Source organism: Sulfitobacter sp. M85 (assembly GCF_029285915.1).
Classification (GTDB): Bacteria; Pseudomonadota; Alphaproteobacteria; order Rhodobacterales; family Rhodobacteraceae; genus Sulfitobacter; species Sulfitobacter faviae.
Genome location: NZ_JABECQ010000001.1, coordinates 274,800 through 501,276, shown reverse-complemented (window position 1 = coordinate 501,276; position 226,477 = coordinate 274,800). Strand labels below are relative to the sequence as shown.

215 protein-coding genes and 2 riboswitches (1 of these 217 running past the window's edge) are annotated in these 226,477 nt (G+C 62.3%); of the genes, 116 read left to right on the top strand and 99 right to left on the bottom strand.

The features are described 5' to 3' along the window. Positions 1 to 192, bottom strand: the 5' portion of a protein-coding gene (locus HKX24_RS02515) for an FMN-binding negative transcriptional regulator (RefSeq protein WP_276153785.1). Its footprint begins 423 nt before the window's first position; the window shows 192 of its 615 coding nt (coding positions 1–192); the start codon lies at positions 190 to 192; the stop codon falls past the left edge of the window. A 58-nt stretch (positions 193 to 250) separates the two neighbouring features. After that, positions 251 to 390: riboswitch (FMN riboswitch) on the top strand. A gap of 77 nt (positions 391 to 467) precedes the next feature. Here HKX24_RS02515 and HKX24_RS02510 point away from each other — a divergent pair. Next, positions 468 to 950, top strand: coding sequence for a 6,7-dimethyl-8-ribityllumazine synthase (locus tag HKX24_RS02510; protein WP_276153784.1), 483 nt, complete (start codon positions 468 to 470; stop codon positions 948 to 950). Here the strand turns inward: HKX24_RS02510 and HKX24_RS02505 are convergent. The 3 genes from HKX24_RS02505 to thiB are packed head-to-tail and all read right to left on the bottom strand — an operon-like array spanning position 947 to position 4,135. Continuing rightward, positions 947 to 1,639: an ATP-binding cassette domain-containing protein gene (locus HKX24_RS02505; protein WP_276153783.1), complete on the bottom strand. Its 693-nt coding sequence runs from the start codon at positions 1,637 to 1,639 to the stop codon at positions 947 to 949. The genes HKX24_RS02510 and HKX24_RS02505 overlap by 4 nt on opposite strands. Then, positions 1,626 to 3,182, bottom strand: coding sequence for a thiamine/thiamine pyrophosphate ABC transporter permease ThiP (locus tag HKX24_RS02500; protein ID WP_271692760.1), 1,557 nt, complete (start codon positions 3,180 to 3,182; stop codon positions 1,626 to 1,628). The genes HKX24_RS02505 and HKX24_RS02500 overlap by 14 nt, the downstream gene beginning before the upstream one ends. Next, entirely contained in the window at positions 3,158 to 4,135 is a 978-nt protein-coding gene (gene thiB, locus HKX24_RS02495; RefSeq protein WP_271692759.1) for a thiamine ABC transporter substrate binding subunit, read from the bottom strand. The genes HKX24_RS02500 and thiB overlap by 25 nt, the downstream gene beginning before the upstream one ends. A gap of 34 nt (positions 4,136 to 4,169) precedes the next feature. Then, a riboswitch (TPP riboswitch) is annotated at positions 4,170 to 4,271 on the bottom strand. A gap of 92 nt (positions 4,272 to 4,363) precedes the next feature. Here thiB and aroC point away from each other — a divergent pair. From aroC to cobO, 3 genes are all read left to right on the top strand, one after another. Beyond that, a complete protein-coding gene (aroC, locus tag HKX24_RS02490) occupies positions 4,364 to 5,473 on the top strand; it encodes a chorismate synthase (protein ID WP_271692758.1) in 1,110 nt (369 codons plus the stop codon). A gap of 10 nt (positions 5,474 to 5,483) precedes the next feature. Next, on the top strand, positions 5,484 to 6,422 hold the full coding sequence (locus HKX24_RS02485) for a DMT family transporter (RefSeq protein ID WP_271692757.1): 939 nt from the start codon (positions 5,484 to 5,486) through the stop codon (positions 6,420 to 6,422). A gap of 70 nt (positions 6,423 to 6,492) precedes the next feature. After that, complete coding sequence (cobO, locus tag HKX24_RS02480; protein WP_271692756.1) at positions 6,493 to 7,098, top strand: cob(I)yrinic acid a,c-diamide adenosyltransferase; 606 nt, start codon at positions 6,493 to 6,495, stop codon at positions 7,096 to 7,098. Between the two features lie 57 nt (positions 7,099 to 7,155). Here cobO and HKX24_RS02475 read toward each other — a convergent pair whose 3' ends face one another. Then, the gene (locus HKX24_RS02475) at positions 7,156 to 8,703 is read right to left on the bottom strand and encodes an alkaline phosphatase D family protein (protein ID WP_271692754.1); all 1,548 of its coding nucleotides are present in this window, start codon (positions 8,701 to 8,703) and stop codon (positions 7,156 to 7,158) included. A gap of 206 nt (positions 8,704 to 8,909) precedes the next feature. Between HKX24_RS02475 and pcaF the strand changes: the two genes are divergently transcribed. The 15 genes from pcaF to HKX24_RS02400 all read left to right on the top strand — a co-directional run bounded on the left by pcaF (position 8,910) and on the right by HKX24_RS02400 (position 21,546). Beyond that, positions 8,910 to 10,115 carry a 3-oxoadipyl-CoA thiolase gene (gene pcaF / locus HKX24_RS02470; protein WP_276153782.1) on the top strand — a complete coding sequence of 402 codons (1,206 nt, stop codon included), beginning with the start codon at positions 8,910 to 8,912 and terminating at the stop codon, positions 10,113 to 10,115. 28 nt (positions 10,116 to 10,143) lie between these two features. Beyond that, positions 10,144 to 11,136 (top strand): 1,2-phenylacetyl-CoA epoxidase subunit PaaA, encoded by a 993-nt coding sequence (gene paaA, locus HKX24_RS02465; RefSeq protein ID WP_271688712.1) that lies wholly within the window; start codon positions 10,144 to 10,146, stop codon positions 11,134 to 11,136. A 5-nt stretch (positions 11,137 to 11,141) separates the two neighbouring features. Further along, positions 11,142 to 11,486 carry a 1,2-phenylacetyl-CoA epoxidase subunit PaaB gene (paaB, locus tag HKX24_RS02460; RefSeq protein ID WP_271692752.1) on the top strand — a complete coding sequence of 115 codons (345 nt, stop codon included), beginning with the start codon at positions 11,142 to 11,144 and terminating at the stop codon, positions 11,484 to 11,486. A 35-nt stretch (positions 11,487 to 11,521) separates the two neighbouring features. Then, complete coding sequence (paaC, locus tag HKX24_RS02455) at positions 11,522 to 12,244, top strand: 1,2-phenylacetyl-CoA epoxidase subunit PaaC (RefSeq protein ID WP_271693874.1); 723 nt, start codon at positions 11,522 to 11,524, stop codon at positions 12,242 to 12,244. After that, entirely contained in the window at positions 12,238 to 12,786 is a 549-nt protein-coding gene (paaD, locus tag HKX24_RS02450; RefSeq protein ID WP_271692751.1) for a 1,2-phenylacetyl-CoA epoxidase subunit PaaD, read from the top strand. The genes paaC and paaD overlap by 7 nt, the downstream gene beginning before the upstream one ends. A gap of 7 nt (positions 12,787 to 12,793) precedes the next feature. Continuing rightward, positions 12,794 to 13,858: a 2Fe-2S iron-sulfur cluster-binding protein gene (locus HKX24_RS02445; RefSeq protein ID WP_271692750.1), complete on the top strand. Its 1,065-nt coding sequence runs from the start codon at positions 12,794 to 12,796 to the stop codon at positions 13,856 to 13,858. A 10-nt stretch (positions 13,859 to 13,868) separates the two neighbouring features. Next, the gene (gene paaZ / locus HKX24_RS02440) at positions 13,869 to 15,893 is read left to right on the top strand and encodes a phenylacetic acid degradation bifunctional protein PaaZ (RefSeq protein WP_271692749.1); all 2,025 of its coding nucleotides are present in this window, start codon (positions 13,869 to 13,871) and stop codon (positions 15,891 to 15,893) included. Next, complete coding sequence (locus tag HKX24_RS02435) at positions 15,883 to 16,662, top strand: PaaX family transcriptional regulator C-terminal domain-containing protein (RefSeq protein ID WP_271692748.1); 780 nt, start codon at positions 15,883 to 15,885, stop codon at positions 16,660 to 16,662. Before paaZ ends, HKX24_RS02435 begins: the two co-directional genes overlap by 11 nt. A gap of 54 nt (positions 16,663 to 16,716) precedes the next feature. After that, positions 16,717 to 17,331, top strand: coding sequence for a ribonuclease H-like domain-containing protein (locus HKX24_RS02430; protein ID WP_271692747.1), 615 nt, complete (start codon positions 16,717 to 16,719; stop codon positions 17,329 to 17,331). Continuing rightward, positions 17,328 to 18,296 (top strand): KpsF/GutQ family sugar-phosphate isomerase, encoded by a 969-nt coding sequence (locus HKX24_RS02425; RefSeq protein ID WP_271692746.1) that lies wholly within the window; start codon positions 17,328 to 17,330, stop codon positions 18,294 to 18,296. Before HKX24_RS02430 ends, HKX24_RS02425 begins: the two co-directional genes overlap by 4 nt. Before the next feature lie 6 nt (positions 18,297 to 18,302). Continuing rightward, positions 18,303 to 18,911, top strand: a complete 609-nt coding sequence (lptC, locus tag HKX24_RS02420; protein ID WP_209216978.1) for an LPS export ABC transporter periplasmic protein LptC — start codon at positions 18,303 to 18,305, stop codon at positions 18,909 to 18,911. A gap of 5 nt (positions 18,912 to 18,916) precedes the next feature. Further along, complete coding sequence (lptA, locus tag HKX24_RS02415; RefSeq protein WP_271692745.1) at positions 18,917 to 19,411, top strand: lipopolysaccharide transport periplasmic protein LptA; 495 nt, start codon at positions 18,917 to 18,919, stop codon at positions 19,409 to 19,411. Further along, on the top strand, positions 19,408 to 20,166 hold the full coding sequence (lptB, locus tag HKX24_RS02410; protein WP_136720275.1) for an LPS export ABC transporter ATP-binding protein: 759 nt from the start codon (positions 19,408 to 19,410) through the stop codon (positions 20,164 to 20,166). Before lptA ends, lptB begins: the two co-directional genes overlap by 4 nt. 308 nt (positions 20,167 to 20,474) lie before the next feature. Continuing rightward, positions 20,475 to 21,041, top strand: a complete 567-nt coding sequence (gene raiA / locus HKX24_RS02405) for a ribosome-associated translation inhibitor RaiA (protein ID WP_067267651.1) — start codon at positions 20,475 to 20,477, stop codon at positions 21,039 to 21,041. Positions 21,042 to 21,081: 40 nt separating this feature from the next. Next, on the top strand, positions 21,082 to 21,546 hold the full coding sequence (locus HKX24_RS02400) for a PTS sugar transporter subunit IIA (RefSeq protein ID WP_067630567.1): 465 nt from the start codon (positions 21,082 to 21,084) through the stop codon (positions 21,544 to 21,546). 37 nt (positions 21,547 to 21,583) lie between these two features. Here the strand turns inward: HKX24_RS02400 and HKX24_RS02395 are convergent, their stop codons facing one another. From HKX24_RS02395 to HKX24_RS02365, 7 genes are all read right to left on the bottom strand, one after another. Next, positions 21,584 to 24,715: an efflux RND transporter permease subunit gene (locus HKX24_RS02395; protein WP_276153781.1), complete on the bottom strand. Its 3,132-nt coding sequence runs from the start codon at positions 24,713 to 24,715 to the stop codon at positions 21,584 to 21,586. Further along, entirely contained in the window at positions 24,712 to 25,953 is a 1,242-nt protein-coding gene (locus tag HKX24_RS02390) for an efflux RND transporter periplasmic adaptor subunit (protein ID WP_271692743.1), read from the bottom strand. Before HKX24_RS02390 ends, HKX24_RS02395 begins: the two co-directional genes overlap by 4 nt. A 41-nt stretch (positions 25,954 to 25,994) precedes the next feature. Continuing rightward, complete coding sequence (locus HKX24_RS02385; protein WP_276153780.1) at positions 25,995 to 26,468, bottom strand: MarR family transcriptional regulator; 474 nt, start codon at positions 26,466 to 26,468, stop codon at positions 25,995 to 25,997. A gap of 122 nt (positions 26,469 to 26,590) precedes the next feature. Then, positions 26,591 to 27,157 (bottom strand): ABC-type transport auxiliary lipoprotein family protein, encoded by a 567-nt coding sequence (locus tag HKX24_RS02380; RefSeq protein WP_271692741.1) that lies wholly within the window; start codon positions 27,155 to 27,157, stop codon positions 26,591 to 26,593. 3 nt (positions 27,158 to 27,160) lie between these two features. Next, complete coding sequence (locus HKX24_RS02375; RefSeq protein WP_271692740.1) at positions 27,161 to 29,245, bottom strand: MlaD family protein; 2,085 nt, start codon at positions 29,243 to 29,245, stop codon at positions 27,161 to 27,163. Then, positions 29,238 to 29,897: a paraquat-inducible protein A gene (locus HKX24_RS02370; RefSeq protein WP_271693873.1), complete on the bottom strand. Its 660-nt coding sequence runs from the start codon at positions 29,895 to 29,897 to the stop codon at positions 29,238 to 29,240. Before HKX24_RS02370 ends, HKX24_RS02375 begins: the two co-directional genes overlap by 8 nt. Beyond that, a complete protein-coding gene (locus HKX24_RS02365; protein ID WP_067268191.1) occupies positions 29,855 to 30,502 on the bottom strand; it encodes a paraquat-inducible protein A in 648 nt (215 codons plus the stop codon). The genes HKX24_RS02370 and HKX24_RS02365 overlap by 43 nt, the downstream gene beginning before the upstream one ends. Positions 30,503 to 30,659: 157 nt before the next feature. On the opposite strand from HKX24_RS02365, the gene HKX24_RS02360 reads away from it, so the two are divergent. Continuing rightward, positions 30,660 to 31,220, top strand: a complete 561-nt coding sequence (locus HKX24_RS02360) for a type 1 glutamine amidotransferase domain-containing protein (protein ID WP_271692739.1) — start codon at positions 30,660 to 30,662, stop codon at positions 31,218 to 31,220. 50 nt (positions 31,221 to 31,270) lie between these two features. On the opposite strand, the gene HKX24_RS02355 is transcribed toward HKX24_RS02360, so the two are convergent. From HKX24_RS02355 to HKX24_RS02305, 11 genes are all read right to left on the bottom strand, one after another. Next, on the bottom strand, positions 31,271 to 32,374 hold the full coding sequence (locus HKX24_RS02355; RefSeq protein WP_276153779.1) for a CaiB/BaiF CoA-transferase family protein: 1,104 nt from the start codon (positions 32,372 to 32,374) through the stop codon (positions 31,271 to 31,273). Next, positions 32,371 to 33,342 carry a C45 family peptidase gene (locus tag HKX24_RS02350; protein ID WP_209216969.1) on the bottom strand — a complete coding sequence of 324 codons (972 nt, stop codon included), beginning with the start codon at positions 33,340 to 33,342 and terminating at the stop codon, positions 32,371 to 32,373. Before HKX24_RS02350 ends, HKX24_RS02355 begins: the two co-directional genes overlap by 4 nt. 17 nt (positions 33,343 to 33,359) lie before the next feature. Further along, positions 33,360 to 34,817 carry a biotin carboxylase gene (locus tag HKX24_RS02345; protein ID WP_271692737.1) on the bottom strand — a complete coding sequence of 486 codons (1,458 nt, stop codon included), beginning with the start codon at positions 34,815 to 34,817 and terminating at the stop codon, positions 33,360 to 33,362. 17 nt (positions 34,818 to 34,834) lie between these two features. Then, positions 34,835 to 37,570 (bottom strand): aminotransferase class I/II-fold pyridoxal phosphate-dependent enzyme, encoded by a 2,736-nt coding sequence (locus tag HKX24_RS02340; protein WP_271692736.1) that lies wholly within the window; start codon positions 37,568 to 37,570, stop codon positions 34,835 to 34,837. Between the two features lie 66 nt (positions 37,571 to 37,636). Continuing rightward, positions 37,637 to 38,719 carry a carbon-nitrogen hydrolase family protein gene (locus HKX24_RS02335; RefSeq protein WP_136720276.1) on the bottom strand — a complete coding sequence of 361 codons (1,083 nt, stop codon included), beginning with the start codon at positions 38,717 to 38,719 and terminating at the stop codon, positions 37,637 to 37,639. Between the two features lie 67 nt (positions 38,720 to 38,786). After that, the gene (locus HKX24_RS02330; protein WP_271692735.1) at positions 38,787 to 39,218 is read right to left on the bottom strand and encodes a universal stress protein; all 432 of its coding nucleotides are present in this window, start codon (positions 39,216 to 39,218) and stop codon (positions 38,787 to 38,789) included. 12 nt (positions 39,219 to 39,230) lie between these two features. Then, positions 39,231 to 41,984: a TRAP transporter permease gene (locus HKX24_RS02325; protein ID WP_271692734.1), complete on the bottom strand. Its 2,754-nt coding sequence runs from the start codon at positions 41,982 to 41,984 to the stop codon at positions 39,231 to 39,233. A 101-nt stretch (positions 41,985 to 42,085) separates the two neighbouring features. Then, the gene (locus HKX24_RS02320; protein WP_067268205.1) at positions 42,086 to 43,045 is read right to left on the bottom strand and encodes a TAXI family TRAP transporter solute-binding subunit; all 960 of its coding nucleotides are present in this window, start codon (positions 43,043 to 43,045) and stop codon (positions 42,086 to 42,088) included. Positions 43,046 to 43,267: 222 nt separating this feature from the next. Then, on the bottom strand, positions 43,268 to 44,869 hold the full coding sequence (locus tag HKX24_RS02315) for a dipeptide ABC transporter ATP-binding protein (protein ID WP_271692733.1): 1,602 nt from the start codon (positions 44,867 to 44,869) through the stop codon (positions 43,268 to 43,270). Then, on the bottom strand, positions 44,866 to 45,681 hold the full coding sequence (locus HKX24_RS02310) for an ABC transporter permease (RefSeq protein ID WP_067268208.1): 816 nt from the start codon (positions 45,679 to 45,681) through the stop codon (positions 44,866 to 44,868). The genes HKX24_RS02315 and HKX24_RS02310 overlap by 4 nt, the downstream gene beginning before the upstream one ends. After that, complete coding sequence (locus tag HKX24_RS02305; RefSeq protein WP_271692732.1) at positions 45,678 to 46,625, bottom strand: ABC transporter permease; 948 nt, start codon at positions 46,623 to 46,625, stop codon at positions 45,678 to 45,680. The genes HKX24_RS02310 and HKX24_RS02305 overlap by 4 nt, the downstream gene beginning before the upstream one ends. Positions 46,626 to 46,877: 252 nt before the next feature. Between HKX24_RS02305 and HKX24_RS02300 the strand changes: the two genes are divergently transcribed. Further along, positions 46,878 to 47,315 carry an HdeA/HdeB family chaperone gene (locus HKX24_RS02300; protein WP_276153778.1) on the top strand — a complete coding sequence of 146 codons (438 nt, stop codon included), beginning with the start codon at positions 46,878 to 46,880 and terminating at the stop codon, positions 47,313 to 47,315. A gap of 77 nt (positions 47,316 to 47,392) precedes the next feature. Here the strand turns inward: HKX24_RS02300 and HKX24_RS02295 are convergent, their stop codons facing one another. Then, positions 47,393 to 48,877 carry an ABC transporter substrate-binding protein gene (locus HKX24_RS02295; RefSeq protein ID WP_271692730.1) on the bottom strand — a complete coding sequence of 495 codons (1,485 nt, stop codon included), beginning with the start codon at positions 48,875 to 48,877 and terminating at the stop codon, positions 47,393 to 47,395. A gap of 158 nt (positions 48,878 to 49,035) precedes the next feature. Here HKX24_RS02295 and HKX24_RS02290 point away from each other — a divergent pair, with 158 nt between their 5' ends. The 3 genes from HKX24_RS02290 (at position 49,036) to HKX24_RS02280 (ending at position 52,289) form a co-directional block, all read left to right on the top strand. Beyond that, positions 49,036 to 50,298 carry an Hsp70 family protein gene (locus tag HKX24_RS02290; protein WP_271692729.1) on the top strand — a complete coding sequence of 421 codons (1,263 nt, stop codon included), beginning with the start codon at positions 49,036 to 49,038 and terminating at the stop codon, positions 50,296 to 50,298. A 167-nt stretch (positions 50,299 to 50,465) separates the two neighbouring features. Further along, complete coding sequence (locus tag HKX24_RS02285; protein WP_168612603.1) at positions 50,466 to 51,311, top strand: formate/nitrite transporter family protein; 846 nt, start codon at positions 50,466 to 50,468, stop codon at positions 51,309 to 51,311. Between the two features lie 48 nt (positions 51,312 to 51,359). Further along, complete coding sequence (locus HKX24_RS02280) at positions 51,360 to 52,289, top strand: YihY/virulence factor BrkB family protein (RefSeq protein ID WP_271692728.1); 930 nt, start codon at positions 51,360 to 51,362, stop codon at positions 52,287 to 52,289. 3 nt (positions 52,290 to 52,292) lie between these two features. On the opposite strand, the gene HKX24_RS02275 is transcribed toward HKX24_RS02280, so the two are convergent. Further along, positions 52,293 to 53,021, bottom strand: coding sequence for a Crp/Fnr family transcriptional regulator (locus tag HKX24_RS02275; RefSeq protein WP_271692727.1), 729 nt, complete (start codon positions 53,019 to 53,021; stop codon positions 52,293 to 52,295). 90 nt (positions 53,022 to 53,111) lie between these two features. On the opposite strand from HKX24_RS02275, the gene HKX24_RS02270 reads away from it, so the two are divergent. Continuing rightward, on the top strand, positions 53,112 to 53,483 hold the full coding sequence (locus tag HKX24_RS02270) for a hypothetical protein (RefSeq protein ID WP_271692726.1): 372 nt from the start codon (positions 53,112 to 53,114) through the stop codon (positions 53,481 to 53,483). Here the strand turns inward: HKX24_RS02270 and HKX24_RS02265 are convergent. The 3 genes from HKX24_RS02265 to HKX24_RS02255 all read right to left on the bottom strand — a co-directional run bounded on the left by HKX24_RS02265 (position 53,434) and on the right by HKX24_RS02255 (position 55,006). Further along, positions 53,434 to 53,784, bottom strand: a complete 351-nt coding sequence (locus HKX24_RS02265; protein ID WP_276153777.1) for a phage holin family protein — start codon at positions 53,782 to 53,784, stop codon at positions 53,434 to 53,436. The two genes, HKX24_RS02270 and HKX24_RS02265, sit on opposite strands and share 50 nt — an antisense overlap. After that, entirely contained in the window at positions 53,785 to 54,090 is a 306-nt protein-coding gene (locus HKX24_RS02260) for a DUF883 family protein (protein WP_067264153.1), read from the bottom strand. 106 nt (positions 54,091 to 54,196) lie between these two features. Beyond that, a complete protein-coding gene (locus HKX24_RS02255; RefSeq protein ID WP_067264155.1) occupies positions 54,197 to 55,006 on the bottom strand; it encodes a response regulator in 810 nt (269 codons plus the stop codon). Between the two features lie 93 nt (positions 55,007 to 55,099). On the opposite strand from HKX24_RS02255, the gene HKX24_RS02250 reads away from it, so the two are divergent. The 4 genes from HKX24_RS02250 (at position 55,100) to HKX24_RS02235 (ending at position 57,861) form a co-directional block, all read left to right on the top strand. Then, positions 55,100 to 55,270, top strand: coding sequence for a NepR family anti-sigma factor (locus HKX24_RS02250; protein ID WP_197470876.1), 171 nt, complete (start codon positions 55,100 to 55,102; stop codon positions 55,268 to 55,270). Next, a complete protein-coding gene (locus HKX24_RS02245; protein ID WP_067264157.1) occupies positions 55,270 to 55,827 on the top strand; it encodes an RNA polymerase sigma factor in 558 nt (185 codons plus the stop codon). The genes HKX24_RS02250 and HKX24_RS02245 overlap by 1 nt, the downstream gene beginning before the upstream one ends. A 2-nt stretch (positions 55,828 to 55,829) precedes the next feature. Continuing rightward, positions 55,830 to 57,554: a histidine kinase dimerization/phosphoacceptor domain -containing protein gene (locus tag HKX24_RS02240; protein WP_271692724.1), complete on the top strand. Its 1,725-nt coding sequence runs from the start codon at positions 55,830 to 55,832 to the stop codon at positions 57,552 to 57,554. A 139-nt stretch (positions 57,555 to 57,693) separates the two neighbouring features. After that, on the top strand, positions 57,694 to 57,861 hold the full coding sequence (locus HKX24_RS02235; protein ID WP_271688683.1) for a hypothetical protein: 168 nt from the start codon (positions 57,694 to 57,696) through the stop codon (positions 57,859 to 57,861). 71 nt (positions 57,862 to 57,932) lie between these two features. Here the strand turns inward: HKX24_RS02235 and HKX24_RS02230 are convergent, their stop codons facing one another. Beyond that, the gene (locus HKX24_RS02230; protein ID WP_209216952.1) at positions 57,933 to 58,484 is read right to left on the bottom strand and encodes a cupin domain-containing protein; all 552 of its coding nucleotides are present in this window, start codon (positions 58,482 to 58,484) and stop codon (positions 57,933 to 57,935) included. A gap of 181 nt (positions 58,485 to 58,665) precedes the next feature. Here HKX24_RS02230 and gabT point away from each other — a divergent pair, with 181 nt between their 5' ends. The 4 genes from gabT (at position 58,666) to HKX24_RS02210 (ending at position 63,454) form a co-directional block, all read left to right on the top strand. Then, positions 58,666 to 60,066: a 4-aminobutyrate--2-oxoglutarate transaminase gene (gene gabT / locus HKX24_RS02225; RefSeq protein ID WP_276153775.1), complete on the top strand. Its 1,401-nt coding sequence runs from the start codon at positions 58,666 to 58,668 to the stop codon at positions 60,064 to 60,066. 232 nt (positions 60,067 to 60,298) lie between these two features. Further along, positions 60,299 to 61,288 carry a P1 family peptidase gene (locus tag HKX24_RS02220; protein WP_271693872.1) on the top strand — a complete coding sequence of 330 codons (990 nt, stop codon included), beginning with the start codon at positions 60,299 to 60,301 and terminating at the stop codon, positions 61,286 to 61,288. After that, positions 61,281 to 62,090 (top strand): alpha/beta hydrolase, encoded by an 810-nt coding sequence (locus HKX24_RS02215; RefSeq protein WP_271692722.1) that lies wholly within the window; start codon positions 61,281 to 61,283, stop codon positions 62,088 to 62,090. The genes HKX24_RS02220 and HKX24_RS02215 overlap by 8 nt, the downstream gene beginning before the upstream one ends. Further along, on the top strand, positions 62,087 to 63,454 hold the full coding sequence (locus HKX24_RS02210; protein WP_276153774.1) for a tetratricopeptide repeat protein: 1,368 nt from the start codon (positions 62,087 to 62,089) through the stop codon (positions 63,452 to 63,454). Before HKX24_RS02215 ends, HKX24_RS02210 begins: the two co-directional genes overlap by 4 nt. 15 nt (positions 63,455 to 63,469) lie before the next feature. Here the strand turns inward: HKX24_RS02210 and HKX24_RS02205 are convergent, their stop codons facing one another. The 5 genes from HKX24_RS02205 to hemC form a co-directional block, all read right to left on the bottom strand. Then, positions 63,470 to 64,159: a fumarylacetoacetate hydrolase family protein gene (locus HKX24_RS02205; protein WP_067262780.1), complete on the bottom strand. Its 690-nt coding sequence runs from the start codon at positions 64,157 to 64,159 to the stop codon at positions 63,470 to 63,472. A 98-nt stretch (positions 64,160 to 64,257) separates the two neighbouring features. Further along, complete coding sequence (locus tag HKX24_RS02200; protein WP_271692720.1) at positions 64,258 to 65,967, bottom strand: hydantoinase B/oxoprolinase family protein; 1,710 nt, start codon at positions 65,965 to 65,967, stop codon at positions 64,258 to 64,260. A 4-nt stretch (positions 65,968 to 65,971) separates the two neighbouring features. Continuing rightward, positions 65,972 to 68,047 carry a hydantoinase/oxoprolinase family protein gene (locus HKX24_RS02195; protein WP_271692719.1) on the bottom strand — a complete coding sequence of 692 codons (2,076 nt, stop codon included), beginning with the start codon at positions 68,045 to 68,047 and terminating at the stop codon, positions 65,972 to 65,974. A 62-nt stretch (positions 68,048 to 68,109) separates the two neighbouring features. Beyond that, a complete protein-coding gene (locus HKX24_RS02190) occupies positions 68,110 to 69,042 on the bottom strand; it encodes a LysR family transcriptional regulator (protein WP_271692718.1) in 933 nt (310 codons plus the stop codon). Next, positions 69,039 to 69,986 carry a hydroxymethylbilane synthase gene (gene hemC / locus HKX24_RS02185; RefSeq protein ID WP_271692717.1) on the bottom strand — a complete coding sequence of 316 codons (948 nt, stop codon included), beginning with the start codon at positions 69,984 to 69,986 and terminating at the stop codon, positions 69,039 to 69,041. The genes HKX24_RS02190 and hemC overlap by 4 nt, the downstream gene beginning before the upstream one ends. 84 nt (positions 69,987 to 70,070) lie before the next feature. Between hemC and hemE the strand changes: the two genes are divergently transcribed. Beyond that, positions 70,071 to 71,111, top strand: coding sequence for a uroporphyrinogen decarboxylase (gene hemE / locus HKX24_RS02180; protein WP_271692716.1), 1,041 nt, complete (start codon positions 70,071 to 70,073; stop codon positions 71,109 to 71,111). Between the two features lie 382 nt (positions 71,112 to 71,493). Here the strand turns inward: hemE and hemF are convergent, their stop codons facing one another. Next, complete coding sequence (gene hemF, locus HKX24_RS02175; RefSeq protein ID WP_271692715.1) at positions 71,494 to 72,375, bottom strand: oxygen-dependent coproporphyrinogen oxidase; 882 nt, start codon at positions 72,373 to 72,375, stop codon at positions 71,494 to 71,496. Between the two features lie 18 nt (positions 72,376 to 72,393). Next, the gene (idi, locus tag HKX24_RS02170) at positions 72,394 to 72,924 is read right to left on the bottom strand and encodes an isopentenyl-diphosphate Delta-isomerase (RefSeq protein WP_271692714.1); all 531 of its coding nucleotides are present in this window, start codon (positions 72,922 to 72,924) and stop codon (positions 72,394 to 72,396) included. Between the two features lie 195 nt (positions 72,925 to 73,119). Here idi and HKX24_RS02165 point away from each other — a divergent pair, with 195 nt between their 5' ends. Further along, positions 73,120 to 73,590 carry a c-type cytochrome gene (locus tag HKX24_RS02165; protein WP_271692713.1) on the top strand — a complete coding sequence of 157 codons (471 nt, stop codon included), beginning with the start codon at positions 73,120 to 73,122 and terminating at the stop codon, positions 73,588 to 73,590. 58 nt (positions 73,591 to 73,648) lie between these two features. Here the strand turns inward: HKX24_RS02165 and HKX24_RS02160 are convergent, their stop codons facing one another. From HKX24_RS02160 to HKX24_RS02130, 7 genes are read right to left on the bottom strand one after another with little or no spacing between them, the layout of a single operon-like run. Beyond that, positions 73,649 to 74,794: an iron-containing alcohol dehydrogenase gene (locus tag HKX24_RS02160; RefSeq protein ID WP_271692712.1), complete on the bottom strand. Its 1,146-nt coding sequence runs from the start codon at positions 74,792 to 74,794 to the stop codon at positions 73,649 to 73,651. Positions 74,795 to 74,797: 3 nt separating this feature from the next. Next, positions 74,798 to 76,171: an aldehyde dehydrogenase family protein gene (locus HKX24_RS02155; protein ID WP_271692711.1), complete on the bottom strand. Its 1,374-nt coding sequence runs from the start codon at positions 76,169 to 76,171 to the stop codon at positions 74,798 to 74,800. Between the two features lie 2 nt (positions 76,172 to 76,173). Further along, positions 76,174 to 77,538 carry a glutamine synthetase family protein gene (locus HKX24_RS02150; RefSeq protein WP_276153773.1) on the bottom strand — a complete coding sequence of 455 codons (1,365 nt, stop codon included), beginning with the start codon at positions 77,536 to 77,538 and terminating at the stop codon, positions 76,174 to 76,176. Positions 77,539 to 77,597: 59 nt separating this feature from the next. Next, positions 77,598 to 78,635 (bottom strand): TRAP transporter substrate-binding protein, encoded by a 1,038-nt coding sequence (locus tag HKX24_RS02145; RefSeq protein ID WP_271692709.1) that lies wholly within the window; start codon positions 78,633 to 78,635, stop codon positions 77,598 to 77,600. Positions 78,636 to 78,683: 48 nt separating this feature from the next. Continuing rightward, positions 78,684 to 80,009: a TRAP transporter large permease subunit gene (locus HKX24_RS02140; RefSeq protein WP_271692708.1), complete on the bottom strand. Its 1,326-nt coding sequence runs from the start codon at positions 80,007 to 80,009 to the stop codon at positions 78,684 to 78,686. Then, positions 80,009 to 80,575 carry a TRAP transporter small permease subunit gene (locus tag HKX24_RS02135; RefSeq protein WP_067268278.1) on the bottom strand — a complete coding sequence of 189 codons (567 nt, stop codon included), beginning with the start codon at positions 80,573 to 80,575 and terminating at the stop codon, positions 80,009 to 80,011. Before HKX24_RS02135 ends, HKX24_RS02140 begins: the two co-directional genes overlap by 1 nt. Then, positions 80,572 to 81,339 carry an N-formylglutamate amidohydrolase gene (locus tag HKX24_RS02130; RefSeq protein WP_271692707.1) on the bottom strand — a complete coding sequence of 256 codons (768 nt, stop codon included), beginning with the start codon at positions 81,337 to 81,339 and terminating at the stop codon, positions 80,572 to 80,574. The genes HKX24_RS02135 and HKX24_RS02130 overlap by 4 nt, the downstream gene beginning before the upstream one ends. Before the next feature lie 120 nt (positions 81,340 to 81,459). On the opposite strand from HKX24_RS02130, the gene HKX24_RS02125 reads away from it, so the two are divergent. The 5 genes from HKX24_RS02125 (at position 81,460) to HKX24_RS02105 (ending at position 86,430) form a co-directional block, all read left to right on the top strand. Beyond that, the gene (locus HKX24_RS02125; RefSeq protein ID WP_271692706.1) at positions 81,460 to 82,332 is read left to right on the top strand and encodes a MurR/RpiR family transcriptional regulator; all 873 of its coding nucleotides are present in this window, start codon (positions 81,460 to 81,462) and stop codon (positions 82,330 to 82,332) included. Positions 82,333 to 82,467: 135 nt separating this feature from the next. Continuing rightward, positions 82,468 to 83,520 carry a quinolinate synthase NadA gene (gene nadA / locus HKX24_RS02120; RefSeq protein WP_271692705.1) on the top strand — a complete coding sequence of 351 codons (1,053 nt, stop codon included), beginning with the start codon at positions 82,468 to 82,470 and terminating at the stop codon, positions 83,518 to 83,520. Positions 83,521 to 83,531: 11 nt separating this feature from the next. Then, the gene (locus tag HKX24_RS02115; RefSeq protein ID WP_271692704.1) at positions 83,532 to 85,088 is read left to right on the top strand and encodes an L-aspartate oxidase; all 1,557 of its coding nucleotides are present in this window, start codon (positions 83,532 to 83,534) and stop codon (positions 85,086 to 85,088) included. A 2-nt stretch (positions 85,089 to 85,090) separates the two neighbouring features. Further along, positions 85,091 to 85,936, top strand: a complete 846-nt coding sequence (nadC, locus tag HKX24_RS02110; RefSeq protein ID WP_271692703.1) for a carboxylating nicotinate-nucleotide diphosphorylase — start codon at positions 85,091 to 85,093, stop codon at positions 85,934 to 85,936. A 44-nt stretch (positions 85,937 to 85,980) separates the two neighbouring features. After that, entirely contained in the window at positions 85,981 to 86,430 is a 450-nt protein-coding gene (locus HKX24_RS02105) for a GNAT family N-acetyltransferase (protein WP_271692702.1), read from the top strand. Here the strand turns inward: HKX24_RS02105 and HKX24_RS02100 are convergent. The 3 genes from HKX24_RS02100 to HKX24_RS02090 all read right to left on the bottom strand — a co-directional run bounded on the left by HKX24_RS02100 (position 86,420) and on the right by HKX24_RS02090 (position 90,286). Continuing rightward, positions 86,420 to 87,925 carry a heme biosynthesis HemY N-terminal domain-containing protein gene (locus HKX24_RS02100; protein WP_276153772.1) on the bottom strand — a complete coding sequence of 502 codons (1,506 nt, stop codon included), beginning with the start codon at positions 87,923 to 87,925 and terminating at the stop codon, positions 86,420 to 86,422. The genes HKX24_RS02105 and HKX24_RS02100 overlap by 11 nt on opposite strands. 10 nt (positions 87,926 to 87,935) lie before the next feature. Further along, positions 87,936 to 89,516 carry a hypothetical protein gene (locus HKX24_RS02095; RefSeq protein ID WP_276153771.1) on the bottom strand — a complete coding sequence of 527 codons (1,581 nt, stop codon included), beginning with the start codon at positions 89,514 to 89,516 and terminating at the stop codon, positions 87,936 to 87,938. Between the two features lie 71 nt (positions 89,517 to 89,587). Further along, positions 89,588 to 90,286: a uroporphyrinogen-III synthase gene (locus HKX24_RS02090; RefSeq protein ID WP_276153770.1), complete on the bottom strand. Its 699-nt coding sequence runs from the start codon at positions 90,284 to 90,286 to the stop codon at positions 89,588 to 89,590. Positions 90,287 to 90,361: 75 nt separating this feature from the next. On the opposite strand from HKX24_RS02090, the gene tsaD reads away from it, so the two are divergent. Genes tsaD through HKX24_RS02070 form a run of 4 tightly spaced genes read left to right on the top strand, consistent with a single transcriptional unit; the run spans position 90,362 to position 93,108 of the window. Continuing rightward, on the top strand, positions 90,362 to 91,465 hold the full coding sequence (tsaD, locus tag HKX24_RS02085; RefSeq protein WP_271692698.1) for a tRNA (adenosine(37)-N6)-threonylcarbamoyltransferase complex transferase subunit TsaD: 1,104 nt from the start codon (positions 90,362 to 90,364) through the stop codon (positions 91,463 to 91,465). Further along, complete coding sequence (locus tag HKX24_RS02080) at positions 91,462 to 92,415, top strand: NAD(P)H-dependent glycerol-3-phosphate dehydrogenase (protein WP_271692697.1); 954 nt, start codon at positions 91,462 to 91,464, stop codon at positions 92,413 to 92,415. Before tsaD ends, HKX24_RS02080 begins: the two co-directional genes overlap by 4 nt. Position 92,416: 1 nt before the next feature. Next, positions 92,417 to 92,689: a YciI family protein gene (locus HKX24_RS02075; protein ID WP_067268301.1), complete on the top strand. Its 273-nt coding sequence runs from the start codon at positions 92,417 to 92,419 to the stop codon at positions 92,687 to 92,689. Continuing rightward, positions 92,689 to 93,108: an EVE domain-containing protein gene (locus HKX24_RS02070; protein ID WP_271692696.1), complete on the top strand. Its 420-nt coding sequence runs from the start codon at positions 92,689 to 92,691 to the stop codon at positions 93,106 to 93,108. The genes HKX24_RS02075 and HKX24_RS02070 overlap by 1 nt, the downstream gene beginning before the upstream one ends. A gap of 251 nt (positions 93,109 to 93,359) precedes the next feature. Here HKX24_RS02070 and HKX24_RS02065 read toward each other — a convergent pair whose 3' ends face one another. The 4 genes from HKX24_RS02065 to HKX24_RS02050 all read right to left on the bottom strand — a co-directional run bounded on the left by HKX24_RS02065 (position 93,360) and on the right by HKX24_RS02050 (position 96,770). Continuing rightward, positions 93,360 to 93,701, bottom strand: coding sequence for a DUF2853 family protein (locus tag HKX24_RS02065; protein ID WP_271692695.1), 342 nt, complete (start codon positions 93,699 to 93,701; stop codon positions 93,360 to 93,362). A gap of 172 nt (positions 93,702 to 93,873) precedes the next feature. Then, a complete protein-coding gene (locus HKX24_RS02060) occupies positions 93,874 to 94,785 on the bottom strand; it encodes a PRC-barrel domain-containing protein (protein WP_276153769.1) in 912 nt (303 codons plus the stop codon). Between the two features lie 206 nt (positions 94,786 to 94,991). Then, entirely contained in the window at positions 94,992 to 96,383 is a 1,392-nt protein-coding gene (ahcY, locus tag HKX24_RS02055; RefSeq protein WP_271692693.1) for an adenosylhomocysteinase, read from the bottom strand. Between the two features lie 84 nt (positions 96,384 to 96,467). Next, on the bottom strand, positions 96,468 to 96,770 hold the full coding sequence (locus HKX24_RS02050) for an S-adenosyl-L-homocysteine hydrolase (RefSeq protein ID WP_271692692.1): 303 nt from the start codon (positions 96,768 to 96,770) through the stop codon (positions 96,468 to 96,470). A gap of 75 nt (positions 96,771 to 96,845) precedes the next feature. Between HKX24_RS02050 and HKX24_RS02045 the strand changes: the two genes are divergently transcribed. Continuing rightward, complete coding sequence (locus HKX24_RS02045) at positions 96,846 to 97,442, top strand: HD family hydrolase (RefSeq protein WP_067268313.1); 597 nt, start codon at positions 96,846 to 96,848, stop codon at positions 97,440 to 97,442. Next, entirely contained in the window at positions 97,439 to 97,918 is a 480-nt protein-coding gene (locus HKX24_RS02040) for a GNAT family N-acetyltransferase (protein ID WP_271692691.1), read from the top strand. Before HKX24_RS02045 ends, HKX24_RS02040 begins: the two co-directional genes overlap by 4 nt. Here the strand turns inward: HKX24_RS02040 and HKX24_RS02035 are convergent. Together HKX24_RS02035 and HKX24_RS02030 are read right to left on the bottom strand one after the other, a co-directional pair. Continuing rightward, complete coding sequence (locus tag HKX24_RS02035) at positions 97,915 to 98,469, bottom strand: ActR/PrrA/RegA family redox response regulator transcription factor (RefSeq protein ID WP_067268317.1); 555 nt, start codon at positions 98,467 to 98,469, stop codon at positions 97,915 to 97,917. The two genes, HKX24_RS02040 and HKX24_RS02035, sit on opposite strands and share 4 nt — an antisense overlap. Before the next feature lie 46 nt (positions 98,470 to 98,515). Further along, positions 98,516 to 99,130: an SCO family protein gene (locus HKX24_RS02030; RefSeq protein WP_271692690.1), complete on the bottom strand. Its 615-nt coding sequence runs from the start codon at positions 99,128 to 99,130 to the stop codon at positions 98,516 to 98,518. Between the two features lie 99 nt (positions 99,131 to 99,229). Between HKX24_RS02030 and HKX24_RS02025 the strand changes: the two genes are divergently transcribed. The 11 genes from HKX24_RS02025 to HKX24_RS01975 all read left to right on the top strand — a co-directional run bounded on the left by HKX24_RS02025 (position 99,230) and on the right by HKX24_RS01975 (position 114,426). Then, a complete protein-coding gene (locus HKX24_RS02025; protein ID WP_276153768.1) occupies positions 99,230 to 100,621 on the top strand; it encodes an ActS/PrrB/RegB family redox-sensitive histidine kinase in 1,392 nt (463 codons plus the stop codon). 85 nt (positions 100,622 to 100,706) lie between these two features. Then, positions 100,707 to 102,233 (top strand): PAS-domain containing protein, encoded by a 1,527-nt coding sequence (locus HKX24_RS02020; RefSeq protein ID WP_276153767.1) that lies wholly within the window; start codon positions 100,707 to 100,709, stop codon positions 102,231 to 102,233. Between the two features lie 56 nt (positions 102,234 to 102,289). Then, a complete protein-coding gene (gene tsaE, locus HKX24_RS02015) occupies positions 102,290 to 102,763 on the top strand; it encodes a tRNA (adenosine(37)-N6)-threonylcarbamoyltransferase complex ATPase subunit type 1 TsaE (RefSeq protein WP_271692687.1) in 474 nt (157 codons plus the stop codon). Then, complete coding sequence (locus HKX24_RS02010) at positions 102,760 to 103,773, top strand: phosphotransferase (RefSeq protein WP_276153830.1); 1,014 nt, start codon at positions 102,760 to 102,762, stop codon at positions 103,771 to 103,773. The genes tsaE and HKX24_RS02010 overlap by 4 nt, the downstream gene beginning before the upstream one ends. After that, positions 103,746 to 104,438, top strand: coding sequence for a nucleotidyltransferase family protein (locus HKX24_RS02005; protein WP_271692685.1), 693 nt, complete (start codon positions 103,746 to 103,748; stop codon positions 104,436 to 104,438). Before HKX24_RS02010 ends, HKX24_RS02005 begins: the two co-directional genes overlap by 28 nt. Further along, the gene (gene addB / locus HKX24_RS02000; protein WP_271693871.1) at positions 104,431 to 107,388 is read left to right on the top strand and encodes a double-strand break repair protein AddB; all 2,958 of its coding nucleotides are present in this window, start codon (positions 104,431 to 104,433) and stop codon (positions 107,386 to 107,388) included. The genes HKX24_RS02005 and addB overlap by 8 nt, the downstream gene beginning before the upstream one ends. Then, on the top strand, positions 107,385 to 110,756 hold the full coding sequence (gene addA, locus HKX24_RS01995) for a double-strand break repair helicase AddA (RefSeq protein WP_271692684.1): 3,372 nt from the start codon (positions 107,385 to 107,387) through the stop codon (positions 110,754 to 110,756). Before addB ends, addA begins: the two co-directional genes overlap by 4 nt. Positions 110,757 to 110,792: 36 nt before the next feature. Continuing rightward, a complete protein-coding gene (gene trxA, locus HKX24_RS01990) occupies positions 110,793 to 111,113 on the top strand; it encodes a thioredoxin (RefSeq protein WP_007118424.1) in 321 nt (106 codons plus the stop codon). A gap of 198 nt (positions 111,114 to 111,311) precedes the next feature. Further along, entirely contained in the window at positions 111,312 to 111,872 is a 561-nt protein-coding gene (gene hslV, locus HKX24_RS01985) for an ATP-dependent protease subunit HslV (RefSeq protein ID WP_271692683.1), read from the top strand. Then, complete coding sequence (hslU, locus tag HKX24_RS01980) at positions 111,869 to 113,170, top strand: ATP-dependent protease ATPase subunit HslU (RefSeq protein WP_271692682.1); 1,302 nt, start codon at positions 111,869 to 111,871, stop codon at positions 113,168 to 113,170. Before hslV ends, hslU begins: the two co-directional genes overlap by 4 nt. Before the next feature lie 38 nt (positions 113,171 to 113,208). Next, on the top strand, positions 113,209 to 114,426 hold the full coding sequence (locus HKX24_RS01975; protein WP_271692681.1) for an MFS transporter: 1,218 nt from the start codon (positions 113,209 to 113,211) through the stop codon (positions 114,424 to 114,426). Here HKX24_RS01975 and HKX24_RS01970 read toward each other — a convergent pair. From HKX24_RS01970 to HKX24_RS01960, 3 genes are read right to left on the bottom strand one after another with little or no spacing between them, the layout of a single operon-like run. After that, positions 114,423 to 115,007, bottom strand: coding sequence for a Smr/MutS family protein (locus HKX24_RS01970; RefSeq protein WP_271692680.1), 585 nt, complete (start codon positions 115,005 to 115,007; stop codon positions 114,423 to 114,425). The two genes, HKX24_RS01975 and HKX24_RS01970, sit on opposite strands and share 4 nt — an antisense overlap. Further along, a complete protein-coding gene (locus tag HKX24_RS01965; protein WP_271692679.1) occupies positions 115,004 to 115,996 on the bottom strand; it encodes an MltA domain-containing protein in 993 nt (330 codons plus the stop codon). Before HKX24_RS01965 ends, HKX24_RS01970 begins: the two co-directional genes overlap by 4 nt. A 41-nt stretch (positions 115,997 to 116,037) precedes the next feature. Next, a complete protein-coding gene (locus HKX24_RS01960) occupies positions 116,038 to 116,697 on the bottom strand; it encodes a Tim44/TimA family putative adaptor protein (protein ID WP_271692678.1) in 660 nt (219 codons plus the stop codon). Between the two features lie 104 nt (positions 116,698 to 116,801). Here HKX24_RS01960 and HKX24_RS01955 point away from each other — a divergent pair, with 104 nt between their 5' ends. After that, entirely contained in the window at positions 116,802 to 117,299 is a 498-nt protein-coding gene (locus HKX24_RS01955) for an FxsA family protein (protein ID WP_209216911.1), read from the top strand. A gap of 65 nt (positions 117,300 to 117,364) precedes the next feature. Next, entirely contained in the window at positions 117,365 to 117,847 is a 483-nt protein-coding gene (gene secB / locus HKX24_RS01950; RefSeq protein WP_067267736.1) for a protein-export chaperone SecB, read from the top strand. A 3-nt stretch (positions 117,848 to 117,850) separates the two neighbouring features. Here secB and dnaQ read toward each other — a convergent pair whose 3' ends face one another. From dnaQ to HKX24_RS01930, 4 genes are read right to left on the bottom strand one after another with little or no spacing between them, the layout of a single operon-like run. After that, complete coding sequence (gene dnaQ / locus HKX24_RS01945) at positions 117,851 to 118,540, bottom strand: DNA polymerase III subunit epsilon (protein ID WP_271688639.1); 690 nt, start codon at positions 118,538 to 118,540, stop codon at positions 117,851 to 117,853. Next, on the bottom strand, positions 118,533 to 119,126 hold the full coding sequence (coaE, locus tag HKX24_RS01940) for a dephospho-CoA kinase (protein WP_271693870.1): 594 nt from the start codon (positions 119,124 to 119,126) through the stop codon (positions 118,533 to 118,535). The genes dnaQ and coaE overlap by 8 nt, the downstream gene beginning before the upstream one ends. After that, positions 119,123 to 119,956, bottom strand: a complete 834-nt coding sequence (locus HKX24_RS01935; RefSeq protein WP_271692677.1) for a shikimate dehydrogenase — start codon at positions 119,954 to 119,956, stop codon at positions 119,123 to 119,125. Before HKX24_RS01935 ends, coaE begins: the two co-directional genes overlap by 4 nt. Then, on the bottom strand, positions 119,953 to 120,552 hold the full coding sequence (locus tag HKX24_RS01930) for a nucleoside triphosphate pyrophosphatase (protein WP_271692676.1): 600 nt from the start codon (positions 120,550 to 120,552) through the stop codon (positions 119,953 to 119,955). Before HKX24_RS01930 ends, HKX24_RS01935 begins: the two co-directional genes overlap by 4 nt. A gap of 406 nt (positions 120,553 to 120,958) precedes the next feature. Between HKX24_RS01930 and HKX24_RS01925 the strand changes: the two genes are divergently transcribed. The 7 genes from HKX24_RS01925 to HKX24_RS01895 all read left to right on the top strand — a co-directional run bounded on the left by HKX24_RS01925 (position 120,959) and on the right by HKX24_RS01895 (position 128,303). After that, positions 120,959 to 121,408, top strand: a complete 450-nt coding sequence (locus HKX24_RS01925) for a CopD family protein (protein ID WP_271692675.1) — start codon at positions 120,959 to 120,961, stop codon at positions 121,406 to 121,408. Between the two features lie 124 nt (positions 121,409 to 121,532). Next, positions 121,533 to 122,804, top strand: coding sequence for a transcription termination factor Rho (rho, locus tag HKX24_RS01920; RefSeq protein ID WP_067267859.1), 1,272 nt, complete (start codon positions 121,533 to 121,535; stop codon positions 122,802 to 122,804). 32 nt (positions 122,805 to 122,836) lie between these two features. Further along, positions 122,837 to 124,123: a tRNA uridine-5-carboxymethylaminomethyl(34) synthesis GTPase MnmE gene (mnmE, locus tag HKX24_RS01915; RefSeq protein ID WP_271692674.1), complete on the top strand. Its 1,287-nt coding sequence runs from the start codon at positions 122,837 to 122,839 to the stop codon at positions 124,121 to 124,123. Between the two features lie 13 nt (positions 124,124 to 124,136). Beyond that, positions 124,137 to 125,999: a tRNA uridine-5-carboxymethylaminomethyl(34) synthesis enzyme MnmG gene (gene mnmG, locus HKX24_RS01910; RefSeq protein ID WP_271692673.1), complete on the top strand. Its 1,863-nt coding sequence runs from the start codon at positions 124,137 to 124,139 to the stop codon at positions 125,997 to 125,999. Beyond that, complete coding sequence (gene rsmG, locus HKX24_RS01905; RefSeq protein WP_271692672.1) at positions 125,996 to 126,601, top strand: 16S rRNA (guanine(527)-N(7))-methyltransferase RsmG; 606 nt, start codon at positions 125,996 to 125,998, stop codon at positions 126,599 to 126,601. Before mnmG ends, rsmG begins: the two co-directional genes overlap by 4 nt. After that, on the top strand, positions 126,594 to 127,391 hold the full coding sequence (locus tag HKX24_RS01900; protein ID WP_271692671.1) for a ParA family protein: 798 nt from the start codon (positions 126,594 to 126,596) through the stop codon (positions 127,389 to 127,391). The genes rsmG and HKX24_RS01900 overlap by 8 nt, the downstream gene beginning before the upstream one ends. Positions 127,392 to 127,403: 12 nt before the next feature. Next, entirely contained in the window at positions 127,404 to 128,303 is a 900-nt protein-coding gene (locus tag HKX24_RS01895; protein ID WP_067267864.1) for a ParB/RepB/Spo0J family partition protein, read from the top strand. On the opposite strand, the gene hemW is transcribed toward HKX24_RS01895, so the two are convergent. From hemW to rph, 3 genes are read right to left on the bottom strand one after another with little or no spacing between them, the layout of a single operon-like run. Then, positions 128,300 to 129,454: a radical SAM family heme chaperone HemW gene (gene hemW / locus HKX24_RS01890; protein WP_271692670.1), complete on the bottom strand. Its 1,155-nt coding sequence runs from the start codon at positions 129,452 to 129,454 to the stop codon at positions 128,300 to 128,302. The genes HKX24_RS01895 and hemW overlap by 4 nt on opposite strands. After that, positions 129,447 to 130,058: an RdgB/HAM1 family non-canonical purine NTP pyrophosphatase gene (gene rdgB / locus HKX24_RS01885; RefSeq protein WP_271692669.1), complete on the bottom strand. Its 612-nt coding sequence runs from the start codon at positions 130,056 to 130,058 to the stop codon at positions 129,447 to 129,449. Before rdgB ends, hemW begins: the two co-directional genes overlap by 8 nt. After that, positions 130,055 to 130,768: a ribonuclease PH gene (gene rph / locus HKX24_RS01880; protein WP_271688630.1), complete on the bottom strand. Its 714-nt coding sequence runs from the start codon at positions 130,766 to 130,768 to the stop codon at positions 130,055 to 130,057. The genes rdgB and rph overlap by 4 nt, the downstream gene beginning before the upstream one ends. 110 nt (positions 130,769 to 130,878) lie before the next feature. On the opposite strand from rph, the gene hrcA reads away from it, so the two are divergent. After that, positions 130,879 to 131,943, top strand: a complete 1,065-nt coding sequence (gene hrcA, locus HKX24_RS01875) for a heat-inducible transcriptional repressor HrcA (protein ID WP_271692668.1) — start codon at positions 130,879 to 130,881, stop codon at positions 131,941 to 131,943. 9 nt (positions 131,944 to 131,952) lie between these two features. After that, positions 131,953 to 132,516, top strand: a complete 564-nt coding sequence (locus HKX24_RS01870) for a nucleotide exchange factor GrpE (protein WP_067267873.1) — start codon at positions 131,953 to 131,955, stop codon at positions 132,514 to 132,516. Between the two features lie 31 nt (positions 132,517 to 132,547). Here HKX24_RS01870 and mutS read toward each other — a convergent pair whose 3' ends face one another. Then, positions 132,548 to 135,169, bottom strand: a complete 2,622-nt coding sequence (mutS, locus tag HKX24_RS01865; protein ID WP_271693868.1) for a DNA mismatch repair protein MutS — start codon at positions 135,167 to 135,169, stop codon at positions 132,548 to 132,550. Positions 135,170 to 135,361: 192 nt separating this feature from the next. On the opposite strand from mutS, the gene HKX24_RS01860 reads away from it, so the two are divergent. After that, the gene (locus HKX24_RS01860; protein WP_271692667.1) at positions 135,362 to 137,620 is read left to right on the top strand and encodes an NADP-dependent malic enzyme; all 2,259 of its coding nucleotides are present in this window, start codon (positions 135,362 to 135,364) and stop codon (positions 137,618 to 137,620) included. Continuing rightward, entirely contained in the window at positions 137,620 to 138,495 is an 876-nt protein-coding gene (locus HKX24_RS01855) for a ribokinase (protein ID WP_271692666.1), read from the top strand. The genes HKX24_RS01860 and HKX24_RS01855 overlap by 1 nt, the downstream gene beginning before the upstream one ends. A 15-nt stretch (positions 138,496 to 138,510) precedes the next feature. Here the strand turns inward: HKX24_RS01855 and msrA are convergent, their stop codons facing one another. Then, positions 138,511 to 139,176 carry a peptide-methionine (S)-S-oxide reductase MsrA gene (gene msrA, locus HKX24_RS01850; RefSeq protein ID WP_271692665.1) on the bottom strand — a complete coding sequence of 222 codons (666 nt, stop codon included), beginning with the start codon at positions 139,174 to 139,176 and terminating at the stop codon, positions 138,511 to 138,513. Positions 139,177 to 139,330: 154 nt separating this feature from the next. Here msrA and HKX24_RS01845 point away from each other — a divergent pair, with 154 nt between their 5' ends. Both HKX24_RS01845 and HKX24_RS01840 read left to right on the top strand, forming a co-directional pair. Then, positions 139,331 to 140,029 carry an HAD family hydrolase gene (locus tag HKX24_RS01845; protein WP_271692664.1) on the top strand — a complete coding sequence of 233 codons (699 nt, stop codon included), beginning with the start codon at positions 139,331 to 139,333 and terminating at the stop codon, positions 140,027 to 140,029. Between the two features lie 66 nt (positions 140,030 to 140,095). Continuing rightward, positions 140,096 to 140,509, top strand: a complete 414-nt coding sequence (locus HKX24_RS01840; RefSeq protein WP_067267884.1) for a hypothetical protein — start codon at positions 140,096 to 140,098, stop codon at positions 140,507 to 140,509. Between the two features lie 141 nt (positions 140,510 to 140,650). Here HKX24_RS01840 and HKX24_RS01835 read toward each other — a convergent pair whose 3' ends face one another. Beyond that, positions 140,651 to 141,877 (bottom strand): argininosuccinate synthase, encoded by a 1,227-nt coding sequence (locus HKX24_RS01835; protein WP_271692663.1) that lies wholly within the window; start codon positions 141,875 to 141,877, stop codon positions 140,651 to 140,653. A gap of 124 nt (positions 141,878 to 142,001) precedes the next feature. Here HKX24_RS01835 and ilvA point away from each other — a divergent pair, with 124 nt between their 5' ends. Together ilvA and HKX24_RS01825 are read left to right on the top strand one after the other, a co-directional pair. Continuing rightward, a complete protein-coding gene (ilvA, locus tag HKX24_RS01830) occupies positions 142,002 to 143,234 on the top strand; it encodes a threonine ammonia-lyase IlvA (protein WP_271692662.1) in 1,233 nt (410 codons plus the stop codon). Between the two features lie 78 nt (positions 143,235 to 143,312). After that, positions 143,313 to 144,569, top strand: coding sequence for a SpoIIE family protein phosphatase (locus HKX24_RS01825; RefSeq protein ID WP_271692661.1), 1,257 nt, complete (start codon positions 143,313 to 143,315; stop codon positions 144,567 to 144,569). Here the strand turns inward: HKX24_RS01825 and HKX24_RS01820 are convergent. After that, entirely contained in the window at positions 144,566 to 145,003 is a 438-nt protein-coding gene (locus HKX24_RS01820) for an NUDIX hydrolase (protein ID WP_271692660.1), read from the bottom strand. The two genes, HKX24_RS01825 and HKX24_RS01820, sit on opposite strands and share 4 nt — an antisense overlap. Positions 145,004 to 145,079: 76 nt before the next feature. On the opposite strand from HKX24_RS01820, the gene HKX24_RS01815 reads away from it, so the two are divergent. From HKX24_RS01815 to HKX24_RS01785, 7 genes are all read left to right on the top strand, one after another. Next, positions 145,080 to 146,054: an Hsp33 family molecular chaperone HslO gene (locus tag HKX24_RS01815; protein WP_067267891.1), complete on the top strand. Its 975-nt coding sequence runs from the start codon at positions 145,080 to 145,082 to the stop codon at positions 146,052 to 146,054. A gap of 1 nt (position 146,055) precedes the next feature. Further along, the gene (locus HKX24_RS01810) at positions 146,056 to 146,652 is read left to right on the top strand and encodes a CoA pyrophosphatase (protein ID WP_271692659.1); all 597 of its coding nucleotides are present in this window, start codon (positions 146,056 to 146,058) and stop codon (positions 146,650 to 146,652) included. Then, positions 146,649 to 147,809: a CCA tRNA nucleotidyltransferase gene (locus tag HKX24_RS01805; RefSeq protein ID WP_276153766.1), complete on the top strand. Its 1,161-nt coding sequence runs from the start codon at positions 146,649 to 146,651 to the stop codon at positions 147,807 to 147,809. Before HKX24_RS01810 ends, HKX24_RS01805 begins: the two co-directional genes overlap by 4 nt. 166 nt (positions 147,810 to 147,975) lie before the next feature. Next, entirely contained in the window at positions 147,976 to 149,814 is a 1,839-nt protein-coding gene (locus HKX24_RS01800) for an ABC transporter ATP-binding protein (protein ID WP_271692657.1), read from the top strand. Then, positions 149,811 to 151,643 (top strand): ABC transporter ATP-binding protein, encoded by a 1,833-nt coding sequence (locus tag HKX24_RS01795; protein ID WP_276153765.1) that lies wholly within the window; start codon positions 149,811 to 149,813, stop codon positions 151,641 to 151,643. Before HKX24_RS01800 ends, HKX24_RS01795 begins: the two co-directional genes overlap by 4 nt. 37 nt (positions 151,644 to 151,680) lie before the next feature. Next, the gene (locus HKX24_RS01790) at positions 151,681 to 152,904 is read left to right on the top strand and encodes a class I SAM-dependent RNA methyltransferase (protein WP_271692655.1); all 1,224 of its coding nucleotides are present in this window, start codon (positions 151,681 to 151,683) and stop codon (positions 152,902 to 152,904) included. Positions 152,905 to 153,016: 112 nt separating this feature from the next. Beyond that, positions 153,017 to 153,514, top strand: a complete 498-nt coding sequence (locus HKX24_RS01785) for a L,D-transpeptidase family protein (protein ID WP_168612924.1) — start codon at positions 153,017 to 153,019, stop codon at positions 153,512 to 153,514. A gap of 62 nt (positions 153,515 to 153,576) precedes the next feature. Here HKX24_RS01785 and HKX24_RS01780 read toward each other — a convergent pair whose 3' ends face one another. Further along, the gene (locus HKX24_RS01780; RefSeq protein WP_168612925.1) at positions 153,577 to 154,074 is read right to left on the bottom strand and encodes a CAP domain-containing protein; all 498 of its coding nucleotides are present in this window, start codon (positions 154,072 to 154,074) and stop codon (positions 153,577 to 153,579) included. A 168-nt stretch (positions 154,075 to 154,242) separates the two neighbouring features. On the opposite strand from HKX24_RS01780, the gene HKX24_RS01775 reads away from it, so the two are divergent. Further along, positions 154,243 to 154,854 (top strand): L,D-transpeptidase, encoded by a 612-nt coding sequence (locus tag HKX24_RS01775; protein ID WP_271692654.1) that lies wholly within the window; start codon positions 154,243 to 154,245, stop codon positions 154,852 to 154,854. 141 nt (positions 154,855 to 154,995) lie between these two features. Beyond that, entirely contained in the window at positions 154,996 to 155,178 is a 183-nt protein-coding gene (locus HKX24_RS01770; protein WP_067261136.1) for a hypothetical protein, read from the top strand. Between the two features lie 103 nt (positions 155,179 to 155,281). Here the strand turns inward: HKX24_RS01770 and hemH are convergent, their stop codons facing one another. Both hemH and HKX24_RS01760 read right to left on the bottom strand, forming a co-directional pair. Next, positions 155,282 to 156,358: a ferrochelatase gene (hemH, locus tag HKX24_RS01765; protein WP_271692653.1), complete on the bottom strand. Its 1,077-nt coding sequence runs from the start codon at positions 156,356 to 156,358 to the stop codon at positions 155,282 to 155,284. 54 nt (positions 156,359 to 156,412) lie between these two features. Next, positions 156,413 to 157,231, bottom strand: a complete 819-nt coding sequence (locus HKX24_RS01760) for a methyltransferase domain-containing protein (RefSeq protein WP_271692652.1) — start codon at positions 157,229 to 157,231, stop codon at positions 156,413 to 156,415. A 14-nt stretch (positions 157,232 to 157,245) separates the two neighbouring features. On the opposite strand from HKX24_RS01760, the gene HKX24_RS01755 reads away from it, so the two are divergent. The 4 genes from HKX24_RS01755 to HKX24_RS01740 are packed head-to-tail and all read left to right on the top strand — an operon-like array spanning position 157,246 to position 159,554. Continuing rightward, complete coding sequence (locus HKX24_RS01755) at positions 157,246 to 157,977, top strand: ComF family protein (RefSeq protein ID WP_271692651.1); 732 nt, start codon at positions 157,246 to 157,248, stop codon at positions 157,975 to 157,977. Between the two features lie 37 nt (positions 157,978 to 158,014). Beyond that, positions 158,015 to 158,275 carry a glutaredoxin 3 gene (gene grxC, locus HKX24_RS01750; RefSeq protein ID WP_271692650.1) on the top strand — a complete coding sequence of 87 codons (261 nt, stop codon included), beginning with the start codon at positions 158,015 to 158,017 and terminating at the stop codon, positions 158,273 to 158,275. Further along, positions 158,272 to 159,102: a carbon-nitrogen hydrolase family protein gene (locus HKX24_RS01745; RefSeq protein ID WP_271692649.1), complete on the top strand. Its 831-nt coding sequence runs from the start codon at positions 158,272 to 158,274 to the stop codon at positions 159,100 to 159,102. The genes grxC and HKX24_RS01745 overlap by 4 nt, the downstream gene beginning before the upstream one ends. A gap of 11 nt (positions 159,103 to 159,113) precedes the next feature. Beyond that, positions 159,114 to 159,554 (top strand): MarR family winged helix-turn-helix transcriptional regulator, encoded by a 441-nt coding sequence (locus HKX24_RS01740; RefSeq protein ID WP_067265366.1) that lies wholly within the window; start codon positions 159,114 to 159,116, stop codon positions 159,552 to 159,554. Here the strand turns inward: HKX24_RS01740 and ubiG are convergent. Further along, positions 159,529 to 160,287 carry a bifunctional 2-polyprenyl-6-hydroxyphenol methylase/3-demethylubiquinol 3-O-methyltransferase UbiG gene (gene ubiG / locus HKX24_RS01735; protein ID WP_271692648.1) on the bottom strand — a complete coding sequence of 253 codons (759 nt, stop codon included), beginning with the start codon at positions 160,285 to 160,287 and terminating at the stop codon, positions 159,529 to 159,531. The two genes, HKX24_RS01740 and ubiG, sit on opposite strands and share 26 nt — an antisense overlap. A gap of 48 nt (positions 160,288 to 160,335) precedes the next feature. On the opposite strand from ubiG, the gene pip reads away from it, so the two are divergent. The 6 genes from pip to infB all read left to right on the top strand — a co-directional run bounded on the left by pip (position 160,336) and on the right by infB (position 167,629). Then, positions 160,336 to 161,307, top strand: coding sequence for a prolyl aminopeptidase (gene pip, locus HKX24_RS01730; RefSeq protein WP_271692647.1), 972 nt, complete (start codon positions 160,336 to 160,338; stop codon positions 161,305 to 161,307). Further along, positions 161,304 to 162,167 carry an ABC transporter substrate-binding protein gene (locus HKX24_RS01725; protein ID WP_271692646.1) on the top strand — a complete coding sequence of 288 codons (864 nt, stop codon included), beginning with the start codon at positions 161,304 to 161,306 and terminating at the stop codon, positions 162,165 to 162,167. Before pip ends, HKX24_RS01725 begins: the two co-directional genes overlap by 4 nt. 136 nt (positions 162,168 to 162,303) lie before the next feature. Further along, entirely contained in the window at positions 162,304 to 162,882 is a 579-nt protein-coding gene (gene rimP / locus HKX24_RS01720) for a ribosome maturation factor RimP (protein ID WP_067265355.1), read from the top strand. Beyond that, a complete protein-coding gene (gene nusA, locus HKX24_RS01715) occupies positions 162,882 to 164,510 on the top strand; it encodes a transcription termination factor NusA (RefSeq protein WP_067265353.1) in 1,629 nt (542 codons plus the stop codon). The genes rimP and nusA overlap by 1 nt, the downstream gene beginning before the upstream one ends. A 20-nt stretch (positions 164,511 to 164,530) precedes the next feature. Next, positions 164,531 to 165,151 carry an RNA-binding protein gene (locus tag HKX24_RS01710; RefSeq protein WP_271688604.1) on the top strand — a complete coding sequence of 207 codons (621 nt, stop codon included), beginning with the start codon at positions 164,531 to 164,533 and terminating at the stop codon, positions 165,149 to 165,151. Between the two features lie 9 nt (positions 165,152 to 165,160). Next, the gene (infB, locus tag HKX24_RS01705) at positions 165,161 to 167,629 is read left to right on the top strand and encodes a translation initiation factor IF-2 (protein WP_271692644.1); all 2,469 of its coding nucleotides are present in this window, start codon (positions 165,161 to 165,163) and stop codon (positions 167,627 to 167,629) included. 9 nt (positions 167,630 to 167,638) lie between these two features. On the opposite strand, the gene HKX24_RS01700 is transcribed toward infB, so the two are convergent. From HKX24_RS01700 to HKX24_RS01675, 6 genes are all read right to left on the bottom strand, one after another. After that, positions 167,639 to 168,445 carry a metallophosphoesterase gene (locus HKX24_RS01700; protein ID WP_271692643.1) on the bottom strand — a complete coding sequence of 269 codons (807 nt, stop codon included), beginning with the start codon at positions 168,443 to 168,445 and terminating at the stop codon, positions 167,639 to 167,641. Further along, positions 168,442 to 169,359 carry a diacylglycerol kinase family protein gene (locus HKX24_RS01695; RefSeq protein WP_271692642.1) on the bottom strand — a complete coding sequence of 306 codons (918 nt, stop codon included), beginning with the start codon at positions 169,357 to 169,359 and terminating at the stop codon, positions 168,442 to 168,444. The genes HKX24_RS01700 and HKX24_RS01695 overlap by 4 nt, the downstream gene beginning before the upstream one ends. A gap of 79 nt (positions 169,360 to 169,438) precedes the next feature. Next, positions 169,439 to 169,561, bottom strand: coding sequence for a hypothetical protein (locus tag HKX24_RS01690; RefSeq protein ID WP_271688600.1), 123 nt, complete (start codon positions 169,559 to 169,561; stop codon positions 169,439 to 169,441). 117 nt (positions 169,562 to 169,678) lie between these two features. Next, positions 169,679 to 170,077: an 8-oxo-dGTP diphosphatase MutT gene (mutT, locus tag HKX24_RS01685; RefSeq protein WP_067264286.1), complete on the bottom strand. Its 399-nt coding sequence runs from the start codon at positions 170,075 to 170,077 to the stop codon at positions 169,679 to 169,681. Between the two features lie 4 nt (positions 170,078 to 170,081). After that, complete coding sequence (argJ, locus tag HKX24_RS01680; RefSeq protein ID WP_271692641.1) at positions 170,082 to 171,308, bottom strand: bifunctional glutamate N-acetyltransferase/amino-acid acetyltransferase ArgJ; 1,227 nt, start codon at positions 171,306 to 171,308, stop codon at positions 170,082 to 170,084. Positions 171,309 to 171,311: 3 nt separating this feature from the next. Beyond that, complete coding sequence (locus HKX24_RS01675; protein WP_271692640.1) at positions 171,312 to 172,160, bottom strand: peptidylprolyl isomerase; 849 nt, start codon at positions 172,158 to 172,160, stop codon at positions 171,312 to 171,314. 173 nt (positions 172,161 to 172,333) lie between these two features. Between HKX24_RS01675 and secA the strand changes: the two genes are divergently transcribed. The 3 genes from secA (at position 172,334) to HKX24_RS01660 (ending at position 177,689) form a co-directional block, all read left to right on the top strand. Next, a complete protein-coding gene (gene secA / locus HKX24_RS01670) occupies positions 172,334 to 175,036 on the top strand; it encodes a preprotein translocase subunit SecA (protein ID WP_271692639.1) in 2,703 nt (900 codons plus the stop codon). 102 nt (positions 175,037 to 175,138) lie between these two features. Continuing rightward, a complete protein-coding gene (locus tag HKX24_RS01665; protein ID WP_271692638.1) occupies positions 175,139 to 176,110 on the top strand; it encodes a hypothetical protein in 972 nt (323 codons plus the stop codon). Positions 176,111 to 176,129: 19 nt separating this feature from the next. After that, positions 176,130 to 177,689, top strand: a complete 1,560-nt coding sequence (locus HKX24_RS01660; RefSeq protein ID WP_271692637.1) for a phosphate ABC transporter substrate-binding/OmpA family protein — start codon at positions 176,130 to 176,132, stop codon at positions 177,687 to 177,689. 10 nt (positions 177,690 to 177,699) lie between these two features. Here HKX24_RS01660 and radC read toward each other — a convergent pair whose 3' ends face one another. From radC to dnaK, 3 genes are all read right to left on the bottom strand, one after another. Beyond that, a complete protein-coding gene (radC, locus tag HKX24_RS01655; protein WP_271692636.1) occupies positions 177,700 to 178,461 on the bottom strand; it encodes a DNA repair protein RadC in 762 nt (253 codons plus the stop codon). Between the two features lie 108 nt (positions 178,462 to 178,569). Next, positions 178,570 to 179,718: a molecular chaperone DnaJ gene (gene dnaJ, locus HKX24_RS01650; RefSeq protein ID WP_067264268.1), complete on the bottom strand. Its 1,149-nt coding sequence runs from the start codon at positions 179,716 to 179,718 to the stop codon at positions 178,570 to 178,572. Between the two features lie 82 nt (positions 179,719 to 179,800). Then, the gene (gene dnaK, locus HKX24_RS01645; protein ID WP_271688593.1) at positions 179,801 to 181,723 is read right to left on the bottom strand and encodes a molecular chaperone DnaK; all 1,923 of its coding nucleotides are present in this window, start codon (positions 181,721 to 181,723) and stop codon (positions 179,801 to 179,803) included. 207 nt (positions 181,724 to 181,930) lie between these two features. Here dnaK and HKX24_RS01640 point away from each other — a divergent pair, with 207 nt between their 5' ends. Next, positions 181,931 to 182,533: an alpha-ketoglutarate-dependent dioxygenase AlkB gene (locus tag HKX24_RS01640; RefSeq protein ID WP_271692635.1), complete on the top strand. Its 603-nt coding sequence runs from the start codon at positions 181,931 to 181,933 to the stop codon at positions 182,531 to 182,533. Between the two features lie 51 nt (positions 182,534 to 182,584). Here the strand turns inward: HKX24_RS01640 and HKX24_RS01635 are convergent, their stop codons facing one another. Both HKX24_RS01635 and HKX24_RS01630 read right to left on the bottom strand, forming a co-directional pair. Continuing rightward, a complete protein-coding gene (locus HKX24_RS01635; RefSeq protein WP_271692634.1) occupies positions 182,585 to 183,193 on the bottom strand; it encodes an SH3 domain-containing protein in 609 nt (202 codons plus the stop codon). Further along, positions 183,190 to 184,014 (bottom strand): ABC transporter permease, encoded by an 825-nt coding sequence (locus HKX24_RS01630; RefSeq protein ID WP_067264256.1) that lies wholly within the window; start codon positions 184,012 to 184,014, stop codon positions 183,190 to 183,192. The genes HKX24_RS01635 and HKX24_RS01630 overlap by 4 nt, the downstream gene beginning before the upstream one ends. A 116-nt stretch (positions 184,015 to 184,130) precedes the next feature. On the opposite strand from HKX24_RS01630, the gene cysQ reads away from it, so the two are divergent. The 10 genes from cysQ to HKX24_RS01580 all read left to right on the top strand — a co-directional run bounded on the left by cysQ (position 184,131) and on the right by HKX24_RS01580 (position 196,440). Beyond that, complete coding sequence (gene cysQ, locus HKX24_RS01625) at positions 184,131 to 184,928, top strand: 3'(2'),5'-bisphosphate nucleotidase CysQ (protein WP_271692632.1); 798 nt, start codon at positions 184,131 to 184,133, stop codon at positions 184,926 to 184,928. Beyond that, complete coding sequence (locus tag HKX24_RS01620; RefSeq protein WP_271692631.1) at positions 184,928 to 185,728, top strand: manno-octulosonate cytidylyltransferase; 801 nt, start codon at positions 184,928 to 184,930, stop codon at positions 185,726 to 185,728. The genes cysQ and HKX24_RS01620 overlap by 1 nt, the downstream gene beginning before the upstream one ends. Next, positions 185,725 to 187,002, top strand: coding sequence for a glycosyltransferase family A protein (locus HKX24_RS01615; RefSeq protein WP_271692630.1), 1,278 nt, complete (start codon positions 185,725 to 185,727; stop codon positions 187,000 to 187,002). Before HKX24_RS01620 ends, HKX24_RS01615 begins: the two co-directional genes overlap by 4 nt. A 60-nt stretch (positions 187,003 to 187,062) precedes the next feature. Then, positions 187,063 to 187,956, top strand: a complete 894-nt coding sequence (galU, locus tag HKX24_RS01610; RefSeq protein WP_271692629.1) for a UTP--glucose-1-phosphate uridylyltransferase GalU — start codon at positions 187,063 to 187,065, stop codon at positions 187,954 to 187,956. Positions 187,957 to 187,973: 17 nt separating this feature from the next. After that, complete coding sequence (locus HKX24_RS01605; protein ID WP_271692628.1) at positions 187,974 to 189,179, top strand: glycosyltransferase family 1 protein; 1,206 nt, start codon at positions 187,974 to 187,976, stop codon at positions 189,177 to 189,179. A 68-nt stretch (positions 189,180 to 189,247) separates the two neighbouring features. Continuing rightward, entirely contained in the window at positions 189,248 to 190,234 is a 987-nt protein-coding gene (locus tag HKX24_RS01600; protein ID WP_271692627.1) for a glycosyltransferase family 2 protein, read from the top strand. Continuing rightward, positions 190,231 to 191,928 carry a beta-1,6-N-acetylglucosaminyltransferase gene (locus tag HKX24_RS01595; RefSeq protein WP_271692625.1) on the top strand — a complete coding sequence of 566 codons (1,698 nt, stop codon included), beginning with the start codon at positions 190,231 to 190,233 and terminating at the stop codon, positions 191,926 to 191,928. The genes HKX24_RS01600 and HKX24_RS01595 overlap by 4 nt, the downstream gene beginning before the upstream one ends. Positions 191,929 to 191,931: 3 nt before the next feature. Further along, positions 191,932 to 193,359: a nodulation protein NodH gene (locus tag HKX24_RS01590; protein WP_271692624.1), complete on the top strand. Its 1,428-nt coding sequence runs from the start codon at positions 191,932 to 191,934 to the stop codon at positions 193,357 to 193,359. 84 nt (positions 193,360 to 193,443) lie between these two features. Next, positions 193,444 to 194,100 (top strand): hypothetical protein, encoded by a 657-nt coding sequence (locus HKX24_RS01585; protein WP_067264229.1) that lies wholly within the window; start codon positions 193,444 to 193,446, stop codon positions 194,098 to 194,100. A gap of 150 nt (positions 194,101 to 194,250) precedes the next feature. After that, complete coding sequence (locus HKX24_RS01580) at positions 194,251 to 196,440, top strand: NADP-dependent isocitrate dehydrogenase (protein ID WP_271692623.1); 2,190 nt, start codon at positions 194,251 to 194,253, stop codon at positions 196,438 to 196,440. Positions 196,441 to 196,548: 108 nt separating this feature from the next. On the opposite strand, the gene gyrB is transcribed toward HKX24_RS01580, so the two are convergent. The 8 genes from gyrB to mutM form a co-directional block, all read right to left on the bottom strand. Next, positions 196,549 to 198,963 carry a DNA topoisomerase (ATP-hydrolyzing) subunit B gene (gene gyrB, locus HKX24_RS01575; RefSeq protein ID WP_271692622.1) on the bottom strand — a complete coding sequence of 805 codons (2,415 nt, stop codon included), beginning with the start codon at positions 198,961 to 198,963 and terminating at the stop codon, positions 196,549 to 196,551. A gap of 79 nt (positions 198,964 to 199,042) precedes the next feature. Beyond that, on the bottom strand, positions 199,043 to 199,663 hold the full coding sequence (locus HKX24_RS01570) for a LysE family translocator (RefSeq protein ID WP_271692621.1): 621 nt from the start codon (positions 199,661 to 199,663) through the stop codon (positions 199,043 to 199,045). After that, on the bottom strand, positions 199,660 to 200,757 hold the full coding sequence (recF, locus tag HKX24_RS01565; RefSeq protein ID WP_271692620.1) for a DNA replication/repair protein RecF: 1,098 nt from the start codon (positions 200,755 to 200,757) through the stop codon (positions 199,660 to 199,662). The genes HKX24_RS01570 and recF overlap by 4 nt, the downstream gene beginning before the upstream one ends. 59 nt (positions 200,758 to 200,816) lie before the next feature. Continuing rightward, positions 200,817 to 201,935, bottom strand: coding sequence for a DNA polymerase III subunit beta (gene dnaN / locus HKX24_RS01560; RefSeq protein WP_271692619.1), 1,119 nt, complete (start codon positions 201,933 to 201,935; stop codon positions 200,817 to 200,819). 162 nt (positions 201,936 to 202,097) lie between these two features. Further along, a complete protein-coding gene (gene dnaA / locus HKX24_RS01555) occupies positions 202,098 to 203,459 on the bottom strand; it encodes a chromosomal replication initiator protein DnaA (RefSeq protein ID WP_271692618.1) in 1,362 nt (453 codons plus the stop codon). Between the two features lie 521 nt (positions 203,460 to 203,980). Then, positions 203,981 to 204,244 (bottom strand): 30S ribosomal protein S20, encoded by a 264-nt coding sequence (rpsT, locus tag HKX24_RS01550; RefSeq protein ID WP_067261164.1) that lies wholly within the window; start codon positions 204,242 to 204,244, stop codon positions 203,981 to 203,983. A gap of 173 nt (positions 204,245 to 204,417) precedes the next feature. Next, positions 204,418 to 205,194 (bottom strand): enoyl-CoA hydratase, encoded by a 777-nt coding sequence (locus HKX24_RS01545; protein ID WP_067261165.1) that lies wholly within the window; start codon positions 205,192 to 205,194, stop codon positions 204,418 to 204,420. 64 nt (positions 205,195 to 205,258) lie between these two features. After that, entirely contained in the window at positions 205,259 to 206,110 is an 852-nt protein-coding gene (gene mutM, locus HKX24_RS01540) for a bifunctional DNA-formamidopyrimidine glycosylase/DNA-(apurinic or apyrimidinic site) lyase (protein WP_209216843.1), read from the bottom strand. A gap of 100 nt (positions 206,111 to 206,210) precedes the next feature. Between mutM and ubiE the strand changes: the two genes are divergently transcribed. Further along, positions 206,211 to 206,963, top strand: a complete 753-nt coding sequence (gene ubiE, locus HKX24_RS01535; protein ID WP_067261168.1) for a bifunctional demethylmenaquinone methyltransferase/2-methoxy-6-polyprenyl-1,4-benzoquinol methylase UbiE — start codon at positions 206,211 to 206,213, stop codon at positions 206,961 to 206,963. Further along, positions 206,963 to 208,495 carry a 2-polyprenylphenol 6-hydroxylase gene (gene ubiB / locus HKX24_RS01530; RefSeq protein WP_271692617.1) on the top strand — a complete coding sequence of 511 codons (1,533 nt, stop codon included), beginning with the start codon at positions 206,963 to 206,965 and terminating at the stop codon, positions 208,493 to 208,495. The genes ubiE and ubiB overlap by 1 nt, the downstream gene beginning before the upstream one ends. A gap of 28 nt (positions 208,496 to 208,523) precedes the next feature. On the opposite strand, the gene HKX24_RS01525 is transcribed toward ubiB, so the two are convergent. Then, the gene (locus tag HKX24_RS01525) at positions 208,524 to 209,705 is read right to left on the bottom strand and encodes an acetyl-CoA C-acyltransferase family protein (protein WP_271692616.1); all 1,182 of its coding nucleotides are present in this window, start codon (positions 209,703 to 209,705) and stop codon (positions 208,524 to 208,526) included. A 115-nt stretch (positions 209,706 to 209,820) separates the two neighbouring features. Here HKX24_RS01525 and HKX24_RS01520 point away from each other — a divergent pair, with 115 nt between their 5' ends. The 3 genes from HKX24_RS01520 (at position 209,821) to tdh (ending at position 212,706) form a co-directional block, all read left to right on the top strand. Then, complete coding sequence (locus HKX24_RS01520) at positions 209,821 to 210,387, top strand: helix-turn-helix domain-containing protein (protein ID WP_276153764.1); 567 nt, start codon at positions 209,821 to 209,823, stop codon at positions 210,385 to 210,387. Between the two features lie 94 nt (positions 210,388 to 210,481). Then, entirely contained in the window at positions 210,482 to 211,666 is a 1,185-nt protein-coding gene (locus tag HKX24_RS01515; protein WP_271692615.1) for a glycine C-acetyltransferase, read from the top strand. Beyond that, positions 211,666 to 212,706: an L-threonine 3-dehydrogenase gene (tdh, locus tag HKX24_RS01510; protein WP_271692614.1), complete on the top strand. Its 1,041-nt coding sequence runs from the start codon at positions 211,666 to 211,668 to the stop codon at positions 212,704 to 212,706. The genes HKX24_RS01515 and tdh overlap by 1 nt, the downstream gene beginning before the upstream one ends. 5 nt (positions 212,707 to 212,711) lie before the next feature. Here the strand turns inward: tdh and HKX24_RS01505 are convergent, their stop codons facing one another. The 3 genes from HKX24_RS01505 to HKX24_RS01495 all read right to left on the bottom strand — a co-directional run bounded on the left by HKX24_RS01505 (position 212,712) and on the right by HKX24_RS01495 (position 216,430). After that, the gene (locus tag HKX24_RS01505) at positions 212,712 to 213,440 is read right to left on the bottom strand and encodes a metallophosphoesterase family protein (RefSeq protein ID WP_271692613.1); all 729 of its coding nucleotides are present in this window, start codon (positions 213,438 to 213,440) and stop codon (positions 212,712 to 212,714) included. A gap of 135 nt (positions 213,441 to 213,575) precedes the next feature. Further along, positions 213,576 to 215,171, bottom strand: a complete 1,596-nt coding sequence (gene serA, locus HKX24_RS01500; protein ID WP_209216830.1) for a phosphoglycerate dehydrogenase — start codon at positions 215,169 to 215,171, stop codon at positions 213,576 to 213,578. 95 nt (positions 215,172 to 215,266) lie between these two features. Further along, positions 215,267 to 216,430 carry a phosphoserine transaminase gene (locus HKX24_RS01495; RefSeq protein WP_271692612.1) on the bottom strand — a complete coding sequence of 388 codons (1,164 nt, stop codon included), beginning with the start codon at positions 216,428 to 216,430 and terminating at the stop codon, positions 215,267 to 215,269. Between the two features lie 154 nt (positions 216,431 to 216,584). Here HKX24_RS01495 and serB point away from each other — a divergent pair, with 154 nt between their 5' ends. Continuing rightward, positions 216,585 to 217,460, top strand: a complete 876-nt coding sequence (serB, locus tag HKX24_RS01490; protein ID WP_271692611.1) for a phosphoserine phosphatase SerB — start codon at positions 216,585 to 216,587, stop codon at positions 217,458 to 217,460. Positions 217,461 to 217,514: 54 nt separating this feature from the next. Here the strand turns inward: serB and HKX24_RS01485 are convergent, their stop codons facing one another. Continuing rightward, a complete protein-coding gene (locus HKX24_RS01485) occupies positions 217,515 to 218,495 on the bottom strand; it encodes an asparaginase (protein ID WP_271692610.1) in 981 nt (326 codons plus the stop codon). 189 nt (positions 218,496 to 218,684) lie between these two features. Between HKX24_RS01485 and HKX24_RS01480 the strand changes: the two genes are divergently transcribed. Beyond that, a complete protein-coding gene (locus HKX24_RS01480) occupies positions 218,685 to 219,206 on the top strand; it encodes an invasion associated locus B family protein (RefSeq protein ID WP_231886279.1) in 522 nt (173 codons plus the stop codon). Positions 219,207 to 219,505: 299 nt separating this feature from the next. Here the strand turns inward: HKX24_RS01480 and HKX24_RS01475 are convergent, their stop codons facing one another. Genes HKX24_RS01475 through ectA form a run of 4 tightly spaced genes read right to left on the bottom strand, consistent with a single transcriptional unit; the run spans position 219,506 to position 223,208 of the window. Then, positions 219,506 to 220,942, bottom strand: coding sequence for an aspartate kinase (locus tag HKX24_RS01475; RefSeq protein ID WP_276153763.1), 1,437 nt, complete (start codon positions 220,940 to 220,942; stop codon positions 219,506 to 219,508). A gap of 5 nt (positions 220,943 to 220,947) precedes the next feature. After that, complete coding sequence (locus HKX24_RS01470) at positions 220,948 to 221,340, bottom strand: ectoine synthase (RefSeq protein WP_271692608.1); 393 nt, start codon at positions 221,338 to 221,340, stop codon at positions 220,948 to 220,950. 5 nt (positions 221,341 to 221,345) lie between these two features. Further along, on the bottom strand, positions 221,346 to 222,638 hold the full coding sequence (gene ectB / locus HKX24_RS01465) for a diaminobutyrate--2-oxoglutarate transaminase (RefSeq protein ID WP_271692607.1): 1,293 nt from the start codon (positions 222,636 to 222,638) through the stop codon (positions 221,346 to 221,348). A gap of 54 nt (positions 222,639 to 222,692) precedes the next feature. Then, a complete protein-coding gene (gene ectA / locus HKX24_RS01460) occupies positions 222,693 to 223,208 on the bottom strand; it encodes a diaminobutyrate acetyltransferase (RefSeq protein ID WP_271692606.1) in 516 nt (171 codons plus the stop codon). Positions 223,209 to 223,461: 253 nt separating this feature from the next. Between ectA and HKX24_RS01455 the strand changes: the two genes are divergently transcribed. Further along, a complete protein-coding gene (locus tag HKX24_RS01455) occupies positions 223,462 to 223,962 on the top strand; it encodes a MarR family transcriptional regulator (protein WP_271692605.1) in 501 nt (166 codons plus the stop codon). An 89-nt stretch (positions 223,963 to 224,051) separates the two neighbouring features. Further along, positions 224,052 to 225,233 (top strand): 23S rRNA (adenine(2503)-C(2))-methyltransferase RlmN, encoded by a 1,182-nt coding sequence (gene rlmN / locus HKX24_RS01450; RefSeq protein WP_271692604.1) that lies wholly within the window; start codon positions 224,052 to 224,054, stop codon positions 225,231 to 225,233. On the opposite strand, the gene HKX24_RS01445 is transcribed toward rlmN, so the two are convergent. Further along, complete coding sequence (locus HKX24_RS01445; protein ID WP_271692603.1) at positions 225,230 to 226,360, bottom strand: FAD-dependent oxidoreductase; 1,131 nt, start codon at positions 226,358 to 226,360, stop codon at positions 225,230 to 225,232. The genes rlmN and HKX24_RS01445 overlap by 4 nt on opposite strands. Positions 226,361 to 226,477: the final 117 nt, after the last annotated feature.

Genomic DNA, 226,477 nt, shown 5'->3' with positions numbered 1-226,477 from the left:
CGCCCGCGCGATGGGGTTCGAGCGCACCAAATGCAACTCGCCCAAATCCCCGGCGTCGTTCAGGATGAAGGGCACATGCGCCATCAACGGTCCCTCTGCCCCGTTGATCGCCAGAACGCCAAAACCGGTGTCACGGGCAAAGGCAAGGTTCCGGTCGCGGCCCGCTTTGCGGTAGATCGGATTGGGGTGCATGGTGCCTCCTATGCGTTTCTTTTGGTATTGCAGAGCCTTGCGCAACTTGGCAACCTGACATCATTCTCAGGGCGGGGCGAAATTCCCCACCGGCGGTAAGCGGTCCTCGCAAGCCCGCGAGCGGCCTTTTCGAAGGTGTCAGCAGATCTGGTGCAACTCCAGAGCCGACGGTCACAGTCCGGATGAAAGAGAATGCGAACAAAGACGGGGGCGAAGCCTCGGTCTTTGCGCGTGATCGCCTTGGGTGGACGTGTCTGAACCTAAAGGAGATCACCATGACACAAGAACGTTCCGCCCGTTTCGCCTTTGTGCGTGCAAGCTGGCATGCGGATATCGTCGACCGCGCCTATGACGGGTTTACAGAAGTTATCGACGCCGCGCAGGTAGACAGCTTTGCCGTTCCCGGGGCCTTTGAACTGCCGCTCATGGCGCAGCGTCTGGCCAAGACGGGCCGCTACGACGCCGTGATCTGCGCGGCCTTCGTGGTGGATGGCGGCATTTACCGGCATGACTTCGTGGCGCAGACGGTGGTCGATGGGCTGATGCGCGTGGGGCTCGACTGCGACCTACCGGTGCTGTCGGTCTCGCTCACACCGCACCACTATCAGGAAACGGATCATCACAACGCGATCTACCGCGATCATTTCATCACCAAGGGCCGCGAAGCCGCGCAGGCCGCCCTTGGCATGACCCAAGCGCTGGAGACGTTTTCTTCAAATGAAAACGGCGCGGAAATTTCAAAAATTTCCGCCGCCTAGCCGAGATAGGCGCGCAGGGCCGGGGGCGGATTGTCGAGCAATTCCGCCGCCGGTCCCGGCGCATGGGCGCGCCCGCCTTCGACAAAGATCACCTCATCCGCGATGCGGCGCACGTCATCGGGGGCATGGGTCACCATGATCAGCCCCGCGCCGGTCTCACGGGCGAGGTCTTGGACCAAATCCAGCATCTCCACCCGCAGCGCCGGGCCGAGCGCGGCGAAGGGCTCATCCAACAGCATCCATGGCCGCGCCTGTAACAGCACCCGCGCCAGCGCCACGCGGCTTTGCTGCCCGCCCGACAGCGCGCCCGGGCGTTTGGCGGCGTGATCGCTGAGCCCCACCCGCGCGAGGGCGGCATCGACCGCCTCCCGGTCCGCTGCTTTCAGCCGCAGGTCGGGGCGCAGGCCAAGGCCGACGTTCTGCCGCACGGTGAGATGTGGGAACAGGTTATTATCCTGAAACAGCATCGTCATGCCGCGCTGGCCGGGATGTTGATCCGTGATCTCCTCCCCCTCCTGCAGCAGCCGCCCCGCTGCCACCGGCACGAACCCACAGATTGCCGCCAGCAGGGTCGACTTGCCCGACCCGGAGGGGCCGATCACCGCGTAGTTGCGCCCCTGCGCCAGTGTCATATCGGCCACGAGGGAGAACTCGCCCCGCTCAATGCGCATGTCTTCAAGCGTCAGCATGCCAGCGCCCCCATTTGTCGCAGATGAAAAACACCGCCAGCGCCAAGACCAGCAAAAGCAGCGCTGCGCCCGCCGCGGCCTCCATCCGGTAGGCGCCCATCAGACGATACATCTGCAAGGGCAGCGTCGCACGCTCCTGATCGGCGAAAAGCGCGATCACGCCGAGATCCCCCACCGACAGCGCCCCCGTCAGCCCGGCGGCAAAGCCCAATTGCGGGCGCAGACGCGGCAGGACCAGCAACCGCCACAGCGCCCAACCCGTCATGCCGAGGATCTGGGTCAGGGGGCCATAATCCTTCAAGGTCTCGCGCAGGCGCGGCACCAGAATGCGCAGCACGAAAGGCAGCGCCATCAGCGCGTTGACCAAGGCGGTGACCGGCAGGCTCAGCCGTGCGGGGTCCAGCACCGGGTTGATCAGGATGAACCACCCCGTGCCAATCATCAGCGGAGAGGCCGCAAGCCCCATCAGGCCAATCGCCTCCACCCCGCCACGCCGCCGGGTAGCAATCCAGCCTGCCATCGGCAGCGCCAGCAGGGCCAGCACCGCCACGCTCAACCCCGCCACCAGAATGCTATTCCCGGAGGCCTGCCAGACCGAGGCAGGCAGTTCCGCGACCCCCGCCAGCCCGCGCAGCACCACGGCCCCCAGCGGCAGCAGCAAGAACAGCGCAGCGAGCGCGATCACCAGCCCGTCTAATGCCCGCTGCGCGCCGCCCCGCGCATCCCAGCGGCGCAGGGGGCGGTCCAACCCGCCGCCCAAGCTGATCGGCGGGATCAGCCAAAGCGCCGCCACCGCCGCCACACCCGCGACCACAAGCTGCACCACCGACAAAAGCGCCGCCCGCCCCAGGTCAAAATCAAACCGAAACGCCTGATAGATCGCCAATTCGATCGTCGTCGCCCGCGGCCCACCGCCCAGCGTCAAAGCCACGGCAAAACTGGTCAGGCAGATCACGAATATCAGCGCCGCCACGCCGGGCAGCACCTGCCGCAGCATTGGCCATTCCAGCGCCAGAAACAGCGCCCGCGGCGTCATCTGAAGCTGCCCCGCGAGCCGAAACCGCTCAGAAGGGATGCTCTGCCAGCCTTGCAGCAAAAGCCGCGTCGCCAGCGGCAGGTTGAAGAAGACATGCGCCAGAACCACGCCATGCAGCCCGTAGATCGACACCGGCGGCAGGCCAAGAGCCGCGCCAAATTGGTTCAGCACGCCCGACCGGCCAAAGACCGTCAGCAGCCCCAGCACCGCCACGATCACCGGCAGAATGAAAGGCGCGCCCAGCAACGTGATCAGCGCGCCGCGCCCCCAAAACCGCCGCCGCGCCAGCGCCCGCGCCACCGGCACGGCCAGCAGCACCGAAAGCACCGCCGACCAAACCGCCTGTGTCGCGGTAAACCGCACCGCCGCCCAATCCGCCGGGCCGAGCCCCGCACCCACATCGGCCGCCGCGAAGACGGCGACCAAAGCGGCAAGGATCAGCCCCGCGACTAGCGCGGCGGCGAAAAGCCCCGTCTTGCCGCTTAACGCGACAGCGCGGTCAGCCATTCGTCCAAAGCCTCCTCACGGAGCGCGGGGACCTCGTCGTTCGGCACTAACAGCGCCTTGTCGGGCTGGATCATGCCCTCGAACCCTGCGGGCAGACCGCCTTCGGGCGTCACGGCGGGATACATCCAGTTGGTCGTCGGCAGCACCGATTGCGCGGCATCAGAGACGAGGTATTGCAAGAACCGATCCGCCAGTTCCGGCTGATCCGACCCGGCAAGCTTCCCCGCCACTTCGATCTGCATGTAATGGCCCTCGTCGAACAGCGCCGCGGTCTTGCTGTCGTCCTCCTCCGCGATCAGGTGATAGGCCGGAGAGGTGGTGTAGCTCAGCACCATGTCGGCCTCGCCTTCGAGGAAGAGACCGTAGGCTTCGGACCACCCTTTGGTCACGGTCACGACATTGTCGGCCAGCCCCGCCCAAATCTCGGGCGCCTCATCGCCATAGGCCGCTTTGACCCACATCAGCAGCCCCAAACCGGGCGTCGAAGAGCGCGGGTCTTGGATCACGATTTTCAGATCGCTCTCGGTCAGCGCTTTGAAATTACCGGGCGCGTCCAGATCGGTGCCGTGGACAAAAGCGAAATAGCCCCAGTCATAGGGCACGAAAACTTCGTCTTCCCAAGTGATCGGCAGGTCATAGTCGGCCTGCAACCCGCTCGGCGCGAACAGTTCGGTCTCTTTCGCGGCGGCGACAAGGCTGGTGTCCAGCCCCAGCACGATATCCGCGTCGGACCGTGTGCCTTCAAGCTTGAGCCGCGCCAGCAAAGCCGCGCCATCGCCCATGCCGACGAATTTCAGATCGCAGCCGCATTCGGCCTCGAACCCCTCTTCGATGGCCGGGCCCGGCCCCCATTCGGTGACGAAACTGTCGTAGGTATAGACCGTCAATTCAGGCGTCTCGGCCCATGTGGCCGATGCGCCCATGACGCCCGCAGCAAGTGTAAGATACTTCATCGCATCCTCCTTTTGCGGCGAAAGGTAAAAGGTGGATGTCTGTCCTGACCTTCCCTCCGCCGGTGTTAACCGGTTCAGGTTCAACGGGTCCGCACAGCATGCGCATCTCAGCCCAAAGGCCCCCCGAGGTAGCGTCAGGGGTAGATCGGACCTGCACAATTGGCAAGGCAAATCCCCTTGAGGCAGGGCGCTGCCCCGGCTAAGGGTTTGACAACAGGAGGTCCGCCCATGTCGATCAACAGCTTTGGCCATCTTTACCGGGTCACCACATGGGGCGAGAGCCACGGGCCCGCCCTTGGGGCGACCATCGACGGCTGCCCACCCGGCGTGCCGATTGACGAAGGCATGATCCAGCAGTGGCTCGACAAGCGCAAACCGGGCCAGAACAAATACACCACGCAGCGGCGTGAGGCGGATGAGGTCCGGATCCTGTCGGGCACCTTCGAAGGGGTCACCACCGGCACGCCCGTGCAGCTGATGATCGAGAACACCGATCAACGCTCGAAAGACTACGGCGACATCAAGGACAAGTTCCGCCCCGGTCACGCCGACATCACCTATTTCCAGAAATACGGCATCCGCGACTATCGCGGGGGTGGCCGTTCCTCGGCCCGGGAGACCGCCGCGCGGGTGGCGGCGGGCGGTCTGGCGCGTGAGGCGATCAAGGCGCTGGCGCCGGAGCTTCAGATCACCGGCTACATGGTGCAAATGGGGCCGCATAAGATTGACCGCGATGCGTTCGATTGGGACCAAATCGACCAAAACCCCTTTTGGGTGCCGGATGCCAAGGCAGCGGCGGACTGGGCCGACTACCTCGACGGGCTGCGCAAATCGGGCAGCAGCGTCGGCGCGATCATCGAAGTGACGGCGCGCGGCGTGCCTGCGGGTCTCGGCGCGCCGGTCTATGGCAAGCTCGACACCGATCTGGCCGCCGCGATGATGAGCATCAATGCCGTCAAGGGCGTGGAGATCGGCGAGGGCATGTCGGCGGCGATGCTGACCGGCGAATTGAACGCCGATGAGATCACCATGGGGCCGGATGGGCCGGAATATTCCTCGAACCACGCGGGCGGCATCTTGGGCGGGATCAGCACCGGGCAGGATGTGGTGCTGCGCTTCGCGGTGAAGCCGACCTCCAGCATCCTGACCACGCGGCGCACAATCACGAAACAGGGCGAAGAGACCGAGATCATCACCAAGGGCCGCCACGATCCTTGCGTCGGCATCCGCGCGGTGCCGGTGGGCGAGGCGATGATGGCCTGCGTGCTGCTGGATCACCTGCTGCTGCATCGCGGACAGATTGGTCAGAACCGCGGCATAATTGGCCCCGAGGCGTGAGGATCAAAGCATGAAAGTCGATGATTTCTCCGCCCGCCCCGCCCTTGGTGTCGGACTGAAAATCACGGCGATCCTGCTTTTCACCTGCATGTCCGCGATCATCAAATCGCTGGCCGACGATGTCCCCGCCGGGGAGTCGGTCTTCTTCCGCTCCTTCTTTGCCATTCCAGTGATCCTGATCTGGCTGGCGCAGCGCGGCAAACTGAAAAGCGGGCTAAAGACGCAAAACCCGATGGGCCATGTCTGGCGCGGGCTCTTCGGCACCACGGCGATGGGGCTGACCTTTACCGGCCTCGGCCTGCTGCCCCTGCCCGAGGTCACGGCCATCGGCTTTGCCACACCGATTTTCACCGTCATCCTCGCTGCCGTGTTGCTGGGCGAGAAAATCCGGCTGATCCGCGTGAGTGCCGTGGCGATTGGGCTGGTGGGCGTAATGATCATCCTCTGGCCGCGCTTCACCAGCATCGGCACGATGGAGCAGACGGCCACCATCGGCGCGCTGCTGATCCTGATGGCGACCATGGTGCGCAGCCTTGTGCAGATCCACATTCGCCAGTTGGTGCAAAGCGAAGACACCGCAGCCATCGTGTTCTATTTCTCGGCCACCGCGTCGATTCTGGCGCTTTTCACCCTGCCCTTCGGCTGGGTCATCCCCGATCTGCAAACCTTTGGCCTGCTGGTCCTTGCCGGGTTGATCGGCGGGGTGGCGCAGATCCTGATCACCTCGGCCTACCGCTTTGGCTCAGCCTCGATGCTGGCGCCCTATGACTATACCTCGATGCTTTTCGCCATTCTGCTGGGCTATGTCTTCTTTGCCGAACTGCCCACGATGATGATGCTGGCGGGCGCGGCGCTGGTGATCAGCGCGGGCGCGTTGGTGATCTGGCGCGAGCGGCAGTTGGGGATGGAGCGGGGCAAGGCGCGGTCTGTCACCGATCCCAAAGCGTGATCGAATGCGGGCTTTCGCCTGACCAATCCTCTGCCTATGGTGCCCCGAAACCGGATAGAGGAGATGACCGATGAGCGACGCGGATCCGAAAGATCACAAGGAAAAGATGCAGCAGCGTCAGGCCGAACAGCGCGCCAAGGTGGCCGAGTTGCAAGACCCCGAGAAGGGTCTGGTGCTGGTCCATACCGGCCCGGGCAAGGGCAAATCCTCTTCCGCTTTCGGCGTGGTGGTGCGCGCGCTTGGCTGGAAGCAGCGCGTGGGTGTGGTGCAGTTCATCAAGGGCAAATGGAAAACTGGCGAACGATTGTTCTTTGAACGGTTGGACGAGGTGACATGGCACACGATGGGCGAAGGCTTCACTTGGGACACCCAAGACCGCAACCGCGACATCGCCGCCGCCGAAGCCGCATTTGGCAAGGCGCGCGAGATGATGGAGAGCGGGGAATATGACCTTGTGGTGATGGATGAGATCAACATCGCCATCCGCTATGAATACCTCAAGATCGAAGATGTGATCGCCGGGCTCGACGCGCGTGACAAGCGCACCGCCGTGGTGCTGACAGGCCGCGACGCCCGGCCCGAGCTTTGTGACTATGCCGATCTGGTGACCGAAATGTCCGAGGTCAAACACCCGTTCAAAGCGGGCATCAAAGCACAGCGCGGCGTCGACTACTGAAACGAAAAGGATCGCCCGCTTCGGGGCGATCCTCCCACTGTGCCATGCAGAGGGCGCTTAGATCGCCGCTCCCTTGGGGTCGAGCGTCACCGAGTAAAGCTCGGTATCGGCGCGGTCCATCAGACGCACTTTCATCTGCTGGGTCTTGGCGTCGATATCGACCAAGCCAAAAAATTGCAGACCGGCGGAGGGCGGCAGGTTCACCTGACCTTCTTCGGGCGCTTTGACGTATTTCAACTCAGGGCCAAAGGTGCCGTCCAATTCGTTCGGGCCGAAGGTGCCGGCGTGCAGCGGGCCCGAGACGAACTCCCAGAACGGGTCAAAGTCCTGAAACTGCGCCTTGTCGGGGTTGTAGTAATGCGCGGCGGTGTAATGCACATCCGCCGTGAACCAGACCACGTTGTCGATCTGCGCGGTCTTGATGAAACGCAGCAGCCCCGCGATCTCTTGCTCGCGGCCTTTGGCGGCACCATTGTCGCCATTGGCAACCGCCTCGGCCCCGCCACCGACGACCAGACCGATGGGCATGTCGCAGGCGATGACCTTCCATGTGGCCGCCGAATTGGTCAGCTCCCGCTTGAGCCATGCCATCTGCTCGGCCCCGAGGATATCGGTGGCCTGCGACATCTCGGTCTGCATGTTCTCGCTGTTCGGCCCCCGGTAGCTGCGCAGGTCGAGGAAGAAGACATCCAGCATCGGACCGTAGTTGATCTTGCGGTAGACCCGGCCCGGCTCGGCGGGGGTGATGCGCAGCGGGGTCATCTCATGGAAGGCCTGCGAAGCGCGCGCGGCGAGGACATGGATCGACTTTTCGCTATAGCGGTCGTCTTCCATCAGGCTGCGCGAGGAGGACCAGTTGTTCACGACTTCATGGTCGTCCCACTGCATGAAGGTCGGCACATGGGCGTTCATCTCACGCACATGGTCGTCCATCAGATTGTATTTCCACTGACCGCGGTATTCGTCCAGCGTCTCAGCCACCTTGCGCTTCTCGTCGATGATGAGGGTGTTCTTCCACATCGTGCCGTCGTCAAGCTGCACCTCATCCTCAAGCGGGCCATCGGCATAGATGGTGTCACCGGAATGCAGGAAGAAGTCGGGGCGGTGTTTGGCCATGGTCGCATAGGTGCGCATGCCCTCATCGTCGATGCCCCAGCCCTGACCGGCGGTGTCACCGGACCAAGCAAAGCGCACGTCGCGGCGCGCGGTGGGCGCGGTGCGGAACTGGCCGATGATCGGCTCGGAAGTGGCGTTGATGTCGCTCAGGTCCGCAGCGGTGAAGCGGTAAAAGATATCCTGATCCGAGGGCAGCCCTTCGACCAGACGTTTCACCGCCAGATCGTGGTTCGGCAGCGCGTTCATCGGTGCAAGCTGGCGCGCGTTGGCAAAGCTTTCGGTGGTGGAGATTTCGACCTGCACCCGCGCCGGGCGGTCAGTGCGGGTCCAGATCATGCCGGACTGCGTGTCGACATCGCCCGATTGCACCCCATGGGTAAACACCGGGCGCGAGGCCGCGCGGCTGAGGCTGGGCATGGCAAGGCTTGCGGCAAAGGCGGTGGAGCCCGCCAGCACAGCGCGACGGGTCGGGCGGATCAGTTTGGTCATCTTGAGCTTCCTCTGAGGGTGGCGATGGCGGCACAGAACCCCCGGCGCGTGACAGAGCGCCGACAGCGGCGTGACTCTTTGGCAAAGCTTTGGTGACAGGACGGTGACGTGTTACCAAAATCCGTACCCTATTTTCATTCCGTAACATTTTGATTGAACCGAATCGCCCCGATGTGTAGATTACGGTGCAACAACAGGAGACCCCCATGCAGGCATTCATCTGCGACGCGCAGCGCACCCCCATTGGCCGTTACGGCGGCGCCCTCTCTTCGGTTCGCGCCGATGATCTGGCCGCCGTGCCGCTGAAAGCGCTGATGGAGCGGAACCCTTCCGTCGATTGGGCGCGGGTCGATGACGTGATCATGGGCTGCGCCAATCAGGCAGGCGAAGACAACCGCAACGTGGCGCGTATGGCGTCGCTATTGGCTGGCCTGCCGGTGGACGTGCCGGGCGCCACGATCAACCGTCTCTGCGCCAGCGGGATGGACGCCGTGGGCGCTGCCGCTCGGGCGATCCGCGCGGGCGATATGGATCTGGCCATCGCCGGCGGGATCGAAAGCATGTCGCGCGCGCCCTTCGTGATGCCCAAGGCCGAGACCGCCTTTTCGCGCAGCAACGCCGTCTATGACACCACCATCGGCTGGCGCTTCGTAAACCCGAAGATGAAGGCACAGTTCGGCGTGGATTCCATGCCCGAGACCGCCGACAACGTCGCCGCCGATTATGACGTGTCGCGCGAAGATCAGGACGCCTTCGCCGCACGTAGCCAAGAACGCTATGCCGCCGCCGCCGAGAAGGGCATCTTCGCCGAAGAAATCGCCCCGGTCACCATCCCGCAGCGCAAGGGCGAGGACATCGTCGTCGACAGCGACGAACACCCCCGCCCTGGCACCACGCTGGAGAAACTGGGCAAGCTGCGCGGCATCAACGGCGCCGACCTGACCGTGACCGCCGGCAATGCCTCGGGCGTGAACGACGGTGCCGCGGCGATGCTGCTCGCCTCCGAGGCCGGCGTGAAGGACCACGGCCTTGCCCCCATCGCCCGCGTTGCGGCCATGTCCGCGGCGGGCGTCGAGCCGCGCGTCATGGGCATCGGCCCGATCCCGGCGGTGCGCAGGGTGCTGGACCGCGCGGGCCTCACGATTGAGCAGATGGACGTGATCGAGCTTAACGAAGCCTTCGCGAGCCAGGGCCTCGCCACCCTGCGCGCGCTTGGCGTGCCGGACGACGCAGCACATGTAAATGCCAACGGCGGCGCGATTGCCATCGGCCACCCTCTGGGCATGTCCGGCGCGCGTCTGGTGATGACGGCGGCGCTGCAGCTCAAGCGGACGGGCGGCAAATACGCGCTATGTACCATGTGTGTGGGCGTGGGACAGGGCGTTGCCCTGATCCTCGAAAACGCAGGCTGACACTTCTTTCCTCGAAAGGAACGGACCGATGTATGCACAGATGATCAAATCCACCGGCAAGGGCGTCAAATCCCTCGACGAGATGGACCCCGACGAGCGCGCCTTTCAGGAACGCATCGACGCGGGCGGCAAGATCGAGCCCAAGGACTGGATGCCCGACGGCTATCGCAAGAACCTGATCCGCCAGATCGGACAGCATGCGCATTCCGAGATCGTGGGCCAATTGCCGGAAGGCAACTGGATCACCCGCGCCCCGACGTTGGAGCGCAAGGCGATCCTTCTGGCCAAGGTGCAGGACGAGGCTGGCCACGGCCTCTACCTCTACTGCGCGGCGGAAACGCTGGGCGTGACCCGCGACCAGATGACCCGCGACCTCCTTTCCGGGAAGATGAAGTATTCCTCGATCTTCAACTATCCCACGCTGACATGGGCCGACATGGGCGCCGTGGGCTGGCTGGTCGATGGTGCCGCGATCATGAATCAGGTGCCGCTGCAGCGCACCTCCTATGGGCCCTACGCCCGCGCCATGGTCCGCATCTGCAAAGAAGAAAGCTTCCACCAGCGCCAGGGCTTCGACATCATGATGAAGATGGCCAATGGCACGCCCGCCCAGCGCAAGATGGCGCAGGACGCGCTCAACCGCTTCTGGTTCCCGGCGCTGATGATGTTCGGCCCCTCGGACAAGGACTCGGTCCATTCCGCGCAGTCGATGGCGTGGAAGATCAAGATGAACACCAATGACGAGCTGCGTCAGAAGTTCGTCGACGAGACCGTGCCGCAGGCCGAGTACCTCGGCCTCACGATCCCCGACGAGACGCTGAAGTTCAACGAAGAGACCGGCCACTACGACTTTGCCGAGCCGGATTGGGAAGAGTTCTTTCAGGTGCTCAAGGGCAATGGCCCCTGCAACACCGAACGGCTGGCGGCGCGCAACAAGGCCTGGGACGAAGGCCGTTGGGTGCGCGAGGGTCTTCTGGCCCATGCCGAGAAAAAGCGCAGCAGACAAATGGCAGCGGAGTAAGCGACATGAGCAGCCCTGAATCCAGCGAATACGAAGGCACCGAGACCGCCCCCCACGGCGACGCACGGCCCACCGAATGGCCCCTGTGGGAGATCTTCATCCGCGGCCAGCACGGGCTGAGCCACCGCCATGTCGGCAGCCTGCATGCGGCGGATGCGGAAATGGCGATCAAGAACGCCCGCGATGTCTACACCCGCCGCAACGAAGGCGTGAGCATCTGGGCGGTCGAGGCCAGCGCCATCGCTGCCTCCTCCCCCGAGGAGAAAGGCGCGCTTTATGAGCCTGCCAATGACAAGGTCTACCGCCACCCGACCTTCTACGACATTCCCGACGAAGTGGGGGCGATGTGAGCGGCAGCGATACCAAGTTCGAATTTCTCTGCCGGATGGGCGACAACGCGCTGGTGCTGGGCCATCGCGTCTCGGAATGGTGCGGCGTGGCGCCGGTGCTGGAAGAGGACATCGCGCTGGCCAATGTGGCGCTCGACCTGATCGGCCAGACCCAATTGTGGCTGGGTCTGGCGGGCGAGGTTGAGGGCGAAGGCCGCGACGCCGACAAGCTCGCCTTTCACCGCGATGTTTGGGATTTTCGCAATGTCCTGCTGGTCGAACAGCCCAACGGCGATTTCGGCCAGACCATGATGCGGCAGTTCCTGTTTGACGCTTGGCATCTGGCGCAGCTGACCGCGCTGATCGACTCCAGCGACAAGGAGATCGCCGCCATCGCCGAGAAATCAGCGAAAGAGGTGACTTATCATTTGGAGCGGTCCTCGGACACGGTAATCGGCCTTGGTGACGGGACCGAGGAAAGCCACCGCCGGATGCAGGCGGCGCTTGACCTGCTTTGGCCCTATGTGGGCGAAATGTTCATCAGCGATGATGTCGACGCCGCCATGGCCGAAGCCGGTATCGCCCCCGATCCGGCGAGCATGCGCAAAAGCTATGACCAACTGGTCGGCGACACGCTGGCGGCGGCGACCCTCAGTAAGCCCGAGGACGACTTTGCCCATAGGGGCGGGAAAAGCGGCGCGCGGCACAGCGAACATCTGGGCCATATGCTGACCCAGATGCAGTGGCTGCAACGCGCCTACCCGGACGCCACATGGTGAAACCCGCCCCCCACAGCCGGCCCGCCCCCGCGCCGGTGCCGGGGGTGGTGCGCGGGTCCCCCTCGCGCGGCCCCGCCAGCGGCGAGAAGCCGTCGGTCAAGACGGTCTGGGCGTGGCTCTCCGCGATCCCGGACCCCGAGATCCCGGCGATTTCGCTCACCGATCTGGGCATCATCCGCGATGTGGCATGGCAGGGCGACACGCTGGTCGTCACCATCACACCGACCTATTCGGGCTGCCCGGCTACCAGCATCATCAACCTCGACATCGAGACGGCGCTGCACGGCCACGGGATCGAAAAGCTGGAGTTGAAACGCCAGCTCTCCCCGCCTTGGACCACCGAATGGATGAGTGACACCGGCCGCGCCAAGCTTGAAGCCTACGGCATCGCGCCGCCGCGCCCCGCCGGCGGGCCGCAGCACTGCCCGCACTGCCAATCGAAAGCGGTGGAGCGGATCAGCCAGTTCGGCTCGACCCCCTGCAAGGCGCAATGGCGGTGCTTGGACTGCCTTGAACCCTTTGACTATTTCAAATGTATCTGAGGCCCCGATGAGCCAGTTCCACCCCCTCACCGTCACCGACATTCATCACACCATCCGCGATGCCGTGGTGCTGACGCTGAAGCCGGAAGACCCCGACGCCTTCGCCTTCACACAAGGCCAGTACCTGACCTTCAAGCAGGATTTCGACGGCACCGAGCTGCGCCGCAACTATTCGATCTGCGCAGGTCTGGACGATGGCGAGTTAAAGGTCGGGATCAAGCGCGTCGATGGCGGGGCCTTTTCGACCTATGCCAATACCGAGCTCAAGGTCGGCGACGTGCTGCACGCCATGCCGCCGCAGGGCAAGTTCTTCACCCCGATCGAACCGGAGGTTGCCAAGAACTACCTCGGCTTCGCGGGCGGCTCGGGCATCACCCCGGTACTGTCGATCCTGAAGACGGTGTTGAAACGCGAGCCGCAGTCGACCTTCACGCTGGTCTATGCCAACCGTGCGGTGAACACGATCATGTTCCGCGAGGAACTCGAAGACCTCAAGAACCGCTACATGGGCCGCCTGACGGTGATCCATATCCTCGAATCCGGGCAGGACATGGAGCTTTTCGAGGGCCGCGTCGATCAGGACAAATGCGACGCGCTGTTCAAGCACTGGATCCAGATCGACTCCATCGACACCGCCTTCATCTGCGGGCCGGAGCCGATGATGCTGGCCATCGCCGAGGCGCTGAAGACCAATGGGCTGACCGACGAGCAGATCAAGTTCGAACTCTTCAGCGAAAGCCAGCAGGGCCGTTTGGCGAAACAGGAAATGGCCAAACGCAGCGAGGGCCAGAAGGGCACCGAGATCACCGTCATCATCGACGGCGCGCGGCGCAGCTTCACCATGCAGAAGGGCCAGTCGGTCCTCGAAGCGGCGCTGGAGAACGGACAGGAGGCGCCGTTTTCCTGCAAGGCCGGGGTCTGTTCGACCTGCATGGGCAAGGTGCTGGAAGGCGAGGTCGAGATGATCTCGAACCACGCGCTGGAGGATTACGAGGTCGAACGCGGCTACGTGCTGACCTGCCAGTCCTACCCGCTGAGCGACAAACTCACCATCGACTACGACACCCACTGAAGGAGCCGACATGCGCGATATCCACAGTTACGCCGCCGGCGAATGGCTGGCCCCCGGGGCCGGCGCCCGCAACATCGCCAGCGCCATTACCGGCGAGGTGATCGCGCAGGCAGGCAACGACGCGCTGGACGCGGGCGCCATGCTGGGCTTCGCCCGCGAGCACGGCGGCCCTGCCCTGCGCGCCATAACCTTCCACGACCGCGCGCGCATGCTGAAGGCGCTGGCGCTGCACCTGATGGAGCACAAACAGGCGCTCTATGACCTGAGCTACGACACCGGCGCCACGCTCTCGGACCACAAGATCGACGTCGATGGCGGCATCGGCACCATGCTGGTCTTCGCCTCCAAAGGCCGTCGCGAGATGCCGGATGCGCATGTCTACCTCGACGGCGCACCCGAGCAACTGGGCCGCGAGGGGCAGTTCATGGGGCGGCATATCTGCACGCCGCTGCAGGGTGTCGCCGTGCATATCAATGCCTTCAACTTCCCGGTCTGGGGCATGCTGGAAAAGCTTGCCCCGACGCTGCTGGCCGGCGTTCCGGCCATCGTGAAACCCGCGACCGCCACCTGCTACGTCACCGAACATTGCGTGCGGTTGATGCTCGACAGCGGGCTGCTGCCGAAGGGTGCTTTGCAATTCGTGAGCGGCGGCTTGGGCGATATGCTAGACCTGCTCGGCTGTCAGGATGCCGTGGCCTTCACCGGCTCCGCCGACACCGCGCTGAAGCTCCGTGGCAATCCGAAGCTCATGGAAAACTCGGTGCGCTTCACCTCCGAGCAGGACAGCCTCAACGCCTCCGTCCTCGGCCCCGATGCCCTGACGGGGACGCCCGAATTCGACCTCTTCGTCAAGGAAGTGCAGCGCGAGATGACCGCCAAGGCGGGGCAGAAATGCACCGCCATCCGCCGCATCATGGTGCCGCAGGCGCAGGTCGACGCGGTGATCGCGGCGCTCTCCGAGCGTCTCGCTAAGACCACCATCGGCGATCCCCGCGCCGAGGACACGCGCATGGGCGCACTGGTCTCGGGCAGCCAGAAACGCGACGTGCTGGAAAAAGTCGGGCTGCTGAGCGCCGAGGCCGAGCGGGTCTTCGGCGACCCCGACAACTTCACCGTGAAGGGCGCGGACCGGGACAAGGGCGCCTTCCTCCCGCCCATGCTGTTCCACTGCGCCGATCCCGACGCTGCCGAGCGGGTGCATGACACCGAGGCCTTCGGCCCCGTCTCCACCCTCATGCCCTACCGCGATTTGTCCCACGCGAGCCAGCTTCTGAACCGCGGCCAAGGCTCGCTGGTGGCTTCGATCATCACTAACGACGGCGAGGTCGCGCGCGCGTTGACCATGGGGTCCGCGGCCTTCCACGGGCGGCTCTACTTTAACAATCGTAAATCTATGGCTGAGGCCACGGGTCATGGCTCTCCGCTGCCGCATATGGTGCACGGCGGCCCGGGCCGCGCGGGCGGGGGCGAAGAGTTGGGCGGCGTGCGCGGCGTGATGCATTACATGCAACGCACCGCGGTGCAGGGCAGCCCCGACATCCTTACCGCCATCGGCAAGCAATGGGTGCCGGGTGCCGAGGAGATCACCGACCGCGCACATCCCTTCACCCGCCGCTTCACCGAGCTTGATCTGGGCGAGACTTTCCATTCGCCCAGCCGCGAGGTCACGCTCGAGGATATCGAGACCTTCGCCCATTTCACCGGCGATACCTTCTATGCCCACATGGATGACGAGGCCGCCAAGGCGAACCCCTTCTTCCCGGGGCGCGTGGCCCATGGCTACCTGCTCTTGAGCTTTGCCGCGGGCCTCTTCGTGCAGCCCGACCCCGGTCCGGTGCTGGCCAACACCGGCCTCGACAACTTGCGGTTCCTCGAACCGGTCTCGGCGGGTGACAGCATCAAGGTGCGGCTCTCGGTCAAGCACAAGACACCGCGCAACGAGGAATACGGCGAGGTGCGCTGGCATGTGACCCTCACCAATCAGCGCGAGGAAGCGGTCGCCGAATACGACCTGCTGACGATGAATGCCGTCTGACCACACGCCAGCGGTCGTTGCCGCACTCGCGGGCCTTGGCGGTCAGCGGGTCTGGTCGCTGATGGTAAGCCTCTTCGGCGATCTGGCGCAAGGAGAGGGCGACGCCATTGACGGTCCGGTGCTGTCGCAGATCATGGCCGCGCTCGATGTGCGGCCCGAGGCAAGCCGCGTGGCGTTGCACCGGCTGCGCAATGACGGCTGGCTACAGTCGCACAAGGTGGGACGGATCAGCCAGCACAGCCTGACCGCCCAAGGCCGCGCGGAAAGCGCCGCCGCCAGCCCGCGCATCTATGCCGCACCGCCAGAGCTGACCGAGCCTTGGCAAATGGTATTGACCGAAGAGAACGGCCGCGAGACCGACAGCGCCCTGCGCGGCGCGGGTTTCATCTCCGCCCTGCCCCGCGCCTATGTCGGACGGGCCGAGAGCGTCGCGCCCGAAGGCTGCCTTGCCCTGCCCGGCACGCCGCCGCCCGATTGGCTGCGGCGCGCGGTGGAACCCGCCGAGCTTGAAGCCGACTATGCCGCGCTCTTGGTCGCCCTTACCGGCTTGGATGCCGAACTTCCCGACCCAGAGCAATTCACAGCCCTAGACGTCGCCGTGCTGCGCTGCCTGATCGTGCACAATTGGCGGCGATTGGTGCTAAAGCATCCCACCCTGCCCGGCGGGCTGATCCGCCCCGAATGGCCCGGCTACCGCTGCCATCTGCTGGTCGACCGCCTTCTGCGCCGCTACCCGCGCCCCGCATTGCAGGATCTGGCCACCGCCTGACGCGGCGCAAAGCCCCGCTTTCCCATGCCGGACAAGCACGATATAGACGTGCTCATGACAAATTTCCTCTATCAGAATGACCTGCCGGATGACCTCGACCTTGGGCCGATGGTCGCGATTGATTGCGAAACGATGGGGCTGCATCCGCATCGCGACCGGCTCTGTGTCGTGCAGCTTTCGGGCGGCGATGGTCACGCGCATCTGGTGCAGGTCGCCAAGGGCCAGACCGAGGCACCGAACCTCTGCGCGCTGCTGGAGAATCCTCATGTGCTGAAGCTGTTCCACTATGGCCGCTTCGACATTGCCGCGATGCGCAACACCTTTGACGCCACCGCGACGCCGGTCTATTGCACCAAGATCGCCAGCCGATTGGTGCGCACCTATACCGACCGGCACGGGCTGGCGAAGCTTTGCCAAGAACTTCTGAGCGTCGATATCTCGAAACAGCAGCAATCCAGCGATTGGGGGGCCGAAGAGCTGACCCAAGCGCAGATCGACTATGCCGCCTCTGACGTGCTTTACCTGCACCGGCTGCGCGATGAACTTAACAAACGCCTGATACGCGAAGGCCGGATGGACATGGCGCAGGCCTGTTTCGATTTCCTGCCCATGCGCGCGCGGCTGGATCTGGAGGGATGGCCGGATACGGACATCTTCGCACACGCATGAACACACCTTTCCTCGACACCGCCCGCCGGGTGATCCGCTGCGAAGCCGACGCGCTGACGCTGCTGGCCGACAGCCTTGATGACCGCTTTCGCGCCGCGGTTGACCTGATGCGCACCTGCAAGGGCCGGGTGATCGTCACCGGCATCGGCAAGTCGGGCCATATCGGCAATAAAATCGCGGCGACGCTGGCCTCCACCGGCACGCCCGCGCAATTCGTGCACCCGGCCGAGGCGAGCCACGGCGATCTGGGCATGATCACCGCCGCCGATGTGGTGCTGGCGATTTCCAACTCGGGCGAAGCGCCGGAGCTTGCCAACCTCATCGCCTATTCGCGCCGCTATGCCATTCCGCTCATCGGCATCACCAGCCGCCCCGAAAGCAGCCTTGGCCGCCATAGCGATGTGGTGCTCGAACTGCCCCGCACGGCAGAGGCTTGCGGCACCGGCGTGGTGCCCACCACCTCGACCACGCTGACGCTGGCGATGGGCGATGCCGTGGCCGTGGCGCTGATGGAGAACCGCGCCTTCACCGCCGAGCATTTCCGCGACTTCCACCCCGGCGGCAAGCTGGGCGCAAGGCTGAGCCGCGTGGCCGATCTGATGCATGTGGGCGATAAGCTGCCGCTGGTCACTGCCGACGCCCCGATGCCCGAGGCGCTAAGCGAGATCAGCCGCAAGGGCTTTGGCGTGGTCTGCGTCACCGATGCGGACGGCGCGCTGGCCGGGATCATCACCATGGGTGACCTCGCCCGGCATCTGGATGGCTTAATGACCATGACCGCACGCGATGTCATGACCCCCGCGCCCGTGACCATCACCCCCGACGAATTGGCCGAAAAGGCCGTGGGCGTGATGAACAACCGCAAGATCACCTGCCTTATCGTGACCGACCCCGCCCAGAACGACGGCAAATCGCCGATCGGGCTGCTGCATATCCACGACTGCCTACGCGTCGGGCTGGGGTGACGCAGGATGAAGGGGGATCGCCACTCTCGTGTCGTGTCGTGGCTGAAAGTGCTCTTTCCGCTGATCGCGCTCGCGCTGCTATCGACCCTGTTCCTGCTGTCGCGGGCGATTGAACCGCAGGCCGTGATCCCTTTCGCGGATAAAGAGGTTCAGGAACGGCTGCGCGACCAACAGATCACCGGCCCCTTCTATTCCGGCACCACCGCGGATGGCGATCTGATCTCTTTCTCTGCCGAAAAGCTGACCACTCCCGGCGGGGAGACGGGCACAAATGAGGCCGAAGAGATCGAGGCGACGCTGGACCTAGAAGGCGGCTCCAAAATCACGCTGCACTCCAACAGCGGGCGGTTCGACACTGGGGCTGAGGAAGCGGAACTGGCGGGCGATGTGCGGGTTAGCACCTCAACCGGCTACGAAATCCTGTCCGAGCGGATGATCTCGAACCTCACCACGCTGGACCTGCAATCGCCCGGCCCGGTGCGCGCCACCAGCCCCGCGGGCGAGATCACCGCCGGCAGCATGGCCATCACCAACCGGCAGAACAGCGCCGGATCGCAATTGCTTTTCACAAAGGGTGTGAAACTGATATACACGCCGCAAGCAACGAAAGAGTAACTGCCTTGAGACATTTGTTTATTTTGATGCTGCCGCTGTTTTTCGCGCTGCAGGCCGCCCCTGTCTCTGCACAATCTGCCAATGTCGCCTTCGGCGCGCTTGAGCAAGACACCAGCCAACCCGTCGAAGTGACCGCCGATAACCTGTCGGTCGACAATGCAACGGGCACCGCCGTCTTTACGGGCAATGTTTTGATTTCTCAGGGCGAAATGACCCTCTCCGCCGGGAAGGTCGAGGTCGTCTATCGCGCCTCGGATCAGGGCATCGCCAAGCTGGCGGCCACCGGCGGCGTGGTCTTGGTCGCGGGTGAGGACGCCGCTGAATCGCAGCGCGCCGACTACGACATCGACGCAGGCACCTTGGTAATGCGCGGCGATGTGCTGATGACCCAAGGCCCCAGTGCGCTGAGCGCGCAGGAAATGACGGTGAACCTGAACGACGGCACGGCGCAGATGTCGGGCGGCGTGAAGACCATTTTGCAGCCCGGCAGCGACAACTGATGCCGCCTGAACTGAAAGTCGCCGGGGGCGATTCCGGCCTGCGCATTCAGCATCTGCGCAAGTCTTACCGCAAGAAAGCGGTGATCCGCGACTTTTCGATGGCGCTTGACCGGGGGGAGGTCGTGGCGCTTTTGGGGCCGAACGGCTCGGGCAAGACGACCACTTTCTACGCGGTGGCCGGTCTGGTCACGCCCGAGGGCGGGCGCGTTACCGTGGACGGCAAAGATGTGACCACCCTGCCCATGTACCGCCGCGCGCAGCTTGGCATCGGCTATCTGCCGCAGGAGATGAGCATTTTTCGCGGGCTGTCGGTGCAGGACAACATCAGCGCGATCCTCGATATCCGGGTCAAACACCGCCACCAGCGCCGCGAACGGTTGGAAGAGTTGCTGACCGAATTTTCCATCGAACACCTGCGCCGCGCACCTGCCCTGGCGCTATCGGGTGGGGAGCGGCGCCGGGTGGAAATCGCCCGCTGTCTGGCCGCCAACCCGAACTATCTGCTGCTTGATGAACCCTTTGCCGGGGTCGATCCGATCTCGGTCGGGGACATTCGGCAACTGGTTGCCGACCTCAAGAAACGCGGCATCGGGGTGCTGATCACCGACCACAACGTGCGCGAAACCCTAGAGATCGTAGATCGCGCCTATATCTTGCATGAGGGCAAAGTTCTGATGTCCGGAACGCCCGAAGAAGTTGTGCAAAACGAGAATGTCCGCCGCGTCTACCTTGGCGATAATTTCCGTATTTCCTAAGACTTAGCGCGTTTTTCCGGGCCTGCCAGCCCTCGGCGAAGCCTTGCTCGCATGATGCGGAAAACCGCTCTGATTGTAGCGATAAAAGGATAGCGCGCGCATCGGCGCCATTGACTTTCAAACCGAAACGCGGCCTCATTGAGCTATGGTGACATCGCGTTCCTGTTTGATCCTGCATCGCCCTTCCCGCGAAGGAACGGTCAAAATCATCCTGGTCGCAGCGCCATTCCTCCATATCTGAAAGTTGTCGCGCTCCACGCATGTGGACCGTTTGGCAATGTTCGGAACAAGAAAGACAAGGAGACGATATGCGGTATCAGATCAGTGGCAAACAGATCGACATTGGCGACGCGCTTCGGACACATGTCCGGACCGAACTGGACGAGGCGGTCAGCAAATATGCCGAACGCCCGACAGATGCGATGGTGGTGTTTTCCAAAACGGGCCACGAATTTGCCTGCGAGGCGACCGTGCATCTTTCCACCGGTCTTAATGCGTCGGCCAAGGCCAAGGCGACAGAGATCTACGCCGCCTTCGACAGCTGCTGCGAAAAGATGGAGAAGCAGCTGCGCCGCTACAAGCGCCGCCTGAAAGACCATCATAAAGAACGCGCCGAACCGGTTGAACTTCTGGGGGCGTCCTCCTATATCCTCGCGTCAGACAGCGATTCAGATGCGCAGGAACCTGATACCCTCCAACCCATGATCATTGCAGAGATGCAGACGAAGGTGCCAACTTTGTCTGTCGGCGAAGCGGTGATGCAAATGGAATTGTCAGGCGATCCGGTGCTATTGTTTCGCAAGGAAGGCCAGGAAGGGATGAATGTCGTGTACCGCCGCGAAGACGGCAACATCGGCTGGATCGACCCTTCGTAACCCACGGCGGTAACTTCCGCCACAGAGCAGGGCGAGCGGAATGGATTTCGGCAAACTCCTCAAGCCAGAGGCCGTGAAGGTTTTGACTTCGGCTTCGAGCAAGAAGCGTCTGATGCAGGATATCGGCGAACTCGCCCAGCAAGCCTATGGGCTGCCGGCCGGCCAAGTGGTAGATGCGCTGATGACGCGCGAAACCCTTGGGCCGACCGGCGTGGGCCATGGCGTTGCTCTGCCCCACGCGCGGATGGACGGGATCGACAAGGTCGTCGGTGCCTTCGTGCTGTTGGACAAGCCGATTGATTTCTCTTCGGTCGACCGTCAGCCGGTCGACGTGGCCTTTGCCCTCTTCGCCCCCGAAGATGCGGGGGTGGAGCATCTCAAAGCGCTGGCACTGGTGGCCCGCACGCTGCGCGACACCAGCATCTGTACCAAGCTGCGGTCGAACCCCGACCCGGCCACGCTTTACACCATCCTGACTGAAGACAAGGCCGATAAGGCCGCCTGATTTTGGGCTGCCTGACCTTCGGCCACCTGACCCTGCGCTAGACGGCGACCGGTTCCGGCTCTGGCGGGGTCGGCTCGGCGCGTTTCGCTTTCTTCTCTCCCAGCATCAACATCGCCGGTGTCACCACCAGCGTCAGCACGGTAGCGACCACCAGACCGCCCGCGATGGCCGAACTCAGCTCGGTCCACCATTGGGTCGAAGGCGCGCCATAGACGATCTCGCGCGTGAAGAAGTTGATGTTGAGGCCGATCACCATAGGCATCAAGCCAAGCGCTGTGGTGACCGAGGTCAAGACCACAGGCCGCAAACGCTGCGCCCCGGTGCGCAAGGCAGCTTCCAGCGGCGACAGCCCCAGTTTCTTGAGGTCATTATAGGTGTCGATCAGAACGATATTGTTGTTCACCACGATCCCCGCCAGCGCGATGACCCCGATGCCGCCCATGACCACCCCGAAGGGCCGTCCGGTAATCAGCAGGCCAAAGAGCACCCCGGCGATCGAAAAGACGATGGCCGACATGACGACAAAGGCTTGGTAAAAGCTGTTGAATTGGATCACGAGGATCACGAACATCAGGAAAATCGCGGTGACGAAGGCGCCGACGAGGAAGATCATCGATTCCTGCTGGTCCTCCGCCTCCCCGGCGAAGGAGGCTTCGACACCCGGCGGCAAGTCCATCGCGTCGATCGCGCTGCGCAGCGCGACGGTCTGGTCGTTCACCAAGACACCGGGCGCGACATTGGCCTCGATCGTGACCACCCGCTCTTGATCCACCCGCGTGATCGTGCCGGTCCGCGGACTCGGCTCGAACGTCACGAAGTTCGAGATCGGCACCAGCCCTGCGGAGGTCGGCACGCGCAGCGATTGCAACTCTTCCAGCGTGCGCTCATCGGAGGGGAAGCGCACATTGATGTCGATGGAGCCTTCGGCATCGTCGGGCCGGTAATCCGCGACCGTGATGCCCCGTGTCAGTAGTTGCACCGCCTGCCCCAGGGTCGAGATATCGGCCCCGAACCGCGCGGCCTCGGACCGGTTCACGGCGATGCGCCATTCCACCCCCGGCAGGGGGCGCGAGTCGGTCACATCGGTGAAACCGCCGATATCGGCCATCTTCTCGCGAATCTGATCCACCACCTGTTGCTGCACCTGCGGGTCATGCGCCTCGATCCGCAAATTGACGGGTTTGCCCGCCGAGGGGCCGTTCGAGGCGGTCTGCACCTGCACGTCGATCCCCGGAATGGCTGCCATCTCGGTCCGGATTTCCTCGCCAATGATGGCGGCGGGGCGGCGTTCGTCCCACTCGGTAAACTCAACCTGAATGGTGCCGATCAGATCGGCACTGTCGCGGTTGCTGCTGCCGGTGCGGGCATAGACGCTGGCGATCTCGTCATAGGCAAAGAGGCGCTGTTCGACCTGCCGCACCAGCGCGTCTTGTTCGTAGATCGAGAAATTGTCCCGCGCACGCACCTGCACCTGCGCAAAATCAGGCTCTACATCGGGGAAAAAGGTGATGCCGTTGCCGAATTGCGCATAGGCCGTAAAGCCGCCCATCAGCATGGAGATGGCAAGGATCAGGGTCATCCACGGGCGCAGGATGGCGAATTGCAGCAGTTTGACATAGCCGCCGGTAAAGCCCTTCAGGTCACGCGGGTCGCCCTGTTCCGCGGCATGGAGCGTCGCCTTGTCCTTGGCCGATTGCGGGGGGCGCTTGCCGATAATCCCGCCAACGACGGGGATAAAGACCAGCGCCATGAAAAGCGATGCGGTCAGGGTCAGGATCACCGTGATGGGCAGGAATTTCATGAACTCCCCCACCGTGCCGGTCCAGAACAGCAGCGGGAAAAACACGCTGAGCGTCGTCGCCGTTGAGGCGATGATCGGCCATGCCATACGCTTGGCGGCATGGGCATAGGCGGCACGGGGCGAATGCCCCTCTTGTAGGCGTCGGTCGGCCAGTTCGGTGGTCACGATGGCCCCGTCCACCAGCATCCCCACCACAAGGATCAGCGAGAAGAGCACCACAAGGTTCATCGTATAGCCCATGACCCAAAGCGCCGTGACCCCGGCCAAGAAGGCCCCCGGAATCGCCAAGCCCACCAGCAGGGCCGAGCGGACGCCCAAGGCCCAGACAATTACGATCATCACAAGGATCACCGCCGCGATAACATTGGCCTCAAGATCGCTGAGCATGTCTTGGACCTGCTCAGATTCGTCTTGGGTGTATTTGACGGTGATGCTGTCGGGCCATTCCGCGCGCATCTCGTCAATCAATTCGCGCACCGCCGCGACTGTCTCGATAATATTCGCGCCCGAGCGTTTCTTGATCTCAAGCGCCAGCGCGGGCTGGCCGTCGATCCGGGCGAAGCCGGTCGGGTCTTTGAAGGTTCGGCGGATCGTGGCGACATCGGCAAAAGTCACCACCGTATCGCCGCGCACCTTGATCGGCAGAGACATAACGTCTTCGACATTCTCGATCAGCCCCGGCACCTTGAGCACCAGCCGCCCCGCGCCGCTTTCAATCGCCCCCGCCGCGATCAGGCGGTTGTTGCGGTTGATCTGGCTGATCAGCTCTTCGAAAGAGATGTTATAGGTCTCAAAGACCGTAGGGTCGATCAGCACCTCCAAAAGCTCGGTCCGCTCCCCCCCGACATCGACTTCAAGCACGCCGGACAGCCCTTCGATCGCGTCCTTCAACTCTTCGGAAATGGAGTTGAGCGTCCGTTCCGGCACCGGGCCGGAGAGGATCGCGGTTAGGATCGGGAAAAGCGCCGTGTTGATCTCGGTCACGACCGGGTCGGTGGCGTCTTCGGGCAGGTCCGACTTGGCACGGTCCACGCCCTCGCGCACCTTGTCGAGCGCCTCATCGGAATCGAACCCCGGCTCGAACTCCAACTGCACCGAAGCATGGCCTTCGGCCCCGTTCGAGGTGATCTGCTTCAGCCCGGTGATGGCGCTAAGTTCGGTCTCAAGCGGTTCCACGAGCAGCCGCTCGCTGTCCTCGGGTGAGATTCCCTCAAGAGAGGTCGAGACATAAAGCGTCGGGATCGGAATTTCGGGCGAGCTTTCCTTGGGAATGCCGACATAGGCATAGGCCCCGACGGCCAAGATCATCACCAAGCTCAGGATCACCACGCGGGCGCGGCTGAAAGCGGCGTCGATCAGCGTGTTCATTCCACCTGCTCCGGCTGGGCGGCTTCGGCGCTACCGGTGATCTGGCCATCTCCGGTCGGTTGTTCTTCCAACTCGTCAATCTCTGGCACGCCCGCCATGGGCTGCGCTTGATCTTCGCTTTCGCCGCTGGTTTCGGGCTGCGGATTGACCGTCTCGCCATCATTCACGAAACCCTGCCCGATGGTGATGATCTGGGCCTCATCCGGCAGGCCCGCGATCCAGATACCATCGGTCTGGGCCCGCACAATGGCGATCTTGTTGAACACGACCTTATTGTCACCGTTCACCGTTTTGACGCCCAAGGTACCATTGGTGTCCAAGGACAGGATCGCCGGAGAGACGAAATGCGCGCGGGTCTCGCCCGTAGGGATGCGCACGCGGGCCGAAATGCCTGCGGGAATCGCCCCATCGGCGTTTTCGACCCTGACTTCGGCGGTAAAGGTCCGGGTTTCGGCGCTGGCACTGCTGGAGACGAACTGCACCTTGCCCTGCGCCTCTGTCCCGGTGATGAAGACGACCTCGGCATCTTGCCCTTCTTCGATGTCTTTGAGCGATTGCTGCGGCACCTGCACTTGGATCGTCAGTGGCGTGTTGTCGACCAGCCGCGCGATTTCCTCACCGGTCGACACGAACTCTCCGGCTGAGATGTCCAACATCTCCAACCGGCCGGGAAATGGGGCGCGGATTTCGGTGTTGTTCAGCGCCTCTTCGGCGGCAGTGACCGAGGCTTGAGCGGCGGCCAAGGTCGCGCGCGCTTGGCTCACGCGGTCCACGGTCGAGACGCCGCGGTCCAGCAGCGCTTGGGCATTGTCGTATTCGCGCTGTGCGCGGCTCAATTCCTCACGCGCGCGGGCCAGATCGGAATCGCGCGCCGTGGTGCTGAGCCGCGCGATCAACGCGCCCGCTTCGACCGCATCGCCCTTGGCGACCAGCACCTCGGCAATCTCCCCACCCGCTTCGGCGCGGACCATCGTATCGCGGTCCGGCAGGGCCTGCCCTTCGGCCACGAAGACCTGCGTCACGCTATCCGCCTGAGAGCCGCGCACGGCCACCGTCACCGCTTCGGGAGCAATGGGCGCAGGCGCGGCTTCTTCGGTCTCTTCGGAGGGGATAATATAGCCGCTGCCCATCCAAAGAGCGATCAACAGCGCGATCCCACCGGCGATGAACTTCGACCGTTTCGAGCCGGCATCGCTGTCGAATGAAAGCGTCTGGCGCTCTTGAGATGTGTCACTCATTGATCGAACTCCATCACCGCGGCCCTGTGATCAGGCGCGCGTCAATTCTTGGGCTTGCTCACCCGGATTGCTACGTCATCAAGCGCGGCGCTGATCGTGTCATAGAAGGCGGCGAAAGTATCGAGCCTTTGGCGCACCCCTTCGGCCTCTTCGGGCAGCTTGCGGATCGTATCGTTAATCTCGGATTTGGCATGGCGGGTCCCTGCCAGCGCATATTTCGTCATCGCGGCATAGGCGTCATCGGCGAGTTGGAAGTAATCCTGCCGGTCGCCGGTCTTGTTCACACGCCGGATCAAGCCCCGCTCTTCGAGCAGGCGAATGGAGGTGCTGATCGTGGCGCGGCTCACGGAAAGGCGGCGCGACAGCGCGCCGAAGGCAATCGGCTCGCCCTCGAAAACCAGCATGGCAAAGACCTGCCCTGCCATGCGCGGCAACCCCTCGCCCATGGCGACGACGCCCATGCGGGTGATGAAGTCATCGCGGACTTGGTCGATCTGGTCAGTGCTATCCATCATTCCCCGTCCACGGCAGGCGCGTTGACGGTAGATAGACAAGGCGAGGCACAAATCAAGACTATTCAGAATTTTCCGAACAGACGGAACAAAGCGCGTCGCCGGTAGACTTCCGGCGCTCGACCCTACTTCAACCCGTTCCGGGCGATATAGCGGGCCAGATCAAGGACGAGTTGCCCCCGCGCCGCGGCGATGGCGTTTGCCCCACCTTCGGGATTGAACGGCACGCTGAGGTCAAACAGGCCCGACCGCTCCCGCCGGTCATCGCGGACGGCCACGAAATACTGACCGGAGGCGCGGAACTCCCCCGCTTCGGTGGCCACCAGTTCGGCAAAGCGCACTTCGAGTCGGGCATCGGGGAAGGCTTCGAACGGCCAAGGCTCGGATGCGATGCGCCGCCCGGTCATCCGCGCGAGGTTCTGGCTCAGCTCCAGCGCCACGGCCCGTTCGGGGGCATCGGCCCACAGCACATCGGTTGAACTGACCAGACTGCCGTCGGCCATCTGCAGCGAAATCTCTTCGGCGGCGGCATAGGTCGGCAGGGACACATCGCGCACCTCAACCGAGCTAAAAGCGATCGAAGTCTTTTCCGTGACCGCCGGGGCGCGCACGGTGAAACGCTCAGCAGCGCCGCCACAGGCCGCCAAGGCTGCCAGCAGGCCGAGGGTGATCAGAGGTCTTGCAACATTCATGCTTTACCGTCCCAGCAATAGAGAATTGGGGTTACGTTCGATGGTCCGCGCCAAAGATGCAAGGGCATCGGCGGCTTTCTGAATGTCGCGCAGGGTGCGTTCGGCGCTGCGGCTCAGCTGCTCACCCTGATTATAGCCTTCGATGGTGCGGCTGGCTTGGGCAAAGAGCGCGGTCAAACGCTCGACCACCTGCGGCAGGTCTTGGGCCGAGAGGGCAATATTGTCCGCCGCGTTGCGGGCCGAGGCCAAGGTGCGGTTCACATTCTCGACCGCGCCGCCTTCGCGCAGCTCTTCCAATGTGGCGTTCAATTCGTCCAAGGCGCGCTTCAATGCGCCCGGCAGGGCCACCGCATCTTCGGTACCGATCACCGCATCGGCGGATTCGGTGAGGTCGGTGAGTGCGACGACCAGTTCTTCGACCTCAAGCGTTTCGGCCTTGGCCGCCACCGCCTGAATGCGCTCCACCAACTCCGGCACGCCTTCGACCGAGGAGGACACCGCATTGGCCGCATCCGACGCGCCCTCAAGCGCGGCGGAAAGCCGTTCGGCAATCCGCTCTTCCTCAAGCTGGGCCACCAATTCTTCGATCCGCACCAGCGTGCCGTTCAGGGCGACGGGCACGTTCTTGACCTCTTCGGAAGAGACCAGCCCGGTCAATTCGCCCAAAAGGGTGCGCACGTCCTGCGGGGTTTCGCGCAGGTCTTCGTCCGACACGAAAGCCTCTGCCGAATTGAGGAAGGTGATCGCGCTGTTGAGCAACTCTTCAATCGGCAGGCTGTTGATCCGGGTAAAGACCCCTTCGACTGTGGCCGCCGCATCGGAGACATCGCTTTCCGTGGTCGGCATCAGCGCAAGGCCATTCTCCGTCTCGTTCAACGAAGCTTCAGGCGCGTCTTCGACGGCCACGAACTCAACCTTCAAACCACCGGTCAGCAGGCTGGCCGAGGCCAGCCGCGCGCGCAGCCCGTCTTCCACACGCTCCTTCAGGAAGGCCAAAGCGGCTTCGGCGGTCACATCGTCCTGCATCCCCAGATGCGCCGGTTGGATCGACAGGATGGCGTTCAGCCGGACGCGGCTGTCGCCGAAACGTTCGAAATCCACCAGCCCCGACAAGGTCTCGACCTCACCGATCTCCAGCCCGCTCATCTCAACCGGGGCGCCGACGATCAGACCCGAGATGTTGTCGTCGAACACGACACTCAGCTTCAGCGGATCGACCTCGGAGGCGTTAAAGACAGAGTTCCGCGCGGTTTCCTTGTCGGGGTAAATCTCAAACACCGTGCCGTCAGACACCTGCGCCCCGCCCGAGACGAAAGTGTCAAAGGTGATGCCGCCGCCAACGAGGGTCGCCAACGAGGAAAAGTCGATCTCGGCCCCCGCGGGGCCAATGTTGACGCTAAAGCCCGATGCGTCCCAAAAGCGGGTGGATTCATTGATCAGCTGGCGGTGCTCTTCGAAAATCAGTGCCTCGACAATGGCGTAGTTGCCGCGCGGGGCGATCTTGGCATAGCCGACGCGGCCCACTTCGATGCCCTTGTAAAGGATCGGCGCATTGTCGGTCAGATGCCCGTTTGCGGTGGAGCGGAAGGCAATCTCAAGCCCGCCTTGGCCGCCGCGGATCAACGGCTCAGTCGACGATCCCTGAAAGCGCTCCGCCGCGGGGCCGACCTGTTGGTCCCAAGACCCTTCGATATAGACACCGCTCAGCACCGTGCTGAGACCGGTGATGCCCTGTGCCGTGACCTCGGGCTGCACGACCCAGAAGACCGCGCCATTGTCGATATAAGGCGCCACGTCCTTGTCGACGCGGATATGCGCCGTCACCCGGTCCAAACCCGAGGTAAAGCCGACCTTCTCGACCACCCCGACCGTCACATCGCGAAAGCGCAACTCGGTCTCGCCAGCAGAGATACCCGCGCCCTCTTCGAATTCCACGACGATCACCGGGCCGCGCTCGCTATAAGACCGATAGGCCACGAAAAGCGCCACGATCAAGGCGAGGATCGGGATGATCCAGATCACCGAGGCCCCGCTGAGAAACATCTTGCGGGTCGGGGAAATCGGTACGTCGGGAGGCGTCTTAGTCATTGGTTTTTGGGCCCTCGTCCTTGGTCTGAGCGTCCCAGATCATGCGGGTGTCGAACGCTTGTGCCGCCAGCATGGTAAAGATCACGGAGAGGGCAAAAAAGATGCTCGCGGTACCGGGATTGATGGCGGCCAGTGTCTTGAGTTGCACCAGAGACGACAAAATCGCAACCACAAAGATATCGATCATCGACCAGCGCCCGATGTACTCAACCACTTCGTAAAGGTAATGCCGCTGGCGCTGCGAGGTGACCGAGCGCCGCTTCACGCTGATCGCAAGAAAGGCCACGGCCATGAATTTGGCCAACGGAATGGCGACAGAGGCGAAGAGGATGATCAGGGCGATCCCCCAGTTGCCATATTGCGCCAGTTCCACCGCGCCGCCAATGATCGTGCTTTCCTCGACCTGAAACAGCGTGCGGGTCTTGAGCATCGGATAGGTATTCGCGGGGATGTAGCACATCAGCCCCACCGTCCAGAACGCCCAGACACGCTGAAGGCTCATCCGATCGCGCGAGACCAGCTTGCTGCCACAGCGGCTGCAAAGCTCCGTGCCCATCGGCGCGGGCTTGTTACAGCGGGTGCAGGCCACGATGCCCAACTCCCGTGCGCTCACGATGTCTTGGGATGTTCCAGAGAGTTCCATACGGACCATTTGCATAAGAATCTGTCCTGCGCGATGACGAGGATCACCAACGCGCCGAACATGTAAAACGCGGGGCCAAAGCCCACATCGGCCAGATCGGCCACTTTGACCAGCGCCACGGCACAGCCGATGGCAAAAACCTCGGCCATCGACCAAGGGCGCAGTTCCTCCGACAGGCGAAAGGCGGCGACGGCATGGCGCGCGGGCGGGCGATCCAGCACCACGGGGATCAGCACATAGAGCGTCAGCAGCACCCGCAAGAGCGGGATGAAAAAGATCAGCGCCGCCGTGGCCAGCGACAAGAGGATCATCGGCCCGCCGGAAAAGGCAAGCGCTGCATCCAGCACCGATACCGCGTTGCTGGCCCCCGCCGCGTCGATGGTGAGAAAAGGAAAGACCGCCGCCCCGATGATCAAGACCATGACCGCCACCGCCACGGCGATGATCTGCAACCCGGCGTTCCTGCGGGGCGTGATCAGGGCGGTATGGCACCGCTCACAACTCGCCCGCTCCCCGTGGGCGGGGCGGCGCAGCCGATAGACGGCGTCGCATTGCGGACAGACGATCAATTCGTCCATGGGCAATTCGGCAAGGGGGGTGTCGGGGCGATCCATTCTGAACGCATATATGATGCCGTCCTTTGACGTATCAACAAATATTCACCGCCCTGTGGCGCATCTGCACCGGCGGATCATCGCCCTCGCGCGAATGTGAGGGGAACAGGCGGCCATGCAGACCGTTGGTCTAGCAGAAATGACAAAGGAGAAAGCAATGACCGATATCACCAATGCAAAGATCCTGATCCTCGCCACCAATGGCTTTGAGCAGTCCGAACTGGAAAAACCCCTGAACGATCTGCGCGACCGCGGCGCCACCGTCCATGTGGCCACGCCCGACGGCAATGAGATCAAGGGTTGGGACGAAGATGACTGGGGCAACACCGTGCCCGCAGACCTCGCCCTTCAGGACGTGAATGTCGACGACTACCAAGGCATCGTGCTGCCCGGTGGCCAGATAAACCCCGACCTGCTGCGCGCCAACGAAGACGCAGTGGCTTTGATCCGCAAGTTCCACGACAGCGGCAAAACCGTCGCCGCCATCTGCCACGCCCCGTGGCTGCTGATCGAGGCGGGCATCATCAAGGGCCGCAAGGCGACCTCCTTCCCCTCCATCGCGACGGATGTGAAGAATGCCGGCGCGCATTACGAAGACAGCGAAGTGGTGGCCGACCAAGGCATCGTGACCAGCCGCTCGCCCAAGGATCTCGACGCTTTCGTCGCCAAGATCGTCGAGGAAATCGAAGAGGGCAAACACGACCGCAAAGCGGCCTGAGCCTTACTTTGGTTCTCGGATTTACCCCCGGTCTTATGGCCGGGGGTTTTTCATGCGCGGCCCAAACTTACACCGAGTTCGGCAAGTACCGCATCGGTATCCGCGCCGATGGCCCGTGGGGGGCTAGGCATCTGTGGCGCGGAACCGTCAAACCGCGGCGCTTGGCCTGATTGCAACACGCCATTCGCCCTCACCACATTGCCCCGCGCCGCCATCTGCGGATGATCCGGCGCTTCGGAAAAGCTCAGCACCGGGGCCACGCAGGCATCCGAGCCGTCAAAATGCGCCGCCCAGTCGTCCCGGGCGCGGGTAACAAAGATCGCGGAGAACTCAGCGATGCGCGCCTCCCATGTCGTCCTGTCGTTCTGGCTCTCGGCAAGCTCCGCAGGCAGGCCCAACTTCTCTAACAGGATCGCGTAGAACTGCGGCTCCAAAGCCCCGACCGAGATGAATTTCCCATCCGCACAGGTGTAGCAACGGTAAAACGGCGCAGCCCCGTCGAGCCAATTGGCGGCACGCTTTTCGGTCCACGCGCCTTGGGCCAGCATGCCATGGATCAGCCCCATCATCGCAGGCACCCCATCGACCATCGCGGCATCGACGACTTGGCCCTTACCGGTCACTCCGCGTTCGATGACGGCAGCAAGGATACCGAACAGCAAGAACATCGTCCCGCCGCCGTAATCCGCCACCATGTTCAGGGGCGGCACCGGGGGCGCATCGGCGCGGCCTATGGCATGAAGTGCCCCTGTTAGAGCCAGATAATTGATGTCATGCCCCGCCGTCTGCGCCCATGGGCCGGTCTGGCCCCAGCCGGTCATGCGGCCATAGATCAGAGCCTCGGGGCAGACGTCAGGGCCAAGGCCCAAACGTTCCATCACGCCGGGGCGAAACCCTTCGATCAGCACATCGGCAGAAGCGATCAGCGCCTTTGCCGCGGCGATCCCTTCGGCGGTTTTCAGGTTCAACACCACCGACCGCTTGCCGCGCCGGTTGATGTCCGACGGGTCCGCCGGGGCGGCGTTGCGGTCAATCGTGATTACATCCGCGCCTAGATCGGCCAGCAGTTGCCCCGCCAGCGGCGCGGGGCCAAGGCCGGAAAACTCCACCACCCTGAGCGAGGACAGCGGCCCTTTGCGCGCCGCCCCGCTCATGCCGCCCCCGGCACCAAGACCTGCCGCGCCCCTTCGGTGAAATCAGACAGCGACAGCGCCCATGTCGTGCCGGGCCAGCGCAATTCCATCTCGCGTTTGCGCGGACGGTAGACGGCGGTGTAAAGCGTGCCGAACCCGGCGTTGAAGGCCGTGGAATAAAGCGGCGGCTTGAGGAAGGCGCCGATGAACTTTTCCTCCGGGTCGCGGTGCAGACGCAGACGTTGCAACAGGTAGCGCTCCCGCTCGACCGTGGCGGTAAAGCGGGCGTGGCTGATCCACTCCACATTCTCTTGATGGTTGGTCGCCACCGCGGCGCGGGTGATGACAGCGGGACGATCGGGGGCCATCATGGCTGTCAGGTAACTGCGCTTTCGGTCGAGTACGGTGACGTTGTAGCTCATATGCGTGGGCACCCGCGCCAGCACCTCGCCCGCCTCCTGCGCGGTTTCGCAGGTCTGCAAGACATAGCGCAGGATCAGCGGCACGCCGAAGCCCTCGCCCACCACACGCCGCCCGCCAAAGGTCAGCGAGATCGACAGCCCTGCATCATTCACCCCGTCGACCAGCCCCCAAAGCCCGTCGGAGGTACCCATGACCTGCCGCCCCTGCCAGCCGGTGCGCAGCACCATCGCGTCAAAGGCATTGGGGTTATAGTCATAGTTGCGCACCATGACCGGCTCTTTCCCCGCCCAGATCGCCTGCGAACAGGCCGAGAGATAGGGCGGCGGGCAATAGAAACTAAGGAAGCGCGCCGCGTGATCGCCGCCGCCTGCTAGACTGCAAAGCTGGTCATATAGCGGAAGCATCTCAGGCATATGCTGGGCCAGCGCACGGCGGCATTGGGCATAGGTCGGGCGCGCGGCCTCCCCTTCCTTCAACCACCATGCGTGATAATCAGGCCAATAGGCCGCAAAGAGACCGGCCCATTTCGGGCCGGGCTGGTCTTCGGACAATGCGCGCCAGTACATCGCGGCCTTTCAACTCGTTACAGGATCTTGAACGCCGGATCAGAAAGCTCTGGACCGGCAGAGGCGGTGGGCAAGGGTTTGCCATCCACGCTGCGTTTGATCCCATGAATCCACTTTTTCGCGCGTTCGTTCAACTGGAAAGACTTGGTCATCGACCGACCCCGCGTCACGAGGATGCCAATATCCGCGCCCTCGTAGCGATAGTCACCCGGTTGCAGGATGCGCAGGAAGAAGGCCTCGTTCTCGCTCTCGACCGCGCGGCGGTGATAGTCGAAACGGTCAAAGACCACGCTGCCGTCTTCCTTCATCTTGTAAATCCCGGTTTCGGGCGCTTCGGTGCAGATGTCGACACTGTCTTCGGTGTGTTTGATGACCATCTGGCTCCAACCGTCGATATTGTCCGGATCGGCCCAGCGGGCGTTCAACTCATCCACGTCGAGGGTGAACTTCTTGCGGCTGAACTCCAGCAGGTGGAACAGGAACAGCGGCGCATCGGCATGGGCAAAGGCCGCGTGGTTGGTCATGGAACTCGCCCCGGTGATGCGCGGGTTCAACTCCCCCAACCACAGGTCGCCGGTCTTCTTATCGATCAGGAAGTCGAGCTCGAAATAGCCGCGATAGCCTTCTTTGCGCAGCTGCTCGCCGAACTTGAAGGTCAGATCGCGCGCCTTCTCACGAACCTTGGGCGGGAAGGCGGTGGCGAGGATCTCGTTGCCGCACCAGCCGCCGCGATAGGGGGTCAACTCCTTGAAGCCGACCAGTTCGGTCATCAGCGGCCCAACGATGGTGCCTTCCTTGGTGGCGCAGGCCTCAATCGCTGCGCCACGGCAGTCGATCCTCTTCATGATCTTGATCTCGCCCTCGCCCACGATCTCGCTCTCGTGGCGGCGGAAATCGGCCTCGGACTTGATGAAGAAGGTGGTATGCCCGCTGTCGCCATAGGCCGATTGCAGCACAAGATCGTGGCCGAGATCCGCCTTCTCGCAGATCTCGCGCAGATGGTCGTAGCTTTTCACCTCGCTCAGCGTATTAGGCACCGAAGGCACACCAGCCTTGTTGCCGATGCGCACGGTCTCGATCTTGTTGTCCATCGACTGGCGCAGCTTGGCTTTCGGGAACCAGACCTCGGCGCCCAGCTCCTTGCTCAGACGCTCGGTCTCTTCGTCGAACATCAGGAAGACGAACTTGGGCTTGCCGCCGCGGCGCTTGATGAAGTCGATGACCTCCTTGTGCTGCAGCAGGTAATTGTTGATGTCCTCAATGCTCTGGAACTCCGCATGGGGCTGTTCCGAGGGGCAAAACACGTTGGGATGCTTGCCGCCGTAGCAATCGATGTAGCAGATATATTTGAAATTCTTCACCCATTCGTCCAAGCCCAACAGGTTAAAGTTGGTGGCCGAGATGAAATAGACCGGGTCTTCGTTCCGGTGAAAGAACCGGCGGATTTCAGAGATATTCTTGAGAATTTTTGCCATGTCGTTGGTCCTTTTAATCAAACGGGTGAAGAGGAAAGGTCTTTGCCGCGCACGCGTTTCAATGCCTCCGCGGTAAAGACGCGCAGGCCCAGATCGGGCCGGTATCCGTGGATCTCGCTGACATCGAGCGCGCGCATGAAGTCGAGAATTTCCTGGCTGACGACCTGTCCGGGGACGAGAATCGGAAAACCGGGCGGATAGGGAATGATGAAGCTGGCCGAGACCACCGTGTCGCCCGCGTCCATCGCCTCTTGCAGCGAGCCGTTGAGGTCGAGGTAGTCGCAGTTCTTCTCATCATAGGCGAGGAAAAAGGCCGTGCGAATGTCGCCCTCGGGCGTGTCGGCGGCGCGGAAAGCGTCGTGGAAACAGCTGAAATCCGGCAGGGGCGGGTAGTCTTCCATCAGGTTCTTGACCCGCCGATCGAACGACAGTCGCTCCATCCGGCTGGCATCGTCCAGCAGATCGTCGAGCGACTTGGCGATCTCCACCAGCACTTCGATCAGATAGGCGACCGAAGAGCGCGTGGTGCCGATGTTGGTCATGAACAGCACGGTATTGCGCGAGGTCTTGTTGATCTGGATGCCGTATTTGTCCATCAGGATCTGGGTCTTGAAGGTATCGCCATCCCAGCCCGTGCCGCCCACGGCCAAGGTCACGCGGGTCGCGTCGAGCACGAATTCATCCTGCTCCCAGCAATCCCACATGTCGGTCCAGCCCTGCTCAACGTCATAGTAGCTGGTGACGCCGCTTTCGCGGTGCTGTTCGGGGATCATGTCCCCGGCGGAGAGCACTTTGAAATACTTGCGTAAGAGGGGGTGTTCGCTGATCGCGCGACGCATCGACATCGCCGCTTCGACCTGTCGTTGCACGAATTCAAACCCTTCGAGTTCGACCTGACGCCGCCCCACGTCGAGCGAGGCGATGATCTGATAGTTCGGCGAGGTCGAAGTGTGGGTCATATAGGCTTCGTGAAAACTCTGCTCGACCTCGCCTTTGAAGTCCTGATCGTTGACGTGAATCATCGAGCCCTGCCGCAGCGAGGTCAGCGTCTTGTGGGTCGATTGCGTGGCATAGGCCCGCACCCGCGCCCGCGGCGGGGGGATCAGCCGGGTGTTGAGCAGGGTCTCATCATCCGCGTCCTTCAGGGTCTTTTGCTGCGCCTCATAGGCGGCGGCATGGGCCTCTGACTTGAACTTCGCCCGCAAGGTATTGGCCGCGTTCATCGCGGTGCGCTGGCGATATGTGGGACTAAACCGGGCAAAAGCGAACCATGCCTCGTCCCAAAGGAAGATGAGGTCGGGCTTGATCGCCAGACATTCCTCCATCACCCGCTCGACGTTATAGACCAGCCCGTCGAAGGTGCAGTTGGTCAGCAAGAGCATCCGCACCCGGTCGAGCTTGCCCGCCGCCTTAAGCTCCAAGAGCCGCTCCTTGATCTCGCGCAGCGGCACCGCGCCGTACATCGAGTATTCGTTAAGCGGATAGCTGTCGAGATAGCTCACCTGCGCGCCGGCGAGCACCATGCCGTAGTGGTGGCTCTTGTGGCAGTCGCGGTCGACCAACACGATGTCGCCGGGCCGCACCAACGCCTGCACCACGATCTTGTTGCAGGTCGACGTGCCATTGGTGGCGAAAAACGTCTGTTTAGAGCCGAAGGCGCGGCTTGCCAATTCCTGCGCCTCCTTGATCGGACCGTGCGGCTCCAAGAGACTATCCAGCCCGCCGGAGGTGGCGGAAGTCTCTGCAAGGAAGATGTTGGGGCCGTAGAACGCCCCCATGTCCTGAATCCAGTGACTGCGGGTGATCGACTTGCCACGGCTGATCGGCATGGCGTGGAAGACGCCGGTGGGCTGTTTGGAATATTCCACCAGCGCAGTGAAGAAGGGCGACTTGTTGCGCGCCTGCACGCCGCGCAGGATGTTGAGGTGCAGCTCCATGAAGTCTTCTTGGTTGTAGAAGACGCGGCGACAAATCCCCAGATCGAGCCCGGCGATATCCTCGACCGAGCGTTCGGTGACCAGATAGGCATCAAGCTCGGGCCGGACCTTGGCAATCATGCGGCAAAGCTCTGGGCCATAGCTTTCGGGTTGCAGCGCATCGATCTCATCCTGCCCGCCCGCGCGGGCGAGGTAGCGGGTCAGGATCTGTTGATCGACTTTCGATTTCAATGTGAGCCCGGGGCGGACGACGATGGCTTGGATATTGTGGTTGAACATCACCGCGATCAGCGCGTCTTCAAGGCTGGGCACCACGACGGCTTCGTAGATGAACGGGTCTTCGGTCCGGCGCATGCGGGAGACATTGCTGCGCAGCCAGCGTTCCTGCTGTTCGTTCACATTGTCGACGATCAGCACTTCGAAATAGGGTTTCGCCAGCGCCCGCGCCTCGGGCGGCAGCATCGCCTCGTCGTCATGCTCGTCCTGATCTAGACTGTCGCGTTCCAACGGGATGGTGCGGCGGCGATAGGCGCCGGTGGTCAGCGCCCGGGTTACCCGGTTCACGGCAAAGGCCAGATCCTCGAAATTGCCATGGGCGAACTGGCGGCGCATGTGGTCAAAGGCGGACATGCCCGGAAAGGCCCAATAGGGCTCAATCAGGGCCAGTGACTCAAACAGCGCCTCAATTTCCTTGCGCCCCTGCGCCGCGTTCTTGCCTTTCGGATCGCGTGACATGGCGGCGGCGGCGGCGCGCAGGGCGCTCCACCGATCCGACCGCAGTTGAATGGCCGAGGAATAGTCGTTCATAGAATGCATCAGTCGTCCTCTGCTGGAGGGCCGACCGATGCGTCAGGTAGCGCTTTGCGCGAACCTAACCCCGGCCTAGCCGCTGGTATTGTCGTTCTGCCCGGGCGTGTCGGGCGTTGTCTGTGGGTCGGGCGTGCCCGCAGCCGGGGCCACGGGCGCCGGTGTCTGGGCCACCTCGGGCGCCGTCCCGGCGGTGGGGCTGGCAAGCGGCTCAGGCGGGAAACCGTTCTTGCCCTTATAGGTCGGGATCTCGGCAGGCACCTGCTGGGCGGGCACATCGACATGCAGCCCCGCGCGGCTGCCCTGTTGCGGAATTTCAAGCGGGCCAAGGGTGTGCAGGAAGGCATCCGCGCCGCTGTCACGGTCATAGACCGGGAAGTCTGTCGGGCGGTCGCGGAAGGATTTGAGCAGTTGGCCCAGCCCCTTCATCCCCGTCTCACGCTGACGGCGCACCATGTTGAGGTCGATCTCAATCGGGAACATATCCTCTTGCCCCGCCGATTGGTGCAGCACCATCGAAGTCGGATCAACCACGCAGGACCGGCCCACGCCCCCGGCGCCGAGGCCATTCACGTCGAAGATATAGCACTGGAACTGCGCCGCCGTGGCGCGCGCGATGGCAAGTTCCGCATCGCGGTCGGTGGTGCCGGTCAGCACCGGGTGCAGCAGCACCTCAACCCCTTGCGAGGTCAACTGCCGCGTCGTTTCGGGGAACCACATGTCATAGCAGATCGACAGGCCAAAGCGGCCCACATCCGGCACATCGAAAATACAGAATTCATTGCCCGCCGCGATCCCGGCCTCATAGGGCCGGAAGGGGAACATCTTGGCATAGCGGCGCACCACTTCGCCTTCTGGGTTGATAACGACCGAAGTGTTATACACGCGGCCATCCTCGGGATGCTTGAGGAACATCGAACCGGGGATCAGCCAGACCCGATGCCGCCGCGCGGCGGCCTGAAACTGTTCGATCGTCTCATTCTCGGGCGGCAGGGCAAACCGGTCGAGCGGGCCGAAAGGTGCCAGTTCGGAGAACAGCACCATCTGCGTCCAAGGGAAACGCGCCATCAGAATGTCGAGCCGCTGGATCATGCCCTCGACATTGGGCTGCAAGGCATTGACGTACATCTGCACGCCGGCAATCGCGAAAGGGGTCATGCGTGAATACTCCGAACTACGCGGCGCAATGGACCATTTCCTTGCCTATCTCCGCGACGCACGTGTCTTACGCCCTCACGACCAGAACGGAAACAGGGGAACGACGCACAATGCGGTCGGCGTTGGAGCCGACGAGGAATTCGCGCAGGCTGTCGGGGTGCTCGGACCCCATGACCACCAGATCGGCGTTTGATTTCTTTATCGTTTTCAGCGCCTCACGGTGGATCTTGCCGAATTTCAGATGCTGCTTCACCTTTACGTCATCAGGCACCTCACGCTCGACCAGCTGTTCAAGCGCCTTGGCCGCGCGGCCTGTGGCCTGTTTTTCATAGTCCACGGGGAAGAACCCTTCGACCAGTGGCGTGCCCATGTCCGGCACGACCGAGAGGATATGCAGCGTACCCTTGGACAGGCGGATCATGTCGATCGCCTGTGGCAGCGCCTTTTCCCATGATTTCGGGTCGCTCAGATCAACGGTCAGCAGAATGTTATCGAACATGATGCGCCCTCCTCAGGCTGTCGCGGGCTTACGGGGGGCCTGCGCGGCACGGCCCCGTTGCAAGAACACCACCAGCGCCAGAAGTAGCAGGGCGGGGATGAACATCCAGTACTTGCTGGGTTGTGGCATCGGTTTCAGCACCCGCAGCACCTCTTGGTCCCAATCGAGGCCCGCGCCCTGGGCCGGGCTGTCGTAGAGGACATCGTCGATGATCATCTTGTCGCCATCCTCGCGGAACATGAGACCCGCGGCCTCCAACTTCTCGGCACCGGTCTCACCTTCGCCGATGGGCAGCAGCGCCACGAACTCCAGCGGATCGCCCAGATCGTTCACGCCCGAGATGCGCAGCCGCAGCCGTTCACCCGCAGGGGTTTCTTCGGCGGCCTGAACGATCTCGGTCGGGGCTTCCTCGCTATAGGGGGGATAGATCATGTCCATCCAAAAGCCCGGGCGGAACAGGGTAAAGGCGATAAGCAGCAGCGCGATGGTTTCATAGAAACGGTTGCGGGCCAGAAAGAAGCCTTGGGTCGCCGCCGCGAAAAGCAGCATGGCCACGGTGGCCACCACAAAGATGAACAGCCCCTGCCCCCATGTGACCCCGATCAGCAGCAGTTCCGTGTTGAAGATAAACAGGAACGGCAGCGCCGCGGTGCGCAGGGAGTAGAAGAAGGCGACCAGCCCGGTGCGGATCGGATCACCGCCCGAAACGGCGGCGGCGGCAAAGCTCGCCAGACCCACCGGCGGGGTCACATCGGCCATGATGCCGAAGTAGAAGACGAAGAGATGCACCGCGATCAGCGGCACGATCAGCCCGTTCTGCTGGCCCAGCGTCACGATCACCGGCGCTAGGAGCGCCGAGACGACGATATAGTTCGCCGTGGTGGGCAGGCCCATTCCAAGGATCAGCGACAGGACCGCGGTCAGGAACAGGATGGCAAGGATATTGCCGCCCGAGAGCACTTCGACCACATCCGCAAGCGCCGAGCCGACACCGGTCTGGCTGACCGCGCCGACGATGATGCCTGCTGTTGCCGTGGCGATGCCGATGCCGATCATGTTGCGCGCGCCGGTGACCAGACCGTCGATCAGGTCAAGGAACCCGGCTTTGACATCGTTGACGAACTGGCTCTCCCCCCGGAACATCGCCATGAGCGGGCGCTGCGTCAGCAGGATGAAGATCATATAGGCCGCGGCCCAAAAGGCCGAGAGGCCGGGCGACAGGCGGTCGACCATGAGCGCCCAGACCAGCACCACGACAGGCAGGATGAAATGCAGACCGGAACGCGCAGTGGGCCCCGGCATCGGCAGGGTCGTCACCTCGGCGTTGGGGTCTTCCATCTCAAGCGGTTCTTCCTGGCTCGCAACATAAAGTAGGCCAACATAGACCGCCGTGAGGAAGACAAAGATGATATAGCCCGCCGTTTCGGGGAAGGCCGGGCGAATCCAGCCCATCAGGTAGTAAACCGCAAAGGACAGCGCGCAGATCGCGATGATCGCAAAGGCGATACCGATAAGCTGCTGCACCAGCGGCTTGGGCGTATAGGCGCGCGGCAGGCCCTGCATCCCGGCCTTCATCGCCTCAAGATGCACGATGTACACGAGCGCGATGTAGGAAATCACCGCAGGCAAGAAGGCGTGTTTGACCACGTCGAAATAGGGAATGCCGACATATTCGACCATCAGGAAGGCCGCAGCCCCCATGACGGGCGGCATGATCTGCCCATTGACAGAAGAGGCCACCTCGACCGCGCCGGCCTTTTCTGAGTTGAAGCCCACCTTCTTCATCAGCGGGATGGTGAAGGTGCCCGTGGTCACCACGTTGGCGATGGATGAGCCCGAGATCAGGCCGGTCATGGCCGAGGCCACAACGGCAGCTTTGGCCGGACCGCCGCGCATGTGGCCCATGAGGCTGAAGGAGACTTGAATGAAGTAGTTACCCGCCCCCGCACGGTCCAACAGCGAGCCGAAAAGCACGAAGAGGAAGACGAAGGAGGTCGACACGCCAAGCGCGATGCCAAAGACACCTTCGGTCGTGATCCACTGGTGGTTCACGATCTCGGAAAGGCTGTTGCCCTTATGCGCGATGATGCTTGGCATATAGGGGCCAAGCACGGTGTAGAAAAGAAAGACGCTCGCCACGATCATCAGCGCAGGCCCAAGAGCGCGGCGGGTGGCTTCGAGCAGGATTAATAGACCGGTAACCCCTGCGATATAGTCTGGCAGGATCGGCGCGCCGACGCGGTTGGCGATGTCACGGTAAAAGATAAAGAGGTAGAGCGCGCAGAATGTACCGACGATGGCCAAGGCCCATTCCCAGATCGGAACGCGGTTCTTGGGCGAGCCGAGGAGTACTGTGGCAATAACGAAGAGCGCGGGGATCGGGATCCACCAGATGGCGGTCGAGTCCTTGGTGCTCACCATAAAAAGCGCGGCAAGAACGATGGGCACGATGACGCCAAGCGCCACCTGAAAACTCGTGCGCGTGGCTGGAAACACCATGATGCCAAGGAATACAGCAAAGCCAAGGTGAATGGAGCGGGCCAGCGTATCGTTGAAAAGACCAATGGGCGACGCGATGTAGAGCTGAAACAGGGACCATGCCAGCGCGACGAGCAGCAGCAATGTGCCCATCAAACCACCGACCGAACGCCCACCCGTATCAGAAGAAGCGACAAGTTCGTCCAGTTCCGCCTGGCTCAACCCCCCCCGGTCACCGGTCGCGGCGGTTTCGACAGCCGCCGCCTGTTGCTGGTCCTTCTCAGACATATCGTCCCCCTGTCGGCTCCACCTTGGGGTGGATGCGCATATTGTTTTTCGGGTCTCTGACGGCAGCGTACCGCCGCCAGAGCTATCATGTCACGGATAGATTACTCGAGCCAACCTTGCTCTTTGTAATACTTCTCGGCGCCGGGGTGCAGCGGCGCGGAAAGACCGCCCGAGATCATTTCCTCTTGGGTCAGGTTCTCAAAGGCAGGGTGCAGACGCTTGAAACGGTCGAAGTTGTCAAAGACCGCCTTGACCACCTGATAAACGACTTCGTCGTCAACATCGGCAGAGGTCACGAAGGTGGCTTTCACGCCGAAGGTTTTCACGTCTTCGTCGGTGCCCTTATACATGCCGCCCGGCACGGTGGCCTCGGCATAATAGGGATTGTCGTCGATCAGACCTTGGATCGCGTCACCGTCCACGGGGATCAGCTTGGCATCAACGGTCGACACGGCTTCTTGGATCGAACCGTTGGGGTGGCCCACGGTGTAGATGATCGCATCCACCTTGTTGTCGCCCAGAGCGGCGGCTTGCTCAGCCGGTTTCAGCTCGGAGGCCAGTGCGAAATCGTCCAGCGTCCAGCCTTTGGCGTCCATCACGACTTCCATGGTGGCGCGCTGACCGGAACCGGGGTTGCCGATGTTGACGCGCTTGCCTTTAAGGTCGTCGAAGGACTCGATGCCGCTGTCGGCACGGGCGATGACGTTGAAGGGCTCACCATGCACGGAGAAGACCGCGCGCAGGTTGTCGAACTTGTCACCCTCGAACTGGGAGGAGCCGTTGTAGGCGTGGAACTGCCAGTCGGACTGGGCCACGCCCATGTCCATGTCGCCCGCTTTGATCGCGTTGATGTTGGCGATCGACCCGCCGGTGGAGGGGGCGGTGCACTTCAGGTTGTGATCCGCGGTGCCGCGGTTCACCAGACGGCAGATCGACTGACCGACGACAAAGTAAACGCCCGTCTGACCACCGGTGCCGATGGTGATGAATTTTTCCTGCGCCATAGCCGCAGTGCCGGCCACCATGGCACCGGTCATCGCGAGCATTTTGAACATTTTCATAAGATGTCTCCCATTGTTATAATTGGCGGACCACCCTTTAGGCGGACACCATTGCATGCACAAGTAGAGCGCCGCAGCCTTCAGGCAATTGACTGGGCTAGGAAATTCTTCACACGCCATTCAGACCGCGAGCAGACATGCCCCTGTGGCGGGAATCCCCGATTTCACGTTAGGTCGGTTTTTCATCGCAATCAATGCGGCTGACACAAAGGGCCGCAAAGCCTAGCCGACGGGCTGGGGCAGGTCAGGCAGAACCGGCGCGGCGGCGATCAGCGATTTGGTATAGGCGTGCTGCGGCGCGTCAAAGACCTTCGCGGTCTCTCCCGCCTCGACGATCTTGCCGGACTGCATCACCAGCACGCGATCTGTCACCGTGCGCACCACCGACAGGTCATGCGAGATGAAGAGATAGGTCAGGTCATAATGGCTGCAAAGATCGGCCAGCAGATCAAGGATCTGCGCCCGGACCGAGACATCAAGCGCGCTGACCGCCTCATCGAAAAGGATCAACTCGGGCCGGATGATCAGCGCCCGGGCAATGGCGATCCGCTGGCGCTGCCCGCCGGAGAATTCGTGAATGTATTTCCGTGCATCCGCCGGGCGCAGTCCCACGGCGGTCAAGGCTTCGTCGATCGCGCGGGTTCGGTCGGCCCCCTGCAGCGGGGTGTCGAGCAGGTGGAAAGGCTCGGTCACCAAACGGTCAACCCGGTGGCGCGGGTTGAAGCTACCGAAAGGGTCTTGGAACACAACCTGCATCTTGCGGCGCACGGCGAGGTTCGGCTGCGTCCCGGTAAAGACCGGCTGGCCATCGACAGTGATACTGCCCTCTTGCACCGGCTCCAGCCCCAAAATCGCCCGGGTCAGGGTCGATTTCCCGCAACCGGATTCCCCGACCAGCCCCAAACGCTCCCCCCGGTTCAGGGTAAAGCTGAGGTTGTCCACCGCGCGGAACGTGCCGGGCGCGCCGAAGAGTTTCTTGCGCGGCAGATGGTAGTCGCGGCAGACGCCTTTGACCTCTAGCAGAGGCTCAGGCGCGGGCGGTGCGGGCAGGTTCACCTCATGGCGGGAGGCGTCGAAAAGCATTTTGGTATAGGGGTGCTGCATGTTGTGCAGCAGGGCCTGCGTATCCCCCTGTTCAACGATCTGCCCCTTGCGCATGACGATGATCCGGTCGGCCATATCCGCCACGACGGCAAGGTCATGAGTAATCATCAACAGCCCCATGCCGTCTTCGCGCGCCAAACGCGTCAGCAGGGCGAGGATCTGCGCCTGCGTGGTGACATCCAGCGCGGTGGTCGGCTCATCGGCGATCAGCAGACGGGGGCGCAGGGCGATGGCGATGGCGATCACCACCCGCTGGCGCTGCCCACCGCTCAGCTCATGCGGATAGCGCGACAGGGGGAAGCGGTCTTGGGGCAGGCCGACGCGGGTCAGCGTATCGGCGGCGCGGGCCTCGGCCTCGGCCCGGGAGACGCTCGGCTCATGCACGCGGATCGTTTCGGCGACTTGGCGGCCAATAGTCTGCACCGGATTCAGCGCGGTCATCGGCTCTTGAAACACCATGCCGATGTCATTGCCGCGCATATCGCAAAGCGCTGCCTCGTCCATCTGGGTCAGATCGTCCTCGCCCAGCATGATATGCCCGGTCGTCGTCGCGCCCTTGGGCAGCAGCTGCATCGCCGCCAGCGCGGTCATCGACTTGCCAGAGCCGCTTTCCCCGGTCACGGCCACGATCTCTCCCGGTGCGACGGAAAAGGTCACCCCGTCGAGGATGCGCAGCCCGTGGATAGAGAGCGAAAGGTTGGAGACAGAAAGAAGCGTCATGTGCGTGCCACCCTCAGGCGGGGATCAAGCAGGTCGCGCAGCCCGTCACCCATCAGGTTCAGCCCCAGCACCGTCAGGATGATTGCGAAACCCGGCATCAGGGCCATATGCGGCGCGATGCTGACCATGGTCTGCGCATCGGCCAGCATCCGGCCCCAAGAGGGTACCGGCGGCTGCGCACCGAGGCCCACATAGCTCAGCCCCGCCTCGGCGAGGATGCCAAGAGAGAATTGGATGGTCCCCTGCACGATCAGCAGGTTGGCGACATTGGGCAGGATATGCTCGAACGAGATACGCGCCGCGGATTTGCCTGCCACCCGTGCCGCCATGATGAACTCCCGCTGCCACAGCGACAGCGCCGCACCGCGGGTGATGCGCGCGAAAACGGGAATGTTGAAGATGCCGATGGCGATGATCGCATTGATCGCCCCGGCGCCAAAGACCGCCGTAATCAGAATGGCGATGACAATGGCCGGAAAGGCAAAGACCAGATCATTGCCGCGCATGATGACCTCATCCACAAGGCTGCCGCGCCGTGCCGCAGCCCAAAGCCCCAGCGGCACCCCCACGCCCATGCCAATGCCCACCGCCACCAGCGCCACGGCGATAGAGGTGCGCGCGCCGACCATGATCATGCTCAGAATATCGCGGCCAAAGTGATCCGTCCCCATCGGATGCGCCAACGACGGGCTGCGCAGCTTGTTCGCGATATCAAGCCCGGCATAGTCATAGGGTGTCCAGACAAAGGAGATCAGCGCGGCCAGCAGAAAGACCGAGGTCAGCACGGCCCCAAGGAACAGGTTGCGGTTCATGCGCGGGCCCTCAACCGGGGATCGACGGCGGCATAGGCCAGATCGACAAGGAAGTTCACCAAGATCACCGAAAAGACCAAAAGCATCACGACCGACTCGACCACGATCAGGTCTCGTGCCGAGATCGACTGAAACACCAACCGCCCGAGCCCCGGCAGGTAAAAGACCTGCTCAATAATGATCGACCCGGCCAGCAGGAAGGAGAACTGCAGCCCGATGATGGTCAGCACCGGGATCAGCGCATTGCGCAGCCCGTGCCGCCAAAGCGCCTGCCGCGCCGTCAGCCCCTTGGCCCGCGCGGTGCGCATGAAATCTTCGCCCAGCACATCCAGCAGGGCCGAGCGCATGACCCGTGCGAGGATCGCCGCCTGCGGCAAAGCCAGCGCGATGGCAGGTAGGGTCAGCGCGTGCAGCCCGGCGAAAAGCCCCTTGTCCCAACCGACGAAACCGCCTGCCGAAAACCAGCGCAGATTGATCGAAAAGATCAGCACGAGGATCATGGCGAACCAGAAGTTCGGCACCGCCACGCCCAATTGCGTCGCCCCCATCACGCCCACATCCCCCGCCCTACCGCGGCGCGAGGCGGCATAGATGCCCGCCGGAAAGGCCACGATGACAGAGAGGAAAAGCGCATAAAGCGCCAATGGCACAGAGACCCAAAGCCGGTCGCCGATCATCTCGGTCACCGGGGTGCGATAGGTGTAGGAGGTACCGAAATCCCCCTGCAACATGCCACCGACCCATTCCAGATAACGCTCTGGCCGGGACTGATCGAGCCCCAGTTCACTGCGCAGCGCGGCCAGCGTTTCGGGCTGGGCATTCAAGCCCAGCATAAAGGAGGCCGGATCGCCGGGGGCGACCTCGATCACCATGAAAATCACCAGCGACGCAACCGCGAGACTGATGAGCAAGGAGAGAAATCTTTTCAACGCATAGCGCAACATAGCGCGGAGGTTAGGCGGCACGCTCGGGAGGGTCCAGAGCCCGCGTGCAGTTTCCCCGGCAAGAAGGACAAAAATGCTGATTTTTTAAGTGCCGCTGTGATTTCCGCGCTGGACCGCTATCGAAAGAATCCAGCAATGACAGAGCCTTATACGCTCAGAACGCGGTTTTCCTGTGCCTTATTGCTATGCGCTGGAACCATATCCGTTATGCGGTGTTGTCTTCGGGAGAACAGACAAAACTGGAGAATGAAAATGAAAACGACTTTGAAAACACTTGCGATCGCCGGCCTTCTAGGCACCGTTTCCGCACCCGCCTTCGCCGCTGCTCACATGGATATGGCAACCATGACCTGCGCGCAGTACCAAGAACTCAGCGATGACGACAAAATGAAAGTCGCTTCCATGGCAATCGCCGAGTTGGAAGATGGCGGCCACGGTGGCTCCATGATCACCGAAACCAAGAGCGACGGTTCCGAGCCGAGCGACATCTCCGCTGAAGAAGCGACAGATTCCGAAGAGGCCGAAGATTCCCTGATCGACAACACCAAAGCCGTTGAAGATTCCGAAGACGCCGACGTGATGGCCGACACGGACATGCAGCAGGAAATGGAAGACTTCATGGTCGTCTGCAACCAGAACCCTGACGCGCTGGTAAGCGAAGCCGCTGCTGGCATGCGTGGCAAAGACTAATAGGTCTTCGCATATAATTACAAAGGGCGCGCCTCACGGCGCGCCCTTTTTTAGTGTCTCGACATGATCCTTTCAGATCACTCCGCCCAGCTGACACCAGTCAGATCGGTCGCCTGTGTCGGTGCGTTCACCCAAAGCCCTTCGACACCAGCCTTGGCAATCGTCGGGAAGGCGAGCTGGAACAGGTAACCGTTTACATAGTCTTCGGCGATGATACGCTGCGCCTTGGCCAGCATCTCGCTCCGCGCGGCGGGGTCGGCGGTCTTGTTGAACTCGGTCATCAGAGACTGGAATTCGGCATTGTCATACTGAAAGTAATAGTCCGGGTTGGCATAGATGTTGATGTCCATCGGCTCGGTGTGGCTGACAATCGACAGGCCGAAATCCTTACCCTTGAACACGGTTTCCAACCACTGCGCCCATTCGACATTGGTGATCTGCGCCTTGATGCCAACCTCGGCCAGCTGCGCGGCGATGATCTCACCCCCGCGGCGGGCGTAGGATGGGGGCGGCAGGTGCAATGTCGTCTCGAACCCATCGGGGAAACCGGCCTCGGCCAGCAGCGCTTTGGATTTCTCGGGATCGTAGCTGCTCATCTCCGTCAGGTCGGCGTAGTCCGGGTTATGCGGTGCGAAATGGGTGCCGATGGGCGTGCCATAGCCAAACATCGCGCCGTCGATGATCGCCTGCCGGTCGATGGCATGGGCCACGGCCTCGCGCACTTTGACGTTATCGAAAGGTTCGCGCTGATTGTTGATTGACAGGATCGTTTCCCCTTCGGTCGAGCCGATCAGAACCTGAAACCGCGGGTCGGCTTCGAACTGGGGGATATTCTCGGGCGCGGGGAAGCCAGTGAAAACATCGACATCCTCGGCCATGACGGAGGCGAAAGCCGCTGTCGGGTCCGAGATGAATTTGAACGTCGCGCTGGCCAGCGCAGGCGCTTCGCCCCAATAGTCTTCATTCCGGGTCAGGGTGATCTTGTCGCCTTGGTTCCAGTTCTCAAATTTGAAAGCGCCGGTGCCGATTGGGGTCTGTTTGATCGTCTCGACCGATTCCGGCGCCACGATCACCGCATCGCCCCAGGCGAGGTTGAAAAGCATGTTGCCGTTCGGCTCGCTCAGTTTGACCTCAACGGTCTGGGGATCGATGACATTCACCTCGGAGATTGCGGAATAAAGTGCCTTTTGCGCGTTGGCGCTGTCTTCGGCATTGATCCGGTCGAGGGTGAATTTCACATCCTCGGCATCCATCGTGGTGCCATCGTGAAAGGTGACCCCCTCGCGCAGCTTGAAGGTATAGGTCAGACCGTCTTCGGAAATCTCCCAAGATTCCGCCAGCCCGGGCACGACAGAGCCATTGCCCATGAAGCGGGTCAGCCCTTCGAAAACATTGGTATATAGCACCGAGTCGATGGCGCCCGCAGCGGCGGAGGTCGGATCGAGATGCGGCGGCTCAAGCTGCATGGCGACGGTGATGTCGTCCTTGGCAAGGGCCGTCGTGGCGGCAGCGACCAATGCGGCGCTGGCCACACCGGTCATCAAGCGGTTCAAACGGTTCATGAAAGTCTCCCATATTGGTGTATTTTTTTGCGAGGCTAGCCAAAAGCCACGCGGCACGCCAGCCTTCGTTGCCAAGCGCGCGCGAGAAGGGTATCGCGGGTGCTTTGCACGGGCGCGCCGCGCATCGGCCGACCGTGAAAAGGCATCAGGAGAACATCATGGCCACGCTGGGGATTGATTTCGGAACCTCCAACACCGCGGCGGGCATCGCCATCGGCGGCACCCCGCGACTGATCTCGCTGGAGGCCGAGGCACAGACCCTTCCGACGGCGGTCTTCTTTGATTTCGAGGCGCGGGAAATGCGGATCGGTGCCGCGGCATCCGACGCGCTGCTGGCCGGGGCAGAGGGCCGCTATATGCGCGGGTTGAAAAGCCTGCTTGGCACCCGGCTGATGCGCGAACGAAGGGTGCTTTTGGGCGAAAGGCTCGATTTTATCGACATCGTGGCGCGGTTTCTGGCACGGGTCAAAACGCAGGCCGAAGCCGCCACGGGAATGTACTTCGACAGTGCGCTCTCGGGGCGTCCGGTGCGCTTTCATTCCGCCGATGACGCCCGCGATGCACAAGCCCTGACAGACCTGCGCGAGGCATATGGCCGGGCGGGTTTCGATCACGTAGACTTCATGAACGAACCCGAAGCCGCCGCAATTGCCAATCGCGCGGCCTTGCGTCCCGGGGATCTGGGGCTGGTCATCGATATTGGCGGCGGCACCTCGGATTTCACGTTGTTCCGGCAGCGCGGGAATGATGAGATCGACATTCTGGAAAGCCACGGCATTCGGCTGGGCGGGACCGATTTCGACCGGTCCCTGTCGATCGGGCGGGTGATGCCGCAGCTTGGCATGGGCAGCGAAATTCGCCACGCTTTCGGGGGTGACACACATATCGCGCCCAATGCGATCTTTAACGATCTGGCCACTTGGGCGAAGATCCCGTTTCTCTATGGGCCGGAGACCCGTAAGGCGGCGGCGGAACTCCATAAGTTCGCCGAACATCCCAAACGTCTGGCTCGCTTGGTCAAAGTGCTTGATGAAGAGCTTGGTCATGACCTCGCCTTTGCTGTCGAAGCGGGGAAAATCCGTGCCAACGGGGCGGGCGACGCGGGGGATGCTGAACCGGTGATCGACCTGTCGATGCTCAAACCCCGCGCGACCTTGCCCCTGCCTCGCGATTGGATGCGCAAGCGGCTGTCGAAGCTCGCCGTCCAGATGGGGGACGCGGCAGAGGCGACGGCGCAGAAGGCAGGCCTCGCGCCCGAGGCAGTGGACCGGCTGATCTTTGTCGGCGGGTCGAGCCTGATGGCGGTGGTCGAAGAGGAGATGCGGGCGCGGTTTCCCCGGGCGGAACTGCATCGGGGGGCGGCGCTGACGGCGATTGTTGAGGGGTTGGCCTTGCGGGCCGGTGGGAATGAACACGGCTGATCCGGCTGGTTGAGAGTGCGGGATCGGTATTTGAGAAAGGATGAAGGTGAAGGGGGGAGGCTCGACAGGGCCGCTGGTGGTGCGGCATGGGGCTGCGGTCTTTTTACTGTGCAGATGGTCGGGGCGGGCTATGTTCATCATGTCCATGAATTTCAGGAAGAACGCGAATGGCCCCACTGATCCAGAAGAAACCCCCGACCTCTGCTGTGCAGGAGGAGGCGGAAGAACGCTCTGTCAGTGATGCGGCGGCGCTGTCGCCCAAGCTGATCTATGAGGTAATCCGGCGCGAGGGGCGCGACGAGTTGAATCGAACCAACCGTTCGCTGATCTGGTCGGGGATTTCCGCGGGGATGCTGATCAGTCTTTCTGTCTTGGGCGAGGCGATTTTCCGGACCTATCTGCCGGATGCGGAGTGGCGGTTTTTGCTAGAGAACCTTGGCTATTCCTTGGGTTTCATCGCGGTCATCATGGGCCGGATGCAGTTGTTTACCGAGAACACCATCACCACCGTCTTGCCGCTGATGCAGGAGCGTAGTTTGGGTGTTTTGTGCAGCCTGTTGCGGCTTTGGGGTGTTGTATTGGGGGCGAATGTCGTCGGGGCCTTTGCGGCGGCGGCGCTATTTATCTATACGCCTGCGATTCCAGAAAACATTCTGCCCGCCATTATCAGCCTTTCGGAACATGCCACCGGGATGGGGGTGTCGGAGGCTTTCTGGCGGGGCATTCCGGCGGGCGTGATCGTGGCGCTGATCGTTTGGATGCTTCCGCAGGCGGATGAGACCGCTTTTTTCCTGATCCTGACCTTCACTTGGCTGATTGCGGCGGGGGATTTCACGCATATCGTCGCGGGTTCGGTCGAGATGGCCGCGCTGATCCTGCATGGCGGCTTGGGGGTCGGTCAGGCGATCTTTGGCTTCTTCCTGCCGGTGCTTGTGGGCAACATCATCGGCGGCACGGTGGTCTTCACCCTTGTTGCTTGGGGCCAGGTCCGCGACGATGTGGAGGACAGTTGAGGCAAAGCGGTCCCGATCAATGGCGGGGCCGAATTGAGAGGAATGGCATTGGTGTTGCGCAGACCCCCGACCCGACCGGCGATCTATTGGGATGCTTTCAAGGCGAGCCTGAAACAGGCGGCGGAGGACAACCTTGCGCTGATCTCGGCCGGGGTGGCGTTTTTCGCCATGTTGTCGCTGTTTCCGGCGCTGGCCGCATTGATCGCGCTTTTGGGGTTGATTTCAGACCCTGTCGTCGTCGTCGCCCAATTGGAGGAAGTGCGCGGACTGCTGCCGGATGATGTCTATGACATCATCAATACGCAGGTGACCGGCTTGGTCACCGCGCGGGCCGATACATTGGGTTGGGCCGGTATCGTGTCATTGCTGGTGGCGCTTTGGTCCGCCCGGGCCGGGGTGGGGGCGATGGTGATCGGATTGAACGCCGTTTACAATGAGCGCAACCGCAATGCCGCGAAACACTACCTTCATGCCCTGCTTCTGACGGTGAGCCTTGTGGCGGTCGGCATCGTGGCGCTGCTGGCGGTAGTGATCGCGCCGATCATTCTGGCCTTCATCCCGCTTGGCCCCTTTGGCAATGCGGTGGCCGACCTTTTGCGTTGGACCGTGGCGACGGTGGTTTTGTTTGCTGGGGTTGGGGTGCTTTACCGCTTTGGGCCGAACCGGCGGGCGGCGCGGCTGCCTTGGCTCAGCAGCGGGGCGATTTTGGCGGTGCTGTCTTGGGCGGTGCTCTCCATCGGTTTTTCCTATTATGTGGCCAATTTCGGCAACTATAATCAGGTCTATGGCTCGATCGGGGCGGTGATCGCGATGTTAATCTGGCTTTGGATCAGCAGCTTTTTGATCTTGTTTGGGGCCGCATTGAACGCGCAGGTGGAGCGGCGGACGCGGCCTGACAGCACCGTCGGCCCGGCCAAACCGCGGGGTCAGCGCGGGGCGGAGGCGGCGGATACCTATATCGATCTGGCGCAGGACTGACGGTTAGAGCAGCGGGCGTTTTTGGCGGCTTTCCGGATCGGTCATCCCCTCTTTCGCCAAGGCGGCGAGATCGTTGATTTGCAGCACCCTGTCGGACCATGACAGCAATTGACGCTCCTTCAGGGCGCCGAGGGTCTTGTTGGTGTGCACCACCGAGAGGCCAAGCGCATCGGCCAGATCGCGTTGGGAATAGGGCAGCAGCATCTGGTTGTGGGTGACCATCCCGAGCGACTGGCCGCGTTCGAAAATCTTGACCATCGCCCAAGCGATGGCCTGCATCGCGGTGCGTTGGCCGATGGTGGCGAGGACTTCGCCCATGAAATGCTCTTCGATGGCGGCCAGCCAAGTGATGTCAAAAGCGCGTTCGGGGTGGGATTTGAAGAAGTTCCAGAACTCACTGCGGTTGAAAACGCAGAGCCGCATATGGGTGCGGGCTTCGACGGAATGGCCCATTTCGCCCATGATGCCTGCCTGTAGCCCGATGAAATCGCCGGGGAAGACAAAGCTGATGACCTGCCGGCTGCCGTTCTCTAGCGTCTTGTCGCGGATGCCCATTCCGGTGAGCGCCGTGTAAAGCTGGGGCGAGTTCGACCCTTCCAGCAGGATCGGCGTGCCCGGTTCGACGGTCAACTCACCCGACTTGAACTTCTCCATGAAGCTCACTTCTTCTTTCGACATCGGCAGGAAGGCATCCTTGCGCCGAAGGGGGCAATAGCGGCATTGTGTCGTCATTAGATAAAATTTGCCTTCATATGTCTTAGTTTAATGCGCGCGTTTTGCGCACCCCCTACACCGGCGACTTTGCTTACCCGGGGGAAGACCATGTCGATCTTGATCTACGAACCGGACCCATTGGTCTGTTCAGACATAAATGAAACGCTTTCTGCCGCGTTTCCGCAATCTCAAATTGAAGTATTGGAAAGCTTTGATCTCAGCGTCTTGGTGGACAACGTCAACGACACGGAATTCGCGGTCCTGTCGCTGCGGCGCGAACAGTTGCAGCAGCATCTGTCGGAACTGTCGAACTTGCAGGAGTGGTTTCCGATCATCTGCATCATGAACGATACGCCACGGCTGGCGAAGGTGGGCGAGCGGTTGAAATTCATCACCCGCCCGTTTTCCAGCAGCAACCTGCTGGCCGCTATTAACGGCGCGCTTTCTGACCCGCGGTTATGCCAGCCAGAAATGCCATGACCAGGTTCTTCAGGCCATCATGATCGGAAGCGGCGGGGTCTTCTTGCCGGGACGGCTGCGCCGCGGCCTCACCATCTGACCCGGCGATGGCGAGCAAGAGAAAGCCCATACCGAAATAAAACGCGCCGAGGATCAGCGCGGCGGTGAGCGCTGTGGTGACGGTGATGAGGTAAAGCCACGCCGCCAGCGTAAGAAACAGCAGGCCGATCAGCAAAAAAAGCACGGCCCCGGCGCTGAGCATGGCGGTACGCAGCGCCCGTCGCAGGGAGCCGCGCAGATGTTGCATCACCGAAGACAGCATTTAGCGGCGGGCCGTCACAAGACCGACGAGGAAACCGATGCCTGCGGCAATCCCCAAAGCGGTTCCGGGCTGGGCCTTGAGGAATTCCTCGGCCTGTTGCTGAACTTCCATCGCCTTGAGACGCCCCGTATCGGCGAAATCATTCGCCGCATTGCGGGCATTGTCCCGCATCTCTTCCGACTTGGCCTTGCCATAGTCGCCCAGGGTTTCGGTCAGCGATGCGATGTCTTTTTTAAGAAGTGCGATCTGATCCGACAGATCGTCAATCGTCACCTCTTTTGCGGCAGCGGTTGTGGTCTTGGCCATGCGGGCCTCCTGAATGTTTGGGTGATGTTAGGCGGCACGCGCTTTTAATGCAAAGGGTTCCCTGCGCGACGTTGCGCGCGGGGAACCCTGTTTTCGCGGCTCAGCTTCAGGCGTTGAGCGTTTCCGTGGAGGAAAAGAACATCGCTTGCGACACGGCCGAGACGACCTGATCAACCGAATAAGGTTTGGAAATCAGGAAGGCAGGCTCGGGCTTGTCGCCGGTCAGCAGACGCTCGGGGAAGGCGGTGATGAAGATCACCGGACGCATGCCCAGCTCGTTCAGCAGGTCGTTCACCGCGTCGATGCCCGATGAGTTGTCGGCCAGCTGGATATCGGCGAGGATCAGGTCCGGCACATCGGCCTTGCCCAGTTTCACCGCCTCTTCGCGGGTGCGGGCGATGCCGGTCACCCGGTGGCCCATCTCGGCCACGATGGATTCAATGTCCATCGCGATGATGGCTTCGTCTTCGATGATCATCACCGAACCCGAGGTGCTGTCGGCCATTTCGCGATGGGCGATCTGGATCAACTCGCCCGCTTCGGCCTCATCCACACCGATGATCTTGGCGATTTCCCCGTGAGAGAAGCCTTCGATCGTGTGCAGCAAAAGCGCTTCACGGCTGTTGTTCGTGAGGCTGGAAAGATGGCGCTGTGCCTTGGCCCGCGGGCCGCTTTCGCCCTCTTCGACCGGGGCACCTGCGCTGGCCCAAATACCGTACAAAACCTTGAAAAGACCCGTCTTTGTATCTACTCCATCGAGCACCGAGCGATCAACCAAGATGGCTTCGAGGGCTGCCGCGGCAAAGGTGTCGCCACTGGTCTGGCTGCCTGTCATCGCCCGCGCGAACCGGCGAAGGTAGGGGATGTTGGCTCCCAGTTCATCGCTGATGCTGGTCTTTTGTGTCGCATCGTTCATCTAGTCGAATCCTTTTTACTTTTCTTGGAACCAAACACGTCGACATTGTGTTTGGTTCCAGTATGCATGCATAATTATTCAAACGAGACGACGATGCCAGAGGTGATGTTAGTGAATTCAGGAAACAAGGACGAGCGCGAGCGCGTCATCGACGACAACCTCAAACGGGTCTTCGATGAGACGCTCGAAGAAGGCATCCCTGATCGTTTCAAGGATCTGCTTCAGAAGTTGAAGGAACAGGATTCAGAAAAAGGAACGTCATGATGACCCGTCCCGATCCGCGCGACGAGCTGGTAGAACATCTGCCGGCCATGCGGGCCTTTGCCATCAGCCTGACACGCAATGGTGCCACGGCAGACGACATGGTGCAGGATACCTTGGTCAAGGCGTGGACCAACATCGAAAAGTTCCAAGAAGGCACAAATATGCGTGCTTGGCTCTTCACGATCCTGCGCAACACCTACTATTCCTCGCGCCGCAAAGCGAAGCGCGAAGTCTCGGACGTGGATGGCGTGCTGACCGATGGGCTGGCCGAAAAGCCCGCGCACGATGGCCACATGCAGATGACCGACTTCCGCAAGGCACTGGCTCTTTTGAAGGACGAACAACGCGAAGCGCTGCTTCTTGTCGGGGCCTCCGGTTTCTCTTACGAAGAGGCCGCGGAAATGTGTGGGGTCGCTGTTGGCACCATCAAAAGCCGCACCAACCGGGCGCGTGCCCGCCTTGCCGAACTGCTGGGTCACCATGACGACGAGTCGCTTGAAATGACCGATGACGCAACAATGTCTGTCCTATCCGCATCTAAAGTTTCCTCTTTCTAAATATGACATCTGGCTTCTTCAGCGGTGATCTGATGCGTGGGCTGACGATCCGTATCCTGCTGTTCCTGTCTCTCGCGCTTTTGCCCATCGGGCTGATCGCGGTTGTACAGACACGGCAGATCGCGGATCAAAGTCGCCAAAGCGCGGAGCTATCGCTGATCGCCGTCACGGAACAAGCCTCCGCGGCGGAACGCCGGGTGATCCAAGAGGCCTTTGGCGCGGCAGAAGCGCTCACCGCCATCGTGCGGCTCAGGCGGGAAGATCCCGAGGAATGCACGGCCTTCCTTAGGGAATACAAACAGGCGTCAGACATTTATTCGCTTGTGGGTTTCATCGGGCTAGACGGACAAATGACCTGCTCCTCCACGGGGCAGGATCATGACTTTTCGCAGGATGAGAATTTCCAGACCCTGCTGGAAAACCCCGTCCGCCGCGCGATGCCAGTGTTGCAGGGGGCGGTCAGCAACCAAGTGGTCACGCTGATCAACGCGCCGGTCTACGAAGAGCGCGAGTTGATCGGCTTCATGGCGCTTAGCATCCCCGAGGATGCCATCAACGCGATCCGCGAGCCCAAGTCCAAACACAGCAGCGTTGCGATGATGACCCTCAATAAGATGGGTCATATCCTTACCACCGAAAACGGGCTTGAGGTGGCCAAGACGGAATATCCCAACGATGTCGCCCTGTCGCTGCTGACCACCAAAGAGCCCAATGTCTTTCTTTCGCAAAATTCCGACGGCCAAGAACGCGCCTATGTGATCGTGCCGATCGTGCCCGACACGGTCTTCGCGCTTAGCGTTTGGCCCAGCAACACCCCGTTTTTGGACACCGGCGTTTCGACCCGCCTCAGCGCGCTTTTGCCCATCGTCATGTGGCTGGCGAGCCTTATCGTGGCCTTCTGGGCGCTGAACCGTCTGGCGATCAACCATATCCGCAAGCTCGGGCGGCAGATGCGGCGCTTCGCGCTGAACCGCACCCTGCCGCGTGGGACACTCGGCCCCTCGGTTCCCACCGAATTGGTCGAGATGGAGTCTGCTTTTGTTGGCATGGCGGAATCCATCTTGCGGGACGAGGCGACGTTGGAAGACAGCCTTCGGCAGAAAAACATCCTGCTGAAAGAGGTGCATCACCGGGTTAAGAACAACCTGCAACTGATCTCTTCGATCATGAACATGCAGATCCGGCAGGCCAAAAGCGAAGATGCGCGTTTCGTGCTGCGCCGGTTGCAAGACCGTATCCTCAGCCTCGCCACGGTGCATAAGAACCTTTATCAGAATGACGATCTGGTCCGCGTCAATGCCAGCGAATTGCTGCGTGAGATTGTGGGCCAGATGCTCTCAGTCGGCTTGCCTTCCGGCTCTGGCGTGAAGGTCGAACAGTCCTTCGAGCCAATCAAGATCGACGCCGACGATGCCGCGCCGCTGACCCTGCTGGTCTCTGAGGCGCTGACCAATGCGCTTAAATACGTCTCGACAGTCGAACATGGCAAAGGCTTTATTTCGCTTAAACTGATCCAAACCGGGCCAGAGCAGGCGATGCTCGAAGTGCGCAACACCATCGGCAACCCCGAAGAGGTGAAGTCCGGCACCGGGCTAGGCTCGCGTCTGATCCTAGCCTTTACCCGCCAGTTGAACGGCCAGGTCGAGGTCGAAACCAACGACGACATCTATCAGATCAGGGTGAACTTCCACGTCCCGACCGACAGTAAAATGATCTACGATTACTGAGGCCCCAAAGCCCCAATGGAATCTGGCCCAAAACGTGGCGGACCGATCACAGACTCGTCATAGGCGAAAAATTTGTCGGAACCCTTTGGCCTGCGCGCGGTTGAGCACCTGAAACGCAGTGCTAAAGAGGAACACGGAGATGACCACGGAGCTTTTTCTCGGCGGTCTGACCATCCTGACCTTAGCGGCGGTCATCATCCTTGCCCTCACCACGGGCCGAAGGGAACTTCACCCGGATGAGGACCGCACCGGGCGCGAAAAACAGCAACCGGAGACCCAAAGGTCGAACTACCGGTCAGACTACTAAGACCTGACACCCCCTATCGACCGCCCCGAGCAGAATGCTCGGGGCGGTCGATATTTATGGGGCACCTTTTTTTAAAAACTGGGCGGGGTACAGGCGCTGACGATCTCGCAACTTTCGGACCCGGTGTTGCGGAACCGATGCGGCAGGCGGCTGTCGAACAGATATCCGTCCCCGGCATGAAGCAAGCTGACCGCGCCATCCACCGTTACTTCGATGCTCCCGCGCACCACGACCCCCGCCTCTTCGCCCTCATGGCTCAGAAACTCAGGTCCGGTATCGGCGCCGGGCTCATAGGTTTCATGCAAAACCTGAAGCGCGTGATGCGCGGCACTGCCCAGCTGACGCAGGGATACGCCGCCCTGATGACTTGGTGAAATCTCGGTCAACTCCTCCGCGCGGTAGAAGACTTTGGCGCTGTCGTCTTCTTCTAAAATCGCGAAAAATTCGGCCATGCTGATGGGAATCGCGTCCAACAGGCTTTTGAGCGACGCGACCGAGGGGCTGGTTCGGTTCTTTTCGATCAGCGATATCGTGCCATTGGTCAGCCCGGCCTTGGCCGCAAGCTCCCGTTGGGAGAGCCCGTGTTTCTTGCGGATCGCTCTGAGTTTATCGCCGACGTTCAATGGCTTGTCCTTTGTAGGCCCCCGCGCCGCCGCTACGGGGCACGGCCTTGGGTCAACCGGGGGGTCACGGGAATTGTTAGATAGAGGCTGCGATCGCGATTGACAATTATATTAAACGGAATATGGATTTTTTAAACGACACGTCACTGCCCCCTCTCTTTCGCAATAAGGTATCTGTTCCATGTCCAGCACCGTCAAGAAATCACCCCGGAAATCCGCGGCCAAAGCCAAAGCCGCGCCGCAGATCTCCGTGGTCGAAACCAACCCAGCGACCCAGCCCGACGGTCAGACCAACGCCGACCTCATCGCGCGCCGCGATGCCGCCGTGCCGCGCGGCGTCGCCTCCGCCGCGCCGATCTACGCGAAATATGCCGAGAACGCCGAGCTATGGGACGTGGAAGGCAACCGCTACATCGACTTCGTCGGCGGCATCGGCGTGCTGAACACCGGGCACCGTCACCCCAAGGTGGTCGAGGCCGCCAAGGCGCAGGAAGACCACTACACCCACACCAGCTTTCAGGTCGTGCCCTACGGGCCTTACGTCGAACTGGCCGAGAAGCTGAACGCGCTCGCCCCCGGTGACGCGCCCAAGAAGACGCTGCTGGTCACCACCGGCGCCGAAGCCGTTGAGAACGCCGTGAAAATCGCCCGCGCCGCCACCGGCCGCCCGGGCGTCATCGCCTTCACCGGCGGCTACCACGGCCGTACCCTGCTGACGCTTGGTATGACCGGCAAGGTCACGCCCTATAAGAAAGATGTCGGCCCCTTCCCCGCGGATGTCTTCCGCGCGCCTTTCCCCTCTGTCCGCGACGGGATCACCGTGCAGGACGCGCTGACCGGGCTGAAAAACCTCTTCCTCACCGATGCCCAGCCCGAACGTGTCGCCGCGATCATCATCGAGCCGGTGCTTGGCGAAGGCGGCTACACCCCCGTGCCCTTCGAAATGATGCAAGAGCTGCGCACGATCTGTGACCAGCATGGCATTCTCTTGATCGCTGACGAAGTGCAGGCGGGCTTTGGCCGCACCGGCACATGGTTCGCGATCGAGCATTCCGGCGTGGTGCCAGACCTGATCACCGTGGCGAAATCCATGGCAGGTGGCTATCCGCTGGCCGGTGTCATTGGCCGCGCCGATGTGATGGACGCTATGGACCCCGGCGGCTTGGGCGGCACCTATGGCGGCAACCCGGTGGCCTGCGCTGCGGCACTGGCAGCCATCGAGGCGATCGAAGACGAAGGTCTTCTGGCCCGCTCGACCGCGATGGGCGACACGCTCAAAGCCCGCTTTGCCGAGATTGGCAAGCGTTCCGCCCCCTTCCGGTTCTGGGACATCCGTGGCCTTGGGGCCATGGTCGCCGTTGAGTTCGTGACCGACTTCGACAGCGCCAAGCCCGATGCCGACTTCACCAAACGGGTCATCGCCCATGCGCTGAAGCGCGGCCTGCTGCTGCTGAGCTGTGGCATGTATGGCAACGCCGTGCGCGTGATGGTCCCGCTGACAGCCTCCGACGCCATCGTAGAAGAGGGGCTCGCCATCTTTGAAGAGGCCGTCGCCGCCGCTGTCGCCGAAGACCAGAAGTAAACCAAGCGGTCACACCGGATGGATCGGGCGCGCGGGGCAACCTGCGCGCCCATTTTTATGGCGTCCCTCCGGCGGGGGCATCCTGTCCCACCTCGGCCCTTGGCATCCGCCGGGGAAGCGCGCAAACTCCGCCCGAAATCAACGCCGGAGTGACGATGCCCTTGTTTGCCCCCTGCCCCATGCGCACCCTTGCGGGGATGTTTCACGTGAAGAGCCTGCCATGAGCGCGCCAATGCGTCCCGGCCCGCGCAACCTGATCACCGATGTGGCAGGGCTGAAGGTGGGCAATGCGCAGGATGCGCGGCTGAAATCCGGCAGCACCGTGCTGATCGGCGACGCGCCCTTCACCGCCTCTGTCCACGTCATGGGCGGCGCGCCCGGCACGCGAGAGACAGACCTGCTGGCCCCCGACAAAACCGTCGCGGCGGTCGATGCGCTGGTGCTCTCGGGCGGCTCTGCTTATGGGCTGGATGCCTGTTCGGGGGTGGTGGATGCCCTACGCGCACAGGGCCGCGGCTTTCGCGTGGGGGACGCGCTGATCCCGCTGGTGCCCGGCGCGATCCTCTTCGATCTGCTGAACGGCGGCGATAAGGATTGGGCGCAGAACCCCTATGCCGATCTTGGCCGCCAAGCCTTGGAAGCGGCGGGCGAAGATTTTCAAATAGGCTCTGTCGGCGCGGGCACCGGCGCGCTGAGCGCGATGGTCAAAGGGGGCCTCGGCTCCGCCAGTTTGCAATTGCCCGATGGCAGCACGGTCGGCGCGCTTGTCGGGGCCAATCCGGTGGGCGCCGTCACCACCCCCGGCGACCGCTATTTCCACGCCGCCCCCTTTGAGATCGACGGAGAGTTCGGCGGGCTAGGCCCCGACCCATCCGCCGGGCTGGGGCTGAGCTTCGAGAGCCGCAAGATGGCGGCCATGTCGGCCCGCGCCAATACCACCATCGCCATCGTCGCCACCGACGCCACGCTGACCAAGGCCGAATGCCAGCGCGTCGCCGTGGCGGCCCATGACGGCATCGCCCGCGCCGTGGTGCCTGCGCATATGCCCAATGACGGCGATCTGGTCTTCTCCCTCTCCACCGCGGCGCGGCCTGCGGGGGATGTGGCGATGATCGGCCATGCCGCGGCCCTCTGCCTGTCGCGCGCCATCGCCCGCGCCATCTATGCGGCCACCCCCGCCGATGGGGATCTTTTGCCTTGTTGGAGCACGTTGAATGCCTGATCTGCCCCTCTCCGATATCTCACTTCACTACGAGGTCGACGGGCGCGGCCCGCCGCTTTTGATGCTAGCCGGGATGCTGAGCGACAGCGCGAGTTGGGGCGCACTGGACCCTTTGCTTTCCGATCACTTCACCCTGATCCGGCCCGACAACCGCAGCACCGGGCGCACGACCCCTTGGAACGCCGAAACCTCCGTCGCGCAGATGGCGCGGGATGCGCTGGCGCTGATGGATCACCTGGGGCATGACACCTTTCACGTTGTCGGCCATTCGATGGGCGGGCTGATGGCGATGGAGCTTTTTGGCCTCGCGCCGGGTCGCATTCGAGCGCTGAGCATCCTCGCCTCCGCCCCAGTTCGCGCACCCCGGACCATGGCAGTCTTCGATGCGTTGCTCGCCGTGCGCCGCGCGCCAGAAGGGGAGCAGCTTTGGCTGCGCGCGCTCTACCCTTGGATTTTCGCCCCCGGTTTCTTCACCGATCCTGACAATACCGAGGCCGCCCTCGCCGCAGCACTGGCCTATCCCCATGCACAGAGCGCAGATGCCATGGCCCATCAACTCGAAGCGCTGCGCGGTTTCCGCCCCACGGTACGGCCCGCTGAGCTGACCTGCCCGACCCAAGTGCTCCACGGGGCCGAAGACCTGCTGATCCCCCGCGCCGCCGCCGAGAAGGCTTTTGCAGAAATTCCCGATGTGACCCAGACCACCCTGCCCGAGGCGGGCCATTCGATCCATTGGGACGCCGCCGAGGCCGTCGCCCAACATCTGCGCCAATTCCACGACACCGCCGGAGACCCGAGATGACACAAGACCTTTACGGATTGGAAACCTCTACCGACCGCCCGGAAACCTTGCAGGCGATCAATGACTTCATCCACGGCTTCCTGTCCTACCAACCCAAGGCCGCGGGCATCATCGCCGCCGCCGATGCCGACCCCGATGGCCCGCTGGTCAATGCCTATGCGGCACTCTTGTGGATGTTCCTCGAACACCCCATCGCCCCTGAGAAGGCCCGCCCCTATCTGGACCGCGCCAAGGCAGCCCCCGGCGCCAATGCTCGCGAACAAGAAGTGATCCGCGCCGTTGGGCATTGGATCGACAGCGATGTGCCCGCCCTCGTCGCCGCCTGTGATGCCATCACCGATAAATGGCCGCGCGATCTGGCGATGCTGAAACTGGCGCAATACCACCTGTTCAACACCGGCGATGCCGCAGGCATGTTGCGCATGGCGTTGAAATCCCTGCCCGAGGCCGAAGACATTGCCTATACCCACGGCATGATCGCCTTTGGTTATGAGCAATGCCATCTGCTCGACCGGGCCGAGGCTGCTGCCCGCCGGGCGATGGAATTGCGCCATGATGAGCCTTGGGCGCACCACGCCCTTGCTCATGTGATGCTAACGCAAGGCCGCGTCGCCGAAGGGGCGCGTTTCATGGAAAGCGTGGCCGAGACGTGGAGCGATCTGAACTCCTTCATGCGGAGCCACAATTGGTGGCATCTGGCGCTGTTCTACCTGTCGCAGGGCCGTCACGACGATGTGCGCGCCGCCTATGACCAGCGTATCTGGGGGCTGGAAAAGGACTATTCCCAAGACCAAGTCGGCGCCGTGTCCCTGCTGGCGCGGATGGAATTCGCGGGTGTCGATGTGGGCGACCGTTGGGGCGATGTGGCCGACCATGTGGCGGCCCGTGGGGCGGATACGGTGAGCCCCTTCCTGACGCTGCAATATCTCTATGCCCTTTGCCGCACCGGGCGGCCCGAGGCGGCAGAGATGCTCAGCGCGATCAATGCCCGCGCGAGTGAGACTGCCGCCCATGACCACGCCGCATGGGCCGAGGTCGCACTGCCCGCCGCCCGGGGCATCGCTGCCCATGCCAAGGGGGATTGGGCCACGGCGACCCGCGAGCTTGGCATGGCCCTGCCCCGCATGGCCGAATGCGGCGGCAGCCATGCGCAGCGTGACCTGTTCGAGCAAATCCACCTCGACGCGCTGGTGCGCGATGGACGGGCCTCTGCCGCGCAGCAGGTGCTTGAGATGCGCCGCACCTATGACCCCGATGGCGTGCCGCTGAACCTGATGCTGGGGGAGGTCTATGAAAAGACCGGCCTGCCGGATCTGGCGGCCCAAGCCCGCGCGCGGGCCGAACGCACGCTGGCCGGGGCCTAGACCGAACCGCGCGCTTTAGGCGCGCGGGCCGACGGTGACTTCGAACTCGGAGATGCCGTCGACCCCCCCGGTGATCACATCGCCGGGCTGCACCGCCGCGACACCGGCAGGCGTGCCGGTCATGATGATGTCACCCGGCGCCAAGGTCACGGCCTGCGACAGGGTGGCGGTATGCTCCCGCACCGACCAGATCATCTGCGACAGATCGGCCTCCTGCTTCATCTCGCCATTCACCGCGAGCCAAAGGCGGCCCTTCTCGACCGAGGGGACATCGGCCATGGGCAGGATCGGCGCGATGGGCGCGGAGTTGTCAAAGGCCTTGGACCAGTCCCACGGGCGGCCCATCTTCTTGGCCTGTGCTTGAAGATCGCGGCGGGTGAAATCAATGCCCACCGAGGCGCCCCAAATGTGATCCATCACATCGGCTTCCGCGATATTCGCGCCGCCCTTGCCGATGGCGATGACAAGCTCGGCCTCAAAGTGGAAATCCTCCGTCAGCGGCGGATAGGGCACGGTGCAGGGCGTATCCAGCGTGGCATCGGCGGGTTTGGTGAAAAAGAACGGCGGGTCGCGCATGTCATTGCCCATCTCAAGCACATGCGCCTCATAGTTGCGGCCCACGCAAAAGACACGGCGCACCGGAAAACGGTCGCTGGTGCCTTGAACGGCAAGGCTGCTTTGCTTGGGGGGATCAATCACATACATCACGGGTGTTCCTTTTGGCATAATGCCGCCAAGGAACACCCGCGCTTCGTAACAGTCAATGACCCCTTGCGCTTATAAGCCTTTGAGCGGCCACTCTTTCACAGTTCGCCGCCTTTGCGGATGGCCTCTTGCACCTCGGCGATCTCCTCGGCGCTGAGCCCATAGTCCGCCGCCGCAACCTCGGCGCTGATGTAACCGCGCAGAAGGTCGCGCTTGACCTGCGCCTTGGGGCGTTCCTCGGCAGGGCCGTAGCCGGCACCGCCGGGGAAGGCCATCAGCACCTTCGCCCCATGTGGCACGAACTGTTTGCCCTTGCCGCGCATCGGCGTGCCGTCGTCGCGGGCGATGGTGGTGGGCGCGCCGGGCTTGCCGCCCTGCCGCCCGCGTGCGGGGTGATCGACGCGGTCAAACATGGCCTGCATGTCGAACTCATGCCCCTCGCGCGCGCCGACTTCCATATATTGCCCCAGCCCGCCGCGCTGGCGCCCCGCGCCGCCGCTGTCGGGGCGCAACTCCTTGCGCCAGATGACGACGGGACCGGCATGTTCCGTGGCCTCCACCGGCATGGTCATCACGCCCGAGGGGAAGGCCGTGGCATTGAGCCCGTCGTGCTCGGGTCGCGCTCCCGAACCGCCGGAGTTGAAGGTCAGCACCTCGGCCCGGCGCGCGCCTGCGGGCGCTTGCGTATCGGTGCGGGGCCGCAGGCTGACCTGGAAGTTACACAGACACCCCGCCCCTTCGGCCGGGACGAGGTCCGGCAGGATCTGATCCAACGCCGCATAGACCGTATCTGGCACGAAGTGGCCCACGATATGCCGCAGGGCCACCGGTGCGGGGTGCACGGCGTTGACGATGGTATCCTCGGGCGCGGTGATCCGGAACGGCTCCAGCGAAGCGGCGTTGTTCGGAATCTCCGGCGCGATGGCGCATTTCAGCGCGTAGCAGGCATAGGCCTTGGTATAGACCAACGGACAGTTGATGCCCTTCTTATCGATCCCGCTGGTGCCTGCGAAATCCGACAAGATGTGATCCTCGGCAATGCTCACCGTGACCTTCAGCGTGATCGGCGTGTCGAAGCCGTCGATCGTCATCTCGCCAGTCGCCTGCTGCCGTGGCAGCGCCGCGATCCGCTCCAAGGTGGCACGGCGGGAATTGTCGAGGATGAAGGCGGCGATGCCGGTGAGATCGTCGAGGGCGAATTCCTCCATCATGTCGATGAGGCGGCGGTGACCGATCTCGTTGCAGGTGGTCAGCGCGTAGATGTCGCCAATCAGCTGATCCGGCTCGCGCACGTTGCCGCGGATGATCCGCACCAGCGTCTCATCGACCTTGCCCGCATCGGCGAACTTCATGATCGGCAGATAGAGCCCTTCCTCGTAGACGCTCGCCGCATCCGCGCCGAACCCGCGCCCGCCGATGTCGACGATATGCGCGGTGCAGGCGAAGAACCCCACGAGCTTGCCGCGGTGGAAGGAGGGCGTGACCATGGTGATGTCATGCAGGTGACCGGTCCCTTCCCAAGGATCGTTGGTAATATAGACGTCGCCTTCGAGGATGTTCTGCCGCCCAATACGCCGGATAAAATGCGCCACGGCGTCCGCCATGGCATTGACGTGGCCAGGGGTGCCGGTGACAGCCTGCGCCAACATCCGGCCTTCGGTGTCATAGACGCCCGCGGAAAGGTCCCCCGCCTCGCGCACCGAGGTCGAGAAGGCAGTGCGCACCAGTGCCTGCGCCTGCTCTTCGACCACCGAGATGAGGCGGTTCCACATGACCTGATAGGCGACGTTGGAATGTGTCTGTGCCATGGGCTTACCCTTTCACGGTGATGTCGATGCAGCCGTCGGGCTGGCAGATCGCCCGGCGCGAGGCGGGCAGGATGATTGTCGTCTCATCCTCGGTGATGGCGGCGGGGCCTTCGGCGGTCTGGCCCGGGGCCATCTGCCCGCGCAGCACGACGTCGGCCTTGCAGTACTCGGAAAGCGCCGGGTCGAAAATACGCCGTGTTAGAGCCACATTCGCCGCCGCACCCGGGGACTGCTCTGCGGTGCGGGCGACCGCCTCGGGCGGGGTGGTGGCATTGACCGACCAGACCGTGATCTCGATGTCCAAGCCCTCGACGGTGCGGCCGAAAAGCTTGGCGTAATCGGCCTCGAACAAAGCCTCGAAACGCGCGGCATCGGGGTTTAGCGCGTCCGCTTCGTCCAGCACGATGGGGATCTCCCAACCCTGCCCGCTGTAGCGCATGTAGACCTTGTATTCCGACAGGATCTTGGCCCCGGCATCGCAGTTGCGGACAAAGCCGGTGGCCTCGTCGCGCAGTTCCGCCAGCAGCGTCTTGATGCGGGTCGCGTCGAAGTCCGACAGCTTCATGTAGACCGAGCGGTTGGCCTCGAAGCTGAAAGGCGCGCGCAGGAAACCGATGGCTGAGCCGACCCCGGCACCGGGCGGCACCAGCAGGCGCTCGACGCCCAGTTTCTCGCACAGCCGCCCGGCATGCAGCGGGGCCGCGCCGCCGAAGGCGATCATCGTGTAGTCGCTGAGGTCCTCGCCGTTCTCCACCGCATGGACCCGCGCGGCGTTGGCCATGTTCTCGTCCACCACCTCGGCCAGACCGAAGGCGGTGGTGGCAGCGTCCATGTCGAGCTCCTGCCCGATGATCTGGCTCAGCGCCGTCTCGGAATTGGAGGTTTCGAGCCGGATCGAACCGCCCGCGAAATTGTCGGGGTCGAGCTTGCCCAGCACCAGATCGGCATCGGTCACCGCGGGCTTCTCCCCACCGCGCCCGTAACAGGCAGGCCCCGGCTCGGAGCCCGCGCTTTCCGGCCCCACCCGGATCTGCCGCATCGCATCCACATGGGCCAGCGAGCCACCGCCCGCACCAATCTCGACCATGTCGATCACCGGAATCGAGATCGGCATGCCGGAGCCTTTCTTGAAGCGATAGGTCCGCGCCACCTCAAAGCCCCGGCTGGTCTTGGGCGTCTGGTTCTTGATCAGACAGATCTTGGCCGTGGTGCCGCCCATGTCAAAGCTCAGCACCTTATCGAGCCCGTAGCGCGCGGCGATGTTGGCGGCGAAAACCGCGCCGCCTGCGGGGCCCGACTCCACCAGCCGCACGGGGAATTCAGCGGCGCTTTCAATCGAGATAATCCCGCCGCCGGAGTGCATCAGGAAGATGTTGCAGCCCACACCTTCGTCCTGCAGCCGCCCTTCGAGCCGTCCGAGGTAGCTCTTCATCAGCGGCTTGATATAGGCATTGGCAACCACGGTGTTGAACCGCTCATACTCGCGCATCTGCGGCGAGACCTCGGAGGAGATCGAGACCATGACGCCCGGCAGCTTCTCTTCCAGAACCTCGCGGACCATCCGCTCATGCGCATCGTTCAGGTAGGAATGGATCAGCCCCACCGCGACGCTTTCATAGCCCGCTTCGGCAATACGGTCGGCCAGCGCTTCGACCTCGGCGCGGTCAAGCGGGACCAGCACGGCGCCTGTCGCATCAACGCGCTCTTCCACCGTGTAGCGCATCTGGCGCGGCAGCAGCGGCTCGGGCAGGTTGAGGTTGAGGTCATATTGCTCAAACCGGCTTTCGGTGCGCATTTCGATCACGTCACGGAAGCCTTGGGTGGTGATCAGCGCGGTCTTGGCCCCGCGCCGTTCGATCAGCGCGTTGGTTGCCAGCGTGGTGCCGTGGATGATCTGCGTGAGGTCGGCGGGCGTGATCCCGGCCTTGGCGCAGACCTGATGCATCCCGTCGATGATCGCGTTCTCGGGCGCGGCATAGGTGGTCAGCACCTTGGTTGAGAAACTCTCGCCGCCCTTTTCCAGCACCACGTCGGTGAAGGTGCCGCCGATGTCTACGCCCAGTCGGATGGTTGATGCCATGTCTCACTCCTGTTTGGGCGCAGGATAGGGGTGGGCACAGCATCGGTGCAAATTATTATATTCTATGGGTGTGAAAGGTTTTTTCGATCCTCGACATCGAAGCTTCGGGCGCAGTCGCGGGCCAGTTCAGCGGCGCGGGCGACATAGGCGGGCGTGCGATCCGCGTGATAACGCGCGGCGACTTGCAGCGGGCGCGGGTGCCACGCGGCGGGTAGAATCCGCAGCGCCCCATCGGCCAGCGCGCCAGCCACCATGACACGCGGCATCACGGCGACGCCCATCCCGTCGAGCACCATGTTCATCGCCGCCGACAGGCTGCTGGAGGGCACCAAACGGGCCTTGGGGGCAGTCGAGCCATCGAAATGGCCGATCAGATCAGAATGAGCCTGCGTATGCCGCGCATGGCCCAGCACCGGATGGCGCAGCATGGCGTCGAAGTCGGGCGCGGGGCCGATCTGGGCGGCCAATTCCGGCGCGGCCACCCAGATGTAGTCATAGGTCGCCAGATCCAGCCGCCCGCTCGCCGGGGTCGAGAAGGGTGCGGTTTGCAGGGTCAGGTCGAGCGCATGAGCGGCAAGCTCCTGATCCAGATCGCGCGAGAGATCGACGGTAAGTTCGACAGTGAGATTGGGATAGGCATCGGCCAGCGCGCGCAGAAAGGGACGCAGCCATGTGCTGGCAACCACTTCGGTCACGCCAAGGCGGAGGCTGTCGTCGATCAGGTCGGGCCGCGCGGCGGTCTCGACCAGCGCTTCGGCCTCGCGCAGGACGCGGCGGGCTTGGGCCAGCAGTGCGGTGCCCTTTTCGGTGAGCCGGATCGACCCGGCATCGCGCTGCATCAGGGTGACGCCCAAGGTTGCCTCCAGCCCGGAAATCCGGGCTGAGATATTGGGCTGTGTCGTGTTCAGATGCGCGGCGGCGCGGCGGAAACTGCCTAGGTCTGCGACCCAGATCAGCGCTTCAAGCTGTTTCAGCGTGAAGAGATTGCCGATCATTCGCGCCAGTCAAAGAAACCCGGTCCGGCCTCGACCAGAAGCTTGCGGGCCATCGCCTCGCCCGCCTCGGCCCCGTCGGAAATGGCGCAGGTCACGTCATCGCCGATGGCGTCCGACCCGTCGGGGCGCAGCACTTGGCCGCGCAGGCGCATCTCGCTGCCGTTGAGTTCGGCCAGACCGGCGATGGGTGTCTCGCAAGACCCATCGAGGGTGGCGAGGAACGCGCGTTCGGCGGCAAGCTGTTCGCCAGTCTTGCGGTCATGGATCGCCGAGAGCATCTCGGCGGCGCGGCTGTCGTCCTCGCGCCGCTCAACCCCGATGGCGCCCTGCGCGATGGCAGGCAGCATGTCGTCGGGGTGCACGGCAGCCTGCGGCACGTCGTCCATTTGCAAGCGGTTCAGCCCGGCCATAGCGAGGAAGGTCGCCTCCGCCACACCGTCATCAAGTTTTTTCAAACGAGTCTGCAAGTTGCCACGAAACTCGACCACTTCCAGATCAGGCCGCCGCAGTTTCACTTGCGCGCGGCGGCGCAGGCTGGAGGTGCCGACGACCGCGCCTTCGGGCAACTCGCTAATGGATTTCAGATGCGGTGAGATGAAAGCGTCGCGGCAGTCCTCGCGCGGCAGATAGGTGTCGATCAACAGCCCCTCGGGTTGCAGCGTCGGCATGTCCTTCATCGAATGCACCGCGATGTCGATGGAGTCGTCGAGCAGCGCGGCCTCGATCTCGCGGGTGAACAGCCCCTTGCCGCCGATCTCTTTCAGCGGGCGGTCGATGATCTTGTCGCCCGTGGTCTTGATCACGACGATGGTGAAAGCCTCGAACGGCAGATCGAAGGCGGCGGCGAGCCGGTCGCGCACCTCATTCGCCTGCGCGAGCGCCAGAAGCGATCCGCGTGTGCCGATGTTGAGAGGCCGGGCCGGGGTGGGAAGCTGATACGTCATGACGCATCCCTACCCCCGTCGACATGAACTGACAACTGCTGTACCTGCGCTACCTACGGGTTTGCCACAAATAGGAACGCCATAATGACTGCGAATAAGACCATCCTGCGCGCCCTTGCGGGCGAAACCCTGCCGACGCCGCCGATCTGGATGATGCGGCAAGCCGGGCGCTACCTGCCCGAGTATCGCGCGACCCGGGCCGAGGCAGGCGATTTCCTGTCGCTGTGCTACAACCCGGAACTGGCCGCCGAGGTGACGTTGCAGCCGATCCGCCGCTATGGTTTCGACGCTTCGATCCTTTTCGCCGACATCCTGCTTGTGCCACAAGCGCTCGGCGCCGATCTGTGGTTCGTCACTGGCGAGGGCCCACGGCTGTCGACGATCACGACCAAGGCCGAGATGGAGGCGCTGAAGCCTGCTGATGCGATCCACGACCATCTCGCGCCGATCTACGAGACAGTGCGCATCCTGTCGCGCGAACTGCCCGAAGAGACGACGCTCATCGGTTTCGCAGGCGCGCCTTGGACGGTGGCGACCTATATGATCGCGGGCAAGGGCACGCCGGATCAGGGGCCAGCCCATGCGCTAAAGGACGAGAACCCCGAGGTGTTCGATGAGCTGATGGAGCGGATCACGCTGGCGACAATCGAATACCTCGACATGCAGATCAAGGCAGGAGCCGAGGTGGTAAAGCTCTTCGACAGCTGGGCCGGATCGCTGGAAGGCACGGATTTCGACCGCTATTCGACAGAGCCGCTGCGCCAGATCATCAGCGCGCTGAAGGCGCGTCATCCGGGCGTGCCCGTGATCGCCTTCCCGCGTGGAGCCGGGGCGCGTTTCGCCAATCTACATGCCGCCACCGGGGCCGATTGCATCGCCGTCGATGACGGGGTGAGCGCCGAGTGGGTGGCCGAACATGTGCAGCCGCATGGCTGTGTGCAGGGCAACCTGAAATCCTCGCATATGGTGACGGGTGGGGATGCGCTGGTGCAGGAGACGCGGGCGATTTGCGATGCGCTGTCGAAGGGGCCGCATATCTTCAACCTCGGGCATGGGATCACGCCGGATGCGGATCCGGAGAATGTGCAGTTGATGATTGATACCGTTCGCGGGACGCGGGGGTAACAAGCCAACGCCCAAAGTTTAGATCGAGGGCCATCGCCTGCCCGCGGGTGGGCGATCTGACGGCTGTTATAGCCACTTTATCTATCAGCCTTGAGTTGCGCCCTCGAGGTCACGCCAAGCCATACCAAATCGCCTACCCGGTGGGGCGGGCAGGCGATGGCCCGGCGCCTGCGGCTTGACTCCGGGCCGGGATGGTAACCGTCACCGAAGGGTCAGCGCCTGACCGCGGGTTGGCGTACCGAAGGCTGTCAAAGCCACTTTATGGGGCAAGCATGATGTGCGCTCGCGAGGTCACGCCCAGCATCACCAAATCGCCTACCCGTCCGGGCGGGCAGGCGATGGCCCGGCGCCTGCGGCTTGATTCCGGGCCGGGGTGGTTAGCTCAAACCCACTTCGCCATCGGCGGCAGGCTCATCAGCACAGCATCCGGATCATGCCCCGTCTCCAGACCAAACTTCGTCCCCCGGTCGTAGACAAGGTTATACTCGGCATAGATCCCCCGGTGGCGCAGCTGCACGTCCTTGTCGTCCATGTCCCACGGCATCTCGCGCCGTTTGTCGACCACGGGCACATAGGCGGGCAGGAACGCGCGACCCACATCCTGCGTCAGCGCAAAATCCGCCTCCCAGTCGCCGCTGTTGCGGTCATCGTAAAAGATGCCCCCCACACCCCGCGCGCGTTTGCGATGGGGGATGTAGAAATACTCATCCGCCCAAGCCTTCAACTCATCATAGAGCGTGGCCCCATGCGGGTCGCAGGCGGCCTTCATCTCGGCATGGAAATGGTCGGTGTCCTCGTCATACTCGATGCAAGGGTTCAGATCCGCGCCGCCGCCGAACCACCATGCATGCGGGGTCCAGAACATGCGGGTGTTCATATGCACCGCAGGCACATGTGGGTTTTGCATATGCGCGACCAGACTGATGCCCGAGGCCCAGAAACGCGGATCTTCGGCCATGCCGGGCAGCCCCCTGCGCGCGGCCATGGCGGCCTGCGCCCGCTCGCCCAACTCGCCGTAGACGGTGGAGATATTCACGCCCACCTTCTCGAACACACGGCCCCCGCGCATCACCGACATTTCACCGCCACCGGCGTCCGATCCATCGGGGGCAGTGCGGGTGGTGTTGCTGACCACGAAACGCCCGGCCTCTTCCTCGCCCACATGACGCGCTTCGATGTCGTGGAACGCCTGAACGATGTCATCGCGAAGCTTGCGGAACCAATCCGCCGCGCGTGTCTTTTGGTCTTGCATGTCGTCGGTCATCTCTGGCCCGCCTTTCTGTTATTCCATCGCCCCGCCGCCAAGGATCAGACCTTCGTGTTCGGCCATGTAAATCCGCAGCCAAGGCGTATATGCATCGGGGTGCTGCGCGAGGTCGGCATGTAGATCGCCAAGGGTGATCCAGCGCGTCGCCATCACTTCGTCAGGGTTTTCCATGATCGTCAGATCCGGCGCGGCATGGGCGAGATAGACCTCGACCACCTCATGTTCGATCAGCCCGCCGCCGACATCGGCGCGGTATTCGACCCGGCCCCGGTGCTGCAAGGCCAGCCCGGTGATCCCCAACTCTTCGTCCAAACGCCGCGCGGCGCAGTCCTCGGGCGGCTCGCCCCAATGCGGGTGTGTGCAGCAGGTGTTCGCCCAGAGACCGGGGGTGTGATATTTGCCAAGCGCGCGCTGCTGCATCAGCAGCTTGCCGTTGGAGATGACGAAAACGGAAACCGCCATATGCCGCAAACCGCGTTCATGCGCGGCGAGCTTTTCGACCGGTTGCAGGGTGCCGTCGACCCAGGCGGGGACCATGATCTCCATCAGATGCGGCTTACCATTGTGTTCATCTCACCCTCGGCGCAGAAGAAATTCACCGGCAGTTATCGGGGGATTTCTCCCTAGTCTCAACCGCTAACCGGTCCGCCCTGCGCCCGTGCTACCTTTTGGCGCAGTGAACATCCTTTACCCCTTCGCCCCAAACGCTAGTTTCAAGTCAGACTGACAAAGGAACTCACAATGAACATGCGTATCGCGTCGATCTTCGCCATCTGCCTCGGGGCCACCCCCCTTTGGGCGGAAAGCCATGCCTCCGGTGACGCCGAAGCCGGGGAAAAGGTCTTTCGTAAATGCAAAAGCTGCCACATGATCTCGGATGATGAGGGCAACGATATCCAAAAAGGGGGCCGTACGGGGCCGAACCTTTATGGGATCTACAACCGCGTGGCGGGTTCCGTCGAAGACTACCGCTATGGCGATTCCATCGTGGCTGCGGGCGAGGCCGGGCTGACATGGGACGAAGAGAGTTTCACAGGCTACGTCGCCGATCCCAAGGGGTTTCTGGCCGAGTATCTTGACACGAAACGGGCCAAGTCGAAAATGTCTTATCGTCTGAGAGACGAAGAAGACGCGAAAGACGTTTGGGCCTATCTGGTGTCCGTCGGGCCGGAAGTGGCCGAGGCCGGGGACGCCGCCGAAGCGACTGAATAAACCGCGCGCTCAGCGCAATGTGAAAGGGGGGCCATCTGGCCCCCCTTTTTGTTTCGGATCAAAAGCAGTCGCGCAGCAATTGCGTGACGTTCTCTTTGGTCAGTTCAATCGGGTTGCCGCCGCAGCTCGGGTCTTGCAGGGCCGAGGCCACCAGCGCGTCGATATCCGGGTCGGTGACGCCAAGGGCGGTCAGATCGGCGGGGATGTTCAACTCTTCGTTCAGCTTGCCGACGAAATCATAGAACCCGTCAAAACCGCCGACGATATCGAGATAGGCCGCCGCTTTGGCCAGACGCTCCTCAATCGCGGGGCGGTTCATGCGCAGCACCGGCTGCATGACCACCGCGTTGGTGGTGCCGTGATGCGTGTGATGCACCGCGCCGATCGGGTGGCTGATGGCATGGATGGCGCCCAGACCCTTTTGGAACGCCGTAGCGCCCATGGCGGCGGCGGACATCATATGGCCGCGCGCCTCAAGATCACTGCCATCGGCATAGGCGCGGGGCAGGTATTCCTTGACCAGACGCATCCCTTCCAGCGCCATGCCTTGGCTCATCGGGTGGTAATGCGGCGAGCAGAAGGCTTCCAGACAATGGGCGAACGCGTCCATCCCCGTGCCTGCAGTGATCATCGGCGGCATGCCGACGGTCAGTTCCGGGTCGCAGATCACGACGGCGGGGAGCATCTTGGGGTGGAAGATGATCTTCTTCTCATGGGTCTGGGAATTGGTGATGACGCTGGCGCGGCCCACTTCCGAGCCTGTGCCGGCGGTCGTCGGCACGGCCACGATGGGCGCGATGCCATCCGCGTCGGCGCGGGTCCACCAATCGCCGATATCCTCGAAATCCCACAGGGGGCGGGTTTGGCCCGCCATGAAGGCGATGACCTTGCCCAGATCGAGACCGGAGCCACCGCCAAAGGCGATCACACCGTCATGGCCGCCGTCGCGATAGACCTTGATGCCCGCCTCGGCGTTCATCTCGGTCGGGTTCGGGTCAACGTCCGAAAACATCGCGCGGCCCAGACCTTCGGCCTCCATCAGGTCGAGTGTGGACTGGGTGATGGGCAGATAGGCCAGCCCTTTGTCGGTGACCAGCAGCGGCTTCTTGATGCCCGCAGCGGCGCAGGCCTCGGCAATCTCTTTAATCCGGCCCGCGCCGAAGCGGATGGCGGTGGGGTAAGACCAATTGGCAGTCAGGGACATGTCTCAGGCTTTCTTGAGGTGGTAGGATTTGGGGCGTGTCAGCGCGTGATAGCCCAGTTCAGACAGGCCCGCGCCGCGCCCGGTTTGCTTGCAGCCGGTCCAGCACAGCGCCGGGTCCAGATAGTCGGCACGGTTCATGAAGACGGTGCCGGTTTCCAACCGCTGGCCGATGGCCTCGGCGGCATCGGCATCGGCGGTAAAGATCGCGGCGGTCAGACCGAATTGGCTGTCGTTCATCAACGCAATGGCTTCTTCATCGTCCTTGACCGGCATGATGCCGACCACGGGGCCGAAGCTTTCGTCACGCATGACGCGCATCTCATGGGTCACATCGGTGAGCACCTGCGGCGTCAGATAGGCACCGCCATCGTCGGCGGGCATTCTATCGATGTGCGCCTTGGCACCTGCCGCCACGGCCTCATCAATCTGCGCGCGGACCTCATTGGCGAAACGCACGTTGGCCATCGGGCCAAGCGTCGTGGCCTGATCCAGTGGATTGCCGAGGTTGAGGTTATTCACCCATGCCACGGCCTTCTCAACGAAAGCGTCATAGAGGCTTTCGTGCACATAGATCCGCTCGATCCCACAGCAGCACTGGCCCGCGTTGAACATCGCCCCGTCCATCACGCCGTCGACAGCCGCGTCGAGATTGGCATCGGCCCGGACATAGGCGGGGTCTTTGCCGCCCAACTCGGTCGCGACGCCGGTGAAAGTGCCCGCCGCCGCGCGCTCCATCGCCTGACCGCCGCCGACGGAGCCGGTGAAATTGACGAAATCAAAGGCGTTATCCGCGATCAACGCCGAAGTGGTGTCATGGCTCAGCACGACGTTCTGGAACACATCCTCCGGCACGCCCGCAGCGCGGTAAGCATCGGCAAGATGTTCACCGACCAGAATGGTCTGCGAGGCATGTTTCAGGATCACCGAATTGCCCGCGATCAGCGCAGGCGCGATGGTGTTGTTCGCGGTCATATAGGGGTAGTTCCACGGCGCGACGACGAAAACCACGCCATGCGGCTCACGCATAATTTTGCGGCTGAAGGCGGCGCTGTCCTCGATCACCTTGGGCGCCAGCGCATCGGCGGCGATCTTGGCCATGTGGCTGGTGCGTTCTTGCAAGCCACCGAATTCGCCACCATAACGCACCGGGCGGCCCATCTGATGGGCCAGCTCCTCGGTCATCCGGTCGGTGGAATTCTCAATCTCTTTCAGCGCGGCCATCACCAGATCGACACGCTCCTGCAAGGGCCGCGCGGCCCATGCCTTTTGCGCCTTACGCGCACGGGCGACAGCGTCCTGCGCTGCCTGCGTGCTCAGGGTTTCGCGCTCCGCATAGACCGAACCGTCAATCGGAGAGATACATTTTACCGTCGTCATTCTCAGGCCCTTTCAAAGCCGCGGGCGATTTCCCAATCGGTCACCACCCGGTCATATTCTTCCTGCTCCCATTCCGCCGCGCGGGTGTAATGGGTCACTACATCGTCGCCCAAGACCTCGCGCAGGAACGTCGAGCCGCGCAGGGTCTCGGTTGCTGCCCGCAGGGTCTGGGGGATATCGACAGCGTCGGACTCGCCATAAGCATCGCCGCGTGTGGGCGGGGCAAGCTCCATCTTGTCTTCGATCCCTTTGATTCCGGCAGCCAGCATGACCGTCTGCGCCAGATAAGGGTTTAGGTCCGATCCGCCAATACGGCATTCGACGCGCACGCCCTTTGTCCCTGCCCCGCAGAGGCGGAAACCGGCGGTGCGGTTGTCGACGGACCAGACGGTCTTGGTCGGGGCGAAGGTGCCTTTGGCGAAGCGTTTGTAGCTGTTCACATAGGGGGCGAGGAAATAGGTATATTCCGGCGCATAGGCGATCAGACCGGCCATATAGTGGCGCATCAGATCGGACATGCCCAACGCGCCCTCGCTGTCAAAGAAAGCCGCTTCGCCGTCTTTCCACAGCGACTGATGGACGTGGCTGGAAGAGCCGACGCGGTCCTTATGCCACTTGGGCAGAAAGCTTGCCGCATGGCCCTGCTGCCAAGCGATCTCCTTGACCGCATGTTTGGCAATCGTGTGATAATCGGCGCAATCAAGCGCCTCTGAATAGCGGATGTTGAGCTCTTCCTGACCGGCCTCGGCCTCGCCCTTGGAGTTCTCAATCGGCAGACCGGCGGCAAAGAGATGGTTGCGCAGCGGGCGCATCACGTTCTCTTCCTTGGTGGTCTGAAGGATGTTGTAGTCTTCGTTATAGCCGCTGATCGGCGTGAGGTCGCGGTAGCCGCCCTTGCGGATCGCGTCAAAGCTCTGCTCGAAAAGGAAGAACTCCAGCTCGGTCGCCATCATGGCATCGAAACCCAGTTCCTTCAGCCGCGCGATCTGTTTCTTGAGCATGGCGCGCGGGGAATGCGGCACCGGCTGGTGCGTGTCGTGATCCAGCACGTCGCAAAGCACCATCACCGTGCCCTCGAGCCACGGCACCGGGCGAATTGTGTCGACGTCGGGCTGCATCACATAGTCGCCGTAGCCCGTCTCCCACGAGGTGGAGGCAAAGCCCTCGGGCGTGGCCATCTCAAGGTCGGTGGCCAGCAGGTAGTTGCAGCAATGGGTTTCTTTATAAGAGGTCTCGACGAAGTTGACGGCATGGAAGCGCTTGCCCATCAACCGGCCTTGCATATCCACAAGGCACGCAAGAACCGTATCGACGGATCCTTCTTTGACCAGTTTTTTCAGCGCGTCGAATGTCAGTGTGCCGGGCATGTTCTGTCCACTTCAGGGGGTAAGGCGGGGGCGCAGGCAGCGCGCCCCCGGTTGTCGGTTCAGCCGTTGGTGTAGGGCGGACCGGCTTTGTTGATGACTTCGTTATAGTCGCGGAAGATCTGCACGATCTTGGCGTGCACTTCGCCTTCCTCGGCGATCTCTGTCCAGAAGTCCTTGGCCGCGTTTTCAACCTCGGCCCATTCGTCGGCAGGCACGGTGCTGAGCTTGAGCTTGTCGCCCTGCGCCCGCAGACGCGCCTCGCCGCCCCAGTACCACTGGTTGCGGTAGGTGTGGCCTGCTTCGATCCCCGCCATGACCAACTGCTTGAGGTGATCCGGCAGATCGGCCCACTGCTGCTGGTTCACGAAGAAAGAGCCGATCCAGGCGCCCGAAATGTTGTTGGTCAGGAAGTAGTCGGTCACATCCGCCCAGCCGACGGTGTAGTCTTCGGTGATGCCGGACCATGCCATGCCGTCGAGCTCGCCCGTCTGCACGGCCACTTCGGCGTCTTCGTAGGGAATGTTCACCGGCACCACGCCGAACTTCGACAGGAAGCGGCCCGCGGTCGGGAAGGTGTAGAGCTTCAGACCGTCGAGATCGTCGACAGACTTGATCTCCTTGGTGGTGTTAAAGTTGCAGGGGTCCTGACCGGCGGCCGAAAGCCACTGCACGCCGACCTTGGCATATTCATCGCGCCAGATGTCGGCCAGACCGTACTGGTTAAACAGCACCGGCACGTCGAGGATATGCTTGGTGGCAAAGGGGAAATAGCCGCCGAACTGCTGCAGCGGCGTGGGAGAGGCCATGGAATCGTCGTCCGAGTGCACCATGTCGATGGTGCCGCGCTGCATGGCTTGGAAAAGCTCACCGGTGGGGACGATCTGGTCGGCGTAGAAAAGCTCGATCTCCATCTCGCCGTTGGCGGCGGTGTTGATGTAATCGACGGCGGGTTTCGTCACCTGCTCACCCAGAGCGGCGCCGGCATAGGTCTGCATGCGCCATTTAATCGGCGCTTGGGCATGGACAATGGACGGCGCGGCCAATGCCGCGGGGGCGGCGACGGCGGCCCCGGATAGGAACTTTCTGCGTGTGGTCATCTCTCTCTCCTTTGTTGAAATCAGGCCGTCTTTGCGCGGCTCTCGTTGTTATTTGTCGTAGATGTAATCGGGCAGCCATGTCGCGATCTCGGGGAAGACCATGACCAGTATCAGCGCCAGGACCATCACCAGCACGAAGGGCGTGATCGAGGCATAGATGTCGCGCAGGGTAATCTCGGGCGGGGCCATGGCGCGCATCAAAAAGAGGTTATAGCCGAAGGGCGGTGTCATATAGGCGATCTGCGTGGTGATCGTGTAAAGGATACCATACCAGATCAGGTCGAAGCCCAGCGCGCCGACCAGCGGCACATAAAGCGGCGCCACGATCACCAGCATCGCCGTATCATCAAGGAAGGTGCCCATGATGATGAAGCTAAGCTGCATCATGATCAGGATCATCCAGGGGCTGAGGTTCATCTTCTCGGTGAACAGGCTCTCAATCGCCTTCACCGCGCCCAGCCCGTCAAAGACCGCGCCAAAGGCGAGGGCGGCGAGGATGATCCACATGAACATGCATGTGATGCCCAAGGTGTTGCGCAGGGAGTTCTCGAAAACTTCGCGGGTCATGCGGCCCTTGAGAACGGCAGCAAAGAACGCCGCCGCAGCCCCGATGGCCGAGCTTTCGACCAAGCTGGTCCAACCGTTGACGAAAGGCACCATCATCACCGCAAAGATCACCAGCGGCAGGATGCCCGCCCGCAGAAGGCGCAGTTTCTCGACACGGGGAATGTCGCGATCCTCGGCTGAGAGTATGGGACCAAGTTCGGGATTCATCCGGCAGCGGATGACGATATAGGCGATGAACATCGCTGCCATCATCAACCCCGGGATGACCCCTGCAAGCCACAACTGCCCCACCGGCTGCCGCGCGATCATGGCGTAAAGCACCAGCACCACCGAAGGCGGCACGAGGATGCCAAGGCTGGACCCTGCTTGGATCACCCCCGTAACCATCCTTTTGTCATAGCCACGTTTCAGCAGTTCCGGGAGCGCAATGGTCGAGCCAATCGCCATGCCCGCCACGCTGAGCCCATTCATCGCCGAGATCAGCACCATCAGGCCAATCGTGCCAATCGCCAGCCCGCCGCGCACGCCGCCCATCCAGACATGGAACATCTTGTAAAGGTCATCGGCGATGCGGCTTTCGCTCAGGACATAGCCCATGAAGATAAACATCGGCAGCGTCAGCAGCGGATACCATTTCATCAGCTTCATCGCGGCGGCGAAACCGATGTCATAGCCGCCCTTGTCACCCCAGAGCAGCAGCGCCGAAACCACGGCGATAAAGCCGATGGCGCCAAACACCCGCTGGCCGGTCAGTAGCATCAGCATCATTGACGAGAACATCAATGTCGCAATCATTTCATAGGACATCAGATGGCCTCACCCTTGAGCCGCAGCACGTCTTTCGCGAGCTCGGACAGACATTGCAGCAGCATCAGAAAGATGCCGACGATCATCACGACCTTGATCGGCCAGAGATAGGGACGCCATGCGGAACTGGATTGCTCCATATGGCCAACCTCTTCACTACCGGTGATCAGGCCACCGAAAAAGCTGAACGGCTCGGTCCCCCAGTAGCCCAGCGAATAGGCGGTAGAGCTTACCGCGCCATAGAGCAGCACGCAGAGATAGAAGATCAGGAAGAAGACGGTGAAGAGGTCAAACCACGCTTTGCGGCGCAGCGACCAATCGCCATAGAGCAGGTCCATCCGCACGTTCGACCCCAGTTGGATCGAATAGGGACCACCCAGAATGTAATAGCCCACCATGACGAACTGCGCCATTTCCAGCGTCCAAAGCGAGGGGACGAAGAAGGCTTTGCTGACGGTGGACCACAGCAGCACCCCCATCAGGACAAAGATGCCATACATCATGATCCGCCCGATCCGCCGGTTCATCGCGTCGATGCCCCGGATATAGCCCCGGATGAACCTCATGGTTTGACCTCCTCCATCTCGGGCCGAGCCATGGCGGCACGGAGCCAATTGCTGATCATCTCGGCCATCTGCCGCTGTTCTGCTTCGGTCGTAATGAGGTCATTACGGATCTCTAGCATGACATGCGGATGACCATGGGCCAGCCCATGTTCTTTCAGCGTATGGGTCACCCCGTCCTGCGGGCCGTAGGGCGCGTTGCGCTCGACATTGAGGTCCGTGAACTCCGACGCCACCGCGAGCATCGCATCGGCAAGACGCGTGTCGCTGTCGTGCAGAATGCCGATCTCAACGCTGCGCGGTTTGCCATGGTAGATCGGCGTGAAACTATGCACCGTGACGATCGCAGGCGCATCGACCCGTTTGATCGTCGCCGCCAAAGTCGCGCGGAAGGGCTCGTAATAGCGCGCCACCCGCTCGGCCCGGCCCGCGTCATCAAGCGAGGCATTGCCGGGGATCGCGAAAATCTCGCTCTGCGCTGGCATCGCGCCCGGGGCTTCGGGCGGGCGGTTGCAGTCATAGACCAGACGCGAGACGCGCCCCGCCACCAGCACCGCATCCAGATCCTGCGCCATGGCCCGGGCCACGCCCAAGGCACCGGGATCCCAAGCCACATGGCTTTCGCGGGCCGCGGCATCCAGCCCCAGACCGTCGTAGCAGGCCGGTATCTCACGCGCCGCATGTTCGCAGACCAATACCAGCGGGGCCTTGGCCCCGGCGTTGATCACCTCGACGGCTTCATTCGAAAGATCTGACTGTTCTGACACCCTGTCCCCCTCAGTTAGATCAAACCTCATTCGGGCGGGGGGCTTCTGTCAACAGAATAATGTCAAATTTATTACAACGCCATTCAGTTTGTGTTATTACTCGTCAAAAGAGGGGCATCCATGGCTGAACCGACGCTGACCATTTCCGACCGTATCCAGCAAGAGTTGGACCGGCTGACCCGTGCGGAACGGCAACTTGCCCATTCGATTCTGGAAAACTACCCCGCCTCCGGCCTCGGCCCGCTGACGGCGCTGGCGAAGGATGCCAATGTCTCGACCCCTACCGTGGCGCGGATGGTGCAAAAGCTGGGGTTCAAGGGCTACCCCGAGTTTCAGAACGAGCTGCGCGAAGAGCTAAAGGCCAAGGCCAAGAACCCCATCGCCAAACATGACAACTGGACCGAAGGCGCGCCCTCGGGCCATGTGTTGAACCGGTTCACCGATGCGGTGATCGACAACATCCGCCATACGTTGGGCCAGATCGAGCCTGCCACCTTCGACCGCGCCTGCGCGATGATCGCCGATACTGCGCATCCGCTCTATATCGTGGGCGGGCGCATCACCCATGTGATGGCCGAATATCTGTTCCTCCACGCCCAGATCATCCGCCCCCGGGTGACACATATCCAATCTACATCAAACGCTTGGCCGCATTACCTGCTGGACGTGGGCGAAGGCGATGTCTTTGTCATTTTCGACGTGCGGCGCTATGAGAACAACACGCTGAAGCTGGCGGAAATGGCCCATGCGCGGGGGGCCAAGATCATCCTCTTCACCGACCAGTGGCGCTCTCCTGTGCATAGCCTTGCCGATATCTGTTTCTCCAGCCGGATCGTCGCGCCCTCAGCTTGGGACAGCGCGGCGGCCACGCTGCTGCTGGTAGAGAGCGTGATTTCGGCCATGCAGGACATCAACTGGGAGGATACAAAGGACCGCGCCGAACGGCTGGAAGACATGTTCGACCAGACCCGTTTGTTCCGCAAATTTACCTAACGCCCTCAGCAAGCAACGCCTTGTCATAAAGGGTATTGGCTTGCCCAAACCCCGCCAGTCGTCTATGGCCAGCACGCCGGGTGTGGTGTCCAGCGCGGTGCCGTGACACGCGCCAAGGCCGGAGGGGGACCGACCATGCGTGATGAAATCTTTTCGCCCAGCGAGCTTGAGCGCCATTTTGACCTCGCGCCATCGCCAGCGCTGGCGGCTGAAATGGCCGATATCTACGCCAAGATGGATCGTGTCGTCTCGCCCCCCGATTGGGCCATTCATGCGCCCTATGTCGCCGCGATCAACAAGCTCAAGAAAGAGCGCAACGCGGTCATCCTCGCGCATAACTACATGACGCCCGACATCTACCATGGCATCGCGGATTTCGTCGGCGACAGCCTGCAACTGGCCATCAAGGCGACCGAGGTCGAGGCCGATGTCATCGTGCAATGCGGCGTGCATTTCATGGCCGAGACCTCGAAAATCCTGAACCCCGCAAAAACCGTGCTGATCCCCGACATGGAAGCGGGTTGTTCACTGGCCGAAAGCATCACCGCCGAGGGTGTCGCACAGATGCGCGCGCAATATCCCGGCGCGCCGGTGGTCACTTACGTCAACACCACGGCGGAGGTGAAGGCGGCGTCGGACATCTGCTGCACCTCGTCGAACGCGGCGCAGATCGTGGCTGCGCTTGAGGCCGACACAATCATCATGACGCCGGACAAATATCTGGCCCAGAACATCGCCAAACAGGTGCCGCAAAAGCGCATTGTCTGGTGGGACGGCGCCTGCATCGTGCACGAACGCTATACCGCCAAGGACATCGCGGATTACCGCGAGTGGAACCCTGACACCCGCATCATCGCGCATCCCGAATGCCCGCCCGACGTGGTGGCGGAGGCGGATTTCTCCGGCTCGACCAGCGGGATCCTTGACTATGTGCACCGCGAGAAACCCGCCAAGGCGATGCTGGTCACCGAATGCTCCATGGCGTCGAACATCGCCGATGAATTGCCCGAGGTCGATTTCGTCGGCCCTTGCAACATGTGCCCTTACATGAAGAAGATCACGCTGGAAAAGGTGCTCTGGTCGCTGCACACGATGTCCGGCGCCGTCGAAGTGGAGGCCGAGGTTGCCAGCAAGGCGCGGGTGGCCGTGCAACGGATGATCGACCTGTCCCGCGAACTCGGCCTCTGAAGGGCGCGCGCGTGGAGCAGATCACAACCGGCAGGATCATCATCGTTGGGGCCGGTCTGGGCGCGCTCTATGCCGCGCTTTGTCTTTCGCCGCGCCCAGTTTTGCTGATCTCGCCCGATCCTTTGGGGTCAGGGGCCAGTTCCGCTTGGGCGCAGGGCGGCGTGGCCGCCGCGATGGCGCAGGCCGACAGCCCCGAGGCCCATGCGCTCGACACCATCAAAGCCGGGGCGGGCACGGTCGAGCCGCGCGTCGCCGCCACCGTAACGGATGAGGCCCGGGCCCATATCCTCGCCCTGACCGATTTCGGCACCGCCTTCGATCGCAGCGCCGATGGTGGCTATGTCATGTCGCGCGAGGCGGCGCATAGCTTTGCCCGCGTCGTGCGCGTGCAAGGCGATCAAGCGGGGGCCGAGATCATGCGCGCGCTGATCGAAAAGGTGCGCGAAACACCCTCGATCCAGGTGCTCGAAGGGGTGCTGGCCCGCGGTTTGGAAAGTGACGGCACCAAGGTCTCCGGGGTCGAGGTTGAACTGGCCCGACCCGAAGGCTCCGCCCCCGTGATGCTGCGCGGCGCGGGGGTCTTGCTGGCGGGCGGCGGGTCTGGCGGGCTTTATGCGCTGACCACCAACCCGGCCCGCATTCGCGGGCAGGTGATCGGCATGGCCGCCCGGGCGGGCGCGCTCATTGCCGATGCGGAATTCGTGCAATTTCACCCCACCGCCATCGATTGCGGCGAAGACCCCGCGCCCTTGGCGACCGAAGCACTGCGCGGGGCCGGGGCGCATCTGATCAACCGCGAAGGCGCGCGCTTTATGGAGGCGGTTCACCCCCTTGCCGAGCTTGCCCCGCGCGATGTCGTGGCCCGCGCCATCTTTGCCCAGACCCAAGCGGGGCTACGCCCCATGCTCGACACCCGCGCGGTCTTGGGTGCGGCGGTGCTGACCGACTACCCCGCCGTCGCAGCCGCCTGCGCGCGCAATGGCATCGATCCGGTGACCCAGCCCATCCCAGTCGCCGCCGCGGCGCATTACCATATGGGCGGTGTCGCGACCGATGCGCATGGCCGCTCAAGCCTCGCCGGGCTCTGGGTCTGCGGAGAGGCGTCTTCGACCGGGCTGCACGGCGCGAACCGTTTGGCATCAAACGGGCTACTCGAAGCGCTGGTCTTTGCCCGCCGTGCAGCGCAGGACATGCTTGAGGAATGCGAGGCGGGCGACGATGACGCCGTACAGCTGCCGGAGTTATCTGCTGGCGAGACACCGAACGAGACCCTCGTCACCCGTCTGCGCCAAACCATGACCGCAGAGGTCGGCGTGCTGCGGGATGCGGCGGGCTTGCACCGCGCCTTAACGGCCATCGCCGAGATCGAAGCGGCGCAGCCCGATTGCGCCCAGTTGCAAAACATGACCGCCACCGCAACCCTGATCGCCGCCGCGGCCCTCGCCCGCCGCGAAAGCCGGGGCGCGCATTGCCGCACGGACTATCCCAAAACGCTCCCCGAAGCCGCCCGCAGCTTCATGACATTGGCCGAGGCCACCGCCCGCCGCTCCAACCCCGAGGACGCCTGAAGATGACCACCGCCCTGCCCGACCTGATCCTTGAGCCGCTGGTCCGCGCCGCGCTGATGGAAGACCTCGGCACCTATGGTGACGTCACGACGCGCAGCGTGATCCCCGAGGGCACGACCTATACCGCCCGGCTGCGCGCCCGCGCCGAGGGGGTCGTCTCTGGCATGCAAATCGCGCGGCTGGCCTTCCACCTTGTCGACCCTACGCTTGAGGTGCGCACGCTGAAAGAAGACGGCAGCAAAATCGCCAAAGGCGACACGCTGATGGAGGTCGAAGGCTCCGCCGCCGCGATCCTCTCGGCGGAACGCGTGGCGCTGAACTTTGCCGGGCGGCTCTCGGGCATTGCCACCCTCACCGCGGCCTGTGTGGCCGAGACGAAGGGGACCGAGACCCGGATCACCTGCACCCGCAAAACCACGCCGGGGCTGCGCATGGTCGAGAAACAGGCGGTACTGCATGGCGGTGGGTTCAACCACCGCTTCTCCCTCTCCGACGCGATCCTGATCAAGGACAACCACATCGCCGCCGCCGGGGGCATCCGGCCTGTGTTGCAGGCGGTCAAGGCCAATGCCTCGCATATGATCCGGGTCGAGATCGAGGTCGACACGCTGGCGCAGCTTCAAGAGGTCTTGGACGAAGGCGGCGCGGATGTGGTGCTGTTGGATAATATGGGTACGCCGACGCTCTCGCAGGCGGTCGAGATGGCACAGGGGCGCATCGTGCTGGAGGCTTCGGGCAACATGACCCTGCCGCGCTTGGCCGAGGTCGCGGCGACGGGGGTGCACTATATCTCTATGGGCGCGCTGACACATTCTGCGACAACGCTGGACCTTGGGCTGGATTTCTGAACCAACTGGGGCAAAGATCGCGCAGCCAGCGAAGGGAGCCCGCCATGTCCGACCTTACCATCCGAACCGTGAGAGACCATGACCGCGCCGATTGGGAGCGGCTTTATCAAGGCTATGCCGAATTCTATAAAGTCGAGCAGACCCCCGAGATGCGCGCGCGGGTCTGGTCTTGGTTGCATGATCCGCTGACCGAGGTAGAAGGGCTGGTCTGCGAAGACGGCGAAGGCCGGGTGATCGGCCTCACGCATTTTCGCCATTTTGCCCGCCCGCTCGCCGCCGCGACAGGCTGTTTCCTCGACGATCTTTTCGTGGCCCCCGAAGCCCGCGGCAGCGGGGCTGCCGATGCGCTGATCGGAGAGGTGAAAAAGATCGCCCAGAAGCGCGGCTGGAGCCTCGTGCGCTGGATCACGGCCGAGGATAACTACCGCGGCCGTGGTGTTTATGACAGGCTGGCCACCCGGACCAACTGGGTCACCTACGACATCAAGCTGTAGGGTCCGGCGCTTTCTTGGGCGTCTCGGGATCGGTCGGCTTTTCCGGTTCGGTCACCAGTTCCGCTTCTTCGATATCCTCCGTCCGCGTGGTCAATGCCCCTTCTGTTGGGGTCGTTTCCGGCGCGCCCACGATCAGCGGCAGCATCTGAACACCGCTCGGCATGGCCACCTCCGACAGCGGCGGCGTCTTCCATTCCAGCGTGTCGAAGCTCTTGCAGTTCTCGCAGATCGGCACCCATTCGGCATGGATGTGGTGGCAGTTCTCGCAAGTCCACTGCGGCCCGCGTGAGACGTTCAGCGCGCGTGTCAGCCAGCCTTTGACCACGGTGTCCGGCGCGCCCTCGCCCCGCTCGATCGCCGCCATCAGGGTGACGGACCGGGCCGAAGGATCGGTCTCAACCAGATTGCCAAGCGCCCGGCGCGCTTCGGGGAAGTCTTCGTTGGCGATGTGCAATTCAGCCAGCAACATCTTGGTCTCGGGGTGGTCGGGCTGAGATTTGGTCAGCGCGCGGAACCGTTTGATCCGCTGGGGCGGTGTCTCATCCGGCTGAATCTCGGCAAAGGCGGCGGCAAGATCGGGGTGCGGCTGCACGCTCCACGCTTTTTGCAGCACTTTGGAAGCATTGCGCGGCTTGTCCTGCGCGATATAGCTGCGCGCAGCCATCACCGCGGCGGGCACCAGATCAGGCGACAGGCGGTTGGCTTCGATCGCGGCCTCACGGGCTTCGACACTGTTGCCCTCGTCGATGACCTCGCGCGCCTCGGAAAGCGCCAGAACCGCGTCGCGGCGCTTGTGCACATCGCGCGGCAGATGGCCGTTTTTATACTTGGCCTGCAGAGTGCCACGCGCACCGGTCCAATCATGTTTCTCGGCCTGCAACTTCAGGAGCGTGTCGCCGGTTTCCTCATGTTTCGGCTTCAGCGCGAAGGCTTTCTCGGCCAGTTTCAGCGCCGTTTCGGTATCTCCATCAGCCAGCTTCTGCTTCATGATACCGCGCACGCCGACGAAACGGGTCTTTTCGTCTTCGACCAGCTTGCGATAGGTCCGTTCGGCCTTGCGACGGTCCCCCGCCAGCTCCGCCGCCTGCGCGGTCAGCAGATTGGTCAGTGCCGGGCGTTTGAGATAGCGGTCGGCCTTGGCCGCCTTGGCCATCGCGACCTGTCCCTCGCCGCTGGCCAGCGCCATCAACCCGTCCGACAGCGCCTCATAGCCCTTACGCTCGCGGTTGCGGTCAAAGTAGCGCGACAGCGCCGTCTCATCGCCATTCAGGAAATGCCAGACTGCCGAGAGCAGCGACACGATCTTGAGCAACACCCAAACCGCAAGCATCAGCAGCAAAACGGCGATCACCGATTGCAGCGGCCCAAGGGTAAATTCCGTGCCCGCCACGGTCAGCTGAATGCCGCCTTCGCTTTCCAACAGGAAACCCGCGCCCCAAGCCAGAGCGGCGACCAGCACGACGAAAAGAACGATTTTAATAAGAGACCAGAGCATTTTTCGTTCCTCAGTTGGCCGTCAGGCGTTGGGAGAGTTCATTAGCGGCGGTTTCAGCCGCCTGACGCGCGCGCGCATCGGCGAGCCATTCCGCCATCGCATCCTGCGCGGGGGCTGGCAGCGTGTCGATCTCAGCCAGCGCATCGGTCAAACGGCCATCGCGCACCGCCGCTTCGGCGCGAGACAGGACAGCATCGGCATCCGTCCCTTCGCGCGGCGCAACCGAGCGGGCCCCGAGCTGGCGTTTCAGGAAGTTGCCAAAGCCGCCTTCGCCCTCTTCCGGTACGGCGGCACGGGCGGTGGCCAGCGCCTCCCGCGCGGCATCGGGATAGCGCGCTTGGAGATTGGCGAGGGTGACGACACCGCCCGCGGCGCTTTCACGCAGGGTTTCGGGTATGTCCTCGACCCCGGCCTGCTGCAACTCGGCCAGCGGCGCTTCGAAGGGGCGACCGGCGCTGATCGCGGCGTTCATCTGGGTCATCGCAGTCTGGGCACGGGCCGCTTCCGCCGCGGCGGCAGTAGCCTCTTCGGCGGTCTGGGCGTTTTCCAGCAGGCTCTCGATCTCGCTGCGCTGTTCGGCGACGGAGGCGCGCAGGGCTTCCATCTCACGCTCAAAGGCCGCGACCGCGACTTGGTTGTCACCGCCGGTGGCGGGTTGCTTTTCAACCGTGGTGAGGCGGCTGTCGATCTCGGCCAATTGGCTTTGCAGCGCCGAGAGGGCCTCGCGGCTGGCGGTCAGTTCCTCGCGCAGCGCATCGACCTGCGGCAGGCTTTCCGGCAGGGTGGCAGGCTCTTCGACGCGGGCTTCCAGTTCCGCGATGCGGGCCTGCTGCGCTTCCATCGCGCTCTGCAATTCTGCCGCGCTTTGTGCCCGGGTGCCCAAGACGTCATACTCCGATGCGGCAAAGCCGAGGCCCGCAGCGATGGCACCGCCGAGCAGCATGGGGAAGAACACGCTGCGCTTACGCTCTTTCGGGGCAGGCTCAGGGACCGAGGTCGATGCAGGTGGGGACGTCGGTTTGGACGTGGCAGCGCTTGGCTTTTCGGCCTTTTCCGGCGCGGGTTTGGATGAGCTACCGCTCGGCTTAGACGCAGCCGCCGAAGCGCGTGACGGCGCGGGATCAGCGGCCGGTTTGTCTTTGGGCACCGGTTTGTCCTTGGGTGCAGCGCTGGTGGCGCTTGTCTTGGGATCGTCCTTGGGCGAAGCCGTCTGGGGCTTCGTCGCTTTAGCCGGTGTGGCACTCTCGGGCTTGTCTTTAGCCTGCGTAGTGCTTTCGGGCTTGGCCGGGGCTTTGTCGTCCGGCTTGGCCGCAGCGGTGGGCTTCGCTGTCGTTTTATCCGTTGTGGGCGTGGTGCTGGGTGTTTTTGATGGGTCGGCCTTGCCCGTTTCGGTTTTCGGCGTATCAGCCTTGGCATCCTCGGTTTTCGGCGCGTCGGGTTTTCCCGTCTCCGCCCCCTTACCATCGGTCTGGCTGGGTTTCGCGGCCTCGGCCTTCTCTGCCGTGGTCGCCTTATCCGCCGCGGGAGGCGTCTGATCGGCTGTGGTCTTGTCCGCTTCGCTTTTGCTGACCGTCTTCTTGGGTTTTGCCACGCCTCACGCCTTTCGATTCTGAACCTGTCATTCACTCGCAATGGCGAGCTTACCCGGCATACCTATGCCCCTCAAGGCAAGGTGGTGCAGCGGAATAGTTTTTCAACGGCCTCTGCCATGGCTTCGCCGGTGGGTTCTGCGGCGACATCATGCGCATAGAGCGGCAGAGCTTCAAGCGCCTGAGCGGCGGCGCGGCTGATCGACAGGGCGATGACCCGTTCCGTCGAGCTTGCTTCGCGGGCGAAATGCTGCGCGCTGCGCGGAGAAAACAGCGGCACGATGACAGGGTTAGGGCTCTTTAGAAGGGTCTGCGCGGCGGTGGAGAGCGGCAGAAGTGTCTGGTCATAGACCGTGCCGGTTTCCACTTTCAGACCTGCGGCGCTTAAAATTCCGGCAATATCTGCCCGCCGGTGCCGCCCGGCAAGGTGCAAGAGCGGGCCGATCTGGGGGCGTTCCGACAGGGTCGCGATCAGCGCCTCGGCATCCAACCCGACCATCTGCGCCTGCCAGCCCGCTTTGCCCGCCGCCGCCGTGGTCTGCGGGCCGACACAATAGGCAGGCCGCCCCTCCCCCGGCGGCGCATGGGCCACGGCATTGGCCGAGGTAAAGATCACCCCGGCATAGGGCGAAAGATCGACAGGCTCATCCGTCGCGGTAATCTCGATCAGCGGAGAGATCACGGCCCCGTCGCGCAGCGCAGGCGAAAGCCGATCCAGAAACTGCGCGGCACCGGGCTGGGGACGTGTCAGAAGCAATCTTGGCTGCGGCATCGCAAGGCTCCGGCATTGTTTGCGCGTGAGAGCGGTGTTACCTGCGGTACAGGTGCCTTGCAACGGAAAGCCCCCATGCCCTCTACCCAGTCTCAGACCCGCTTGATCCTTGGTTTGGAAAGCAGTTGCGACGATACCGCCGCCGCCGTGGTGCGCATGGAGGAGGACGGGCGCGGCAAGGTACTGGCCTCGGTCGTGGCGGGCCAGACCGAGCTGCACGCCGACTTTGGCGGCGTCGTCCCCGAAATCGCCGCCCGCGCCCATGCCGAGAAATTGGACCACTGTGTCGAGGATGCCTTGGCCGAAGCAGGGATCGGCCTGCCGCAGATCGACGCCATCGCGGTGACCGCCGGGCCGGGGCTGATCGGCGGCGTGGTGTCGGGCGTGATGTGCGCCAAGGGGCTCTCGGCGGCGACGGGCAAACCGCTTTACGGGGTGAACCACCTCGCGGGTCACGCGCTGACCCCGCGGCTGACCGATGATGTGCCCTATCCCTATCTGATGCTTCTGGTCTCGGGCGGGCATTGTCAGTTTCTGCTGGTGCGCGGGCCGGAAAGTTTCGACCGTCTCGGCGGTACCATCGACGATGCCCCGGGTGAGGCCTTTGACAAGGTCGCGCGGCTGTTGGGCCTGCCCCAGCCGGGCGGGCCGTCGATCGAGAAATGCGCCCAAGAAGGCGATGCGCAACGCTTTGCCCTGCCGCGCCCTCTGCTGGATCGCGAGGGCTGCGACATGTCCTTCTCGGGCCTGAAAACCGCTGTGCTGCGCGCGCGCGACAAATGCGTGGCAGAGCGTGGCGGGCTGACGCGACAGGATCAGGCGGACCTCGCCGCGGGGTTCCAAGCTGCCGTGGTCGATGTGCTGGCCCATAAAACGCGCCGTGCTTTCGCGGAGTACCCCGCGACAGGCGCGCGGAGCCTTTGCGTGGCGGGGGGCGTGGCGGCAAACAAGTCCATCCGTGCCGCGTTAGAGACTGTTGCAGCAGCGCAAGAGGCCGCCTTCGTGGCGCCGCCGCTGGCGCTTTGCACTGACAACGCCGCGATGATCGCCTTCGCGGCGGGAGAGCAGGCCGCCCTGCGGGATGCCGATGACCTGACCCTCGCCGCGCGGCCCCGCTGGCCGCTGGATACCGCGCGCCCGTCGATGTTGGGCAGCGGCAAGAAGGGGGCCAAGGCATGAGCGTTTCCGTCCTCGGCGCAGGGGCATTCGGCACGGCGCTGGCCATTTCGCTTGCGGGCAAAGGGCCGGTAACACTCTGGGCGCGTGAAGCGGGGGACATGGCCGCGCGGCGAGAGAACGCCAAACGCCTGCCCGGCTGCCCTTACCCCGATAGGCTCAGCGTGACCGAAAGCCTTTACCAAGCGGCTGTCGGTGAGACCCTTTTGCTGGCCGTGCCGATGCAAAAGCTGCGCAGCGTGTTAAAGGAACATCGCGCGGCGCTTCACGGGAAACATTTGGTCGCCTGCTGCAAAGGCATCGAACTCAGCAGCGGCGTGGGGCCGGTCAGTGTGATCGAAGAGACCATTCCCCAAGCCACCGCCGCGATCCTGACGGGGCCCAGCTTTGCCGCCGATATCGCACGGGGCCTGCCCACCGCGCTCACCTTGGCCTGTGCAGACCCTGCGGCGGGCGAACAGCTGCAAGCGGAACTCACCACGGCGAACCTGCGGCTTTACCGCACCACGGATACCACCGGCGCGGAATTGGGAGGGGCGCTGAAAAATGTCGTCGCCATCGCCAGCGGGGCCGCGATAGGGGCCGGATTGGGCGAAAGCGCCCGCGCCGCGCTGATGACCCGCGGCTATGCCGAAATGCAACGCCTCGCCGCCCATCTGAAGGCCGAGCCGACAACGCTGGCCGGGCTTTCGGGCTTTGGTGATCTCACGCTGACCTGCACCTCCGAGCAATCGCGCAACTACCGTTTGGGGCAATCGCTGGGCCAAGGCACTCCCTTTGACCCATCGACCACGGTCGAAGGGGCCGCGACCGCCCGCGCTGTCGATGCGCTGGCGCGCGAAGCGGCGCTCGATATGCCGATCACCCGCGCGGTTGCCGGATTGCTCGACAACCAGTTAGATGTGGCTGGTGCCATGAAATCTTTGCTGACCCGCCCCCTAAAGGAAGAATGATATGTTTGTTGCCCTGATCGCCCATGACAAAGCCGATGGCCTACCGATCCGTCAGGAAAACCGGCCCGACCATCTGGCCTATCTGAAATCCAGCGATGCCGTGGCACAGGCTGGGCCGCTTTTGGATGCTGAAGGCGGTATGATCGGTTCGCTCATCATTCTGGACGTGCCCGATATGGCCGCAGCCGAGGATTGGGCCGCGAATGACCCCTACGCCAAGGCCGGCTTGTTCCAAAGCGTGACCCTGACCCATTGGAACCGGGTGATCGGCTGATGGCCTATTGGTTGTTCAAATCCGAACCCGCAACATGGAGCTGGGCCGACCAGAAAGCCAAAGGCGACGCGGGCGAGGAATGGGACGGTGTGCGCAACTATCAGGCCCGCAACTTCATGCGTGAGATGAAGGTCGGCGATCTCGGGTTCTTTTACCACTCGCAGAAAGATCGTGAGATCGTCGGCATCGTCGAAGTCTGCGCCGAGGCTCACCCCGACAGCAGCACCGATGACCCGCGTTGGGAATGTGTGGACATCAAAGCGGTGCGGTCGTTCAACCAGCCGGTCAATTTGGATACGATCAAAGCGGACCTAAGGCTGGAGGACATGGTTCTGGTAAAGAATTCGCGCCTATCCGTGCAGCCTGTGACCGATGCGGAATGGCAGCTTATTTGCGCCTTGGGCAAGACCGCGCCCTAATACCGGCGCGGCCATCGGAAAAACGAAAAAGGGTTCCGGCACCCCGCCAGAACCCTTCTCACCCCATGTGCTCCCATAACCACCACACATGTTCGTAACTCTTACCAGCCGATCTGGCCGATATAAGAGAGATAGCAGAAACCGGTGATTTACTCAACTTTCGACTGTGTCAAAGCCCGCGCAAAAACGAAACGCGCGCTTAACCAAGCGCGCGTCTCAGGTAAGGTTTTGGTAGGGTTTCCCACCGCCCTTCAGGCGTAGACAGACTCTTTGCCGAAGTGTTTGACCAGCATGTAATAGACCACAGCGCGGTACTTGTTCCGCTCGGACCGGCCATAGGTCTCGACCACTTTTTGAATGCCGCCCATAAGATGCTCATCATCCGGCAGGCCGAGTTTCTTGATCAGGAAGTTGTCCTTTACGGTGTTCAACTCAGCCGTATCGCTGGAAGACACCGTCTGCGCGTCGGCGTTATAGATCGACGGTCCGCAGCCGATGGTCACCTTGGTCAAAAGGTCCATATCCGGCTCCATGCCGCATTTGTTCTTCAGGTCTTCGGCGTATTTGGCGATCCATTCGTCACGCTTGCCCATAAAATCTCTCCCAATAGTGTCTTCGGCCCGTCAGGGGTTCCTGAGACCGGAGCCTAAGGCCATATCCCTGTATTGCAAAAGATTTATTTCGGGCGCGGCGGGCTGACCCCGGAGCCGCCAGAAAAAGAGGCGCCCGAATTGGGCGCCTCTCAGTCAGGATATCGGCTGTCGCTTAGGAGGCGTCGTCAAGGCGGACGTCGTCTTCCAGACCTTCGATGTTGTCTTCATCGACTTCCGGCTGGGCTTCCAGCTCGGCTTTGGTCCAAGAGCTCAGCTTCAGGTCGTTCTCGGCTGCCATGGAGATTTCCTCAAGCGGTACGGCGACGGTGTGTTCGCCAAGGCCGAGGAAGCCGCCCACGCCAACAACGGCGGCATAGCCATCGTCGGTCTTGATGACATAGTCGACGTCACCAATGCTGTCGCCATCGGCTTCGACGACGGTCAGGCCGACCAGATCACCCACCACCATGCCGGAGAATGCGTTGCTCATGCCGGTGTCGGTGCGTGTCACGTCTGTTTCCATGTCCGCTTCGGTGTTGGAAGCGACATTCTCATCCAGTTCGGTTTCGGCTTCGCCTTCGATCTCGGCTGTGGTTTCATTGTCGAAATCGGCATCTTCGTCGGCGGCCAGATCGGTGTCAGTCTCGGTGGTGACGGTGCCGCTGGTGTCGGTGCTCAGGGTCGAATTCGACTCTGAATCGGCGTTTCCGGCCAGATCCGCTTCGGCATCGGTTGTCGGCGTCACGCCATCGGTCTCGGCGGTCAGTTCCGCTTCGTTGTCGACTTCGGTATCACCTTCGAACTCTGCGCCCTGTGTCGGAGCGGTCAAGATTTCGTCGGTGGTGTTGGGGTCGTTGGTCCCCTCGTAGTCGTCGGAATTCTCGCGCGACATCTCAGCGGTGCGCTCGGCCTGTTGCTCGACAGTGGCGGTCAGATCGTTGGCCGTGTTGGTGACGCTCTCGCCCGAGATGGTGGTCTCGGCTTCCGCGGCGGCACCGGCTTCGGTGTCGGCGGTCTGAGCGAATGCAGTGCCCGCGGTCAGAGCGAGGGCGGCGACGGTGGACTTCAGGAATGTACGTTTCATCTTCGATACTCCTTTTGAATGGTCTGGGGATGAAACACCGCCCGATTGACTATGTTCCGCCCGTCCTCCGCCCCTGGCAGATATGTGCTTGAATCCGCCGATTGATCTGATTTTCCTATATATCGTAGTCGCTTGACATAAGAACGCCGCCCCGGTGATCTCCGGGACGGCGCTGAAACATGCTGAAAGAGGAAACTCTTCGCGGCTTAGTAGCGGTAATGCTCGGGCTTAAACGGCCCCTCGGGCGTCACGCCGATATAGGCCGCCTGCTCTGGGTTCAGCTTCGAAAGTTTCACGCCGATCCGGTCGAGGTGCAGACGGGCAACTTTTTCATCCAGATGCTTGGGCAGGATGTAGACGTCATTCTCGTATTTGTCGGTGTTTTCCCACAGTTCGATCTGCGCCAGCACTTGGTTGGTAAAGGATGCAGACATCACGAAAGACGGGTGGCCGGTGGCGTTGCCAAGGTTCAGCAGACGGCCTTCGGAAAGCAGGATCAGACGATTGCCATTCGGCATCTCGATCATGTCCACCTGCTCTTTGATGTTGGTCCACTTGTGGTTCTTCAGCGCGGCGACTTGGATTTCATTGTCGAAGTGGCCGATGTTGCCGACGATCGCCATGTCCTTCATCTCGCGCATATGCTCGATGCGGATCACGTCCTTGTTGCCGGTGGTGGTGATAAAGATATCGGCGGTCGCGACCACGTCTTCCAGCAGCACGACCTCGAAACCGTCCATCGCGGCTTGCAGCGCGCAGATCGGGTCAACTTCGGTGACTTTCACGCGGGCACCAGCGCCACGAAGCGAGGCGGCAGAGCCTTTGCCTACATCGCCATAACCCATGACGACAGCAACCTTGCCCGCCATCATCGTGTCGGTCGCGCGGCGGATACCGTCAACAAGGCTCTCTTTACAGCCGTATTTATTGTCGAACTTCGACTTGGTGACAGAGTCGTTCACATTGATCGCGGGGAAGGGCAGTTGGCCCTGTTTCACGAGATCATAGAGACGGTGCACGCCGGTGGTGGTCTCCTCAGACACACCCTTGATCTGGTCGCGCATCTTTGTGAACCAACCGGGGCTTTCGGCCATACGCTTCTTGATCTGGGCGAAGATCGCCTCTTCCTCTTCGGACTTCGGCACAGCGATCAGTTCGTCTTCGCCATTTTCCACACGCGCGCCAAGAAGGATATAGAGCGTCGCATCGCCGCCATCGTCGAGGATCAGGTTCGGCCCTTCGGGGAACATGAAGGATTTGTCGAGGTAATCCCAATGCTCGACCAACGACTGGCCTTTGATGGCGAAGACCGGCACGCCCGCTTCGGCGATGGCTGCGGCCGCGTGGTCTTGGGTCGAGAAGATGTTGCAGGATGCCCAACGCACATCCGCGCCAAGGGCGACCAGCGTTTCGATCAGAACGGCGGTCTGGATGGTCATGTGCAAAGAGCCGACGATCCGCGCGCCTTTCAGCGGTTTGCTATCACCGTATTCTTCGCGCAGCGCCATCAGGCCCGGCATTTCGGTCTCGGCGATGTCCAGCTCTTTACGCCCGTAGGCCGCCAGATTGATATCCTTAACAATATAGTCGTGGGCCATGCGGCGCTCCTGTTTGAAGTGTTGCAGGGCGGTTAGCACCTTCGCCGCGAATTCTCAACGTGAATGGGGGAAAGCCGCGCCGGATCAGTCCAGAAGAGCGGCCAGTTGCTTATCACCCGACAGGCCCGCCATCCAATCATCGCCTTGAGCCAGCACGCAGGCATTGCCATCGGCCAAAGTCTTGACCAAGGTCCATGTCCCCGACTGATCCGATGCCCAAAGCTGGTTGTTGTCCTCACGCTGACCCGGCACCGGCTCTTCGCCGTACCAATCAATCAAGGCAGATTTCATTTCCTTGGCGGGCATGCAGACTTCTTCTGCCTGTGCAGCACCGGCGAGGGTGGCCAAGGTAACTGCAACTATCGTACCGGAAAAAACGGGTTTCATGATCATCTCCTTCGTGGGATGAACAGGTTTGACAGGGATTTGTTCCCAAGGCTCACGAGGTAAGGACCCCCGCGAATGGCGCAGAAACCACGCGCATGGCAAAGGATGCTGTCAGGTCGGCGGCTCGACCTGCTCGACCCCACGCCGGTCGATGTCGAGATCGAAGACATCGCCCATGGTCTGGCCTTTGTCGCACGCTGGAACGGGCAGACACGGGGCGACTATGCCTATTCGGTGGCCGAACATTCGCTGCTGGTGGAAACGATTTTCGCCCGCATCGCCCCGCGTGCGCCTGCGAAATGGCGCCTCGCCGCGTTGCTGCATGATGCGCCGGAATATGTGATCGGCGACATGATCTCACCCGTAAAGGCCGCCGTCGGGCCGGATTATCGCGCTTTGGATGAACGGTTGACCACTGCCGTGCATGTCCGCTTCGGCCTCCCCGCCAGCTTGCCCGTGCGGGTCAAGCAGCAGATCAAGAAGGCCGACCGCGTCAGCGCTTGGATGGAGGCTAGCCAGATCGCAGGCTTTTCCGAGGCCGAGGCGACCCGTTTCTTTGGCCGCCCCGATGCGGCGCTGATGGAGGGGCTAAGCATCCTGCTGCGCCCGCCGGTCGAGGTACGGGCCGAGTTCACCGAACGGCACGCGGCGCTGCTGCGCGAAATGGCGTGATCCACATCCGCCGCGCCGGGGCGCTCGATACCCGCGCCTTGGCCGAATTGCTGAACGCGATCATCGCCAAGGGCGGCACCACCGCCATGGTCAGCCCCGTCACCCCGCGCGAGTTGCAAGGTTGGATGGCCGCGCCCGACAGCGCGTGGCATCTGGCGGAAGATGGGCGCGGTGAGATCAAAGGCTTTCAGTACATCGAACCCCACCCTGACCTGCCCGAAGGCGGTGTGGATCTCGCAACTTTCGTACGGTTGGGAGAGACGGGGTTCGGCATCGGCTCGGCCCTGTTCGAACAGACCAAACAGGCCGCGCGTGACTTGGGCTATGCCCATATCCATGCCATCATCCGCGCCGACAATCAGGGCGGGCTGGCCTATTACCAAAGCCGCGGCTTCGAGGATTTCAAACGGCTGCCAAACTGCACATTGGCGGATGGCACCCGCGTTGATAAAATCTGGAAACGGTTCGAGCTTTAGCGCGGCGAGCGTTTTGCCAAGATGCGCTGCAAGGTCCGCCGGTGCATGTTCAGCCGCCGCGCGGTTTCCGAGACGTTGCGATCACAGAGTTCATAGACCCGCTGGATATGCTCCCACCGCACGCGATCCGCGCTCATCGGGTTTTCCGGCGGTTCGGGCAGATCCCCTCCGGTGGCCAAAAGCGCATTCACAATGTCATTGGCGTCAGCGGGTTTAGACAGGTAATCCGTCGCCCCGGATTTCACCGCCGCCACTGCCGTGGCAATCGCACCATAGCCCGTCAGCACGACGACCCGCGCATCGGCGCGTTTGTCGCGCAGCACTTCGACCACGTCGAGCCCATTGCCGTCCTGAAGCCGCAGATCCACCACGGCAAAGGCCGGGGGGCGCGCTGTGGCGATGGCTTTGCCCGCCGCGACAGAACCTGCGGTTTCCACCTCAAAGCCGCGTTTCTCCATCGCCTTGGCCAAGCGGCGCAGAAACGGCTCATCGTCATCGACCAAAAGCAAGCTGCGGTCCGCGCCTAAGTCAGAAATATCCTGCATCAACATCCCCTCTCAAAGGCTAATATGGGGCGGCCAAGGCGGCGGGTCAATTTCAGCGTTGATCCAGAAAACAACCGATGCTGTCGGCCATCTCTTCGGGGCGTACTTCGCGGCGGAAAAAGTCGACAACGCCTTCTTCGGGCATGACCAGATAGCTGAAGGTCGAGTGATCGACGAGGTATTCGCCATTCTCATCTTCGGGGTGCACCTTGTAATAGGTGCGATACGCTTGGCTGGCGGCTTTGACCTGCTCGGGCGAGCCGGTCAGCCCGACCATGCGCGGGTGCATCACCTCGGCAAAATCACCGACCACTTCGGGCGTGTCGCGCGCAGGGTCAACGGTGATGAAGACCGGCGTGATGCTCTGGCCGCGCTCATCCAGAATTTCGGTCGCTGCCGCGTTGCGGTCCACGTCCAGCGGGCAGACATCGGGGCAGGAAGTATAGCCGAAATAAAGCAAGGCTGGCTCTTTGATGACATCGGCATCGGTCACGGTTTCGCCCGCGCTGTTGACCAGCTCGAACGGCCCGCCGATGTCACCGCCCGCCACTTGGCTTGACCGGCAGGTGGCATAGGGATCGTCCTCGCCCCGCAGCACCATGAAAGCCGTCCCGGCCAGAAATACCGCCGCGACCCCTGCCGCGCCAAATGCAATCATTCGTTTCATGTCAGTCCTCCGCCATGCTGGCCGGTCTTGATCGTGTTTCGCCGCAGACCTACGCTAGATGGCAGGTGATGCAATACGAAATAAAGTGATGGGGCTAAGATGACGCAGGCAAATATCCGGCCCCTCGATGGGCGCACCCGTGCCAGTTGGATCCGCCTGCGCACGATGATCCTGCTACGCTGGTTCGCCATCGCCGGACAGTTGACCGCCGTCACCGTGGCGCAATGGGCGCTTGGGCTGCAACTGGCCTTTGGCCTATGTTACCTGACGATCGGGGCCTCGGTGGTGGGCAACCTTGTCGCGGCCTTCGTCTTTCCGCAGAACAAACGCCTGTCGGAGCGCGAGAACCTCGCCATGGTGCTCTTCGATCTGCTGCAACTGACCGCGCTTCTGGCGCTGACCGGCGGGCTGCACAATCCCTTTGCACTTCTGCTGCTGGCCCCGGTGACGATCTCGGCCACCGCGCTCAGCTTGCGCTCGACACTGGTTCTGGGCGGCACCGCGATTATCGCGGCCTCGGTACTGGCGCTGTGGCATCTGCCGTTGGTGACGCAATCGGGCGATGTGCTGCGACAGCCCGGCATCTTCGTCTTTGGCCATTGGGCGGCGCTGCTGATCGCCATCGTCTTTACCAGTGCCTATTCCCGGCGCGTCACGACCGAAGTCCACTCCATGGCCGACGCGCTCTCGGCCACGCAGATGGTGCTGGCCCGGGAGCAGAAACTGTCGGATCTCAGCGGCGTCGTTGCCGCCGCCGCCCATGAATTGGGAACGCCGCTTGCCACGATCAAACTGGCCAGCACCGAACTGCTGGGCGATCTGGAAGACCGCCCTGATCTGGCTGAAGACGCCGCGCTGATCCGCGATCAGGCCGACCGCTGCCGGGATATCCTGCGCGACATGGGCCGCATCGGGAAAGACGATCTGCACATGCAGCGCGCGCAGCTGACCGCCGTGGTGAAAGAGGCCGCCGAGCCGCATCTGGAGCGCGGCAAGACGGTGATGTTTTCCGACAATCCGATGGCCCGGGACCCGGCCCGCGCCCCGACGATTCCGCGCAAGCCCGAGATCATCCACGGGCTGCGCAATCTGGTGCAGAACGCCGTGGATTTTGCCGAAACCACGGTTTGGATCGAAACCGAATGGTCCGCCGAGGATATCTCGGTGCGGATCATCGACAACGGGCCGGGCTTCCCGCCGCAGCATCTGGGCCGGATCGGCGACCCGTTTCTGCGCCGCCGAGGAGGTGCGTCGAACGAGGCGGCGCGGCCTGAATATGAGGGCATGGGGCTGGGGCTGTTCATCGCCAAAACCTTCCTCGAACGCTCGGGCGCGCGGCTGCGCTTTGCCAATGGATCGGACAGCGGTTGGCTGCGCGGGCTGCCCCCCGCTGGCAGCGGTGCTGTGGTCGAAGTCGTCTGGCCACGCCGCCTGCTGGACCTTGGCCCCGATGACAGCGTGATGGGCGAGAACCAGCGTCTGACGGCTTGAGGGCGGGATTGGCGCGTTTGTTAACCCACCGTTAACCATTGGGGCTCAAAATAGGGCGTCGCATTTGCCGAAAGGGGTCTCCGTCATGGCATTGCCGGATGTCATCATCGTGCTTGCCGCCGCCTCCGTCACCGCGCTGGCCGCTCTTTGGTGGCTCGGCGCGGCTGCGGGGCGACCGGCGGCGGCACCCCCCGGCATCGACGACATGAGCCTGCTGTTCGAAGAGGGCCAGTTGGTCCATGGCTCCGACAATGCGCTGACCCGCTTTGCCCTCGCCCCCGGCTACCACCAGTGGGAAGATATTCGCGATGCGCTGCTGTCACGGTTTCCCGAATTCCCCCGCACGCCCCGGCATGGGGCCACCGGCAAGTTGACCCTCAGGGCAGAGGATGGCGACAGCCCGTCGGAGCTGCGCATCACATGGCGCGACGCGCTCTGTTGGTTGCACCTGCCCCAGACCCGCGCGACCGAAGAGATCACGGAAGAGACGTTTCAGAAACTCGCCGCCCTGCGCCGGGCCAGCGAAACCAGCCCGAACCCCGCGTGGCAGACCGACGCGGCCGGGCGTATCATCTGGCACAACCGGGCCTATGGGGCCCTGAAGCGCAAGGCCCAACCTGACCCGGACTGTGGCGGCGCCGCCCTGTTCAGCACCCCCTCGCCCGACCACCCCAACCGCGTCTGCTTGCGGCGCGGTGATGGGGAAAAGCCCGATTGGTACGCGCTGACCACCACGACCGAGGATAATGTGCAGGTCTACCACGCCACATGCATCAATGCCGTGGTCGCCGCCGAAGAGGCCCAGCGCAACTTTGTCCAAACCCTTGCCAAAACCTTTGCGCATCTGTCCATCGGGCTCGCGATTTTTGACCGCAACGGGCAATTGGCCCTGTTCAACCCCGCGCTGGTGGACCTGACCGATCTGCCTGCCCCATTTCTCAGCGCCCGGCCTACGATTGTCTCTTTCTTCGACCAATTGCGCGAAAGCCGCCGCATGCCGGAGCCGAAGAATTACAAGAATTGGCGTCACGAAATCGCCGAAGTTATCGCCGCCGCAACCGATGGCCGCTATCAAGAGACTTGGTCGCTGGAGAACGGCCAGACCTACAGCATCCGGGGCCGGCCCCACCCCGATGGCGCCACCGCTTTCCTGATCGAAGACATCACCGCCGAGGTGACCCTAACCCGCAATTTCCGGGCCGAGCTTGAACAAAGCCAAAGCCTGCTCGATACGCTCGAAGATGGTTTCGCCGTTTTCTCTGCCTCCGGCGTGCTGACCTTCTGCAATGCCGCCTATCGCGCCCGGTGGAAACAAGACCCGGACAAAAGCTTTGCCGAGATCACCATCGACGATGCGATCCGGGTCTGGCAGGAAATGTCGGCGGCCAATCCGCTCTGGCCCGATGTTGTGGATTTCGTCATGGGCAGGGGCGACCGCGCGGGCTGGAACATGCCCATCTACCCGCATCAGGGCGCGCCGCTTTCTTGCGAGGTCTCGGCCATCGCATCGGGTGCCACGCTCATACGCTTTCGTCCGATCCCCGTCGGCGCGGGCCGGTCGGAGCCTTCCAACGCTCCTTCGGCGGGCGACCGGCGGCAACCCTCCAACTAGGTCGCTCCCAGCCGCTTTAATCTTGCGGCTGCGCGTCCGGACGCTAAGCATGGGGCATGTCCGACGATACCCTTTCCCTCCTGCTCAGCGGCCCCGATGACACCGCTGAGCGCGCCCGGCAACTGGCCCGCCGCCTGTCTCCCGGCGATATCATCCTGCTCAGCGGCGATGTCGGCGCGGGCAAGACCCATTTCGCCCGCGCGCTGATCACCGAATTGCTCGACCACCCCGAGGATATCCCCTCGCCCACCTTCACCTTGGTGCAGACCTATGACACGGCAAGCAGCGCGATCTGGCACGCCGATCTCTACCGGCTGACCTCCACTCATGAGATTGAGGAGCTCGGGCTGATCGGCGCCTTTCACGATGCGATCTGTCTGGTGGAATGGCCGGATCGGCTGGGCCCGCTCGCCCCAGCCGATGCCCTAGAGATCAGCCTTAGCCCCGGCACCGAAGAAGACAGCCGCAGGCTGACCGCAGAATGGTCCGGCGGCGATTGGGCCGAGAAGCTAGCCGCGTGGCGCAAATGACCGAACGCGCCGCATTGATCGAAGGTTTTTTGCAAACCGCGGGCTGGGCCGAAGCCTCCCGCAAGCTGCTGGCGGGCGATGCCTCCAACCGGCGCTATGACCGGTTGCGCAAAGCGAATGGAGCGCGCGCCATCTTGATGGACGCCCCACCGGAACGCGGTGAAGACGTGCGACCCTTTCGTCATGTCGCGGCGCATCTGGCAGGCTGTGGCCTCAGCGCGCCCGAGATTTACCATGCGGACAATGACAACGGTCTGCTGCTGATCGAAGACCTTGGCGATGACCTCTTTGCGCGGCTCATGGCGGCGGATCCGGCTCGGGAACTCCCCCTCTACCGCGCGGCTGCTGACGTTTTGGTCAAACTGCACGCGGCCCCCCTGCCGGAACTGCCGATTTGCGATGCCGATTGGCTGACCGATATGGCCTCCCCCGCCTTCGACTTTTACGCCCCCACAGGCGGGCAGAGCGCAAACGCCGCTTTCGCGCAGGCTTTCCGCCCCCTCGCCGCAGCGTTGGATGACAGCCCGAAGGTCGTGATCCTGCGCGATTATCACGCCGAGAACCTGCTTTGGCTGCCAGAGCGCGAAGGGGCGGCGCGGGTCGGTTTGCTGGATTTTCAGGACGCGCTGCTCGGCCACCCGGCCTATGATCTCGTCTCGATCCTGCAAGACGCCCGCCGCGATGTGCCCCGGGCGGTGGAGGCGCAGATCATCGACGATTACCTTGCCCAAACCGGACAGGCGGAAACCCCCTTCCGCCGCGCCTATGCGCTACTCGGCGCCCAGCGCTATCTGCGCATCTTGGGGATCTTTGCGCGCCTCTCTCTGCGCGATGGCAAACCGCATTACGTCGATCTGATCCCCCGCGTCTGGCAGCATCTGCAACATAACCTGCGCCATCCCGCGCTTGCCGATGTGGCGGAGGCAATCGCAGGCGTGCTGCCCCCGCCGACCCCCGAATTTCTGGAGCAACTGAAAAGCCAATGCGCGACAATCCCGACGCCATCATGATGTTCGCGGCCGGGTTCGGCACACGTATGAAACATCTCACCCAGAACCAACCCAAGCCCATGGTGCCAGTCGCGGGCCGCCCCTTGATTGACCATGCGCTCGACCTTGCCCGCGGGATATCCCCTGCGCGGATCGTGGCGAACCTGCACTACCTCCCCGACCAGCTAAAGGCACATCTGAAAGCGCAGGATGTGCAAACGGTGATCGAAGCGCCCCAGATCCTCGACACCGGCGGCGGGCTGCGCAACGCGTTGCCGCTGCTGGGGTCGGGACCGGTTTTCACCATGAACAGTGACGCAATTTGGGCTGGGGCGAACCCGCTCGAAATGCTCCGCAACGCATGGGATCCGGCACGGATGGACGCGCTTTTGATGACCGTGCCGTTGGAGAACACCCTTGGCCATGGCGGCACGGGCGACTTTACCCGCGCCGCGGATGGCCGCCTGCAACGGGGGCCGGGCGAGGTCTATGGCGGGGTGCAGATCATCAAGACCGATCTGCTGGCCGATATCGAAGCCGAGGCATTCTCGCTCAACCTGTTGTGGGACATGATGCTGGCACGCGGGACGCTGTTTGGCCTGCCCTATAGCGGGCGCTGGTGCGATGTGGGGCACCCCGGCGGCATTCCCCTTGCCGAAAGCCTTTTGGCAGGTGCCGATGTTTGAGCCGCAGGACAGCCCCCGCGTCTTTGGCCTTGCCCCCGGTGTCGATTTCCCGCGCGGATTGGTGCGCGGGCTGTGCGACCGGTTGGAGAATGGCCCGCCCGAGGCGATGGCCCGTGTCGAGTTGCTGGTCAACACCAACCGCATGGCGCGTCGGCTACGCCATGATTTCGACGCGGGTCCGGCAGGATTTCTGCCGCGCATCCGGCTGATCACCGACCTTGATGCATTGGCCCCCGGCATTGCGCTGCCCGCCCCGACACCGCCGCTGCAACGGCGGCTGGAACTCATTCAACTCGTGTCGCGCCTGCTGGATGCCGCACCCGATCTCGCGCCGCGCGCCTCGCTCTATGCGCTGTCGGACAGTCTGGCGGGGCTGATCGACGAAATGCAGGGCGAAGGCGTCTCGCCCGAGACCGTGGCCGGGCTAGACGTCGGCAACCTCTCTGCCCATTGGGAGCGGGCGCAGCGGTTCCTCGCCATCGCGCATGACTATCTGGGCCAAACCACCACCCGCCCGGATGCCGAGGCACGGCGACGGCAGCTGGTCGCCCGGATCATCGCCCGCTGGCAAGACGCGCCACCGCAGCACCCGGTGATCCTTGCCGGGTCCACCGGCTCGCGCGGGACCACCGCGTTGTTGATGGAGGCCGTGGCCCGCCTGCCGCAGGGCGCGATCATCCTGCCGGGGTTCGATTTCGAGATGCCAACCGCCGTTTGGAACGAGTTGGATCAGGCGCTTCTGGCCGAGGATCACCCGCAATACCGCTTCCGCAAGCTGATGAATATGCTCGACGTGGCGCGTGGCGCGGTCGCGCCGTGGTGCGAGATGCCTCCGGTATCCGCCGCCCGTAACAAGCTGGTGTCGCTCTCGCTTCGGCCTGCGCCCGTCACCCATGCTTGGCTGAACGAAGGGCCCAAGCTGGAAAACCTGCAAGGTGCCACCGCCGACATTACCCTAATCGAAGCGCCCACCCCCCGGGTCGAGGCTTTGGCCATCGCGCTGCGCCTGCGCCAAGCTGCCGAGGATGGTGTGAAGGCCGCCTTGATCACCCCCGACCGGATGCTCACCCGGCAGGTCACCGCAGCGCTCGACCGGTGGAACATTCTGCCCGACGACAGCGCCGGGATGCCGCTGCAACTCTCCCCGCCGGGGCGGTTCTTGCGCCATGTGGCGGCGCTGTTCGTCCGAAAATTGGATGCCGAAGCGCTGCTGACCCTGCTGAAACACCCGCTGACCCACAGCGGCGCGGGGCGGAATTTCCACCAGCTTTATACCCAGCGCTTGGAGGCTGAGATCCGCCGCCATGGGCTGCCCTACCCCGACGCCGAAGGCTTGGCCGAGATTGCAGAGCGCGCCGCGAAACGGATGGAAGACCCCAGCGGGTTCCGCGATTGGGTCGCTTGGCTGGGTGAGGTTTTTCCCGGCCATGCCACCCCCGGAGAGCGGCCCCTGCCCGAATGCGTCGCCGCACATCTGGCGCTGGCCGAAAGGATCGCCGCCGGGCAACCCGCCGATCCCGACCACCTGCTTTGGCAGCAGGGCGCAGGCATCGCGGCCGAGGCGGTGATGGCGAACCTCACGGAACATGCAGCCCACGGCGGGGCGATGAACGCCGCCGATTATGCCGATCTCTTGGGCGCGCTCTTGGCGCAAGAAGAGGTGCGCGAGGCCGATACCCCGCATCCCGATATCATGATCTGGGGCACGATGGAGGCGCGGGTGCAGGGGGCCGAGCTGGTCATCCTTGGCGGCTTGAACGAAGGCACATGGCCCGAAGCGCCGCCGCCCGATCCATGGCTCAACCGTCAGATGCGCGAGAAAGCCGGGCTGCTGCTCCCCGAACGGCGCATCGGCCTGTCGGCGCATGACTATCAACAGGCCTTCGCCAGCCCCGAGGTTTGGATCACCCGCGCGATCCGCTCGGACGAGGCCGAGATGGTGCCGTCACGCTGGCTGAACCGCTTGGGCAATCTGCTGGGCGGCTTGGGCGACACCGGCGGGCCGGAGGCGTGGAAGGCCATGCAGCAGCGTGGCAACCGCTGGCTGGATCAGGTGCGTGCTTTGGAAGCGGTAGAGCGGACCGCCCCGGCCACGCGCCCCTCGCCCCGCCCGCCGCGCGCGGCGCGCCCCCGCAAGCTGTCAGTGACCGAGATCAAGACGCTGATCCGCGATTCTTACGCGATCTATGCCAAACACAGCCTGAAACTGCGCCCGATCAACCCGCTGGTGCAATCGCCCGACGCGCCGGTGCGCGGCATCGTCCTGCACCGCATCATGGAGGATTTCGTCAAACTGGTGGCCCGCGATCCTGCGCGGTTGACCCGCGACACGCTGATGCAAGTGGCCGCCGAGGTGCTGGAGGAAGAAGCCCCCTGGCCCGCCGCCCGCGCCATGTGGCTGGCCCGCATCGACCGGATCGCCGATTGGTTCATCGCCCGCGAAAGCCAACGCGCCGAGTTCTCCAGCCCCGTCGCTTTTGAACAGGGCGCGCGGGGCAGCTACACCTTTGCCGACCTCGGCTTTACCCTCAGCGGCTTTGCCGACCGGATCGACCAGACCGATGACGGCGATGTGCTGATTTACGACTACAAAACCGGCACGCCGCCCGGCAAAAAAGAGCAGCGGCTGTTTGACAAACAACTCTTGATCGAAGCGGCGATGGTCGAACGGGGCGGTTTTCCCGAGGTGGGCGTGGCCCATGTGGCCCATGCCGCCTTTATCGGTCTAGGGTCGAAACCGGTCGAAGTCCCCGCCCCGCTGGAGGAGGAAAACCCGCAAGAGGTGCTGGCCGGTCTGCACGCGCTGCTCTCGCGCTACCTCGATGAGGGGCAGGGCTTTACCGCGCGGCGGATGGTACAAAGCGATGCCTTTGCCGGAAACTTTGACCAACTGGCGCGGTTCGGGGAATGGGATGGCACCAGCCCCGCCCGACCGGAGGATCTGGAATGATGCGTGATTTCAACGATGCCACCCGCGCCCAGATCGAAGCGGCCCGGCCCGATGCCTCCACTTGGCTGACCGCGAATGCGGGCTCAGGCAAGACCCGCGTGCTGACCGACCGCGTGGCGCGGCTGCTGCTCGACGACGTGGAGCCGCAACACATCCTTTGCCTGACCTATACCAAGGCGGCGGCCTCGGAGATGCAGAACCGCCTCTTCAAACGCTTGGGCGAATGGGCCATGCTGAAAGACGCGGCACTGCGCAGCGCCTTGGCCGATCTTGGCGTGCAGGGCGAATTGGCGCCCGAGCAACTGCGCGATGCCCGCACCCTTTTTGCCCGCGCGATTGAAACGCCCGGCGGGCTGAAAATTCAGACCATCCACTCTTTCTGCGCGGCCCTTCTGCGCCGCTTCCCGCTGGAGGCGCAGGTCAGCCCGCAATTCACCGAGATCGAAGACCGCGCCGCCGATCTGCTGCGGGCCGAGATCGTCGATGAGATGGCCGAAGGCGAAGACGCCCCGCTGGTCGCCGAGATCGCGCGGCACTACACGGGCGAAGATTTCGCCAGCCTTACCCGCAGCATCGTGGGCCAACGCGATGCCTTCACCACGCCCCGCTCTTGGGCCGAGATCCTAGCGCTTTTCGCCCAGCCCGAAGACCTGACCGAAGACAAAATCGCGGCTTCAGTCTTCCTTGGCAGCGAAGCGGCGATGATGGCCGAGATCATCCCCCATCTGCTGGCCAAAGGCGGCAATGACGGCAAGGCGGGCGCGGCGCTGCAAGAGATCGACCGCTATGATCTGTCCGCCCTGCCCCAGCTTGAAAACATCCTTCTGACCGGCAGCGGCGCCAAGGCGCCCTTCACCGCCAAAATCGGCAGTTTCCCGACCAAGCCGACGCAAAAGGTCATTGCCGAACAGATGCCGCAGCTTGAGCAATTGATGCAGCGCGTCGAAGACGCCCGCGAAGCGCGGCTGGCGCTGAAGGCGGCGCGCAAATCCTATGTGCTCCACCGTTTCGCGGCCCGCTTTCTTGAACGCTACGCGGATGAGAAACAAAAACGCGGCTGGCTCGACTTTGACGATCTGATCCTCAAAGCCCGCGCCTTGCTGACCGACAAGGCCGTGGCCGCTTGGGTGTTGTTCCGCATCGACGGCGGCATCGACCATATCCTTGTCGACGAGGCGCAGGACACCTCGCCCCGGCAATGGGACGTGATCGAACGGCTGACAGATGAATTTTACTCCGGCGCCGGGGCGCGTAACGAGGTCGATCGCACGCTCTTCGTCGTGGGCGATAAGAAGCAGTCGATCTACTCTTTCCAAGGCGCGGACCCCGAAGAGCTGGACCGCAAAGGCACGACATTCGAACAGAAGATCGGTGAGGCGGGCCAGTTTTTCCAGCGCCGCAGTCTTGCCTATTCCTTCCGCTCCTCTTCGGCGATTTTGCAAGCGGTCGATGGGGTTTTCGACCCCGCGATCCAGACCGGCTTTACCAATGACGGCCATATGGCCTTCAAAGATCGCCTGCCCGGCCGCGTCGATCTTTGGCCTTTCATCGAAAAGGCTGGCCCTGACGAGGAGGGCGATTGGACCGATCCCGTCGACCGCCGCAGCGCGCGGCATCACACGGTGCAACTGGCCGAACGCATCGCACGGCGCATCAAGGAGTTGACGACCGAGGAACATTACCTCCCCGATGACAGCAAGGGCGGCTTGGCCCGGCGGCGCATCCAACCGGGGGATTTTCTGATCCTCGTGCAGCGCCGCTCGGCCCTGTTTTCCGAGATCATCCGCGCCTGCAAGGCGGCGGAACTGCCCATCGCCGGGGCCGACAGGCTCAAGGTTGGGGCCGAACTGGCGGTGCGCGATCTGGCGGCGATCCTGTCGTTCCTCGCCACGCCGGACGACGATCTATCGCTTGCCACCGCGCTGAAATCGCCACTTTTCGGCTGGTCGGAACAAGAGCTTTTCACCCTCGCCCATTACCGTAAGGAGGATCACCTCTGGCAAGCGCTGCGCAACCAGACCGAGGCCCACGCCGCCACCCTCGCCGTGCTGCGCGACCTGCGCGGGCAGGTCGATTACCTGCGCCCCTACGATCTGATCGAACGCATTCTCACCCGCCACGATGGGCGCCGCAAACTGCTCGCGCGGCTGGGGCCAGAGGCCGAGGATGGGATCAACGCGATGTTGAGCCAAGCGCTGTCTTACGAGCGCGGCACGGTGCCCAGCCTGACCGGGTTCCTGCAATGGATGCAGACCGATGATCTGGAAATCAAACGTCAGATCGACAGCGCGTCGAACCAGATCCGGGTGATGACGGTGCATGGTGCCAAGGGTCTGGAAGCGCCAATCGTGATCCTGCCCGACACCGGGCGGCGCGATGTGACGATCAAGGATGAGATCATCACCGTTGACGGCACCCCCGTCTGGAAAGCCCCGGCAGATGATATGCCCCAGCCCATGCGCGCGCGGCTAGACGAGATGAAAGAGGCCGCGCTGCAAGAGCGGCTTCGCCTGTTCTATGTCGCCATGACGCGGGCCGAGAAATGGCTGATCGTGGCCGCGGCAGGGGAATTGTCGAAAGATGAATCCTCTTGGTATCAGATCACCGCAGCCGCTCTGGCCAGGCTCCGGGCCGAGCCTTTGGGCGACGATGGCACGCTGCGCTATCAACAGGGCGATTGGGATGCGCTCGACATCATAGAGACGCCTGAGAAAACCGTAACAACGCCCACGTTAGACCCTGTTTTCACCCGCTCCGCCCCCTCCCCCAAGGGGGAGGACAAGACCCTGTCGCCCTCGGATCTCGGCGGAGCCAAGGCGCTCGCGGGTGAGGCCGGGCTCGATATGGACACCGCGTTGAGCTATGGCACGCTGGTCCATGAACTGCTGGAACATCTGCCACTGATGGGGCCGGATGCACGGGAGATCTTTCTGGAGCGGTTGGCCCGCACACACCCCGCCGAGATGATCGCCCGCGCGGAAGATGAGGCGGAAGCGGTGCTGAACACCCCTGCCCTCGCCCCGCTGTTCGCTGAGACAACCCTCGCCGAAGTGCCCGTGACCGGCAGCCTCGGAGACCAGCGCCTGCATGGCACGATCGACCGTTTGGTGATCGCCGAGGATCGCATCCTTGCTGTCGATTTCAAGACCAACCGCGTGGTCCCCGGCACGGCTGAGGCCTGCCCCGACGGGCTGCTGCGCCAGATGGGGGCCTATGCCCATATGCTGCGCCAGATCTACCCGGATCGGCGGATCGAGACGGCCATTCTATGGACTGCCACCCCCGCGCTTATGGTGTTACCCAACGATATCGTGACAAATGCCCTGCGTGCCCTGCCATATCTTGACGCCACTGCCGCGCATTCATAGGTTCAGGCCTCAACCCATTCCTGTCAGGAGAGCATCATGGCAACCGTCGCAGTCACCGACGACACTTTCGACGCCGAAGTCAAAAATTCGGACATTCCGGTTCTGGTCGATTTCTGGGCCGAATGGTGCGGCCCGTGCAAACAGATCGGCCCTTCGCTGGAAGAGCTGTCGGATGAAATGAACGGTCGCGTGAAGATCGTCAAAGTCAACGTCGACGAGAACCCGAACTCGCCCGCCCAAGTCGGCGTGCGCGGTATCCCGGCGCTGTTCATCTTCAAGGACGGGCAGGTCGTGTCCAACCTCGCCGGTGCGCGCCCAAAAGCGGCCCTGCAAAGCTGGATCGAAGAATCCATCTAAGGCCAACGCCTTAGGCATTGAGTTACGAAAACGGGCGTCCTTCGGGGCGCCCTTTTCATTTGGGCAAAGCCGCTGGCCACTGCACCGCAAGCGTGCCCCTGCCTCATAAGCGTCGCCTCTGCTTCGCGCGCAACCGGCGCTGCCCTTGTCCTGCCCTGCCACGGGGGCCATATAGAGCGCCAAGCGACAGGAGGCCCCATGGCACAGAACGACGATTTCCCCGGTTGGCACGGGACCACGATCATTGGCGTCAAAAAAGGCGGCGAAGTGGTGATTGCCGGTGACGGACAGGTCAGCCTTGGCCAGACCGTGATCAAAGGCACCGCGCGCAAGGTGCGCAAGCTCAGCCCCGGCGGCTATGACGTGGTGGCGGGGTTTGCGGGCTCCACCGCGGATGCCTTTACCCTGCTGGAACGGCTGGAGGCCAAATTGGAAGCGACACCGGGTCAATTGGCCCGTGCCAGTGTCGAATTGGCCAAGGACTGGCGCACCGATAAATACCTGCAAAAGCTCGAAGCGATGCTGATCGTGAGCGACGGCAAAGACCTGTTGGTCATCACCGGCGCGGGCGATGTGCTGGAGCCGGAGCATGAGGTCGCCGCCATCGGATCGGGCGGGAACTATGCCCTCGCCGCCGCGCGCGGCATGATGGACAGCGACCGGGACGCCGAAACCATTGCCCGTGATGCCATGGCGATCGCCGCCGACATCTGCGTCTACACCAACGGCAAACTCACCGTGGAGAAAATCACCGCATGACCGACCTGACCCCCCGCGAGATCGTATCCGAACTGGACCGCTATATCATCGGCCAGAACGACGCCAAACGCGCCGTGGCCGTGGCCCTGCGCAACCGCTGGCGCCGCAAACAGCTGAGCGATGACCTGCGCGATGAAGTCTACCCAAAGAACATCCTGATGATCGGCCCCACCGGCGTCGGCAAGACCGAGATCAGCCGCCGCTTGGCGAAGCTCGCCCGCGCGCCCTTCATTAAAATTGAGGCGACGAAATTCACGGAAGTCGGCTATGTCGGCCGCGACGTGGAACAGATCATCCGCGATCTCGTGGACAGCTCTATCGCCATGACCCGCGAGTTCATGCGCGAAGACGTTAAAGCCAAGGCCGAACAGGCCGCCGAGGACCGTGTCATCGACGCCATCGCCGGCACCGATGCCCGCGACGGCACGCGCGAGATGTTCCGCAAGAAACTACGCGCAGGCGAACTTGATGACACGATGATCGAGCTTGAGGTCGCCGATACCTCCAGCACCTTCCCGATGATGGACATTCCCGGCCAGCAAGGCATGGGGATGATGAACCTCGGCGATATTTTCGGTAAAGCCATGGGCGGGCGCACCACCAAGAAACGCATGGCCGTGGCCGATAGCTATGACGTGCTGGTGGGCGAAGAGGCAGACAAGCTGCTCGACGACGAAGCCGTGAACCGCGCCGCCATTGAAGCGGTCGAGCAGAACGGCATCGTCTTCCTTGATGAGATCGACAAGGTCTGCGCCCGTTCTGACGCGCGCGGTGGCGATGTTTCCCGCGAGGGGGTGCAGCGCGACCTGCTGCCGCTGATCGAAGGCACTGTGGTCTCGACGAAATATGGCCCGGTGAAGACCGACCACATCCTCTTCATCGCCTCAGGCGCGTTCCATATCGCCAAGCCTTCGGACCTTTTGCCCGAATTGCAGGGCCGTCTGCCGATCCGCGTCGAACTGCGGGCGCTGACCGAGGATGATTTCGTCCGCATCCTGACCGAGACCGACAATGCGCTTACCCGGCAGTACACCGCCCTGATGGGGACCGAGGAACTGACCGTGACCTTCACCGAAGAGGGCATCGCGGCGCTGGCCAAGATCGCGGCAGAGGTCAACACCTCGGTTGAGAACATCGGTGCGCGGCGGCTTTATACGGTGATGGAACGGGTCTTCGAAGAAGTCTCCTTCGACGCGCCTGATCGCTCGGGGCAAGAGATCACCGTCGATGCGGATTTCGTTGAAAAGAACCTTGGCGAATTGACCCGCTCCACCGATCTCAGCCGCTACGTTCTTTAGGGCTTTCCTTTCCTCCATGCCCCGGCGAAGAAAGGGGCATGGAATACCTCTCATTTCTGCGGCGCAACTGGCTGTTTCTGCTGGCCGGTTTCCTGCTGACCTTCACCTCGTCCTATGGGCAAACCTATTTTATCTCGCTCTTTGCGGGGGCGGTGAAAGGCGACTTTGGCCTCAGCGACGGCCAGTGGGGCGGCATCTATACCATCGGCACGACGTTGTCGGCCATCACCATGGTCTGGGCCGGGGTGCTGACGGACCGCTTTCGCGTGCGGGTGCTGGCCCTTGGCGTGATGCTGGCGCTGGCGGGCGCCTGTTTGGCGATGGCGGCGGTGCCGAATTGGATTGCGCTGATCTTTGTCATCTACGCATTGCGGCTGACCGGGCAGGGGATGATGTCTCAGCTTGGGCAGGTCGCCATGGTGCGCTGGTTTGAGGCCTCGCGTGGCAAGGCGCTTTCGCTATCCTCAATGGGTTTCGCCGCTGGTCAGGCATTTTTGCCGGTGATCTTCGTGGCGCTTTTCGCCAGCTTTCACTGGCGCAGCCTTTGGGTGCTGGCCGCGGTGCTGGTGCTGCTGACGATCCCGGTGATCCAAATGCTGCTGCGGCAAGAGCGCACCCCGCAAAGCATGGCCGATCAGGCGCAGCGCGCGGGTATGAGAGGGCGGCATTGGACCCGGGCCGAGATGTTCCGCTCGGGTCTCTTCTGGATGATCATCCCGCTGGCCATCGGCCCCGCGGCATGGGGCACGGCCCTGTTCTTTCAGCAGGTGCATCTGACCCAAGTGAAGGGATGGGCCTTGGTCGAATTCGTGGCTTTGATGCCGGTCTATACAATCTCGGCGGTGGCCTCGACCTTCCTCTCGGGCTGGGCAATCGACCGTTTCGGCGTCAGCCGCGTTGTGCCGGTGATGATGTTGCCCTTTGCCCTGTCATTCGCGGTGCTCGCCTATGCCGACACGCTCTGGATGGCCGGGATCGGCTTGCTTATTTTTGGCATGGGGCAGGGGATGCAATCCACCGCGCCCGCAGCCTTTTGGGCCGAGTATTTCGGCACCCGCCACGTCGGGTCGATCAAGGCGGTGGCGGCGGCGCTGATGGTCTTTGGTTCGGCCATCGGGCCGGGGGTGACGGGGCTGTTCATCGACCTCGGCGTCGATTTCCCGCAGCAGATGCTGCCCATCGCGCTTTACTATCTGATTGCCGCAGGCTTGGCCGCATGGGCGATTGCGCGCTACAAACCGCTGCTGCACAGCTAGCGGTTGCGCCGTAGGTAGACGTAATAGGCCCCGCCGCCGCCGTGGCTGACGTGGGCCTGCGCGACCTGTAGCACGAGACTGCTGAGCGGTGGCATAGACAGCCACTGGGGCACCTGATGGCGCAGCACCCCATCGCGCACGGGGATCGGGCCACCGTCGTCGCGGCGTTTGCCCTTGCCGGTGATGACCAGCACCAACCGCTTGCCGCGCGCATGGGCATCCATAATGAAGCCGTTCAGGGCAGGATGCGCCCGATCAAGCGTCATGCCATGCAAATCGATCCGGCCTTCGGGGCGCAGTTTGCCGCGTTTGAGCTTGCCATAGGCCTTGTTGTCCATCTGAACCGGCGCGGCCTTCATCTGCTCGGCCAATGTCGGGCGCAGGTCGTTGCCCCGCTTTTTCATGGATGGCTGCGGTTTGTTGCCCTGCAAGGCGATCTTGGCCCGCCGAACTTGTGGCGGGGCAGGGGGGGGCGCGTCGATCTCGGGCGTGAAAAGCTTGTTCAGCTCCAGCTCCTCGGTCCGCTCGGTCACCCGGCGCCAAAGTTCGAGATCGTCTTCGTTCAAGCGGCGCCGTTTCATATCGCGCTCTCCGGCAGGAAAGCATAGGCGCGTTGGATTGGCATCAAGACCACCATCCGCCCCGGATCGCGCAGACGTCCCGCCGCGCGGCCCGCTTTGTCGCCAGTGCCAAAGAACACATCCGCACGCTGCGCGCCCTTGATAGCCGAGCCTGTATCCTGCGCGACCATCAGACGGCGCAGAGGTTTATTCCCGTCTTTCTCAATCCAGACCGGCGCGCCGAGCGGCACATGCGACGGGTCAACCGCGATGCTGCGCATGGCGGTGATAGACCGGTTCATCGCCCCCAGCGGCCCCTTATCGGCGGGCACGCGGCTGACTTCGCGGAAAAAGACGTAAGACGGGTTGTGATAGAGCAATTCGCGGCCATCTTCGGGGTTGCGGCGCACCCAGTTCTTGATGACATCGGCGCTGACCTGATGCGCCTCATAGACCCCGCGCCGCACCAATTCGACCCCGACCGAGCGGTAATCATGGCCATTCGCGCCGCGGTAACCCACCCGCAGATAGCTGCCATCGGGCAGGCGAATACGGCCAGAGCCCTGAATTTGCAGAAAGAAAAGCTCAACCGGGTCATCGACCCAAGCGATCTCAAGCCCGCGGTCGCGCATCACGTCGCCATCTAGGATCTCGCGCCTGGTGAGCCAGGGGCGGATCTGCTCGGCCTCGGGGGGCATGGCGTAGATGGGGTATTGAAACCGGGCAGAGGGGTAGAGATCGCCGTCCAACTCAGGTTCGAAATACCCGGTGAAAAGCGCGTCTTTGCCGTCTTCCATCAGAACGGGGCGAAAGAACAATTCGAAAAACTGCCGCGGGTCGGGTCCATCCTTTGCCAGCTTACAGAGCGCGCGCCAATCGACATCTTTCATGTCGCCGCAGGTGCTGGTGAAAACCTCGAAGGCGGAGGCGTGGTCATCTTCGGCCCAGCCCTCAAGCTGGTCGAAATCCATGACAGTATAATGCACCTCTGCTGCTGACGGCGTGTTCATCGACACACCGCCCAACAGCGCAAGAGCGCCAAGCGCACGCGCTACCCGTCTGTGGAAACCAACAGCCAATTCGGATCGTCCGAGCCCATGACACGAGCGAAGACCCATGTATCTTTTTGGCGTTTGATTTCGGTGCTGCTGCCCTCGACAATCTCGCCCTCGCGGTTGCGAACCTCCGAGGTCAGCTCGCCGACGAAGCGGATGGTGAGTTCGGCTTCTTTCGTGGTCTCGTCCATCTTGGCGTCGATCAGTTCCATCTCGCGCACGCCGATGAAAGTCGCCTCGATCGTTAGACCTTGGTCCTCCCGCGCGGCGACGCCGTCAACAAAGCTTTCATAGACGTCATCAGCCAGAAACGGCTGAATTTCGGCCAAATCGCCCCGCTCATAGCCCATGACGATCATCTCATAAGCGCCGCGCGCGCCTTGCAGGAAATCGTTAACGCCAAAGGACGGCTCGACCCGCTTCATCTCGGCCAAGGCCTTGCCCGAGGGGCTGTCTGCGGGAACGTGGTCAGTGATATCGAGATCCGGGCCACCTTCGATCACTTCAAACGCGGGGCCGCTGCGCGGGCTTGGCGTTTGATCGGTCACCGGGGGCTTTTCAAAACCCTCACGCGTGCCAAGCACGTTTTTCAGCCGCAGGATCAGGAATACGGCGATACCGGCAAGCACCAGAAGCTGTATCAGGGGAGAATTCATCGAAACCTCATTCAGGGGTGGCATGGAAACATGCGAGTTAAGCTCTTATGTAGGTGTTCGACCGGGGCAAGTCCACTCTGCCCCCAGCGAAAGGACCCCGCCGCATGTGGCTATTGATCGCATTTATCGCCGTGCCTCTGATCGAGATCACGCTTTTCATCCAAGTCGGTGGCGCCATCGGCCTTGGCTGGACGCTGGCCGTGGTGGTTTTGACCGCCCTTTTGGGTACATGGTTGGTGCGGTCTCAGGGTGCGCTGGCGCTTGGACAGTTGCGCAGTTCCTTTAATGACTTGCGCGACCCGACCGAGCCTTTGGTGCATGGCGCGATGATCCTGTTTTCCGGCGCGCTGCTGCTGACGCCGGGGTTCTTCACCGATGCCGTAGGCTTTGCCTTTCTGGTGCCACGCTTTCGCGCCGCCGCCTATCGCGCGATCCGCGACCGGGTGAAGGTCCAAAGCTTTGGCACCCCCGGCGGCATGGGGCCGCGGCCCGGGCCGCAACGCCGCGGCGATCCGCGCGGTGATGTGATCGACGGGGATTTTCACGAAATCCCCGAACAGCCGCGCCAGACCAAAGGCCCCTCGGGCTGGACTAAGGATTGAGCGGCCCGTGCCGACCTGTTAAGTCCGGGTAGATTTAAGAAATTCACCACAACAGGACACAGAAAATGGCAGAAAACGAAACCGCACAACCTAAGCAGCCGCAGATGCGCGTGCTGGGCCAGTTCATCCGCGACATGTCGTTCGAGAACATCATGGCGCAGAAGGGTGCCCCGGCGGATGTGCAGCCCGACGTGCAGGTTCAGGTCAACCTCGACGCGAAAAAGCGTTCGGGCGAGAACCAGTATGAAACCGCGATCAAGCTGAACATCACCTCTAAAGCGAAAGACGGCGACGCGACGCTTTTCGTGCTGGAAATCGACTATGTCGGTATCTTCCAAGTCGAAAACGTGCCGGAAGAGCAGATGCACCCCTATCTGCTGATCGAATGCCCGCGCATGATCTTCCCCTTCCTGCGCCGCATCGTCAGCGACGTGACCCGTGACGGTGGCTTCCCGCCGCTGAACCTTGAGAACATCGACTTCCTGTCGCTCTATCGCAACGAAGTGGCACGCCGTCAGGCCGAAAACCCGCCAAAAGCCGACGCTTAAGCGTCAGCCAAGCTGTTTCCACAGCGCGTCGTCGCCCAGTTTACCGACAAATTCGGCATGGGCGGCGGCTTCGGCCTCTGTCAGACGCGAGGGCAGGGGCGTGGGCCGCGGTTTCGGGGTCCAGCGCGTCTCCGGCTCGCCCGTCTTGCGCTCCGGCGCCGAGGACAGCGCGAAGTCCGGCTGCCGCCCCCCAATCAGTTCCAGATAGACTTCGGCCAAGATCTCACTGTCGAGCAAGGCGCCGTGCAGCGTCCGCGAGGTGTTGTCGATGCCAAAGCGACGGCAGAGCGCGTCGAGCGAAGCGGGTGAGCCCGGAAAGCGTTTGCGCGCAATCTCCAGCGTGTCGAGCGCTTGTTCCCACGGGATCTGCGGCAGGCCCATCCAGCGCAGCTCAGCATTCAGGAATTTGATGTCGAAGGCCGCGTTGTGGATGATCAGCTTGGAATCGCCAATGAAATCCAGAAACTGCCGCCCGATCTGCGCGAACTTGGGCTTGTCGCGCAAAAAGTCATCGCCCAGCCCGTGCACCTGAAAGGCTTCCTCGGGCATGGAGCGTTCGGGATTGATATATTGGTGATAGGTCTCGCCCGTGGCCATGTGGTTCATCAGCTCGACCGCGCCGATCTCGACGATACGGTCGCCGCTTTCGGGGTCAAAGCCGGTGGTTTCAGTATCGAGCACGATTTCACGCATGGCGCAGTCTTTCCCTGATGTCGCGGATCACCGCCCGCACCTGCGCGCGGGCATGGTCGAGCGTGTCGGTCACTATCACATAGTCCGAGCGGGCGCACTTCTCTTCGGCGGGCATCTGCTTGGCGCGGATGGCGTCGAATTGCGCCTCTGTCATCGTGCCGCGCGCCAGTACCCGGTCGCGCTGGACCTCTGCCGGGATCGACACGCAGGCCACCGCGTCCATCGCAGCCTCGCCGCCGGTCTCGAACAGCAGCGGAATGTCCAGCACGGCAATGTCGCTATCCGCCTGCGCCAAAAACGTCGCCCGGTCTTCGGCCACCAGCGGATGCACGATGGCTTCGATCCGGGGCAGGGCGGTCGGATCGGCGGCGATGACCTCTTTCAACGCGGCACGAGAGACGCCACCGCCCTCGATAGCCTCCAGGAAAGCCGCCTGCATCGGCGCCACGGCAGCCCCGCCCGGGGCATAAAGCCGGTGCACCGCCGCGTCGGCATCCCATACAGCGCAGCCTTCCTCGGCAAACATCTTTGCCGTGGTCGATTTGCCCATGCCGATGGAGCCGGTGAGCCCGAGGTGGAACATCAGCGCAGCACCGCCGTTCGCGTGGCGCGGTCGACCTCGGGCCGCTGGCCGAACCAACGCTCGAACGCCGGGACCGCCTGATGCAACAACATGCCCAGCCCGTCGACCGTGACGCAGCCCATATTCTCAGCCGTTTCAAGCAGATGGGTGCGCAGCGGAGCGTAAACGAGATCCGTCACCACGGTGCCGGGGCGCAGCCCATCCAGCGGCACCCGCAAGGCGCCTTTGCCGATCATGCCAAGCGATGTGGTGTTCACCAACAAACTGGCGTGATCGATCATATTGCCCGCCTGCACCCAATCGACGACTTTAACCCGGCCGCCGAAATCGCGCTGCAACTGCTCCGCCCGGACGCGGGTGCGGTTTGACAGGCAGATCTCAGGCACGCCAGCATCCAAAAGCGAGGAGACAACCGCCCGCGCCGCGCCCCCCGCGCCCAAGACCGCCGCCGGTCCGGCCTTCGGATCCCAATCCGGCGCACCGGCCTTGAGATTCTCGATGAAGCCGTAGCCATCCGTATTATCCGCATGAATCTTGCCATCGGCGCGAAAGATCAACGTATTGGCCGCGCCGATCAGAGTGGCCCGGTCAGTGATGAGATCCGCAATCTCCATCACCGCTTCTTTATGGGGGATCGTCAGGTTCACCCCAACAAAGCCCATCTTGGGCAGCGTTCTCAGCACCTCTTCCAGATCATCGGGGGCGACATCAAGCGGCACATAATGCCCGGCGATGCCATAGGTCTCCAGCCAATGGCGATGCAACTGCGGGGATTTGGAATGCGCGATGGGCGATCCGATCACACCGGCGAGGGGGATTTTGGGCAGGCTCATGTCGTGAGGTCTCCGCGCAGCGTCAGGAAATTCAGCAGTTCAAGAAATGGCATACCGAGGACGTGAAAGTAATCCCCCTCAATCTGGGTGAAGAGCCGCACACCTTTCTCTTCCAGCTTGTAGCAGCCCACCGCGTGGCGAATGCTCTCCCAGTTTCGCGCGACGTAGTCTTCTATATAGGCGTCGCTGGCCTCGCGCATACGCAGCCGCACCTGACCTACGTGCCGCCAGAGCGGTTCACCGTTTTCATAAAGTACGGCGGCAGAGAGCAACGAATGCCGATCCCCGCGGAGCCGGTGAAGCTGCGCTATCGCCTCGTCCTGATCATGCGGCTTGTGCAGCATCTCTCCGCGATGTTCCAACACCTGATCGCAGCCCAGAACCAGCGCGCCGGGGTGTCGCTCGCTCACTTTTCGGGCTTTCATCTCGGCCAAGGTATCGGCGATGTCGCGCGGCTTGGCCTCTTCGGCCCGCAGCGCGGCAGTTATCATCTCTTCGTCGATCTTGGCTGGGATCACCTCATGCGGGATCGCGGCCTGCGCCAAGAGCTGCGCCCGGATCTCCGAGCCGGAGGCGAGGATGATTTTCTGCGGCATGTGGATAACCCTGTGATGATCTGGCGCAAATCTTGAGGATTTGTTCTGCGAGATAAAAGTTGACAGCACAAGCCCGCAGATCTCGCCCCGAGTCGCGGTTTTTGTCGCCGATTCCCACCCCGATGAATAGGGATAAGCCGCTTGTGCGTATAACCACGAGACTTCACCGGTTATCCCCGCTTTGATACATTTTGTCCCCCGGAAAATACGCTAGCAAGATACTGAGAAAATTTAATATTCGCGAATCGGGGCCAGCTTATCCACAGGGGGCCGCGAAGTTTGTTCACCTGTTGATAAGCGGCGGTATAAATCATTAATCCACAGGATTCAGGCGCCCTACAATCAACTACATCTTTTCTCTTTTCTTATTTATTAAGAAAGAAGCACGCACACCGGAGCCTTCCCCATGTTCGATCTTCTCAGCCTCGCTTATCCATGGATCAAAGCGCTCCATATCGTGTCGGTCATCAGTTGGATGGCGGCGCTCTTCTACCTACCGCGGCTCTTCGTGCATCATGTCGAACAGGCGGGCTCCGGCGGGCGGATGCACAAGACTTTCGCGATGATGGAATTCAAGCTCGCTCAGTTCATCATGCGGCCTGCGATGATGGCGACATGGGTTTTCGGCCTCGCCCTCGTTCTGACGCCCGGAATCGTGGATTGGACGATGATCTGGCCATGGACCAAGGGGGCCAGTGTCATCGCCATGACGGTTTTCCATGTTTGGCTGAAAAAACAGGTCAAATCCGTCGAAAGCGGCGACAGTACCGTCACGGGCCGTCAGTTCCGGCTTTTGAACGAAGTGCCGACACTGCTGATGATCGTGATCGTCTTCTCAGTGGTCGTGAAATTCTGAGGCAATTGACTCAAGCCGCGCTGCCGCCTATATCTGCGCCACTGTCCCGTCCGGGGCGGTTTCTGCTTGCCACATTCAAATGATCGACCAGCCCGCATTCTGCTGCGGCTGAACAGGATGCTCCATGACAACCGAAACGCTGAACCTCGCTGATCTCAAGGCGCAGACGCCGAAAAACCTGCTCGCCATGGCCGAAGAGCTGGAGATCGAAAACGCCTCGACCATGCGTAAAGGCGAGATGATGTTCCAGATTCTCCGCGAACGTGCGGATGACGGTTGGGAGATCTCGGGCGACGGCGTGTTGGAAGTGCTGCAAGACGGATTCGGTTTTCTGCGCTCTCCCGAAGCGAACTACCTGCCGGGCCCCGATGACATCTACGTCTCGCCCGACATGATCCGCAAATGGTCGCTGCGCACCGGGGACACTATCGAGGGGCTGATCAAGGCGCCCGATGACACCGAACGCTATTTCGCGCTGACCGAGGTCACCAAGATCAACTTCGAGGCGCCCGAGAAGGCGCGCCACAAGGTTGCCTTCGAGAACCTCACGCCGCTTTACCCCGACGAGCGTCTGACGATGGAGGTTGATGACCCCACGATCAAGGACCGCTCCGCGCGGATCATCGATCTGGTCTCGCCCATCGGTAAGGGCCAGCGCTCGCTGATCGTGGCCCCGCCGCGCACCGGTAAGACCGTGCTGCTGCAAAACATCGCTAACAGCATCGAGAAAAACCACCCGGAGTGCTACCTGATCGTCCTGCTGATCGACGAACGGCCCGAGGAAGTCACCGACATGCAGCGGTCGGTGAAGGGGGAGGTCGTCTCCTCCACCTTTGACGAGCCGGCCACGCGCCACGTCGCCGTCTCCGAGATGGTCATCGAAAAGGCCAAGCGCCTCGTCGAGCACAAGCGCGACGTTGTTATCCTGCTCGATTCGATCACCCGTCTGGGTCGCGCCTTCAATACCGTGGTGCCGTCCTCGGGCAAGGTCCTGACCGGTGGTGTCGACGCTAATGCCCTGCAACGCCCGAAGCGTTTCTTCGGGGCCGCGCGGAACATCGAAGAGGGAGGCTCGCTCACCATTATCGCCACCGCGCTGATCGACACCGGCAGCCGCATGGACGAGGTGATCTTTGAAGAGTTCAAGGGCACCGGCAACTCCGAGATCGTGCTGGACCGCAAGATCGCCGACAAGCGCGTTTTCCCGGCGATCGACATCCTCAAGTCCGGCACCCGGAAGGAGGATCTTCTGGTCGACAAGGTGGACCTGCAGAAAACCTTCGTCCTGCGCCGCATCCTCAACCCGATGGGCACCACCGACGCCATCGAATTCCTGCTCGGCAAGCTCAAGCAAACCAAGTCGAATTCTGACTTCTTCGACTCCATGAACACCTGAGTTATTAAGTAATAACAATAGGTTAGTGAAATATGGACACGATATTCGCCCAAGCGTCAGCGCCGGGCCGTGCCGGGGTTGCGGTGATCCGCATTTCCGGCCCACAGTCCTTCGCGATTGCGCAGGAGATTTCCGGCAAACGTCCTGAAGGACGCGAAAGCGTGTTGCGAAACCTCCGCGGCACGGGCGGAGAGGTTATCGACCAAGCTCTGGTCCTAAGCTTCCCCGGGCCAAATTCCTTTACAGGCGAAGATGTAGTTGAATTTCAACTCCATGGCTCCATCGCCGTGGTCCGGGCGATGCTTTCCCTGCTGTCGACCTTCCCCGAAACTCGGATGGCCGAAGCGGGGGAGTTCACCCGCCGTGCGCTAGAGAATGAAAAGCTGGATCTCGCGCAGGTCGAAGGGCTGGCAGATCTCATCGAAGCCGAAACAGAAGCACAGCGAAAGCAAGCGCTTCGCGTTTTGTCGGGCCACCTCGGCGCACGGGTCGAAGATTGGCGAAAAGACCTGATCCGCGCCGCTGCGCTTCTGGAGGCCACGATCGACTTCGCGGATGAAGAAGTGCCCGTCAATGTCACCCCCGAGGTAGAGGCGCTGCTCTCGAAGGTCGGCAAGGAATTGCAGGCCGAAGCGGAAGGCACCTATGTCGCTGAACGGGTTCGAAATAGCTTCGAAGTCGCGATCATCGGTGCGCCAAATGCGGGTAAGTCGACGCTCTTGAATGCGCTAGCGGGACGCGACGCAGCGATCACCTCTGAAATCGCGGGCACTACCCGCGACGTAATCGAAGTTCGAATGGACCTCGGCGGGCTGCCGGTCACCCTGTTGGATACGGCGGGTCTCCGCGAGAGCGAAGATAAAGTTGAAACCATCGGGATTGAACGCGCAATCGAACGCGCCGGGGCGGCGGATCTGCGGGTGTTTCTCGCGGCGCCGGATGAGGCCTTGGCCCTTACGCCAGAGGAAGAGGATATTGTTCTCCACCCCAAGGCAGATCTCGTTGGTATTGAGGCGAACGGTATCTCAGGGAAGACCGGGCAGGGCGTGTCAGAGCTCATCGACCGCATTCAATCTACGCTCTCGGAACGCAGCTCAAGCATCGGACTTGCGACCCATGAGCGGCATCGCGTCGCCTTGCAGCAAGCCGTCTCGTGTTTGGCTGAAGTAGATGTTATCCTGACTCGGGGACCTGATTTCTATGATTTGGCCGCTGCGGAGCTTCGGTTCGCCATTCGCGCGCTGGAAACTCTAGTGGGCCGCATAGACGTCGAGAACCTGCTGGATGAGATCTTCACCAGCTTTTGCGTTGGTAAATGATGGAGTGTTTCACGTGAAACATTTTGATGTGATCGTGATCGGTGGCGGCCACGCGGGCGCGGAAGCAGCGCACGCTTCGGCACGGCTAGGCGCACCCACAGCGCTCGTCACGATGAGCCGCGATGGGATCGGCGTCATGTCCTGCAATCCGGCCATCGGCGGACTGGGGAAGGGCCATCTGGTACGAGAGATTGACGCGATGGACGGCGTCATGGGCCGCGTTGCCGATAAGGCCGGCATTCAATTCCGTCTCCTAAACCGCCGGAAAGGCCCCGCGGTTCAGGGCCCCCGTGCGCAAGCTGATCGGAAAATCTACCGGACAGAGATGCTCCGCGAAATCGACGCGCAAGCGAACCTCGACATCATTGAAGGAGAGGTTACCGACTTCGTGATGGATGGAGAAGCCGTTGCCGGCGTAGTCTTGGCCGACGGAACGACCATCAAAGCAGCGTCTGTAATTCTCACAACTGGGACCTTCCTCCGAGGTGTCATTCATATCGGAGACGTATCGCACGAAGGCGGCCGCATGGGGGACAAAGCGTCGGTCAAACTGGCCGAACGGATCGATTCCTTTAATCTCCCGATGGGCCGACTAAAGACGGGGACGCCGCCCCGTCTGGATGGCCGCACGATCAACTGGGATATATTGGAAGGGCAGCCCGGGGACGATGACCCCGTCCTGTTTTCCTTCCTCTCCGACAAGGTTTCAGCCCCTCAGGTCGCCTGCGGTATTACCCATACGAACGAGAAAACTCATGAGATCATCAGAGAGAATCTCGATAGGTCCGCAATGTATGGCGGGCATATCGATGGCGTAGGCCCGCGCTATTGTCCGTCGATCGAAGATAAGGTCGTCCGTTTTGCCGACAAAGAGTCGCATCAGGTTTTCCTAGAGCCCGAGGGCGCGGATGATCATACCGTCTATCCAAACGGCATTTCGACCTCTCTTCCGGCAGATGTGCAGGAAGCCTATGTCCGAAGCATGGTTGGCCTTGAGAACGCAACTATTCTGCAACCCGGGTATGCCATCGAGTACGACTACGTCGATCCGCGCGCTCTTTCATCAACGCTTGCGGTCCGTACCGTACCCGGCCTCTATCTCGCCGGACAGATCAATGGTACGACGGGCTATGAGGAAGCGGCCGCGCAGGGACTCGTAGCCGGCTTGAATGCCGCTCTGCGCGCCCAAGGCCGGGATGCGGTGACATTTACCCGTTCCGAAAGCTATATTGGGGTTATGGTCGATGATCTGACGACACGGGGCGTTACGGAACCCTACCGGATGTTCACTTCTCGGGCCGAGTTCCGCCTGTCGCTACGGGCGGACAATGCGGATCAGCGGCTAACTCCATTGGCGATTCAATTAGGCTGTATCTCTGACGCGCGCCGAGATAGATTCGAGGAGAAGGTTTCCTCCCTAGAGGAGACAAAGGCGAAGCTGGAAGGTACGGAGTATACGCCGAAAGAGCTTGCGAGCGCCGGTATCAAAGTCAACCAAGATGGTTCAAAGCGTAGCGGCTATCAGGTTCTCGCGTTTCCCGATGTGAAGTTTGAGGATTTGCTGCCACTTGATCGCAGCCTGGAAGAAACTCCATTCGAGATACGTCGGCAGATTGAACGGGACGCGCTCTACGCAACCTACATCGCTCGACAACAGAAAGAGATCGATGTGCTTAAGAAAGACGAGAACGTTCGTATACCGTCTGATTTTTCCTTCGATGATCTTGCAGGCCTTTCTAACGAGCTGAAGTCGAAGGTATCTTCCGCGCGTCCGGAAACAATAGCACAGGCGGCTCGCATTGATGGAATGACACCAGCCGCGCTGACTTTGATTCTTGCTCGTGTGAAGCGCGGGGCCGGAAAGAAGTCAGCATGAGCACCGAAAATGACCTCGATGTTTCACGTGAAACATTTGAAAAGCTGAAAGCCTTTGCCGAATTGGTGAGGAAATGGAATCCGAAGATTAATTTGGTTTCCAAGAGCAGCTTGGACGACCTTTGGTCTCGCCATATTCTGGATTCCATCCAAATCTTTGAGCTTGCTCCAGGGCCAGGGAATTGGGTAGACCTCGGTAGCGGCGGAGGTTTCCCGGGCATTGTTATTTCGATCCTCAATCAAGAAGAACGCAAATTCGATGTAGTCATGGTTGAAAGTGATCAAAGGAAATCGGCTTTCCTGCGGACGGCCATTCGAGAACTTGATCTTGCCGCAAAGGTGAAAACCGAGAGAATCGAAGAACTCGAATGTCTCGAAGCAGACGTGCTATCTGCCCGCGCTTTAGCCGATCTGACGAAGCTGCTAGGGTTCGCCGAGTTGCATCTTAAACTTGGAGGCATTGCACTTTTCCCTAAAGGTCAAAGCTGGAAGCGTGAAGACCTAGAGGCGCGGCAGGATTGGACCTACGACCTAGAGACGGTAACCAGCAAGACCAATTCGGACGCTGCCATTCTAAAGATTAAGGATATCGCCCGTGTCTGACCTTTCTCGTCCAGCTGGACCGAAAATCATTGCCATTGCAAACCAGAAGGGCGGCGTTGGTAAAACGACGACGACTATCAATCTTGCCGCTGCGCTTGCGGAAGCTGGGAAGCGTATTCTGGTGGTTGATCTGGATCCGCAGGGCAATGCTTCTACAGGTCTTGGGATCGAAGTCGAAGATCGCGAATTTACGACATATGATCTCTTGCTGGACGATAGCCTTCCGCAGGATGTCATTCAGCGCACCGAAACGGATGGGTTACTTATCGTTCCGGCGACGGTTGACCTCAGCTCTGCGGACATCGAACTCTTTTCGAATGAGAAGAGAAGTTTTCTTTTGCACGACGCGCTGCGGCAGACGCAGATGGATCAGTTCAAGTTCGACTATATCTTGATTGATTGCCCGCCTTCACTCAACCTATTGACGGTGAATGCGATGATCGCGGCGCATTCGGTCTTGGTGCCTTTGCAGAGCGAATTTTTCGCACTGGAAGGACTTTCTCAGCTTATGCTGACGATAAGAGAGGTCCGGCAAACCGGGAATAAAGACCTGCGAATTGAGGGCGTTCTACTGACCATGTATGATCGCCGCAATAATCTGTCGCAACAGGTTGAGAATGACGCGCGGGCGAACCTTGGTGAACTGGTGTTCCAAACCGTGATTCCGCGCAATGTTCGGGTGAGCGAGGCGCCGAGCTTTGCCATGCCCGTTTTGAGTTATGATCCCACATCGAAAGGGGCCCAAGCCTACCGCGATTTAGCGGCGGAGCTGACAAGAAACAATGGTTAATAAGGTGGCAGTATGGCAGACAAACAAGAGCGCAAACGAGGCCTTGGCCGGGGGCTTTCGGCACTGATGGCAGACGTAGCGGAGACAGAGAGCGTGGCCGCCAAGGGGGCCGCGGCGGCGGAGCAGTTCGTTCCGATCGAGCGAATTAAACCGAACCCGGATCAGCCTCGTAAGCGGTTTGAGCAAGAGCATCTTGATGATCTCGCGGCCTCAATCAAAGAAAAGGGGGTCATTCAGCCTCTGATTGTCCGCGCTTTGGCCGACGGAAACTTCGAGATCGTTGCGGGTGAGCGGCGCTGGCGGGCCTCGCAGATCGCGAAGGTCCATAGCCTCCCGGTGATCGTGCGCGAGTTCACCGATGTCGAAGTGCTTGAAGTCGCGATCATTGAGAACATCCAGCGGGCAGATCTGAACTCGGTCGAAGAAGCGGCGGGCTATCGTCAGTTGATGGATAAGTTCGGCCATACGCAGGAGAAGATGGCCGAAGCCCTCGGGAAAAGCCGCAGCCATATTGCGAACCTATTGCGTCTGCTGAACCTGCCAGATCCGGTGCAAGAGATGGTGCGCCAGAATGAATTGAGCGCGGGCCATGCGCGGGCGCTGATTCCGGCGAAGGATCCGCTGAAACTGGCGCAGCAGGTCATCAAAGGAGGCCTTTCCGTCCGCGCGACCGAGGCGTTGGTCAAGAAAGATCAGGCCGGTGAGCGCGGTAATATGGTAAATAAAGAGCGTCTCTCGCAGCGCCCAGAGAAGGATGCCGATACACAGGCGCTTGAAGGCGACCTGTCAGCCAACCTAGGTATGAAGGTTAGTTTGGACCATAAACCGGGTCAGGAAGCGGGGAAGGTGACGTTGCACTATACCACGCTTGACCAGTTGGATGAGATCTGCCGTCTCTTGGGCGGCTCTTAAGGCAGAAGCGTTTCGATCACGGCGTTTAGGACGATAACGCCCTGATCTGAAACGATTAACCTGTCTTTCTTACGCGTGGCCATGCCGATGTCTTGCAGGTGATTGACGGCTTTGTCGTCGATCTCATGCCCGGCAATATCGGCGTAACGGGTAAGGTCGACGCCTTCTTTTAGGCGCAGGCCCATCAGGAGAAACTCGGTCGCCTGTTCGCTTCGGCTCAGGGCGGTGCGGGGTTTCTCCGCTTCGCCTTTTGCGACGCCGTCGAGCCACCGCTGTGGATTGCTATAAGCAACCGTCGCGAGTTTCTCTCCGTCCAGCGTCAACCGCCCATGAGCGCCGGGGCCGATGCCGATATAGTCCCCATAGCGCCAATAGATCAGGTTGTGACGCGATTGGGTGCCATCCCGGGCGTGGTTTGACACCTCGTAAGCAGGCATTCCCATGTCATTGCAGATGTCTTGGGTCAGGGTGAACATATCCGCGCCGAGATCTTCGTCGGGCAGGCCGAGAAGTTTTCCGCGGGCGTAACGGTCGCCAAAGGCGGTGCCTTGTTCGATGGTCAGCTGATAGAGCGAAATGTGGTCTATCGCGAGGGATAGAGCCTGTTTCAACTCGGCTTCCCATTCCACGGCGGATTGGTCTTGCCGCCCATAGATTAGATCGAAGCTCACGCGGTCAAAGGTATTACGGGCGATGTCGAAAGCAGTCATCGCTTCTTTCGCCGTATGCAGACGGCCCAAACGTTTGAGATCCGGATCGTTCAGCGCCTGAATGCCCATTGAAACGCGGGACACACCAGCCTGCCGATAGGCGGCGAAGCGCCCGGCTTCGACCGAGCCGGGATTGGCTTCGAGGGTGATTTCCAGATCGTTCGCCGTAGGCCAATGGCGCCGGATCGCGCTGATGATGTCTGCAACGACATCGGGATCCATCAAGCTGGGCGTGCCACCGCCGAAGAAGACAGCATTAAGTACGCGGCCCGGTGTCTCATCCGCAGCGCGCTGAAGCTCGGCAAGATAGGCATCCCGCCAAGCGGCTTGGTCGATCTGGCGGCTAACGTGGCTGTTAAAGTCGCAATAGGGACATTTCGCCTCGCAAAATGGCCAATGGATATAGAGGCCGAAGCCGCCCTGTTGCCAATCTTCAGCCAAAACAGCCCGCAATCAGTTTCGCAAAGGCATCCGCGCGGTGGCTGATGCTGTTTTTCTGCTCGGCGTCCATTTCGCCAAAGGTGACCTCATGGCCGTCAGGTTGGAACATCGGGTCATAGCCGTGACCCTGTTCGCCGCGCATCGGCCAAACCAGCGTGCCGTTCACCTTGCCCGCGAAAACCTCATCATGGCCGTCGGGCCATGCCAGCACCAGCGTTGCGCAGAAACGCGCGCGGCGGGGGTGAGGGGCGTTCTTTTCTTCTAGCAGATTGCGCGTCTTGGTCATGGCCATGACGAAGTCGCGGCCATTCTCTGTTTCGGCCCAATCGGCGGTATAGACGCCGGGTGCATTGTCGAGCGCTTCGACCTCGATGCCGGAATCGTCGGCCAATGCGGGCAAGCCGGTCGCCTTGGCGGCGGCATGCGCCTTGATCCGGGCGTTGCCGACGAAGGTCGTCTCGGTCTCTTCCGGCTCGGGAAGGTTCATCTCTGCCGCGCCGACCACTTCAACCCCGTGGGGGGCGAAGAGCTGGCGCATCTCTGCGAGTTTGCCGGCGTTATGGGTGGCGATCAGAATGCGATTTTCGGTGAACTTGCGGGTCATGCGGTAACCGATTTTTGGATGGTGGCCAGTTCGCCGACGCCTTTTTCGGCCAGGTCCATTAGCTGGTTCATCTGGTCGCGGGTATAGGTTGAGCCTTCGGCGCTCATCTGCACTTCGATCAGCTTGCCGGATCCGGTCATGATGAAGTTGCCATCGACGCCCGCCTCGGAATCCTCGGGGTAGTCGAGGTCGAGCACCGGTTGGCCTGCGTAGATGCCGCAGCTTACCGCCGCGACCGGATCGACCAGCGGGTCAGAAACGACATCGCCCGCTTTCATCAGTTTGTTCACGGCCAGACGCAGGGCAATCCAACCGCCGGTGATGGACGCGCAGCGGGTGCCGCCATCGGCTTGCAGCACGTCACAATCGACGGTGATCTGACGCTCGCCCAAGGCTGAGCGGTCGACCCCGGCCCGCAGGGCACGGCCGATTAGGCGCTGGATCTCGACCGTGCGACCCCCTTGTTTGCCGGAGGCGGCTTCGCGGCGCATCCGCGTGTTGGTGGCGCGGGGCAGCATGCCGTATTCGGCGGTGACCCAGCCCAGACCGGAGCCTTTGATGAACGGCGGCACGCGATCTTCGATCGTCGCGGTGCAGAGCACATGGGTATCGCCCATCTTGATCAGGGCCGACCCTTCGGCATGTTTGGTGAAACCTGTCTCGATCGAGACGGCGCGCATTTCATCGAGTTTCCGGCCAGAGGGACGCATGACATATCCTTTTTGATGTTGCCCGGGGATACCGCCCCACAAGGCTTTGATGCAACCCCGATTGACGTTTGCCCGGCTTGTACCTTTATTAGACAAGAGAGCGAGCACCGATGAAAAACACGCCTGAATTGCTGAAAGACATGAATGACCGATCCCGCGAAGTGTTTCGCCGGGTGGTCGAAGGCTATCTGGAAAGTGGCGATCCGGTTGGGTCGCGCACCTTGACGCGGGACTTCAGCGAAAAGGTCTCGGCGGCGACGATCCGCAATGTAATGCAGGATCTTGAGTATATGGGTCTGCTGGACAGCCCCCATGTCTCAGCGGGGCGCATTCCAACGCAGTTAGGGTTGCGGATGTTCGTCGATGGCATGATCGAGATCGGTGATCCGACCGAGCTCGACCGGGAGAAGATTGACGCGACGCTGGGGAATAATTCCTCTGATGTAGGCGGGCTGTTGGATCGGATCGGATCGGCCCTGTCGGGCGTCACGCATGGTGCGTCGCTCGTGTTGACGCCGAAACATGAAGCGCCGATCAAACATATCGAATTCGTTTCTCTCTCGCCTGATAGAGCCTTGGTGGTGCTTGTTTTCTCTGACGGCCATGTGGAGAACCGGCTATTCACGCCGCCACCCGGGCAGACCCCCAGTTCGATGCGCGAGGCGGCGAATTTCCTGAATGCTTTCGTCGAAGGCAAAACCCTCAGCGAGTTGCAGCGCAGCATCAAGCAGGAGATCACCAAGCGCCGTCAGGAGATCGACGTGCTGGCACAGCAGCTTGTCGAAAGCGGGGCGGTGCTGTGGGACGCGGAAGGGGAGCATTCAGAGCGTTTGATCGTGCGCGGTCGGTCGAATCTGCTGGGCGGAGAGGCGGAGGCCGAAGACCTTGACCGTATCCGCAGCCTTTTCGATGATCTTGAGCGCAAGCGGGACATCGCCGAATTCCTCGAACTGGCCGAAGATGGGGACGGTGTGCGCATTTTTATCGGCTCGGAAAACAAACTTTTCTCACTTTCGGGTTCCTCTCTGGTCGTTTCCCCTTATATGAACGCTGATCGTAAGGTGATCGGCGCCGTGGGTGTCATTGGCCCGACACGCTTAAATTATGGACGTATCGTGCCGATTGTGAACTACACGGCACAACTGGTGGGAAAGCTGATTTCCGACCGGAACTAGAGGTGGAACATGGCAGAGCCGAAAGAAAACGACTTTTTGGACGAAATCGACAGCGCCGAAGCTGAAGAATACGCCGAAGACATGGCCGAGATCGACGAAGAAGCCCTTGCAGTTGAGGAACTGCGCGCCGAGCGTGACCAGTACCGCGACCGTTTCATGCGCGCGCTCGCCGATGCCGAGAATGCGCGCAAACGCTCCGACAAGGACCGTCGCGAGGCCGAGAACTATGGCGGCTCCAAGCTGGCCCGTGACATGCTGCCCGTTTATGACAACATGAAACGTGCGCTGGAAACCACCACCGATGAGCAGAAAGAGGCCTTTGGCCCGCTGCTGGAAGGTGTGGAACTGACGATGCGCGAGCTGCTGAACGTCTTCAAAAAGCACGGCATCGAAGTGATCGCGCCCGAGGTTGGCGACAAGTTCGACCCCAAGCATCACGAAGCGATGTTCGAAGCGCCGGTGCCCGGCACCGTAGCGGGCGAGATCATTCAGGTCGCCGCCGAAGGCTTCATGCTGCACGACCGTCTGCTTCGCCCGGCGCAGGTTGGGGTGTCTTCGACCCCCGCGAGCTAAGCGCGCAATCAGTCACTTTCGAAGGAGGCGGTCAGGATTTGGCCGCCTCTTTCAGTTTGTAGATCAGCTCAAGCGCTTCACGTGGGGAGAGTTCATCGGGGATGATCTGGGCCAGCTTCTCTTCGACCGCCGAGGTTTTCGCGGGGGCCGGTTGCGGCGGCGGGCTGGCTGCGAAGAGCGGCAGATCGTCGATCAGCGTCTTTTGTGTAGCCCCGCCTTCGCGTTCGCCTTTCTCCAATGCCTCCAGCACCACGCGGGCGCGGGCGATCACCGGGGCGGGCAGGCCCGCCAACTGCGCCACCTGCACCCCATAAGAGCGGTCCGCCGCCCCCTTGCGCACCTCGTGCAGGAAGACGACCTCTCCCTCCCATTCCTTGACCGCCACCGTGGCATTGTCGACCCCCGGCAGCTTGCCGGCCAGCGCCGTCATCTCGTGGTAATGGGTGGCGAAGAGCGCCCGGGTCCGGTTCACGTCATGCAGATGTTCCAGCGTGGCCCAAGCGATGGAGAGGCCGTCGTAGGTGGCCGTGCCGCGCCCGATCTCGTCGAGGATCACCAGCGCGCGGTCATCGGCTTGGTTCAAGATCGCGGCGGTTTCGACCATTTCGACCATGAAGGTCGAGCGGCCCCGCGCCAGATCGTCTGAGGCACCGACGCGGCTGAAGAGCTGGCTGACAACGCCGATATGCGCCGAGGTCGCGGGCACGAAACTGCCCATCTGCGCCATCAAGGCGATCAACGCGTTTTGCCGCAGGAAGGTCGATTTACCGGCCATGTTGGGGCCTGTGAGCAGCCAGATGTTCGCCGCCTCACCCTCGGCGCTCAGGTCGCAGTCATTGGCGATGAAAGGCTCGCCCGATTGCTGGGTCAGGGCGCGTTCCACGACTGGATGCCGCCCGCCTTGGATGTCGAAGGCCCGGGACATATCCACGCGCGGGCGGGTCCAATTCTCGCTTCGGGCAAGGTCGGCCAGCCCTGTGGCCAGATCGACTTCGGCCAACCCGGCAGAGGCTTGGCCGATCTCTGCCGCATGCTCCAGAATGGCACTCCGAAGGCTCTCATAGAGCCGCTTTTCGATCTCCTGTGCGTGGTTGCCCGCGTTGAGTATTTTCGTCTCCAACTCGGACAGTTCGACAGTGGTAAAGCGCACTTGGTTCGCCGTGGTCTGACGATGGATAAAGGTCTCTGACAGCGGCGGGTTCAGCATCTTTTCCGCATGGGTGGCGGTGCATTCGACGAAATAGCCCAGCACATTGTTGTGCTTGATCTTGAGCGACGAAATCCCCGTGTCAGTGACGAATTGCTGCTGCATGCCCGCGATCACGCTGCGGCCTTCGTCGCGCAGCTCGCGCGCGGCGTCCAGGTCGGCGTCATGGCCGGGGGCGATGAAACCACCGTCGCGCACCATCAGCGGGGGCTCGGCCACAAGCGCGTGATCCAAAAGGTCGATAAGCTCCCCATGGCCCTGCAACCCTTCGGCAGCTTCGCGAAGCAGGTCGGGGAGATCCTGTTGTGTCAGGCTTTGGTGCAAAGCCTCGGCTTCGATCAACCCATTGCGGATCGCGGCAAGGTCGCGCGGACCGCCCCGGTCAAGCGAGAGGCGTGACAGCGCCCGGTCGAGGTCCGGCACATTGCGCAGACGTTGGCGAATGTCTTCGGCAACGCGGGCATTGTCATAGGCAAAGCTGACCGCATCGGCGCGGGAGGTCACCACATCGACAACGCGCGAGGGGCTCGAGATCCGCCGCTCCAGCAGCCGCGCGCCCCCGGCGGTGACGGTATTGTCCATGATCGACAGCAAAGACCCGGCGCGGCCACCATTTAGGGAGTGGGTGAGTTCCAGATTGCGCCGGGTTGCCGCGTCGATCTGAACGGTGCGGGCCTCGGCCTCTTTCTGGGGCGGGCGGAGCAGGGGCAGCTTGCCGCGTTGGGTGATTGTGAGGTATTCTATTACCGCGCCCATGGCGGAGACTTCGGCGCGGGTGAAGCTGCCGAAAGCCTCTAGCGTTGCAATATCAAACAGGTCGCAGACCCGTTTTTCCGCACTGGTGCTGTCAAAGGCCGACCGGGCCAGACCCGTCAGTGCGATCCCGAAATCAGAGACGACCTCGTGCAATTCCGTCTCTTTCGCCTCTGAGACGATCAGTTCCGAGGGCGACAGCCGCGCCAATTCCGGCCCCAGCCGGACTTGCGCCAGCGGCATCACGTGAAACGCGCCGGTCGAGATATCGACCCAAGCCATCGCGCAGGCATCGCGCACCTCGGCAAAGGCCGCGAGGTAGTTGTGGCGGCGCGCTTCCAGCAGGCTTTCCTCGGTCAGCGTGCCGGGGGTGACCAGCCGCACCACGTCGCGTTTTACCACCGCCTTGTAACCGCGTTTCTTGGCCTCCGCGGGGCTCTCCATCTGCTCGCAGACCGCCACGCGAAACCCCTTGCGGATCAGCGTCAGCAGGTAGCCTTCGGCGGCATGCACCGGCACGCCGCACATGGCGATATCCTTGCCCTGATGCTTGCCGCGTTTGGTGAGCGCGATGTCCAACGCCTCTGCCGCGGCGATGGCATCGTCAAAGAACATCTCGTAAAAATCGCCCATGCGGTAGAACAGCAACGCATCCGCGTGGTCCGCTTTAAGCTCGAGATATTGGGCCATCATTGGCGTTACTTTTTCTGTCTGCACGGCTGCCCCCTGTTGCCGCGCGGACCCTACAAAACCCCCCGGCGCAGCGAAAGGGGGTGCGGGGCCTTGGGCGGGCTTTGTAATGCGATTTGCACTGACGCGGGGCTTGCGTTGTGCTGAACTCGGATCGTGGCTAAGAAGATCCCAAAGCAGAAGAAGGGTAATGTCGTGACGAGAAAGAACCGTATCACCTCTGAAGAGGCGCTTGCCTTTCACCTCGAACCGACCCCCGGCAAGTTCGAGATCTCGGCCACTGTGCCGATGACCACGCAGCGCGACCTGAGCCTTGCCTATTCCCCCGGTGTGGCCGTCCCTTGCGAGGCCATCGCCGAGAGCCCTGAGACAGCCTATGACTACACCAACAAGGGCAATCTGGTCGCCGTGATCTCGAACGGGACGGCGGTTTTGGGGCTTGGAAATCTCGGCGCGCTGGCCTCCAAACCGGTGATGGAGGGCAAGGCGGTTCTGTTCAAGCGTTTCGCGGATGTGAACTCCATCGACATCGAGCTCGATACCGAGGACACCGAGGCTTTCATCAACGCCTGCAAGCTGATGGGGCCGACCTTCGGCGGGATCAACCTTGAAGACATCAAGGCGCCCGAGTGTTTCATCATCGAACAGCGTCTGAAGGAAGAAATGGACATTCCCGTCTTCCACGACGATCAGCACGGCACGGCGGTGATCTGTGCCGCGGGGCTGATCAACGCGTTGCATCTTTCGGGCAAGAAGATCGAAGACGTGCGCATCGTGCTCAACGGCGCGGGGGCTGCGGGCATTGCCTGTCTGGAACTGCTCAAGGCGATGGGCGCGAAGCATGACAACTGCATCATGTGCGACACCAAGGGCGTGATTTACCAAGGCCGCACCGAGGGTATGAACCAGTGGAAATCGGCCCATGCCGCCAATACCGAACTGCGCACGCTCGAAGAGGCGATGAAGGGCGCGGATGTCTTCCTCGGCGTTTCGGTCAAGGGGGCGGTGACGCCTGCGATGGTGGCCTCCATGGCCGACAACCCGGTGATCTTCGCCATGGCCAACCCGGACCCGGAGATCACGCCCGAAGAGGCGCATGAGGTCCGCATGGACGCCATCGTCGCCACCGGGCGCTCGGATTACCCGAACCAAGTCAACAACGTGCTGGGCTTCCCCTATCTTTTCCGGGGCGCGCTCGACATCCATGCCCGGGCCATCAACGACGAGATGAAGATCGCCTGCGCCCATGCGCTGGCGCAACTGGCGCGCGAGGATGTGCCGGACGAGGTGGCGCTGGCCTATGGCCGCACGCTGAGCTTTGGCCGCGACTACATCATTCCTACGCCATTCGACCCACGCCTCATCCACCGCATTCCGCCCGCCGTGGCCAAGGCAGGCATGGACACCGGGGCCGCGCGGCGCCCGATCATCGACATGGACGCCTATGAGGTCGGGCTGAAGTCGCGGATGGACCCGACGGCGAGCATCCTGCGCGGCATCAACGCCCGCGCCCGGGCCAATCAGGCCCGGATGATCTTTGCCGAGGGGGACGATCCCAAGGTGCTGCGCGCGGCGGTCATGTACCAGCGCGCGGGCTTGGGCAAAGCACTGGTCGTGGGCCGCGAGGACGACGTGCGCGCCAAGCTCGAAGAGGCGGGCATGGCCGACGCGGTGCGCGAGTTGGAGGTGGTGAACGCCGCCAACACCCAGCATCTGGCGACCTACAAAGACTTTCTTTATGGCCGGTTGCAGCGCAAAGGGTTCGACCGCAAGGACATCCACCGCCTCGCCTCGCGCGATCGCCATGTCTTTGCCGCGCTAATGCTGGCGCATGGTCATGGCGACGGTCTGGTGACCGGGGCGACCCGCAAGTCGGCGCATGTCTTGGAGCGGCTCAACCACGTTTTTGATGCCAATGCCGAGGCCGGGGCCGCGGGCATTACGGCGCTGCTGCACAAAGGGCGCATCGTCTTTATCGCCGACACCTTGGTCCATGAATGGCCCGATGAGAACGATCTGGCGAATATCGCCGAAAGCGGCGCGCGCGTGGCGCGGCATCTGGGGCTTGAGCCGCGTGTCGCCTTCGTCAGCTTCTCGACCTTCGGCTACCCTGTCTCGGAGCGCGCCGAAAAGATGCACCTCGCGCCCGAGGTGCTGGATCAGCGCGGGGTGGATTTCGAATATGAGGGTGAGATGACCGTCGACGTGGCGCTGAACGCGGCCAGTCAGGCGAATTACCCGTTCTCGCGGCTGACCGGCCCTGCGAACATCCTCGTGGTGCCAGCGCGGCATTCGGCCAGCATCTCGGTCAAGCTGATGCAGGAGATGGCGGGGGCGACGGTGATCGGGCCGATCCTTACGGGCCTCGATAAGTCGATTCAGATCTGCTCTTCCACCTCGACGGCGAATGACATCCTTAACATGGCCATTCTCGCGGCCTGTAAGGTGGGCTGATGATCTGGAACCTCGGCTCTATCAACGCGGATAACTTCTATCTGCTGCCCCATCTGCCGGGACCGGGAGAGACCATTTCAGCCCGGAATTTCCGGCAGGGGCTGGGCGGCAAGGGGGCCAATATGTCTGTCGCCGCCGCCCGGGCCGGGACGCGGGTGATGCATGTCGGCGCGTTGGGCGCCGATGGCGGCTGGGCGCTGGAACGGCTTTTGGAATATGGGGTCGAAACGGCGCATATCACCTTGATGGAGGGCGTGACCGGTCACGCCAATATCGCCGTGGATCTGGAAGGGGAGAACAATATCGTTATCTTCCCCGGCACCAATTACGAGATTACCGATGAGATGATCGGTGCCGCGCTGAGCGAGGCTTCCTCGGGCGATTGGCTGTTGATGCAGAATGAAACTAACGGGCAGCGGTTCGCGGCGCGAACGGCAAAGACCTTGGGCCTGCGACTGGCCTATGCCGCCGCCCCTTTCGATGCGGATGCGGTGACGGCGATCCTCGAACAGATCGATCTATTGGTGCTGAACGAGGTCGAAGCGGCGCAGTTGCGGGCCGCGACGGGGGGCGAGCTGCGGCAACTGCCGATTGACGACATCGTGGTGACGCTGGGGGCGCGGGGCTGTGAATGGGTCTCTAACAAGGCACATCTGGTCGAGAGCTTCCCCGCCTATCAAGTCGATGCGGTGGATACGACCGGCGCGGGCGATACTTTTACTGGCTATCTGCTGGCCGGGTTGGACCGGGGGATGACCATGCCGCAGGCGATTGATCTGGCCATGCGCGCCGGGGCCTTGATGGTCACGCGTCATGGCACGGCAGATGTGATCCCCGATCTGAAAGAGATCCGGGATCACGATTTTCGCAGCTAGGCTTTTGGAGCGCGGTTACTTCACGAAGGGGGCCGCGCTGCCCCAAAGCTGTTTCACGCGGGCGTCACGGCCACAGCCCTTGCGGTAGCGTTTGTAGGCGACCGATTTTTTCACAGCCACGCCGACACTGCTGAACGCCAGCCGGTCGCTGCTTTTGTAGTAGTCCTGGTGATAATCATCGGCCGGGTAAAAGGGCGCATCGCCAAGGATCGGCGTCACGACCTTGGTCCCAAGGGCGGCCCGCGCTTCTGCCTTGGCAGCCTCTGCCGCGCTTTTCTGGGCGGGGCTGCCCGCGAAAATCGCGGTCCGGTAGCTTTCGCCCCGGTCACAGAATTGCCCGCCCGCATCTGTGGGGTCAATCGAGCGGAAGAAGAGATCAAGCAGTGTCTTGCGGCTGACCACATCCGGGTCGAATTGGATCTGCACCGCTTCGTAATGGCCGGTGTTGCCGCCGGTGACTTCTTTGTAGGTCGGGTTCTTGGTGCGGCCCCCGGCAAAGCCCGAGATGGCCTCTTTCACGCCTTTGACGGATTCAAAATCGGCTTCGACGCACCAGAAGCAGCCGCCCGCTACGGTCAGCACCTCGGTCTCCGCCGCCGCCGCAGGTCGGTTCTGCGCGGCGAGGCCCAGAGTGATCGCAAGGGTCAGTATGGCGGGTTTGAACATTGATTTTTGGAACATTTCGGTCCTCCTCAGGCCTAGGCTTGCCGCTGGGGCGGAGATAGCGCAAGGCCGGGGCGGGGAAAGTCACGCTCTGGTGAAGGCAATTTACTACTTGGCGCGCGGGCGCGTTCTTTCTAGCGTTCCGGGTTCAACGGCAATGGAGAAGCCTTTCATGCGTATTGCGATGTGGTCAGGGCCGCGCAACCTCAGCACTGCGATGATGTATAGTTTCGGAGCGCGTGCGGATTTCACCGCGATGGATGAGCCATTTTACGCGGCCTACCTCAAGGCGACGGGGCTGGATCATCCGATGCGCGACGCGGTACTGGCGGCGCAGGAGCAAGACCCCGCGCGGGTACCTCTTGGCTTTGTCCAACACGGCGGGCGGCATCTTTATATGAAACATATGGCGCAGCATATGATCGACGGGTTTCCGCTTGATTGGGCCGAGGACTGCGTGAACATCCACCTGATCCGCCATCCGGCCCGGGTGATCGCCAGCTATGCGGAAAAGCGCGAAGCACCCCGCCTGGCGGATATCGGGTTTGACCGGCAACTCATGCTGTTCGAGCGGTTGGGCGGACTTGTCATCGACAGCGGTGATATCCGCGCAGATCCGGAGGGGATGCTGCGCAGGCTTTGCGCCGCCATCGACTTGCCCTTTGATCCTGCGATGCTGCATTGGCCCGCCGGGCCGCGGGCGGAGGATGGGGTTTGGGCGCCGCATTGGTATGGGGCGATCCATCGCAGCACCGGTTTCGCGGGGCCGGAGGGGGAACTGCCCGAGCTTAAAGGAGCAGAGGCGGAAGTTCTGGAGGCCGCCATGCCCTACTATGAGCGGCTGTTTGCGGAACGTCTAAAAAATTCCTGAAGACCGCGAAACTATTTCGCGGAGCTGTCGTGACTACGGTGCTATTTCAAACGGAGGGAAAACCAGATGAAAAAATTTGCAAGCACCGCAATCGCCCTGTCCATGATCGCCGGTGGCGCATGGGCGGATGCCCATGCCATGGCCATGGTCGAAGCCTCGGGTCAGGATGTATCGAATGGCGTCGTCACTGCCGATAAGGTGATGGCGGGCGAGAATGGCTGGCTGGTCGTGCACCGGACCGACGCCGACATGAAGCCCGGCCCCGTAGTCGGCTACGCCCCGCTGCGCGCGGGCGAGAACATGGATGTGGTCGCGATCCTGCAAGAGGACGTGGCTTCGGGCGATATGCTGATGTTGATGGTTCATTCCGAAGATGGTGGCATGAAAACCGGCGTGTTCGAATATACGTTGGGCGCCAAGGAAGACGGGCCGATCAAACCGAATGGGGAGCTGGTGATGACGGTCGTCACTGCCGATTGATCCGGTAGGTGGCTAAGAGAAAGGCCCGGGCGGTAGCGTCCGGGCCTTTTGCGTTACTGTTTGGGGCTGGCCGCCGGGGGCGCTGCCCCCGGACCCCCGTGGTATTTGAGAAAGGATGAAGGGGGATTGGGGTCCCGTGCTTCAGCCTTTGCTGCGTTTGTCGCGGGCGGCGAGGAGTTTGAGGCGCAGGGCGTTTAGTTGGATGAAGCCTGCGGCGTCTTTCTGGTCGTAGGCGCCGGCGTCATCTTCGAAGGTCACATGGGCCTCGGAATAGAGGCTGTGATCGGACCAGCGGCCGACGGTGCGGACATGGCCCTTGTAGAGCTTGAGGCGCACGGTGCCGGTGACATGGGTTTGGCTCGCATCGATGGCGGCTTGCAGCATGGTCCGTTCGGGGCTGTACCAGAAGCCGTTGTAGATGAGCTCGGCGTATTTCGGCATCAGCTCGTCCTTGAGGTGCATGGCGCCGCGGTCGAGGGTGATGGATTCGATGCCGCGGTGCGCTTCGAGCAGCAGGGTGCCGCCGGGAGTCTCGTAGATGCCGCGGGATTTCATGCCGACGAAACGGCCCTCGACCAGATCGAGGCGGCCGCAGCCGTGTTTGCCGCCGAGCTCGTTGAGTTTGGTGAGGATCGTGGCGGGCGACATGGCTTCGCCATTGATGCTGACCGCGTCGCCGCGCTCGAAGCCGATCTCGACATATTCGGGCGTGTCGGGAGCGTCCTCGGGGTTCACCGTGCGCTGGTAGACGTAATCGGGTGCGTCGACGGCCGGGTCTTCGAGCACTTTACCCTCAGAAGAGGTGTGCAGCAGATTGGCGTCGACCGAGAAGGGCGCTTCGCCGCGCTTGTCCTTGGCGATCGGGATCTGGTTCTTTTCGGCAAAGGCTAAGAGCTTGGTGCGGCTCGACAGGTCCCATTCACGCCATGGGGCGATGACCTTGATGTCGGGGTTGAGCGCATAGGCGGCGAGCTCGAAGCGGACCTGATCGTTGCCCTTGCCGGTGGCGCCGTGTGCGACCGCGTCGGCGCCGGTTTCTTCGGCGATTTCCACGAGGCGTTTGGAGATCAGCGGACGGGCGATGGAGGTGCCCAGCAGGTAGAGACCCTCGTAGACCGCGTTGGCGCGGAACATCGGGAAAACGAAATCGCGGACGAATTCCTCGCGCACGTCTTCGATGTAGATATTCTCGGGCGCGATCCCCATCATCTCGGCCTTTTTGCGGGCCGGTTCGAGCTCTTCACCTTGGCCGAGGTCGGCGGTGAAGGTCACCACTTCGCAGCCATATTCGGTTTGCAGCCATTTCAGGATGATCGAGGTATCGAGGCCGCCGGAATAGGCAAGCACGACTTTCTTGGGCGCGGACATGACGGGTTTCCTTTCAAGTTCGCCCAGCGAGGTAGCGGTTTTCGCGGGCGCGGGCAAGATTGAAGCCCGCGTTGACCTATGCTGGCTGCGCGCCTATCGACGAATGGCAGCAAGGAGAGCACAGATGGCGGATGAATTTGCACGAAAAGCACAGGCGGCGGCAGAGGCGCTGCGGGCATTGTTCCCGGCGACACCGCTTTTGCGCAATGAGCATCTGTCGGAGCGGTTTGGCGCGGATATCTGGCTGAAACGCGAGGATCTGAGCCCGGTGCGCTCCTACAAGCTGCGCGGGGCCTTCAATGCGATGCGTAAGGTGATCCCGGGGCAGGGGGTTTTCGTCTGTGCCTCTGCCGGGAACCATGCGCAGGGGGTGGCTTTTGCCTGTAGTCATTTCGGGGTGCGCGGCGTGATTTTCATGCCGGTGACGACGCCGCAGCAGAAGGTGCAGAAGACCCGCATGTTCGGCGGTGAGAATGTCGAAATCCGGCTGGTGGGGGATTATTTTGACGCCACGCTGGCCGCAGCGCAGGATTTCTGTCGGGAGGAGGGCGCGCATTTCCTGTCGCCTTTCGATGATGACGACGTGATCGAGGGGCAGGCTTCGGTCGCGGTGGAGATTGCCGCGCAGTTGGGCCGGGTGCCGGACCGGGTGATCTTGCCGGTGGGCGGCGGCGGGCTGTCTTCGGGGGTGGTGAGTTATTTTGGTGAGGCTTGCGATTATACATTCGTCGAACCTTCCGGGGCGCCAAGCTTTGCGAGGGCGTTGGAAGTTGGGGCGCCGGTGGATGTCTCGCCGATCGATAACTTCGTCGACGGTGCTGCGGTGGCCAAGGTCGGTGCGCGGACTTTCGAGCGTTTGCGCGGGGTGAACCCGGCGGATGTGGTGCATCTGCCTGAGGACCGGATCTGCGTAACGATCAACGAGATGTTGAATGTCGAAGGCATCGTGTTGGAACCGGCGGGCGCGCTATCGATCGATGCGCTCGGTGAGGTGGCCGATCAGATTGTGGGCAAGACGGTGGTTTGCGTGGCCTCGGGGGGTAATTTCGATTTCGAGCGTTTGCCGGAGGTCAAGGAGCGGGCGCAGCGCTATTCGGGTGTGAAGAAATACTTCATTCTGCGCATGCCGCAGCGGCCCGGGGCGTTGAAGGAATTCCTGATGCTGCTGGGGCCGGAGGATGACATTTGCCGTTTCGAGTATTTGAAAAAATCGGCGCGAAACTTTGGCTCGGTCCTGATCGGGATCGAGACGCGGCGGCCTGAAAATTTCAAACCGTTTCTCGAGCAGTTGGGGCAATCGGGCTTTACCTATACGGATATCACCAACGACGAAACCTTGGCGCAGTTCGTTCTGTAGGGGCGGAAGACCGGAAGGATTCACCTTCTGGAAAGGCTTGGTAGGTTAACTCGACAGGGTCTGTCAGGATCGTGTCGCATGAAATTGGATATCCCCAGCCTTTCCGAAGCAGTGGCGACACCTGCTGTGGCGTCTTTGGTTTTGGTGGTCGAGGGGGATGAGACCCGGCGGGCCTGTCTTTCGACCGCGTTGAAGGGATGGGGATATGAGGTGGTTTCTGCCGCCTCGGAAGCCGACGCGTTCGCCCTTTGCGTGCAGCGGGGGCCTGATATCGTGCTTTGCAGTTGGGCGATATCGGGACTCGATTTTTGCCGGACTTTTCGGGAGCTCTCGGAAGCGCGCCGCAGTTATCTCATTCTGTTGGCCGACAGTCATGAGCGGGTGGTGGACTGCGCTCTTGATGCAGGGGCTGATGATGTTTTGATACGGCCCGCCGGTCTGCCGGAGCTACGCGCGCGTCTTATGGCGGGGGCGCGTTTTCTGGCCATGCAGCGGGACCTGACGCAGAAAAATCAGCTGATCACCGAGACTTTGGATATTCTGCGGCAGGTGCATGCGCGGATCGACAAGGATTTGGTCGAGGCCAAGAAATTTCAGCAATCGCTGCTTCGCGAGCGTTATCGCGCCATGGAGGGGGGCAATCTGTCGATGATGCTGCGCTCTGCCGGGCATGTTGGCGGGGATTTGGTGGGGTATTTCCCGGTGCGGCCGGGGGTCGTGGGGCTGTTTGGCTTGGATGTGTCTGGGCATGGGATCAGTTCGGCCCTGATGACGGCGCGGCTGGCGGGGTATCTGTCGGCGGCCACGCCGGATCAGAACCTTGCGCTCACGCTTTTGCCCGGGGGGACCTACGCGGCGCGGCCTCCGGGTGAAGTGATCGCGGAACTGAATGACCTCGTTCTTCATGAGATGGAGACGGAGCATTATTTCACCCTGATGCTCGCGATTGCGGACCTTATGACCGGGGAGGTCACTGTCGCCCAGGCGGGGCATCCGCATCCTGCCTTGCTGCGCTCGGATGGGCGGGTCGAACAATCGGGCACCGGGGGTTTTCCTGTCGGGCTGCTCTCTGGGGTGGGGTTCGAGGACTATAAACTTCAGATGGCGCCGGGGGATCGTTTGTTGATCCTATCCGATGGGGTGACGGAATGCCCCGATCCGGATGGGGAGATGTTGGGCGAAGAGGGTTTGGCCCGCATGTTGGGCGAATTGCGCCGGTTCAGCGGCCCGGCGCTGCTGAGTGCGCTGGTTTGGAAGCTGTCGGAATTCGCTGGTAGCCGCGATTTCCCCGATGATGTCTCGGGGATATTGCTTGAGTATCACGGCAACGCCTAGCCTAGGTGGCGTTGCAGAAACAAACGGTCACCTTCATTGGCGAGGGTTGCCAGCGCCTCGCTGGCCGATAGCACCAGCGTGGCGTGATGCGGCTCTGTCGGGGCGGCGATCTGGCGCACGGGATGGGCGACATAGATATGGCAGATCTTCTGCGCCCACAGGTCGTAGTCCTTCATATAGGTAAAGCGGCGGAAGGCCCCCAATCGGCGCGGGCGGGCGATGCGCCAGCCGGTTTCCTCCAGCACCTCGCGGTGCAGCGCTTGAAGCGGGGATTCCCCCGCCTCGATACCGCCGCCGGGGAGTTGCACCTCAGTCTCCTCAGCCATTTCCAGCGTCATCAGAAAGCGGCGTTGCAGCGGCAAAATGGCATAGACGCCGGGGCGCGGCGTGTAGCGTTGACCGGGCTCTGGTGTCTCACCTGTACGTCGGATCATGTGCTGCCCCTTTTTCCATGGGTTGCTGCGCCTATATAGACGCGGTATGCCAAGCGGCCCCCGATAAGGAAACCCGATGACCCAAGGAACTAAAATCGCGTGGGACGATACCGTTCTGCCCTTTCAGCTTGATGATGTCGACATGCGCGGCCGCGTGGCGCGGCTTGATGGCGTGTTGGAAGGCATCCTGAAACAGCACGACTATCCGCCGCAGGTCGAAGCGCTGGTGGCCGAGATGGCGTTGCTGACCGCATTGATCGGCCAGACGATCAAACTGCGTTGGAAGCTGTCGCTGCAGGTGCAGTCCAAAGGTGCCGTTCGGATGATCGCGACGGATTACTACGGCCCCGAGAAGGAAGGCGAGCCTGCGCGCATCCGCGCCTATGCCAGCTATGATGCGGACCGGCTGACCGACGACGCCCCGTTCGAGCAGGTCGGCGAAGGCTATTTCGCGATCATGATCGACCAAGGACAAGGCATGACCCCCTATCAGGGCATCACGCCGCTGGCCGGTGGGTCTCTGGCCGCCTGTGCCGAAGCCTATTTCGCCCAGTCCGAACAGTTGCCGACCCGCTTTTCCCTGAGCTTTGGCAAATCGTCCGGCCCGGATGAACCGGAGCATTGGCGCGCCGGTGGCATCATGTTGCAGCATATGCCCAAAGCCTCGCCGTTGGCAGCGTCGGGCGAGGGGAGCGGTGACATCCTCAAGGCCGATGACTTGGTCGAGGGCGATGAGGCCGAGGATTGGAACCGCGTGAACATCCTGCTCGGCACCGTTGAGGATTTGGAGCTGATCGGCCCCAGCGTTCCGCCGACCGATCTGCTGCTGCGATTGTTTCACGAGGAACAACCGCGAGTCTATGACCCCCAGCCGGTGCGTTTCGGCTGCACCTGTTCCGAAGACCGCGTGCGGCAAAGCCTGTCGATCTACTCGGCCCGCGATATCGAAAAGATGACCACGGACGAAGGTCGGGTTACCGCCGATTGCCAATTCTGCGGCGCGCATTACGACCTTGATCCGGCCACGGTCGGTTTCGACGCCAAGGCCTAAGGTGAGCGACCGGTTCCATTCTTTTCGCAGGGCGCTTGCCCAGACCGGGGTGGAATCCTCTGATTTCGATCTGAACCCAGAGGTTACCCTCCCCGAGGGGCGCGTCCTGCGCCCTGCGGGGGTGCTGGCCCCAGTTGTGGATACCGGTGCGCGGCTGGAGCTGATCCTGACCAAACGGTCTTCGGCGCTGAAACATCACCCTGGGCAGATCGCCTTTCCGGGCGGCAAGCAAGACGGCGGGGATGCGGATGTCATCGCTGCCGCCCTGCGCGAAGCTCGCGAAGAGATCGGCCTGCCGAGCGATAGCGTGGATGTCTTGGGCGTGCTTCCGGCTCATGAGACGGTCACCGGCTTTAGCGTGACGCCTGTGATCGGCTATGTGACGCGCGATTTTACCGTGGTGCCTGAGCCCGGTGAGGTCGAAGAGGTGTTTCGCGTGCCGCTCGACCATGTACTCGACCCCAGCAACTACCTTGTGCATTCCCGGCGTTGGCGCGGCCAGCGGCGGTATTATTACGCCGTTCCCTACGGCCCCTATTACATCTGGGGTGCGACCGCGCGTATGTTGCGGGCATGGGCGACACGAATGAACAAATGATTCCGACCGGCACGCGCTGGCTCCAAGACGAAGACGCACAGCGGGTTTGCCGCGTGGTGCAGGATGGTGGGCATCCTATCTATTTCGTCGGCGGCTGCGTGCGCGATGCGCTGCTGGGACTGCCAGACAGCGACGTTGACCTCTCCACCGAAGCGACACCTGAAACGGTGATGGCGCTGGCAAAGGCCGCCGGGGTCAAGGCCGTGCCGACTGGGATCGACCATGGCACAGTGACGCTGGTCTCGGGTGGAAAACCCTTTGAGATCACCACCTTTCGCCGCGATGTACAGACTGATGGCCGTCGGGCTGTCGTCGCCTTTTCCACCGATATCGCCGACGATGCGCGTCGTCGGGATTTTACGATGAACGCGCTCTATGCCACGCCTGAGGGCCGTGTGATCGACCCCTTGGGCGGGCTGCCCGACCTGCGCGCGCGCCGGTTGCGTTTCATTGAGGACGCAGGTCAGCGTATCCGCGAAGATTACCTGCGCACCCTGCGCTATTTCCGCTTCATGGCGTGGTATGGTGACCCTGAAGTGGGGCCAGAGCCGGAGGCGCTCGATGCCATCGCGTCGAATTTGGATGGGCTCGAGACACTCTCGGCGGAACGTGTGGGGCAGGAGTTCAAAAAACTCCTCCGCGCGCCTGATCCTGCCCCCGCACTGGCTTTGATGCGACAAACCGGTGCTTTGCCCGTGCTTTTGCCGGGGAGTAATGACCGTTGGATTTCCATGCTGGTCCATTTCGAACAAGAGCTTGGCCTTGGCCCCGATTGGCTGGTGCGTCTGGCCGCGCTGGGCGGGGAGGCTGTGGCAGACCGTCTGCGGCTGAGCAAAGCTGAGGCCAAACATCTAACCCAGCTGCAAGAGCAGGTTTTCGCAGGGCCACCATTGCCTGAGCTTGCCTATCGTCATGGGGCGGATGTGGCCATTGGCGCGGCTTTGCTGCGGGGCTGTATGGCGGAACAGATGCCCGAAACCGCCATGTTAGAGACGATAAAAAGCGCCGCGGCGGCTCGTTTTCCAGTAACGGCCACAGACCTAATGCCCGCGTTCAAAGGCCCGGCCCTGGGCCAAGAGCTTGCCCGGCTGGAGCAGCTTTGGATCAACTCAGGCTTCACCTTGACCCGGGCGGACCTATTGGCCCGGCGCAGCTAGGTCGACATCGCGGGGAAATTCGTCTACCCAAAGCGCATTACAAGGGAGATGGGCGAAATGTACCGCGGGATCTGGTTCAGCTAAGCTGGCATAACCATTGCCGCGTTTGCGGCTCTGCTATTGGGCAGCGCCGAACATTTTGCACGTCTATTTCCAAGGTCTTCCCATGTTCCGCTTTTTTGAAAACCTCGTTGATCCCTATGTCTCCTATCGCGAGAAGGATGTGCCGCCCCAAGGGCTGTGGCCCTTCCTGCGGGACTATGCACAGCCGTTCAAAAAGGTATTTGCCCTCGCCGGGCTGATGGCGGTCCTTGTCGCCGGGATCGAGGTTGGCCTGATCTACTACATGGGCCGCATCGTCGATCTGCTGGGCAGCGATCCTGCGCAGATGTGGGCGGAACACCGGACCGAGCTGATCCTCGTGGCGCTGGCCGTGCTGTTGCTGCGGCCCATGGTGCAGGCGGTCGATGTGATGCTTTTGAACAATGCGATCTTGCCGAACTTCGGCACGTTGATCCGTTGGCGGGCGCATCGCCATGTCTTGCGGCAATCGGTGGGCTGGTTCGAGAATGACTTCGCCGGGCGTATCGCCAACCGGATCATGCAGACCCCACCGGCAGCGGGGGAGGTCGTCTTTCAGGTCTTTGATGCGATCTCTTACTCGCTGGCCTATATGATCGGCGCGGCGATCCTGCTCTCTACCTCGGATATCCGGTTGTTAGTGCCGCTTCTGGGGTGGTTCATCCTCTATGGCGGCTTGGTGGCGTGGACGATCAAACGGGTCGGCCCTGCGTCCAAAGCCGCGTCGGACGCGCGGTCGCAGGTGACGGGGCGCGTGGTGGATGCCTATACCAATATCCATTCGGTCAAAATGTTCGCGCATCATGATCTGGAGGTCGATTTCGCGGGTGAAGCCATCGAAGAGGCGCGGCGCACGTTTCAAGGTGAGATGCGTATCTTCACCATCATGGATGTGGTGCTCACCCTTCTCAACGGCATGTTGATCGTGGGCGTCGTCGGCTGGGCCTTGGTGCTGTGGATGGGGGCCGAGGCAAGTGTCGGTGTTGTCGCCGCCGCCGCCGCGCTGGCGCTGCGGCTTAATTCCATGACCGGCTGGATCATGTGGGCGCTGTCGAGCTTTTTCCGCGAATTGGGTGTCGTTGCCGAAGGGATGGAGACCATTGCCCAGCCCCTCGCCCTCACCGACCGCCGCGATGCGCCGCCGCTGAAGCTCACCGAAGGGCGGATCGAAATGGCGGGGCTGAGCCATCACTACGGGCGCGACAGCGGCGGGGTTCAGGACATCAATATCACCGTGCAGCCGGGTGAGAGGATTGGCCTTGTGGGCCGCTCGGGCGCGGGAAAATCGACCCTCGTGAAGCTGATACTGCGGTTCTACGACGCCGAAACGGGCGAAATTCGGATCGACGGGCAGGACATCGCACAGGTCCGGCAAGACAGTCTGCGGCGGCATATCGGTGTGGTGCAGCAGGATTCCTCGCTGCTGCATCGCTCGGTGCGCGAGAATATCCTTTATGGCCTTCCCGACGCCAGCGAGGCCGAGATGATCGCGGCGGCGAAACAGGCGCAGGCGCATAAGTTCATCCTCGATCTGACCGATCCTGAGGGGCGCTCGGGCTATGACGCGCGGGTGGGCGAGCGGGGCGTGAAACTGTCCGGCGGGCAACGGCAGCGCATCACGCTGGCGCGGGTGATCCTCAAGGACGCGCCGATCTTGTTGCTGGATGAGGCGACAAGCGCGCTCGACAGTGAGGTGGAGGCGGTCATTCAGGAAACACTCTATGGCATGATGGCGGGCAAGACCGTCATCGCCATCGCGCACAGGCTGTCGACGATCGCCGAGATGGACCGAATTCTGGTTCTGGATCAAGGTCGTATCGTCGAAGAGGGCAGCCATGACGCGCTTTTGCAAAAAGCTGGCCTATATGCAGCTTTCTGGCACCGTCAGTCGGGCGGTTTTCTCGCATTGGATGACAAGACGTGAGCATTTCGAACTGGATCAACCCGTTTCGCCCCGCCGAGGGGCCCCCACCGCAGACCCTCTGGGCCTTCATCCGCTGGTGCCTTGCTGGCGCTTGGCCGGTGCTCTGGCTCGCCGCCTTTCTATCTGCCGCCGCTGGCGCGATGGAGGCGGGCACAGCGTGGATTTTGGGCAAGGTGATCGATGCCACGGTCAGCGCAGGGCCGGAGCGGTTTTTTGAGGGCAGCAGTCTGGTTCTGGTCTTGGGCGCGATTGCGTTTTTCCTTGTGGCGCGTCCCGTGCTGTTTGGCCTCTCCTCGGCCTCCAACGCGATCATGGTGCAACCCAATGTAAACCCGCTGGTGTTGTCGCGGCTGCACCGTTGGACGCTGGGGCAGAACGTCAATTTTTTTGACGAAGACTTCGCCGGGCGCATTGCGCAAAAGCAGATGCAGGCCGCGCGGGCGGTGACGGATGTGGCCGCCGAAGTGATCAACGTGGTGGCCTTTGCGCTTGCCTCTCTGGTGGGGTCGGTCGCCTTGCTTTTGGCGATCGACTGGCGTGTGGCGGTTGGGTTTTCCGTCTGGCTGGTGATGTATCTGGCGCTGATCAACTGGTTCTTGCCGCGCGTGCGCAAACGGGCCGCGGGGCGGGCCGGGGCGCGGGCGATGGTGTCGGGGCAGGTGGTCGATACGATCACCAACATCAAAACGGTGAAGCTCTTTGCGCATGCCGATCACGAAGACCGCGCCGCACTTTCCGCGATGCAGAGCTTCCGTGCCCGGGCCTTGGAGTTCGGCTATCTCGCCGCCGGGTTCCGTCTGGCGCTGATGAGCCTTGCGGGTCTTTTGCCGGTTCTGTTGCTGGGCGGGACGATCCTGCTGTGGCAGCGCGGATTGGCGAGCGAGGGCGATATCGTCGCCTCCGGCGCCATCGCGATCCGTATCGCGCACATGACGGGCTGGGTCTCATTCACGCTGATGGCGATCTATTCCAATATTGGGGAGGTCGAAGACGGCATGCGCACCCTGACGCCGCGCGTGCGGCTGGATGATGAGCCTGATGCGCAGGAACTGGTCGTCGAGGCCGGAGAGATCGAGTTGCGCGATCTGGGCTTTGCCTATGGCCGTCAGACTGGCGGCATCGACCGCATCTCGCTGACCATCCAACCGGGTGAGAAGCTTGGCATCGTCGGTGCTTCGGGGGCGGGGAAATCGACCCTCGTGGCGTTGCTCTTGCGGCTCTATGAACCAGAACAGGGCAAGATATTGATCGACGGGGTGGATACCACGACGGTGACCCAAGAGAGCCTGCGCCGCAATATCGGCATGGTCACGCAGGAGACGGCGATGTTCAATCGCTCCGCGCGGGACAACATCCTGTATGGCCGCCCCGACGCGACCGAGGCCGAGGTCATCGCCGCCGCCGAACGCGCCGAGGCGCATGAGTTCATTCAGCAGCTCGAAGATCACAAAGGTCGCCGCGGCTATGCCGCGCATCTGGGGGAGCGTGGGGTGAAGCTTTCGGGCGGCCAGCGCCAGCGCATCGCCTTGGCCCGCGCCATCCTGAAAGACGCGCCGATACTGGTGTTGGACGAGGCGACGAGCGCCCTTGATAGCGAGGTGGAGGCCGCGATTCAGCAGACCCTAGATCGTGTGATGGAGGGCAAAACGGTCCTCGCCATCGCTCACCGTCTGTCGACCCTGACCGAGATGGACCGCATCATGGTGCTGGACGCAGGCCGCATTGCAGAGATTGGCAGCCATGCCGATTTGCTTGCCCAAGACGGGCTTTATGCGCGCTATTGGCACCGGCAGTCGGGCGGGTTTCTGGATGTGAAGGCGGCGGAATAGGCTTTCCCAGTCGCCTTTGCCGCGCTATGGGCAGGCTATGACAGAACATGAAATCTTGCGTCTCGGCCACCACGGCGACGGCATCGCCGAAGGTCCGATCTTTGCCCCGATGACCCTGCCGGGGGAAACCGTCACCGGCGTTGTCGATGGGCAGCAGCTTCGCGATGTGCGGATCGTCACCCCCTCCGACCAGCGGGTCGCACCGCCCTGTCGCCATTTCAAATCCTGCGGCGGCTGCCAGTTGCAGCATGCCACGGATGATTTCGTGGCGGCTTGGAAGGTCGATGTGGTGCGCAACGCGCTTTCGGCTCATGGGGTAGAGGCAGAATTTCGCCCCATCCAAACCTCCCCCGCGCAATCGCGCCGTCGGGCGACCTTTGCCGCGCGGCGGACGAAAAAGGGCGCTATGGCGGGCTTTCATGGCCGCGCCTCTGACGTGCTGATCGAGGTGCCGGGCTGTCAGTTGGTCGATCCCGCCTTGCTGCCGGGGCTGAAGGTCGCCGAAGAACTGGCGCTGATCGGCACCAGCCGAAAGGCCGAATTGGCCGTCACGGTAACACTTTCGGAAGAGGGGCTGGACGTCTCTGTCGCCAATGGCAAACCGCTCGACGGGCCGCTGCGCCAGCAATTGGCACAGGCTTGTGAGGCTCTATCTCTGGCTCGGCTGACATGGGATGGCGAGGTAATTGCGATGCGCGCGCCGCCAGCGCAGCGCTTTGGCGATGCGCCGGTCACGCCGCCGCCGGGCGCCTTCTTGCAGGCCACCCGCCATGGCGAAGCAGCTTTGCTGGAGGCGGTCGGAGACGCCGTGGGCGAGGCGGAGGTCGTGGCCGATCTTTTCGCGGGCTGCGGCACCTTTGCCCTGCCCTTGGCGCAGCAGGCGCGGGTGCACGCAGTGGAAGGCGATGCCGAGATGATCGCCGCGCTGGAAGGAGGCTGGCGTCGGGCCAAGGGGGCAAAACCGCTCACCGCCGAGGCACGCGATCTGTTTCGCCGACCGCTCCTTCCGGATGAACTGGACAAGATCGATGCCGTGGTGCTCGACCCGCCCCGCGCGGGGGCCGAAGCGCAGGTGGCCGAGATCATCCGCGCCGAGGTGCCGCGCGTGGCCTATGTCTCCTGCAATCCGGTGAGCTTTGCCCGCGATGTGCAGAACATGGTCGCGGCAGGCTATCGGCTGGACTGGGTACAGGTGGTCGACCAGTTCCGCTGGTCGTCCCATGTGGAACTCGCTGCCTGTCTGACCCTGCCTGAAAGCTGAGCCACGGCCCCATATGACGCCGCGGATCACCGCTTTTTGAGTGAAATTAATCCCTCTCTATGGTAACGCGGATAAAAAGGGCCGGAATGGCCGGGGCGTTGAGGGCACAGTGATGAAACGCAGGACGATGATACTTGGCGGCACCGCTATGGTGGCGCTTGGCGCGTGCAGTAGCAGTAAGTTCAAACGCTACACCGGTCCCGAAGTGACCTATGTGGTTGTGAACAAAAGCCAACGCCGCATGATGCTGTTGCACCATAACCGCGTGCTCGAAGATTACCGGATCAAACTGGGCTTCGCTCCGGTGGGCCACAAAGCCTTTGAGGGGGATGGCCGCACGCCCGAAGGGCTGTATCGAATCGACCGTCGCAACCCGAACAGTCGTTTCCATCTTTCTGTCGGGATCGATTACCCGAACGCGCGCGATATCGAAAACGCCCGCGCCATGGGCAAAAGCCCGGGGGGCGATATCTTTATCCACGGGCAGAAAGACCCGCGGAAGAAAGAAAAGCACGATTGGACTTGGGGCTGTATCGCGGTCACCAACAAGGAAATCGAAGATGTCTACGCGATGGTGCGTGACGGCACGCCGATCCTGATCACGCCCTAAGGGCCGCTTGATACGACACCGGCCCCCGCAGGGGCCGGATCGGTCGGTTAATTAGACAAAGATCAGTTGCCGACGACCAGCGTCCACCAGATCTTGCCGCCGTTTTCCTGATGCCATGCGAAACCCATCTGGCGGCCATCGGGGGCCATCAGAATGCGGCGCGTGTCGGGCTGTTCCATCCACGCGGCGAGGGTCTCAAGCTCGGTCTCATAGGTTTCCGAGATCACCTCGCCGACCAGACCGCCGGTATAGCCCACGCGCTGGATGCGATCGATGGGCGAGGACCCGTCAGAGCCGAAATGCCAGGGGCGGTTTTGCACCGCCATATCGCGCGAATGGGTGGCGGCCGCGGCGTTCAGCTTGGCATCCAGCGCCAGCGGCGTCACCCCGGCAGAGCTGCGCAGCGCATTGACGGAGTCGAGCATGCGGAATTGGATCGTACCCGCGTCGGAGCGGCTGATACGGTAGGTGCCGCCGGCTTTGCCGCCGGTCGTGCTGGACGGGGTACAGGCAGATAGCGCAACCGTCAGCGCCAGTAGAATGGACAGGATACGGATCATATGAGCGCTCCACGCAATGAAGTTTTTTCTGCCTTACATCGGGGCGCGTTGCAGTTCAAACGCACATAGGCATGACTCTGCCGTGCGGCCCCGGTTTCAATTGAAACTGCGTCTTTCGAGCCATATAACTGGCAATAATTAGCATAATTTCAGTTTTGGAGACGCTCCATGTCCGCTCACCGTTTTTCGATCAAGAGCCGCCGTGGCTTCCTTGCTGGCAGCGCCGCGATGCTTGCCACACCCGCTCTGGCGCAAAGCACCTCTTCCTTCAACTCCACCGCCACGACCGAGACAGAGCGTGACCTGACCGAAGCGGTCAAACGCAATGTCTCGAGTTTCCGGATGCTGGATTGGCGCCCCTATTTCAGCAACACGCGCAACGGCGCGGTGCTGGTCGATATCGACAGCCGGGCGGTGCACTACTGGTCCGAGGACCAGAGCGTTTACAAGCTCTACCCCTCATCGGTTCCGCTGACCGAAGACCTCACACGCCGTGGCCGGACCCGTGTCATCAAAAAGGTCGAGGGGCCAAGCTGGCGTCCCACGCCGTCGATGCTCAAGCGCAATCCCGAATGGCCGCCCTACGTCGGCCCCGGTCCGGACAACCCACTGGGCACCCATGCGCTGTACCTCAGCTGGACCTACTATCGTATCCACGGAACCCACGACACACGAAAAATTGGACGTAAGTCTTCCAATGGTTGCATCGGGCTCTATAACGAACATATCGCCGAACTTTTTGCCCTGACAAAGGTTGGCACGCAGGTGTTGCTTATTTGACGACATCCCCCTGATTCCTTGATGCAATAGCTGATTCCGGGTTTGCAAACTTTTGCCGATACTGTTTAGAACAGGATTACGAGGTAAGTCTTGGGTGCGTGTATGTATATGATACAGCACGCCTATTCTGGAGGTTATGTTATGAAGAAACTCGTTCTCGCCGCTGCTCTGTCCGCTGCTGCATCGACTGCTTTTGCTGGTTCGCTGGCCGAGCCGATCGTCGAAGCACCGGTCATCGTGGAAGAAACAACAGGTTCGTCCTCGGGCATCCTGGTTCCCCTGATCCTGCTGGCCCTGGTTGCCGCAGCTGTTGCTTCCGACTAATCGGAACTGACGATCAAACGGAAAAGGCGGTGCAATGCACCGCCTTTTTTGTTTTCTGCGCGTGGTTCTGAAAAAGGGGCCGCCGCAGCGACCCAAGGCGGGCTTAGTCCAGCCAGCCGCCCAAGTTCTCGGTGATGATCGTGGTCAGCGTTTCGATATGCGCCGCATCGTCGTTCAGGCAGGGAATATAGGTGAAATCCTCGCCGCCTGCCTCTTCAAAGCTTTCCTTGATCTCTTCGTTGATCTCTTCCAGCGTTTCGATGCAATCGGCTGAGAATGCAGGCGCGCAGACGGCGATGCTTTTCTTGCCTGCCTTGGCCTGACGCGCGACCTCTTCAACCGTATAGGGCTGCAGCCATTCCTCGGGGCCGAACTGTGACTGGAAGGTCGTGATGATCTCGCTGTCCTGCCAGCCCAGACGTTCCTTCAGCAGGCGCGTCGTTTTCTGACATTGGCAGTGGTAGGGGTCACCCTCCATCAGATAGCGCTGCGGCAGACCGTGGTAGGAGCAGACCAGCAGATCGGGCTTCTTGTCCTTCGCGGCATAGGCCCGTTCGACCGATTGCGCCAGCGCTTCGATATAGTCAGGCCGGTCGAAATAGGGGGCCACGGTGCGCGAAGCGGGTTGCCATTTTTCCTTCGCCAGAGCGGCAAAGAAAGCGTCATTCGCCGTTGCCGTGGTCGCCCCGGCATATTGCGGATAAAGCGGGAAAAACAAGATCTTCTGGCATCCGGCGGCGACCATCGCCTCGACCTTGGAGCGGGTCGACGGGTTGCCATAGCGCATGGCGTAATCGACCATCACGTCGGCCCCGTATCGTGCTTTGAGCGCCGCTTTGATTTTGGCGGTTTGCGATTTGGTGATCGTCGCCAGCGGGCTTTCGTTCTCTGCCTCGTTCCAGATGGATTTATAGGCCGCGCCGCTGGCAAAGGGGCGTTTGGTGAGGATCACCGTCTGCAACAGCGGTTGCCATTTCCACGGGCTGTAGTCGATCACCCGGCGGTCCGAGAGGAACTCGCTCAGGTAGCGGCGCATCGACCAATAGTCATAGCCGTCCGGCGTGCCAAGGTTGGCGAGCAAAACGCCAACTTTGGGACGCGGGACTTTGGGGTGATCGGTGGGGCCGTGTTCGGGTTGGGTGGCGTCGGCTTGGGCGGATTGGGGCTGGGCTGCCTGCATGGGGGTTTCCTCGCACATGTGATCCGCGCAGAGATAGCCGCTTTGCCGATTGGGTCAATCGGGGAGGGGTTCCTCGCGACTATTCAGCGCATCTGCCAGCCGTTGCTGCGCTGATCCAGGGCGCAAAGGTTTCTGCTGGCTTTCGTCCGGTGCCCAACCGGCAAGGAAGATCATGTCGAAAGTCGCCATGATCCGGCCCGAGGCGGCGGTGAAATGCGTGGCGTAAAGCTCGGCCGCGCGTATCAGCACGGCGCGGCCCGTGGGGCGGCGCAGACGGGCTTGCAGGGCGTTGGTCTCTCCCATTTCGCGCAGGTCGCGCATCAGGGCCCATGCGTCATCATATTCCACGGTCAGCGGTTGGCTATCGGCCACGGGCAGGGCCAGCCCCGCGCGTTGCAACAGCGCGCCGAGATCGCGCAGTTCCCCCATCGGGGCGATGCGGGGCGACAGGCCGCCAGTCACTTCGGCTTCGGCCTGACCAAGGCAGGCGCGCAGCTCATGCAGGGTTTGCCCGCCAAGCGCCACGGCCTGTAACAGCCCGTCAGGACGCAGCGCGCGGCGACATTGGATCAACTGGCCAATGGGGTCATTCGCCCAATGCAGCCCCATGGCGTGGATCACTAGATCATGCGCCTGCGGTTCGAGCGCCAGCACCTCGGCCTCGGCGACGATCTTGGCCTTGGGGAACGCCTCTGCCCAGACTGGGGGGAAGGCGGTCACGATGGCCGGTGCGGTAAACGTTTTCTTAACCAAACTCAGCCGATCCTGAACCTCTTCGGCGGCTGCCTGTTGCAGGAACATGCCCCGTGTCGTCGCGCGGGCGCGGTGCTGGGCGAGGGCCTTGGGGTCGGTCAGGGTGGGCTGTGCTGTCATGGGGAACACATAGAATGCCGCCACGGGGACTTCAAACAGCAGTGTCGCTTATCTACCCGCCGCGTTGTCTGGGCTGCGGGGGGCTTGTCGATGCGGATTTTGGCCTCTGCGGCGCTTGCTGGCGCGACACAGCCTTCCTCGGCGGGACGGTTTGCGATGCCTGCGGTGCGCCCTTGCCGGGGGGCGGGGATGTGGGCTCACCCCATTGTGATGCCTGTCTCGCGATGCCGCGCCCATGGGCGCAGGGACGCACGGCACTGCTCTACCGCGATATGGGGCGCAGGCTGGTTCTGGCGCTCAAGCATGGCGACCGGCAAGAGATCGCCCGCCCCGCGGCCCGCTGGATGGCGCAGGCGGCGCAGGGCATCCTGCCGCAAGAGGCGCTGATCGCGCCGGTGCCGCTGCATTGGCTACGCTTGCTAAAACGGCGTTACAATCAATCGGCTCTGCTGGCCAAGGCGCTGTCGGCGGAAACCGGGCACCGCTGGTGTCCCGATCTGTTGCAGCGGGTCCGGCATACGCCCTCGTTGGAGGGTTTGGGCCGTGCAGCCCGGTATCGGGTGTTGGAACAGGCGATCCGCGTGCATCCGCGACGGCGGCACCGTATCATCATGCGACCGGTGATTTTGGTGGACGATGTCTTTACCTCCGGCGCCACATTGACCGCCTGCACGCAGGCCTGTCTGGCCGCCGGGTCCGGCCCTGTTTTCGTGCTGGCACTGGCGCGCGTGGCCAAAGAGACCTAGATCACTGTGCAACGTTAACTGTTCAAAGGGTGATCCTATGCAACCTGTCGAAATCTACACGTCGCCGCTCTGCGGTTTTTGCCATTCCGCCAAACGCCTGCTGACCCAAAAGGGCGCGGCCTTTGACGAAATCGACGTGCTGTCGGAGCCTGAGCGCAAGAAAGAGATGATCCAGCGCGCCGGCGGTGCCCGCACCGTGCCGCAGATTTTCATCGGCGATGTGCATGTCGGTGGATGCGATGAGCTTTATGCGCTGGACCGTGCCGGCAAGTTGGATGCATTGCTGAGCGACAGATGAAAATCGCGCTGCTGCAACTCAACGTCTCGGATGACCCCGCCGCCAATCTGATCGAGACCCGCGCCCTGCTGCGCGAGGCGGTGGCGGGCGGGGCCGAGTTTGTCCTGACCCCCGAGGTGACGAATTGCGTCAGCACCAGCCGCAGCCACCAGCAGGCCGTGCTGGCCTATGAGGAAGACGATGTCACCCTTGCCGCTCTGCGCGAAGAGGCGGCAAAGGCGGGCATCTGGCTGCTGATCGGCTCGCTCGGTCTGAAAACGCGCGGGGGGGACGGGCGCTTTGCCAACCGGTCTTTCCTGATTTCCCCACAGGGAGAGATCGTCGCGCGCTATGACAAAATCCATATGTTTGATGTGGATATCAACGAAACCGAAAGCTACCGCGAGTCCGCAGGCTACCGCCCCGGCGACAAGGCCGTGGTGGCCGAGACGCCGTTTGGCAAGATCGGCATGTCGATCTGCTATGACATGCGTTTTCCGGCGCTTTATCAGTCATTGGCCGAGGCCGGTGCGCGTATCTTGACCATGCCAGCGGCCTTCTCTCCGGTCACCGGGGCCGCGCATTGGCACAGTCTGCTGCGGGCGCGGGCGATCGAGAATGGCTGTTATGTGCTGGCCCCGGCCCAGACGGGCACCCATGCCAGCGCCGCGCATAAGACCCGCGACACCTATGGGCATTCTATGGTCGTGGCCCCCTGGGGGGAGGTGGTGTTGGATGCCGGGACAGCCCCCGGCGTTTACTTTTGTGACATGGACATGGAAGAATGTGACAAGGCCCGCGCCAAAGTGCCCAGCCTTGCCAACCGCCGCCCCTTTGCCGCGCCCTGACCGGACCGAAAATGACTGACGATAAAAACACCCTTGCGATCATGTTGTTCGGAGAATTGCTGGCCGCCGACCAATCGGTGCGCAGTCGCCTGACACGGGTATTGCCACGGGGGATGGAGATCTCGCATTTCTCGGTGCTGAACTCGCTTTCATGGCACGGCGGCGAACGCTCGCCCGCGCAACTGGCCGAGACCTTCAACGTCACGCGTGGGGCGATGACCAACACGCTGAGCAAGCTCGAATGGGCCGGTTACGTTCATATCCGCCCCGATTGGGACGACGCGCGGCGCAAGATGGTCGCGATCAGCCCCGCCGGGCGGCAGGCGCGGGATGCGGCGGTGAATGCGATCACGCCGATGATCTCGAACGTGGTGGGGGAGCTTGGCGAAGAACAGGTTCGCGCCACGCTCCCGATCCTGCGCGCGCTCAGGCGTCAGTTGAGCCAGGGTTGAGGCTGGCTGTAACGTAGTTCACGCTCAAATCCCGATCCGACACGCGCCACGACCATGCAACGGGGTTAAAGACGAAACCCTTGCGGTCCACCGGCTCCAGCCCGGCGCGGCTCAAAAGATCGTAAAGCTCGTCCGGGGTGATGAACTTGTTCCAGTCATGGGTGCCCTTTGGCAGCCAGCGCATCACATGCTCGGCCCCGACAATTGCCATCATAAAAGACTTCGGGTTGCGGTTCAGGGTCGAACAGATGTGCAGCCCGCCGGGTTTCAGCAGGCGGCGGCAAGCGATCAGATAGTCGATGGGAGAGGCGACATGTTCGACCACCTCCATGTTCAGCACCACATCGAATTTCTCACCTGCCTCGGCCATGTCTTCGGCGGTGGTGTGGCGGTAGTCGATCTCTAGCCCCGATTGCTGCGCGTGGATCTGCGCCACGGGGATGTTGCCCGCCGCCGCATCCGCGCCCACCACATCGGCCCCAAGCCGCGCCATCGGTTCGGACAGCAACCCGCCGCCGCAGCCGATGTCGAGGATCCGCAGGCCTTTGAACGGCGTCTCGGCCTTCAAATCGCGGTCAAACTCCCCCGCGATCTGGCTGGTGATATAGTCCAACCGGCAGGGGTTCAGCATGTGCAGCGGCTTGAACTTGCCGTTCAGATCCCACCATTCGGCGGCCATCGCTTCGAATTTGGCGATCTCGGCGGGGTCGATGGTTGATTGATCCGCTTGCATTCTGATCTCCCTGTGCTCTTTTGGGTTCAATGACTATATAGGGCGGCAATGGACAAGTATCCCGACCAAAAACGCGGCGCGCCGCATCTTTATCCGCCGGTTGAGCCTTTCGACCAGCGGATGCTGTCCGTAGGGCAAGGGCATCAGGTCTATGTCGAGCAATGTGGCAACCCCGATGGCATCCCCGTTGTCGTGCTGCATGGCGGCCCCGGAGGCGGTTGCAGCCCGGCGATGCGGCGGTATTTCGACCCTAAGGTCTACCGTGTGGTGCTGTTCGATCAGCGCGGCTGCGGGCGTTCCACTCCGCATGCCTCGGTCACGGACAACACGACATGGCATTTGGTCGCCGATATCGAGCTGATTCGCACCACGCTCGGCATCGACAAATGGATGGTTTTCGGGGGGTCTTGGGGGGCGACGCTGTCGCTAATCTACGCTCAAGCGCACCCAGAGGCCGTGCGCCATCTGATCCTGCGCGGCGTGTTCCTGATGACGCAGGCCGAGCTTGATTGGTTCTACGGCGGTGGCGCCGGGCGGTTCTGGCCCGAACTTTGGGCGCGGTTCGTGAACCTGATCCCCGAAGACGAGCGTGACGATCTGATCGCGGCCTATCACCGGCGGCTGTTCTCGGGCGATTTGCGGGTCGAGCAGGACTATGGCCGCGCATGGGCCGCTTGGGAGAACGCGCTGGCCTCGGTGCATTCCGATGGGGTGTCGCATGGCGGGCCATCGGCCTATGCGCGGGCCTTTTCGCGGTTGGAGAACCATTATTTCACCAACAATGGCTTTTTGGAGTTCGACGGTCAGATCCTCGAACATATGGGGCGGATCGCGCATATCCCGGGGGTCATCGTGCAGGGGCGCTATGACATGATCTGCCCGCCTGCGGGGGCCTATGCGCTGGCGGAACGTTGGCCCAATGCCGACCTGCGGATGATCCGGGATGCGGGCCATGCCCTGTCGGAGCCGGGGATCAGTTCCGAATTGGTGCGCACGATGGATAGGATCGGACAGCGATGAGTGGGCGCAACTCTCTGCTGGATCGCCGGGCGCTTTTCACCACCGGTGCGGCGGCGGCCCTGCTGGCCGCGACAGGTGCTAGCGCGGGGGAGCCGCCCCGGCGCGGGGGCCGTCTGCGGCTGGCGCTTTCAGGTGCCACGCGAGAGGATACTTGGGTCCATGGCGATGGGCTCTTCATGCAGGTCGCGCGGCAGGGGATGATCTTTGACACGCTGACCGAAGTCACCAGCAATGGCATCCTCAAGGGTGAGTTGGCGACCGGTTGGCAGGCCAGCGATGGCGCCCGGCAGTGGCAGTTCGACCTGCGCCCCGATGTGCGTTTTCACGATGGCAGCCCCCTGACCGCCCGCGATGTGGTGGCCAGTCTGCGCGGTCTTCTGGCCGGGGCCGAGGTCGCCGTTCAGGACGATCTGCAAGTGCAGGTCACATTGGCGGCGGCGAATCCCGACCTGCCGCTCCTGCTGGCGCAATCGCGCTATGTGATCCGCCCCGCCCATGCGCCCGAGGCCGGGATTGGCACCGGGCTTTACCGTCTGCGGCGCTTTTCCGCCGGACGTCAGGTTTTGGCCGAACGGGTAGAGATGCATTACAAGGACGGCACCGCCGGGTGGTTCGATACGGTCGAACTGGTGTCGCTCCCCGCCCGTGAGGTGCGGGCGCAGGCGCTGAGCGAAGGGCTTGTTGATGCAGCGGATTTACCGGCGCGGCCCCGTTACCGCGACCGGGGGGATGTGACCCTTCAGGCTGATAGCGCAGGCGGGGTCAGCGCATTGTCGGGCGATCTGCGCCAGCCGCCGAACCCCGGACGCCAAGCGCCGATGGACAACCTGCGCGCGCCCGAGCGGTGGTGGTTCGGCTGAGAGGGGTTGCAGTTTCGCCGCATTCGGCCTATATCCCCTTCAACAGCGGCGCTTTCGGGTCCACACCGAAGGCTCCACCGAATTCGTGAACGGGCCGCGCGCCCGTTTTTTTGTGCCCAGTGAAAATGGATGTCTCATGTCGAATGACCTGATCGCCAAAGCCGCCATCGACCGCCGCCTGGCCGAGATCATCACCCCGGTGATCGAGGACATGGGCTTTGAACTGGTGCGCGTGCGCCTGATGTCGGGCAAGTCCACCACCCTGCAAGTCATGGCCGACCGGCCCGAGGGTGGGATCGAAGTGGATGAATGCGCCAAGATCTCGCAGGCCATCGGCGCCGTGCTGGATGTCGAAGATCCGATCTTGGATGAGTATTCGCTCGAAGTGTCGAGCCCCGGCATCGACCGACCGCTGACGCGGCTCAAGGATTTCGACGCTTTCGAAGGCTATGAGGCCAAGATCGAGACGACCGAACTGATTGACGGCCGCCGCCGCTTTAAGGGTGAGCTGGCAGGCGTCGAGGGTGGCGAAGTGCTGATCAATGTCGAAGAAGGCACCATCGGATTGCAGTTCGACTGGCTCAGCGATGCCAAACTGGTGCTGACCGACGACCTGATCAAGGAAATGCTCCGCCAGCGCAAAGCGTCTGGTGCGATCGACGAAACCGATTTTGATGATATCGAGACTGAAGAGTCTGCTGAGGGAGACACCTAATGGCCATTACATCTGCAAACCAGCTTGAGCTGTTGCAAACCGCCGAGGCGGTGGCGCGCGAGAAGATGATCGACCCCGGTCTGGTCGTCGAAGCGATGGAGGAATCCCTCGCCCGTGCCGCCAAGTCCCGCTATGGCGCCGAGATGGACATCCGGGTCGACATCGACCGCAAGACCGGCAAGGCCACCTTCACCCGCGTCCGCACCGTGGTCGAGGATGATGAGCTTGAGAACTATCAGGCCGAGTTCACCGTAGAGCAGGCCAAGCAGTACATGGCCGACCCCAAGGTTGGCGACACTTTTGTCGAGGAAGTACCTCCGGTTGAAATGGGCCGCATCGCGGCGCAGTCGGCCAAGCAGGTGATCTTGCAAAAGGTCCGCGAAGCTGAGCGTGACCGCCAGTACGAAGAATTCAAAGACCGCGCCGGGACCATCATCAACGGTCTGGTCAAGCGCGAGGAATATGGCAATGTCATCGTCGACGTGGGTGCCGGCGAGGCGATCCTGCGCCGGAACGAGAAGATTGGCCGCGAAAGCTATCGCCCGAACGACCGCATCCGCGTCTATATCAAAGACGTGCGCCGCGAGCAGCGCGGCCCGCAGATTTTCCTGAGCCGCACCGCGCCTGAGTTCATGGCCGAGTTGTTCAAGATGGAAGTGCCGGAGATCTACGACGGCATCATCGAGATCAAAGCGGTTGCCCGCGACCCCGGTTCGCGCGCCAAGATCGCCGTGATCTCGCATGACGGTTCCATCGACCCCGTCGGTGCCTGCGTCGGTATGCGCGGCAGCCGCGTGCAGGCCGTCGTGAACGAGCTTCAGGGCGAGAAGATCGACATCATTCCGTGGAACGAAGACCAGCCCACCTTCCTTGTGAACGCGCTGCAGCCTGCGGAAGTGTCGAAAGTGGTTCTGGACGAAGAAGCCGGTAAGATCGAAGTCGTCGTGCCCGAAGAGCAACTGTCGCTCGCCATTGGCCGCCGTGGTCAGAACGTGCGTCTTGCCAGCCAGTTGACCGGTCTCGACATCGACATCATGACCGAAGAGCAGGAAAGCCAGCGCCGTCAGGCCGAGTTCGAACTGCGCACCAAGCTGTTCATGGACAACCTCGATCTCGACGAATTCTTCGCCCAGCTTCTGGTCTCCGAAGGTTTCACCAACCTCGAAGAAGTGGCCTATGTCGAAGTCGACGAGCTGCTGGTCATCGACGGTGTGGACGAAGACACGGCGGGTGAGTTGCAGGCCCGCGCCCGTGACGTGCTCGAAGCGCAGAACAAAGCGGCGCTTGATAACGCCCGCGCATTGGGTGTCGAAGACAGCCTGGTTGAATTTGAGGGGCTGACCCCCCAAATGATAGAAGCGCTGGCCAAGGACGACGTCAAAACGCTGGAAGATTTCGCCACCTGTGCCGATTGGGAACTGGCTGGCGGCTGGACCACGGTCAACGGCGAGCGTGTTAAAGACGACGGCGCGCTTGAGCCCTTCGATGTTAGCCTCGAAGATGCGCAGGCCATGATCATGACCGCCCGCGTCATGCTGGGCTGGGTCGACCCGACCGAGCTTGAGGACGATGCGGAAGAAGACGACGTAGAAACAGACGGCGAAACCGCCGAGGAGGCCGAGGCCTAAGCGGGCCTCGGGGGTTGCACATGGGACGCGGTGGCGCCTCGAATGACCGCTCAGACGGTGCGGAACGCAAGTGCATCGCCACGGGCGAGGTGCAGCCGAAACATGGGTTGATCCGTTTCGTGGTCGGCCCGGACAATCAGGTTTACCCGGATATTCTGGGTAAACTGCCGGGTCGGGGCATCTATGTCGCGGCGGATCGTGCGGCGCTGGAATTGGCCATCAAGAAAAAGGCTTTTTCCCGCTCGGCGAAACAGCCGGTCACCCTGCCCGACGGGCTGGTCGACGAGGTCGAGCAGCAGTTGGCCCGCCGGGTGGTCGAGCTGATCTCGCTACAGCGCAAGGCGGGCAAGGCGGTCGCCGGTTACGAAAAGGTCAAGGGTTGGTTGCAAACCGAAGAGGCCGAAGTATTGATACAGGCCGTAGACGGGTCAGGGCGCGGTAAGTCCAAGCTGAGCACCCCACACTATGGTCATTACATCGGTTGGTTGACAGCCGATGAATTGGGTTTGGCATTCGGTCGCCAAACTGTGATACATGGGGCGCTCGCCTCTGGTGGACTCACGCAACGTGTTGTAGAGGAAGCCGGTAGACTTAAAGGCGTGCGCGTAAACGAGGGTGGCAACGGCCATCCGAAAGGATAGACGAGCTTCATGAGCGATAGTGACGGCAAGAAAACATTGGGTCTGCGCGGTGGCGCACGTCCGGGGAACGTAAAGCAAAGCTTTAGCCACGGGCGTACCAAAAACGTTGTGGTCGAAACCAAGCGCAAGCGTGTTGTGGTGCCCAAACCGGGTGGCCAGAAATCAACAGGTCCGGGCGCCGGGCCGATTGGCGATCCCAAGAAGCGCCCCGCAGGCATCACCGATGCCGAGATGGAGCGCCGTCTGAAGGCCGTTCAGGCCGCCAAGGCCCGTGAGGCCGAGGAAGCCGCGCAGCGTGAAGCCGAGGAAAAAGCCCGCGCCGAAGAGCGTGAGCGTCGCCGGGCCGAGATTGAGGCCAAGGAACGCGAAGAGCGTGAGCGCGAAGAAAGCCTTAAAGCCAAGGCCGAGGAAGACGCCCGTCGCAAGGCAGAGGCCGAAGCGGCTGCTGCTGCCCCCGCGCCTGAACCTGCCGCTGCACGCGAGCCGGGCAACAAACCTGCGCCCGCCGCGACACCGCGCAAAACCACCGACCGTGACCGTGACGACAGCAAGAAGCGCAGTAAAGGTGGCGACAGCCGCCGCGCGGGCAAGCTGACCGTCAATCAGGCGCTTGCCGGTGGCGAAGGTGGCCGTCAGCGTTCCATGGCGCAAATGAAACGCAAGCAGGAACGTGCCCGTCAAAAGGCAATGGGTGGTCAGGTCGAGCGTGAAAAGATCGTGCGCGACGTGCAACTGCCGCCCGCCATCGTGGTCTCAGAACTTGCCAACCGTATGGCCGAGAAGACCGGCGCGGTGGTCAAGGCGCTGATGCAAAACGGCCTGATGGTGACCCAGAACGAAACCATTGATGCCGATACAGCCGAGCTGATCATCGAGGAATTCGGCCACAAAGTGGTGCGCGTTTCCGACGCCGACGTCGAAGATGTCATCAAAGAGGTCGAGGACGATCCGAAGGATCTGCAATCGCGTCCCCCGGTCATCACGATCATGGGCCACGTCGACCACGGCAAAACCTCGCTTCTGGACGCGATCCGCAACGCCAAGGTTGTGGCGGGCGAAGCCGGTGGCATCACCCAGCACATCGGCGCCTATCAGGTGAAAACCGACAACGGCACCGTGCTGTCCTTCCTCGACACGCCGGGTCACGCGGCCTTCACCTCCATGCGTTCGCGCGGGGCTCAGGTCACGGATATCGTGGTTCTGGTGGTCGCGGCGGATGACGCCGTGATGCCGCAGACGATCGAAGCGATTGCCCATGCGAAGGCGGCCAAGGTGCCGATGATCGTGGCGATCAACAAGATCGACAAACCCGCCGCCAATGCCGACAAGGTCCGTACCGATCTGCTTCAGCACGAAGTCATCGTCGAGAAGATGTCGGGCGATGTGCAAGACGTCGAAGTTTCGGCAGCGACAGGCCAAGGTCTGGACGATCTGCTCGAAGCCATCGCGCTGCAGTCGGAAATCCTCGAACTCAAGGCGAACCCGAACCGGGCCGCCGTGGGTGCGGTGATCGAAGCGCAGCTTGACGTGGGCCGCGGCCCTGTGGCGACTGTGCTGGTTCAGAACGGCACGCTGCGTCAGGGCGATATCTTCGTCGTGGGTGAGCAGTACGGTAAGGTTCGTGCGCTGATCAACGACCAAGGCGAGCGCGTCAAAGAAGCCGGGCCTTCGGTGCCGGTTGAGGTGCTGGGCATCAACGGCACGCCCGAGGCCGGTGACGTGCTGAACGTGACTGAGACCGAAGCGCAGGCCCGTGAGATTGCCGAGTATCGTGCGCAGGCCGCCAAGGACAAACGCGCCGCTGCCGGTGCCGCCACGACGCTGGAACAGCTGATGGCCAACGCCAAGGCGGACGAGAACGTCAGCGAGCTGCCGATCTTGGTCAAAGCCGACGTGCAAGGTTCTGCCGAAGCGATCGTTCAGGCGATGGAGAAAATCGGCAACGACGAAGTCCGCGTTCGGGTTCTACACTCCGGTGTGGGCGCGATCACCGAAACGGATGTCGGCCTTGCCGAAGCCTCCGGCGCGCCGATCATGGGCTTCAACGTGCGTGCCAATGCCTCGGCCCGCAACACGGCCAACCAGAAAGGCGTTGAGATCCGTTACTATTCGGTCATCTATGACCTTGTGGATGACGTCAAAGCGGCTGCAAGCGGCCTGCTGAGTGCCGAGATCAAAGAGAACTTCATTGGCTATGCCAATATCAAAGAAGTTTTCAAGGTTACCGGTGTGGGCAAAGTCGCAGGCTGTCTGGTCACCGAGGGCGTCGCCCGCCGCAGCGCCGGTGTGCGTCTGCTGCGCGACAACGTCGTGATCCACGAAGGCACGCTGAAAACGCTCAAGCGCTTCAAAGACGAAGTGCCCGAGGTTCAGTCCGGTCAGGAATGCGGCATGGCATTCGAGAACTACGAAGACATCCGCCCCGGCGATGTGATCGAGATTTTCGAGCGCGAAGAAGTGACCCGCACCTTGGCCTAAGCCGAGTGCTTACAAGACGAATTCCCCAGAGGCCCGGTCGAATTGCCGGGCCTCTGCTTTTGTGAAGGCCTTTTTGCTGTCGTCGAAACTGATCCGCGCCAGATTGACGTGCAGAGGCGAAATATCGATTAGGTTGAAGTCATTCGGCTCCCCCCGCTGGCGCGAAGACAGGCTGGTGCCCGCGTGCAGTTGGATTGCCAGATGACCGTCATGCTCAGGCGCTGGATGGGCAAAGGTGCCTGCGTGCCAGATGTGCAGATGCCCCGAGAGGATCAAGTCGGCGCCGCAGTCCAAGAGCCGTCTCAGCGCGCGTTTCGCGCCGGGAATGGGCTTTTTGTGAGTCTCGTTGGGGTGATCCAGCGGATGGTGGCAAACGGCGATGCGCAGGGTCTTTTCCCCCCCGCGTGACAGGGCGCGGCAGGCGCGGCCCAAACGGCGCAGGCCCAGTTTGCCGGTCTGCCATTTGAACCGGTCGACGGTGTTGATCCCCACGGCGACAAAATCCGCCCCCTCATGCACCGGCGTAAGGTCGTGATCGATCCAACGCCGGTAATAGCGCCACGGGGCGAAAAACCGGGTAAAGGGGCGGTGCAGCGGAATATCGTGATTGCCCGGCACGCTCAGCACCGGTGCGTTGATCCTGTCGATAAAGGCCCGCGCGGCGCGATATTCCTTTTCCCGCGCCCGTTGGGTCAGGTCGCCCGAGATGATCACTAGATCGGGGTCATAGCCATTCACCGCCTCTAGGAGCGGCACCAATAGGTCGGGGCGGTCTTTGCCGAAGTGCAGGTCGGATAGATGGATCAAACGGCTCATCGCACGGCCTTTCCAGCCGTGGAGGGCACAAAGATATGGATGGGCGAACTGGCGTGGGTGAGCCGATACGGGCCGCGCATCACCGCAATCTCCCCGTCCCGCGCGACATAGCGTTTGCGCTGCTTCATGCGTATCTCAATCTCGGACCCGCAGAGCATTTCATAGTCCGTGTGGTGTTTCGCGCGACCTGTCGCCAACGCCACCGCATGGCGCAGCAGGCCGAAACGATAGGTGTCAGGGGCGACCAGCAGCACCATATCGCCGCGCGCGATGCAGTCCTGCCCATCAAGCCCCATTTGATCCAGTTGAAACGCGTTGTTCACCGCGAAAACGAGCGGGGTGCGCAGCTGGGTCTCTTTCCCGTCGACCACGATGGTCAGTTTGAGCGAGGTGCGGAAATCCATCAAGGCTTTGATCACCGACCAATAGGCGGCGATCCGGCTGCGTCCCCAACGGCGGTAGATGCCTTCGCGGGTTTTGAGGATGGCGGGATAAGCCCCGATGCTGGCGTTGTTCAAAAAGGTCTCACCGTTGATCGTCGCCACATGCACCGGGCGGCTGTCGCCAGCGGCGATGACGTCGACCGCCTCTTCAAGGTTCTCTGGAATGCCCATCGACCGCGCGAAATAGTTGAAGGTGCCTTGCGGGATGATGCCGAGCGGACGGTCGTGGTCAACCATCGCCGAGGACGCGCCCGAGATTGTGCCATCCCCGCCCGCGACGGCGATGATCCCCTCGCCGCTAGACAGCGCCTCCCGCGCGGCGCTGGCAGGGTCGTTGCGTTTGTCGATGTGAATGAATTCCGCCGTGATCCCATGCCGCGCAAAGGCGGATCGGATCGTGTTTTCGGCTTGGTCACCGTCTTGACGGCCTGAACCGCGGTTCAGAATGACGATAGCGCGCTTCGATGACATAAGTTCCCCTGCCAAATGCTCGGGGAAAACGCGGTGGAACGCCTATTTGTTCACCTCAATAGGCGTTCCGATGGGATTTTCAAACAGGCTTGCCTTCGAAAATCTTCCCGTCGACCTGAACGGCCATGCGACCGCCAGCCAACATTTTTACAAAGATACCCTGAACGTAAATGGAACTTCCGATTGCGATGGTTCTCAACATGTCGGCACCCTTTCATACAGATGTTACAACTCTGCCTCAGGATGGTGCGCATTCGGTTAAAAAATCCGCAACATGCTGAGCGATTGGCGATCACTAGTGCAATTCTGCCACTCTGCGCTAGAGCCAATCACGCAATATTGATATGAGCGGCACGTCTGCCTCGGGCATCGGATAGGCGCGCATTTCGTTCGGGCGCACCCATTTCAGGGTCTGCCCCTCGCGCGAAACCGGTGTGCCGCCCCATTTGCGGCAGGCAAACAGCGGCATCAGAAGGTGGAAATCACTGTAGCTGTGGCTGGCAAAGGTCAGCGGGGCAAGACAGGATTCCCATGTCTCGATCCCCAGTTCCTCATGCAACTCGCGGATCAGCGCCGCCTCTGGCGTCTCTCCGGGTTCGATCTTGCCGCCCGGAAACTCCCAAAGGCCCGCCATCGGCTTGCCTTCGGGGCGTTGGGTCAAAAGCACGCGGCCATCGATATCGATCAAGGCCGCGGCGGAAACCAGCACTGTCTTCATCTGGTCAGGACCGATAATCGGCGTTGATGTCGATATAGCCGTGGGTCAGGTCACAGGTCCATACGGTGCACTGCCCCTCGCCAAGGCCCAGATCGACCCCGATGGTGATGTTCTGACCCTTCATATGCGCGGCGGCATCCTCTTCGGAGTAGTCGGGGCTGCGCCACCCGTCGCGCGCGACTTCGATATCGCCGAAACGGATCGACAGACGGTCACGGTCCGCTGCGGCCCCGGATTTCCCGATGGCCATGACGACGCGGCCCCAGTTGGGGTCTTCGCCCGCGATGGCGGTTTTGATCAGGGGGGAGTTGGCGATGGCCATGGCGTGGATTTTGGCTTCGTCATCGTTGGAGGCACCGGTTACGGCCACTTCGACGAATTTCTGCGCGCCTTCGCCGTCTTTGACGACCTGATGCGCGAGGTCCATCATCACGTCCCGCAGCGCCGCGTCGAAGGCTTCATTGCCCGATACATCGACACCGGAGGCGCCTGTTGCGGCCATGATCAGCGCATCGGAGGTGGAGGTGTCGCTGTCCACTGTGATGCAGTTGAACGTCGTTTCGGTATGGGTCGAAAGGCGTTGCTGCAATTCGTCGGTCGCGAGTACCGCATCGGTAAAGATATAGACCAGCATGGTCGCCATATCGGGCGCGATCATGCCCGAGCCTTTGGCGATCCCTGCGATAGAGACGGTCTTGCCGTCAATCTCGACCGTCGCGCTGGCCCCTTTCGGGAAGGTATCCGTCGTCATGATGGCCCGTGCGGCGTCTTCGATGCCCGCAGGGTCAAGTTGATCGTACAAATCGCCCAGCACGGCAGTGATGCGTTCATGCGGCAGGGGTTCGCCGATGACACCCGTGGAGGAGGTGAAGACCCGAGCTTGCGGCACGCCGCAGGCTTCGGCAGCAGCGGCGGTGATCGCCTCGACCGCGTCGGTGCCGCCCCGCCCGGTAAAGGCATTGGCGTTGCCCGAGTTCACGACAATGGCTGCGCCTTCGTCCGAGGCGCCGCCAATTTTTGCCTGGCAGTCCAGCACCGGGGCCGCGCGGGTGGCGGAACGTGTGAACGCCCCCGCCACGGCGCTGCCCGGCACCAGTTTCGCCAACATCACATCGGTGCGCCCTTGATAGCGCACGCCCGCGGCGATGGTGGCGAAAGTCACGCCGTCGATAACCGGCAGGTCGGGAAAACGGGCCGGGGCGAGCGGCGAGACAGCCAGGGATTTAGCCATGAGTTAGTTCAGCCATTCGATGTTGTTGAGAACGGAAGGGTCGATGCCTTCGGCCGCGCTGCGGTCCACCTCGGCGGAGTTGGTCAGGCTTTCGATGGCCTCTTGCACCTTGGTCTGGCGGATTTGGGTTTCCAGCTCTTCACGCACGTCTTCCAGTGCGGGGGCTTCGGCGGTGCGCGTCTCGTTCAGTTTGATGACATGCCAGCCGAACTGGGTTTCCACCGGTTCCGACACGCTGCCGGCTTCCATGCCAGCGACGGCCTCTTCAAAGGCAGGAACCATCATGCCGGGGCCGAACCACCCCAAGGAGCCGCCACCGGGGCCGGAGGGACCGGTCGATTTCTCTTTGGCAAGCTCGGCAAAGTCCGCGCCACCGTCAAGTTCTGCCTTGATCGCGTCGGCTTCTTCCTTGGTTTCAACAAGGATATGCGAGGCGTTGAACTCGGGCTCAGGCTCTGCGTCGCTGTATTGCGCGTCATAGGCCGCTTGCAGCTCTTCGTCGCTGACCGGCTCTGCCATGACGCCTTCGATCGCCTCACCGGCGGTAAGCGAGCGGGTCTCATTCTCGAGCGACAGGGTCACGCGCGGCGGCAGTTCGCCGGTAAAGCTGTCGGCGAGGGCCGTCTGTTGCACAAGCTGGTCCAGAAGACCTTTGAACAGCACGTCCTCGGGCAGTTGTTGGTACTGCTGGGGCAGGCTCGCGCGGGCGACGATCATATGCCCGAGCGTGATTTCAGTGTCGTTGACGGTGGCAACAACCGTGTCGAGACCCGGTTCGTCCTGGGCGGCCACAGGCAGCGCCACAGCGGCGGCAAGCGCCAAAGACGACAGAAATGTGAGGGGTTTTTGCATGGTTGGGTCCAATCGCTTCCTTCGTAGCAGGGCTGCTACATTGACAGTGTATGGCACGCCCCTTACATCGCCTTATGGCGCTGAGAGGCGCGGGCTCATCCACTATCTATGGGCTGCCATGGCGCTCGGCAACCAGATCGGCGCAAGACATCATAACTTCGGCGGGAGATTACATGCTGGGTATCGGAACAATCGCCAAAAAGGTCTTTGGCACGCCAAACGACCGGAAGATCAAGGCGACCCGGCCGCTTGTGGCTCGGATCAACGCGCTGGAGCCTGAGTTCGAAAAGCTGAGCGACGAAGAGATCAAGACGCGCACCGAGGAGTTGGCCAAACGGGCCGATGCGGGCGAAAGTCTTGACGATCTGTTGCCCGAAGCCTTTGCCAACTGCCGCGAAGCGGCCCGCCGCACCCTTGGCCTGCGCGCCTTCGACACCCAGCTTTTAGGCGGGATTTTCCTGCATCAGGGCAATATCGCCGAGCAAAAGACCGGTGAGGGCAAAACCCTGACCGCGACCTTCGCGGCCTATCTTAACGGGCTCACGCATAAAGGCGTGCATGTGGTGACGGTGAACGAATACCTTGCCAAACGTGACGCCGAATGGATGGGCAAGGTCTTTGCCGCGCTTGGGCTGACCACCGGCGTCGCCTATTCTGGCATGCCCGAGGACCAGAAACGCGCGGCCTACGCCTGCGACATCACCTATGCCACCAACAACGAGTTGGGCTTCGATTACCTGCGCGACAATATGAAGTCGAACCTGTCGGACATGCTGCAACGCGGGCATAACTTTGCCATCGTGGACGAAGTCGACAGCATTCTGATCGACGAGGCGCGGACGCCGCTGATCATCTCCGGCCCGTCGCAGGACCGTTCCGAGATGTATCAGATCATCGACGCGCTGATCCCCTCGCTCACCGAAGAGCATTTCGAGCTGGACGAGAAAACCCGCAACGTCACTTTCACCGACGAGGGCAATGAGTTCCTCGAAGAGCAGCTGCGCGCGCGGGAATTGATCGAAGAGGGGATGACCCTTTACGATCCCGAAAGCACGACCATCGTGCACCACGTCAACCAAGGTCTGCGCGCGCATAAGCTGTTCCAGCGCGACAAAGACTACATCGTGCGCGATGGTGCGGTGACGTTGATTGACGAATTCACCGGCCGCATGATGCCGGGCCGCCGCCTGTCGGACGGTCTGCACCAAGCGATTGAGGCCAAGGAAGGCGTCGACATCCAGCCCGAGAACGTGACCCTCGCAAGCGTCACTTTCCAGAACTACTTCCGCCTATACGACAAACTCGGCGGCATGACCGGCACGGCTCTGACCGAAGCCGAAGAATTCGCCGAGATCTACGGCCTCGGCGTGGTCGAAGTGCCGACCAACGTGCCAATTGCCCGTGTGGACGAAGACGACGCCGTCTATCGCACCGCGCGTGAAAAGTATGAGGCGATGATCGAGCGGGTCAAAGAGGCCCACGCCAAGGGGCAGCCCTGCCTTGTCGGCACCACCTCGATCGAAAAGTCCGAACAGCTCAGCGCCATGCTGACCGCCGCCGGGATCGAGCACAATGTGCTCAACGCCCGCCAGCACGAGCAAGAGGCGCAGATCATCGCCGAAGCGGGCAAGTTGGGCGCGGTGACCATCGCCACCAACATGGCGGGTCGCGGCACCGACATTCAGTTGGGCGGCAACGTCGAGTTGAAAGTGCTCGACGCGCTGGATGCCGATCCTGAGGCCGACCCGGCCAACATCCGGGAGCAGATCGAAGCGCAGCACGCCGAAGAGAAGCAGAAGGTGCTGGAGGCCGGTGGTCTCTACGTTCTGGCGTCTGAGCGTCACGAGAGCCGCCGCATCGACAACCAGTTGCGGGGCCGTTCGGGCCGTCAGGGTGACCCGGGCCGCACCTCCTTCTTCCTGTCGCTCGAAGATGACCTGATGCGCATTTTCGGTTCGGAACGGCTTGAGAAAGTGCTGACGACGTTGGGCCTGAAAGATGGCGAAGCCATCGTGCACCCATGGGTCAATAAATCGCTGGAGCGGGCGCAGGCGAAGGTTGAGGGTCGCAACTTCGACATCCGCAAGCAGCTGTTGAAGTTCGACGACGTGATGAACGAGCAGCGCAAGGTGATCTTTGGCCAGCGCCGCGAGATCATGGAGGCGGACAACCTCAATGAGATCGTTACCGACATGCGCGAGCAGGTGATCGACGATCTGATCGACACCTATATGCCGCCCAAGACCTATGCCGATCAGTGGGACACCCAAGGTTTCTATGCCGCGGTGATCGAACAGTTGAACGTCGACGTGCCGATCATCGCATGGTGCGAAGAGGACGGCGTGGATGATGAGGTGATCCGCGAACGTCTAATGAAAGCCACGGATGAGCTAATGGCCAAGAAGGCCGAGGCCTTTGGCGAAGAGAACATGCGCAACATCGAGAAACAGTTGTTGTTGCAGGCCATCGACACCAAATGGCGCGATCACCTGCTGACGCTTGAACATCTGCGCTCGGTCGTGGGCTTCCGCAGCTACGCGCAGCGCGACCCGCTGAACGAGTATAAGAACGAAGCCTTCCAATTGTTCGAGACGATGCTCGACAGTCTGCGGCAGGACGTGACCCAAAAGCTGGGCCAAATCCAACCGATGAGCGAAGAGCAGCGCCGCGAGATGATGCAAGAAATGGCCGCCCGTCAGGCTGCCATGCAGGCTGCGGCGAGCGAGGCGGCGGATGAGGCCTCTGAACAGGCGGAGGCCGCAGCCCCCGGCTTTGACGAGAACGATCCGTCCACATGGGGCAACCCGGGCCGGAACGATCCCTGCCCCTGCGGCTCTGGCAAGAAGTTCAAACACTGCCACGGTCAGATCACCTGAGCGGCGTCACCTTTTCGCCCATAACTTGGCGGATCAGGGCCATACCCCGGCCCTGATCCGCGCCCATAAAGTCTCTAACGAATCCGTTGAAGGAGACTTGTCATGTGGCGCACGAAAGAAATTCTGACAGCTGTCGGCACTCTGGCCTGTGCGGCGGGCATTGGCTATGTCATGCAAAGCTCCGACACCGCGCAGCAGCGCTATGGCGCGGCTGAGGCGCAGCGCCCGGTGGCCGACAATGGCGCCTTGCTTGAGGTTGAAGGCATCACCCTGACCTCTGCCGCGCTCGACAGCCCCATCGCGCTGCCGACATTGGATGACCGCGTGGTCAAGGCCGCAGCGCCTCAAAGCCTGCCGCCCGCCCCGGAAAGCCACGGCGCCGCGATCCCCGCGGCCTGCGATATCATTGCCGAAGCGGATGCCGTCGCCGCTGCGATGGTGAAACTCACCCTCGATGCCGCCTGCCTGCCGAATGAGCGGCTGACCGTGCACCACAACGGGATGATCTTTACCGAAGTGACCGATGACCAAGGGCAGTTGTCCGTCACCGTCCCGGCCTTGGCGGAAGAGGCTGTTTTCATCCTCGCTTTCGGCAACGGTGATGGCGCGGTGGCGCAGACTTCGGTCCCTGAACTCTCTGATTTCAACCGCGTCGTGCTACAATGGAAAGGCACCGCAGGGTTCGAGCTTCACGCCCGCGAGTTTGGCGCGGATTACGGTGAGGCGGGCCATGTCTGGTCCGGTGCGCCGCGCGATATGACCGCCGCGGTGCTGGGCGAAGGGGGCTTCATGACCCGCAATGGCGACATTGAGGCTTCTGAGGCGCTGATAGCCGAAGTCTATAGCTTCCCGGTCGCCAAGACGGCGCAGGAGGGCGATGTCGCGCTTAGTGTTGAGGCCGAGGTGAGCGAGGCGAACTGCGGGCTTGAGATCGAAGCACAGGCGCTGGAGCTGCGCGGCGATGATCCGGTGAAAACCCAGAACCTGACCCTCGCCGTGCCGGACTGTGATGCGGTCGGCAACTTTCTGGTGTTGAATAATTTGCTCCAAGACCTGAAAGTCGCGCAGAACTGACGCAACCGGGTAGGTCTAGATGAACGGGTTGAAACGTGCGGCGATCAGCGCCGCACTTTTGCTTTTTACGGCGGGCGCATCCGCGGCGCAGGACATCGCACTGACCTCGCGCGATGGCAGCGTCGAACTCAGCGGCACCCTGCTGGGGTTCGACGGCGAATTCTACCGCGTCGAGACGGACTACGGCGAGTTGACCGTCGACAGCAGCGGTGTGTCCTGCGCCGGGCCGGGTTGCCCCAACCTTGCGGATTTCGTGGCCGAGGTGCGCTTCTCGGGCTCCGCCACCATGGGGGCGGTGCTGATGCCCGCGCTGATCGAAGCCTTTGCCGCGCGGCAGGGCTATACCGTCAGCCGCGAAGAGGGGGACAGCGGGCGCTTCGCGCTGCTGCTCTCGCGTGAGGATGACGGCAAGCTTGCCGCGCGGTTCGATTTCCGGGCGAGCAATACCAACGAAGGCTTTGCTGATCTGCTGGCGGATGAGGCCGATGTCGTCATGGCCCTGCGCGAGGTGCGCCGCGAGGAGCGGATCAATGCCCGTGAGGCGGGCTTGGGTGATCTGACCGGAGCCAATCGCAGCCGGGTTCTTGCGCTCGATGCGGTGGTGCCCGTGGTCGCCCCGTCCAATCCGGTCAAACAAATCTCGCCGCTGACCTTGGCGCGGGTGTTCTCGGGCGAGATCAAGAATTGGCAGCGCCTCGGCGGGCCGGACGCACCGATTGAGTTGCATCTGCCCACCGCCGACAGTGGGTTGAGCCAAGCGATCGTGGATCAGGTGCTCACCCCCGCCGGGCTGGAACTGAGCGCCGATGTCACCCGCCACGCCATGCCCGATGCGCTGGCCGAGGCGGTCGCGCGGGATGTTTTTGCCCTTGGAATCACCAGCTATGCCGAACAGGGTGAGACCGAGGTGCTGACCCTTGGCGGCAACTGCGGTTTTGCGCTGGATGCCGCACGGCGCACGATCAAAACCGAAGACTACCCGCTGACCGCGCCGATGTTCCTCTATTTCCCCGCCCGGCGCTTGCCGTTGATCACGCGCGAGTTTCTGGCCTTCACCCGCGGCCCTTCGGCCCAGATCGTGATCCGCCGGGCCGGTTTCGTAGATCAAACGCCCGAGGAAATCCCGGTTGAGGAACAGGGCAACCGCTTTGCCAATGCAATCATCACGGCGGGGGTCGAAACCCCGCTAGAGGAGTTGCAGCGCATGACGGCGACGCTGGTGCCGATGGCGCGGCTCACCACCTCTTTCCGCTTCGAGGCGGGGTCGATCCGGCTTGATGCGCAGTCGCGGTCCAACGTGCAGCAATTGGCGCGGGCCTTGGAACAGGGGCAGTATGATGCGCGGCGATTGATGTTCGTGGGCTTCAGCGATGGCGAGGGGGCCGAGCGGGCCAACCGCGAAATCGCCTTGCGCCGGGCCGAAGCGGTGCAGCGCGCGGTCAGCGCGGCTGCGGTCACGGCCAATCTGTCGCGCATTGATCTGCGGGTCGATGCCTTTGGGGAGGCAATGCCGATTGCCTGTGACGACAGCGAATGGGGCCGTCAAGCAAACCGGCGAGTCGAGGTTTGGGTGCGCTAACCGCACCCCGCTATAGATGCCCCTCACTGCGAAAGCTGAGCTCGCGCGATTTGCCGATGATCAGATGATCATGCAGGGTCAGCCCCAAGGCGTCACAGGCGGCGGCGACCTGTCGGGTCATGTCAATGTCGGACCGTGACGGGCTGGGGTCGCCCGAGGGGTGATTATGCACGAGGATGATCGCGCTGGCGTTCAACTCAAGCGCACGTTTGGCAACCTCGCGCGGGTAGACCGGCACATGGTCCACCGTGCCCTTCGCCTGTTCCTCATCGGCGATGAGGATGTTTTTCCGGTCGAGGTAGAGGACGCGAAACTGCTCCATCTCCAGATGGGCCATGGTGGTGTGGCAATAGTCCAGCAGCGCGTCCCATGAGGAAACGATATGCCGTTGCAGCACCTTCGCTCGGGCTAGCCGCTGTGCCGCGGCTTCAATGATCTTGAGTTCGACAATCACCGCTTCACCGACCCCTTTGACATCGCGCAGCCGGGCGGCGGGGGCGGTAATGACGCGGTTGAAATCGCCGAACCGGTCGAGCAGTTCGCGCGCCAGCGGTTTTACGTCCCGGCGCGGGATGGCACGGAAGAGGACAAGCTCCAACATCTCGTAGTCCGGCATGGCGGCCGCGCCGCCATCGATAAAACGGCTGCGCAGGCGTTGGCGGTGATCCGCGATATAAGAAGGTTGCTTGCCCGTATTGGACGGCGGGCTGTGCGCTTCGTCCAGCAGATAGGGGAGGGGCTGATCAGCCAAGGTTCTCGGGGCACGGGTCATGCCCGGAGTGTCGCGCCAAAGTGGTTATTATTCGGTTAACGGACGGTTAAAACTTCGTTCACCACGCTGCCTAAAAAGGGGAGCCGCATCCACGGCTCCCCCCAATGGTTAACCCTTCATCGAATCCCAGAAGGATTTGACGGAAGAGAAGAAGTTGCTGCTCTCGGGGTTGTTGTTCTGGGCCTCGCCCTCGAACTCCCGCAGCAGTTCTTTCTGCCTATTGGTCAGGTTCACCGGGGTCTCGACCGCCAGTTCGATGATCATGTCACCCACGCCACCGCCACGCAGCGGCGGCATGCCTTTGCCGCGCAGACGCATCTGGCGGCCCGATTGGCTGCCCGCGGGGATCTGCACGCGGCCACGGCCCCCGTCGATGGTGGGCACTTCGATATTGCCACCCAGAGCGGCAGTGCTCATCGACACCGGAACACGGCAGAAGAGGTTCGGCCCGTCGCGTTCGAACAACTCGTGATCGGCCACCTCGATAAAGATGTAGAGATCACCGGACGGCCCGCCACGCATGCCCGCTTCGCCTTCGCCAGCGAGACGGATGCGGGTGCCGGTTTCGACGCCCGCGGGGATGTTGACCGAGAGCGTGCGCTCTTTCTCAACCCGGCCCGCGCCGCGGCATTTCTTGCAAGGATTCTTGACGATCTGCCCCATGCCGGAACAGGTCGGGCAGGTCCGCTCGACGGTAAAGAAACCTTGCTGCGCACGCACCTTGCCCATGCCCGAACAGGTGGGGCAGGTCGAAGGTTCCGCGCCGCCTTCGGCACCGCTGCCGTCACAGGCGTCACATTGGACGGAGGCCGGGACGGTGATCGACTTTTGCATGCCCGAAAAGGCATCTTCGAGCGAGATGCGCAGGTTATAGCGCAAATCAGCCCCGCGTGCGGCACGGCGTCCGCCGCCACCGCCACGTTGGCCCATGAAGTCACCGAAAAGATCGTCGAAGACGTCGGAAAAGGCCGAAGAGAAATCGCCCTGACCGCCGCCCATACCGCCGCCGGGACGCCCGCCGCCCATGCCACCTTCGAAGGCGGCGTGGCCATAGCGATCATAGGCGGCTTTCTTGTCACCGTCTTTGAGCACGTCATAAGCCTCGCCCACTTCTTTGAACTGGGCTTCGGCTTGGGGGTTGTCTTTGTTGCGGTCGGGGTGGAGGTCCTTCACCTTGCGGCGATAGGCTTTCTTGATCTCGTCGGCAGAGGCCCCTTTGGCAACGCCAAGCACCTCGTAGTAGTCACGTTTTGCCATGGGTTATCATGCTCCTGCGCTGGAACGTGATAGGCCGGCCCGTCTGACGGACCGGCCCTTTCACAGGTTCCGTTTCACACGCTTACGCGCGCTTGTCGTCGTCCAGATCTTCGAACTCAGCATCAAGGATGTCGTCATCGCCACCTTGGGCTTGCTGAGCATCCGAAGGCTGCGCCGTGTCCTCACTGCCGCCCTCTTCCTGAGCGGCCTTATAGATGGCTTCGCCCAGTTTCATGGCGGATTCGGTGACGTTCTGGATGCCGTTCTTGATCTTGTCGGCGTTGTCTGTTTCCAGCTCGTCTTTCAGCGCGGCAATGGCCAGTTCGATCGCCTCGACGGTGGTCGGGTCGACCTTGTCGGAATGCTCTTCCAGCGACTTCTCGGTCGAGTGGATCAGCGATTCCGCCTGGTTCTTCGCTTCGATCAGCTCGCGACGGGACTTGTCCGCCTCGGCATTCTCTTCCGCGTCCTTGACCATCTGTTCGATGTCCGCATCCGACAGACCGCCCGAAGCTTGGATCGTGATCTTCTGCTCCTTGCCGGTGCCTTTGTCGAGCGCGCCGACCGACACGATGCCGTTGGCGTCAATGTCGAAGGTCACTTCGATCTGCGGCATGCCGCGGGGCGCAGGCGGGATGTTCTCAAGGTTGAAGGCACCGAGCATCTTGTTGTCGGCAGCCATCTCACGCTCACCTTGGAAGACCCGGATGGTCACGGCGTTCTGGTTGTCTTCGGCGGTCGAGAAGACCTGAGACTTCTTCGTCGGGATCGTGGTGTTACGGTCGATCAGACGGGTGAAGACACCACCGAGCGTCTCGATACCGAGAGACAGCGGAGTCACGTCGAGCAGGACCACGTCCTTCACGTCGCCTTGCAGAACACCGGCCTGAATGGCGGCACCAAGGGCCACGACTTCGTCCGGGTTCACACCCTTGTGCGGCTCCTTGCCGAAGAATTTGGAGACCTCTTCGGCCACCTTCGGCATACGGGTCATACCACCCACGAGCACGACTTCGTCGATGTCGGACGCGGACAGGCCGGCATCCTTCAGCGCGGCGGCGCAGGGCTTCATCGAGGCTTTGATCAGGTCACCAACGAGGCTTTCCAGCTTGGCACGGGTCAGCTTCATGACCATGTGCAACGGCGAGCCATCCTTGCCCATCGAGATGAAGGGCTGGTTGATCTCGGTCTGGCTGGAGGAGGACAGTTCGATCTTAGCCTTCTCTGCCGCTTCCTTCAGACGCTGCAGCGCCATCTTGTCTTGCGTCAGGTCAACGCCGTTGGCCTTTTTGAACTCTTCCGCAAGGTAGTTCACGATGCGCATGTCAAAGTCTTCACCACCGAGGAAGGTGTCGCCGTTGGTGGATTTCACTTCGAACAGGCCGTCGTCGATCTCAAGAATGGTCACGTCGAATGTACCGCCGCCAAGGTCATAGACCGCGATGGTTTGCGTGTTCTCTTTGTCGAGACCGTAGGCCAGCGCGGCGGCTGTCGGCTCGTTGATGATGCGCAGCACTTCGAGACCGGCGATCTTGCCGGCATCTTTGGTGGCCTGACGCTGGGCGTCGTTGAAGTAGGCAGGCACGGTGATAACCGCCTGAGAGACTTCCTCGCCCAGATAGCTTTCTGCGGTTTCTTTCATCTTGCCGAGGATGAAGGCCGAGATTTGGCTTGGGGAGTATTTCTCACCCTTGGCTTCGACCCATGCGTCGCCGTTGCCGCCGTCGATGACGTTGAACGGCATGTTCTTTTTGTCTTTGGCCAGGTCCGCATCGTCGTTGCGGCGGCCGATCAGGCGCTTAACGCCAAAGACTGTGTTTTCGGGGTTGGTGACCGCCTGGCGTTTCGCCGGCTGGCCGACAAGGCGTTCGTCGTCGGTGAAGGCGACGATCGACGGCGTGGTGCGCGCGCCTTCGGCGTTTTCGATCACACGCGGCTGGCTGCCATCCATGATGGCGATACAGCTGTTGGTGGTGCCAAGGTCAATACCGATTACTTTGGACATGTTTCGATCCCTCTTTGAATCTAAGGCGATGACACGAGGCGCGGACCCGTTTTGGCATCCTGCCCCGATCTGTTGACATCGAAGACCACGTGCCTTCGACGGTTCGGAGCGTATATAGGGAGGGTATTTGCACCCTGCAACCATTGGCTGGTCTGGATGGTCGCGATTCCGTGATGTTTTTGCTAAACGAGTGAGGAAGAACGAAAAATGACTGCTTTGCGCCTCCGGGGCTTTGATATTCACAAGGAATTTCTAGGAAGAGCGGCCCAGCAAGAGGTGCTGGAGGCAGTGCGCGGCGTGGTGCGCAAGGCGCCGTTCTTTCGCCCCGAAGTGCCGCGCGGCGGGCGTATGTCGGTCCGGATGAGCGCGGCAGGGCGCTATGGCTGGTTTTCGGATCGGCGTGGGTATCGTTACGTCACCGAACATCCCGACGGTGAGCCTTGGCCCGAGATCCCGGCACCGATTATGGCGATTTGGGATCAGTTGACCGAGTTGGAGCGCCGCCCGGAATGCTGCCTGATCAACTACTACGATGCCGATGCGCGTATGGGGCTGCATCAAGACCGGGACGAGGCGGATTTTCAGTGGCCGGTCGTCTCAGTCTCTCTGGGCGATGACGGGCTGTTTCGGATCGGCAACCTGACCCGAGGGGGCAAGACGGAATCGATCTGGCTGCAGTCGGGCGATGTGGTGGTGATGGGCGGTGACGCGCGGCTGACCTATCACGGCGTGGACCGGATCAAACCCGGCACCTCGACATTGCTGCCCAAAGGCGGACGGATCAACTTGACGCTGCGCGTGGTGGAGTGACGTTTTCTTTGAAAGAAAACGGAGACGGACTTTTTCAAAAAGTCCGTCGCTTCAGTGGCTAAGCGAACAACACCCTGTCTGATGTTGCCAGCCATCATTTCCCTGCAAAAGGAAGTCGACCGCTAGCCCATAGCCGCGATCCGACATGCCATCGCTACAGGCACGCGCCGCAAGCGTAGCGATGGCCGCGCCCTGCGGCCCCTCGGCGATCATGTGAAAACTGTCACGCCGCCCCTGCGCCGGGCCAGACTGCGTGATGCGGTAATCGCGTGCGCCGCCCGCCATGGCATCGTAGCTCAACGTCTCGCCGGTCACCTCAAAAGACCAAAACGGCTCTGTCCCGCCGCAATGGGCCACGGGTGGCATCGCACCGGCCCATTGGCCCGCTTGCCGGGTAAGGAAACGCAGAGAGACCCAGCCGCTCCCTTCGGCCGTATTTACCAGGCCCCAGCCGCGATGGTCATCGGGGTGGATCACTTCGATGTTCTGGGCGTCAGGCTCGAAGCTGCCGATGATCGGGGCGCTGGCACTCGGGGCTTCGCGAATGTTCAATACATCATCCGCCCCGACACCGCTGACGTCATGCAGGGCGGGCCATGCATCCTGCGTCGCCCAGACAGGCAATGCCCGAAGGCAGAGGAAGAGCGCCAGAAGTCTCATCGCCGGGCGTTCCAACTGATCGACGCATGGCGGCGGGTATAGAATTCGCCCATCAGCCCAATCATCAAAAGCACCAGACCCACCCAAAGCGGATATTCCCAACTGGTGTAGCGCGGGTTGTAATTGATGAAGGCAAAGCCGCGCGCTTGGTCGATGCTGTGAAACAGCGGGTTCCAGTCAAACATCGCCAGCATATAGCCGGGCAGGGAGTTGGCGAGGAACATCTTCCCCGAGGCGATCATATTGGCGCGTTGATAGACGGTAGAGAAAATCGTCACGAAGGACGGAAACCACGGTTTGATCGCCAGCATCACCAGCCCGAGGGCGCAGCCTGTAAACCACGCGGTCAGCATCATCCCGAAAGCGGCAAAGGGCTGGTCTATGGTGATCGGGGTGACTGCCACATGATAGATGAACAGGATCACGAAGAGCGACAGCACTTGGATATAGAGCGAGCCCACTGCCGCCGATGCGATGGCGATGATCGTGTTCATCGGGGCGTGCTGCATCATCGGGCTTGCCGGTCCCTCAGACCCCGCGACCGCGCCCAGAGCCTTCACATGGGTGAGGTAGAGGAAAATCCCCGACATCAGATAGATGAGGAAGTCTCCGCGCACGGCAGAGCCGCGCATCCCGAGGATCGAAAACATCACATAGAAGGCCAGTACGAACATCACCGTTTGCAGCATGTTCATCGCGATGGCGATGAAGGCATTGTTGTGCTGTTTGCGTACGTTGCGCACCACGGAATGGTAGACCAGTTCCGCGATGGCGAGGGCAGAACCGATGCCGGATTTCGGCTTTCTGGAAGACTGGAACATGCGCGCGTCCTTGACGAAGCCCTAGCGTGGCACGGAATTCTTGCTGTTCCGTTAGCTCCGCAGCATAAGGGAAACAGTAAATTGAAGCAACGACAGCCCGCAGGGCCGGAGGCAAAATGGATTACGAGAAACTGGTCGCGGAAATGCGGCGGCTGGCATTGGAAGCCGGGGACGAGATCATGGAGATCTACGGTCAGGACGATTTCGAGGTGAAATCGAAATCCGACGACAGCCCCGTTACCGCCGCCGACGAAGCCGCCGATGCGATCATTTCCGACGGACTCCGCGCGGCTTTCTCCGATGTCATGTTGGTGACCGAAGAGCAGGCTGCGACCCATTCCGCTAAAGGCGATACCTTTCTCATCGTCGATCCGCTGGATGGCACCAAAGAGTTCGTCCACCGCCGCGGGGATTTCACGGTGAACATCGCGCTGGTCGAAGGCGGCGTGCCGACGCGCGGCGTGGTCTATGCCCCCGCCAAAGCCCGGATGTTCTTTACCCAAGCCGACGGCCAGTCGGTCGAAGAGGCCGGCGCATTCGACAAGGGGCAGGTGGGGGAAACCAAAGCGATTTCGGTCTCTAACCCCGACAATGCGGCCCTGATGGTCGTCGCCTCCAAATCCCACCGCGATCAGGCGACCGATGATTATATCGGCAAATACGCCGTGCGGGACATGACCTCGGCGGGGTCGTCGCTGAAATTCTGTCTCGTCGCGACCGGAGAGGCCGATCTCTACCCGCGTCTTGGCCGCACGATGGAGTGGGACACTGCCGCGGGCCATGCGGTGCTGAACGGGGCAGGCGGCGCGGTGGTGCGCTTCGATGACCTCTCGCCCCTGACCTACGGCAAAGAAGATTTCGCGAACCCTTTCTTCATCGCCCATGCCCCGGGCGTTGAGTTGAAGGCGGGCTGATGTCGGTCCTGATCGTCATTCCCGCCCGCTATGCCTCCACCCGCTATCCCGGCAAGCCGCTGGTGGCCCTCACCGGGGCGTCGGGCCAGAAACAGACCCTGATCGAACGCAGTTGGCGGGCCGCCAGCGCAGTGTCGGGCGTCGACCGCGTGGTGGTGGCCACCGACGATGATCGCATTCGGGAGGCCGCCGAAGGCTTCGGCGCCGAGGTCGTGATGACCTCGGAAAGCTGCGCCAACGGCACCGAACGCTGTGCCGAGGCCCATGCCGCATTGGGTGGGGGCTATGACATCGTGGTGAACCTGCAAGGTGACGCCCCGCTGACGCCGCATTGGTTTGTCGAAGGGCTGGTGCAGGGGTTGACAGACAACCCCGAGGCCGAGATCGCCACCCCGGTTCTGCGCTGCGACGGGGCCACGCTGAACAGTCTTCTGGCCGACCGCAAAGCGGGCCGCGTGGGGGGGACCACGGCGGTTTTCGGCGCCGATAATCAAGCGCTCTACTTCTCGAAAGAGGTCGTTCCCTATACCGGAAAGCCCTACGCAGAGACGGATATGACCCCGGTCTTCCACCACGTCGGCGTCTATGCCTACCGCCCCGATGCACTGGCCCAATACCCAAGCTGGCCCGTCGGCCCCTTGGAGCAGTTGGAAGGGTTGGAGCAGTTGCGTTTTCTTGAAAATGGCCGCGCCGTACTCTGTGCGAAGGTCGAGGCCAAGGGGCGCGAGTTTTGGGAGTTGAACAACCCCGAAGACGTGCCAAAGCTCGAAGCCATGATGGCGAAAATGGGTCTGGAATGACCCCCACCCCCGTCAGTGCCACGCTCGAAAGCGGCGTGCCTGTCAGCATCGTGATCGTCAGCCGGAATCGGCCCGAAGCATTGCGGCGCTGCCTGACGGGGGTAGAACAGCTTCAATATACCCCTTTCGAAGTCATCATCGTGGCCGATCCTGCCGGGATTGCCGTGGCCCGTGCCATGCATTTCGCCGGGGCGTTGAAACTGGTCCCTTTCGACAGGCCGAATATCTCTGCCGCGCGCAACCTTGGGATTGCCGAGGCCGCGGGGGAGGTCGTGGCCTTTATCGACGATGACGCGGTGCCGGAGCCGCAATGGCTGCGCCACCTACTGGAGCCTGCGCAACGGCCAGAGGTCGCGGCGATGACCGGCTTCATCCGGGGGCGAAACGGCATCTCGTTCCAATATCGTGCGCGCCGGTTGAATGGTCTCGGAGAGCCGGAAACGCTCGATGTCGACCCTGAAACTCCGAGCATCCTGCACCCTTCGCCCGGGGGGGCAATCAAGACCGAAGGCACCAATATGGCCTTTTGGCGCGAAGTCTTGGTGGAAATGGGCGGCTTTGACCCGGCCTTTCACTACTATCTTGATGAGACCGATCTGAATATGCGGCTGGCGCGGGCAAGCCATGCCACGGCAATCGTGCCACTGGCCGAGGTCCATCACGGTTTCGCCGCCAACGCCATGCGAAGCGCCAACCGCGTGCCGCGCGATCTTTTCGATATCGGGGCAAGCTGGGCCGTGTTCCATCGCAAACATCTGCCCGCGCAGGACCGTGCCGCCCATTGGGCGCATCTGCGCGCCCAAGAGCGCCGCCGTCTGCTGCGCCATCTGATAAGCGGCGGGTTAGAGCCACGTGATGTGCCAAGGTTGCTGCGCAGGTTGGATGATGGACACGCCGAAGGGGTGGAACGCCCCATCGCCAGCGTCTCCCTGCCTGAGAAGGCCGACAGCGCTTTCCGCCCTTTTCCGGCCCGTGCCCGGCGCAGCGTGGCCATGTTCACCCGGCCTATTAATCTGGCGCGAGACCGGGCAAAGGCTGCAAAACGGGCATTATCGGGTGAGATCGTGACCCTGATCAACCTTTCGCCGACGGCGCTTTATCATCGCGTTGCCTTTGATCCGGCCTACGCTATCTGGCTGCAAACAGGTGGAATATACGGAAAGTCCACACGGGATGACGCGGTTTTCCGCTTAACTCGTCGCCTCGACAGGCTGCAAAGGGAAGTTAAGCGAGTTGCCAGACAGCGCGGTTTCGGCGAGGATTGTCGCCGATAGGAAGCGCAGGTGGATTGACCGTGGCGTTCTGTATATTTCGAATAAGTGGTAAGGATTAAAATGCGCAAGAAGGTTACAAAAGCGATTTTCCCGGTTGCAGGCATGGGGACACGCTTTCTGCCCGCCACCAAATCGGTGCCGAAAGAGATTATGACCCTCGTCGACCGGCCCTTGGTTCAATATGCAATCGACGAGGCGCGCGCCGCCGGGATCAAAGAGTTCATCTTCGTAACCTCACGCGGCAAAGGCGCGCTGGAGGATTACTTCGATCACGCCCCGCAGCTTGAGCAGGAGTTGCGCAAAAAGGGCAAGACCGAGCTTCTAGAGACGCTGCAAAGCACCAATATGGACAGTGGCGCAATCGCCTATATCCGCCAGCACAAGGCGCTGGGCCTTGGCCATGCGGTCTGGTGCGCGCGCCGTTTGATCGGCAATGAGCCCTTTGCCGTTATGCTGCCGGATGACGTGATCGCGGCGGAAAAACCTTGTCTTCAACAGATGGTCGAGGCCTATGAAGAAACCGGCGGCAGCATGGTCGCCGCGATGGAGGTGGAGCCTTCCCGCACATCCTCTTACGGCATTCTCGATACCAGCGAAGAACGCAGCGATTTGGTGAAGGTCAACGGTATGGTTGAGAAGCCTGCCGTCGACGAAGCACCATCGAACCTCGCGGTGATCGGGCGCTATATTCTGGCGCCGACCGTTTTGAAGAACCTGAACAAGCTGAAATCCGGCTCGGGCGGTGAAATTCAATTGACCGATGCGATCGCACAAGAGATTGAGCAAGACCGCGATGTCTATGGCTTCCGTTTCCGCGGGCAGCGGTTCGATTGCGGCTCAAAAGCGGGCTTTCTGCAAGCGACAGTGGCCTTCGGCCTTGCCCGTGAAGAATTGCGCGACGATCTTTCGGCCTATCTGCAAAGCATTTCCCAGATCGACCGGGCGGCGCAGTAGGGGCAAGAAGCGGGCCCTTGGAAAAGCCTCAGTCTTTCCCCACGCGGCTGTTGGACCTGACGCGCAGTCTGCGTCGGGTTGGGCGGGGCGCGACGGGGGTGGATCGGGTCGAACTGGCCTATCTCTCACATCTTTTGACAGAGGACGCGCCGCTTTTTGGAGTAGCGCGCACCGCTTTGGGCTATGTTCTGCTGGACCACGGTGGGATGCGGGGCTTTCAGGATCGGCTTGCGGGGCGCGTTCCTTGGGGGCGGGCGGATCTGCTTTCGCGTCTGCCGCGGGGGCGTACTGTGTCGCTCAGCCGGGCGGAAAGCGACTTGCGGCGTTTGGCGGTCGCGCGCTGCGTTCCGGCCGGGTTGCCCGCGATGCTTGCGCGGCATCTGCCGCCGGGTTTTGCCTATCTGAATGTCGGGCACAGCAATCTGACGGATCGGGTTTTGGGCGCCGTGAAACAGGCGCGGGGGCGAAGTGCCGTTCTGATCCATGACGTGATCCCATTGGAATATCCCGCCTATCAACGCCCCGGCACTGTCGCGCCGTTTCGGGCCAAGATCGACCGGGTGAGCGCGCAGGCCGATCTGGTGATTTACAACTCACAAGACACGCGGCAGCGCAGCGAGGCGCAGATGCGGGGGCGGATACCGCCCTCCGTGGTCGCACATCTGGGGGTCGACCTGCCCGACCCCGATGCTGGTGAATTGTCTGCGGGCCTGCCGCCAAACCGTCCCTATTTCGTCGTTGTGGGCACAATCGAGCCGCGCAAGAACCATGGTTTCTTGCTGGACCTCTGGCAGCAGATGGACCCGGACGCGCCGCTTTTGCTGGTTTGCGGCGCGCGGGGGTGGAACAACAGCGCGGTCTTTGACCGGCTAGGTCGGCTGCCACCCAATGGTTCTGTGCGAGAGCTGCCGGGCCTCAGCGATAAAGCTCTCGCAGCAATGGTGCAGGGCGCGGCGGGGATGCTTTTCCCCAGCCATGCAGAGGGGTTTGGCCTGCCCCCGGCAGAGGCGCTGAGCCTTGGAACGCGTGTTTTATGCAACGATTTGCCGGTCTTGCATGAGGTCTTGGGCGACAAAGCCGTTTACGCGCCCCTGAGCGAACCCTATTCATGGATCAGAATAATCGAAGAATGGGCCGCATCTGTGCCAGACCCGCGCCCAGCGACGACTTTTATCGCGCCAACATGGGCCGAACACTTCAAGACAGTGTTAAAGTCGACGTGATAGCGCGGTAGAGGGGCGGTCAGACGCGATAGGTAAGGGGCGGTTTGGGCTTAATACAGTCATATCGGTTGCGGCTGCAACGCAAGCGCTGGCGCATCCGCGCCTTCCGCAAGCGGCGCGAGTTAACCTCTGTGGCGAACCGGACGGCGCAGATCAAAGCTGACGATATTCTGCTGTTCTGCACGCAGCGCAACGAAGCGATCCGGCTGCCCTATTTCCTGAAATACTACCGCGAGATGGGCGTCGGGCATTTCTTCTTTGTCGATAATGACAGCGACGATGGCGCGCTCGACTATCTGGCCAAGCAACCCGATGTCTCGGTCTGGAGCGCCAAGGCCAGCTACAAACGCGCCCGCTTTGGGGTGGATTGGCTGAACTGGTTGCAGATGAAATACGCCCACGGCCATTGGGCGCTGACGGTCGATCCGGATGAATTTTTGGTCTACCCCTTTTGTGACACGCGCCCCCTGCGGGCGCTGACCGATTGGCTCGATGCCTCTTCGATCAAGAGCTTTTCGGCGATGTTGCTGGATATGTATCCCAAGGGGCGCCTTGACGAGGAGCCCTATAAGGCGGGGCAAAACCCGATTGAGATTGCCGCATGGTTCGACAGTGGCAACTACACCATTTCGCGCAACCGGCGGTTTGGGAACCTGTGGATTCAGGGCGGGCCACGGGCGCGGGTGTTCTTTCCCGACGCGCCCGCAAAAGCGCCCGCGCTCAACAAGGTGCCGCTGGTGAAATGGGACCGGCGCTATGCCTATGTCAGCTCGACCCATATGCTGCTGCCGCGCGGGCTTAATCAGGTTTATGACGAATGGGGCGGAGAGAAAGCCTCGGGCGTCCTCTTGCACGCCAAGTTCCTCGACACCTTCGGGGCCAAGGCGGCGGAGGAGTTGCAGCGTAGCGAGCATTACGCGGCTTCTGTCGAATACAAAGCCTATGCTGAACAGCTGAAGGACGACCCGCAGCTTTGGTGCAAATGGTCGGAACGCTATATCAATTGGCGGCAGCTTGAGATCCTCGGCCTCATGTCCAAGGGGAACTGGGCATGAGCGTCGGGATCGTCATGTTGGTGCACAACGCTTTTGACCGGGCCGAGCAGGTCGCGCGGCATTGGGCGGCGGCGGGCTGTCCGGTGGTGATCCATATCGACAAGGCGGTGCCCCGGCGGGCGCATGATGCCTTCGTGGCGGCGCTGTCGGATCTCAAGGATGTCTGCTTTAGCCCGCGCAAACGCTGCGAATGGGGCACTTGGGGGATCGTTGCCGCCTCTCAGGGGGCGGCGGAGATGATGCTCTCGCGCTTTCCCAAGGTACGCCATGTCTATCTGGCCTCCGGCTCTTGCTTGCCGCTGCGCCCGGTGCAGGAGTTGATCGACTATCTTGAGGACCGCCCCCAGACCGACTTCATCGAAAGCGCCACCACGGCGGATGTGCCTTGGACCGTGGGCGGGCTGGATGCAGAGCGGTTTACCCTGCGCTTCCCCTTTTCATGGCGGCGCAATCGCTATCTGTTCGACCGCGCGGTCGAGATGCAGCGCCTGCTGCGGTTGAAACGTCGGATGCCGCGCGGGATCGTGCCGCATATGGGCTCGCAATGGTGGTGCCTGACCCGGCGCACCCTGTCGGCGATCTTGCAAGACCCCGACCGGCCCACCTACGACAAGTTCTTTCGCCATGTTTGGATCCCGGACGAAAGCTATTTCCAGACCCTTGCACGGCTCTATTCCAGCAAGATCGAAAGCCGGTCGCTGACCCTGTCTAAGTTCGATTTTCAGGGCAAGCCGCATATCTTTTACGACGATCACCTCCAGCTTTTGCGCCGCTCGGATTGTTTCGTGGCACGCAAGATTTGGCCTCATGCGGACAGGCTCTATGATGCCTTTCTGACCGACCCTGCCGGCGCGATGAAAAAGACCGAGCCGAACCCCGGCAAGATCGACCGCATCTTTGCCAAGGCGGTGGAGCGGCGCACCCGGGGCCGTGCGGGGCTTTATATGCAAAGCCGTTTTCCCAACGAGGATTGGGAGAATGGCGTCACCGCCGCGCCCTATTCGATGTTTCAGGGCTTTACCGAGATTTTCGAGGATTTCGAACATTGGCTCAGCCGGGCCAGCGGGGCGCGCGTGCATGGGCATCTCTTTGCGCCCGACCGGGTGCATTTCGCGGGCGGGGAAACCGCGCTGAATGGTGCGTTGTCGGATAACCCGGTGCTGCGCGATCACAATGCCAGTGCGTTCTTGACCAATCTGATTTGGAACACCCGGGGCGAGCGTCAGTGCTTTCAGTTCGGCCCGATGGACAATCAAGACATCAACTGGCGTGTGGCCAAAGACCCGAATGCGCATATTTCGGTGATCACCGGCGCTTGGGCGGTGCCTCTGTTCCGCTCGAACCTTGATTTCGCAGATATCCGCCGTCTGGCCGCCAAGTTGCAAAAGACGGAAAGCACGCATTTGGATGTACTGAATTCGCCCTATACCAAGGCGCGTGTGCGGGTCTGGACCATGGCCGATTTCATCGAAGCGCCGATGGAGCCTTTGCAAGATATCCTTGACGAAATTGGGCGCCCCCGTCTGCGCCGCCTGTCAGAGGCGCCGCGCATGGTTGATCTGAACGGCTTCGGCCAGTTCCTCCAGAATCTCAAGAACCAAGGCATGCACCCCTATCTGGTCGGCGATTTCTCGGTGGCCCAAGGGGGCAGCGCCGATGCCAAACCTTCCCCCAAACCCTATCTGGTGAAATAATCCATGCGCGACAAATTCGACAGTTTCGTGGTCTTCGCCGAGATGCGGACCGGGTCCAACTTCCTAGAGGCGAACTTGAACGCCTTTGCCGGGATCGCCTGTCATGGGGAGGCGTTCAACCCTTTCTTCATAGGGTATCCCAAAAGCGAGCCCATCCTTGGCGTTGATCAGGCCACGCGGGACGAAAACCCCAAAAAGCTGCTGGCGGAGATCCGGGGGCAGCAGGATGCTTTGGGCGGCTTCCGCTATTTCCACGACCACGATCCGCGTGTTTTCGATGAGATCATCGAGGATCAGCGCTGCGCCAAGATCGTGCTCACGCGCAACCCGGTCGACAGCTATGTCAGTTGGAAGATCGCGCAGGCCACCGGGCAGTGGAAACTGACCGATATGAAGGCGCAGAAGGTGGCGCAGGCCGTCTTCGATGCCGATGAGTTCAGCGCCCATTTGGATGCCCTCCAGCAGTTCCAGATCACGCTGCTGAACCGTTTGCAAACTTCCGGCCAGACGGCATTTTATGTAGCTTACGAAGACCTGCAAAGCGTTGAGGTGATGAACGGGCTTGCACGCTATCTTGGCGTGGATGAGCAGTTGGAGGGGCTGGACAAGAACCTCAAGAAACAGAACCCCAGCCCGATCTCGGCCAAGGTCAGCAACTATGACGAGATGCTGGAGGCGCTGGCGCGGCTCGATCGTTTCGATCTGACCCGCACCCCAAATTTCGAGCCACGGCGCGGGCCGAACGTGCCCTCTTATGTGGCGGCGGCGACCAGCGGCTTGATCTATCTGCCGATTAAATCCGGCCCGCAGGATCAGGTGCTGGACTGGCTCGCCGCCCTCGATGGCGTCCCGCGTGAGGCGCTGCGCGGTAAGATGTCGCAAAAAGAGCTGCGGCAGTGGAAACGCAAAATGCGCGGGCATCGCGGCTTTACCGTGCTGCGCCATCCCGCCCTGCGCGCGCATGATGCCTTTTGCCGCCATATCCTGACCACGGGGGAGGGCAGTTACCGCCAGCTGCGCAACACGCTGATGCGCCGCTACAAGGTGCCGCTGCCAAAGGATGGCCCCGACGCCGAATATGATCGAGACGCGCATCGCGCAGCCTTTGTTGCCTTCCTCAAGTTTCTCAAAGGCAATCTGGCCGGGCAAACTTCGATCCGGGTGGATGCTGCATGGTGTTCTCAGGCCCAAGCCATTGCGGGGTTCGGGGCGTTCTGCCTGCCCGACCGCATCCTCCGCGAAGAGGAGTTGGCCAGCGAACTCCCCGCTCTGGCTGCGGGGCAGGGCCATGCCACCGTCCCCGCCGTGCCCCAGATGGTGGAACCCGGCCCCTTCACGCTCGGCGATATCTATGACGATGAGATCGAGGTCCTGACGGCGGAAGCTTATCAGAAGGATTATATGACCTTCGGCTTTTCGCGCTGGCGGTGAGGGGTACAGGCTAGATTGACCTTGCCGGTTCTGACGTAAACTGGAACAACAGGGCATCTTGAGCATCCCGCCAAAGGTCGCGCCGTGAGTTTCCTGTCTGTCACCTCTGTTCCCCGGCTGCGGTGGAGTTCGCCGAAAGCCTTCACGCTCAGGCCGCCATTGGCCTCGATGGTGTTTCTGGTTCTGGGACTGGTGATGTTTGGCTTGGGCGAGGCGCTTTTGGTCACTGCGGGCGTCGGCGTCAGCCCTTGGACCGTCTTCGCCGAAGGGGTGACCCGCATCACGGGGTGGAGCCTTGGCTTTGCGACCTTCCTGATCAGCGCCGTGGTTCTTTTGCTCTGGATCCCGCTGATGCAGACGCCCGGTATCGGCACCATTCTGAACGCGGTGATCGTGGCGCTGGTGCTGGAATATGCGCTGCCGATCCTGCCCCACTTCGACAGCTATCTGGCGAATGCTGTGCTGGCGCTGACCGGCGTCTTCGTGACCGGCTTTGGCGGCGCGATCTACCTTGTGGCAAACCTTGGCCCCGGGCCGCGGGACGGGTTGATGACGGGGCTGCAACGGGTCACCGGGAAACCCATCGCGCTGGTCCGCATGAGCATCGAATTGTCCGTCGTCGCCATCGGCTGGGCCTTGGGCGGCACCCTGGGCCTCGGCACGCTGCTTTTCGCGGTGGGGATCGGCCCGGCCATGGCGATTGGGATGCAGATTCTGCAACTGCGCAGCGTGGCCCGCTAGGCGGCAGCGCGCGGGTTGCGCTAGGTGGCCCGTGCAAAAGGCTGAAATCCGCTTTTTCCTGAAACGACCCCACCGCATACTGCGGTATACCGTCGACCTTCGCCGCCTCTTCCGCTATCAGGGCAGCAAATGCAGCAATTTGGAGCAATCATGTCCGATATCATCTACACCAAAGTTGACGAAGCGCCGGAGCTGGCCTCTGCCTCGCTGTTGCCGATCATCAAAAAGTTCGCCGAAGCCGCTGGTGTGAGCGTCGGCACCAAAGACATCAGCCTAGCAGGCCGCATCCTCGCGACCTTCCCTGAGCACCTGACCGAAGAACAGCGTCAGTCCGACGATCTGGCCGAGCTGGGCCGTCTGGTGAAGACGCCCGAGGCCAATGTCATCAAGCTGCCGAACATCTCTGCCTCCGTGCCGCAGCTGGTTGCCGCGATCAAAGAGCTTCAGGCCCAAGGCTACGCGCTACCCGACTACCCCGAAGAGCCGAGCACAGACGAAGAAAAAGCTGTGCGCGCCAAATATGACGGCATCAAAGGCTCCGCCGTGAACCCGGTCCTGCGCGAAGGCAACTCCGACCGCCGCGCGGCCAAGGCCGTGAAGAGCTTTGCCCAGTCCAACCCGCACCGCATGGGGGACTGGACCGCCGACAGCAAGACGCATGTCTCGTCGATGTCCGGCAATGATTTCTTCTCCAACGAAGTATCCGCCACGCTCGACGCCGCCAGTGGCGCGAAGATCGTGCTGGAAACGGCGGATGGCGAGAAGGTGTTGAAAGACGGTCTGGACTATCCCGCCGGCACCGTGGTCGACGCGACCTTCATGAGCGCCGCGGCGCTGAAAGACTTCCTCAGCACCCAGATCGAAAAGACCAAGGAAGAGGGCATCCTCTTCTCGCTGCACCTCAAGGCGACGATGATGAAGGTCTCTGACCCGATCCTTTTCGGCCACGCGGTCAAAGCCTATCTTGCGCCGGTGTTTGAAAAGCACGGGGAAAAGCTGAAAGAACTCGGCGTGAACCCCAACTCTGGCCTCGGCGATCTGCTGGAGCGTGTGAAGGGCGAGAGCGAGATCATGGCCGATATCGACGCCTGCATGGACGCGCGCCCGCCGATGTATATGGTCGATTCCGACAAGGGCATCACCAACTTGCATGTCTCTTCCGACGTGATCATCGACGCCTCCATGCCCGCGCTGATCCGCGCCGGCGGCAAGGGCTGGGGCCCGGACGGCAAAGAGCATGACGCCAACTGCGTGATCCCCGACAACTCCTATGCGCCGGTCTATGACGAGGCGATCAACTTCTTCAAAGAGAACGGCAAGCTCGACCCGGCGACCGCAGGCACGGTGCAGAACATCGGCCTGATGGCGCAGAAGGCCGAGGAATACGGCTCCCACCCCACCACCTTTGAACTGGCCGAGGCGGGCACCGTCAAAATGATCCTCGACGACGGCACCGTGCTGCACCAACATAAGGTTGAGGCCGGTGACATCTGGCGCTCCTCCTCTGCGCGAAAGGCGCCGATCGAGGATTGGGTCAACCTCGCCATCTCGCGTCAAAAGGCTGAAGGCTGCCGCGCGATCTTCTGGCTGGACGCAAACCGCGCTCATGACGCCGAGCTGATCTCCTACGTCAAGCCCATCCTTGAGGCACAGGGCGTGGCCGACAAGTTCGAGATCATGGCCCCCCGCGAAGCCACCCGCGCCTCGCTTGAGACCATCACCAAGGGCGAGAACACCATCGCGATCACCGGCAACGTGCTGCGCGACTATCTGACCGACCTCTTCCCGATCTTGGAACTGGCGACCTCGGCCAAGATGTTGTCCATCGTGAAGCTGATGAACGGCGGCGGGTTGTTCGAGACCGGGGCGGGCGGCTCGGCCCCCAAACACGTGCAGCAGCTGGTGGAAGAGAACCACCTGCGGTGGGACAGTCTTGGCGAATTCTGCGCCCTTGGGGAGAGCCTGAAGTTCCTCGCCGATGCCCGTGGCAACGAAAAGGCGCGCGTGCTGGGCGATGCCGTGGAAACCGCGACGCAGGGCATCCTCGACCACGGTCGTTCCCCTTCGCGCAAGGTGGGTGAGCCCGACAACCGCGACAGCCACTATTGGTTCGCGCGCTACTGGGCCGAAGCTGTCGCCGCGCAGAGCGATGACGCGGAGCTCGCCGCAGAGTTCGCGCCCATCGCAAAGGAACTGGCTGCCAAAGAAACCGACATCCTGTCCGAGCTTGCCGCGGCCCAAGGCACGGCTGTCGATCTGGGCGGCTACTACCACACCGACGCGGAGAAAACCGCCCGCGTGATGCGCCCCTCCGAGACGCTGAACGGCATCATCGGGTAACTCGCCTGATACAAAAAAAATCCGCCGCGTCGCTGGTTAAGCGACGCGGCGGATTATCGTTCTAAGACCCGGCAGCGGGGCAGAGGCTACACGCACCCCTACACCCCCTCAAAAATCCAAATTCTCCACGCTCAGCGCGTTCTGCTGGATGAACTCGCGGCGCGGCTCCACCACGTCGCCCATCAGCTTGGTGAAGAGATCGTCGGCCTCCGCCATATCCTCCACGCGGACCTGCAGCAGTGTGCGTGCGTCGGGGTCGAGGGTGGTTTCCCACAGCTGGTCGGGGTTCATCTCGCCCAGACCCTTGTAGCGCTGCAGCGACAGGCCTTTCTCGCCCTCGGCAAGGATCGCGTTGAGCAGGTCCATGGGGCCATAGATCATCTGGCTGCGGTCCTTGCGGATCAGCTTGGCGGGTTGGTCGTAGACCTCCTGCAGGTGCTGGGTGAAGCTCCCGGATTTCTTCGCCTCGCCTGAGCGCAGCATGCGGCCGTCGAGGGTGCGCACCTCCTCCACGCCGCGCAGGATGCGGGCGAGGCGGATGCCGTGGTCTTGGGTGATGCGGCCCTGCCAGCCGCGCTCATATTCCAACGCGATCAGGTTCAAACGGTCGGCGACCTTGTCGGCCACGCCCTGCAGGTCGCTGTCCACCGCGCCCTCGACGAAGGCACCGGCGATGGCGGCCTGTTCGAGGATGTGGCGCGGGTAGTGGGTCGGGAAAGCCTCCAGCACGCGTTTCAGCTGGCGGGCCATGTCGACCACGCGGGTGAGGTCTTGGCCGGTGATTTCTTCGCCGTTGCCTTGGCGCAGCATTGCGCCGTCGACACCCTGCTGGATCAGGTAGTCCTCCATCGCGGCCTCATCCTTGAGGTAGACCTCGGACTTGCCGCGCGAGACTTTGTAGAGCGGCGGCTGCGCGATGTAGAGATGGCCGTTCTCGATAAGTTCGGGCATCTGGCGGTAGAAGAAGGTCAGCAAAAGCGTCCGGATATGCGCGCCGTCAACGTCGGCGTCGGTCATGATGACGATCTTGTGGTAGCGCAGCTTGTCGATGTTGAACTCGTCGCGCCCGATCCCGGTGCCGAGCGCCATGACGAGGTTGCCGATCTCTTGGCTGCCCAGCATCCGGTCGAAACGCGCGCGTTCCACGTTGAGGATCTTACCCTTCAGCGGCAGGATCGCCTGCGTCTGACGGTCGCGCCCGGTCTGGGCCGAGCCGCCCGCGCTGTCCCCCTCGACGAGGAAGACTTCGGTCTTGGCCGGGTCTTTCTCCGAGCAATCCTTGAGCTTACCAGCGAGGAAGTTGACGTCCATCGCCGTCTTGCGCCGGGTCAACTCGCGCGCCTTGCGGGCCGCCTCGCGGGCCTGTGCGGCCTCCAGGATCTTGCCGACGATCTGCTTGGCCTCATTGGGGTTCTCTTCGAACCATTCGGCGAGACGCTCGTTCATCAGCCCCTCGACCGCCGGGCGCACCTCCGACGAGACCAGCTTGTCCTTGGTCTGTGATGAGAACTTCGGATCGGGCACTTTCACCGACAGCACGCAGGTCAGACCCTCGCGGGCGTCGTCGCCGGTGAAGCTGATCTTCTCCTTCTTGGCGATGCCGCTGGTCTGGGCATAGGCGTTGATGGTGCGCGTCAGCGCGCCGCGGAAGCCCGCCATATGGGTGCCGCCGTCGCGCTGCGGGATGTTGTTGGTGAAGGGCAGCACCGTCTCGTGGTAGCTGTCGTTCCACCACATGGCGACCTCGATGCCGATGTCGTCCCGCTCCCCGGTGATGAAGATCGGCTCGTCCATGACCGCATGCTTGTGCCGGTCGAGGTATTTGACGAATTCCTTCACGCCGCCTTCGTAGTAGAGCTCGGTTTGCAGCGGCTCGACGGGGCGTTCGTCCTTCAGGATGATGCGCACGCCGGAGTTCAGGAAGGCCAGTTCGCGCAGGCGCTTTTCCAGCGTCTCGAAGCTGTATTCGAGGTTGGAGAATGTCTCGGTCGAGGCCATGAAACGGACCTCGGTGCCAGTGCGGTCGGTCTCGCCCACGACTTCGAGGTGCTTGGTGGTGAAACCGCCCTCAAACCGCGCGATATGTTCTTTGCCCTCGCGCCAGATGCGCAGTTCCAGCCAGTCCGAGAGCGCATTCACGACCGAGACGCCGACCCCGTGCAGACCGCCGGAGACCTTGTAGGAATTACTGTCGAACTTCCCGCCCGCGTGCAGCTGGGTCATGATGACCTCGGCCGCCGAGACGCCCTCTTCCTCATGGATGCCCACGGGGATGCCGCGACCGTTGTCGCTGACCGATACGCTGGAATCCGCGTGGATCGTGACCGTCACCGCGTCGGCGTGACCGGCCAGTGCCTCGTCGATGCCGTTGTCCACGACCTCGTACACCATGTGGTGCAGGCCCGAGCCGTCATCGGTGTCCCCGATATACATGCCGGGGCGTTTGCGAACAGCCTCCAACCCTTTGAGAACCTTGATGGAATCGGCACCGTATTCCTGTGGTGTCAGATCAGTGTCGGACATGCGGAGAAAACCCTTATCGTTTGCCCGATTTATAGTGGTTTGGCAGGGGATTGTCACGCGAATGACACAAGATTTTGTGTCAGGCGAAGGGGACGATCAGGCCCACGAAAACCAGCATCGCGCCGGAGATCAGATTGATCCGTCGCAGGGTGCGCGGAGCGGTCAGAAAGCCACGCAGATGGCCCACTAGGAGGGCGATCACGAGGTTGCCGACGAGCGGCACGATGACCGAGGCGGCGAGGATCAGCCCGATGTCGGGGGCGGTGACCGCGCGCAGGTCGAAAAAGCCGGGCAGCACGCCCATGTAGAACAGCACCGCCTTGGGATTGCCGAGGATCGCGATGAGCCCGGCGATGAAACCGGGCCACATGCCGGGGCGGGTGAGGCGGCTGTCGGTGTCGATCTTCGCGCCCGCCTGCCGGATCAGGCTCAACCCCGTGGCGATGAACACCAGTGCAGCGGTCCAGCGCAGCACCTCCATAAGCGTGTCGAAGGCCGAGACGATCCAAGTAATCCCCAGCACCGCCACCAGTGGCCAGAGCATGTCGCCGATCGCGACACCGAGCGCCAGCGGCCACGCCGCTTGAAACCCGCCCGAGAGTGCCCGGGCCATCATCGCCAGCCAGACCGGGCCGGGGGTGAGAAACAGGATCAGCAGCGCGCCGCAGTAAAGAAGCAGGTCGGTGGGCGAGAGGGTCATGGCTGACGCACCACTTGCGACAGGCCCTCATCCTCGGTCACTTCCACATATTGCGCGCGGTCCCCAAGGCTGTCGAAAAGCTCCGGCCCCGTGCCGGTCATCCAAGCCTGCGCGCCGAGCGCCGTGATCTCGTCGTAAAGCGCCGCACGGCGGCCCGCGTCGAGATGCGCGGCCACCTCGTCCAGCAGCAGGATCGGCGGCGCGCCGAAATCGGCGGCGATGGCGCGGGCATTGGCGAGGATGAGCGAGACCAGCAGCGCCTTCTGCTCCCCGGTGGAGCAATCCCGCGCGGCGATGCCCTTGGCGGCATAGGTGCCTTCCAGATCGGCGCGGTGAGGGCCGATCAAAGTTCGCCCGGCGGCGACATCGCGCATCCGGTTGTCCGACAGCGCCCGGCGCAGCCCCTCGGCACTGTCGGGCATGTCGTTTTGGAGCATCAGCGTGGCGATGGGGAAGGCGGTCTGCGCCTCCTCCTGCGCGCTCGCGAGGGCCGTGAGGGCCTGTTGCCGGTTGGCATGGATCTGCGCCCCGGTCTCGGCCATGCGGTCTTCGAGGGCGGCGTACCACGCGGGCTCGCGCACCATGTCCTTCAGCAGACGGTTGCGCTCGCGCATGGCCTTTTCATAGCTCAGCGACAGTTCAGCGTGATCGGGCAGCATCGACAGGGTCACCCGGTCAAGAAACCGCCGCCGCCCCTCGGCGCCTTCGGTCCAGAGCCGATCCATCGCGGGAATGAGCCAGAGCACGCGGGCAATGCGGCCAAGCGCTGTCTGGGCCGCGGCTTTGCTGTCGATCTTGGTCTGCCGGGCGGCACCGGCTTCGGACCAGATGTCGACCTCATGCATCACGCTCGGCCCATGCAGCAGGCCGGTGATCTTCCAGCCCAAGGCCTCGGGGCGGCGGGCCATGTCCTGCGCGCTGCTGCGCCGCAGCCCGCGCCCGGGGGAGAGAAGCGAAATCGCCTCAATCACATTGGTCTTGCCCGCACCATTGGGTCCGTAAAGCGCGACGGGCCGCGCGTCCACGTCGATCACCGCGCGTTTATGCGAGCGGAAATGCGAGAGGCCGAGATTGGAAAGATACAGCTGCGCCATTCAAAGCCCGTTTTCTTTGAAAGAAAACGGCGCGGGAATTTCAAAAATTCCCGCCCAAGTCACACGCGCATCGGCATGACGACGTAGACTGCCGAAGTGTCGGTGCCTTCGCGCATCAGGGTCGGATCGCCCGAGGAGTTGAACAGGAAAACGGCGTTCTCGCGGTCCACTTGGCTTGCGATTTCCAACAGGTATTTCGCGTTGAAGCCGATTTCGAGACGCTCGTCGCCGTAAGCCACGGCAAGCTCTTCTTCGGCAGCACCGCTGTCGGGCGCGTTGACGGACAGCACCAGACGGTCTTCGTCCAGTTGCAGTTTCACGGCGCGCGAACGCTCGGAAGAAACGGTCGCCACGCGGTCCACCGCGCGGGCGAAATCGGCGGCGTCGACTTCCATCTTGCGGGTGTTCCCCTGCGGAATGACGCGGGTGTAGTCGGGGAAGGTGCCGTCGATGACCTTCGAGGTCAGGGTGATGGCCGGGGTGGCGAAACGGATCTTGGTCTCGGACACGGACACCGCGATTTCCATCTCGTCATCGTCGAGTAGTTTGCGCAGCTCGCCCACGGTCTTGCGCGGGACGATCACGCCGGGCATCTCAGACGCCCCCTCGGGCATCCCAGCGTCGATCCGGGCCAGACGGTGACCGTCGGTGGCCACGCAGCGCAGCGCCTTGCCGCCCTCGGCATCCGCCACATGCAGGTAGACCCCGTTGAGGTAATAGCGCGTCTCCTCGGTGGAGATGGCGAATTTCGACTTGTCAAACAGGCGGCGCAGCACCGGGGCCGGGGCCGAGAAGTTCGAGGCATATTCCGAAGACGCCATGACGGGGAAATCCTCGCGCGGCAGGGTGGCCAGCGAGAAGTTGGAGCGGCCCGCTTCGACCGTCAGGCGGCCAGCAGCGGTGTCGGCGGTGAGGCTGATCAGCGCGCCGTCGGGCAGCTTGCGCACGATTTCATGAAGCAGCGTGGCCGAAACGGTGGTGGCGCCTGCGCGCTCCACTTGGGCGGCGACCTTGTCGACCACCTCGATATCCAGATCGGTGGCGCGGAAGGAGACATCGCTGCCCTCGGCCTCGATCAGCACGTTGGCGAGGATCGGAATGGTGTTGCGGCGCTCGACCACGGATTGGGCTTGCGAAACGGCTTTGAGCAGTGCCGCGCGTTCGATGCTGAATTTCATATGCCTTCTCCCATACCGACTGCCGGGAGAGGCAAACTACCCGGTTCCCACGCTTACACAAGAACTTTTGTGGCTTTGTTGAAGTGAATGCAAGAGGGGCGCAAGCTGCGCCCCCGATCACTGTTTGACCGTGTCCTGAGGACAACCCTCAGGCCGCTATGCTTAGGATTCGAGCGCCCGGCGCAGCAGTTCCAGATCCTCGGCGATCTGACCGTCCGAGACCTTGAGTTCTTCGATCCGGCGCACCCCGTGCATGACGGTGGTGTGGTCGCGCCCGCCAAAGCGGCGGCCGATCTCGGGCAGAGAACGGCTGGTCATCTGTTTGCACAGATACATCGCCACCTGACGCGGGCGCGCGTAGCTGCGCAGGCGCTTGGGGCCGATCATGTCGCTCAGGCGGATGTTGTAATGGTCGGAAACCTTGCGCTGGATTTCCTCGACCGAAATCTTGCGCTCCGAGGCGCGCAGCACGTCGGCCAGACAATCCTGCGTCAGCCCCATGTCGATCTCGCGGCCCACCAGCGATGCGAAGGCGAAGAGGCGGGTCAGCGCACCTTCGAGCACGCGGACGTTCGAGGTGATGCGATGCGCGAGGAATTCCAACACTCCGTCGGCGACTTCGAGGTCGGGGTAGGTCTTGCGCTGCACGTCGACCTTGCTTTGCAGAATGCCGAGGCGCAACTCGTAGTCCGTGGGGTGCAGATCGACGATCAACCCGCATTGCAGGCGCGATTTCACGCGGTCTTCGAGATCCTTGATCTCACCCGGGGCGCGGTCGGCGGAGATGATGATCTGCTTATGCTGGTCCACAAGCGCGTTGAACGTGTGAAAGAACTCCTCCTGCGTGGAGTCTTTGCCCGCGATGAACTGCACGTCGTCGACCATCAGCACATCGACCGAGCGGAAGATTTCCTTGAAATCCATCATCTTACGGTCGCGCAGGGCCTGCACGAAACGGTACATGAACTGTTCAGCCGAGAGGTAGAGCACGTTCATCTCGGGCTTGCGCTCATGCAGCTCGCGGGCGATCGCGTGCATCAGGTGGGTCTTACCAAGGCCGACGCCCCCATAAAGGAACAGCGGGTTGAAGGTGACGGGGCCGCCTTCGGCGACACGGCGGGCGGCGGCATGGGCCAGTTCGTTGGGCTTGCCGACGACGAAATTGTCAAAGCTGAAGCGCGGGTCGAGCGGGGCGGTGCTGAGCTGCGAATTGGCGGCAGGTTTCGCGGCGGCCGAGGTCTGACGCGCAGCCGGGGCGGGCTTTTCGGCGGCAGAAGTAGGCTGCTGATTCAGGGCAAAGTTCAGACGCGTGGCATCGGTGCCGGTCGCGTTGATCTCATGCAGAATCAGGTCCGAGAAGTTCTGGCTGACGTAGTTGCCGAAGAAATTCGTCGGCACTTTGAGTGTCACGATTCCGTCTTCGACGGCGCCGGGCACAAGCGGTTCAATCCAGGTGGTGTAGTTGTTCTGCCCCACGGTCTTTAGAAGCCGCTCTTTGATCTCGCCCCAGTGATCTAATGTCATCGTGCCTTACGTCCCGCTTTGCTCTTCGCACAGAGGCCGAGTGGATCCCGGCCCTTAATACTGTTTCACCCGGCAACAGGTCATCCACCCGGTCCCACACGGATGACCGACCTGTGTCCTTCGGACTTTTAAAGAATGGCCTGCCCATGAGCCTTCTGTGCCGTAAACCGGCGCAAGAGGCGCTGAACGAACCGTTCGTGTTCTCATCGACAGGGTAAACGTGCTGGCAGCAGCATTCACGATGGTGCGCGGAACCGTCTGTGAACGGTCACTTGCACCCCCCTGAATTTGGCATTCTGCCAGTTGGCTGACGCCGTGTTCAGGGCCTGTCCCCCCAAGCGAAATGAATCGCTGGACCTTTGGTAGCAAGTGTTTCCGGTTCGCTTCAACATATCTTCCATCTTGACTCAGAGATTGCCGGAAAAGAATCTCTGGCGTGTTTTTTTCGCTGCACCCGCACGAAAAAAGGCGCCGCAATGCGGCGCCTCTTGTGTTTCTAAGGGCTTGGCTATGAAGCCAAATTAGCCCAGTGCTTTGACCCGCGCGGACAGGCGCGACATTTTGCGCGACGCGGTATTCTTGTGGAAAACGCCTTTGGTGACGCCGCGCATCAGCTCGGGCTGGGCGGCTTTCAGAGCGGCGGTTGCGGCTTCTTTATCACCGGAGGTGATCGCCTCTTCGACCTTGCGCAGGTAGGTGCGGATGCGCGAACGGCGTGCTTTGTTGATCGCAAAACGCTTTTCGTTTTGACGGGCGCGCTTTGCGGATTGACGGGTGTTTGCCATGAGTATCAGCCTTCGGGTTCATATGTTGCGTAGCAATGCGTGACGCCAACCCGACCGGAAATCCGGACCCCCTTGAGGTAGGTGATTCTAGCCAGAGCGGGCTGCACGCGCATGTATTGGTGCCGCCTATAAGGCAGCGGGCGCGGCAATGCAAGCCGCGCCGGGGGCGACGCTTATTTGTCGCGGAATTGCGCTTCGCGCTTTTCGAGGAAAGCGGACATGCCCTCTTTCTGGTCTTCGGTGTTGAACAGCGAATGGAACATGCGGCGTTCGAACAGCAGCCCCTCGCTCAGCGGCACCTCATAGGCGCGGTTCACGCATTCCTTGACCACGGTGGCCGAGATCATGGATTTCTCGGCGATCTTGGCAGCGGCGCCCATCGCCTCTTCCATCAGCTTTTTCACCGGCACCACGCGCGACACGAGGCCCGAGCGTTCGGCTTCTTCGGCATCCATGAAGCGGCCCGTGAGGTTCATGTCCATCGCTTTGGACTTGCCCACCAGACGGGTCAGACGCTGGGTGCCGCCGATGCCCGCCACGACGCCGAGGTTGATCTCGGGCTGGCCGAACTTGGCGCTTTCCGAACAGATGATAAAGTCGCACATCATCGCCAACTCGCAGCCCCCGCCGAGGGCATAGCCCGACACAGCGGCGATGATCGGCTTGCGCACGCGCAGAATCTGATCGGTCTCGGGCGTGAAAAGATCCCCCATGAAGACGTCGACAAAGCTTTTCTCGCGCATCATCGCGATATCGGCCCCGGCGGCGAATGCCTTCTCCGAGCCGGTGATGACGATGCAGCGGACCTTGTCGTTTTCCTGCGCGCTTTTCAGCGCCTTGGCGAGTTCACCCAGCAGCGCCTCGTTGAGCGCGTTCAGCGCATCCGGGCGGTTCAGGGTGATCAGGGCCACATGGTTGTCCACGTCCACGGTGATCGTTTCGTAAGCCATCAAGAATGCTCTTTGTTGTTGCGCTCAGGGGAATGTGCATACCACGGCACCCCCATGTTTCAAGTTATCTTTGGCAACGCGGACAATAGAAGGAAGAGCGTCCGCTTTGCACGATGCGCGCGATTGCCCCGTCGCAACCCGGTCTGCGGCAGGCTTGGCCCTCGCGGCCATAGACATCGAAACTATGTTGGAAATAGCCCAATTCGCCATCCGCCTGCCGAAAATCCTTGAGCGACGATCCCCCCGCCGTGATCGCGTCGGCCAGCACTTGGCGGATGATCGGCACCAGCCCGGCGACCCGCGTGGCCGAGATGCGCCCGGCCTTGCGGGCCGGGTGAATCCCCGCGCGGTAAAGCGCTTCGCAGACATAGATATTGCCCAAGCCCGCCACGATCCGTTGATCCAGCAGCGCGGATTTGATCGGCGTGTTGCGGCCTTTTAGCGCGGCGACCAGATGCGCTTCGTGAAAGTCGTTGCCCAAGGGTTCCGGCCCGAGCGAGGCCAGCAGCTTGTGCGTCTCGGCCCCGGCGGTGGGCATCAGATCCATCGCGCCGAAACGGCGCGGGTCGTTAAAGGTGATCCGCGCACCGTTACCCATATGCAACACGACATGGTCATGTTTCTCAGGTGCGGGGTGGTTGTGCTGAAATTGCCCCAGAGGGTCGCCCGAAACCAGCATCCGCCCGGACATGCCCAAATGGACCAAGAGCGATTCCCCGCTCGCCAGATCGGCGAGGATGTATTTCGACCGCCGCCGCAGCAAGCCGACGCGCTGCCCGGTCAGCCGCTCCGCCATCCGCTCGGGGAAGGGCCAGCGCAGATCGGGGCGGTTCACCTCGGCGCGGGCGATCACTTGGCCCTCCATCGCAGGGGCCAGCCCCCGGCGGACGGTTTCGACCTCTGGCAGTTCCGGCATCTCGGTTTCCCCTCTGGCTTGCCTGTGACAAAAGGCACGCATTGTCCCTGCCCCCCGGCACCCTATAACAAGGGACAGAACCAGAGGATCGCAAGAGCAGATGACCCAGGACGCTGACAAAACAACCCATTTCGGTTTCGAGACCGTGCCCGAACATGAAAAGGCCGGGCGCGTGCAGGGTGTGTTCAACTCCGTCGCCAGCAAATACGACATCATGAACGATGTGATGAGTATGGGGATCCACCGCGTCTGGAAAGAAGCGATGATGGACTGGCTCGCCCCGCGCCCCGGTCAGAAACTGCTCGATGTGGCGGGAGGCACTGGCGATGTGTCTTTCAAATTCCTCAAACGTGCCGGACACGGCCATGCCACGGTGCTCGACCTGACCGAGCCGATGCTGGTCGAAGGCCGCCAGCGGGCCGAGGCGGACAGGCTGACCGGCAGCCTCGATTGGGTCGTGGGCGACGCCATGGCGCTACCGTTCCCCGACAACACCTTCGACGTTTACACAATCAGCTTCGGCATCCGCAACGTGACCCGCCCGCAAGAGGCGCTGAACGAGGCGTACCGCGTGCTGCGCCCCGGTGGCCGTCTGATGGTGTTGGAGTTCAGCCAACTGCCCAATCCGGCGATGCAGAAGGCCTATGACCTCTACAGCTTCAATGTGATCCCGCGCATGGGCCAAGCCATCGCGGGCGACCGCGACAGCTATCAATATCTGGTCGAATCGATCCGCAATTTCCCCGATCAAGAGACCTTCCTGTCGATGGTCCGCGCGGCGGGCTTTGGTCAGGCCAAATATCGCAACCTGTCGATGGGGATCGCGGCGCTGCATTCGGGTTGGAAGCTCTGATGCGCGGTCCGCACAACATCTGGCGGTTGATCCGCACGGGCGCGACCTTGGAACGCGCCGGGGCGATGAATGTGGTGCTGGATGCTTTCGATGCCTCCCCGCCGCTGCGTTTCGTGGCCCGCGCGCTTGGCCTGCCGTTCAAATGGCTGGGCTACAAGGGCGACCCGACGATGCCGCCCGCCACCCGCGCGCTCACGGCGCTTGGCCCGGCCTACATCAAATTCGGTCAGGTGCTGTCGACCCGCCCCGATGTGGTGGGCGACGATCTGGCGGTGCAATTGCGCGTGTTGCAAGACAAGTTGCCGCCCTTCGACATGGCGCTGGCCCGCAGCGCGGTCGAGCAAGAGTTGGGCGAGCCGGTCAGCGCGATCTTTTCCGAGTTCAGCGAACCCGTCGCCGCGGCCTCCATCGCGCAGGTGCATCACGCGCGGCTGGCCGAGGCCGGCGAAGAGGTCGCCGTCAAAGTCCTGCGGCCCGGCATCGAAAAAGCCTTCCGCAAGGACATTGACGCCTTCTACCTCGCCGCCCGCATGGCCGAGATTTTCTCGCCCGGGTCGCGCCGCCTGCGCCCGATGGAGGTGATCGAACATTTCGATGGCGTCGTGCGGGGGGAGTTGGACCTGCGGCTCGAAAGTTCCGCCGCGTCGGAGTTCGCCGCCAACACCAAGGATGACGCCGGGTTTCAACTGCCCGAGATCAAATGGAATTATTCGGGCCGTCGCGTGATGACGCTGGGCTGGGCCGATGGGCTGCCGCTGGGCGACAATGCCGCGCTGGATGCGGCGGGGCACGACCGTGTGGCGCTGTCGGAGCGGGTGTTGCAACTCTTCCTTCAGCACGCCCTGCGCGACGGTTATTTCCACGCCGACATGCACCAAGGTAACCTCAAGGTCGCGGCCAACGGCGATATCATCGCCTATGACTTCGGCATCATGGGCCATATCGACAGCTACACCCGCCGGGTCTATGCCGAGATTCTCTATGGTTTCATCCGCCGCGACTACCAGCGCGTTGCCAAGGTGCATTTCGAGGCGGGATATGTCCCCGCCGATAAGGATGTCGATGAATTCGCCCGCGCCCTGCGTGCGGTGGGCGAGCCGATTTTCGGCATGGACGCCACCCGCATTTCCATGGCGCGGCTGCTGACCTATCTGTTTGAGGTGACCGAGCGTTTCGGCATGGAAACCCGGACCGAGCTGATCTTGCTGCAACGCACCATGGTCGTGGTCGAGGGCGTGGCCCGCTCGCTCAACCCGCATATCAACATCTGGGAAGTCGCCAGCCCCATCGTGACCGACTATATCACCAAGTCGCTCGGTCCGCGGGCCATCGTCTCTGATCTGCGCGACACGGCGATGGTCATGGCCCGCTTCGGCCCCCGCCTGCCCGGGCTGGTCGAACAGGCGCTGAACCGTCAGACCGAAGAGCAGCCCGAGCGCCAACCGCGTTTCTGGCGCTATATCGCGGCGACTGCGGTGATGTCCGGTGTGGCCGGGGCCACCACAATCGCCCTGATTGACGCACTGCTTTAGGGCAGGGGGCCGCGCGGCCCCCCGGCCTTCAGGCGATACGTTCGATGGCCATGGCGATGCCTTGCCCGCCGCCGATGCACATGGTGATCAACGCGCGTTTGCCGCCAATCCGCTCCAATTCATACAGCGCCTTCACGGTGATGATCGCCCCCGTCGCGCCGACCGGGTGGCCAAGCGCGATGGCCCCGCCGTTGGGGTTTACCTTTGCAGGATCGAAGCCCAGTTCCTTGCTTACGGCCAGCGCTTGGCTCGCGAAAGCCTCGTTGCTTTCTATCACGTCGAAGTCATCGGCCTTCAGGCCCGTGCGCTCCAGCAAACGGCGCACGGCAGGGACCGGGCCGATGCCCATGACCTCGGGGCGCACGCCGGCGTGGGCATAGCCGAGGATGCGGGCGCGGGGCGTCAGCCCGGCAGATTTCGCTGCCTCCGCGCGGGCCAGCACCAGCGCCGCGGCCCCGTCGTTGATGCCGCTGGCGTTGCCCGCCGTGACGCGGCCATCTTTCTGGAAGACGGGGCGCAGCCCGGCCAGCGCCTCGGCGGTCGTGGATTTGGGGTGTTCGTCGGTGTCGAAGGGCACCATGTCGCGCTTCACCTTCACATCGACCGGCACGATCTGGTCCTTGAAATGCCCTGCCGCGATGGCCGCCGCCGCGCGTTCCTGGCTTTGCAGGGCGAAGGCGTCCATTTCCTCGCGGGTGATCGTGTGTTCATCCGCCACGTTCTCTGCCGTCACGCCCATATGCCCGGTGCCGAAGGGGCAGTTCAGCGTGCCCAGCAGCATGTCGAGGCTGCGTGCATCGCCCATCTTCTGGCCCCAGCGGGCGTCGGGCAGCACATAGGGCGCGCGCGACATGCTTTCGGCACCACCGGCCAGCGCGAAGTCTGCATCGCCCAGCATCAGGCTCTGGGTGGCCGAGACCAGTGCCTGAACGCCCGAGCCACAAAGACGGTTCACATTCATCGCCGGCACCTCGTCGGGCACGCCCGCGTCGCGCGCGGCGACGCGGCTGAGGTACATGTCGCGCGGCTCGGTGTTGATGACGGTGCCAAAGACGACATGGCCGATCTGCGCCGGGTCAACGCCCGCGCGCTCCATCGCCGCCGCCGCGACGGTGCTGCCCAGCTTGGTGGGCGGTGTGGCGGCAAGGTTGCCGCCGAAAGTGCCGATGGCGGTGCGTGCGCCGCTCAGGATGACGATATCGTCTGACATGAAACTCTCCTCTGTCATTTGCCGGCACTATGGGCCGGGTACGCGGCAAAGTCAGCGGGAACGTCCCGTCATGCGGCGCCTTGACAGGAGCGGGGCGCCGCGCGACATATCCGCCATGACGGACAACACCGACAAGATCCTGACACAGCTGCCCGCCCGCCTGAAAGAAGCGCGGCAGGGGCAGGGGTTATCGCTCGACGCCGTGGCGAAGCTCTCAGGCGTGTCGCGCTCCATGGTCAGCCAGATCGAGCGCGGCGAATCGAGCCCCACCATCGCGACGCTGTGGAACCTCACCCGCGCGCTTCAGGTGGATTTTGCCGGTCTTCTCGACGCCGCCCCCGGCGAGCCGCAGATCGAGGTGCTGCGCAGTGCCGCCGTGCCGACGATCAGTAATCTGGGCGACGGTTGCCGCATTCGCATCCTGTCGCCGCCCGAGGAAGCCGGGCATCACGAGGTCTACGAGTTGCTTATCGCGGAGGGCGGCGTGCTCGACAGTGCGCCCCACACCCGCGGCGCGCGCGAGCATCTCAGTGTCTTCGAGGGCGCGGTGGAGGTCACCAGCGGCACCGGGACCGAGCGGCTGCAGGCCGGCGACACCGCGCGCTATGTCGCCGACGTGCCCCATGCGATCCGCGCGACAGAGGGGCCGGTGCGCGCCTTTCTGGTGGTTCAGGACGCCTAGTTTCCGCAATATCGGAAAAATTCCGCCATTCCGGAAATCCTCTATTTCGGAACCGCCTCCGTTATGGTAGACGCTCCCTGAAAAGGAGAGCCTCATGACCCAAGCATTTCTATCCCATGTCACCGACACCCTAGCCGAGATCGACGCCGAGGGCATGATGAAGCGCGAGCGGCTCATCACCACCCCGCAGGGCGGCGAAATAGCGGTGGGCGACCGCGAGGTCATCAACCTCTGCGCCAACAACTACCTCGGCCTCGCCGATCACCCCGAGCTTATTGCCGCCGCCAAGGAAGCGATGGACGAGAAGGGCTTTGGCATGGCCTCGGTCCGTTTCATCTGCGGCACGCAGGACATCCACCGCGAGTTGGAGCAGAAGCTGGCCAGCTTCCTGGGTCATGACGATTCGATCCTCTTCGCCGCCTGTTTCGACGCCAACGGCGGGCTCTTCGAGCCGCTGCTGGGGCCGGAGGACGCGGTGATCTCGGATGCGCTGAACCATGCCTCGATCATCGACGGCATCCGGCTCTGCAAGGCCAAGCGCTACCGCTATGCCAACAGCGACATGGCGGATCTGGAGGCCAAGCTGAAACAGGGCCGCGAGGATGGCGCGCGCTTCATCATGATCGCGACCGACGGGGTCTTCTCGATGGACGGCTATCTGGCAAAACTGCCAGAGATCGTGGCGCTGGCCGAGAAATACGAGGCGCTGGTGATGGTCGACGACTGCCATTCCACCGGCTTCATGGGGCCAAAGGGTGCCGGCACCCCGGCGCATCACGGGGTCAAGGTGGACATCGTGACCGGCACGCTGGGCAAGGCGCTCGGCGGGGCCATCGGCGGCTATATCGCGGGGCCGCAGCCGGTGATCGACCTGCTGCGCCAGCGCGCGCGGCCCTATCTATTCTCGAACTCGCTGCCGTCCTCCATCGTGCGCGCCGGCATCCGGGCGCTGGAACTGGTCGAGGAGGGCGACGACCTGCGCGCGCGTCTGTTCGAGAACACCGAATACTGGCGCGCGGGGCTGGAGAAGCTGGGCTTCGATCTGCTGCCCGGCGAGCATCCCATCGTGCCGGTCATGCTGGGCGAGGCGCAGGTGGCGCAGGACATGGCGGCGAAGCTTTTCGAGGAAGGCGTCTATGTCTCGGGCTTCTTCTTCCCGGTGGTGCCGCGCGGTCAGGCGCGCATCCGCACCCAGATGAACGCGGCGCTGGCCCGCGAACAATTGGACCGCGCGCTGAAAGCCTTCGAGACGGCCGGCAAGGCCTGTGGGGTGATCTGATGGCGGCGAACGAGATGAAGGCGCTGGCCAAACTGCACCCCCGCGAGGGGCTGTGGATGACCCATGCGCCGGTGCCCGAGATCGGCCCTGAGGACGTGCTGATCAAGATCAACAAGACCGGCATCTGCGGCACCGACATTCACATCTGGAACTGGGACGACTGGGCCGCCGGGACCGTGCCGGTAGGGCTGATCACCGGCCATGAATTCGCCGGCGAGATCGTGGAGCTGGGCCGCAATGTCGAGGGGCTGGAGATCGGCCAGCGCTGCTCGGGCGAGGGGCATCTGATCGGCAAGCAGTCGCGGCAGAGCCGGGCGGGCAAGTTCCACCTCGATCCCGCGACGCGGGGCATCGGCGTCAATGAACAGGGGGCCTTTGCGCAATACCTCAAGCTGCCCGCCTTCAACGTGGTGCCGCTGCCGGACGAGATTTCCGACGACATCGGCGCGATCCTCGATCCTCTGGGCAATGCGGTGCATACCGCGCTGAGTTTTGATCTGGTGGGCGAGGATGTGTTGATCACCGGCGCGGGGCCCATCGGCATCATGGCCGCCGCGGTGGCGCGGCACGTCGGCGCGCGGCATGTGGTGATCACGGATGTGAACCCCGACCGGCTGGCGCTGGCGGCGAAGGTCGCCGATGTGGTGCCGGTGAACGTCGCCGAGGAGGATTTGGCTGATGTGATCCCGCGGCTGAAGATGAAACAGGGCTTTGACGTGGGCCTAGAGATGTCGGGCAACCAGCAAGCGCTGGACCAGATGGTGGAGGCGATGACCATGGGCGGGCGCATCGCCATGCTGGGCATCCCGCCGGGCAAGTCGCCGGTGGACTGGAGCCGGATTGTTTTCAAGGCGATCACCATCAAGGGCGTCTATGGCCGCGAGATTTTCGAGACCTGGTACAAGATGATCGCCATGCTGGAAAACGGGCTGGACGTCTCGGCCATCATCACCCACCGCTTTGGAGTCGATGAGTTCGAACAGGGGTTCGCCGCGATGAAATCGGGGCGGTCAGGCAAGGTGGTGCTGGACTGGACCTGAACCGCTCACGGGCGCAGGCGATTGCGCCCCTGTTGCGTGAGAACCCAAACGTCTTCCCCTTCGAACACCGCTGCGCAGAGCGGTTTGCCATAGCCCGCCCCGGTGTCGAGGTTCACCCGGTTGCCATAGTGCATGGCGCTGTCGACCGGCGTGTGGCCATGGACGATCAGCTTGGGATGCGGCGCGGTGTATTGGTGAAACTCCTTGCGGATCCACAGCAGATCATTCTCGCGCTGATCATCCAGCGGCACCTCCGGGCGGATGCCCGCATGGGCAAAGAACAGGTCGGGCGTTTGATGTGATAGGGCGAGGGTCTTGAGGAAATCCACATGGCTCTGCGGCACCGCTGCGCGGGCTTTCTCATGCACCTCTGACATCCGGTCGCGCCCGCTGACCGATACGCCGTAGGACCCCAGCGTCGTGTCGCCGCCCAAACGCGGGTTCAGCCAGTTAAGCTCAACCAGCAGCAGCGGATCGTGACGAGGGAAATCCTCCATGAACCAGCTGAACATGCGGTCGTGATTGCCCATGAGGAAGGTCCAGTTGCGGCCCTCGGCTTTGCCCTGCGCAAGCCGTTCGATCACCGCTTTGCTGTCGGGGCCGCGGTCGGTGTAATCTCCGAGGAAAACGATGCGCGCGCCCGGCCCGCCGTCTTCTTCGATCAGGGTCAAAACGCGCTCAAGCTCGGCGGCGTAACCGTGGATGTCTCCGATGGCATAGATGGGGCTGGGCATGATCGTTCCTGTCCTTCTGCACCCCCTCGTGATGCCGCAAAGCGGCGGGGAAGGGAAGGCTTAGGCCCGACAATGCCCCAAAAGCAAAAGCGCCCCGCGAGGGGGCGCTTCCAGATTGTGCAGGTCGTGCGGGCCTTAGGCCACGTCGAATTGCAGCGGCTTGATCTGCCGGAACATGCCGGTGTCGCGCAGCTTGCCGATCACTGTCTCGGGCACTTGATCATCGACATAGAGCAAGGCAATCGCCTCGCCCTTGGCGGTGTGGCGGCCAAGAGTAAAGTTGGCGATGTTCACGCCGTTCTCGCCCATGGTCTGGCCCAATGTGCCGATGATGCCCGGCACGTCTTCGTTGGTGGTGTAGAGCATATGCTCCCCGATCTCGGCGTCGATGGTGATGCCCTTGATCTGGATGAAGCGCGGCTTGCCGTCCGAGAAGACGGTGCCCGCGATGGAGCGCTCGCGCTTCTCGGTCACCACGGTCACCTTGACATAGCCGTCAAAGACGCCGGATTTGTCTTGGTTGGTGGTGCTGATCTGGATGCCCTTTTCACGGGCAACCACGGGGGCCGAGACCATGTTCACGTCCGGGTTGGCGCGCTTCATGATGCCCGCGACGACGCCGCAGTTCAGCGCCTTGAGGTTCATCTTTGCGACCGAACCGTCGTAGAGGATGTTGATCGCCTTGATCGGCTCGTCCGTCATCTGTCCGATGAAGGCACCCAGATGCCCGGCTAGTTTGACCCATGGGCCCATGACCTTGGCCTCTTCGGCGGTGACCGAGGGCATGTTCAGCGCGTTGGTAACGGCGCCGGTCAGCAGGTAGTCGGACATCTGCTCGGCCACCTGCAGGGCCACGTTCTCCTGCGCCTCGGTGGTCGCGGCGCCGAGGTGCGGGGTGCAGACCACGTTGGGCAGATTGAAGAGCGGGTTCTCCTTGGCCGGTTCCTCGGCGAAGACGTCGAAGCCCGCGCCCGCTACATGGCCCGACTTCAGCAGGTCGGCCAGCGCTTCCTCGTCCACCAAACCGCCGCGGGCGCAGTTGATGATGCGCACGCCGGGCTTGGTTTTTTCGAGGTTCTCGCGGCTCAGGATATTCGCGGTCTGCTCGGTGTACGGCACGTGCAGGGTGATGAAGTCGGCGCGGGAGAGAAGCTCGTCCAGTTCGACCTTCTCGACGCCCATCTTCTCGGCCTTCTCTTCGCCCAGGAAGGGGTCATAGGCCACGACCTTCATCTTCAGCCCGCGCGCGCGGTCGCAGACGATGCCGCCGATGTTGCCCGCGCCGATCACGCCAAGGGTCTTGCCGGTCAGCTCGACCCCCATGAACTTGGACTTCTCCCATTTGCCCGCATGGGTGGAGGCGCTTGCCTCGGGGATCTGCCGCGCCACGGCGAACATCATCGCGATGGCATGTTCGGCGGTGGTGATCATGTTGCCGAAGGGCGTGTTCATCACGATCACACCCTGTTTCGAGGCGGCTTCCTTGTCGATGTTGTCGGTGCCGATGCCCGCGCGGCCAATCACCTTGAGGTTCGGCGCATTGGCGAGGATCTTTTCCGTCACCTTGGTGGCCGAGCGGATGGCGAGGCCATCATAGTTGCCGATGATCTCGGCCAGCTTGTCTTTGTCCTTGCCCAGATCGGGCTGAAAATCCACGTCGATGCCGCGGTCGCGGAAGATCTGAACGGCAGCTTCGGAGAGTTTGTCGGAAATGAGTACTTTGGGGGCCATGTGTCTGGTCCTTCATAAACGGGGTCAGCGGTGCGCAGAAACGCGCAGCCGACGAGAGGGGGGAGTAGGGTGCGCGATCCTCGCGCACCATCGCATCACGCGTTGATTTCGGCTTCAAAAGCCCATTCGAGCCAAGGCAGCATCGCCTCGATGTCCGCCGTCTCGACCGTGCCGCCGCACCAGATGCGCAGGCCCGGAGGGGCATCGCGGTAGGCGCCGATGTCCAGCGCCGCGCCCTCATCCGCCAGCCGCTTGGCCACGGCCTTGGCGAAGGCCGCACCGTCCGCGATGCGGTCGTCGGTGAACTTCAGGCAGACCGATGTGTTGGAGCGTGTCGCGGGATCGGTCGCGAGGAAGTCGATCCAGTCATGCGCCTCGACGAAATCGGCCACGGCCTTGGTGTTGGCATCGGCCCGCGCGATTAGGCCTTTCAGGCCGCCCACGGATTTGGCCCAGTCCAGCGCCAGCAGGTAATCCTCGACGCAGAGCATCGAGGGCGTGTTGATCGTCTCGCCGCGGAAGATGCCCTCGTTCAGCTTGCCGCCCTTGGTCAGGCGGAAGATCTTGGGCAGCGGCCACGCGGGGGTGTAATTCTCCAGCCGCTCGACAGCACGCGGGCTGAGGATCAGCATGCCATGCGCTGCTTCGCCGCCCAACACCTTCTGCCAAGAGAAGGTTGTCACATCGAGCTTGTCCCACGGCAGGTCCTGCGCGAAGGCGGCGGAGGTCGCGTCGCAGAGCGTGAGCCCCGCGCGGTCCGCCGGGATCACGTCGCCCGTGGGTACGCGCACGCCAGAGGTCGTGCCGTTCCAGGTAAAGCAGACGTCGTTGTCATAATTCAGCGCGGCCATGTCGACGATCTCGCCATACTCAGCGGTGTGGACCTGAGCCTCGATCTTCAGCTGCTTGACCACGTCGGTGACCCAGCCCGCGCCAAAGCTTTCCCAAGCGACCATCTCGGCCGGGCGTTCGCCCAAGAGCGACCACATGGCCATCTCGAAGGCGCCGGTGTCGGAGGCAGGCACGATGCCGATGCGGTAGTCGGCGGGCACGCCGAGCACTTCGCGGGTGGTCTCGATCGCCTCTGCGAGCTTGGCCTTGCCGGGCGCGGCACGGTGGCTGCGGCCCAGCGGTGCATCCGCGAGCTTGGTCAAATCGAATGTGGGGATTTTGGCGCAGGGGCCGGAGGAGAAACGCGGGTTTGCCGGTACGGCAACAGGTTTCGCTTCCGGGCGCGGTGCCGGTTGGTTCATAGCCATTGATGCTACCCTCTCAGATATTCGCCCTTCGTTGGGGAAGGGTGTCCCACTTGCCGGGATACGCGGGGAGGCCGGGCTGGCGCAAGTCGCAAAATGACGCTAGGACGCCGGTCATGTCGCTTTGCGCGGCGCGAATGATGCGGATCGGAAACTTATGTTCACGGCAATCTTGTTGACCTCCCCCACCAACCCCAGCCTCGACCCCGCGCTGGTGGAAAGCCTGCGCAATGCTTGGGGCGGGGGTGACGCGCTTTGGCTGGCCCCGGATGAGGCGGCGGAGTTCTCGCTGGCGCAGATGCCGGAAAACCGTTGGGATGTCTGGGAAAGCTGCCAATCCATGGGGGTCGATCTGGTGATCGTGCCGACAGAGGGCCGCCGCAAGAAGATGCTGCTGGCCGATATGGACAGCACGATGATCCAGCAAGAATGTATCGACGAATTGGCCGATGAAGCAGGCGTCGGGGAGCGCGTGAAAGAGATCACCGCCCGCGCCATGAACGGTGAGTTGGATTTCGACGGCGCCCTGCGCGAACGGGTCGGCCTGTTGAAAGGTTTGGAAGCCAGCGTGATCGACAAGGTCTTGGCCGAGCGGATCACCCTGATGCCCGGCGGCGGGGCGCTGGTGGGCACAATGAAGGCCAATGGCGGCTATGCCGCGCTGGTCTCGGGCGGGTTCACCGCCTTCACAGCCAAAGTGGCCGAGATGCTGGGCTTTGATGAGAATCGCGCCAATACGCTGCTGGTTGAACAGGCCGCGCTGACGGGCGATGTGGGGCTTCCGATCCTTGGGCGCGAGGCCAAGGTCACCGCGCTGGAAGAGATCACGGCAAAGCTGGGGATCACCGAGGATCAGGTCATCGCCGTGGGTGATGGGGCCAATGATCTGGGCATGTTGGGGCGCGCTGGCATGGGCGTTGCGCTGCATGCCAAACCGTCGGTTGCGGCGGAATGCGACATCCGCATCAACTTCGGCGATTTGACCGCGCTGCTGTTCGTGCAGGGCTATGCGCGTACCGAATTCGCGGGCTGAGACTGCCCGTGTGGCGCTGCCGCTTCGTTTCAGCAAAGCGGCAGCGCGAGAGGCTTAAAGCAGCCCCGCCGCCGGTTTCAGCATCCCGGTCTCAAGCCCGCGCCAGTTCTTGATCGACGCGTTCATCCGCTTGAGCGCGGCGGGGTGGTTGGCGTCCAGCGCCCCCAGTTTGACCATCAGCGCGGTGATCGCACATTCGGCGGCACGGGTGGTGCCGCAAGCGGCTTTCAATGCAATGCCCAGCTTACGCTCGGGCCAGATGGCAATGAAGAACCCTTCGGCCCCGGTTTTCAACGCGACCTTGCCGTCCATCGCCCGCATCAGTTCTGTGCAGGCACGGCCTTCGCCCGCGACGAGTTCGGGGTGCAGGCGCATGGCTTCGTGCAGGCGCGCCTCGGCAGAGCCTTCGGGGGCGGCGGCGAAATGGGCCATGGCGCGGGCCATACCGTGCAGGGTGCAGGCGTAATTCGGGGCCGAGCAGCCGTCGATCCCATAGCCGGGGGAGGTTTCTTGCGTGACCGTCTCGAAAGCCTCAAGGCAGGCTTTTTGCACCGCATGGTCCGGCTTTTCGTAATCGGCACCGCCGCCCAGATGTTGGTTCAGCGTCAGGAAGCCTGCGTGTTTGCCCGAGCAGTTGTTGTGGATTTGGCAGGGTTTCTCATGAGCGCGGATCAGCCCCTCCATCGCGTCGCGGTCGGCGGGCTCCTGCGGGCCGCAGCGAAAGGCGTCGTCGTCCAGACCCAGCGTGTCGAGCCAGACGCCCACCCGGTCGGTGTGGATGGCGGCCCCCTGGTGCGAGGCGCAGGCCAGCGCCAGTTGCTCGGTGCTTAGCCCCGCCTTATCCGCCGCGCCGGAATTGATCAGCGGCAGCGCTTGGATCATCTTGGAAGAAGAGCGCGGCAGAATGACCTTTTCCGGGTCGCCCCAAGCCTCGACAATCTGGCCGCTGGCGTCGCAGATCACGGCGTGACCGGAATGCACGCTTTCCAGAAAGGGTCCGCGCCAGATTTCCGCAAAGGGGGCTGCTTTGGTCATGAGGTTCATCCTGTTTCTGGGCGAAAACCTGCCAATCAGGGTTTCGTCGGTCGCGCGTTTGCCGTTATTGTGGTTGGTGTCGAACAGATAACAGACACCCGCAAGAGAGCAACCCGCCCGAGGTTGCCCGGTTGGGGTCTGTGGACGTGTTGAGGTCAAGGACGGCTGGAGGCTGGACAGATGGGAATGATGAAGACATGTGGTCTTGCACTTGGGGCGCTCGCCCTTGTGGCGAGCGGCGCAGTGGCGCAGGAGCAGAGCACCAACCGGGTGGCGGCCAAGACCGACTGGAGCGTCTTTGTAGAAGATAACCCGACGGAATGCTGGGGCGTCTCGACGCCCAAGGAAGTCGTGAACACACGCGATGGGCGTGTGGTGGCGGTGAACCGGGGCCAGACATTGCTGATGGTATTCTATCGTCCTTCGGCAGAGGCCAAGGGTCAGGTTGCTTTCACCGGCGGCTATCCTTTCGCCTCGGGCTCGACCGTGACGATGAGCATTTCGGGCAATACCTATGAGCTGTTCACCGAAGGCGAATGGGCATGGCCCGCGACAACGGCGGATGACGCCAAGATCATCGCCGCGATGAAACGCGGTGCGGATGCGACGCTGGTCGGCAAGTCTTCGCGCGGGACGCAGACCAAGGACACATTCTCGCTGCTGGGCTTCACCGCTGCGGTTGAAGATGCGGAGAAGCGCTGCGGGGGGTGAGCCTCTGCAATTTGAGAGTTTGGGACGGCCTCGCGATTGCGGGGCCGTTTTTGTTTGGGGCGAACGTGCCACCCGGGCCCGGGGCAAGCCGCAGGCGCCGGGCCATCGCCTGCCCTCCCCCCGGGTAGGCGATTTGGTGAGGCTGTGCGTGACTTCGCGTGCGCACATCATGGTTGAGGCATAAAGTGGTATCGAAAATATGTTGGTTCGCCGACCCGCGGGCAGGCGATGGCCCTCGCACGAAAAGCCGCGGCTTCCTTTCGGGAGCCGCGGCTAAGAATACGTCGTATATTTCGGCGTCAGGCCGCCCGCGAGAGCGGCGCCGCCACTTCTTCCTCGATAAACGCGCCATGCAGCGCCTTGATCACCGGTTGCAGGCTCTCCCGCTCGACGATGAACTGCACGTCCACGTTGCGTGGTCCTTGGCTCGCGCCGATCGCCGTCTCGCCAGCCTCGGCGATGGCCACAAGGCCCCGTTGCAACACCGACAAGCCGTTCAGATCGCGCCCGATGACCGAGGCCATGGACAGCGTGCGAGTGGTGATCTCGGCGGTGGGGTAGATCTCTGCCAGATCCTTCTCCACCCGGCGCATCGTTTTCAGCGAGGCGTCCAGATAATGGGTGATCGTATTGGCATTCGAGACCTTCGAGACGATCCGCACGTTGTGCCGCGTCAGCACGTCGAGGATCGCGGTGTCATAGCCTTTGACGCCGACCATGTCCTGCTCGAAGAGTTCCAACGTGACGATGTCGAGACCGGTCACGATTTCTACCGTGGGCGCTTCGGCCTGACGGTCGTCGATCAGCGTGCCGGGGTCTTCGGGCTCGAAAGCATTGGTCACGCGCAGCGGCACGTCGGCCTGACGCAGGGTCTTGGCTGCCTTGGGGTGGATCGCCTCCATCCCCATGTTCGAGAGTTGGTCCGCCACGTCGTAGTTCGTGCGGCCGATCTTCTTGACGGCATGCTCGCCCACCAGTTTCGGGTCACAGGACGACAGGTGGAACTCCTTGTGAATGATCGCCTCGCGCGCGCCGGTGAGGGCGGCAAGCTTGGAGAAGGTCACCTCGGAATAGCCGCGGTCGAACTCGCGCATCAGACCTTCGGCGCATTGCGCATAGCCGGTCACGATGGGCATTTCCGTATGAGGGTCGATGCCCTCCATCGCCTGCGCGATGCGCTCGTCGAGGGTCACGTTGCCCTCGTCACGCCACCCCGAGAGGTCGACGAAACGGGCGTTTACGCCAGCGCGTTGCAGCAGGATTGTGGTGACGAAGGCGGAATGCGCCTCGCCCAGACCGGACAGCAACTCGCGGATTTGCAGCATATGCTCCGACAGGCGGAAGTGGCCATAGGCGCAAAGGCGCTGCAGGTCGATCAGGCAGTTGCGGGCACCATGGGTGCGCTCGGACACAAAGGCGTCGGCCTGTTCGATGTCGCCGGGATGCTCCAGCACCTCGCGGTGCACGCGCTGCATCTCGGCCGAGACGCGGGTCAGCGCCTCGTGCCAGCCGTGATCGTTGCTGGCATTGGCCAAATGGGCGTACACGCCCGGCTCGCCGGATTTCTTATGCTCCAGCAACAGGTTCGTGATCCCGCCAAAGGCGGAGACCACGAAGACGCGCCCATAGATGTCCGCGCCCTTACGGTCACCGACAAAGAGCGTATCTTTGAGTTGGTTCACGCGGGACATGGACGTCCCGCCGATTTTTTCGACAGTGTGGGACGGTTGAGTCATAAAACTTAAGCGACCTCCTCGGCAGGCGCATAGGAACCATCTTCGCGGTGCACTTCGTTGCCGGTGACCGGCGGGTTGAAGCAGCACGCCATGTGCAGTTCTTCCTCTGCGCGCAGGGTGTGTTTGTCGTTCAGGTTCAGGGCGTACATCACGCCGGGGGTGATCTCATGCGTCTCCCCGGTGGCGAGATCGGTGATCGAGCCTTTGCCCTTCATGCAATAGACGCTCTCGAAGTGATGCTTGTAGTGGAACGTGTGTTCCGACCCGGCCTCAAGAACGGTGATGTGGAAAGAGAACCCCATCTTGTCATCAGCCAGAAGCATCCGTGTGGAGGTCCATTTCGCATCCGCCACGTGACGGTCTGTGCCCTGAAGTTTGTTAAAATCGCGTACAATCATCGGTATTACTCCGCTGCCAGTTTCATGTTGCCCGTCACATCGCGGGTCGCTTGAAGAAGGATATCAAAGCCTTCGCGCATAACCTTCTCCGGCGTGGTGAGCGGGGCAAGATATTTTACGATCTCGTCGTTCGCGCCCGATGTTTCGATCACGAGGCCCAATTCATAGGCACGCGCGCAGATGGCACCGGCCAGCTCGCCCGAGCCGACGTCGACGCCCTGCATCAGGCCGCGGCCTTTCAGTGTGGCGCCGTCGACCAGATCGGCCACATCCTTAAGCGCGGTGGTCAGCAGCACGGCCTTCTCGGCCAGCGACTTTTCGAAGGTGTCATCGGACCAGAACTTTTCGATCGCGACGCGGGCGGTGACGAAGGCATGGGTGTTGCCCCGGAAGGTGCCGTTGTGCTCGGCTGGCTTCCAGATGTCATGCTCCGGCGCGATCAGCAGGGCTGCGAAGGGCAGGCCGAAGCCGGAAAGCGATTTCGCTTGGGTGATCATGTCAGGCTTGATGCCGGATGCTTCGAACGAGAAGAAGCTGCCCGAACGGCCACAGCCGGCCTGAATGTCGTCGATGATCAGCAGCGCGCCGTGTTTGCGGGCGATCTTCTCGATGCCCTGCATCCATGCGTCGGAGGCCGCGTTCAGACCGCCTTCGCCCTGGATCGGCTCAAAGATAAAGGCCGCAGGGGCGTCGATGCCCGAAGACGGGTTCGACAGCATCGCGTCGATCATCTCCAGCGTGTCGACGTTTTCGCCCAGCGAACCCTCAAACGGCATATGGGTCACATCCGCCAGCGATCCACCGCCCGCGCCGCCGCGCTTGCCAGCGTTGCCGGTGAGCGCCAGCGCGCCCATGGTCATGCCGTGAAAGCCGTTGGTGAAGGAGATGACGTTCTTGCGGCCGGTCACCTTGCGCGCGAGTTTGATCGCGGCTTCGACGGCATTGGTGCCGGTCGGGCCGGTCATCATGACCTTGTAGTCCATGCCGCGCGGCTTGAGGATTTTTTCCTCATAGGCAGTCAGGAAGGCGGCCTTCGTCTCACTGTGGAAGTCGAGGCCATGGGCGATGCCGTCATTGGTGATATGCTCGATCAGCGCGGCTTTCATGTCCGGGTCGTTGTGACCGTAGTTCAACGAAGAGCAACCGGCGAGGAAGTCGATGTAGCGGTTGCCCTCGGCGTCGAACATCTCCGACCCGCTGGCGCGGGTGAAAACGGCGTTCATGCCACGGCAGTAGGAGCGGGCTTCGCTCTCGCGGCGGGTAAAGATGGTCGTGTTCTGTGCCATGTCTTTAGGCATAGGGATATCCTTTCTCTTTGAGAGAATTCATCGTGTCGATTGTCAGAAGGGGGTTTAGGCCGCGCGCTTGACCGCATCGCTGCTGGGCAGCGTGATGGTCACCATATGCTCGGTGTCATGGGCGCCGTCGAAATGGGCGTCCTTGGTGAAATGCGGCGCATCGGAAAGCTCGCCGCCCACGGTATTGGCAAAGCTGCGGAACAGGCCCCAGGAGGCGTCGTTGTCGCGGGTGATCGTGGTCTTGAGGGTTTTCGCGTCCGCGGTCTCTACGCGGTTGACCAGTTCAAGGAGCATCGTCTTGCCCAGTCCCAGCCCGCGGGCTTTCTCGCTGACAGCGACCTGCCAGACAAAGAAGGCGTCCTGTGACGGGATCATATGGCCGGAAATCCAGCCCACGATCTCACCGTCCAGTTCCGCCACCACGCAGGTGTCGCGGAAGTGGTCGGCCTGAATGAGGTTCGCATAGAGCGAGTTTTCGTCGAGCGGCTTGCAGTCGCGGATCAACCGCCAGATCGCGGCTCCGTCCTCGGCATCTGGCTTACGCAACTTGGGTGTGCGGGCTTTTGTCATGTCGAGTTTCTTCTGCATCCGTTCGGGGCTCCCTTGATTGTTCGATAGGCTAAGTAAGCCATCCGCGGTATTAGTTCAACAATCAAAGCAAAATACCTGAAAATACGCTAATAGCGTGGTTTGGCAGCCATACTGATGTGCATTTTTGTTTCGATTTTTGAATGAAGTTTGCCTGTTTCGCTTAGGTGTACTAAGCGTTTTCGAGCCGTTTTCACCGATTGCCGGAAATGCCCCCAATGTGCGAGGATGCACCATGACGCAAAAACACCCCGACCGGGTCGACGAATCCCTGATCGCCCTGCGCCGCATCCTGCGGGCCACTGAACTTTATGCCCGTGACCTCGCGCAGGCCGCAGGGGTCACGCCCGCGCAATTGCGGGTCTTGCAGATCGTGGGCGAGAAGACGGACCCGACAGCCAAGATGCTCGCCACCCAGATGGGGGTGAGCCAGGCCACGGTGACTGCGCTGGTAGACAAGCTCGTGGCCCGGGGCCTCGTGACGCGTCTGACCTCGGCGCAGGATCGGCGGCAAACCAACATCAGGCTGACCCAGCAGGGCGAAGATGTGCTGGAGGAAGCCCCCGATGCGTTGCAGCAACGCTATGTCCGCGCCTTTGCCGATCTGGCCGATTGGGAACAGGCGCAGCTTGTTTCCTCACTCGAGCGTGTCGCGGCGATGCTGAACGTCGACGACCTTGATGCGGCCCCGGTGCTGGCGACCGGCGAATTGCGCACCACCAAGAAGGCTTACTGAACGGGCTAGCCCGCGCGCCGGGCCAAACCCTTTTGCAATTTGCGCCATTCCCTATATAGAGACCCATCCCTAGCCAGTGAGTCTTTGCAATGTCCGCTTCCGCGCCCATCACTCAAGACGTGATGACCATCCCCCGCAAGCAGCCCGAGGGACCGATCAACCTTGTCGGTCTGACCCGTGACGCCATGCGCGACGTGTTGATCGCCAATGGCACGCCCGAGAAACAGGCGAAGATGCGCGTGGGTCAGATCTGGCAGTGGATCTACCAGTGGGGGGTGCGGGATTTCGACTCCATGACCAACCTCGCCAAGGCGTACCGCGCTCAATTGGCTGAAAAATTCGTGATCGAAGTGCCCGAGGTTGTGACCCGCAAAGTGAGTGAGGACGGCACCCGCAAGTACCTCGTCCGGATCGCGGGCGGCCATGAGGTCGAGGTGGTCTATATCCCCGAGGAGGGCCGCGGCACGCTTTGCGTCTCAAGCCAAGTGGGCTGCACGCTGACCTGCTCCTTCTGCCACACCGGCACCCAGAAACTGGTGCGCAACCTCACGGCGGGCGAGATCATCGGCCAAGTCATGGTGGCGCGCGACGATCTGGGCGAATGGCCCGAAATCGGTGCGCCCAAGGATGAGACCCGGCTTCTGAGCAACATCGTGCTCATGGGCATGGGTGAGCCGCTCTATAACTTCGAGAACGTGCGCGACGCGATGAAGATCGCCATGGACGCCGAGGGCATCCAGCTTTCGCGCCGCCGTATCACGCTTTCGACCTCGGGCGTCGTGCCCGAGATCCACCGCACCGCCGCCGAGATTGGCTGCCAGTTGGCCGTGTCTTTCCATGCCACCACCGACGAGGTGCGCAACAAGCTGGTGCCGATCAACAAGCGCTGGAACATCGAGGCACTGCTCGAAGCCCTGCGCGCCTATCCCAAGGTGAGCAATTCCGAACGGATCACCTTTGAATACGTGATGCTCAAGGACGTGAACGACAGCGACGAAGACGCGCATCGCTTGGTCAAGCTGATCGAGGGCATCCCGGCCAAGATCAACCTGATCCCCTTCAACGAGTGGCCCGGCTCGCCCTATGAGCGGTCGTCGAACAACCGCATCCGGGCCTTCGCCAATATCATCTATCAGGCCGGCTATGCCTCGCCGATCCGCACACCGCGGGGCGAAGACATCATGGCGGCCTGCGGTCAGCTCAAGTCGGCGACCGAGCGCGCGCGCAAGTCGCGCAAACAGATCGAAGCGGACGCGGGTCTGGGCGGTTAAACCAGCCCGGCGCGGTCCCGCGAAAGCGCTTCTTCAGTAACACCCTCGGCGGCGATGTCGCCGGGGATTTCCGCGCCTCGCACCAATGCCGCCGCGGCGCGGGCGAGCGCCGGGGCGGTCTGGATGCCATAGCCGCCTTGGCCAGCAAGCCAGAAGAACCCCTCACCCTCAGGATCATAGCCCGCCACCGGATCGCCATCGGGCAGGAAGCTGCGCAGCCCGGCCCAGCGGCTTTCGATGCGCGGACGTTCGAGGTCGAAGGCGGTTTCGATCCGGTCGATGCAGATCGCGATATCCAGTTCCTCGGGCTGCGCGTCGCAGGGGGGCGAGGGCGTGGCGTCAGCCGGAGAGATCAGCAGCTTGCCCGCATCGGCCTTGAGGTAGAACTGCTCGTCAATATCCACGACCATCGGCCAACGGTCCGGCACCATGCCCTCGGGCGGGGCCACCGTCAGCGCCGTGCGGCGTTTCGGGGTGAGGCCCGCAGGTTTTAACCCGGCCAGCGTGGCGATCTCATCCGCCCAAGCCCCTGCGGCATTGACGATCACCGGCGCGTGGAAGGTGCCTTGGTTTGTGTCGACCTGCCAGTCACCCTCTTTGCGAAGCGCCTGCACCTCGGCCTTGGTTTGCAAAACGCCGCCCGCCACGCGGAAGGTCTTGAGGTAATGTTGATGCAGCCCGTTCACGTCGATATCCGCCGCCGAAGCGTCCCGCAGCCCGCCGGTGGCATAGCCTTTGCGCAGCAGCGGCACGAGCGTAGCCACCTCGGCCCCGCTCAGCGGGGTGACATGGGGGCCCAACTCCTCGGCGGTGCGGGCGAGCGATGTCTGCTGGTCCTGCCGCGCGACGAAGACCGCGCCGCGGGGTTCCAGCAGCGGATGCGCCAGATGCGGGCTGGCAGGGTCGTGAAAGAACGCGGCAGAGGCACGAGAGAGGGCGCGGATCACCTCAGGTCCATAGGTCACCGTAAACAGCGCGGCAGAGCGGCCCGTGGTGTGATAGCCCGGCTGGCTTTCGCGCTCCAGCAGCAGCACCCGGCGGTCGCTGGACAGTTCAGCGGCGACAGAGGCGCCCGCAATGCCCGCACCGATCACGATGCAATCGAAACCTGTCGTTGAATTGTTCATACTCTGCCCTCTCTGCGCAGAGGCTAGCACCGCCCGCGGCGGGGCAAAAGGGCCGAAGCGCGGTCCGCCTCTGCCCCTGCGGGCAATCGGATGAATCCGCCATATTGTTGCAATTGC

Coding starts and splice junctions, on each gene's coding strand:
- trxA (WP_007118424.1), top strand. CDS start 110,793: ATGGCAACCGTCGCAGTCACCGACGACACTTTCGACGCCGAAGTCAAA.
- HKX24_RS01770 (WP_067261136.1), top strand. CDS start 154,996: ATGAAGAAACTCGTTCTCGCCGCTGCTCTGTCCGCTGCTGCATCGACT.
- HKX24_RS02070 (WP_271692696.1), top strand. CDS start 92,689: ATGGCCTATTGGTTGTTCAAATCCGAACCCGCAACATGGAGCTGGGCC.
- HKX24_RS01855 (WP_271692666.1), top strand. CDS start 137,620: ATGATCTGGAACCTCGGCTCTATCAACGCGGATAACTTCTATCTGCTG.
- ilvA (WP_271692662.1), top strand. CDS start 142,002: ATGGCGGATGAATTTGCACGAAAAGCACAGGCGGCGGCAGAGGCGCTG.
- dnaK (WP_271688593.1), bottom strand. CDS start 181,723: ATGTCCAAAGTAATCGGTATTGACCTTGGCACCACCAACAGCTGTATC.
- HKX24_RS01815 (WP_067267891.1), top strand. CDS start 145,080: ATGACCCAAGGAACTAAAATCGCGTGGGACGATACCGTTCTGCCCTTT.
- HKX24_RS01445 (WP_271692603.1), bottom strand. CDS start 226,360: ATGAACAATTCAACGACAGGTTTCGATTGCATCGTGATCGGTGCGGGC.
- HKX24_RS01935 (WP_271692677.1), bottom strand. CDS start 119,956: ATGAGCCTGCCCAAAATCCCCCTCGCCGGTGTGATCGGATCGCCCATC.
- HKX24_RS02390 (WP_271692743.1), bottom strand. CDS start 25,953: ATGAGTGACACATCTCAAGAGCGCCAGACGCTTTCATTCGACAGCGAT.
- HKX24_RS01545 (WP_067261165.1), bottom strand. CDS start 205,194: ATGGCTTACGAAACGATCACCGTGGACGTGGACAACCATGTGGCCCTG.
- HKX24_RS01665 (WP_271692638.1), top strand. CDS start 175,139: ATGTGGCGCACGAAAGAAATTCTGACAGCTGTCGGCACTCTGGCCTGT.
- HKX24_RS01475 (WP_276153763.1), bottom strand. CDS start 220,942: ATGACTCAACCGTCCCACACTGTCGAAAAAATCGGCGGGACGTCCATG.
- hemC (WP_271692717.1), bottom strand. CDS start 69,986: ATGACGTATCAGCTTCCCACCCCGGCCCGGCCTCTCAACATCGGCACA.
- HKX24_RS02210 (WP_276153774.1), top strand. CDS start 62,087: ATGACACAAGACCTTTACGGATTGGAAACCTCTACCGACCGCCCGGAA.
- HKX24_RS02310 (WP_067268208.1), bottom strand. CDS start 45,681: ATGAACCGCAACCTGTTCCTTGGGGCCGTGCTGACCTCGGTCTTTCTG.
- HKX24_RS01635 (WP_271692634.1), bottom strand. CDS start 183,193: ATGAGACTTCTGGCGCTCTTCCTCTGCCTTCGGGCATTGCCTGTCTGG.
- secA (WP_271692639.1), top strand. CDS start 172,334: ATGCTGGGTATCGGAACAATCGCCAAAAAGGTCTTTGGCACGCCAAAC.
- HKX24_RS02205 (WP_067262780.1), bottom strand. CDS start 64,159: ATGTATGTGATTGATCCCCCCAAGCAAAGCAGCCTTGCCGTTCAAGGC.
- HKX24_RS01955 (WP_209216911.1), top strand. CDS start 116,802: ATGTGGCTATTGATCGCATTTATCGCCGTGCCTCTGATCGAGATCACG.
- paaA (WP_271688712.1), top strand. CDS start 10,144: ATGTATGCACAGATGATCAAATCCACCGGCAAGGGCGTCAAATCCCTC.
- HKX24_RS02355 (WP_276153779.1), bottom strand. CDS start 32,374: ATGAGCGGGGCGGCGCGCAAAGGGCCGCTGTCCTCGCTCAGGGTGGTG.
- HKX24_RS02475 (WP_271692754.1), bottom strand. CDS start 8,703: ATGACCAAACTGATCCGCCCGACCCGTCGCGCTGTGCTGGCGGGCTCC.
- HKX24_RS02220 (WP_271693872.1), top strand. CDS start 60,299: ATGCGTCCCGGCCCGCGCAACCTGATCACCGATGTGGCAGGGCTGAAG.
- serA (WP_209216830.1), bottom strand. CDS start 215,171: ATGGCCCCCAAAGTACTCATTTCCGACAAACTCTCCGAAGCTGCCGTT.
- HKX24_RS02275 (WP_271692727.1), bottom strand. CDS start 53,021: ATGACGACACAATGCCGCTATTGCCCCCTTCGGCGCAAGGATGCCTTC.
- nadA (WP_271692705.1), top strand. CDS start 82,468: ATGCGTGATGAAATCTTTTCGCCCAGCGAGCTTGAGCGCCATTTTGAC.
- secB (WP_067267736.1), top strand. CDS start 117,365: ATGGCAGAAAACGAAACCGCACAACCTAAGCAGCCGCAGATGCGCGTG.
- HKX24_RS02380 (WP_271692741.1), bottom strand. CDS start 27,157: ATGAATGTTGCAAGACCTCTGATCACCCTCGGCCTGCTGGCAGCCTTG.
- HKX24_RS02090 (WP_276153770.1), bottom strand. CDS start 90,286: ATGCCGCAGCCAAGATTGCTTCTGACACGTCCCCAGCCCGGTGCCGCG.
- dnaJ (WP_067264268.1), bottom strand. CDS start 179,718: ATGGCAAAACGTGACTACTACGAGGTGCTTGGCGTTGCCAAAGGGGCC.
- HKX24_RS01825 (WP_271692661.1), top strand. CDS start 143,313: ATGAAATTGGATATCCCCAGCCTTTCCGAAGCAGTGGCGACACCTGCT.
- HKX24_RS01675 (WP_271692640.1), bottom strand. CDS start 172,160: ATGCAAAAACCCCTCACATTTCTGTCGTCTTTGGCGCTTGCCGCCGCT.
- HKX24_RS02295 (WP_271692730.1), bottom strand. CDS start 48,877: ATGAACCGTTTGAACCGCTTGATGACCGGTGTGGCCAGCGCCGCATTG.
- gyrB (WP_271692622.1), bottom strand. CDS start 198,963: ATGTCCGACACTGATCTGACACCACAGGAATACGGTGCCGATTCCATC.
- HKX24_RS01520 (WP_276153764.1), top strand. CDS start 209,821: ATGACGGACAACACCGACAAGATCCTGACACAGCTGCCCGCCCGCCTG.
- grxC (WP_271692650.1), top strand. CDS start 158,015: ATGCAACCTGTCGAAATCTACACGTCGCCGCTCTGCGGTTTTTGCCAT.
- HKX24_RS02060 (WP_276153769.1), bottom strand. CDS start 94,785: ATGAAACGTACATTCCTGAAGTCCACCGTCGCCGCCCTCGCTCTGACC.
- HKX24_RS02140 (WP_271692708.1), bottom strand. CDS start 80,009: ATGTCCTATGAAATGATTGCGACATTGATGTTCTCGTCAATGATGCTG.
- thiB (WP_271692759.1), bottom strand. CDS start 4,135: ATGAAGTATCTTACACTTGCTGCGGGCGTCATGGGCGCATCGGCCACA.
- HKX24_RS02485 (WP_271692757.1), top strand. CDS start 5,484: ATGAAAGTCGATGATTTCTCCGCCCGCCCCGCCCTTGGTGTCGGACTG.
- rph (WP_271688630.1), bottom strand. CDS start 130,768: ATGCGTCCCTCTGGCCGGAAACTCGATGAAATGCGCGCCGTCTCGATC.
- HKX24_RS02265 (WP_276153777.1), bottom strand. CDS start 53,784: ATGCTGTCTTCGGTGATGCAACATCTGCGCGGCTCCCTGCGACGGGCG.
- hemF (WP_271692715.1), bottom strand. CDS start 72,375: ATGACCGACGACATGCAAGACCAAAAGACACGCGCGGCGGATTGGTTC.
- paaB (WP_271692752.1), top strand. CDS start 11,142: ATGAGCAGCCCTGAATCCAGCGAATACGAAGGCACCGAGACCGCCCCC.
- HKX24_RS02100 (WP_276153772.1), bottom strand. CDS start 87,925: ATGCTCTGGTCTCTTATTAAAATCGTTCTTTTCGTCGTGCTGGTCGCC.
- HKX24_RS02190 (WP_271692718.1), bottom strand. CDS start 69,042: ATGATCGGCAATCTCTTCACGCTGAAACAGCTTGAAGCGCTGATCTGG.
- mutM (WP_209216843.1), bottom strand. CDS start 206,110: ATGCCGGAACTGCCAGAGGTCGAAACCGTCCGCCGGGGGCTGGCCCCT.
- ubiE (WP_067261168.1), top strand. CDS start 206,211: ATGACCCAGGACGCTGACAAAACAACCCATTTCGGTTTCGAGACCGTG.
- HKX24_RS01745 (WP_271692649.1), top strand. CDS start 158,272: ATGAAAATCGCGCTGCTGCAACTCAACGTCTCGGATGACCCCGCCGCC.
- ectB (WP_271692607.1), bottom strand. CDS start 222,638: ATGCCTAAAGACATGGCACAGAACACGACCATCTTTACCCGCCGCGAG.
- hslV (WP_271692683.1), top strand. CDS start 111,312: ATGGCACAGAACGACGATTTCCCCGGTTGGCACGGGACCACGATCATT.
- HKX24_RS02025 (WP_276153768.1), top strand. CDS start 99,230: ATGACGCAGGCAAATATCCGGCCCCTCGATGGGCGCACCCGTGCCAGT.
- HKX24_RS02430 (WP_271692747.1), top strand. CDS start 16,717: ATGACAAATTTCCTCTATCAGAATGACCTGCCGGATGACCTCGACCTT.
- mnmE (WP_271692674.1), top strand. CDS start 122,837: ATGGACACGATATTCGCCCAAGCGTCAGCGCCGGGCCGTGCCGGGGTT.
- HKX24_RS01580 (WP_271692623.1), top strand. CDS start 194,251: ATGTCCGATATCATCTACACCAAAGTTGACGAAGCGCCGGAGCTGGCC.
- HKX24_RS02020 (WP_276153767.1), top strand. CDS start 100,707: ATGGCATTGCCGGATGTCATCATCGTGCTTGCCGCCGCCTCCGTCACC.
- galU (WP_271692629.1), top strand. CDS start 187,063: ATGCGCAAGAAGGTTACAAAAGCGATTTTCCCGGTTGCAGGCATGGGG.
- HKX24_RS02510 (WP_276153784.1), top strand. CDS start 468: ATGACACAAGAACGTTCCGCCCGTTTCGCCTTTGTGCGTGCAAGCTGG.
- HKX24_RS01740 (WP_067265366.1), top strand. CDS start 159,114: ATGACTGACGATAAAAACACCCTTGCGATCATGTTGTTCGGAGAATTG.
- paaC (WP_271693874.1), top strand. CDS start 11,522: ATGGGCGACAACGCGCTGGTGCTGGGCCATCGCGTCTCGGAATGGTGC.
- rdgB (WP_271692669.1), bottom strand. CDS start 130,058: ATGACCCGCAAGTTCACCGAAAATCGCATTCTGATCGCCACCCATAAC.
- pip (WP_271692647.1), top strand. CDS start 160,336: ATGGACAAGTATCCCGACCAAAAACGCGGCGCGCCGCATCTTTATCCG.
- HKX24_RS01755 (WP_271692651.1), top strand. CDS start 157,246: ATGCCGCCACGGGGACTTCAAACAGCAGTGTCGCTTATCTACCCGCCG.
- HKX24_RS02250 (WP_197470876.1), top strand. CDS start 55,100: ATGCCAGAGGTGATGTTAGTGAATTCAGGAAACAAGGACGAGCGCGAG.
- rpsT (WP_067261164.1), bottom strand. CDS start 204,244: ATGGCAAACACCCGTCAATCCGCAAAGCGCGCCCGTCAAAACGAAAAG.
- HKX24_RS01775 (WP_271692654.1), top strand. CDS start 154,243: ATGTCCGCTCACCGTTTTTCGATCAAGAGCCGCCGTGGCTTCCTTGCT.
- HKX24_RS02360 (WP_271692739.1), top strand. CDS start 30,660: ATGACCGATATCACCAATGCAAAGATCCTGATCCTCGCCACCAATGGC.
- hemE (WP_271692716.1), top strand. CDS start 70,071: ATGACTGCGAATAAGACCATCCTGCGCGCCCTTGCGGGCGAAACCCTG.
- HKX24_RS01960 (WP_271692678.1), bottom strand. CDS start 116,697: ATGAATTCTCCCCTGATACAGCTTCTGGTGCTTGCCGGTATCGCCGTA.
- msrA (WP_271692665.1), bottom strand. CDS start 139,176: ATGTTCCAAAAATCAATGTTCAAACCCGCCATACTGACCCTTGCGATC.
- HKX24_RS02395 (WP_276153781.1), bottom strand. CDS start 24,715: ATGAACACGCTGATCGACGCCGCTTTCAGCCGCGCCCGCGTGGTGATC.
- HKX24_RS01570 (WP_271692621.1), bottom strand. CDS start 199,663: ATGACCCTCTCGCCCACCGACCTGCTTCTTTACTGCGGCGCGCTGCTG.
- HKX24_RS02350 (WP_209216969.1), bottom strand. CDS start 33,342: ATGTACTGGCGCGCATTGTCCGAAGACCAGCCCGGCCCGAAATGGGCC.
- gabT (WP_276153775.1), top strand. CDS start 58,666: ATGTCCAGCACCGTCAAGAAATCACCCCGGAAATCCGCGGCCAAAGCC.
- HKX24_RS01485 (WP_271692610.1), bottom strand. CDS start 218,495: ATGACCAAAGCAGCCCCCTTTGCGGAAATCTGGCGCGGACCCTTTCTG.
- idi (WP_271692714.1), bottom strand. CDS start 72,924: ATGGAGATCATGGTCCCCGCCTGGGTCGACGGCACCCTGCAACCGGTC.
- ectA (WP_271692606.1), bottom strand. CDS start 223,208: ATGACAAAAGCCCGCACACCCAAGTTGCGTAAGCCAGATGCCGAGGAC.
- HKX24_RS02065 (WP_271692695.1), bottom strand. CDS start 93,701: ATGGGCAAGCGTGACGAATGGATCGCCAAATACGCCGAAGACCTGAAG.
- HKX24_RS02155 (WP_271692711.1), bottom strand. CDS start 76,171: ATGACGACGGTAAAATGTATCTCTCCGATTGACGGTTCGGTCTATGCG.
- HKX24_RS01590 (WP_271692624.1), top strand. CDS start 191,932: ATGCGCGACAAATTCGACAGTTTCGTGGTCTTCGCCGAGATGCGGACC.
- paaD (WP_271692751.1), top strand. CDS start 12,238: ATGGTGAAACCCGCCCCCCACAGCCGGCCCGCCCCCGCGCCGGTGCCG.
- HKX24_RS01620 (WP_271692631.1), top strand. CDS start 184,928: ATGTCGGTCCTGATCGTCATTCCCGCCCGCTATGCCTCCACCCGCTAT.
- cobO (WP_271692756.1), top strand. CDS start 6,493: ATGAGCGACGCGGATCCGAAAGATCACAAGGAAAAGATGCAGCAGCGT.
- hrcA (WP_271692668.1), top strand. CDS start 130,879: ATGAAAAACACGCCTGAATTGCTGAAAGACATGAATGACCGATCCCGC.
- HKX24_RS02300 (WP_276153778.1), top strand. CDS start 46,878: ATGAAAACGACTTTGAAAACACTTGCGATCGCCGGCCTTCTAGGCACC.
- HKX24_RS02160 (WP_271692712.1), bottom strand. CDS start 74,794: ATGTCCCTGACTGCCAATTGGTCTTACCCCACCGCCATCCGCTTCGGC.
- hemH (WP_271692653.1), bottom strand. CDS start 156,358: ATGCAGGCAGCCCAGCCCCAATCCGCCCAAGCCGACGCCACCCAACCC.
- HKX24_RS02270 (WP_271692726.1), top strand. CDS start 53,112: ATGTCGATCTTGATCTACGAACCGGACCCATTGGTCTGTTCAGACATA.
- HKX24_RS02375 (WP_271692740.1), bottom strand. CDS start 29,245: ATGACTAAGACGCCTCCCGACGTACCGATTTCCCCGACCCGCAAGATG.
- HKX24_RS02215 (WP_271692722.1), top strand. CDS start 61,281: ATGCCTGATCTGCCCCTCTCCGATATCTCACTTCACTACGAGGTCGAC.
- raiA (WP_067267651.1), top strand. CDS start 20,475: ATGCGGTATCAGATCAGTGGCAAACAGATCGACATTGGCGACGCGCTT.
- argJ (WP_271692641.1), bottom strand. CDS start 171,308: ATGGCTAAATCCCTGGCTGTCTCGCCGCTCGCCCCGGCCCGTTTTCCC.
- HKX24_RS02235 (WP_271688683.1), top strand. CDS start 57,694: ATGACCACGGAGCTTTTTCTCGGCGGTCTGACCATCCTGACCTTAGCG.
- HKX24_RS01965 (WP_271692679.1), bottom strand. CDS start 115,996: ATGAACACGCCGTCAGCAGCAGAGGTGCATTATACTGTCATGGATTTC.
- HKX24_RS01785 (WP_168612924.1), top strand. CDS start 153,017: ATGAAACGCAGGACGATGATACTTGGCGGCACCGCTATGGTGGCGCTT.
- HKX24_RS02320 (WP_067268205.1), bottom strand. CDS start 43,045: ATGAAAATGTTCAAAATGCTCGCGATGACCGGTGCCATGGTGGCCGGC.
- HKX24_RS01760 (WP_271692652.1), bottom strand. CDS start 157,231: ATGACAGCACAGCCCACCCTGACCGACCCCAAGGCCCTCGCCCAGCAC.
- HKX24_RS02345 (WP_271692737.1), bottom strand. CDS start 34,817: ATGGCAAAAATTCTCAAGAATATCTCTGAAATCCGCCGGTTCTTTCAC.
- HKX24_RS02240 (WP_271692724.1), top strand. CDS start 55,830: ATGACATCTGGCTTCTTCAGCGGTGATCTGATGCGTGGGCTGACGATC.
- HKX24_RS01835 (WP_271692663.1), bottom strand. CDS start 141,877: ATGTCCGCGCCCAAGAAAGTCGTGCTTGCCTATTCCGGCGGCCTCGAT.
- cysQ (WP_271692632.1), top strand. CDS start 184,131: ATGGATTACGAGAAACTGGTCGCGGAAATGCGGCGGCTGGCATTGGAA.
- HKX24_RS01695 (WP_271692642.1), bottom strand. CDS start 169,359: ATGTCATCGAAGCGCGCTATCGTCATTCTGAACCGCGGTTCAGGCCGT.
- tsaE (WP_271692687.1), top strand. CDS start 102,290: ATGTCCGACGATACCCTTTCCCTCCTGCTCAGCGGCCCCGATGACACC.
- HKX24_RS02045 (WP_067268313.1), top strand. CDS start 96,846: ATGGCGCAGAAACCACGCGCATGGCAAAGGATGCTGTCAGGTCGGCGG.
- HKX24_RS01895 (WP_067267864.1), top strand. CDS start 127,404: ATGGCAGACAAACAAGAGCGCAAACGAGGCCTTGGCCGGGGGCTTTCG.
- HKX24_RS01820 (WP_271692660.1), bottom strand. CDS start 145,003: ATGATCCGACGTACAGGTGAGACACCAGAGCCCGGTCAACGCTACACG.
- HKX24_RS02195 (WP_271692719.1), bottom strand. CDS start 68,047: ATGGCATCAACCATCCGACTGGGCGTAGACATCGGCGGCACCTTCACC.
- HKX24_RS01660 (WP_271692637.1), top strand. CDS start 176,130: ATGAACGGGTTGAAACGTGCGGCGATCAGCGCCGCACTTTTGCTTTTT.
- HKX24_RS02255 (WP_067264155.1), bottom strand. CDS start 55,006: ATGAACGATGCGACACAAAAGACCAGCATCAGCGATGAACTGGGAGCC.
- rsmG (WP_271692672.1), top strand. CDS start 125,996: ATGAGCACCGAAAATGACCTCGATGTTTCACGTGAAACATTTGAAAAG.
- HKX24_RS02030 (WP_271692690.1), bottom strand. CDS start 99,130: ATGAAACGAATGATTGCATTTGGCGCGGCAGGGGTCGCGGCGGTATTT.
- HKX24_RS01700 (WP_271692643.1), bottom strand. CDS start 168,445: ATGAGCCGTTTGATCCATCTATCCGACCTGCACTTCGGCAAAGACCGC.
- aroC (WP_271692758.1), top strand. CDS start 4,364: ATGTCGATCAACAGCTTTGGCCATCTTTACCGGGTCACCACATGGGGC.
- HKX24_RS01805 (WP_276153766.1), top strand. CDS start 146,649: ATGATTCCGACCGGCACGCGCTGGCTCCAAGACGAAGACGCACAGCGG.
- HKX24_RS02260 (WP_067264153.1), bottom strand. CDS start 54,090: ATGGCCAAGACCACAACCGCTGCCGCAAAAGAGGTGACGATTGACGAT.
- HKX24_RS02285 (WP_168612603.1), top strand. CDS start 50,466: ATGGCCCCACTGATCCAGAAGAAACCCCCGACCTCTGCTGTGCAGGAG.
- HKX24_RS01725 (WP_271692646.1), top strand. CDS start 161,304: ATGAGTGGGCGCAACTCTCTGCTGGATCGCCGGGCGCTTTTCACCACC.
- HKX24_RS01925 (WP_271692675.1), top strand. CDS start 120,959: ATGTTCGATCTTCTCAGCCTCGCTTATCCATGGATCAAAGCGCTCCAT.
- HKX24_RS01595 (WP_271692625.1), top strand. CDS start 190,231: ATGAGCGTCGGGATCGTCATGTTGGTGCACAACGCTTTTGACCGGGCC.
- tdh (WP_271692614.1), top strand. CDS start 211,666: ATGGCGGCGAACGAGATGAAGGCGCTGGCCAAACTGCACCCCCGCGAG.
- HKX24_RS02305 (WP_271692732.1), bottom strand. CDS start 46,625: ATGTTGCGCTATGCGTTGAAAAGATTTCTCTCCTTGCTCATCAGTCTC.
- mutS (WP_271693868.1), bottom strand. CDS start 135,169: ATGATGGCCCAATATCTCGAGCTTAAAGCGGACCACGCGGATGCGTTG.
- rimP (WP_067265355.1), top strand. CDS start 162,304: ATGTCGAATGACCTGATCGCCAAAGCCGCCATCGACCGCCGCCTGGCC.
- HKX24_RS02145 (WP_271692709.1), bottom strand. CDS start 78,635: ATGACCACACGCAGAAAGTTCCTATCCGGGGCCGCCGTCGCCGCCCCC.
- HKX24_RS02400 (WP_067630567.1), top strand. CDS start 21,082: ATGGATTTCGGCAAACTCCTCAAGCCAGAGGCCGTGAAGGTTTTGACT.
- HKX24_RS01845 (WP_271692664.1), top strand. CDS start 139,331: ATGCGTATTGCGATGTGGTCAGGGCCGCGCAACCTCAGCACTGCGATG.
- lptC (WP_209216978.1), top strand. CDS start 18,303: ATGAAGGGGGATCGCCACTCTCGTGTCGTGTCGTGGCTGAAAGTGCTC.
- HKX24_RS02050 (WP_271692692.1), bottom strand. CDS start 96,770: ATGAAACCCGTTTTTTCCGGTACGATAGTTGCAGTTACCTTGGCCACC.
- HKX24_RS02385 (WP_276153780.1), bottom strand. CDS start 26,468: ATGATGGATAGCACTGACCAGATCGACCAAGTCCGCGATGACTTCATC.
- HKX24_RS02010 (WP_276153830.1), top strand. CDS start 102,760: ATGACCGAACGCGCCGCATTGATCGAAGGTTTTTTGCAAACCGCGGGC.
- serB (WP_271692611.1), top strand. CDS start 216,585: ATGTTCACGGCAATCTTGTTGACCTCCCCCACCAACCCCAGCCTCGAC.
- HKX24_RS02105 (WP_271692702.1), top strand. CDS start 85,981: ATGTCCGACCTTACCATCCGAACCGTGAGAGACCATGACCGCGCCGAT.
- addA (WP_271692684.1), top strand. CDS start 107,385: ATGATGCGTGATTTCAACGATGCCACCCGCGCCCAGATCGAAGCGGCC.
- HKX24_RS01970 (WP_271692680.1), bottom strand. CDS start 115,007: ATGAAACGGCGCCGCTTGAACGAAGACGATCTCGAACTTTGGCGCCGG.
- rho (WP_067267859.1), top strand. CDS start 121,533: ATGACAACCGAAACGCTGAACCTCGCTGATCTCAAGGCGCAGACGCCG.
- HKX24_RS01930 (WP_271692676.1), bottom strand. CDS start 120,552: ATGCCGCAGAAAATCATCCTCGCCTCCGGCTCGGAGATCCGGGCGCAG.
- HKX24_RS02365 (WP_067268191.1), bottom strand. CDS start 30,502: ATGGATCGCCCCGACACCCCCCTTGCCGAATTGCCCATGGACGAATTG.
- tsaD (WP_271692698.1), top strand. CDS start 90,362: ATGCCCTCTACCCAGTCTCAGACCCGCTTGATCCTTGGTTTGGAAAGC.
- HKX24_RS02200 (WP_271692720.1), bottom strand. CDS start 65,967: ATGGCACAGACACATTCCAACGTCGCCTATCAGGTCATGTGGAACCGC.
- ubiB (WP_271692617.1), top strand. CDS start 206,963: ATGCGCGGTCCGCACAACATCTGGCGGTTGATCCGCACGGGCGCGACC.
- HKX24_RS01690 (WP_271688600.1), bottom strand. CDS start 169,561: ATGTTGAGAACCATCGCAATCGGAAGTTCCATTTACGTTCAGGGTATC.
- HKX24_RS01630 (WP_067264256.1), bottom strand. CDS start 184,014: ATGTTCCAGTCTTCCAGAAAGCCGAAATCCGGCATCGGTTCTGCCCTC.
- HKX24_RS02315 (WP_271692733.1), bottom strand. CDS start 44,869: ATGACGCTTCTTTCTGTCTCCAACCTTTCGCTCTCTATCCACGGGCTG.
- HKX24_RS02445 (WP_271692750.1), top strand. CDS start 12,794: ATGAGCCAGTTCCACCCCCTCACCGTCACCGACATTCATCACACCATC.
- HKX24_RS02435 (WP_271692748.1), top strand. CDS start 15,883: ATGCCGTCTGACCACACGCCAGCGGTCGTTGCCGCACTCGCGGGCCTT.
- HKX24_RS01525 (WP_271692616.1), bottom strand. CDS start 209,705: ATGTCAGACGATATCGTCATCCTGAGCGGCGCACGCACCGCCATCGGC.
- HKX24_RS02135 (WP_067268278.1), bottom strand. CDS start 80,575: ATGAGGTTCATCCGGGGCTATATCCGGGGCATCGACGCGATGAACCGG.
- nusA (WP_067265353.1), top strand. CDS start 162,882: ATGGCCATTACATCTGCAAACCAGCTTGAGCTGTTGCAAACCGCCGAG.
- hslU (WP_271692682.1), top strand. CDS start 111,869: ATGACCGACCTGACCCCCCGCGAGATCGTATCCGAACTGGACCGCTAT.
- nadC (WP_271692703.1), top strand. CDS start 85,091: ATGACCACCGCCCTGCCCGACCTGATCCTTGAGCCGCTGGTCCGCGCC.
- HKX24_RS02125 (WP_271692706.1), top strand. CDS start 81,460: ATGGCTGAACCGACGCTGACCATTTCCGACCGTATCCAGCAAGAGTTG.
- dnaA (WP_271692618.1), bottom strand. CDS start 203,459: ATGACATTAGATCACTGGGGCGAGATCAAAGAGCGGCTTCTAAAGACC.
- HKX24_RS01505 (WP_271692613.1), bottom strand. CDS start 213,440: ATGCCCAGCCCCATCTATGCCATCGGAGACATCCACGGTTACGCCGCC.
- HKX24_RS02005 (WP_271692685.1), top strand. CDS start 103,746: ATGCGCGACAATCCCGACGCCATCATGATGTTCGCGGCCGGGTTCGGC.
- ubiG (WP_271692648.1), bottom strand. CDS start 160,287: ATGCAAGCGGATCAATCAACCATCGACCCCGCCGAGATCGCCAAATTC.
- HKX24_RS02335 (WP_136720276.1), bottom strand. CDS start 38,719: ATGACCCCTTTCGCGATTGCCGGCGTGCAGATGTACGTCAATGCCTTG.
- dnaQ (WP_271688639.1), bottom strand. CDS start 118,540: ATGCGTGAAATCGTGCTCGATACTGAAACCACCGGCTTTGACCCCGAA.
- HKX24_RS02075 (WP_067268301.1), top strand. CDS start 92,417: ATGTTTGTTGCCCTGATCGCCCATGACAAAGCCGATGGCCTACCGATC.
- HKX24_RS02340 (WP_271692736.1), bottom strand. CDS start 37,570: ATGCATTCTATGAACGACTATTCCTCGGCCATTCAACTGCGGTCGGAT.
- rlmN (WP_271692604.1), top strand. CDS start 224,052: ATGTCCGCTTCCGCGCCCATCACTCAAGACGTGATGACCATCCCCCGC.
- HKX24_RS01480 (WP_231886279.1), top strand. CDS start 218,685: ATGAAGACATGTGGTCTTGCACTTGGGGCGCTCGCCCTTGTGGCGAGC.
- HKX24_RS01780 (WP_168612925.1), bottom strand. CDS start 154,074: ATGATCCGTATCCTGTCCATTCTACTGGCGCTGACGGTTGCGCTATCT.
- HKX24_RS01870 (WP_067267873.1), top strand. CDS start 131,953: ATGGCAGAGCCGAAAGAAAACGACTTTTTGGACGAAATCGACAGCGCC.
- recF (WP_271692620.1), bottom strand. CDS start 200,757: ATGGCGCAGCTGTATCTTTCCAATCTCGGCCTCTCGCATTTCCGCTCG.
- HKX24_RS02370 (WP_271693873.1), bottom strand. CDS start 29,897: ATGGTCCGTATGGAACTCTCTGGAACATCCCAAGACATCGTGAGCGCA.
- HKX24_RS02425 (WP_271692746.1), top strand. CDS start 17,328: ATGAACACACCTTTCCTCGACACCGCCCGCCGGGTGATCCGCTGCGAA.
- HKX24_RS01515 (WP_271692615.1), top strand. CDS start 210,482: ATGACCCAAGCATTTCTATCCCATGTCACCGACACCCTAGCCGAGATC.
- addB (WP_271693871.1), top strand. CDS start 104,431: ATGTTTGAGCCGCAGGACAGCCCCCGCGTCTTTGGCCTTGCCCCCGGT.
- HKX24_RS01840 (WP_067267884.1), top strand. CDS start 140,096: ATGAAAAAATTTGCAAGCACCGCAATCGCCCTGTCCATGATCGCCGGT.
- paaZ (WP_271692749.1), top strand. CDS start 13,869: ATGCGCGATATCCACAGTTACGCCGCCGGCGAATGGCTGGCCCCCGGG.
- HKX24_RS02290 (WP_271692729.1), top strand. CDS start 49,036: ATGGCCACGCTGGGGATTGATTTCGGAACCTCCAACACCGCGGCGGGC.
- HKX24_RS01710 (WP_271688604.1), top strand. CDS start 164,531: ATGGGACGCGGTGGCGCCTCGAATGACCGCTCAGACGGTGCGGAACGC.
- HKX24_RS02165 (WP_271692713.1), top strand. CDS start 73,120: ATGAACATGCGTATCGCGTCGATCTTCGCCATCTGCCTCGGGGCCACC.
- pcaF (WP_276153782.1), top strand. CDS start 8,910: ATGCAGGCATTCATCTGCGACGCGCAGCGCACCCCCATTGGCCGTTAC.
- HKX24_RS01640 (WP_271692635.1), top strand. CDS start 181,931: ATGACTGCTTTGCGCCTCCGGGGCTTTGATATTCACAAGGAATTTCTA.
- HKX24_RS01975 (WP_271692681.1), top strand. CDS start 113,209: ATGGAATACCTCTCATTTCTGCGGCGCAACTGGCTGTTTCTGCTGGCC.
- HKX24_RS01800 (WP_271692657.1), top strand. CDS start 147,976: ATGTTCCGCTTTTTTGAAAACCTCGTTGATCCCTATGTCTCCTATCGC.
- HKX24_RS02150 (WP_276153773.1), bottom strand. CDS start 77,538: ATGCCCGGCACACTGACATTCGACGCGCTGAAAAAACTGGTCAAAGAA.
- HKX24_RS02330 (WP_271692735.1), bottom strand. CDS start 39,218: ATGTTCGATAACATTCTGCTGACCGTTGATCTGAGCGACCCGAAATCA.
- HKX24_RS02080 (WP_271692697.1), top strand. CDS start 91,462: ATGAGCGTTTCCGTCCTCGGCGCAGGGGCATTCGGCACGGCGCTGGCC.
- HKX24_RS02505 (WP_276153783.1), bottom strand. CDS start 1,639: ATGCTGACGCTTGAAGACATGCGCATTGAGCGGGGCGAGTTCTCCCTC.
- HKX24_RS01455 (WP_271692605.1), top strand. CDS start 223,462: ATGACGCAAAAACACCCCGACCGGGTCGACGAATCCCTGATCGCCCTG.
- HKX24_RS01615 (WP_271692630.1), top strand. CDS start 185,725: ATGACCCCCACCCCCGTCAGTGCCACGCTCGAAAGCGGCGTGCCTGTC.
- HKX24_RS02500 (WP_271692760.1), bottom strand. CDS start 3,182: ATGGCTGACCGCGCTGTCGCGTTAAGCGGCAAGACGGGGCTTTTCGCC.
- infB (WP_271692644.1), top strand. CDS start 165,161: ATGAGCGATAGTGACGGCAAGAAAACATTGGGTCTGCGCGGTGGCGCA.
- radC (WP_271692636.1), bottom strand. CDS start 178,461: ATGACCCGTGCCCCGAGAACCTTGGCTGATCAGCCCCTCCCCTATCTG.
- HKX24_RS02325 (WP_271692734.1), bottom strand. CDS start 41,984: ATGTCTGAGAAGGACCAGCAACAGGCGGCGGCTGTCGAAACCGCCGCG.
- dnaN (WP_271692619.1), bottom strand. CDS start 201,935: ATGAAATTCAGCATCGAACGCGCGGCACTGCTCAAAGCCGTTTCGCAA.
- HKX24_RS01470 (WP_271692608.1), bottom strand. CDS start 221,340: ATGATTGTACGCGATTTTAACAAACTTCAGGGCACAGACCGTCACGTG.
- HKX24_RS02245 (WP_067264157.1), top strand. CDS start 55,270: ATGACCCGTCCCGATCCGCGCGACGAGCTGGTAGAACATCTGCCGGCC.
- HKX24_RS02035 (WP_067268317.1), bottom strand. CDS start 98,469: ATGTTGATGCAGGATATTTCTGACTTAGGCGCGGACCGCAGCTTGCTT.
- ahcY (WP_271692693.1), bottom strand. CDS start 96,383: ATGGCCCACGACTATATTGTTAAGGATATCAATCTGGCGGCCTACGGG.
- HKX24_RS01790 (WP_271692655.1), top strand. CDS start 151,681: ATGACAGAACATGAAATCTTGCGTCTCGGCCACCACGGCGACGGCATC.
- HKX24_RS01495 (WP_271692612.1), bottom strand. CDS start 216,430: ATGGCTATGAACCAACCGGCACCGCGCCCGGAAGCGAAACCTGTTGCC.
- mutT (WP_067264286.1), bottom strand. CDS start 170,077: ATGAAGACAGTGCTGGTTTCCGCCGCGGCCTTGATCGATATCGATGGC.